The following is a 230686-nucleotide window of genomic DNA, read 5'->3' on the forward strand; positions in this document are numbered from 1 at the left end:
TTTTATCTTCTAGGGTAAACCTTCTTCTAGCCATATTTCTAACCTCCATCGTATATTCTTATATTAACATGCTCGTTAGAAACTGTCGAAGACTGTTATGGGGTCAGAATGGTTTTACCTGAACATGGTGATGACATTTAATTTTTTTTCAGTTTAATATATTAAACTGAAAGATAAAGTCGGGGTAATCGCTTTAACGTCGACACCCCGACCTTACGTCTATCTATCCGTTATCAAAACTAGATTATTTTATACCTTTTCAATAAATCTTCAATAACAGTTCCTGAAACCTTCTTTAATACTTTCTTTTTAACAAAGTTCAGTGGGAATGGCAATTTCGTATCCCCGGGCTTTTTACCATCCATCATCTTTGCTGTAGAATCCAGCAATTGACGAACATCATAGCAGGAATTAAATACTTCTGGAACACCACGATCTATGTCTAGCAATGTGTAAACTGCCTCCATGGCTGTTCTAACTGAATACTCAGTTGTAAACACTGTGTCGCGTGGTGTGTCAGCAAATTGACCAAGGAAAGCAAAATTCTCACTGCCCTCTGGCACAACCTTAGGTCTGTCACCTGCTGTTCTTGGCATAAAGAATGCAGTAATATATGGCATCATGCAAGGGATAGAGCGTGCAGATTTTGTGGCCATATCGTGAATCTCGGATTCAGGCACACCCATATGGTAAAGCCATTCTTCTGTAATTTCCACTCCTGTACATTCTCTCATTGGTTTCTTGATATAATTTCCTGGTATTTCGGAGAATAGACCATATACCCAAACTACTAGCTTATCTTTTGGTTGTTCTTTAAAGTGAGGTTGTCTATTCAAAGTATAGCTCATAAGCCAATTAGAGTCTTTTACAGTAATAATGCCACCGGTAACAACCTTTCCGCTAAATGGATCACGTTTGCAAATTTTCTCAATATATTTAGGGATTCTGTTATCAAGTGTGGTAATTGAAGAAGATTCCCAGAATGTTTCTTCTGTACTTGTACAGAATTTATCAGGACGACCGAAAGCAGGATCTTGCTTCGCAATATTTCTCCAAAGCTGCCAACACCCTCTTATAGAGCCATCAAACTTTGGTGCTTGGTTTTGGTCACCTAGGGTAGAATTTTCTGTGCAGCTTCCATTAGTAACAAACACTAAATCATTTTTAGTAAGCTCTATAGTTTCTTCCTTGCCGCCATGAATGCAAACAATTTCCCTCGCAAGCTTTTTACCATTTTTAATATCAAAAACAACATTTGTTACCTCGGTATCATATTGGAACTTAACGCCATGAGCTTCAAGGTATTTTACCATTGGTAGAATTAATGACTCATACTGATTGTATTTGGTAAACTTCAAAGCAGATAAATCTGGCAAGCCGCCGATGTGATGAATAAATCTTTGAAGGTAAAGCTTCATTTCCAATGCGCTGTGCCAATCTCTGAAAGCAAACATCGTTCTCCAATAGAGCCAGAAGTTAGAATTAATAAGCTCCTCTGAGAACACATCAGAAATCTTCTTATCATACAAATCTTCATTGCGAGTCATAAACAACTTTACAAGTTCCTTAGAAGCTTTGTCACTTAGTCCAAACTTTCCATCGGTATGAGCATCCTCACCTCTATTGATAGTTACTCTCTGCAAAGAAAAGTTTGGGTCTTCTTTATTCAACCAATAAAATTCATCTAAAACAGAAACGCCTTCCGTCTCAATAGAAGGAATAGAACGGAATAAATCCCACAAGCACTCAAAGTGGTTTTCCATTTCACGCCCACCACGGCTAATAAACCCCTTTTGACTATCGTTGATACCATCACAAGCTCCTCCTGGGAGATTAAGTTCTTCAAGAATATGAATGTGTTCACCCTTCATCTGACCGTCACGCACCAAAAAACATGCAGCTGACAATGATGCCAAACCAGCACCAACCAAATATGCGGACTTTTTATCCACATCAGTCGGTTTTAAAGGGCGAGCAAATGCTTCATAATTTCCATTGCTATAATACATAGAGCATACCTCCTAATCTTTAATTTATAACTATATTATAAAAACTTATTCTGAGGATAACAATATACAAAAGAGCCATTGTGTCCAAAAATGCCTCTCAATTTTATTTTTTTTGCTAGGCAATTTATTCTGCAAGCGCTTTGATTTCCTTATATTCCTTCAAATCTGTATAGAGCTCTCCAAGATAAGGATTCCTCTTTCTATTAACTACTTTGTAAATCATGTAAACAAATACTGCTATATTTGCAGCTAGTGCTATGAAACTAAATGCAAATAGTGCTACTTTATTGTAGGATGATGCAACAGCAAATGCACCCTTATCAATAAATGCTGGGAATGTCTGTGCAAACATACACCATATAGCCAGTGTTTGCGCACGATGCTGTAGCCATGCTCCTTTTCCCACTGTAAATGCACAGAGTGTTGGCGCTAGTAGCAAAGCAAAACCGCAATACCAAGCATGACCTGGCAGACAGTTATAGGTATAAGCAAAATTCCATAAATCATATGCTATAATCCAAAACCATAGCATATCAGGCCACAGCATATCTTTGCTGGCATCTTTAGCAGTGTGTTTTTTTATGCAAATTCCAAGCCATCCGGTAATAGCTATGATGTTCAGAATACCCGCTATACCATTCATAAAATTCCAGGAACCACCAATTACATACATTGCTTCATCTGCTAAAGTCCCCCCACCGGCATATTGAATGCCAACTTGGAAATCACGGATTACTGCCTCCATAATGTTAATAGCAAGAATAAGTGCCGGGAAACATAATGCCCATTTCTTATCAGATAATCGAGCTTCTTTACCTGTCAGTTTATTTTTCCATTTAACATGCCTAATGCACCAAAAGCCTATACATCCAGCTGTAGAAGAATACACCTTTGCTAAATGGAACCAGTCCGTATAAGTTGTATCCCTGAGTACTGTAAACCATAGTATTGAAAGTGCTAGTGGTAAAACAACAAAACTGAAAAAGCCAACATATTTAAACCTACGAGCTACTTCATTAAAGCCAAAGAGTGCTATAAAAACAATTATCCAAACACCCCCTACGCTTAATGCTGATGCCCCCCCTGCATAATTGAAAACAAACATATTATTACCCCCTAAATATATACATTGGTATTTTATATATCCATTGTATATATTTGTTATTTAATTTTCAATAGACAAAAAAATGAAAGTGTCTATTTTAGACACTTCCATTTATAAAATTAATTATTCTTTTATTTCTTCTTTTACAAATGCGGTCACTGAACGAGGAATACTTCCTGTTATCATGGTCAAAAGCTTTTTAAGGATAATTTCCGGTTCCTCTTCCATTCCTTCACTTACCCAGTCTATAATCAACCCATTAAACACATGTCTATAAAAATTAACAATGAAATCATAATCTTTATCCTTTAATTTTACTGCCGTTTTTTCAACACACTCATCCACCACATCCTCCAATAATCTTGTAGAGAGATTTGTAAAGTATGTATTAAATTCACACCAATAAGAAGAGTTGTATACATGCAGAATCATTTTCGAATTTTTCTTCAGATAATTCATTGTAGCCAGGAACCCGCTTCCCCAGTTTTCAAAGGTTCTGTTTTGCGCAATTTCTAATGATAATTCCTCAAAAAATATGAATTTAAAAACGTTCATGATATCAGTAAAGTGATTATAAAAAGTCTGCCTGTTTACATCGCAATGTTCACAAATTTCCTTCACTGTAATCTTGTCTATAGATTTCTTGTTTAATAATTGTTTAAATGAGTCAATTATTGCAGCTTTTGCATTCTTTTTCATAAACTTCTCCTCTAATTTTAGCTTTCTATTCTCATAAAAATCAATAAATCTACTGTTACCTTATATTTTAATTATACTATTACCGCCTTAAATTGGATATAAAGAAATCTTGATTTATTTATATCCCTATTGTTTATTTAAAGTCTATAACAACTGAAATTTTTTTATAAGAACTTAAAGTTGGATGCATAGAAACAAATTAGTCAGTATATGTAGCCCTGTAAAATTTAAAATTGTATGTACAAGCATTTTTAATAAAATAAAGCATATTATTTTAAGAAGCTCTATTAGGAGGAACATCTTTGTTTTTCATAAATAATCTATTAGATATAATTGGAAATATTACATTTTTAACAGCTTATATAACTGGCAATAGTTCATTCCCTCAACCATTATGTGAGGAAGAAGAGAAATCCTATTTAATAAAATTTAAGGATGGAGATTTACTAGCTAAAGGAATACTCATTGAACGGAATTTGAGACTAGTTGCACATATAGTAAAAAAATATTCATACCAAGAAAAAGATGTAGATGACCTCATATCTATTGGAACTGTGGGACTTATTAAAGCAATTGAAGCTTTTGATATAAGTAAGGGAGTAAGGCTTGCCACCTTTGCCGCAAGGTGCATAGAAAATGAGATACTCATGCTTATTCGTAATAATAAAAAAACAAAAGGGGATGTGTACCTGCAGGATCCTATTGGCACTGATAAAGATGGAAATGAGATATCCCTTATGGATGTATTCAGTAGTGATGAAGATTCTATCTTTGAGATAGTAGAAAATAAAATACAAACTCAAAAACTTTATGATAACATAAACTTTAATTTGATGGATAGAGAAAAGACAATAATTCAAATGCGTTATGGTTTACTTGATGGTAACCCTAGAACTCAAAGAGAAATTGCATTGATTTTAGGAATTTCTAGGTCCTACATTTCTAGAATTGAAAAGAGAGCATTAAAGAGGCTTAATAAGGAATTAAATAAAATTGAGGTTCCTAAACTATTCTAGGATCATAATACAATGATAAAAAAATAGTGCCTTTTCACAGGCACTTTCATTTTGTTTCCATTGAATATATATGCCCTTTAAAGTTTTGTGCGGAGTTTTAAAAAAATTATAATATTTACATAGACTTAACATAATCATAATATGTTATTAATAAACTAAGTTCAGAATATTAGTTAACATAAATAAGAATTTATTAATTAATTTAAGGAGTGTTATTATGATACTTAATCCTGAAAAAAGTAATATATTTAATAAACTTATGATTGATACTATTAAGGCTAAAGAAGATGAGTTTCAATTTGAGGGAGATCAATATATGGTTTGCTCTGATGGTGTTTGTGTACAAACTTTAATTAATGATAAGATTTTATATCGTATTTTTATTAAAGAAGATAAATCTAATAATCTTATAAATCATTAATTGTTAACTGTTTATATAATTCATACTTATACAATTATAATATGCAAATAAAGTAAGCTCTCATCTTCCTTAGATGAGCGCTTGCTGCAACATTATTCTCTTTGAGCCTTCATATCTGCCATCGGAATATATCCCAGTTTTTTTATTCCTGCTTTCATTTCATCACTTACCATATAATCCAAATATGCTTTTGTTATTCCTGTAGGCTCACCTTTAGTGTACATATGCTCATATGCCCAAATTTTATATTTATCTGTGCTTATATTTTCTGCATTTGCTTCAATACCATCAATTTTCAATACATTTAAACCTTCTTTATTAGCTGCATCAGAGAAGTATGATAATGCTAAGTAGCTTATTGCTCCTTCTGTTTTTGTGACCATTCCTTTAACAGCTCCACTTGAATCTGTAAAATTTTATATATTTAAGCTAGACACTATTGCCCTTTCAAAAATACTAAAAGCTATATCAATTTCATTTTTTGAAACTATTAGAGGTGGATGCCAAGTTACACAATTTCCACCTGATACTTTAAATGATAGCCCGAGCTCAAGAGATTTGTATAAAATTTTTTCTGCAAGTTCTTCATACTTTTCTTTTGAATTTCTATTTTTCACAAATTCAAATGTAATTAATAATCCACATATTCGTGCTTCACCAATACAATCATAAGTATTATATAGCCCATATGCTTTTGCTTTTACATACTCTGATAATTTTTTACAATTATCTAAAAGGTTATTATTATCAATATACTCTATAGTAGCACAAATAGCTGCACATCCTACTGCTGGTTTTTCATGAGTATAATGTCCTAGAGAAATATCTTGTGCACAATCATATTTAGCTTTTATAAGCACAGCTGCTTGAGGTATTATCCCACCTCCAAGTCCCTTTCCAAGTACAAGTATGTCAGGCTCTACTTTAAAATTTTGATGAACGTAAAACTCTCCACTTCTACCAATTGCTGTAGGAATTTCATCAAAAATTAGTAATATACCATTTTTATCGCATAGTGCCCTAAGCTGCTCAAAATAACTTTTGGGAGGTATATGTGTATCTGTAGCTCTAATTGGTTCTAATAATATTGCGCCTATATCTCCTTCGTTGATTATTATGTATTCCATGTAATCCAAACAAAACTTAGCAATATCATCTTTACCTATGTTTTGAATTAGATTTCTATATCCATTATAGGGAATTGCTCTTATGCACCCCGGCATAAGAGGGCCCATATCTTTCCTAAAAGCATATTCTCCTCCTACAGAAATAGAGTCCAACCCTGCTCCATGAAAAGATTCCCACATGGATATTACCTTATGTCTGCCTGTTGCCTTTCGTGCAATTTTAAGTGCAATGCCTACAGCTGTGCTGCCAGAGGGAGTAAATAACACCTTATAATCTTTCGATGTTGTCTTGTTTACTAATGCTGCTGCGGCGCGTGCCGCAATATCAGCCGTATACCTTCTTGGAATAAAGGGCAACTCTTGCATTTGTTTTTTAATAGCTTCAATTACATAGGGATTTTTATAACCTATTTGATGAATACTATTTCCATGAAAATCCAAGTATTTCTTCCCTGACATATCTTCAATAAAGCACCCTTCTGCATCTACAATTACATTCATACAGGGCGTGGACATAGATTGTTTCATAAATACAGATTCATCAGCCTTTAAAATATCTTTACTCTTTTGATTGAGGGCATTAATCCACTTTTCTCTATGCAGGCTTAAATTCACATCGCCTTCACGATTTAATCCTAAATTATTTTGCATTTGGTCGCTTCCCTTCTGATATTAAGCCATTAATTTTTTGGATTAACTGTGGTAGTTCTCTCATAGTACTTATAGTAAAATCTGCACCAACTTTTAAGAAACTTTCCTCAGTGCTTTTAATTATTTCACTTTTTTCCTTCTCCACAAGAATAGTAAATTCCTCATAGCTTAGTCCCATCTGTGAACTTCCTACAGCTACCCCTACAGACCAAACTCCCGCATTTATTCCTTCTTTAATATCTGCTTCCGTATCTCCTACCTTCACCACTTTCCATGCTGCTGAAAGTTTTAGTGTTTCAATATTTTTAAATATCATATATGGATAGGGCCTACCAAAAGAGTTTGTAGAATCTGGGGTTACCCAAAAGTCTGGCTCATATCCTTTTTCCTTAGCACCCTCTGCTACTATTTTCATCATCACATCTGTATATCCTGTAGTTGAACCAATTTTTATTCCCTGATTTCTTAGTAATTTAACCGTATCTATAACTTCTGGAATTGGATTCGTATATCGTTTAAGCGAAGCTATAAGTAGTGGCTCAAATGCACCATAGAAATCATCAATATCCTTTTCATTAAAATCCCTACCATATTTTTCTTGCCACATTTTCCTAATTCTTTGCATTTCTAGGATAGCCTTAATGTGATCTCTTTTAAGTATTCCCATAGGAGCTCTCGCTTCCGCCATAGTTACTTCTATACCAAATGCTTTAAATATCTCTAAAAATATATTTACAGGTGCAAAGCATCCAAAATCAACGATGGTTCCTGCCCAATCAAATATAACTCCTTCTACTTTATTCATGTTTTTCTCCTCTCATATAAGCCTCAATAATATAGCATAATTTTTCTATATCCTCTTCATATATTTCACCAATATTACCTATTCTAAATGAATCAACCTCTGTTAACTTACCAGGGTATAGCACAAATCCTCTCTCTTTTACATAATTATAAAAGCTTCTAAAATTAAAATCTTCACTTGGGAAAAGAAAGGTTGTTATAATAGGGGATTGGAGTTCTTCATTTATATATGAACTTATTCCTATCTCTTTAAGCTTTTTTCTTAAATGGTTATTGTTGTCTGTATATCGTTTATTTCTACCTACAACTCCTCCTTCTTCTAATAGCTCATCTAACGCCTTAGAAAAAGCAGCAACCACATGTGTTGGAGAAGTAAATCTCCACTTTCCATGCTTGTCCATATTTTTCCACTGATCATAAAGATCTAAAGATAAACTACTTGAATTACCTTTGCAATTCAAAAGTTTCTGTATTTTGGCTATGATAAATGAGAAACCTGGAACACCCTGAATACACTTATTAGCACTACTAATCAAATAGTCTATACCGAGCTTTTGAACATTAATCTGAATTCCTCCAAAACTACTCATGGCATCAAGTATGAAGGTTTTATCATACTGCCTGCATAATTTCGCAATTTCTTCAATAGGATTCAATATGCCGGTTGTAGTTTCTAAGTGAACCATAGCTACATGGGTTATAGCACTATCACTATTAAGTATCTCTTCTATTCCCTCTGCTTTAGGAAAAGTATTATATTCCACCTTATAAATAGCATAGTTAATTCCCATGAATTTAGCCATATCTACAATTCTTTCTCCATAAGCACCATTAGTAATTATTAAACATTTGTCTTCTTTGCCAATAGCTGTATGTAGCACAGCTTCAACACCAAAGCTTCCACTTCCTTGCATAAGAACTGTAGTATATACCTCAGGAGATGCTTCTGCTAAGTTAAGGATCTCCCTTCTAATCTTTTGAGTAATTTCATTGTATTCATCATCCCAAGTGCAACGGTCAAAGAGCATTTGTTCTTTAACTGTCTTTGTAGTAGTTAACGGTCCCGGTGTTAAAAGTTTATAATTTTTCATATGAAATCTCCTCTCTACTACTTATTTTGAAGCTTTGAAGAATTCTTGATGTTTTGCAAGAAGTTCTACTGTTAATGGACTCTCAAACTTTTTAGGATTACCTGGTTTATTTAGCTTATCTATAGTTTCGCCCGTGTACAGTGCTACAGGATAACTTTTAATAAGTTCAGGTCTTGATTTAGTTACTATAATCTTTGCCATTTCCATAGCAAGTTTAGTTGTAGCTATATCTTTCTTTTTAACTACTGCAATTGATTCTGTAAGTGAATAATTGCCTTCTATTGGATCTATATAATCAATATCTTTTCCCGAAGTTTTGTCAGCTACCGCTTGGTGACGAAGCCCAAATCCTACCGCCACTTCTCCAACTCTAACCTTTTTTATTGGACCTGATCCCGAAGTTTCAATATGAGGTCCACAATTTATAATAAGTTTATTAAGTACAATACTACCTTCTTTTTCTCCATATTCACTAATAATGGCCTGAATAAGAAGCCATGCAGTTGAGGAATTCATTATGTTAGGAATTGAAACTAAGCCTTTATATTCATCTTTAGTTAAATCTTTTATAGATTTTGGCATAACAAGACCCTTTTCTTTCATAGCCTTTGTATTAACAAATATTGCACCTGTGTTTGCGAGTATAGGTGTATAATAGCTTGGATATTTTTCTAATGACTTAGTATCAAAATTTAGGTTTTCAAACATATTGTTTTTTTTCTGTGCACTGTCAATAAAATAAGAGCTCATTGTTACTAAATTAGCTTCAATTCCATCGCCTTCAGCCATCAATTTTCCACCAAGTTCAGATGTTCCTAGAGTTTGTAATACGTATTTACCTTCATATCCTGATGTATTAAGACTTTTTTCCATTGATGCCACAGCTTCTTCATCTGCATTAGTATATATAACAACCTTTTGTTCACCTTTAGAACTACACCCTATAAGCGTAATTAACAATGAACATATCATTAAAGAAATTGTAATAATTTTAGAAACCTTTTTCATAAGAAACCTCTCCTTTATTCCACATTTATTTGTGAATAGCTATTTTTTTATTAACTAAGCTACAGCCAAATTTAATACATATATTTGTTAAAAAAATAAGTATAGATAATACAAACACCTCATTAAAATTTTGAAAATGCTGAATCTCATTAATTTTACTTGTTAGCAGTGATGTTCTTGCAGTAACAAGAAAAATAATAGCACTAATTGTAACCATAGAATTTATAAAATAATACCCAAACATTTCTACTATAGTGGCTATTGAATTAGGAATAATAACACGAGTTATAGTTTTAATCCAGTTATCACCCATTAATTCTCCTGTTCTTTCCCAGGCAGGATTCATTTTAGATAGGGAGTTTTTAGCCATGAGATAGGGGGTAGTAAAAAAATGTACTGTGTTACAAATTACTATTATTGTGAAAGTTCCTTTTAAATCACTTCTATTAAAAAGCATTAAATAAGCTAATCCTAAAACCATTCCTGGAACTGTATTAGTTATCATTGAGAATATATCTATTACTAATTTAGCTTTCTTATTCATATTAGAACGAGCATTTACAATAGCTGCACTATAACAAATTATAGTGCCAATAATTGCTGAAATAATTGAAACGTAAAATGAATTTCCATATACATCTAAAATGTTTCCTGATAAAAGAGTATCTTTGAAAAGCTTAGGATTAAAGCTCATATCATAAGGATAGTTATTAACAAAAGGTGCTATAAACATCACTAAAAATATTAACATAATCCCTACCACGGCACTAACTGACACTAAAGCAAAAGAAATATCTCTAAATTTATTTTTACACAATTCAATTTTGGTAAATTTATCATAACTAAAATTATATTTTTCAAGATAATTCAAAAAGAGCACCCCGAAAACTGCAGGTATAAGCATGAGTATAGCTATTGCCGCACCACCACTTACATTAGGTATGGACCCGAGCATTACTTCATATAACTGAGTTGATATTACACTATAGGTACCACCTACCGAAGCCGGTATACCAAAATCTGTAAAACTTAAAATGAAACTAAGTACAAAAGCTCCTCCTAAGGTACCAATTAAGGGACGAAAGATTGTATTTATAAAACTTCTTAAGAAATCATCACCCATAAGCTTTGATACAACAATAAATTTTTTATCGATATACTCAAAAGAATTATTTATAAGAAGGAAAGCTGAAGGTAAGGTATATATTACATAACCTGTTAAAAGTCCATTGAACCCATAAATTTGAAATAACTCCCTTCCAAAAAGTTTTGTTAATAGTCCTTGCTTACCAAATGAATATATTATGGCGAATCCATAAGTTATGGTAGGTAAAAGCATTGGTATAGAAACTCCAATTTTTATCATGTTTTTTATAGGACTAAATATTTTTGTACAGTTTACTCCGTAAGCTATAATAAAAGCAGAGATTGTTGTTATTAACGCCGTAATCAAGGAAATTTTTATACTATTTCCTATAGCAATTAAAAACTCCTTATTATGGGTAACTAAATAATAATTGGTAAATCCTATGCCATTTTCACCCTTAAATGAATTCATTGAAAGTATTAGTAGTGGAGTAAAAAGGAATACAATAAAAAACAAGGTTATAACAGTAAAAATAATCTTTGTTTCTAGTTTTCTTTTATACATAACTCTCTCCAAACAAGTTATAAATGTTATCTCTTTTTATTTTTAATTGGCGTAATATGAACTCCTCCACAAATTTATTTTTAGGTTGATGTACCACTTCCCTCGGCGAACCATATTGTGAAATCTTACCTTTATCAATAATGAGCACCTTATCCGCCATAGTTAGTGCTTCCTCTGGATCATGAGTTACTATAATAGTTGTAAGCTTGTATTCCCTAGTAATAGCTTTAATTTTTTCCTTAATTGTCTCCTTTATAACTCCGTCAAGAGCGCTCAAAGGTTCATCTAAAAGAAGTATTTTAGGTTTTGTTGCCAGTGTACGAGCTAATGCTACTCTTTGTTTCTGTCCACCCGATAACTCATGAATTTTTTTGTATAAATGAGGTTTTAATTCTAAAAAATCTATTAGTCCCAAAAGGTCATCAGGCGTTACTAAATTAGGTTTGTTTTTTAGACCATATACGATGTTCTTATAGGCATTAAGATTAGGGAAAAGGGCATAATCTTGAAAAACAATATTAAATCCACGATCTTTCATAGATACTTTACTTATATCTACATCATTAAATATAATGCAGCCACTATCCATTGGAGTTATGCCCAAGATAATATTAAGCAATGTAGTTTTACCGCTTCCACTTGGACCTAGCATAGAAACAATATCTCCATTTTCTATTTTTAAATTGATTTTATCTAATATTAATTTACCATCGAATTGCTTTGTTATATTTCTGAGCTCTAGCATTTGACTCGCCTCCAAAATGTTTTCTTTTTATTTCATCGCACTTTTAGTATACATTGGTAAAGGTTAATACATATTATGAATAGGTTAAGAGTTTGTAAAGTATTACTATATGTTTATTATATTTTTACTATATGATGATATACTTTGTGAACATACATGACAATTTCCTTATTAATTTTCTAATACTTCCTTGTATATTGTCATGATTTATGATAAGTTGTTTATATATTATGAGCACGAAAATAAATAGACTAGTATTTTGCATGTTATTTATTTGAATGTGCCACAATAAAAAAACTATGTTAGGGTGATCTTATGCTACCAAGTGAAAGACAAAATAAATTTTTAGAATTACTCTCAACAAAAGATGTGGTTACAATCTCTGAATTTATGGGTGAGTTTGATATATCTATAGAAACAGTTAGGCGTGACTTATCTATTTTAGAAAAACAAAATAAAATAGATAAGGTATATGGAGGAGCAAAGATTAAAGCTGCAACCTTCGGTGAGTCAACTATGGAGAATAGAATGACTAATAAACTGCTACAAAAGGAATCCATTGGCAAGAAATGCATTGAATTTATAAATGATGGGGACTGTATTTTTATTGACAGTGGTTCAACCACGTATCATATTGCAAAGCACATTATGAATAAAAAAAGGCTAACCATAATAACCAACTCCATTCCAGTTTTAAACCAATTATTAAATAGCGAACATGAAATTATTATAATTGGTGGAAAGGTAAGACATAATGAGAGATCTATAGTATCCTATGACTATATCTTTAACTTTTCACAACTGAACATTCAAAAGAGTTTCATTTGTGCTGGTGGAATTACAATTGAAAATGGAATTTCTGATTTTAACATGCAGGAAGCACTAATAAGAAAGACTATTATAGAGAGATCTAGAGAAATATTTGTATTAGCTGACAGTAGCAAATTTGGTAGAGATGTAACAATCAATATTGCTCCAATTAGCAAAATTAATTATATTATAACCGATTCTAATTTATCCAAAAGTACTATAAATAATTTTAGTAAATTTAAATCAAAAATAATTATAGCTGAAGATTTTTAAAATCTTCAGCTATTTTTGTGATATACAAGATATTCTTCTGAAATATTAATTTCCTTTTGCTGAAAATGCAATTGACTTGAACATACTATTAATGAGCAATGTTTTCTTTTTAGATCTCTCAGCAATCTCTTTTTCATATAACTTTTCTGCTTCATTTAAAACTTCATCATCAATTGTGTACTTACATGTTCTTTCAAGTACCTCAAGTAAAATTTCTTCTGGTAAACAAGTAATCATTCTAATCCGCCCTTTCATAGGTTATATTGCTCTTTTTAAGTTTGGTTGATTTTCGTTGTTAGCTCTCAGAGGATAATGACAATGGGCTGCCTTATACGCTTTTTTTTGATGAATTATCACCTCTTCACCAAAAAGGGACTTTATTTCATTCAGATACCGAGTATCTATCTTCATTTGTTTGAAACTAAACTCATTGATAATTTTCAAAAATCTATCTACTTCGTTTTGAAAAACTTTAGCAAAAAAAGCATTTTCCTTATTACCATCGCAAATTAATATTGGATTTAGTTGACTTTCATTAATAAAAGCTTTCAATTTATATATACTTCTTTTGTTCCTCCCTATAAAATAACCATAATTAATGTAATTAGGATCGTCATCTTCCGGGAAAATCACATTATACAACAATTCTTCTTCTCTCATTTTAATCCTCACCTTTCTAATAAATTATTAGATTAATAAAACTAAAATTTTTAAAATTATTTTATAAAATTGTATCAGTTTCAATTATTTTAACAGTTCATTGTAAAGAACATGTTATAAATTTGTTCTGAATTAGTTAATAATTAATATTTTAATAAATAAACTCCCAGTTTTCACTATGATCTCAGAGATCATAACGAAACTGGGAGTTTTTATTCGTGTCTATATATTTTTTTCTTTACCTCCTCCAAAATCCATTCACTTAGTTCATCTATCCCTTGGTTTTTGGTACAAGAGGTTCGAAAAATTCTCGCCTTATTATTTATTAGTTTAATATCTCTATAAAACTCATCTTCTTTAAAATTCGTAAGTCCAATTAAATCACTTTTATTTAAAATTATCGCTGTGCTTTTTTTAAACATCAGTGGATATTTTAAAGGCTTGTCATTACCTTCTGTCACACTAAGTACGCAAATCTTTATATCCTCACCAACTTCAAAATTTGCCGGGGATACTAAACACCCCACATTCTCTATAATAATGAGATCAATCTCTCTTAAATCAAAGTTCAATGATGCTTGCCTTATCATGCTTCCTTCTAAATAACAGGGTCCTGCAGTATTAACTTGTACTACTGGAACTCCCATGGCTTCAATTCGCTCTGAATCTTTAGTTGTATATAAGTCGCCTTCAATTACCGTCATGTTTAAGTTTTGTTTAAGCTTTGGAATTAACCTCTCTAGTATAGATGTTTTACCAGACCCCGGAGCACTCATCAGATTTATAACAAATATGCCCTCTTCATCGAAAAGATTTTTATTTTCCATATGAATCTCTTCATTAGTATTTAACATATTAACGCAAATTTTCAATTCACCCATTTCATTACTCTCCTTCTATTGTATGAAAGTATAGCGCATATTTTATTAGGTATTTTGAAAAATAACCGGTAATCATTACAATTACTTATTTCAAATATCTTAAGTAATGTTTATATAAAAAGGCTCACCAAATTCTGTATTAACATGGGTAGCACAAGATATACAAGGGTCAAAGGATCGCACTATTCGCCCTATCTCCACAGGATTTTTAAGGTTTTGAATTTCAGTGCCAATTAGAGCGTACTCAAGAGCTCCATGCTGCATTTTTTCGTCTATAGGCGAAAGATTCCAAGCAGTAGGAGTTACTATATCACAATTTTTTATAACCCCTTTTTCTATACTAGTCCAATGTCCGAGTGCCCCCCTAACAGCATCACAAAGTCCTATCCCCTGTGCACTCTCTGGAATAGCATATTTTTCCTGTACTGCAGGTATTGGCTCTATTGCATCAAGTATTATAAACATTTTTTCACAAAGTTTTTTCCCTTCGAGCACTCGAGCCATAAGCCTATCCATGCTGGATATACTATTTTTATAGGAACCTGATAAAATCATGCGAGCAAGTGGTCCAACCTGTACAACTTTACTTTTATACCTAGGTGATTTGATAAAGGTATAGGCTCCCGGCTTTTTAACATCTGTTTCAGATGGAAAATCTGATGGAACCTCACTAGCTTTAGAACCTTTATACCAAGAAAATGCTGAACTCTCTGTTATCGCCTTTGAATCTAAAGAAGCTACCTCACCATCAATATAGCTTGAAGGTTGTACATACTGCATCTCTTTATTTTCTAAATCATGAAATAATCCGTATGTTAAAAGATTTCTTGGCCCACCGCCAATTTTAAAATACTCTGGATAATAATCAGCTATAATATTTATATCTTCAACCATATTTCCGCACATAAATTCACTTATAGAATGTAGTATGGATTTCAGTCTCATTATTTTAGAAGCATCCATGTTTGCTGTGGTGCCACCCACAAATACACCATGGTTATGTGGTACTTTTCCACCTATAAGAGCTATAATTTCATGTGCAAGACGACTACATTCTAACGCCTTCACATAATCATTATTAATTTTTTGTGTGTATTTCTCGGATAGTCTAAAATCATAATCTAAATTTGCTGGAACCACTGCTATATTCACATAATCCGGAAATACAAAAATACAAATTTGCCTAATGATATTTTGAAGATACTCAGCTCCATGTGCAAGATTTCTGATTTTTACTCCATTGGCATTTGGCTTCACCTTTAGAGCATCTTCTAGTGCTAGACTTGCTACTAAGCCATGTGACGTAGAACATATACCACATATCCTTTCAGTAAAATATACTGCATCTAATGGAGAGCGGCCTATTAACATTTTTTCAAAGCCTCTAAACTGAATACCACCGCTTTTGGCATCTACTATTGTATTTTTTTTTATTTCTACTTCTATGCTTAAAGGTCCCATAATTCTAGTTATAGGGTCTATAGTTATTTTGGTAGTCACCTAAATCACCTCACTATGGAATAAATTTGAACTATCAATTGTTGTCTACCTTTAATCCTTAAGCCTCCCTCAATACTTAATAAAAGGTTCAGTACCATCCGGGAAAAATTCGCTTGCACAACCTATACAAGGCGTATTAGCCTCTACTGGCCAGTTAATTCTTGAATTCCATAATCCAAGCGGACAGTAAGCTTTTGTAATAGGTCCTCTACATCCAACCTTCAGCATGCACTCTTTCTCTCCTAACTTACCTGCATATATTTTATTATCAAAATATGAGCGTCTTGGACAATTAGTGTGGTTGCTTTCTTTAAAAAACATTATTGGACGACCTTTCTCATCTATTTCAACCTTTTTATTAAGAATAATGCTAGCTATAGTTCCCATAACCCACAGTGGGTTTGCTGGACAACCAGGAATATTTATTACCTCACGTCCAAGGAACTCGCCTAAACTTGTGCACCCTGTTGGATTAGGTCTAGCAGCAGATATTCCTCCAAAAGAAGCACAAGTTCCAATAGCTATTATAGCTTTTGCTTTCTGCGCTGCTAGATTAATAGCTTCTGCTGTAGGTACCCTCCTCCCCTTATAGGTAGCAAAAATGTTATAGAAACCCTCTTCCATATTAGTTAGGGCCCCTTCTACTCCTAATATAAAATTAGTATTTAAAACTTCTAAGAATTTTTCATATGCGACTTCACCTTCTGCTTTCATAAGGCTAGGGCTAAATTTCAAATCAACCATTTCTTGCATAAAATAAAGAACATCTGGTTGATCTGCATTAAGAAAAGAAATTATATTTCCCGTACAACCATTAGCTTCCATCCATACAAAATTAATCTTTTCTGCCTTTCCTCTATGAATTTCATCTAATGCACTCTTTATAAGCTTTCTTTCATGCAAAATACTCCCCCCTATCTATCCTTCCTTAATGTATATTGAAAAATCCTTTTTATTATGTAACATTTAGCACTAAATATTCATTCTCAAAATAAATAAGGCAAGAGTAACCTACTCCCGCCTCTAATTTAATTATCTTCTTAGGATTACTAACATATTCTTGGAAGCTGAATCCCAGATGGCATATCAACTAGTCTTTTTCCACCTACTACTGTATTTACATAAACTTTTTGTCCCAATTCCCCAGTAACTTTTCCAATAATTACAGCATCGAAACCCAGCGGATGCTTTCTCATTGCATTAAGTACCTTCTCAGCATAAGCTTCTGGTACAAAGGCACAAAGTTTTCCTTCATTAGCAATATATAATGGATCGAGTCCTAGCATCTCTGTGGCACCTTTTACTTCTTCTTTTAAAGGTAAATTATTTTCTTCAAGGGCTATAGTTACGTTGCTAAATTCACTAATTTCATTAAGTACTGCCGCTAGCCCACCTCTTGTAGCATCACGAATAACATGGATCCCCTCATATGCTTCAAGCATTGTGTCTACTAGGGAATTCAAGGAGGCACAATCGCTTTTTAAATTTCCTTCGAATCCAAGTTTATTTCTTTCACATATTATTGTCATTCCATGATCACCTATCGTACCATTTAAAATGACGATATCTCCCACTCTTGCATTGGCACAATTAATATTAACATTATCATAAATCCTACCAATACCAGAAGTATTAATAAAAATTCTGTCCACATTGCCTTTTTCCACAACCTTTGTGTCTCCAGCCACAATTTTCACACCTGCATTGCTAGCTTCTTCTGCCATAGACTTCACAATTTCTTCTAATTTCTTTATAGAGAAACCTTCTTCAATAATAAAAGCGCATGTTAGGTAAAGTGGCCTTGCTCCACTTACGGCTAAATCATTTACAGTACCGCAGACTGCTAATTTACCGATATTACCTCCATTAAAAAATATTGGATTTACTACAAAAGAATCCGTAGTAAAAGCAAGTCTCGCAAAATTTATATCTATTTGAGCTGCATCATTCATTTGATTTAAAATATAATTATTAAAATATTTTAAAAACACCTCATTAATTAATTTATTAGTTTGTACACCGCCACTTCCGTGACTTAGGTTTATAGTGTCACTCATTTAGAAGTCCTCCTGTTCTTTAATGACTTTGTGGTATCTATAATATGCAGCGCAGGTACCTTCTGATGAAACCATACAGGAACCAATTGGATTTTCTGGGCTGCAAAGTTTTTTAAAAAGCGTACAATCTGTTGGTTTAATTTTACCTTTAAGTATTTCTCCACATTTGCAGCCAGGACTACCATCATATTCTTCATAATCTATTTTAAAATGCTTAAGTGCGTCAAACTCTTCATACTCACTATTAAATTCCAGACCACTTTTAGGAATTCTACCAATTCCTCTCCAACTACTATCAACAATATTAAACGCATTATTTAAATATTCTAAAGCAATTTGGTTTCCCTCAGTTTTAACTACTCTTTTATATTCATTCTCAATTCTATATTCCCTTTTGCTTATTAAGCTTACTAATGTATTTAAACCTTGAAGTAAATCTATAGGTTCAAACCCTGTAACTACTCCAGGGATATTATAATCCGCGCTCAAAAATTCATAGGGTTTCGTACCAATGATTGCACAAACATTACCTGGTAATAAGAAACCATCAATTTTTAATTCCTTATCTTGAACTAAAGCTTCCATGACTGGTGGAACTATTTTGTGAGCTGTAAAAAAAAATAGATTACTTATATTATTTTTTTTAGCCTCCATAACGGTAACCGCAGCCATAGGAGCGGTAGTTTCAAAACCTATTGATAAGAATACTACCTTTTTAGAAGGGTTTTGTGAGGCAAGCTTAAGACAATCCATAGGCGAGTAAATTATTCTTACATCTGCACCTTCTGCTTTTCTATTGCTGAGGGAACCTTTTTTCCCAGGAACTTTCATCATATCTCCAAAGGTTGCAATAATTACATCCTTTTCCTTTGAAAGCGATATGGCGGTATCTATATAGCTCTGAGGTGTGACACAAACAGGACAACCTGGACCTGATATCAGATTTACATTTGGAGGAAGTACGTCCCTAATACCATATCTAAATATTGCCATAGTATGGGTACCACAAACCTCCATAATATTTATCTTTTCAATAGAAATATTATTTAATTTATAAGCGAGTTTTTTGGAGTATTCATTGCTTCTAAATTCATCAACAAATTTCATTTTGAATAAACTCCTTAATAATATCCAAGGTTATTTTTGCTTCTTCTTCATCTATCACTTGTATTGCACAGCCTGCATGTACAAGTACATATTCGTTCACTAAAGCCTCTGGCACGATATGCATAAATACTTCAATTTTCATATTCCCAATCTCTACAATACCTTTATTTCCGTCTATTTTTAAAACCTTTCCGGGAACTGCTATGCACATTCAAGTTCCTCCCTTTTTACTTAAAAATATTGAATTTATTTAACCTTTATTTTTTTATTTTCTATTTTACTCATTAACCAGAAGCATATTTCATCTATACCAGAATTTTTAACACATGATGTTTCAAAGATATCCACATTAGCATTTAGTGATTTTATATCTCTGTAGAACTCTTTTTTATTAAAATCGGTGTATTCTATTAAATCTAATTTGTTTAAAATAATTGCACCACTTTTTTCAAACATGAGTGGATATTTCAAAGGTTTGTCATTCCCTTCTGGGGTACTCAAAACACAAATTTTTATATCCTCACCAATTTCAAATTCTGCAGGGCAAACCAGATTACCTACATTTTCTATTACAAGCAAATCTGTCTTATCAAGGGTTAATGCATTTAATGCATTTTTTATCATTTCCCCATCCAGGTGGCACGCTCCTCCAGTATTAATTTGAATTACTGGAACACCGAGGACCTCTATTCGCTCAGCATCCTTAGTAGTAAAAATATCTCCTTCAATTACCGCAATATTTATATCATTTTTAAGCTTTGCTATTATTCTTTCAAGTAAGGAAGTCTTTCCTGAACCAGGTGAACTCATTAGGTTTACTACATAGATGCCTTTTTCATCCAATAATCTTTTATTTTTAGAGGTTATCTCATCATTTTTTTGAAGAATATTCGTAACTATCTTTATTTCACTCATATTTTAATCTCCTTCTATAGTATTTATATATAGTTCATATCCACGAATAATATTTGAACAAAATTTCTTACAGCATGGACAAAGTTTATTAAAATGGTCAATAGGGAATTCTTGCATGCAATCCATGCATTCAGCTACAGCACTTACTTTTTCTATTTCTAAAGTTGAGCCTTCAAGCATAGTATCAATTATGCAGATCTTAAACGCAAAATTTAAGCATTCTGACATAACGCCAGATAACTCCCCTATCTTTAACGATACCTTGGTAACTTTAGTTAATCTATTTTCAATTGCTTTTTCTGAAACTATTTTAATAACATTTTGAATTATAGATACCTCATGCATATTTATCTCCTAATTAATTTACAATTGCTCTTTTATTAGTATATATGTGAAATCTTTATATTAAATGTTTATGCTTGTATTTTTTACTTGTTTTCAATTAAATTATTATCAATTAATGCATTAGCTATAATTATTTGCCCAATTGCTACGCCTCCATCATTACAAGGTAATTTCTTATGAGTATAGACTTTAAAATTATTATGTTTGAGCTTGCAACATATTTTCTTAAGTAAAAAAGAATTTTGAAAAACCCCTCCACTCAACACAACTTCATTTATATCTGAGTCTTGTCTAACTCGCACGCACATACTCACAGTTAAATTCACTATAGTATTTTGAAATTTTGAAGCAATAATCTTGCCTGATAAACCTTTTGTTTTATCATTTATTGCTCCTATAATTATTTCATATGGCTCTATAATATACATATCTTGTTTTATTACATTATAATTATATGAATCTTCAATACTCATTTCTGATATAGCCTCAAGCTCAATAGCCGCCTGTCCTTCATATGTAACTAGATCAGTAATCCCGATTATATTTGCCATGGCATCAAAAAGTCTACCCATACTTGAGGTATCTGTACAATTAATGTTTGAATTTAAAATATTAATTATATTTATACCCTTATTACCATATAATTCAAAAATTCTATCATAAACTTCCTTTTTAATGTTGTTTATACTTAAATACTTATAAAGATAGGAAACTGCCATTCGAAATGGTTCTTTAATGGCTTTTTCTCCTCCAGGCATTTTAATATAATCAAGATGAGCTACTCTTGTAAATTCAAGGTAATCGCAAATTAAAAACTCACCACCCCATATTTTGCCGTCGATGCCATACCCCGTTCCATCAAAACAAACTCCAATAACTTTTTCTTCAAGCTTGTTTTCAAACATGCAACTAACTACATGAGCATGATGATGCTGTACCGCAATCCTAGGCAAATCATATTCCAAAGCGTATTTAGTTGACATATATCCTGGATGCATATCAAAAGCTATAAATTTTGGAGAAAAAGAAAATATATTTTTGAAATGTTCAATATTTTTCTTGTAATGTTCATATGTTTCTAAATTTTCAAGATCACCATTAAATTGGCTTAAGAACAAAAAGCCTTCTTTACTAATACAGAAGGTATTTTTCATATTGGAACCACAGGCTAAGATATTCCTAATATCATTGTATATAAAAGGTTCAGGTACAAAACCCCGAGCTCTCCTTATGATTATTTGTTGTTTATTTATAACCTTTAATACAGAATCATCAACTGGAACATGTATTTCTCGGTTATGCATGAGAAAATAATCCACAATACCTGTAAGGCCAGATCGGGCAGAATCGTCTTTATACTCTATGGGTAGGCCATTAACATTTGCACTAGTCATAATAAGCACCTTAAGTTTTTCTGAAAACAGTAAAACATGAATAGGTGTATATGGAAGCATTACTCCTATTGTTTTCTGATTAGGTGCAATTTCTTCTGATAAATTATAACTTTCCTTTTGATCTAGAATAAGGATTGGTTTTTTAATTCCAGTTAATATCTCCTCTTCTAACTGGTTAACCCTGCAATACTTCTTTACTGTTTCTATGTTCTTCATCATAACTGCAAGAGGTTTAAAGGGTCTTTTTTTTCTCTCCCTTAAATTATTCACGGAGGTCTCATTCATTGCATCACATGCAAGATGAAAACCACCTAACCCTTTTATGGCAAATATTTCCCCTTTCAAAAGCATGTTTTGGGCGAAACTTATAGGCTCTTCTATTTCTAATCTATTACCTTTAAAATCCTCTATCCAAAGTTCTGGGCCACATGACCCACAGGCATTTGGTTGTGCATGAAATCTTCTATTTGTAGGATCTAAATATTCACTATTGCACTGCTTACACATTTTAAAATCTTTCATAGTAGTTTTTCTTCTATCGTAAGGTAATTCTTTTATTATAGAAAACCTGGGCCCACAATTTGTACAATTTGTAAAAACGTATCCCCTTCTCCTATTATATAAATTTAGTACATCTTCTACGCACTCACTACAAGTAGCTATATCTGGCGATATTAAAGTGATTTTATCAAGACTTTGTTCACTTTCTTTGATTGTGAAATTCGAATAATTTAATACTTTATCAGCTTTCATAGTTATCTTTCCTATTCGAGAAAGAGGTGGAGGATTATTTTCAAGAGCTTGCATAAATTTATCTATATCTTCCTCAAATCCCTCAACATCTATATAAACTCCTTCTGAGTTATTATTAACCCAACCCTTTAACCCAAAAGCTTTTGCTAAATTATATACAAATGGACGGAAACCTACTCCTTGAACTATTCCTTCAACTACAATAAAATTCCTCATTTTCTCCATAATACAACGCCTTTCATATATTTCCCAAGTTTTAATATGTACTATATCTTATTTCCTATTATATTCATATTAATTCCTATAATTACCTTATGATTAGTATATATGAACCCCATAGGCACTACGCTCTAAAATTTCACTATCCAAACCCCTTATTAGTGCACAAGACATCAATCTTAGGACAATCATTAAGATACCTTTAGAAATATGTATATAGGAGTCCTATTAGTACACTTATATTTTATTTACGTTTTTACTTGTGATATAATAAAATGGCATGGTAATGGTATCCAAAGGTCTATAATTAGACTTTTAGATAAACAATTATTAGTTTTTTCTTTCGAGAAATAAATGGCAGAGGGGTGTTATTTTGAAATATAACTTAAGAAGGATAAAGTCCTATGACATTGACAGTATTTGGTCACTAATTGAAAATTTAAAAGTAGAGGGCGCTGAAATAACCTTTACAGAACTTATAGCAAAAGAAGAGGTCTTGAATTTTGTAGATAATCCAGCTCAACTTTCCTATGTTGCTGTAACAACAGATGAGCCATCCCGTGTTTTATGCCTTGTTAGAGGTAGACGTGATATGACAGAGGAAAAATCCCATGCTGTATTTTTAACAGCAGCCACCCACCCAGATGCTCGTGGTTCAGGTATTGCTGCAGAACTGACCAATTATGGTTTAGATCAGATGAAGAAGGCCGGAGTTAACATAGCAAGGATTTATGTGTACAGCAACAATCAAGCTTCCTTAAACGCTGTAAAAAAGCTAGGCTTTGTACATGGAGGAACTGTTTTAAGGCATCATAAAGACCCGTGTACTGGTGAATACGTTGACGATTTAATCTTTCACAAATTACTGGATGCTTGAGATATAATTTCTGCTTCCTATTTATTAATTGCCAATCTCTTATTTATTTTAATTTTATGTAAAAATTACTTAAAAATTAAATGTTCACATATAATATTTATAATTTATATAGCACAATAAAGGTGGGATCATTCTTGAAAGATAACATTCACATTATAAGAAAGTTTGGTATATATATTAAAAGGCATTATGTAATCTTGCTCGCATTTTTTCTGCCTGCCTTTATCCTGGAAATCGCCTATATAGCTGTTCGAATTTTCCCCTTTGGTAATTGGAGTTTATTAATATCAGACTTATATCATCAATATGCTCCCTTTATCTCAGATTTGCAGGACAAGCTTAGATCATCTTCAAGCCCGCTGTACTCCTGGTCAGGTGGTCTTGGGGTAAATTTCTTGCCGTTATTTGCCTATTATCTGGCCAGCCCAATAAATCTTATAACTATTTTATTTCCAGCAGACTATTTGAGTGAAGCAGTACTGGTGCTTACACTTATAAAGGTAGGTCTAGCAGGCTCCTGTTTTGCCTTTTACCTTAAGGCTGTGCATGGTGAAAAGACTTTGGTTACTGTAGGTTTCTCCACACTTTATGCACTCTCTGGTTTTGTGCTTGCTTTTTCCTGGAATATTATGTGGATGGATGCGATTTATCTTCTGCCCTTGATTATGATTGGCCTTGTAAACTTGATACGGGAGGGTAAAGGTTTCTTTTACTGCATTACTTTGGCCATTGCTCTTTTGTCGAATTTTTATATGGCTTTTTTTATTTGTTTTTTTACCTTGCTTTATTACCCGGTTTGTCTCTTTAAATATCATGATTTTAAAAAACCATCCTTGCTAATAAAAAGGACAGGTCAATTTGCAGGTTTTTCATTACTGTCCGCCGGGTTATCAGCTATACTTCTGCTGCCAACCTTTTTTCAATTGAAATCCACCTCAGCTGCGGGTGATATTTTCCCAACGACACTGACGAATTATTACGATTTATTTGATTTTATAACCAGACATTTTACAGCTGCATCTCCTACTATCCGGGAAGGTGCACCCAATCTGTATTGTGGAATTGTTGTCTTAATACTCCTTCCACTCTATTTTTTAAGTAAAAGCATTCCACTGAAGGAGAAATTATGGAATATTGCTCTTCTTCTGGTTTTAACCCTAAGCTTCAATATTAATATATTGAATTTTATTTGGCATGGCTTTCATTACCCTAACCAGCTTCCATATCGGTTTTCTTTTGTTTACATCTTTCTCGTATTATCCATGAGCTATGAAGCTTTTAAAAAGCTGAACGAATTTACCGGTAAAGAGATTGGCAATATTTGCTTATCTATCCTGGGTATTATTCTTATCTCACAGAAATTTGATAATTTATCAATTGGATTTCACACGATATATATAAGCGCAGCTTTTATTATTTTATATGCAGTGGCCCTTACCATTGACCGCTCGTGCAATATCCGGCCATCCTGCAAAACTCTAATTGTATTTCTTGTATTAATTGCCGAGATAACCACAAATACCATTGTGACAGTTGTTAAAATTGACTCCACTGAAGGCTACTCAAGTCGAAACAGCTATGCAAGCGGCAAGGAAGTTTCACAAATTCGTAATCAGCTTTCTGATATTTCCGAGAAGGATAAAGGCTTTTATCGTTTGGAAATCCTGCCACCCCAAACCGCCAATGACCCTGCTCTGTATAATTACCGGGGCCTATCGATTTTTTCTTCCACCATCTCCGAGAGGCCTGTAAAAATGCTTGAGAATCTCGGGTACTCGAGCAACGGTATTAACAGTTACACATACGAGGGTTCCACAGCAATACTGGATTCTCTTCTCGGCATCAAATATCTGATTTATCGAAACATAGCTATTGAGGAAAAATTGTACAAACAAACTGCAACCACCGATGAATTAAAGATTTTTACAAACCCTTATGTTTTGCCACTGGGCTTTCAATCCAATAGTGAGTTGAAGAAATTCGACAGCAGCTCCGGGACTAATCCACTTGAAACTCAGAATCTTCTTATAGAAGCTATTAGTGGTATACCGGATATTCTAACCCCTATAGGCCAAAAGCAAGGAACTCTAAGTAACCTTGACTTTAGCGGCAAGGGTTCACAGTCTTACAGCTTTAAGCGTATTAATAAGGATGATGCCTCTAAAGCAAGTATTGATTTTGCAATTGATAAAGCGCAGCAAGTCTACCTATACTATGAGGCGCCCTCTAATATGAAAGGCAGTGGATTTCTTACAGTCAATGGCAAACAATCTGAATTTAATCCAAAGCATTCCTCTATCATTAACCTTGGATTTTGCGAGGCAGGATCTTCTGCTAAGCTGCAAATTAATTTCGATAAGTCAAGTAGCGAAACAGGCAGCTTTAAAGTATATGCCTACAGTTTGAATATACCCGCATTTGAAGAGGCGATATCCCTTATCCGCAAAAAATCAATGACTGTTGAAAACTTTACGGATACCAGCATCCGCTGCTCGGTGAAAGCAGCAAGTGACGGGCTGATGGTAATGTCCATACCTTTTGATAAGGGGTGGCACGTAAAAGTGGATAATCAGGAGGTTGAAATACGCGCTGTGGATGATTCTTTATTGAGCTTTGAACTGTTAAAAGGCTCGCATAAGATTGAACTGTGGTTTTTTCCAGAAAAACTTTTCATGGGTCTTATGATTACCCTGGTATCAGTTCTAATACTAATCTTTCTTTTCATAAAAAAGTCAGGCATCATGGTTTCCACTATTAAGCATCTCAGAAAGGGGGCTAAATAACAATGGAAAGGTCATTTATTACAGTTCTTATTCCTGTGTACAACGAAGAAAGCCAGATTTGTGAAAATGTCAGTGTTATCCGGAAGTGTTTGGCAGAAACAGGTATGGAGTTTATGATTTTGCTAGTTGATGATGGCTCAACTGACGGCACATGGTCCAGACTTAAAATGCTTTCCAAAGAAATTCCATGTATAAAAGCATTGAGGCTTAGCAGGAATTTTGGCAAGGAGGCAGCACTTTGTGCAGGCCTAGAAGCTGCAGAGGGAGATTGCTGTATAATCATGGACGCTGACCTGCAGCACCCACCCACATTAATACCTGAGATGATTCGGCTTTGGAAGGATGAGGGATATGAGGTTGTGGAGGGCGTTAAGGCCTTACGCGGAAATGAGAGCATGATTAAAAAAGTCGGCGCTAATTTATTTTATCGAATACAGAGCAAGCTTTCCGGATTTAATATGCAGCAGGCTTCAGATTTCAAGCTATTGGATAAAAAAGTAGTATTGGCATGGCGCAGCATGAATGAAAGAGGTACATTCTTCAGGGGAATGTCAGCCTGGATTGGGTATAATCGGATAAGTATCCCCTTTAATGTAGGAATCAGGACAAATGGAGTCTCAAAGTGGTCTCTTTTTAATCTGTGCACGCTTGCTGTTAAGGCCATTACTTCCTTTTCATCATTTCCACTTTATATAGTTACTTTTATGGGAGTGTTTTTTCTTGCTGGGGCGCTTGTGCTTGGAATCCAGACTTTGTACATGAAGCTTATGGGTATTGCTTTGAGTGGCTTCACAACAGTTATTCTGCTGCTCCTCATTATTGGAAGCTGCTTAATGATAAGTCTTGGAGTTATAGGAACCTATATTGCCAGAATATACGAAGAAGTTAAATGCAGACCAAGATATATTGTTGCAGACGAAATTAAGAGCAGTGAAAATCGCCTAAGTGAAGCAGAATCTATGGGAATATACCCCAAAGAGATTTCAAGCTTGCATAGAAAATAATCAAAAAAGAAATTTAAATTTTTAAAAAATCACATAAAAAAAGGCTGCCCACTCAGTAGGTAGCCTTAAATTATTTTTCCTTGAATGCAAAAAATCTCTGCCCTACATAGTTCAGCGTAGTAAACAGAACCATCCCCAAAAGCATAGAAACCTGTTCAACTATACTCTTTGATAAAGAAGTATTCGAAAGTATCATTGTTACGATTGGCTTTGAAATACTATATGCCACCAAATAACAAACAGCAATATTCACAGTAAATCTTAATGCTGTTTTTACAGTAGATTCTTTATTTCTAAAAGTGAAATTTTTATTAAGGAAAAAGCTTAGTATACTTCCTAATATATAGGATACGGTAGAAGAACCCCAATAGCCGAAACTAGCTAAGTTATAGAGCAAAAACATTATTCCGGTTCCGAATATAGTATTTATTATTCCTACTAATACGAATTTCAAAAACTTTATATCAAACAGTCCTTTTTCTCCCATAATTAAACTCCATCTCTATAAAATTCGATTTTTTAAACAGCTTAAATTTATCGCGATTTAATATTATTAAACCATTCAATCGTTGCTTTTCCATGCTCTTCGGGAATTTTATTACTAACTTGTTCATGTAACCATCCTAAAGTTTTATTGTTCAAAAACTGTCTCATCTGGTCTTCTGCTTCTAACATTACAACTTTTATTAAGCAAGGACACTTTGTATATGTATCAGGCAAATTATTTTTATCAAGCAATATCTCATTTTGCCTAATCTCCGCACATTGAAATAATGGGGTCGTCCCTTCTACTGCTTCAACTATATTCCAAAAGGTTATGCTTTCTGGAATACGTGCTAACTCATATCCCCCATTAACACCTGGAATTGACTTCACAATCCCTGCTTTCCTTAATTTTGTATATACTTTTGATAAATAAGTTTCTGATACTCCTTGAAATGCCGCTAAATCTTTAATCCCAACAGCTCTTCCTGATGGGATATCTACCATATATAATAAACAATGTAACGCATACTCTACTCCTATTGAAAATTGCAATACAATCAACCTCCTCAATAACAAAATAATCTATCACATAATACTTCATTATTTTTTATTATTTAATATACACTATGTAATTATAGATAATACTTATCCTTAATACACTTATTATATATTGACTTTTTGAAAAAGTCTATATATAATAATTATAGATAGTACTTATCGACGATATATGTTGTCTACAATCATTTGTATTGTTAAATATAATTTTTAGGAGGAATGTACAATGCTTACAGAAAAATTTTTTGATGTATTAAAAAAGGAAGGTGTAGTTTCAATAGTATCATGGGGGATAGATGAACCACATGTGGTTAACACTTGGAACTCATTTTTAGTTGTAACATCTGATGAAAGAATTTTAGTTCCTGCATATGCCATGCGTAAAACTGAAAAAAATGTAAATCAAAATAATAAAATAAAGATTGCTTTAGGTAGTAAGGAAGTTTTGGGCTATAAAGATTACCCAGGAACAGGCTTCATAATTGAAGGTACTGCAAAATACCTTGAGTCAGGTTCAGAATTTGATATGATGAAAGAAAAATTCTCTTTTTTAACTAGAGTGCTCGAAATAACAGTTACATCAGCAAAGCAAATGCTTTAATTTTTGTATTTTCTTAACTAATTTAACCCATTAGAAATTTCAAGTGTTAAGGGTCGAACCTGCGACCCTATTTTCATTAAAATCATCTATCCAATTGCAATCAATTTGTTTTGCTAACGGAGAGAAGTAAATTTAAACTCCTTACTGGATGTCAACCAATTCAAGTGTTTGAGAGTCCCATTATGTACTTTAGGTTTATCTTTTTCTGAAATAGTGTTCTTTAGAAAACTGAAAGCTAGGAAATTTTAAGTTGCAATATTCTTAAAGGATTCATTAATTGTAAAAATGAGATATATGAACAATAGTAAGAAAGTGTGAATTTATATTTTCTTTATACAAAACGGGGTGGAAATGAATGGATAAATATTTTAAAACACAAAACAGCTATTACATATGGATGGCTTTTTATATGGTTATAGTACCTTTTTTTACTATAAGCAGTGTGTTTTTATTAAAAAACATTAGTATTGTTATTTTTGTACTTACATTTTTCCTTACTTTATCGTACAGTTTTTTCTTAGCAAAAAAAGAAATTAATAAAAAATCACTGTATATGCAAAATGTTTTAAGTATTTTAGGGTCAATGGCATTAGGTTTTATTGGTTCTTTTATTATGACGAAAATTCCAATACTATTTTGGATTTGGCTGATATATGTCATAATAATGGATTCTTATAATTTTACTAATATAGGTAAAAAAACAAAAGCTGCTAAACTAATAAAAAATCCTGAAATGGTTTCAAGATTATCAATAAATTTGCCAATACCTTTTTATGAAAATTTAGTGCCAGTAATTGGAGTAGGAGATTTATCGTATTTTATTCTTATTGTAATTACCACAGCAAAACTATGTGAAAATCAATTCTTTTGGTATACAGGTATTGCCATTATTTTAGGTCAAATAGTAAATGCAATTATTTTTCTATCATGTCATAAAAAGAGGTGGTATAAGGGAATACCTGCAACTGTATTTCCAGGTGTTTTTTCCTTATTGATGATATTGTACTTTAACTTGTAGATAATGAACCATCAATAAACTTTTTCTTTATTTAAAAAAATTGTTTTTTAATTCCTATTAATGTTACATGTAATCATTAGTACTTGACAATATGTATCCAAAGTGAAATAATCTAATTACTAAAATTCGAAATACGGGGAGAGTGATAAAATGAACGTAGAAATGTGGATGGATTTTGTATGTCCCTACTGTTATTTAGGAAAAGCTAAGTTTGAAAAAGCACTTGAAGATTTTTCTGATAAAGAAAACGTAGAGATAATATATAAAAGTTTTGAATTAGATCCTAATGCTAGTAAAATGTACCATGGTACTATGAGTGAATTAGTTTCAAAGGAATATGGAATAACTATCGAAGAAGTCCTAGAAAATAATGAAAGATTAACCTCTGAGGCTAAAGGACTTGGACTTGTATATAACCTTGAAAAGGCTATGCCAGTAAATACACTTTATGCACATAGGTTATTGCAGTATGCAAAAGAGATTGGTAAAGATTCTGAACTCGTAAGCGTAATATTTAAAGCATATTTTACTGATAATAAAAACATTTCAGATATAGATACTTTAGTTGAAATTTCTAAAGAAGCTGGACTAGAAGAGGAAGTTGTTCGTGAAATCTTAAATAGTGATAAGTATATTGATATAGTTCGAGAGGATGAAAAAAAATCTCAAGACATTGGAGTAGCTGTAGTTCCTTTTTTCCTGATTAATAAAAAATATACTGTAGCAGGTGATCAATCCACAGAAACTATTAGAAAAGCTTTAGAAGTGGCATTGATAAAGTAATCAAAATTCCCAATGTATAAATAAAAATGCTCTGCTTTTAAAAGTAGAGCATCATTTATATACATATTTTAATTTTAATTTTTCCTATTCTTTCTTCTTTAACTTCTCCTATACGCTCTTTATTAGGCGCAGGTTACTCCCCACCCCCATTATTTTTCAATACATCTATATCAAAATACTTTGGAGATTGCATATGCATATTAAAAAAACAAGGGGTACTACCTTTATTACCGGATAAATCTTCTGTTAGAACATTCAAAGGAAAACTATACGCATTATTTTGCTTTATACGATTTCCATTAAAATTAAACCCATAATTTATATAAAGTATTTCACCTTCTTTTAAATTTAAAGGAAACCTAATGTCAGAAAGCAATTTATTATTAACTTTAATTTCTAGTATATCTTTTATCTCTTCATTAAACCTACCATCTATTCCTGTAATTTTTAAATCTTTATCCGCTATAAGATTAGAACTGCCAGTATTATCACTGGATGATGAGGCACTATAAAATTTAAAAGCTCTGCCCACCAACTCATCGCTAAACAGATATATCTTACCCAAATTTACATTCATGGTTTTCCCATCTGAGAATTCTATAAGTGCTTTTGTAATATCGTTTATCGCTATTAACATCAGTATCGGTAAAATTCATATGTTGCGTTCCTATTTCAGGAAATATAATACTTGTTATTTCGCTTTGTGAACTTAGATTTTGAATATAATATAGATCAAAACAATTCATACCTTGTTGTATCTCATAATAATGATTTATAAACAAAGGCTCTTTAATAACTTTATTTTGGTAATAAGCAATATTTAAAGTCCAACACAATACTAGAATTGCCGACCCAAAAATTATGTGTTTTTTATTTAAATTCATCCTTACGCCCCCTTTTGTAAAACATTCTACTGACACAGTTCAACAAAAATGTACTATTGCCTTTAAAAAGTGCATTAAAAGTAAAAACTTCCAGCTTTTACTTTAGACTTGAGGAAAATAAAGAAATTGGAAGCAATTTGTTTTACTAAGCAAGACTGCATTTTTTTACTTCAATAAAAACATATATAACTATTAGACTATAAATATTATAAGATTTAGTATTATAGCTCCTATTAATGCTATCCCGAATATAAAACACACTAAGACCCCTATACTTTTTAAAAACCTCATAATTTTTATTCCCCCTATTTAATTAATACATTCAAATGTTTGTTTATAGTTTTCATTAATTATTAGTGTATACTCGAAATATTTTTAATATATAGTTGCTAAATTTTTATTTTTATCTCATAATACAATATTACAATTAAAGGTAAAAAATAACAATATAAAAATAATATTTTATGCAGAAAAAAAAGAACTGATTATATTAACCAGTTCTTTTAAGGCGTTATATTAAATTTATATTTAATTAAAGGGGGGCTCTAATTAAAAAAATCAATTACCTTCTATGTACTTATAATAACAATTCTACGTGTCATTATTGTAACAAAATTAAAAATTATTTGTAACAACAAGAAAGCCTACAGCGTCAATACCTAAATTTTTAGCTATCTCTCCTACAGTCTTTCCAACGTATTTCAACCATTTCTTCACTTCCGCCAGCAGTAATCCAAGATGGCAGGTATAGCAACTAAACATTTACTAAAAATATATTGAAATATGTGTAATTATTTACTTAAAACATATTGCAAAATGTGTAAATATTAAGTAAAATATTAATAAGTGGAATATTCTGATAAATAAATAGTATAATATTTCAAATAACATATTGGTGAAGCAACTAAAAATCAAGTAAATTTTGTTGCTATAGCTCATTTTAGAGGTATTGTTAAAAATATTGAACTTGTAATTAACCACGATTAATTACATTTAATAAGTTTTATGCCTAGTAAACATTTAGTTAATATTTCCGCATCGCAGATGATGTTTTAAGCAAATAAAGGGTATGGGGAGGAACAATATGAGAAAGATAAAAGTATGGGAAAATATACATATAGACAATATTAATAGATTAAACAGTCGAGTGTATTTCAATTCTTATGCTGATAGAGATAAGGCAATCTTAAATCAGAAAAAATATGGTCAAGCTTATAAAAACTTAAATGGCGTTTGGAAGTTTATGTATTTAGATGCACCGGAATATTCTCCTAAAGGATTTTATGAAAATAGCTATGATTGCTCAAACTGGGATGATATTGTTGTGCCTTCTAATTGGCAAATGCAAGGCTATGGAAAGATGAACTATTCAGATTTATGGTATAGCTTCCCAATAAAACCGCCTTATGTTCCATCAGAGAATCCTACTGGAATATATAAAAGAAATTTCTTTATAGATGAAAAATGCATGAATGAGAGCGTGGTATTAAGATTTAATGGAGTAGACTCTGCTTTTCACCTTTGGGTCAATGGTAAAGAGGTTGGATACAGTAAGGGAGCGAGGTTATTATCTGAATTTGATATTACAGATTTTATAACGCAAGGTGAAAACGATTGCACGGTTAGGGTTTATCAATGGTCAGATGGAACATATCTAGAAGATCAGGATATGTGGTGGCTTAGTGGAATATTTAGGGATGTAGAACTATATTCACAGCCCAAAAATGGAGTTGAGGATATATATGTAGTTACAGATTTCAATGATGATTATAATAATGGGAAGTTAATGGTTGAAACTGTACTAAGAAATGAAAACAATAGAGTAAATGATGGATGTACGCTTACTTATGAGCTTTTAGACTCTAAAAATCAGAGGGTATTTTTAGAGCAGCAGCCTATTTCGCAACTTCAAAACAGGTTTGAAAGGGTGGTAGAAACTCCTTTAAAATGGTCTGCTGAGGATCCTAACCTATACACTTTACTTATATCGTTAAAAGAAAAGGGAAATGTAAAACAGGTTATTCCACAAAGAATTGGCTTTAGGAAGATAGAGGTAAAGGGAGAGACATTTTTAGTAAATGGAGTTGATATTAAAATAAAAGGAGTTAACAGGCATGATTTTAACCCTGTTAACGGAAGAGTTGTTAGCTTGGAAGAAATTGAAGCCGATATTAAGCTTATGAAGCAGCATAATATAAATGCTATTAGAACATCTCATTATCCTAATTCATCTTATTTATATGATTTATGTGATGAATATGGGATGTATGTTATGGATGAAACAGATTTGGAGTGTCATGGTTTTGAGCTCACTAATGACTATAAATGGATTACAGATGACCCTAACTGGGAGCTATCATATGTAAGTAGGATTGAAAGAATGATACAGAGAGATAAAAATCATCCATGCATTATAGTGTGGTCTTTAGGTAATGAATCATCCTTTGGACATAATTTAAAAGCTATGGCAAAAAGAGCAAAGGAAATTGATTCAACAAGACTAATTCATTATGAAGGAGATCGTGAGACGGACATCGCGGATGTTTATTCCACAATGTATACATGGATAGAACCATCGGATCCAAACAGGCTTTCTATGCAAAAAATTATAAATGAAGCTAAAAAGCCACACATAATATGTGAATACTGTCATGCTATGGGGAACGGACCGGGAAATCTTAAAGAATACCAAGATCTATTCTATGCACATGACAAACTTCAAGGCGGTTTTATATGGGAATGGTTTGATCATGGAATACAATGCACAGATGAAAAGGGAAAGAAGTTTTATAAATATGGTGGAGATTTTAATGATGAGCCTAACAATGGGAACTTCTGCATTGATGGACTAATAATGCCTGACAGAACCCCTTCACCGGGACTTTTAGAGTATAAAAAAGTAATAGAGCCAGTTGAAACAAGTGAAATAGATTTGAAAGAGGGATTAATTAAAATTAGAAATAGATATGATTTTATATCCCTTCATAATATTGATTTAATTTATTCAATAGTTAAAGAAGACAAAGTGATTTATAGCAGCAAATGTGACATAAGGCATATTGCTGCAAGAACTGTGAAAGAGATAAAGCTTGATTACCGCAATATTTTCTCGGAAAAAATGTATGGAGATTATTATTTAAATATTTCTTATGTACTTAATAAAGATGTAAGCTGGGCAGAAAATGGACATAAATTAGCCACAGCTCAATTTAAATTACCTTCAAATGAAGAGTTTATAGATATAAAACCTTCGGGAAGACTTCAGGTAATAGAAGAGGATTTCAGATTAGTTATAAAGGGACAAGATTTTGAAACAGCCTTTGATAAGATTAAGGGGCGAATGCTTTACATTATAAAGGATGGATATGAAATACTTAACAACGGCCCGCAGCTTAATTTTTGGAGGGCTCCAATTGATAACGATATGTATCTTTTAGAGGATTACTATAAAAAGTATTTTATGCACTTAATGCAGGAAATTACAGAGGATTTCTGTTATGAAATTAAAGACAAATATGTACTTGTTAAGATCAGTGCAATGAATGGAACTCCAAATGCTTCCTGGTACTATTCTTCAACTTACGAGTACAGAATTTATCCTAGTGGAGATATATTGATTGATATAAATGGTATTCCCGATGGTAAGCTTGAAAATGCTCCAAGCATGATTCCTAGAATAGGGGTAAAAATGCAAGTGGACAAAGAGTCTTGTAATGCCAAATGGTATGGAAGAGGACCAGGAGAATCCTATTCTGACTCAAAAGAGTGTAATCAATTTGGAGTATATGAAAAAACAGTGGATAATCTATTCACAAACTATGTAAAACCGCAGGAAAATGGCAATAGGACAGATTGTAAATGGGTTAGGTTAATTAACGATAGAGGCATGGGAATTATGGTAGTTGCAAAGGACAAGCTTAATTTTAGTGCAATGTATTATGAAGTTATTGATTTGGAAAAGGCAAAGCATACAGTAGACTTATTAAAAAGAGATTATATAGTTTTAAATATAGACTACAAACAAAATGCTTTAGGTTCTAATTCTTGTGGTCAAAATCAGCTTGACAAATACAGATGCAAATTTGAAGCCTTTAAATTTTCTATGAGATTATCAGTATACAATAACAAAGAAATTTCTGATTTTTCATTAGCAAAAGAACTAATTGAAGAATAACAAAGTCCATATGTTGCTAGAAATGCTATATATGACTTTTCAGCGTGGTGAAGGATGGAATTTATAAAATTTATATAAATTTTATATATCATAGGATTATAAACAAATGAGAAATTTTATAAATTCCTACAAAGTAAAAAAGTAATATTGAGCATCAAGACAAATTTAAAAGGTTTAACTGTACCATGAAAATTAATGGTGCATTAAATATAAAAAATAAAAGGGGGGACATTTATGAAAAGTAAACGAGTGTTATCACTGACTCTTGCAGCTATGATAGCAATGTCAATGCTAGTTGGATGTGGAAACAAGGCAAAACCTACAGCAAACTCAGATTCAAAGCCAAGTTCAAATGAAAAAATAACAATTAAGTACTGGGTTCCATTCGCTTCAAATCAGTATATAAAGAGCCTAACTGAAAGTGAAATGTATAAGGAACTTGAGGCAAGAACCAATGTCCATGTTGAGTTTATACACCCAACTGAAGGTCAGGAACTGGAGCAGTTTAACCTTTTAATGACTCAAAAGGAGCTGCCAGATGTTATACAAACATACTCTATTAACTATAAAGGCGGTATGGACAAAGCAATATCAGATGGTGCATTTATAAGACTTAATGAATTAATTGACAAAAATGCACCTAACTTTAAAAAGTTAAGAGAAGAAGACCCTGAATTAGCAAGACAGACAATCACTGACCAGGGGAATATTACTGCGTTTCCTGTAGTAGGAGTAGATAAGAATGAACCTGCATGGTGGGGTCCAGTTATTCGTCAGGACTGGCTTAAGGAGCTTGGACTAAAAGAACCAACGACTATCGATGAATGGTATAACGTGTTAACACAATTCAAGGTTAAAAAGAAAGCAGAAGCCCCATTAGTATTTAGAAAATCAGGAATAGATCCATATGGTACACTTGTTAGTGCTTTTGATATTGGACCATCATTTTATAAAAAAGATGATGTTGTAAAATACGGTCCAATGGATCCCGAGTTTAAAGAATACCTTACAACTATGAATAAATGGTATAAGGAAGGCTTAATAGATAAGGATTTTGCTACACGTGATAAAAAGAGTAGAGAAGCTTTAATTACCTCTGGAAAAGTAGGAGCCTATATAACAGAATATGCATTGGTTGATCAATATGCAGCTGCAATTAAAACTATAGATCCAAAGGCTGAATTTTCTCCACTTGTGCAGCCATCATTAAAAGCAGGTGAAAATGTTCATTACAGAGTAACTAACTCTAGAAATGGTGGTTATGAGGCTGTTATAACCTCATCATGTAAAAATCCTGAAGCAGTAGTTAAGTGGTTTGACTATGCATATAGCCAGGAAGGGTTTATGCTATTTAACTACGGAACCGAAGGTAAGAGCTACACTATGGTAGATGGAAAGCCAAAGTTCACAGAGCTTCTTACAAAAGATCCTAGTGGACTTGATTTCTGGACAGTATGTAATAAATTCAAGTTGGACATAGGACCTTATCTTAGAGATTACAAAGCAATACCAGCGCTTACAAAAATAGATTCAGATTGTATGGACAAGTGGACAAAAGCAGAAGCTGATTACGTAATCCCTCCAACAAATATGACTCCAGAAGAAAATGATACTTATTCAAGTGTTATGGGCGATATCGACACTTATAGAGATGAGATGGTATTAAAGTTTATAATCGGTAAAGAACCACTAAGTAGCTTTGATAAATACGTAGACCAGCTTAAGAAAATGAGAGTTGAAGAAGTAATTAAGATTCAGCAAAATGCCCTTGATAGATATAATACTAGAAAAATTAAATAATTCATATGAAAACTGAAGATGACTTATGCCATCTTCAGTATTTATAAAAAAGGAGTTGTATTTATGGGTGAATTAAAGATTGGAAGTAAATTAACTCGTAAAAAAAATACTAAATTGTGGAATACTATACGTAAGGACTTTAGGATAAATAAATATATTTATTTAATGGCAATACCAATGGTAGTATATTTTATACTTTTTTATTACATGCCTATGTATGGAGTTGTTATAGCATTTAAAGATTTTAGTCCAAGGCTTGGAATAATGGATAGCCCGTGGGTAGGGTTAAAACATTTCAAAGAATTCTTTAGCGGTATGTATTTTGGTAGAACTTTCAAAAATACAGCAATTATTAGTTTTTACTCATTACTGTGGGGATTCCCATCCGCTATAATTTTATCATTAATGTTAAATGAAATACGAAAAGAAAAGTTTAAACGTTGCGTACAGATAATTACATATCTACCACATTTCATATCACTTGTTGTAATATGTGGTTTGATTGTTGATTTTACCTCCACTGATGGACTGATAAATTCAATATTATCTAGTTTTGGTATTGAAGCTACTAACTGGCTTACAAAACCTGAATGGTTTAGAACTATTTATATAGGTTCAGGAATATGGCAGTGTATAGGTTGGGATACCATAATATATCTTGCTGCACTTTCGGGAATAGACCAATCTTTATATGAAGCGGCCACCATAGACGGAGCGGGAAGATGGAAACAGATGTTGTATGTAACATTACCAAGCATCGCACCTACCATTGTGATTATGCTCATACTAAACATAGGAGGACTTTTAAGTGTAGGTTCTGAGAAAATTATTCTTTTATACAATCCTATGACATATGAAACCTCTGACGTTATAGCAAGTTATGTTTATAGAAAAGGTCTTATAGGGGCAGATTATAGCCTCAGTACAGCTGTTGGTCTTTTTGAATCTGTAATAGGATTTGGATTACTTATAGTTGCTAATAAAATTAGTAAAAAAATATCTGATCAAAGTTTATGGTAGGGGTGATAAAATGGTTGTTAAAAGAAGTATTGGTGAAAAGATATTTGATTCGTTTAATGTAATAATGATGTGTTTACTTATGTTTCTATGTGCCTATCCTCTTTTATATGTTCTGTTTGCTTCCTTAAGTGATCCATATAAATTAATGCAGCATGAAGGGCTTTTATTTAAACCACTGGGATTTACTCTCCAAGGATATGCCCTTGTTTTTAAAAATCAAAGTATTATGACTGGATTTTTAAATACAGTTTTTTATGTTGTAGTTGGAACTGCATTCAGTGTATTAATGACTTGTTTGGCAGCCTATGTGCTTTCAAGAAGAAATTTGTTATTTGGTAAGTCGCTGATGTTGATGGTTACAATAACAATGTTCTTTAGTGGTGGACTAATCCCATTCTTTTTACAGGTTCAAAGACTTGGATTAATGGATTCAAGATGGGCACTCATATTTCCATCAGCTATTTCTGTATGGAACCTTATTGTGCTTAGGACAGCATTCCGAAGTGTACCAGAAAGTCTTATTGAGTCTGCTAGGATTGATGGAGCAAATGATTTTACAATATTATTTAAAATAATTATACCTCTTTCCAAGGCAGCTATTGCAGTTATAGCCTTATTTTATGCTGTTGGATACTGGAATTCATGGTTTAATGCAATGATTTTCTTATCTGATAAATCCAAATACCCACTACAACTAATTTTAAGACAAATTCTTATTTCAAATGATATGAGAGAAATGATGAATTTGCCTAAGTCTTCAGCACAATTTATTCAAGCAGATGCTTATAAATCATTAATTAAGTATAGTACTGTAGTCATTTCAACAATACCAATATTGTGTATTTACCCATTCCTTCAAAAGCACTTTGTAAAGGGTGCTATGATAGGCTCAATAAAAGAGTAAATAAAGTGGGATGATTTAATTGAGTATTATTTGAAAGAATGAATCATTGTTTTATATGGAGGTTTTAATATGAAACTATCAAAAAAAGTAATTACAGCGTTAACTTCATGCTTATTTATAACATCTAATATCACATTCTGTACCAAAACTTCCTCTATAAAGTCAGAAGGTAAAAGATATCAATTTAAGAATCTTATTGATGTAACAGGTCTTCCTAGTAAAGCAAAGCCTAATGATAATTACGAGATAAATCCATTTTCTGATATGGGTGCATGGCACGCCTACCATCTTCCAGGTATAAAGGATAGTGAGTATTATGGGGGGTTTACTGGGCCATTATATATTGCACAGGAGTACGGAATATGGATTAGTAAATGTTTTAATCGTATTAAAATATATAATTCTAAGGATGGGAATGAAATAAAGCTATCAAATTGTAAAATTCCTGATTTATCATATTATCCTGGACTTCTTGTGCAGGAATATGATATGGAGGACTTTAACCTAAGTCTTGAACTGAGATTTGTTACAAATAGAACAGCACTCGTTACTACGAAAATTAAAAATAAAACTGAAAACAAACTTGATTTGAAACTAGTTTGGGATGGAGAGTTATTAAAGCATCAACAGAAAAATAGTAATGAATCAATAGATATGCATATAGAAGCCCTTAATAAGGGTGTAAAGGTTAAATTTCCAGATATAAACTGGACATGGAGTGCCTTTACTTCACAGGAAATGGAATATGAAATTAGGTATCCCTTTGAAGTAAAAACCTGTGTTAAGGGAAGCGGTTATACAATTGAGTTTGCTGAGAAAATATCTATAAAACCCAAAATGGAATATGTTATGAATACTACTAATACATATACTTTTACAAAGGATGAAAAAAATAAAGAAAATAGTAAAATAGAAAAAATCTTAAAGGACCCATCAAGCTATATTAAAGAAAATCAGATTCGATGGGATGGTTACCTTCGCGCTGCTCTTAAGGGAAAGAATCATAAATATGATAAAGTTGCAGTAAAAGTAGTAGAAACCCTGATAACCAATTGGAGAAGTCCAGGCGGAGAAATAAAACGAGATGCTATAACTCCTTCAATGTCCTACAGCTGGTTTAATGGTATATGGGCTTGGGATTCATGGAAGCAAGCCGCAGCAGTAACTTACTTCGCACCTGAACTTGCAAAGGATAATATAAGGGCAATGTTTGATTATCAAAGAGATGATGGAATGATAATTGATGCTATATTCTACAATAAGAATAGCAATAACTACCCAGGAGAAAAGGGTGGAAACTGGAATGAAAGGAACTCAAAACCTCCTCTTGCAGCATGGTCAGTTTGGAAGGTTTATGAGTCAACAAAAGATAAGGAATTCCTGAAGGAAATGTATCCAAAACTTGTTAAATATCATGAGTGGTGGTACATCTCCAGAGATAATGATAAAAATGGTATAGCTGAATATGGAGCTACAGTTGATAATCTAAACAGTGATGAAGATCAAATTATTCAGGCAGCAGCTTGGGAAAGCGGAATGGATAATGCTGTTAGATTTGATACTGATTATGGAGTAAAGGTTCTTCAAAATAAAGATAAGAATGGAAAAGTTATAGGATACTCCATTAATCAGGAGTCAGTTGATTTAAATTCATACCTTTATGCTGAAAAGAACTATCTTACCAGAATGGCAGATGTTCTAAATATAAATGAAGATAAGCAAAAGTATGAAAAAGAATCAACGTATGTTAAAAACTTCATACAAAAAAATATGTTTGATAAGGAAACTGGTTTCTTTTATGATATAGATATTCAAAGCAAAAAGCCTCTTATTGAAAGAGGAAAGGGAGTAGAAGGTCTGATTCCTCTTTGGGCAGGCGCTGCATCAGATGAACAGGCAAAGAAAATTAAAAATATCATAACTGATGAAAAAAAGTTTAACACAAAGGTTCCATTTCCTACAGCTTCAATGGACAATACAAGGTATAATATAGTAAAATACTGGAGAGGACCAGTTTGGCTTGATCAGGCATATTTTGCAATAGAAGGTTTAAACAATTATGGATATAAAGATGATGCTGTAAGGCTCGCTAAGAAATTAGTAAATAATGCTGAAGGAATCATGGAAGATGGCAAGGTCTTCAGAGAAAATTATAATCCAGAAAATGGTGAGGGACTTCACTGCACAAACTTCAGCTGGTCAGCAGGGATGATATATCTACTTTATAGAGATTACTTATAGGGGGTCTGACTTAAAATGACTACAATAAAAGAAATAGCTGAGATGGCCGAGGTATCCATGGCTACGGTATCCAGGGTTTTAAATTATGATGAATCATTGAATGCATCAGAATCTACAAGAAAAAAGATTTTTGCAATTGCTCAGGAACTAGAGTATGTTACTACTAGGGAAAGAAGAATCAAAAAACAAATCTGTCAAGTATGTATTGTAAAAGGATATTCAGAACAAGAAGAATTGGATGATCCATACTATTTTTCTATAAGACTTTCTATTGAAAAAAGCTTAAGAGAAGAGAATATAGAATATATAGTAATTTCGAAGGACAGGCTATTTGATGAGCGATTAAATAAAGTGGATGGAATACTAGCTGTAGGGATTTTTACCACTGAGGAAATTAAGAACTTTAAAAATATGAATGGCAACATAGTTTTTGTGGACAGTAATCCACAGGATGAAGCCTTTGATAGTGTAGTAATAAATATGGGTAGAGTAGTTAAAAAGGTGCTTGATTATTTAATTTCTCTTGGTCATAAAGAGATAGGGTACATTGGCGGAGAAGATTACCTCATTGGAGAAAACATCCATTTGCCTGATTATAGAGAGTCTTGGTATCGTAAGTATATGGGTGAATTTGGCTTTCTTAATGAAGAATTTATAAGGGTAGGGAGATTTACACCAATTAGTGGATATGAGCTCATGAAGGATATTTTGGATACTGGGAAATATCCTAGTGCCTTTTTCATAGCAAATGATTCAATGGCAATAGGTGCATACAAAGCTATAATGGAGAAGGGGCTTAGCATTCCTGAGGATATCAGTATAGTAGGCTGCAATGATATCCCTACTGCTCAATTTATAGTTCCAGCTTTGACAACTATAAAAATCTATATTAATTTTATGGGAGAAACAGCAGTTGATCTTTTGGTTGAAAGAATTAAATACGAAAGAAAAATTAGTAAAATAATTGTAATACCTACAGAATTGATACTTAGAGATAGCTGCAAAAAACTATAATCGAATATTTTGTTGACAGTAAATATAATCACTATAGCAACTTAGATTTTAAGCCGCTATAGTGATTTTGCTATATTATATAAAGCTGTAGTTGTAGGCACAACTTGTAAAATACTTTGATTTTGATGCTTCTCCCCCTCATTTACTAAAATGTAACTATAACTTTAAATAAATCTCCATCCACATTTACTTTTAATTGTCCACCTTGGATTTCTACAAAACTTTTAGCTATAGCTAGCCCAAGTCCTGAGCCCTGTGTATTCCTTGCTTTGTCTCCTCTCACGAATCTTTCCACTATGTCATTCACATTAAAATCTATTTCACTTGCAGTCATATTTTTTAATATTATTTCAACCTTATCCTCTCTAGAATCAATATCAATATAAACTCTGGAACCTTTCATAGCATACTTTGTTATATTAATTATAAGGTTTTCAAACACTCTAAACATACGCTGGCTATCCAAATGTAATATTACCTTTCCCTCTGGATACCTTGTTTTTACTATTAGAGATGATTCTGATATTTTGTCATCTAGCTCTAATAATGTTTGTTTCATTAAGGCCACAACATCCACATCAACCATATTTAAATTTATATTTCCACTTGTAGCCTTGCTTACTTCAAATAAATCCTCAATTAATTCCTGTAATCTTTGTGATTTTCTATCTAAGGTATCTAAATAATCCTTACGTTTCTCCACTGAAAGACTTTCATCCTTTAATAAATCTACATAAGTAATAATAGAGGTTAAAGGAGTTTTTAAATCATGAGATACATTAGAAATAAGCTCGGTCTTCATTCTTTGACTCTTTACTTCTTCATGAACTGCCTTTTTAAAGCCTTTCTGTATACTTTCAATTTCTTTTTTAAAATCATTAAATACTCCTAAATTTTCTTCAATAGTTACATCCAAATTACCCTCTGCTATTTTATTTGTAGCTTCAAAAAGCTTATTATATTTATTGCTAATATCATTATAATTTTTTCTTATTACCTTAAATAATACTAAAGTATATATTATGGCTACTATTATTCCCAAAAACCACATGGAGCTCATTACCGTTAATATTATTAAATTTATTCCTAAAATTACTGTTAGCTTCTTAGTATTTTTTTCTTTTAAATCTATATTTCTTATATAACTATATACCCTTTTATTACCACTCCAAATACTTCTTAAAATTTTATATGTCACCGAGGTTTCTTTTATATATTCTCTAATTCCAGTTTTAAAAATATGTTTTACAATAATAACGCCAATATATATTATACCAAAACCTATTACCCAATATATGATATTTATTATACTCGTTAAAGTAGCTACAACCCACGTGTTTATGTATATTGGTGAAAAATCAATTAGATCTCCTTTTATGGTACTTTTTATTATAAAATACGATGGCTCATTACACATAAACATAAGTGTGATAAAAATTATAAGACTGCTTATCTCTATAGGCATTTTTGCAATCTTTTTAAAACCAATTAGCTCCTTTGATATTTTATATGGAGTTATCAGAGAAAGCATTAATATAAGAAGCAAGGCTATACCTATAAAAAATAGTGCTACCTCTTTGTAGGAATTCATTTCGTTAATATTTTTATAATGAACTATTAAATCAATATGTTTTAATTCTCTTGGAACAGCATAAACGTAACTCATATTTTTAATGGCTTTCATTTCTAAATTAGCGAAACTCTTAGGACTACCATTTCTAAATACTGAAGTTACTACCGTCCTATCAGCTCCATATATTTTTTTAATAGTACTTTCTCCATTAGCATCATAGTCAATAACAATATAAAAACTATATTTTTTATTAAGATCTGCAATAACAGAAGCATCTATTTTCTCATTCAATAAGACACTTATTCCACCCTGATTTCTCTGTTCAATTAATTTATTATCCTTTTTTATAGCATAATATTCTAAGTTCCCATAATATTGATCTAGATTCTCCTTATCGTTAATCATCTTTTGATTAAATTCGCTTTTATTATCTTCCATATTTTCTTGTATATAATCATCATATTTCTTGTCTAGATTTAAAATAATATCCGATGGTTCTACCTTATTATTTTCTTTGTTTTTTAAAACATCAAAATATATGCCATAATTGCTATTGCTTATATCATTTAAAAATTCACTTTTTTCAAAAATATTATATTCATATTTTTTTGCCTCTTCTTGTATTTTAGGATATGACGAATACATACCAAAAGAAACTATTATTAATATTAGTAAAATAATTGCACTTATAATATATTTTGCATTACTGCTTTTCGATTTTATATCCAACTCCCCACACCACCTTTAAATATTTTGGATTTTTCGAATTTATCTCTATTTTTGAACGTATATTTCTTACATGAACCATTATTGTATCTGTACTTATTGCATGTTCATTCCAAACTCTTTCATATATTTCTTCTGCTGAAAAAACCCTTCCTGGGCTTTTCATAAGTAAGTTAAGAATCTTAAACTCACTAGGGGTCGTTTTTATGAAATTTCCATCTACAGTTACTTCCTTTGTCTCTGTATTGAGCTCTAAGCCCCCTATCACAAAAACATGATCCACTACACTATTATTTCTCACCATATTTGAAAACCTGCTATATCTTCTTAACTGCGAATTTACCCTTGCTAAAAGCTCAAGAGGCCTAAAGGGTTTTGTTACATAATCATCCGCCCCAATATTTAAACCCATTATCTTATCAACTTCTTCAGATTTTGCAGATAGCATTATTACTGGAAATTCATGGCTTTCCCTAAGCTTCATTGTAAATGCTATTCCGTCCATCTTAGGCATCATCACATCCACAATCGCTAGATGTATTTTCTCTTTTTCAACTATTTCTAAACCTTCTAGTCCATTTGAGGCAATAAAAACCTTGTACCCTTGGTTTGTTAAGTAATCTTGTATCCCAATTGCTATATCTCTCTCGTCTTCCACAACTAAAATATTATACATATCCATTTCGCATACCTCTTTCTACCATAATATTTTAATTATACAATATCAAATATAGAATGTATTAATTAGATTCTATATTTTTTTTCATTTTCAATCATTTTGTAATCATATTTTCATCATCCCTTTCGATTTCATGTCTTTATAATACTCTTAATCTTTAAAGATAATGTTGTGGTAATTCTAAAGATTTTCTAAACATTCATATCTAAAATTAAAAATTCCATAATAATATGCTTATGATAGGTACTACGCTCCACCCCTTATTTATCAAAGGTTAGAGCTTGTATTATGAGCTTAAGTTAATTACCATTATGTTAAATACCAATTCACCCTTAACGACGAAAGAACTACCAAAATATAATTTCAGCAGTTCTCATCAATGGCTCCAAGTTTTTTTGCTTTCTTCTCTAAATTAGAACTTTTCAACCCTACTTTTCATATACCTAATTCGCATTAAATGTCCCATTTTCGCCTAGCTCAGCGTATTCCTCTTCTGATGACTCATCTTTGCTGAACTACTTAGAAAACCTTACTTTTTATTTATATTGAGGCAGATAATCCTTGTTTTCTTTAATAATATCATCTAAAATCTTCTTAGCCACTGTAGCTGAAGGAATTAAAGGGTGCATAGTTAACGCCTGTAATGCAGTATTGTAGTCTCCTGTTACGCCTGCTTCAACTGTCAATTCTTCATAAGCCTTAACTACTTGCATTAACCCTCTTATTTTTACTGGCATATGCCCTGAATTTACTGGGGATACATTTGATTTACCTATAATACAGTTTGTTTCAATTACTACATCATCTGGTAAGTCAGCAATAGCACCATTATTTTTTATATTTACGACCTGGATATCTCTTCTATCGTTATATATTGAACTAATAATTGAACAAGCTACATCCGAATAATGAGCACCACCCCTTTTAGCAAGCTGCGGTGGCTTAATACTTAGATTGGGATCTTTATAAAGCTCAAACAATCCCTCTTCCAGAACCTTAACTACCTCTCCTCTTGTTCCTTCACTACTAGCTTCTTTTTGTTCTTCTTTAAGCATTTCATCTGTTAGATAGAAATATTTAAGATATGGGCATGGGAACATACCTAAGGATTTAATAAAATCAGGATCCCAAGTAAAATCAGGGATATTCTTCATAGTCATAGATTTTCCATCTGCCAGCTGTTGTATAAATTCCTCTGTAATATCTTCTCCATCAAGGTATATTTTTCTTCCCCAAACTAGATGGTTGAGCCCAACAAAATCTATATATACTCTACTCACATCTACTCCAAGTATTTCAGCAACACCATTTACCATACCAATAGGCACATTACACAGCCCCACAACCTTTACTTTTGTGTGTTTAACTACTGCTTCAGTAATAATACCTGATGGATTTGTAAAGTTAATAAGCCATGCATCAGGTGCCAATTCTTCTATATCCTTACATATATCTAATATAACAGGAATAGTCCTTTGAGCTTTTGCAAAACCGCCAGCCCCTGTAGTTTCCTGACCTATAGTACCATATCTTAATGGTATTTTCTCATCTCTGATTCTTGCAGCCAACTGTCCTACTCTAAATTGTGTTGTAACAAAGTCAGCATCCTTTATTGCTTCTCTTCTATCCAAGGTTAAATGTATATCGATATCTAGTCCCGCCTTTTTAACCATGCGCTTTGCAAGATTCCCTACTATCTCAAGCTTTTCTTTTCCTTCCTCTATGTCAACAAGATAAATTTCCTTTATAGTCAATTCATCACATCTCTTAATAAAACCTTCTATAAGCTCTGGTGTATAGCTAGACCCTCCACCTATAGTTACAATTTTTAAACCCTTTTTAGACATTTGCTATTACCTCCGTGCATCTTCTATTTTCCTTGCACATTTCAATCATTTCTTCAATTAAATCTTTTGCTAGAAGAGCACTCATTAGATGATCTTCTGCATGCATCAGAAGTAATGTAATCTCTTGTTTTTCTCCGCGAGCTTCCTTTTGTATCATACTACTTTGAATACTATGAGTTTCCGTAAGCTCTCCTTTCGCTTTCTTTATAAGTAATTCTGCTTTTTCAAAATCTCCAGTTCTTGCTGAACGTAAAGCTTCAAAACACATTGACTTTGCGTTTCCAGCATGATTAATTATTGTAAAAACTATTTCCTCTAAGTCCATATAACCTGCCTCCAATGCTATTTATTTAAATAATTCTAAAGCTAATTCTAAGGTTTTTTTACCATCTACCAGTCCATAGACTTGAGGTGGAATACATGCGTACTTTTTATGTTTTTCTTCGACTATTTCTTTAACCCATTTTTCTTTATATTTAACCTGAGGTCCTAATAAGAATACATCAAAATCCTCTACATTCTTATCCAAATCATCTACAGGTTCTGCCTTTATTACTATGTCATTAATTCCAGTTTCTTTAGCATATTTCTCCATCCTAACTACCAATAAACTAGTTGACATTCCTGCTGCACACATTAATAATATCTTCATAAACTTACCTTCCTCTCTATAATTTAAAATCATTTTAATTTCCTTAATAGACTTTATACTTCTATTGAAGCGTCAGCTGTTAAAGCCATTTCGCTTTCCTGTGTTTCAGTAATTAATTGTTGTTTTTCAGCAGTTTTGAAAAATGGGAGATAAATTGTTACCGCTATTATTAGTGATAAAGCTGACCAAACAGCGGCTCTCCAATCTCCACCAGTTGCAATGAATGGCCCTAATATTGGAGGCATTGTCCATGGTATCATCGCTATTGGTTTACCAATGATATCGAATTGCATTAGAAGGTAAGTACATGATGTAAGTAATAAAGGTACTACCGTAAATGGAAGTAATATTACTGGATTTAAAACTATTGGAAACCCAAATATAACTGGTTCATTGATTTCAAAACAAGCTGATGGTAATGCAACTTTACCCAAGGATTTATAAACCTTGCTCTTTGATTTAATCATCAATAATACTAAACATAGGGTAGCACCTGTTCCCCCTACATTTACGAACATTGAGTAAAAGCCTGATGCTGTAGCATATGGTATTGGCTTATGAGCAATAAAAGCTGCTGTATTAGCTGCTAAAAACTGAAGAAAAATAGGATCAGCCACACCTTCAAGTGCCATATCTCCATGGATACCCGCCGACCAAAGTAATGTTACAAGTAAACTGTATACTAAAATCCCTGGCAAAGTATTAAGAGCGAATACTAACGGAGCAAATATTGCTGTAATAAACGCTGTTATGTCGAATCCTATGACAACTCTTATTATCCAAATAATAAGAATAACTGCTAGTGCAGGGGTTAAAGCTATAAATGAATTCCCAACTGCTGGTGGGACTCCTTCGGGTAATTTAATAACTATATTCCTTCTTATAAAAAACTTTAGAACTTCTACTGCAAATATGGCAACTATTATAGCTGTGAAAAGACCCTCTGCTCCAAATTTACTTATGTCTAACTGATAATCTTTTGTAACTTGTGTTAAAAGAAAAGCTACAAGAGAAATTATTGATCCAGTAATGGGGTCAAGCTTATAGTCTTTTGCTAGATAATACCCTATTCCTAATGTTGCTATAAGACCTAAAACTCCGAATGAACAGCTTACAACAACGTTCATCTTAGTGCCAAAGGTTCCAATAAAGTCTGGCCACCATGAGAATGGTAGATTACTTAAAATAAGAAATAAACTTCCTACGATTATAAAAGGAATAGTTATAGCTAGTCCATTACGTATTGCAACCAGATGCCTTTGGTTCCCAACTTTAATAAGTATTGGCATCATTCTATTTTGAAAAAATTCCATGAATTTCTTCATTTATAAACCCCCCTTTGAGTGTTAATTAGTTGTCTTATAAATTATATAGAGCAAGTACTATGCCAACATCTAATCGCCTCTATACATCATTGGAAAATCAATGCACTACAAAGGATGTGTTTCATGTGTATCTATATGTATCGTTGTAAACGTTTTACAATACACATTAATACAATACACGTTAATATTATTATAAAAAATACACAATTTTCATCACATTTACATATTCCTCATCTAAGAAAACTATTCCAAAGGCACTCTCTAATGTTTTTAAGGACCTTTTTATCACATTGAACTCATTATGATGTTCTGAAATCCATTCTTTTTTATTCTCTATGTGTATTATTTTTTTGCCATGTAATATATGTTCTACTGCGCAAGCTAAATGTAGAATTAATCCTAATAAGACACTTTCGTTAATACTTGTACCTGAATTTATAATATATATATAAACCTTTTTAAAGTTTTCAATGTACTTATGCGCATCTATATCAACATTTCCTTTTATAACTTCTCTCATATTATCTATTGTTTGTAATATATCAAGTTCACTAGAGAATTTTTCTATTTTTTCTTTTTTAAGGACATCTGAAGTGGATATATAAAATACTTCTTCATCTTTTGGATCAATTGAACTTACCACAGCCAGCACATTATTTTGTTTTTTAATTTTCTCTATATTACTTTTAAACTTTATTTTATCTGATATTTCAATTGGAATAATATCGATATCAAATTTTTCAAAGTCAATTTTCTGTTTTAAAATTGATTTTAACTTCACAGCGGCTCCTTTGCCAGTAACACATGCTGTCAATATAACATCCTTCTTAAACATTTCATTGAACTCGAAATCATTTTTATATATTTTCCCAATATGTAGATTTGATTTAGTACAAGATTCATATACCTCATCTAATGGAAAATTTAACAGCGCTTTTCTTGTTGCTTCTAGTACAGTTGGCGTAGACACCATTTCTATCGTCCTTACAGGTATTTTTGTTTTTTTATAAATCATATCGCCAAAAAATACTAGAGACCCCATGTCTACAAGCAAAATGACACCCTTCCCCCTATTTACCCTTTTTACTATTTCTAGTAAGTTTTCAAACGCTCTTTCAGCTTTTTGATCTAAGGGCATATTATATCCAACCGCATGACTTTCTCCTAAAAGACGATTTGCTACATCCACTATTGAGGTAGCAGCTGATTCTCCATGCATAGCAACAAGTATAGCGACCTTGCCTTCATCTGTTTTGTCTTCTTCATCCATACACAAAAACATAGTTATAAAGCCAACTTCATCCTCGGGTATAACAATATTAAACGTATATTTTATCTTTTCCTTAATCATGTTTGCAATATTAAATTCTATACTATGCTGTAATTTCACATCTTCTAATTGATGATTCTTAATGTTTTTCCCATTGGTAATTCTTTCTATAGTACTTGCTAAATGCATGGAAAGTGCACAGAAAATTTTGGTGCTAAATACTTTATGTAACCTTTCAGACGCATCTCTTAAGAACTCTTCAACTATATTCACTATTTTTTTGTCAACAACCTTATATAACTCCTCTAGATTTTCATTGTCGATATTAAGAATATATTTTTTTAAATAGGTATCAATATCGAGACTCATTATAATCTTAATATCCTTCTGGTCTAAGCCTTTATATTCTAAAAGCATTCGTTTTTCCTCTAAGGCCTCATAAAAATTAAAAACCTTGGTATCCTTTAACTCAGCAGTATTACTTCCATCTATGGTAAAGCATGCAACATTACCGTTTAAAAACTTATCGATTTCTTCTTTATGTTCCTTATATCTAAATGCCCCTCTTAAAACATACTCTGGTAAATCTTCACTGTGTACACACACTTCCTTATCTCTATTTATCATATTTTCAAGAAAGGCCTTAGCACAACAAAGCTTTATATCACTTTTTAGTTGTCCAATATTGTTGGAACAATCATATAGTAAAAACGCTTTAAGACTATTAACTGTTACAGATATATCTGATTTAATACAAGTAGCTTCTACCTCAAAGAATCCTTTTATAATCTGATATCTTTCATCTATAGTTCTATCTTTTAAAGCTGGAAGCTTTATCACCATAGGTACCCTTCTAGTAAAAGTTTTTAATAAATTCGATTCAACATTTTCAGTTGTTGCACATATTATGAGTACTTTTGCATAATACTGAATATTTGGATCACCACATCTTCTATAAATTCCCTTGTCAATAAGATAAAATAACATTTCCTGCCCCTCTGGTGGCAATCTATGTACCTCATCAAGAAACAATATACCTTCATTGGCTTTTTGTACAATACCTACTCTATCCTTTTCTGCCCCTGTATAAGCACCTTTTTTAACTCCAAAAAGCTGGGCCATAAGCAGTTGCGGATTACTAGCATAGTCTGCACAATTAAAGGTAACAAAAGGACTATTACTTTTTATTTTCCCTATTTCTTTAGCATACTTGTGCATTGTTTCTGCAAACATAGATTTCCCTGTACCAGTTTCGCCTAATATTAATGTATGAAGCCCGCTTGGCGGATAAATAATTGCAGCTCTAGCCTGCTGAACTACTGTTTTAAGGCTTAGTTTAGCACCAATTATCTCTTCAAATATATCCTTTACATTATCTGATTTATTCTTTAAATTAATGCCTTGTTTTAAATCAATTTCACCTCTTACATTAAGTGAATTATTATTTTTAATTTTATACAGTACAGGTTTACCTTCAACCTTTTCTATTCTATTTTCCCTATATAATTTATTCAAATCACTTGATGAATTACTACGCTGAAGTTTCAGCAAATCTGCTATTTCATTAGCATTAGCTCCTACAACAATATTATCGTTATTATATTGCTTAACACAAAGTTGTCTTAAGGTTTCATAAACATTCTCAATCCGCTTCATAAGAAATTCTCCCCCTATCCATCCATATAGACTAGTTCCTGTAATTTACCCAATATTACACTTATTTCTATAAAAGAATTCCATTTCCTCCTTAATTTTGTAGAAAAACTCAAGAAAGGAGGTCATCACTAGCAAATAAGCCCCCCTTACATAAAAATACTCCTCCTTACAATATTAGATAATTAGCTTATCTCAACTATTGCCAAGGAAGAGTACTTTTTAATATAATGTTCCTACATAAGTAGGCCTTTTTTCTTTAATAAACAGCATTTCTAATTCAATTTGCTACCTGACTCCCAAATTGACTATTATAGAGTTTTTCATAGAAAGCACCCTTTTTCATTAACTCATTATGAGTTCCCTGTTCTATAATATTTCCTTGATCCATAACTAATATTAAATCCGCATTACGAATAGTTGAAAGTCTATGTGCAATAACAAAGCTGGTTCTTCCTTTCATTATATTCCTCATAGCCTTTTGAAGTAATATTTCTAATCTAGTGTCAACTGAACTAGTTGCTTCATCTAATATTAATATTGCTGGATTTGATATTATAGCTCTTGCTATAGTCAAAAGTTGTTTCTCTCCTTGAGATATGTTAGAAGCCTCTTCATTCAGAAACATGTTGTACCCATCTGGAAGAGTTTTAATAAAGTGATGTACGTTAGCTATTTTAGCTGCTTTTATAATTTCTTCCTTGCTAGCTCCAAATCTACCATACTCAATATTTTCATAAATTGTTCCATTATATAGCCAGGTATCCTGAAGAACCATACCGAATATAGAACGTAAATCTTTACGTTTCATATCTCTAGTATCCACTCCATCTATCTTTATAGCTCCCCCTTGAATATCGTAAAATCTCATTAATAAATTTATTAATGTTGTTTTACCTGCTCCAGTTGGACCTACTATAGCAACCATCTGACCACTTTTTATATCTGCACTTAAGTCCTCAATTAAAATCTCATCATCATTATATCCAAATTTGACATGCTCGAAAGTAACATTTCCAAGCGGATTTTCTAATTTTATAAAATCAACTTTATCTGGAATTTCCTCCTTTTCATCTAATATTTCAAATACACGTTCAATTGCCGCAAAGGCTGATTGTATTGCAGCAGATAATTGTGTTACTTGAGAAATCGGTTGATTTATTTGCCAAATATAACGAATAGACGCTTGAAGATTACCCACTGTCATTATTCCATTTATAGCATATATTGCGCCAAGAATTCCGATAACTGCAACTCCTAAATAGCTCACTAATGAAACTAATGGAGACATTATACTTGATATAAATTGCGCCTTAAATCCGGTATTAAAAAGTTCTTCATTAATATTTTCAAAATCTTTTATGGCATCTTCTTGCTTTCCATATAGTTTTATTTCATTAAAGCCAGTATATATTTCCTGCACTTTACCATTCAATTTCCCCAAAGCGTTTTGCTGCTTATAAAATAGATTTTGTGATTTACTAACTATATATTTTAACACTAAATAGCTTATAGGTATTATAAGTATGGCTAAAAATGCAAGTTTTATATTAATTGTAAACATCATCGCAATAGCTAGCGTTAGTGACAATATTGAATTTATAACTTGGCTAAAACTCTGTTGAAGTGCATTTGAAATAGTATCTATATCATTTGTTATACGGCTCATCACATCCCCATAGCTATTTTTATCAAAATAACTTATAGGTAATTTCCTAATTTTACCTTGAACAGCGTTTCTTAAATCTTTCATAGTATTTTGAATAGCATTAGTTAATAATAAACTTGCTAAATATGTGGATAATGTTCCAAATACATAGATAAAAGCCAATACTCCTAATACTCTTAAAATATAATTAAAGTTAACCGAAGCTCCTTTTACACCTTTTACTATATTCATAACATCTTTGGCAAGGCTAGTTGTAATTAATCCTTCTATTTTTGGAGCAATAGCTGTAAAGATAGCAGCTACAACTATAAATAAAATTGCAGTAATAAATAGGGTTCTATATACTTTTACAAAAGGAGATATTCTTCTTATAGTATCCTTTAACTTTTTCATTGTTCCAGCTCCTCCTTTGTAAGTTGAGATGATGCAATTTCATAGTAGATTTCACAGGTTTTTAGTAATTCTTTATGGGTTCCTATTCCTACTATCTCTCCCTCATTCAATACTATAATTTTATTAGCATCAATTATAGATCCTATCCTCTGTGCAACTATTAAAAATACGGACTCTCTAGTTTCTTCCTTTAACTTTTCTCTGAGAATTGCATCTGTTTTAAAATCTAGAGCGGAAAAGCTATCATCAAAAATATAAATTTCAGGTTTTCTAACTAATGCTCTTGCAATAGATAATCTTTGCTTCTGCCCTCCTGACATATTAGATCCACCTTCACTTATTAGCTCTTTAAATTTTTTAGGTTTACTATTAATAAAGTCATAAGCCTGAGCTACCTTAGCAGAATGTTCAAGCTCCTTTTTATCTGCATCATTTTTACCAAATTTAATATTAGTGCCTATACTACCAGTAAACAACAAAGTCTTCTGAGGTATAAATCCCATTTTTCCACGTAGTGCCTTTAAATCATAATCTCTTACATCTACTCCATCTATCTTTATGCTACCTTCTGTAACATCGTAAAATCTTGGAATTAAATTAATTAATGTACTTTTCCCACAGCCTGTACTTCCTATAAATGCTACTTTTTCTCCTTTTACTGCTGTAAAAGATATATCTCTTAAAACTGGAAGCTCTCCATCTGGATAAGTAAAGGTAACATTATCAAACTCTACAATACCCTTAATAACTGTGTCTTTAACACCATCTTTAGGATTTTTAATAATAGGCTCTTCATTTAATATTTCCTGAATTCTATCTGCTGAAATTTGTGCTTTTGGATACATGATAAACACCATTGAAAAAAGCATAATAGAGAACATTGCATGGAATAAATATTCTATAAATGCTACCAGTTGTCCAACCTGTAGTGTTCCTAAATTTATCATTTTGCTAGAAATCCAAAAGATAGCTAAAATAGCTAAATTCATTAACAAAAAGAAAGTTGGTTGAGAGATTGCCATAAGCTTATATAACTTCTTAGATACATCTGTATAGTCATTGTTAATTTCTTCAAATCTTTGTTTTTCATGATTATCATTACCAAAGGCCCTTATTACTCTAGTTCCTGTTAAATTTTCTCTTGAAATCCTATTTAATTTATCTAATTTTTTCTGTTGTTTTTCTGACATTGGATAAGATATCTTAGCTATAATAATTACCCCAAGCACTATGAATGGTACTGTTATTGCTAATACTGCAGACAGCTGCACGCTGGTTCTTATAATCATCACTAAACTTACAATAAACATAACTGGTGTAAGTAATGCTATTCTTAAGAGCGTTGTTGTAAACTGTCCTAATTGAAAAACATCATTGGTTGTTCTGGTGATCATTGACGATATTCCAAAGTTATTATATTCACTATGTGAAAATTCTTGGGATTTTTTAAAAATATCGTTTCTTATATCTCTAATCATACTAGTAGAGATTTTTGAAGAACAGTATCCTAATAGTATTGTACCCATGACTCCAATTATAGAAATTACTACTATTATGATACCCATATATTTTACATATCCTATATCCTTATTAGCTATTCCCTTGTCAATCACTCTAGACATTATCGTTGGAATGCCGAGCTCCACTAATGCAAATCCGAAAATTGATATTACATTCAGTACTAGAAGCAGTTTATACTTTTTTATATATTTTAATATTAATTTCATTCCTTTTATTTACTCCTTTTTTAAGTGTATTCTTGAAATATTATTACAATAACATTATAATATAAGTATAAAGTATACAGTTACCGTATAGTCAAGAGGAGACATTAGCTATGAATGAAGAATTTAATAAATATTTTAATACTGGAGATTTTGCGAAGTTATGTAATGTAAAGAAACAAACTCTTTTCCATTACGATGATATTGGCATTTTTTCCCCTGAAATAAGAGATGATAACGGATATAGATATTATTCCTATCAACAATTTGATGTTTTTAATGTCATTACTATTTTAAAAGAAACAAATATGTCTTTGAAAGAGATTAAAGCTTATCTTGATAATAGGAGCCCCAGTAGATTCGTTGAGTTATTTAAAAAGAAAGTATTGGATATAGATATTGAAATAGAAAATCTAAAAAGAATACGTAAACTTATGGAAACAAAAATTTCTATAACAGAAAACGCGTGTATAATAGATTATTCTAAGATTAGTTTAGAATATTTTGATGAGGAATATCTAGTTCTTAGTAATTCAATTGAAAATGTAGGCCAAAAAGATTATTTTGAAATTGTGTCCGAGCATATGAATTATTGCACCTTAAATAATCTTAACGCTGGACATTCTATTGGAGCGATGATTAGCAAAGAGAATATATTAAAAGGAGTAGCTGAAAATTATTCCTTTTTATATACAAAGCTAGATTCTAATAATGATCTTCCTTTTACTTTCACTAAACCAAAAGGACTCTATTGCATCGCATATCATGAAGGAGACTATAAGGCTATCGACAAAACCTATAATAAAATACTACAATTTTTAAAAAACTCTAATATAGCTATAGGAAAATATTCTTATGAAGAATTTCTTTTAGATGAAGTAACAGTAAAAGGATACGACAATTATTTAACTCAGATTTTAGTTGAAGTTGAAATTTCTATGTAAGTAAATAGCAATAACTGAATTTAATATTAATGTATTTTTAAGAGTTCCACTAAATTTCAGACCATTAGCATAATAGCTTAATATAGCACTATTTTTTGTCTGAATAGTAGAATTTGAAAGGGAGTATAATAATATATGAAGTTTCAAAAGCTTAATTAGGAGGTTTCGTTATGAAAAATGAAAAAAGGGAGTTATCACCAGAACAACGTGAAGAACTACTTAGATCATTGAAAGCCCGTTTTGAGAAAAACATGACCCGCCATAAAGGCTTTGACTGGGCTAGAGTACAAGCAAAGCTGGAGGCTAATACTGAAAAACTGTGGTCACTCAATGAAATGGAAAGAACTGTCGGTGAACCGGATGTTGTTGGTTATGATAAAGAGACGGGTGAATACATCTTTTATGATTGTTCAGCGGAAAGTCCTAAAGGACGCCGAGGTGTTTGTTACGACCGTGAAGGGCTGGAGTCAAGGAAAGAACATAAACCAGAGAATAACGCTATTGATATGGCAGCTGTCATGTGCATTGAGCTTTTAACAGAAGAACAATATCGGGAGCTGCAGGAACTTGGAAATTTTGATACGAAAACGTCGAGCTGGGTGAAAACACCTTCTGATATTAGAAAACTCGGTGGCGCTCTCTTTGCTGATCGCCGCTACGACACTGTCTTCGTGTATCACAACAGTGCTCCCTCTTACTATGGAGTTAGGGCGTTCCGTGGCTCGCTAAGGGTCTAATTTCTGCATAGTCAGTGAAGTGGAGAGTTCCTTGTTACACGTTCCATACATAAATAACAATTTTGATAAAGAAAACCCTCGGCTAATTAATTTTAGTTGAGGGTTTCCTTATGCCTTGATTTAGTTGGATTAGCGTGAAGTATTAAAGACCTATTAAAAAAGTTGGCTACTCAGAAACTATACGCTAAGGATTTAAAACTAAGCAGCTCATTTCTCTCCTATTTTTACCCCTTTAACACTTATAATATTTTGATAATATGATAATAAAGGTATACTAAAGCCATATGCTTTAATCTCGTACTTACTATTAACTATCAATCCCCAATACAGATCTTCAGAATTAATTTTGAATTCTAATAAACTGTTAGTATTGTTAAATATCTTTATGTTACCATTTTCCGTTTGTGTATAAATTAAATAAGTATCGATATTATTACGTTTTATTACTCGTTTATTTGCAATTGTTACTATATAAGTATTTCTAAAAAAATGCGGAAAGAACATAATTACACTTAGCATCACAATAACTATAATTATTACTTTTCCAATCTTTAATTGAGGAAAATTTATTCTTCTAAATTGATAGTAAATATTTTTAATCATAATATCTCCTTTATTTTAATAACTCCACTTACTTTGATTGCTATTCCTTTTTATACACAAGGCGGATTATGTAATCTTTATCCATCCTCCGTTTATAAAATATATGAGAGATAAATATAGTTATTACTAAAGTAATATGGATATATAGTTTTTTAGACTGTTCTTGCTATTTATCTATTCATTACTAAGCAAATCATTTTATTACTTAATCTGTCTCCCTTATAAGTATCTATTACTAGCTGTATATCCATCTACAGTTTTAGATACATTTCGTGACCTATCCAATTCCACTTGTATTTACTACTTCACGACAAAGAAACTACCGAAATATGTACTTCCATATATTTCAGTAGTTTCCACCCATGGCTAACGCCAAGTTCTTTTTGTTTCCTTTGTTTTACAACGCCCTCAACTTTTCATCCAAAATTCTTCTCTACTAAATCCACATTAGATGTTTATCTTCGTCTAGCTACGTCTTTGATGTTCATATTTTATTGAAAAATTGGGTGTAGCGAAGCGGAGTCCAGTTTTTCATTTAATTATATAATATTAAATTTTAAACACAGATATTTCTTTATTTAACCCCTCTACACTTTCTGTAGTTTTTTCCACTTGATCAATAATTCCATTGGATCTTTCAGTTACATCAGATACCTTTTGGGCGATATTTGTGGTCCCTTCTGCTCCTTCATTTGAAGCCTGAGATACCTGTTCTATGGTCCTTATAACCTCTTGAAGTGAAGCTAAAAGCTCCTCTGAAGTTGAGCTAAACCCCAATACAAGATTGTTTACAAAGTCAGCATCATTGCTATATTCACCTGCCACATTTAACAATGTATTATAATCATTTAGAACATCCTCAGACACGAATTTTAATAATTCATTAGAGCTTGCGGATAAATCCGTTACTGAACCAGTTACCTTTTCTGTTATACTTTGTATTTCAGTCACTGTGCTTCTTGACTCCTCTGCAAGTTTTCTTATTTCATCTGCAACTACTGCAAACCCACGTCCTGCTTCCCCTGCTCTTGCTGCCTCAATGGCTGCATTTAATGCCAAAAGATTGGTCTGGTCTGATATTTGCATTATGGATTCAGATAATACATTAATTTGTTCCACTACTTTGGAATTTTCAATTGCTATTTCTAATTTATCTTTAGTTTTTGAAAATACTTGTAATGCTTTGTCTTTTGATTCTGTAACATTCTTTTTAGTATCCATAGCTCTTTTGTTTATCTCTTGAGCTTCTAGAGCCCCTTCTTGTGCTTTTCTTGCTATAGATTGAACTGCTCTTTCTATTTCATCCGCTGTTGCATTCATCTCTTGACTGGAAGCTGCGGTTTCTTCCATTCCTGCGGACAATTCCTCCGTAGTTGCAGATACTTCCTCTATATTCATATTTAAAATCTTTATATTTTCAGAGACATTATGCACTACGGTTTTAATCCTATTAGATTCTTGACTTACATTTTTAATTAAAAATTTTAATGAACTTTGCATACTATCAATTGCTTTTGCTATATCTCCCATTTCATCCTTTCTTTTTTTAGTCTCTTCTAGAACATCCCTTGTAAAATCACCGGTAGCTATGAGCTTTAAATGATTTACAGCTAAAATTAATGGATTTGAAATTGATTTTCTAAGGATATAGGTTAACGCCCCACCAATGCATAATGAAAGTAAAAATATTGCCAAAGTTACTTTTTTTGAATCCTTAAACTCTTTGTTGTTTTCTATATTTAAATCAGAGGCTAATTTTACGTTATATTCTGCAATTTCTTTTAAACCCTTTTGGAATTCTCCTCCATAATTTTCAGCAGAATTTAATTCTGCCATGGCTTCTTCAAATTTCCCATACATTGCTAGTTTAATTGAGATATCTCTTCCTTTTACGTATTTTTCATAATTGCTTTCAATAATTAAAATACTATCTTTTTCATACTGATCAGTATGGATTTGTTTATAATTTGCCCAGTTTGTTTCAAGTACCTTTTTCCTAACTTCTATATCTATTAATTTTTTATTTTGCTTATCTTTATCCTTTGTATTTAGTAGTATATAATAGGTATCTCCCTCTATTGCCCTAGCTTGGTTTCTGTTATCATTTAAGTATTGAATACTCAATAAGTTTTCCTTGTACATTGTTGTCATGTTTTGGTTTGCCTTTGCAATATAAAAATATCCTACTCCACTCATCATGGTAATAAGTAATAATGCCGCAATTGAAAAAACTATAAGTTTTGATCTTACTTTTAAATTATTCATTTTAAGCTCCCTCTTTTGTGTTTTTGCTATAATTATACAATAAAATATATAATTTAACAATATTTTTGCATGTTTATCAGAGCTGAAGCATGATTTTTTCAAGCACTAATCCTATTTATCTGGATTATCTCGTATAGAATTTAAAATGTTTTTATGTTCATAAGCACATAATAATTAGCCATTGAAATAACATATGTTTTTGCAAAGAAAATAGCGGGAGTTATACTGAAAATCTCATTGCTAAAGCTAATAAAAGCTTAAGCCAGAGTGATTTAGATTATGCTAAAAACTTTGTGAACTCTTTGCCTGATAACCCAGTTAAAACTAAACTTATAAATAAAATTGCTAAAGTTCAAAAGAAAATTTAAAAAAGTATAATAAAAAACAAGAGTAGAAATGTTTTATTTTTCTACTCTTGTTTTTCATTTAAAAATAACAAGGAAATTTATTTATTGTCCTCTGTTATTTTTACCAACCAAACCTCCACCATTACCTGATGATGAGCTTTGTGACCCATGGACAGCTGCTCTCTTATTATTTTTTTGCGCAGAAGATTTTGCTTTTTTTTCTTCAATAACTTTTTTCATTAATTCCATGGTTTTATTTATATCATTTTTCATATTTTTACCCTCTTTTTTTTTATTTGTTATAGCTTTATAAATACTTTATGGCCGCTACCTTCTACATTAATATTTACAATAAATATTTTCAAGGTATGCCTTGTTATTTCACTAGTTTATTATACCCCACAAACGTACCTTTGAGTAGCATACATGTTTAATTTCAAGGAAGAATCTCTCTTCAATGTGGACGCGGAAGAAAAAGCTACACCGCAGATTAAGTTTTAGCAAGGACACAGATAATTATAAAGTATTTATAGTGTTTTGTATAATCGAAAGTAAAAGCTATGCCAATATTAATTGGTCATAGCTTTTCTTATTTTAAGGCTATTTGAGGTTATCTAAACACTACTTTTCTGATATATTAATTGTTATTTGTCTTTTTTTTGAAGTAGTGTCCTTGGAATCATCACCTTCATCTGATTGATTACTTTTTTGTTCTTTTTTTGATGTAGCATCATTATCGCTGCTATTCATATTAGACATACCATTATCTGAAGAGTCTGAACCTTTACTCGCGACTGAAATAACTCCATTAGGGATTGTAATTTCAATAGTATTCATACTTTTTTCTAATTTTTCTGAATCATCTTTACTCATAAGTAATCTCCCTTCGAATATAAAGACTACACTATATACATAGTGTGCACTATATAGTTTACCCACTTCGTTATAAAATATAGTTTATAAAAATTATATTTCTCTGAGGTTTGAAAAATTTTCATAAGTCGATTTTTATAAAAAAACTATATTTATATTGGTCAAAAAAATAAGAAAAGAAGCAAAAATACGTTGATGCTTATAAGTATTATTTTTGTTTATTATCTCTTTCAAATATAACTTTCCCGGCACAAACCTTAGACTGACCAAACCACATACATTTTGCACAATTCAAGCATTTCCCAGTATCTTTACCTTCTTTTGCATCATTTGCCCAATTAGGATTTATGAGAAATCCTTTAGCAATATCCACAATGTCTACATTTGTTTCACTTAATATTTCTTCTGCAATCTCCGCTGAATTAATTCCGTTAACTGCAAATACTGGAATTGAAACTTCTTCTTTAATTTTTTGCGCTGCATAAACAGCATTAGTGTATTTATACTCTTCATTTACATGCATTTCCTGTTCACTCATAAATCCATAAGAAATATCAAGGAAATCTATTCCGTTTTTTTCTAATACTTTAGCATAATGTATACCGTCTTCTATTGTTGGTTCAAATCCTCCCAAACGGATTCCAACAATGAATTCTTTTGGTGTTACTTTTCTAACCCCATCTATTATTTCTACAACAAATTTTTCAGGATTTTTGCCATACTCATCAGTTCTTTTATTTACTTTTTTGTTTAAAAACTGGCTTATTAAATATGCGTGGCATCCATGAAGTTCAACCCCATCATAGCCTGCTTCATAAGCTCTTCTTGTAGCTTCAATATAATCATTTTGTATAGATTTTATATCTTCCCTAGTCATTTCATGTCCAACAACACTTCCAGCATAATTTTTATATTCATAGGGACTTGGACATATTGGGTCTTCTGATATTCCAACAACTCCTGCATGATGAATTTGAATAAATATTGGACAGCTTTCTTCGTGAACTGCATCAACTATACTTTTTAGTCCTTCAATTTGATCATCTTTCCATATTCCAAGCTGCTTTTCTAGTAGTTTCCCACCAGCACTAACACAGGTCGCTTCTTGAATTATGAGTCCTGCTCCCCCTCTAGCCAATTCTTTATAACGTTCTACATTTTCAAATGCTACATATCCATCATCTCTAAATCCAATAACCATCGGAGGAACACAAATACGATTCTTCATTTTTACATTTTTAATACTAAACTCTGTAAATAATTTTTTCAAAATTCCACACTCCTATCTCACTATTTCATTTGTAGTTGGCCAATAGTATTATTTTAAGTGTAATGTGATTTCAATGCAAGTACGCACTTTTTTTATTCATAGTTTCAAAAATGATACTATTAGTAAACTCGCTTCGCTCATAAACACCCTTGAGGTTCATAAATAATTACATTAAAATATCTTATTCTAGATCTTTTTTTCAAAGGCTTCGATAAAATGTCTGGCTGCAGCTGATGGGTAAGCATTTTTCATCCATATTCATATTATTTTCATATAAATGGTATACATTTTACATTCCGTCAATAGTCTAATAGTCTAATAGTTAACTATATAATTACGTGCTTACGAATATTACTAATAAATATCAGAGAATTCCAATTGTATACGTTCATCTTTATTTTTCAAATTGCTATTAAGTAACATGCTTTCCTGCACCACTTTTATGCAAGGAAGAGTAAAGGTGAATTTACTCCCTTTATCAAGTTCACTTTCAACAAATATTACTCCTCCATGCAATTCTACTATCGACTTAACTAAACTTAAACCAATACCTGTACCTTCAGCATTTCTTGATAAGGATTTATTTACCTGCTTAAATCTATCAAAAATCACATCTTTGTGATTACTAGCAATACCTACTCCATTATCTATAACTGATATTTCAACAAATTCATTTTTATTTTGAATATTAACACAAATTTCTGTACCTTTTTCTGAAAATTTAATTGCATTTGATATAAGATTTAATACTATTCTCTCTATCTTTTCTGGATCACAAGCAATTACCTTCTCTTCAATATCAGTATCAAAAATAAGATTTAAACCTTTACTATCACTATAGTCAATAACTGACATTACTATATCCTCAATAATATTAATTATATTATTATTTGACAAGTGCATTTCGAAGAATCCTGCTTTAATTTTTGATGAATCAACTATATTGTTTATAAGTTTTGATAACCTATAAGAATTTAGTTTGATTGAGTCAATGTATTTAATTATTTTTTCCCTTCTATCGTCTAATGAACCATTGTTGCAATACATTTCAAACAACTGTGCAGATGAAAAAATTACATTTAGTGGAGTTTTAAGTTCATGTGAAATATTTGCAATAAACTCATCTTCTGAAATAAGTAATTTTTGCAGCTCCTTATTCGTCTCATTTTTTTTACTAATTTCTTCATTCATATAATATAAAATACACTTAATAAAAATAAAATTAACTAAAATAAGTATTATACCTAGAGAAATCAATAAGTATCGGTGGAATATTTGAGTATTTAAAGCTTTGTTATGCATGTTAGTAGTCTCTAAATCAATTTTAGAGACTACTATATTATTAGCCGTTCTAAATTTATCAATTAAATTTTCACCATCGTTCATGTTCAATTTTGCCTCATAGGATTTTCCATTACTGACTAGTGATATTTGTTGTTGAAAAAAATTTTCAATTTCTATAATTTGTCTGTTTAATTGATTAGTAGTAAATGCACCTAATTCCGTATCATTTAAATTATCCAGGGAATTATTGTAATTTTCTATTTGTTTAGTTCCTAAGTAGTAGGGTTCTAAAGACTTCTTCTTCTCTCTAATAATATAGCCTCTAATACCCGTTTGTTGATTAATTAGTGATGTTAAAATACCGGTTGAAAGTGTTTTTATTGGAAGTAATCTTTCGATAATAAAACTGGACTCTTTCTGTACTTTACTCATACTATAAATACTAAATAGTATTATTAATAACGATAAAAAAGCAATTGAAAGATACCCCCATATTAAAGCTCGTCTACTTTTAATCTTATCCATACTACTTATCCTCTCTTCCAAAAATAATTTCCACTACTATTTAATTTAAAATAAGTTATTGCAGTAAAGACATAAATACATTTGCTTTCCTTAGAAATTACATTTTATATCATAATTTCAAGTTGTCATTTCCAATTATATTTTACCATATTATTCTACATTTTGGTATAACATTACATTATTACTTTATTATTGCTAATAAACCGTAAATTATAACTTCTCATATATTCATGATTTTATTCTAGTGTTTAAGTGGCTCTATACCTCTAGTATTGTAAGCTAAAAAAACAGAGAAATTAATATACTTGTTATAATTATGTAATATTAAGTTATATTGTGATAATATGTATATATTGAACTTGGAGATGATAAGCAATGATTAATGAAGTTAAAAAACTTAAACATGATATTAAAAATAATACAATATCATCATGTGTTAATTTAGAAAAAAGATTATATGAAATTAGCAATACTTTATGGAGAGGTATCTTAAATATCAATGAAGATAATTTAAATAATATAAGTCTTCTCCATAACTTTCTTATAGAAAAAGTTTGCAGTATACATAAGCAAGAAGAGGATTTACATAATGCAGAAATTTATAAAAATAATTTAAGTTTTAGGCATATAAAAAATCAATTAATAGACGGCAAGCGAGCTTTAAACATTTATTCTTTTAATGATGAAACATATGAATACTATTTTATTGGTGATATACATTCGGATGTAACAAGTCTTAGAGCCATACTTAATTCCTGTAATTTTTTTAATACAATGACTAAATCTAAAAATATCCGTTTAATATTTTTAGGCGATTATGTAGATAGAGGTAAATCTCATCTTGAAACCATAGAACTTGTATTGCTCTTGAAATATTTATTTCCGAATAATTGCTACCTTCTAAAAGGGAATCATGATGGTGGTTATATTGATAATAAAGTAGTCTTATGTGTTAAAAAACAGGAGAGTGTTGGGGAAACAGGCTATTTTTTATATTATGTTTTTAATTTAGCAAAACATAATCCAAGCTTTAGTATTGAAACTGTATACAATTACGTAAAATTCTTTAATAGTTTATGCAATATAGGCTTACTGGGGTTTAAAGATATTAATATACTTGCTGTTCACGGAGGAATTCCAAGACCTCAAATCAATAGTAATCAATCCAATTATTTTTCCTATATTAAATCATTTTCTCAGCTTGCAGATGAAACCATCGTTGATGAACTAAATAAAACTATATTTCATAATATGTTATGGAGTGACCCTAAAGATATAATTAATGAAAAATCTTTGCTAAAATCAAGATTCAACTTTAACCAAGAGCATTTTAATGAATTTATAAATATTCTTGGCGTGGATTTATTAGTTCGTGGACACGAAGCTGTAGATAATGGAGTTGCTGAATTTTTTAATGGAAGACTATATACTATTTTTTCTAGTGGCAAAATTTTAAATGAAAACAATGAAAATATTAATATATATACAGCTTATGGCGATGTATCACCTAAAATTTTAAAATTACACAATAAAAAAGATTTACTAAGTCTACCTGTGACTTGGTAATACCTATTATTAATAATAAACATAAATTAATACTAACGCATCACATAGATAAAATATATCTAAAGGGGGATTCTATGTTTATAAAAATAAAAAAAATGAAATTTCTGAAGCTATATGTGAATTGTTATGGAAAAGGAGATCCAACTGTCGTATTTGAATCAGGGCTAGGTTGTACTCATCTTGACTGGAAGGTAGTTCAAAATCAAATTTCAAAAAATGCAAGAACATTTTCTTATGATAGAGCAGGTCTCGGAAATAGTGATACAGGTGATTTGCCAAGAACCAGCTTAGACCAAGTTCACGAGTTACATACTGTTTTAAATAAGGCAAAGGTTAAAGCCCCCTATATTATAGTTGCGCATTCAATTGGAGGCTATAATGCAAGATTATTCGCAGGTACATACCCTAAAGAAGTGTCTGGTATTATATTTGTTGATTGTTCACATGAAAATCAATATGAAGATAGGGTGAACCGTTCTTCTTCAAAAGAAATAGAAATCGCGAAAAGCCAATTGATTGGTGCAGAGCAAACTTTTGATGAATTACTAATTAGTGCTAAACAAGTAAAAGAAATAAGAAAAAAGGATGCATTAAGGAATATTCCAATAATTGTCCTTACCGCTGACCATAAAGGTGAAGAATCTTCTACCATTACAGAAGAAACTTGGTTAAACTATCAGAATGACTTAGTATCATTATCAGATTATAGTAAACACATTATTGTTGAGGATAGCAGTCATTATATACAGAAGGATAAGCCCCAGGTAGTAATTGATGCAATAAAAGGGATAATAAAAAAAATCACGCTAGGATAAGCGTGATTTTTTTATTAAATATATAATTTCCTACATTATTTTTTATCTTTTTTTGACCACATTTTTAAACCTATAAGCAATCCAGCCCCAATTGTAGATGCAATGCCTGTATATATTGCTACTTTACCTGTGTTTGTTTTATTTTTAGGCGTTTTAACTGCCTTGTGATAATCTTCCATCAAATTTTCATACTGTTTCTTGTTGATATTCCCTATACCTATACCCATAACTTTACAATTCATAGCTGCATAATAATTAATTTTTTCTGATATGTAACAGTTAAATGTATGTATTTTCTGAGGTGTTGAACTTCCATCATTCCATAATTCAACTCCAAATAATTCTTCATATATAAACTGATGTTGAAAAACTACTAAAGAGTAATTACCCCGTTTTGAGTGATGTATATTGATATATCCATCTTTTGCAATTTGTTTGTCAATATGCCCTTTGTATAAAACTAAAATATTCTTAGATGAATTTTCATTCTTAATCTTATCAAATAATTCTCTGCCATCAAATGAATAAAATAATTCAACAGTAGTTATATTATTCTTCACTAAGGCTAGTTTGATTATCTCTATATATGAATCAATGTATTGTATATCTTCTGGAAGTTTATTTTTGTAATCATTTATTACCTTTTGAGTTTTTTTATTAAATATACTATTGATAAATTCCATTTTTTTACACCCCTCTTCTTCCTTTTCAGTTTTGTTAGTCTTATTAGTTTATCATATTTTGCCCTCTTTGTTTGGTTAACATAACATATATTATTTAAATTTAATAAAATGTTTACTTATATTCAAAAATAATAGCCATTATCGTTTATAAGTTTAAGAAGATTTTCATCTATTTAGCAACATTATTAGCTTTTAAAAATACAATTGCTTTTTTTATTCTTTTTAACCCTTCATAAAGTTTATATTTTGAACAACCTACATTTATTCTTAAAAAACCTTCCCCTGATTGTCCATAAGTAGAACCAGACATTATTGCTACTTCACCTACATTAACTAACGCATTTTTAATATCCTCTATTGAATAAGGAAGATCTCTAATATCTAACCAAGCTAAATATGTTGCTTCAGGAATAGTAAATTTTATTTCTGGAATCTCTACCTCTAAGTACTCTTGTACGATATGCATATTTCGTGTTATATAATCATTAAATTCATTTACCCAAACTCCACATTTATTATAACCGGACATTGTGCTATATATCCCCATAATACTTCAATAAATAACTTGTAGCAATATTTAATTGAGAAGAATCAATATTCATTAACGTACATTTCATTTCATTATTAAAACGTGAAATATGATCATTAATATCATTATCTTTATGAATTATATGGTTATTTTTCTCATACTCATTTTGTTTATATTGGTTTAATGAATACCTTAACTCTTGAAAACCACTGTAACCAAGTTTTTTACATGTACGGCTAATTGTGGCAGTGGAGACATACATATCATTTGAAAGTGTTTCAATATTAGCAGTTAATATTTTTTCATGATATTTAAGAAAATAATTTAAAACTTGGGTTTCAAGGTTACTTAGACTAGCTCGCTTTAAAAGTAATTTTTTAAAAAAAATTTCCATGATTTTCACTCCTTAGTACTTCTTTGTGATTTATAACACTAACTTAGAATCGCACCAGTATTAACAATACTAAATAATATCACTAAAAATTTTAATGTCACTTAAAAACTTCCTTTATTATTTATTAAAAAACATCAAAAAAGGTTATGATATACCAATTTAATAGCATACATCATAACCATATTTACTTTACTTGTTTTTTAATATATCTAGGTATACCAATGGTCTATTCTATTTCCACTCTCTTAATTATATACAATATTAAATTTTAAACACAGATATTTCTTTATTTAATCCCTCTACACTTTCTGTAGTTTTTTCCACTTGATCAATAATTCCATTGGATCTTTCAGTTATATCTGATACCTTTTGAGCTATATTTGTGGTTCCTTCTGCTCCTTCATTTGAAGCCTGAGATACTTGCTCAATAGTCTTTATCACCTCTTGAAGTGAAGCTAAAAGTTCCTCTGAAGTTGAGCTAAACTCTAACACAAGATTATTTACAAAGTCTGCATCATTGCTATATTCACCTGCCACATTTAAGAATGTATTATAATCATTATGAACATCCTCAGACATGAATTTTAATAATTCATTAGAACTTGCAGATAAATCTGTTACTGAACCCGTTACTTTTTCTGTTATACTTTGTATTTCAGTCACTGTGGTCCTTGACTCTTCTGCAAGTTTTCTTATTTCATCTGCAACTACAGCAAACCCACGTCCTGCTTCTCCTGCTCTCGCTGCCTCAATGGCTGCATTTAATGCCAAAAGATTGGTCTGGTCTGATATTTGCATGATAGATTCAGATAATACATTAATTTGTGCCACTACTTTGGAATTCTCAATTGCTATCTCTAATTTATCTTTAGTTTTTAAAAATACTTGTAATGCTTTGTCTTTTGATTCTGTAACATTATTTTTAGTATCCATAGCTCTTTTGTTTATCTCTTGAGCTTCTATAGCCCCTTCTTGTGCTTTTCTTGCCATAGATTGAACTGCTCTTTCTATTTCATCCGCTGTTGCATTCATCTCTTGAGTGGAGGCTGCTGTTTCTTCCATTCCTGCGGACAATTCCTCCGTAGTTGCAGATACTTCCTCTATATTCATATTTAAAATATTTATATTTTCAGATACATTATGCACCACTGTTTTAATCCTATTAGATTCTTGACTTACATTTCTAATTAAAAGTTTTAATGAACTTTGCATACTATCAATTGCTTTTGCTATATCTCCCATTTCATCCTTTCTTTTTTTAGTCTCTTCTGGAACATCCCTTGTAAAATCACCGGTAGCTATGAGTTTTAAATGATTTACAACTAAAACTAATGGATTTGCAATGGCTTTTCTAAGTGTAATGGTTAACCCCGCGCCAATACATAATGAAAGTAAAAATATTGCCAGAGTTACCTTTTTTGAATTTTTAAATTCTTTATTGTTTTCTAATTCTAAATCAGAGGCTAATTTTACGTTATATTCTGCAATTTCTTTTAAACCCTTTTGGAATTCTCCTCCATAATTTTCAACAGAATTTAATTCTGCCATGGCTTCTTTACCTTTCCCATCCATTGCTAGTTTAATAGCGATATCTCTTCCTTTTATAAATTTTTCCTGATTACTTTCAATAATTAAAATACTATCTTTTTCATACTGATCAGTATGGATTTGTTTATAATTTGTCCAGTTTGTTTGAATTACCTTTTTCCTAACTTCTATATCTGCTAATTTTTTATCTTGCTTATCTTTATCCTTTGTATTTAGTAGTATATAATAGGTATCTGCCTCTATTGCCCTAGATTGGTTTCTGTTATCATTTAAGTATTGAATACTCAATAAGTTTTCCTTGTACATTGTTGCCACGTTCTGGTTTGCCTTTGCAAGATAAAAATATCCTACTCCACTCATCATAGTAATAAGTAATAATGCCGCAATTGAAAAAACTATAAGTTTTAATCTTACTTTTAAATTATTCATTTTAAGCTCCCTCTTTTATGTCTGTTATAATTATACAATAAATTATAAAATATAACAATATTTTTGCATGTTTATCAGAGGAGAAGCATGATTTTTTTTCAAGCACTAATTTAACTTTAAATTATAAATTAATAGCCTTAAACCTAAGAAATTCAATTAATGTGAGGGGGTGCTAAGTCTGAAAAGCACAACATTAGCTTAAAGAAAATATCCAACATTCTATAAAAACTATTGATTTTATAGAATGTTTGTTATATTATGAATTTATAGTATTTATGTGTACCGGTTTCGTATTTTGTTAACTGGTCCCGTTAATTGATTTACAGTAAGGAGATATTATGGAAAAAGAAAGACATTTAACAACAATAATTGATGTGGCAAATGCAGCAGGAGTATCCAAAACCACTATATCAAGATATATAAATGGTAAATACGAATTTATGTCAAAGGATACAAGAAAACGAATACAAAGCGTTATAGAAGAACTTAAGTATAGGCCAAGCAATGTTGCAAAGTCTTTAAAGTCTAAAAAAAGCGGGTTAATTGGAGTAATAATAGCAGATATAGCCAGTCAATTCTCATCAATATTACTTAAGGGAATTGGAGATACTTGCAAAGCTCATGGTTATCAAGTTGTTATATCTAATGTGGATAATGACCCAGATAAAGAAAGAGAGTATATTGAGTCTTTAATGGATAATAAAGTTGAAGGAATTATTGTAAATACTACTGGATATAACGATGAATTTTTAGTTGAGGTTAATGAAACAAGGGTACCATTAGTACTAGCGGACAGAACTATGGAGGACTTAAAAATAGACTCTGTTGCTATAAATAACTATAACATAACCTTTGATACAATAAAGCATTTAGTGGAAAAAGGTTATCGAAACATTGCATTCTTCACTGAGGAGCCATGCGGGAATAGAGCCAGACATCTTAGGAGGAGTGGATACTTGGATGCCATGAAGCAATTACTAGATGTAGATGATAATAGTCTAATATATACTATTGATTCAAAGGATGATAGTACGTCCATTAAAGCAATTGAAGAGTTTAATAATTTGTATAAACACGAACCTAAAGCTATATTTACCATTAATGGAGTTGTTTTATTAAGCTTGCTACAAGGAATAAAAAAGTCCAAATATAAAATACCGGAAGATTTTTATGTATGTGGTTTTGAAGACTGGGGTTGGGCAACCCTTGTATATTCTGAAATGCCAGTTATTTCACACCATTCTTATGAAGTTGGTGTAGAATCCGCTAAGATGCTTATAAAAAGAATCACTGGAAAAAGTAAAGGCAAGCCAAAATACAAAGAGTTAGAGGCTAAGCTTATAATAGGAAATTCAAAATAACGGGGTGATAATTTGCAAAAAAATAATATAGTAATAAATACCTTAGTATTCTTAGAAGATTTAAATAATGGAGTAAAACAATCAAAGTTATTAAAGGATATTCACGATTTAGGAATAAACAAAGTTGAGGTTAGACGTGAGTTTATAAAAGATTTTGAGACAGAACTTCTGGAAATAAGAGATATTTCAGAGGAGCTTCAAATGGAGATTTACTATTCAGTGCCAAGATACTTATATGCGGGCGGTGAGTTAAATATTGATGAAATTGAAGAATCCTTTAAAGAAGCTGATAAGATGAATTGCAGAAATGTTAAATTCAATATTGGCGACTATAATCATTTAAGTTCTGAAAACGTTTATATAATTAACTCACTTTGTGATAAATATTCAATAAAGCTTACTATAGAAAATGACCAGACTAAAGAAAATGGACAAGTTAAAAAGATTCAAGAATTCTTACAGGATGCAGAAACATTTGGAATGAAAGTTAGCTGTACCTTTGATATAGGAAATTGGCTTTGGCAGAAGGAAGAACCAATAGAAAATGCATATAAACTAAAACCATACGTTACATATATACATTTAAAAGATGTTTATATGAAAGATAAGCCACAAGCAACGATATTAAATCAAGGTATAATACCTTGGATAAATATACTTCACATATTCGATAGAAAAATACCTGTAGCAATAGAATATCCCTGCTTCCCAGATACTCTTGCGGGATTGAATAAAGAAATAAATAAGCTACAGGATATGAACTAAACAAAACATCCCTAAATGCATTACGGAGGTGGTACAAAAGGCCCAACATGTGAACCGGTACACAAATATAATGCAAGTGATAGAAGGAGGAATATTAAAATGACTTTGCCAGTAATTATTGGAATTTTATTGTTAATATCTTATTTTGGATTGATTTATTTTGCTGCTAAGGGTGGCAATCTTATGCTAGGATTTTTAATCATGGCTGTCCTATGGGTGGCACTAGGTATGGTAGGGGGAGAGATTACTTGGGAAATAGCACAGACTAAAGTATTCCAAGGCGGCCCTGAAAGTTGGGGTGCAACAGCAGTTATAGTTATTTTTGGTAGTTGGTTCGGTAGGGTTTTAGTTGAAACCGGGATTGCATCTACTATCATAAGAAAAACTGTTGAGCTTGGCGGGGACAACCCTCTTGTTACAACTGTATTACTATCAATTGTAACTGGTCTTATTTTCACTAGTACTTTTGGAGCAGGTGCGGTTGTAGCAATAGGTGTTATAGTACTACCAATCCTTTTATCCTTAGGTGTCCCAAAGCCACTTGCTGTTAGTTCTTATTTAATGTCAGTTGGTTCTGGCATGTATGTAAACTTAGTTTTATTTAAACAAATGCAAGGACTTTTCGAAGGGTTCAAATATGATGTTAATTATTTAAAATTCGGATTTGCTGCAATGGGAGTTCAGTTATTAGTTGTAATAATTATGCTTGCTGTAAGACTTCGTAAAACTTCAGTGAATCATGCTTGGGCAGCTCAAAGCTCAAGTTCAAGTAGTTCACAGCATGTTCCAGCTATAGCATTAATAACTCCACTTATTCCAGTTATTTTAACTATAGTGTTTAAGTGGCAGTCAATACCTGCATTTATAGTTGCGGTATTCTATGCATTATTTGTTTGTGGAAAGCTTAAATCTTTTAAAAACACAGAAAAAATCGTTACAAAGACTTTTTATGATGGCGTTCTAGACGTTGCTTCATTACTTGGATTTTTATTTATACTTCCAATGTTTAACAAGGTTGCTGGCTTAGATGCTGTATTTTTTCAATCAATACTAGGTGGAATAATGCCAACTAGTGTAGTACTCCTTTGTATACTATTTGCCATTGCTGCACCACTGGGATTATTTAGAGGACCATTAACTGTATTTGGAGCGGGTTCTGCAACACTTGGAATATTAAATGCAATTGGAGTATTTACTCCCACATTATTATTCCCATTAATCTATATATCAACAATTACAATGAATATTTCAGCTTGTCCAACACAATCTTGGAATTTATGGGCATTGAATTATTCAAAGGTTAGTGTAAAGGAATTCTTGAAATCAGGGGTTTTATGGGCATGGTTAATCTGTATTATAAACACAATAATTGCATTTGTAATGTTTGGAGCTTAAAAAGTATTTTATAATATTTATATAGTCTGCAGAAGAAATTCTGTAGACCAGTTTTAAAATAAAGGATTTTAGGAGGAAACAACCATGACAAAAAGATTAGTTAGAGTTGGAATCGACGTAGGAGGTACCCATACAAAGGCAGTTGCTATAGACAATGATACTCATGAGATTATAGGGAAAGCATCTGTTATGACATCTCATAATCATGAATTAGGAGTTTCCGCTGGCGTTATAGAATGTTTTGAAAAATGCCTTAATGCCAACAATATTCATCCAGATGAAGTTATTTTTATAGCACATAGCACAACTCAAGCAACTAATGCATTACTAGAGGGAGACGTTGCAGATGTTGGAATTATAGGAATGGGAGCAGGTGGCCTTGAGGGTTACTTATCTAAAAAACAAACAAGAATTGCTGATATTGATTTAGGAACAGGTAAGATTATTAAAGTACACCATACTTATTTAAAAAAGAAGAACATAAATACTGAAACTATAACAAATGCAATTAAAGAGCTAATAGGTCAAGGTTCTAGTGTTATTGTTGCTTCTAAGGCTTTTGGAGTTGATGATATTAGCGAAGAACAACAAGTTCAAGCAGTTGCCGAAAAAATAAATGTTCCCGTAAGCGTTGCCTCAGAAATAAGTAAACTTTATGGATTGACAAGAAGAACAAGAACTGCAGCCATCAACGCAAGTATTCTTCCCAAAATGCTAGAAACTGCTATAAGTACAGAAAGTAGCGTTAGGAAGGCAGGAATAAAAGTTCCCCTTATGATAATGCGTGGAGACGGCGGAGTTATGGATATTTCAGAGATGAAAAAACGTCCAGTGCTTACAATGTTATCTGGACCAGCAGCCAGCGTAGTTGGTGCTCTTATGTATTTAAGAGCTTCAAATGGTGTTTACTTTGAAGTAGGAGGAACAAGCACAAATATTGGTGTTATTAAAAATGGTAGACCTGCCGTTGATTATTCTATAGTAGGAGGACATGCTACTTACATAAGCTCTCTTGACGTACGAGTTCTTGGTATTGCTGGAGGTAGTATGGTAAGAGCTAATACTACTGGAATAGTGGATGTAGGTCCAAGAAGTGCTCATATAGCAGGTATGGAATATTCTGTATATACTCCTGAGGATGAGATTGTAGATCCACAATTAGAATTCTTTTCACCTAAGAAAGGTGACCCAGCGGATTATGTAGCTATAAAATTAAAAAGTGGAAAAAGAATAACAATTACTAATAGCTGTGCAGCAAATGTGTTAGGCATTGTAAAACCAGAGGATTTTTCATATGGAAATGTAAAATCTGCTGTAAAGGCTATGGAGCCTTTAGCAAAGCATCTTGGAATATCAGTTGAAGAAGTTGCAAAACAGATTCTAAAGAAATCCTTTGAAAAGATTAAACCAGTCATTGAAGGTCTTGCTGAAAAATATAAACTTGAAAAAGACCAGATTTCATTAGTTGGTGTGGGTGGCGGTGCCGCAGCATTACTTCCATATACGGCTAAGAATATGGGTTTAGAATATAGTATACCTGAAAATGCAGAAGTAATATCCTCTATAGGAGTTGCGCTTGCTATGATAAGAGATGTTGTTGAGAGAGTTATACCGAGTCCCACAAGTAAAGATATCGCTGATATTAAAAAGGAAGTAGCAAATTTGGCAATTGCTAGTGGTGCTGTTCCAGATACTATAGAGGTTCAAATTGAAATTGATCCTCAAACTTCAAAAATAACAGCCATAGCATTAGGTTCTACAGAAGTTCAAACTACTGACTTACTAAAAAAATGTACGGAGGAGGAAGCTAAAGAGCTTGCTGCTAAATCTATCGGTTTGCCAATTGACAAAGTAAAACTTGAATGCAAAAATAATGTATTCTATGTCTTCTCTGGAGTAAAGGATGTAAAGTCAGAAAAAATACAAATTAGAGTTGTTGATAAGAAGGGCTTTATCAAAATTCAAAGAGGCGATGGCATAGGAATCAAATGCACGGTAAAGGATATTGAGAATGCTATAGATGAAATGTGGGATAACCTTTCAGTTTATAAGAGCGATATGAGGCTTACACCAGATGTTTATCTGTGTATTGGAGGGAAAGTACTGGACTATTCAGGAATGACCAGCACTGAGCAATTATATATGATTATTGAAACGGAGACTACGCTTTTAGACCCAGATGAAAATGTTATAATTGTCGGGGCAAAGAATGACTTATGATAAAGGATTTAATAAGAGAGTTAAAAACTGTAGATAAAAATATATGGGGATTATATACTTTTAAGAGAGATCCTTTGTGTAGTAAAGTAACTGGTAAAGAAAAAGATGATATGATTAAGAAGGCTAATGAGTGTGGTCGCCTGGAAGCTATAGATCTTAAGGAGAAATATGGAACAAAGAATTGTCGCCAGTATGCCCAGCAGCTTGGGTTAATTATTTCTGAAATAGAGGAAACTAATGCCAATGATTATATTCTATTTGCTAAATTTAACTCGCCGAATAAGATATCTATCAATATAAATAATATTAAAAAAGCAGAAGAAATAGTCGAAAAAGAAAATCTTAATCTGCTAATTGATGAAGTGAAAATAGAAGCGATATTAATAGCCCATGAAATGTTTCACTTCATTGAGGGTAAAAACAAAGAAATATATACAAATAGTACAAAAATAAGGTTGTGGAAATTAGGTCCTATAAAATACAATTCAGGCTTAATAGCGCTAGGGGAAATTGCAGCTATGGCTTTTGCTAAAGAATTGCTGCAAATCTCTTACTATCCTAATCTATTTGATATACTGCTCCTATATCCCCATGATGAGAAAAGAGCAAAAATGTTATATGATGAAGTACTCGCAATGAAAGGATCTGATAACAATGTCTGAAATTATATTAATAGGTGAACCTATGGCAATGTTTATAGCTGACACTGTTGGCAACCTGGAAGATGTTGAAAAGTTCACAAAATCTTTAGCAGGAGCTGAAGTTGGTGTGTGCATTGGCTTAAAAAGATTGGGTTATGATGTTAGCTATGTCACAAAGCTTGGACTAGACCCTTTTGGAAAATATATAAAGAATTTTTTAATAAATGAGTCCATTGATATAAGTTTTATAACTTTTGATGCAAAATTTCCCACCGGTTTTCAAATGAAAAGCAAGACTGAGGTTGGAGATCCTGAGGTTGTATACTTTAGAAAAGGCAGTGCAGCATCACATATTACAAAAGAGGATATTAAAAAAATAGATTTAGATGGAGTTAGACATATTCATGTTACTGGAATACCTCCAGCATTATCTGATAGCTGCCGAGAAGCGACCTATGAATTAATAAGTAGAGGAAAAGGAAAGGGAATATTTGTAACTTTTGATCCCAATTTAAGACCTGCTCTTTGGGATAGTAAAGAGGAAATGGTTAGAGTAATTAATGATATTGCATCAAAATGTGATATGGTACTTCCAGGTGTTGCAGAAGGATTAACGCTAACAGGAAGCGACGACCCAAATAAAATTGCAGACTTTTATTTAACCCTTGGAGTTAAGACTGTAATTATAAAAATTGGGGATAAGGGAGCATTTGTAAAAACTCAAAATGAGTCATACACAGTCCCTGGGTATAAGGTTGAGAAAGTAGTAGACACTGTTGGAGCTGGGGATGGATTTGCTGTTGGTATAATAAGTGGGCTTTTAGAAAATTTACCACTTAAAGTAGCAGTAGCAAGGGGTAATGCTATAGGTTCCTTACAGGTAATGGTACCCGGTGATAATGAGGGTATGCCGAGTCGTGAAGAACTTCAGGAATACATGCAACACTAAGAGGTGGAAAAATATGAAAATACAACTTGCAATTGATAGAGTAAGTATTGAAAAAGCTAAGGAAATATCAAGAGAAGCTAGTCCCTACATAGATATAATTGAAGTTGGAACAGCATTAATAAAAGACTTTGGTATTGTATCAATTAAAGAAATTAAGGAAGCTTTTCCAAATAAGATTATCTTGGCTGATATGAAAACAATTGATGAAGGTGCTTATGAATTTAAAGCGGCTTTTAATAGTGGTGCAGACATTGCTACAGTTATGGGAGCAGCTTCCGTTAATACCCTGGAAGCTTGCTATAAAGTTGCCCAGGATTTCGGTAAATTCATGATGATAGATCTTTTAGAGGTAGGTTATGAAAAAATAAATATGTTAACAAGTTTTTCTGATGCGATCTTTTGCATCCACTCCCCCTCTGATGGAGGAGAACAAGATCTAACTGCTCTTCTAAAAGAATTCAAGGAAAAGTTCCCTAAAATCAGCAAAGTTGCTGTAGCTGGTGGTATAAATTATCAGACTATAACTACTATCAAGGAAGCAAATGTGGATATTGTGATAATCGGAGGAGCCATAACAAAGGCTGATAACATAGGGAAGGCAGCTAAAAAGTTTAAGGAGATGATATAAGTGGATACTTTAAATATTATAGTCGATGAAATAAGCTCTGTATTATTAAAGGTAGATAGGAAGCAGCTTGAAGAGGTTGTAAATTCTATAAGTAAGGATACAAGGATATTTGTAGATGGAGAAGGCCGATCAGGACTTATGGGAAAAGGCTTTGCCATGAGACTTATGCATTTAGGCTATAGCGTATATGTAGTGGGTGAAACCATAACTCCAGCAGTAGCCAAAAATGATATATATTTCGCTATTTCTGGATCTGGTGAAAGTGGAAACGTAGTTTTAAATACAAAAAAAGCTAAAGAGAAAGGCTGTACTATAATAGCTGTTACAAGCAAAGTACAATCCAGTATTGCCTCTTTAGCCCATAAGTTAATTGTGGTGCCTGGCACTACAAAAGGCGATAATGGAGAAGGAAGAAAATCTGTTCAGTTGTTAAGCTCTTTATTTGACCAAACTATTCATATAGTTCTAGATGCTTTATGTTTGATGCTAAGCAAAAAAGATAATATTTCAAATAATGAAGCTACAGCTAAGCATTGGTAGGTTAAAGGTCATAAAAATACATCCATGATATTTATAACATCATGGATGTGTTTTATTTATATATATCAGAAAATTCGATCTGTATTTTTTCAATATTTGTTTGATTCATTAAACCTATTTTTGAATTTTGATTATCATTATGGTCAACCATCTTAACAGGCAAGCTTATTGTAAATTCTGTACCTTCTTGATATTTACTTTTTACATTAATTATACCTCCGTGCATTTCAACTAAAGATTTAACTATAGCAAGTCCTATACCACTACCCTCATGTGCTCTACTAAGTATTGGGTCCACCTGCTTAAACCTTTCAAAAATTCGTGATAACTTATTTTCTGGAATCCCTATGCCATTATCCTTTACAGAAAGTATAACGTGATTATCTTTGTCGTACACTCCGACTTCAATTGTATCTCCTGGCCTCGTAAATTTAGTAGCATTAGAAATTAAATTAAGTAAAATCCTCTCCAGTTGTTCTTCATCAAAGGCCATAATTTTTTCTTCAATATCTGTATCAAAAATAATTGTTCTTGACATACCTTGTACATACTGAATAGTCGATAGGGTTATTTCCTCGGCAACTTGTACTATATTTTGATTCTTTAAATTTAACTCCATAAATTTAGAATCAATTTTACTAATATCAATTATATTATTTACGAGTCTTAACAGTCTATAACAATTTTGTTTTATATAATTTGTATATTCATTTAACTTGTCAATGTTATCTGTATTTGAATCTTTGCTTATATATACAGAAAATAACTGTGCTGTAGAAAAAATTATATTTAACGGTGTCTTTAATTCATGCGACATATTGGCAATAAATTCGGTTTTTAATTTATCGTATTGTACTAATTCTTCTATCAACCGCTTATTTTCAGTAATCATATTATTAAAACTATCGGATAATACCCCTATTTCATCTTTATTGTTTATATCTGAATGCACTGTTAGATCACCTTTACCCGCTATCTCCATATATGACTTTAATTTATTAATGGGCTTAACTAAATGGTTGGCCATAAATACAGCTATAATCCCACCTAGTAAAATCATTAATAACCCACTTAATAATGTAGTATAAAAAATTGATTTACTTGATGATGCTAAGTCATCATAGTTAGCTGTGGTGACAATATACCAATCCCAAGGTTTGAAATACATATGATAAGCTAATTTATGTACGCCTTTATATGTGTATTCAATTATCCCATCCTTATTTGAAATTATTTTTTTACTATAGTCATATTCGCTTAGATTTTTCCCCTTATCAGTAGGATGGATAATTGCTTTTCCATTAGAATCCATTATGTATACATAACCTGTTTTTCCTATTTTAACGCTATTTAATGTTTCTTCTAAATAATTATTAAGCAGTGTATTGCCTACACCTATTGCTCCTATAATCTTTTTATCTTTATTAAGTAATGGCTTAATTCTTGATAAATAACTTTCACCTTCATATGAATGTGAACCCAAATACTCTTGATTATTAATTATTTTATTGTAAACATCAGAGCCTGCAGAGTAGTATGTTCCTTCAATTCCTCGGTTGTATTCAATGCGGTTTGTAGATACTCTTATTAACATATTATTATTTAACAAAAATATAGAACCTGTACTTCCTGTAGATTTTTGTATATCATCAACAAGCTTAGTATCTAATGATAGCCTTTGTGTTCCAGCATATAAAACTGGTAAATAATAATCCCCTACTTTTATACTTTGAGAATTATCTACTTTTAGATCACCCAACCTATATAATAACTTCGCGGCAGAATTCAAATCACTATAAGATTTTTCTACAATGGAATCATTTCTTACACTTATTGTAGTATCAATTAATTCAGTTACAGATTTACTTTTTTCTTTAACTTCTTTAAATACTGCATCCTTTGTTATTTTACCAATTAAAATTCCAAGAAAACTTACTGTAAGTAGAATTAATATTAAGTAACTAATAATTATTTTAATTTTAATACTCATGAATTAAATCACTTCTCCTTAGGTGATAAAATAACATTGTTACTGCGCAATTTATAACAATTATAGACTAATTCTAACGGTTAAAGACATATTTGTAAATGAAAAATTTAGATACTAATTTAGAGTACCCTAATCAATTAAAACTTCATATTATTATCTTATCTACTACGCAATTATATTTTGAACAATTAAAAAACTAGAGCATTAATCTCTAGTTCATTAAACTTATTTTATAAAATTATTAATTACTTAATACTTTGAACTTTTCATAGCTTCTTGAATTTTGAGGTTTATTGTATTAGCTTGTTCTTGAGTAATTACTTTGCTTTTTACTAATGAGCTTATAATAATAGGTGTTGTTGTTGTATTAGGTGTCGTTACTGTATTAGGCGTTGTTACTGTATTAGGCGTTGTTACTGTATTAGGTGACATATTGTTTGTTATTGCTGCAAGCACTTTACTTGACTGGGCCTGTGTTATTGTCTTTGCAGTAACTAGGTCTTTAAGAGTAGTAGAATAAAGTTTCATCATGGTTGTTGAGTTAGCTTGGTTAGGTTTTGTAGTATTAACCATTGGTTGTTTCATAGCAATTGGTACCTTTGTACGACTACTACAACCAGAAAATACTATAATAGTCATACTGACACTAATTAATATTGAAGCAATTCTTGTATTTTTCATTTTTTCATTCCCCTCACATGTATTTTTATTTTATTTCTTTACTATTTTATGATTAGGATAAATTGATGAAAATATACTAACAATATTAACTTCCCGGTCGGCGCAAGGTTCTGACTGAAAGTCAGATTCTTGCTAAAGAAAACTTCAGGGGTTCTAATATAAACTAAAAATTATTAGTTCCTTGCTAATCGTTCTCTCGCCAGTTTTTTTGCTTTAAACCACAATCTAATTAATATAAGTATACCGAGAATACCAATGATGCCCTGTCCGATAAAAGCAGCAATTGCGGAAGGTGTAAACATTCCAATTATAGAGGGGATTCCATTCCAAAGTCCATGCAGCACAACCACGGTAACAAACGCTCCAATAACCCTTAAATTTAATGAAAATTTTCTCGGAGCACTTTCTCTTAATAGTACAGCTGCTAAAATAGCTGTCCAAGTACCATGCCCTAGTGGCGATAATATTCCTCTGAGTAGTGTTATATATACAGTAGATGATAAACTTCCACCACTCCTTAAAAATGTAGTAAAGGCATAGCCTGAGCTTTCTAATGCTGCAAAGCCCATTCCCGCGGCTGCTCCAATAATTAACCCATCTAGCTGAAGGTCATGGTTTCTATTTCTGAAAATAACTAATACTCCAACGATTTTTGCAAATTCTTCAATTATACCTACAAACATAGCTGTTGAAAAATTTAGGTTTTGGATAAAAATTGGTTCAAGCATTGCTGCTGCAAAGATTCCTAAAAACCCACCATAAAAGAACCCTGCAAGAGTCATAGGCATACTTACATTGCTTAAAGTTCTCTTTTGATATAAAAAGGCCACGTAGGTAACTGGTATAAGGAAGTTGCCTAGCATAACTATTGCTGGAAATAAATTTGGGTTTTGCGTTAATACCAACACTTTTAAACCTACTATGTATATTATTAACCCTATTATTAATAATTTCCACCATTTATAACGTTTTTTGCTTGTATTTTTTTCCATGTTTTTCATAATCCTTTCTGTGAACCTCCCATCACTGAAGTGAGGTCTTATATTATTACTAATTGAGTTAGGCGCTCTTGAAATAAATTTGGTTTAATATATATTGTTCTCAAATTTCTTAAAATTATAGATATGATTTATATTAAGCATGGTTTTACCATTCTAAGAATTAAATGAGGATTTCTCAATAATTAACTAAATACATTTTAAATTACTAGAGCACTAGGAGATTTGATTTCTTCTTATTCTCACGGAATGAAACAGAAGTTGGCTCTGATTTCCGCTCTAATCCATAAACCAAAACTGCTCTTGTTAGATGAACCGTTTGTGGGATTAGATCCGAAAGCATCTCTCACGTTGAAAAATACTATGCATGAAATTTGCAAGGAGGGAAGTGCTATTTTCTTCTCTACACATGTGCTAGATGTGGCTGAAAAACTATGCAATAAAATTGCCATTATTAAAGAGGGCATACTCATTGAAGCGGGAGATACTGAAGCTTTGATTCGAAATCAATCCTTGGAATCACTCTATATGGAGGTGGTGAAAAATGAAAAATAGCATCTTGATTCTTTTAAAAGCACAGTTTCTAAATCAATCGGGAGTGAACACCTTTCTATATGAGAAGGATAAAAAGAAGAAAACTAGAGTTGTTATGTTTACTATATCAATGACTTTAGTTGTGATTATGTTGGCACTATATTGCTTTGGAATGGGATATGGGCTGGGTAGTATCAGACTTACTGCTATTATTCCATACTATGCATTTACCATTACAAGTTTGCTTATCATGTTTTTTACTCTATTTAAGGCCAGCGGAATATTATTTGCCTTCAAAGATTACGATATGCTTATGGCACTGTATCTCTAATAAGTTCTCTACTGATGAGTCTTTCTTTGAAATCGGATATTATGCTAACCCTATGGATGTTTGTCACACCACTTGCTTATGTGGGATTTACTTCTGTGTGGGGAATCTTCATTAACCTTAAGATGCCAAATTTCACCTGGGAATTGTGGTCTGAATGCTATTCGGTATAATACCTATTGGAATTTTATTTCTTCTACCAGGTATAGATAGAAATATACTTACGGGATTGATTACCCTTGGAGTTGTAGGTATTACATCGTTGCTTTATATAAAAGTGTGTGGAACGAAGTTACCAAGCTAGTCCAATTAAATAGTCAAAAAACAGAAAATTCACTTCACTCATAAACACCCTCGACGGTAGTGAACAAAATGTAAACGCCTGAAATCTTTTCTATCTATAAAAAGGCAAGGGTAATCTTGCCTTTTGTTATTACTTTATCCATACTACTGATTGCTTATTTGTTACCATCAAATTCGAATAAATCCTTTTGAGGGAACAATCCAAATAGCCCACCTGTATGAATAAATAATATGTTTTTGAAGTCATGGAATCTGCCTTTTTTGATTTCCTCTGTAAGTCCATACATTCCTTTACCGGTATATACAGGGTCAAGTATAATCCCCTCGAGTTTTGCAAATTCACTTATAAAATTAAGTTCCACTGGGGTACTTAGTGCATAACCACGGCCAACATATCCATCTATTATATTTATTTCACTCCTGTCAAAATGAATATTCATATCCAAATACTTATTGCTTTCTATAAGTATTTCATGAATAGTATTTTTAAAATGTTCTTCGTCGTCACATACGTTAATTCCATAAATTTGTGACGAACTATTCAAAATTTTACTCCCAAGTAATAATCCTGCATGTGTCCCACCTGATCCTACTGCTATAAAAATTCCATCAAAATGAATACCTAGCTCTTTTTCCTGAGCGATTATCTCTTCCATAGCATTATAATATCCAAAGCTACCTATACCATTTGAAGCTCCCTCAGGTATAATGTATGGTTTAAAGCCCTTAATTTCCAGATCGGATTTTAACTCTTCCATTATTTCCATTCTTCTATTTTTATAATCCTCTGGTGTAATGAATTTTATGTCAGCACCTAAAAGTTTGTTTATAAACAAATTACCATCTATTTGCGTGTCTTCATTACCTCTTAAAACAAGACCTGCTTTCATCCCAATTTTAACTGCAGCCGCTACTGTGGATCTTGCATGATTTGATTGAATCCCTCCGCAAGTTATTAAATAGTCACATCCCATGTCAAGTGCTTCTTTAACTGAAAATTCAAGCTTTCTTATTTTATTTCCTGAAACCTCAATTCCAGTATAATCATCTCTTTTTATATAAATATCAGGTCCGCCCAAAAATTTTGATAACCTATCAAGCTTTTCTATCTTAGTTGGAAGATTTGCTAATTTAATTCTATCTGGTATTTTAATCATAATTTTTTTCCTCACTTTCTTCTCATTTTTTTGACTTTCTCATAAATATTTAAGATATAAAAAATGAACCACTTCTATAAATATACATAGAAATGATTCATAGATGAGTTATAACTCATAAGAATCCTGAGCCTCAGGTTGAAAAAGGACTTTTTTAACTTCAATCTGCACTGTACCGTTTGGTACTTTCCATTCTATAATGCTACCTTCACAATAACCGAGAATAGCTGTCCCAATAGGGGATAACACAGAAATCTTATTTTCTGAAATATCAGCTTCACTTGGGTATACGAGACTAAATTCTTCTTCAGTATCTCCAATTAATAAGCTAACCTTTGTATTCATCGTGATAACATCTCTAGGCAGCTGTTCAGGACTAGTGACATCAGCTCTATTTATTTCTGCTTCAAGATCTTTTAGATTTTGTTTGTTTTTCAAATCTTCGTATTTACTAATTATTCCCAATAATTTATCCTTGTCTGATTTAGTTATAAATATTTTTCGAGACATTTGTAAGTGCTCCTCCCACGTAGAATTATTTAATTATACCGTATTGATTTAATTTTATAGAGACATTCATCTTCGTTAAGTTTAGTTTTGATAATATCTCTAGGTTTGTTAAGCATTAAGGATTTTCCTAACGCAGATAAACAAGATAACATTCTTTCTTTCCTCCATAACAACCAAATGACTTAAAAAGCTCTAAAAGCATATGATGTCAGGTCATTAATTGAATGCTTAATAATTATATCTCCTTTATAACACATTTATGAAATTCCATGAAATAGCACAAAAGACACTTCCCACAAATGCATAAGGGAGATGCCTAAAGTATATGATATTATCATAACTCACTTTACACCCCTTGTCAATAATGTGAGACTATTTCCATTCTAATTTAGGGCCTTTTTAATCATATCATTTTCATTAAAATTTATGATTAGTGCTTTGTTTAATAGAAGGAAATATAAATGCCCTCGTGCAGAGAAGTAGATCAAAGCAGCAAAAGGCAAGGGCTATTTCCTTCGCCCAATGAAATCATTTTGTGTTGCAACTGACAATTTATTTTGCTAAAAGCTACACAAATAAAAGTTAACCTTAACTTTACATTGATTATGCTAATATGAAAATGTACTTAGCAAATAAGTAACAAATTATATTAGGAGGACAAAAAAATGAAAAAATTACAATTAGGAGCATTAGCATTAGCAACAGTATTAACATTAGGTGGAGCTACTACCTTTGCATCACAAAATCAAAATGAAAATAAATTAGGTACAACAAGTATAGGCGCTACAGCATCTACAACAGCAACAAAAGCTACAGCTGAGGAAATAGCTCAATTTGAAAGCGCAACTAAAGCTGGTACTTTAGTTACACCAGCTGCATCCTTAACTGAAGCTACAAAAGCTACAAAACTTACAGCTGAAGAAATAGCTCAATATGAAAAAATGGTTAAAAATGGTACATCAACTACTGCAAGTACTGCCGCTACACCAACTGAAGCTGCAACAACTAAAAAATAATAGCTTAGAATGCTGGTTATACTAATAGTAATTGATTATAATTATTAATATAACCAGCATTTATTATTATAGATAAGGAGATCTTTATGAGATTGTTAATTGTGGAAGATGAAATCAGTATATTAGAAGCGCTTCAAAAAGGTCTAAAAAAGGATGGCTATGCAGTAGATGTGGCACCAGATGGAGATGAAGCTATAGAGCTTTTAAGTTTTAACACCTATGATTTAATTGTACTAGATATTAATTTACCTGGTGTAGATGGTTTCTCTATTCTAAAGGATTTAAGAAAAAATAACCCAGATACTAGAGTAATAATTGTATCTGCTAATAGAGAAATTGAAGATCGCATAAAAGGATTAGATTTAGGTGCTAATGATTATTTAGTTAAACCCTTTGATTTCCAAGAGTTAAAGGCAAGGATACGGAGTTTATTACGAAGAGAATTTGTTAGTAAACCTAATATCCTAAAGGAAGCAGGTCTTGAACTTAACTTGTCTACGCTTAAAATAAGTTTTGACGGAAAAGATATTCCGTTAACACTAAAGGAATATTCTATATTAAAATACTTGCTTCAAAATAAAGGAAGAGCCGTGAGTAGTGAGGAGTTATTTAATCATGTTTGGGATGATCATGCTGACCCTTTCACAAAGGTTATTAGGGTGCATATCTATTCCTTGAGGAAAAAATTGATAAGTGCTACAGGTAAAGAGGATATCATTACTACACTAAAAGGCGTTGGCTACCTATTTAGAGGTGTTCAAGATGAATAAACTAAATATCACACTTAAATGGAGGTTTACCCTATTAACAGTTCTTCTTATAACCCTATCCTGTGTTGCTATTGTAACATCTATGAATATTGATATTAGAAGAACAATTCCAACTAGTATTCTTGCTAGTAGCTCTACTGAAAATCTTAAGGTAAAAGAAAATGGAATCTCACCATCCCTACCAACTGACTCTATAGATAATAGTCAATCACTTACAGCAACCATTGTAACATCTGAAGCCACAATGACAAATGCTGTTTCTAGTATATATACGGGGTCTATCATAACTCTACTCATCATTATTTCTCTAGGAGGCATAAGTGCCTATCTTATCGCAGACAAGGCTTTAAAACCCGTACAGGTGCTAAATGAAAATATTAAAAATATTAGTGGAAATAATTTATTAGCCAACCTAGAGGTTCAAGGCCCACATGATGAAATTAAGGAGCTTAGCATTTCATTTAATCAAATGTTAGCAAAGCTTAATAATGCCTTTACCTCTCAAAAACGATTTAATGCCAGTGTAGCCCATGAACTTAAAACACCCTTAGCCGCCATGAAGATTAATATAGATGTATTAAATGATGGAGAACAAAAAACGGTAGAAGAGTATAAAGAAACGCTAGATATTGTAGAAAAATCAGTAGGTAAGATGAACAGCATGATAGAAACTCTTTTAGACTTAGTTAGAGAGGAAAATACTTCTTTAGATGACCAGGTTTATATGGTTATGATTATAGAGGATGTAGTTGAGGATTTAGCAATCATTGCAGAAACCAATCATATTGCGTTAGATTTTAAAATGCTTACCGCTGTTTCATCTATTAAAGGAAATGAAGTGCTCCTCTACAGAGCGATTTATAATGTAGTAGAAAATAGTATAAAATATAACAAGTTACATGGACAAGTTAGCATTAACTGCTACCAGGAGAAAGATACCATAAGGATTGAAATTAAGGATACAGGTAAAGGTATACCTATAGAGGAAATTAATAATATCTTTGAACCTTTTTATAGAGTGGATAGGTTTAATATAAGCTCAAGTAATGGCATGGGATTTGGCTTATCCTTAGCTAAGTCAACTATCACCATTCATGGCGGTGAGATTAAGGTTTATAGTGAACTGGATAAGGGAACTAGGGTTATAATCAGTTTACCTGTAATCTGACTCCATAGCAATATTATCATAAGTGGAGTCTTTGAAGCAAATGCCACGGGGTCATGAACAAATTGTAAGCACAATTTGTTCATGACCCCGTGGCATCCTTAGATTTTTCTTGCAATATGTGCTTATGTTATTGAAGTTACCTTATACAGTTACATCATTAGTTCCTTTTTCTTCCCATCCCGCAATCTGTTTTAATCTATCTATTATAGGAAGGTGTTGGGTGCATTCTTCTAGGCATTTGCCACACTTAACACATTCATTAGCAAATTTTTTATTACTCATAGAGTAATTCCAATATTCTAAGCCATAAACAGACTGAATCATTTCTTCATCGCTTTTCTTAAACATTTGCTTTTCATTGTAAAACAACATGTATCCTGGTATATTAATTCCTTTTGGACAAACTTTGCAATATCCACAGCCTGTACAAATCTCATTCATATTTTCTCCTAATATATTTCTTAACTTATTAATATCTTCTTTTGTAAAAGGCTTTGATTCATCAGCTATCCTGCAAGCTTCATCAATATCGTTCATGCTTCCAAACCCAACTAAAGTTATAGTAATTTCAGGACTAGATATGTTAAATCTCAAGGCTACTTCTGTGGCTGTTTCTCCGTCTTTTGTTAAAAAAGCCAATTCTTTTTCATGACTCGGAATAGAACCTCCACTTAAGGGATTCATTGCCACAACACCATATCCATTATTATAAGCATGAGTTACTCCCTTCCATCTATACGGGAAGTTCAATAAATTAATTCCCATGGTAACTCCTTCAAACTTATTTTCATCTAGCACCTTTATTACTTGCTCACCTGGTTGATGGGAGGAAAAAACAATATGATCTATCAAACCCTCCTCTTTACATTTAAGCAATCCCTCGTATTGCCCTCCTTTTTTCATGCACAACTCATAGTGCTCCATCTTTCTTATACACCAAACGTGATAAAAATGAATTTTAGGAACTCCTAATCTCTTTAAAGAGGTCTTTACAGCATTAACTGCCTTTTCTGCGGTATCATACACCTTAGGTTTTCCCTTAGTAGAAACAATAAAATCTAATTTTCCTTCTTTTATCATTTCTCTAAAAGCAACACCAAATATATCCTCACTTCTATCATCACAATATCCGGGTGCAGTATCAAAATAGTTTATTCCTTTACTATAGGCATATTTAATTAATTCTGCATTTTCCTCATTACTTTTACTTAAGTCAAATCTTAACCCTCCAAAGCCCACTACAGAAACTATTTTTTGAGTTTTTCCATATTCAGTGTACTTCATATCCATATCCCCCTTTTAAATATAAAACATAATTATATTACAATATTACTCTAAAATATTGCTCTCAATTTGTTTATTTCGATTATATATAGTAAATACATTATTTTTAAGTTATTATTAGCTAAAATAAGCGTAAATGGTTCCACTAATTTCCACGCAAAAAAAAGTTCTTGGAATCTCCTGTTATAATTAAGTTACGACAAAAAAAATAACTAAGGAGAAAACATGAATGTTAAACAACTGAATTATAACAAAATCCTCAACAATATACAAATCTTTAACTTACAACACCTCAATTCTATGAGGGATGGGTGAATACCTCATATTTCTTTATAAGTAATAAAATATAGCATCTAAATATAAATTGTTAAATACGACAATTATTGATAATAAATGATGTATTTCCTTGACAAAATATGACACATTCATATATAATTATAACAACAAAGAGTATAAACTAGACTTTGCAAAAGAAATAAACTATCAATATTTTCAATATATTCGGGGTGAGTTTAAATGAGATATGTACCAATTAAATATGTAAGAGAAGGCATGATTTTAGGTAAAACCTTGTATGGTAATAATGGAGAAGTTCTGTTAAAGAAAGAATCACCTATTCATCTGTCATATGTAAAAAGATTGATTTATTTAGGTTACTGTGGAATCTATATTAATGATGAACTATCTGAAGATATTACTGTAGCGGAGGTTATCAGTGAAGACTTAAAGATGAGAACGATAAAATCAATAAAAAATTTAATGAAGCCAAATAGAACAAAAAAGCAGGTACAATCTTCACTTAAAATTATTGAAATATTAATGGGAAATATTGTTGATGAGATATCAGGTAATGAGGATATCATGGTTAATATGATGGATTTAAGAGTAGCAAGCGAGTACACATTTTATCATTCCGTAAATGTTTGTATATTATCCATGGTATTAGGTGTAGCTCTTAAATTTAAAAAAGAAGATTTGTATTTATTAGGCACTGCCGCCTTATTACATGATATAGGTAAGATATATACCCCTAATGAAATATTAGATAAGCCTGCTAAATTAACTTATGAAGAGTTTGAAATAATAAAACAACATTCCCAAAATGGCTATAGCTATATAAAAGAAAATTTATATATCAATACTAAAGTTTATATGGGAATATATCAGCACCATGAAAATTATAATGGTACAGGATACCCCTTAAGTATAAAAGGGAAAAAGATATCTCTATTCGGACGTATAATAGCAATTGCTGATGTATATGATGCACTTGTATCTGATAGACCTTATAGAAAAGGTGTATTGCCCTCTGAAGCTATCGAGTACATTATGGGTGGTGGTGGTACTATGTTTGATCAGAGTTTAGTGAAGATTTTTTCTGATAAAATAGCACCTTATCCAATAGGTACCTGTGTAAAATTGAGTAATAATTTAATAGGAATAGTTGTTAAAAACTATTCCTGCTATTGTTTGAGACCCTCAGTAAAAATTTTACAGTCTGAGGATAAATTAGTATCACCTTACTTAATAAATCTTAAAGATTCAAACTATAATGTTACTATCGTAGACATGGTGGATTCATTGTTATATCAATGAACTAGAAAAAAGTCTTTGTAAATGGTAAGCAAGTGCAGTAATCCCAATTTAGTTTTCACAAAAGATTAACTTTTTTAAATTAAGTACCGCAAAAGGTTCGATAAGGACGGGTTGATATCGCAGGTAGTTTAGCGTAATCAGCCTGCTCCGGGGAGTGCGCGTAGGGGTCTTTCAGAACATCTAGAAGACGCTCCATCACGCTGTAGTCGCCTTGTTTCACTGTGGCTTCTAGTGCAGCTTCTACCTGGTGGTTACGAGGGATTAGCGCTGGATTTGAACTCCTCATAAGCTGATGCGAGGAGGCTTTCGGTTCTTTCTGTCTGCCTAGTCTCGCCTGCCACAGCTCATTCCAATGAACAAATTCTGTGGTGCAAAATAGGGCCATATCCAACCCTGTATCAAAAGTTAATGAGAGGAAGGTATTGGTATAGTCCGAATGATACTTCTGCATCAAACTGAGGAGACCTTCAATGAGGGCTTCATCCTGCATTTCCTCATTAAATATTCCTAGTTTTGCTCTCATTCCCGAGAGCCAATTAATGTGATACAACTTAGTAAAATCTGCAATTGCTTCCTGAGCTAGTTTAACAGCCTGGTCCTGATTAACATGTAGCAGCGGCAATAGGGTTTCAGCAAATCTCGCGAGATTCCACTCGGCAATATGGGGCTGATTGCCATAGGCATAGCGGCCTTGAATGTCAATGGAACTGAATACCGCCTTTGGGTCATAGGAATCCATGAAGGCACAAGGACCATAATCAATGGTTTCTCCACTAATGGCCATGTTGTCCGTGTTCATAACCCCGTGAATAAAGCCAACCAGTTGCCATTTGGCAATCAGCGTGGCCTGACGCTTAATTACTTCCCGAAGTAGAAAAAGATATTGGTTCCCACCCGCTAAAGCGTCTGGAAAATGTCTTTGCAATGTGTAATCAGCTAGAGTGCGGAGATCCAGAGCTGTTCCCCATTTTGAAGCATATTGAAAGGTTCCGACTCTGAGATGACTGGTAGCCACGCGAGTCATAATTGCACCAAGTTGCTCGGTTTCGCGGATTACTGTCTCACCAGTTATCACCACTGCAAGGCTGCGGGTGGTATCAATACCAAGCGCATGCATTGCTTCGCTAATGATGTATTCGCGTAGCATCGGTCCAAGTGCCGCTCGACCATCGCCTCCTCGGGAGTATGGTGTTTTACCTGAACCTTTCAGTTGAATATCAAACCTTTCGCCTGAAGGCGTGATATGTTCGCCAATAAGCATAGCCCTGCCATCCCCCAGCATAGTAAAGTGCCCGAATTGATGCCCTGCGTAAGCCTGTGCAAGAGGTAAAGTTCCTTTTGGAATCTGATTACCAGCAAGCACTGCTATGCCATCATTGCTTTGCAACTCATTGACGTTAAGCCCAAGGGATGATGACAAGGAATGATTGAAAATAATCAACTTCGGTGAGCATACTGGGTTTGGTTTGATTATGTTGAAAAATGCTTTTGGTAGACGAGCATAGCTGTTGTCTAAGTTCCATCCTATTTCTATTATTTCTTTTCTCTCTGTCATGGTATCTCCTTTTCTTCTTATATTTTTTTATATATTTTTTGTTTTACATAAATTAAATGTCATACCATTCTATGACTTCTTTGATTATCTACTTTCTATACCAACACAAGGTAGCCATTCTTAGTGTCTACTTCTATAAATTTATTATACCCTTTTTACATTGTAGAATGTCAAGAAATATACTTACACCTAAATTTCCGAACAATCTTTAAGCACTTTTACTGCAATTAACTTTAGTAACGGTATCTCTTGCTGTATTACATAGTCACTTTGTTCAGGAATTGCTAAATAATCATCTGTATCTCCCTTAGCATGGGCAATAGCACACCTGTAATAGTATATCCTTTCTGCCAATTTCCCTATAATTTTTTCATCAGATTTAGATAAATCAATATTTAAGCTTGCTACTGAACAACTTGTGTATTGTCCCATTCGTTCTTGATTTTCATTAATCCAACCCTTTATTTCAGTTATATCTAATCCCCTTTTTAAAACTAATTTTAATGATTCTCGTTCACTTAACGTACTTACATATTTTTTTAGAATTTTTTTTAATTCTCTATGATTTATAGTTTCAGTTGTAATATAATCCCCAGATTTTATCTCATCAATTATTTTATAATTTTGTGCACGATTAAAGAAATATTCGAGAACTTGATAATAACTTAAATATTTCATTCTTATATCCTCAGTTCCTATACCATTATTAAAGTACATTAATGGTTCTGATTCATATTCATTTTCATGAACTTGTAACCCATATAGTCCATCATTTCCCTTATCTCTTAATTCTTTATCTAATTTTACTACCTTAAAATTTAATTCTAATTCCATAGAACATTTTAGTAATATCTCATTAACCTTATGTTCTATTTGCTCTATAGACATTTTATCAACATTAATCAATTGTATAGCCATATACTCTTCTTGGCATGGTACTGTATGATTTATTCCTCCAAAATCATCCTCAAATACAAAGTAATCATACAAAACTGACCAGATTAGATCACTTTTTATACCAATACACCCAATTGCTTCTTTACCATCATATAGATTTACTGCACCAATATCTAAATAATCAACAAAACCTTTAATTATTTTCTTTTTGGTACCAAGATCACTAGCTACAACTAAACATTCGTAATAATTTGCAATTTTAATAGCATTATTACCAACTTTAAAAAAGACATTATAAAACATTGGTGAACATATCCCCCGTAATTCTCTCCAATCATCTCCTTCTTTAAGATTATTTACAGCCGCCTTAAAATATCCTAGCTGTGCTTTAAGCATCTCTCTAAATGTATCTCCTAATTCTATGATTTTACCTGCAATATTAACTTCATCTACGCTATCTAATGATAATCCTATTACCCATTCTTTTAATGCCTGTACATTTACTAATCGATCCCCATACATTGACATATTTCAACCTCCTAAAATATTTTATCTTTCATATACCAAACATAAAAAATGATTCTACTCTTATTATTAAATAAAATATCGAATAACACTATTAATAAATTTATTAACGATGTGATCCTTCATGTGATTATCAAGAAAAACTTAATGATAAATTAATTGATAATTAATCACTTAACCTAACTTCAAATCATTTTCATCTAAATCAGTTTCACTCTTGTCATGGATTATTCTCATCACAGTTCTTGCAATAGGCTGTACAATAAGCAGTTCCAAAAATATAACTACACAAAAGTTTCGTGGCCAGTTAATTGGGAACTCTTTAATGACTTCCAGACTGAACCCACTTGCTAAAACTCCTCCCACATTTGTCATAATAATGGACATACCAATAACGGTAAAAAATGTCCTAAACAGAATATGAGAATTCAAACTATCTGTTGGTGAACTAAAAACATTCACTAGTTTATCAGCTACCTTGCCCACAATATACTTTTCAAGTATCATTGCAATTATAAAAACTATTGGAAATGCTTTTAATGCTGTAACTATAGCTTCTCCTGAAACTCCACCCATGTTAATAGAAATATTCATGGTTGCCATGAATATACAAGTCAATGTACATATAACACCCCCATAAATCAATCCTTCTTTTTCATTTCTAGGCATACATTTTTCCATAATTTCCTCCTTAGTTTTATTTAAATCAAAAAAATGCCTTGTACCGACGACAAGTGATCTGACCGTCGGTACAACGCATTGACTTTACTAGTGTAGCATAATATTTTCATTCATGTAATACCCTAATTTTATTTTTTAGATTTTGTTAAGATTACACATTATTTAACTGTTTTTGTTAATGGCAGATTGTATTTTTCTCTGATTAGATTTTCTATTTCAAGAGTAAAAAATAAAAGCCCTGAATTCAAGACTTTTATTTTTCACAACTATTCTATTTTATAAGTGTTAAAGCATTTAAAAGACTTAAAAGTCTAGTTGCTAAAGTAGTTAACTTTGTGTTTTTTTCTGTATACTTTTGAAACACATTATCTAATCTTTCATTCAGTTTATCTAAGTAAGTTTTCTCTACAGGTACTACAGGTACTGTAGGCTCAACTATGGGTACTACAGGTGCTACAACAACACTAACTGGTACAACTGGTGAAACTACTGGTTTTACTAAAGCTTTCTTAGTAGTTGCATCTTTTACAGCTAATAAAACTGAATCAGCTTCAGTTTTTACTAATGGATCTAATACTACCTTGGTATCTTCAATTCTCTTTAATTCTACCTTAACTGCCTCTGCATTTTTAATAATTGTAGTTTTCAAAACTTTATTAGCATCTTTAACTGTTGCTATTTTATCTCTTTTAACTTTTAAAGCTGCTTTATCTTCTACACTAATAACTGGCTTAATTTTGTCGTATTTATGTTCTTTTCCCTTTTTGAAGTCTTTGTGATTCTTATTAAAGTTTTTCTTATCTTCATGATTTTTAAGGAATTTCGCATCCCATTGCTGAGTTTTTGCATCTTTGAAATTTATTTTCTGTGCTACAGAAGTTGGTTTTCCACCGTTCTTAGTTTTATTTTGTTCACAAGCATAAACTCCAGATGATACACCGATTGATAATGTTAAAGCGAGTACAAATAAACTTAATTTTGCATTTTTCATGTTAATTCCTCCTCATATTGTTCTTATGTAGATAACAATTATTGATCATTATCCCATATTTATCTTTTCACTTTTATATACGATACATGATGTAATTTATTAAAGGGTTTTTTGATTTTACTTAAAGTTTATTTTATTTTTGTTAAAGTGCTAATTCAATGATATAGACCATAGGAACAAAATTTATTAATGTTTTGTATAATTAAATAAGGACAAAACAGTATTTAATTACGTATAGCTTATAAATAGATATTTGAAAAGGTGGTAGGTCCCAGGTCTATTCTCTACATTAACATTTACTAAGGCAACATGATATTTATTAAATATGCCACATACCATGTGGGTGGCAATGTTAAGGAGTGAATTTTATGAAAAAAATACTTTCTTTTGCGGTATGCATTGTAGTAATAGCAAATCTTGTAGCTTGCAATAGCGATGCCAAAAGTACTGCTGTAAAAGCCCCTGTTGATTCTAAAAGTATTTCATTTGACGGCTATGATAGTAGCAATGCTACTGTAAAAACCACTATCTATCCTAAAAGTATTTCATTTGATGACTACGATAGTCGCAGTGAAGTTATGGAGGAAAATTCAATAGATGAAAGCTATAAAAAGGCACTAAATAAATTTTCCTTTAGCTCGGCCTCAAAAATTCTAAGTGGCCAGTCTAAAAATATTAGCTACTCACCTACCAGTCTCTATATGACATTATCACTTGCAAGCATAGGGGCAAATGGTGTAACACAAGATGAAATATTTTCTGTTCTTGGTGCAAGTGGAAAAGGAATAAATTATTTATCTGAGCAAAACAGCAAGCTTTTCAGACTTATGTATTCTGATAATAAGATAGGGAAGCTTAAAATTGCAAATTCACTATGGCTTGAAAAAAACATTAGCTTCAAAAATACTTTTATAGACAATGCGGTTCGAAACTTTTATGCATCTATCTACAATGTTGATTTTTCTGATGATAACTCAGCGAAACTTATGAGTAAATGGGTTTCTGAAAATACAAACGGTATACTGTCACCAAAGATGAGTATTGATAAAAATCAAATCATGTCCATTATCAACACCATATATTTCAAGGACGAATGGGTTGACCTCTTCGATGAAAATAATACAAAGCCCGATACCTTTTATTTTTCAGATGGTGGCGAAATAAAAGGTGATTTTATGAACAGAACATATGCAGCTCATAGCTATGTAAAGGGAGATGGTTTCACAAGCGCCTCTCTCGGTCTAAAGAATTCTAGCAGCATGATGTTTATTCTTCCTGATAAAGGTATGAGTGTTGATGATCTGCTTTCTACCCCGGAGAAAACAGCCTTGCTTTTCGATGAGAAGGAGATTAAAAGTGGGAAGGTAATATTTCAAATACCAAAGTTCTCATTTGGTAACAGCCTTGATTTAAATAACACACTTAAGATTATGGGAATAAAATCGGCATTTCAGCCTGAGGCTGATTTTTCGGGTATTAGTCAAGGTGCAGCCTTTATCTCAAATATTAAACAGCAAACACACATCGCTATTGATGAAAAAGGAGTTGAAGCTACTGCATTTACGAAAATTGATTATGATGGGTCAGCAGCACCAAAAGAAAATGTAGCAAAAATGATTTTAGACAGACCCTTTATTTTTGTAATTAAATCTGCTAATGACATGATCCTCTTTATTGGTGTAGTTAATAATCCGTCCATAAATTGAAAGAGCAGACTTGAAATTAAAATTTCAAGTCTGCTCTTTATTATTAAACCAGCTTATATAGTGTAAACATATAAAAACCCATTCATATATTAATCTATAATACTATATTTTATGGAGGAAACAGCTATGTATATAAATAAAAATACGATTAGTGAGGGGTTACCCTATTACACTTATGGTTATCGATGAGGTTGCGGTCCAAAGGTCAGTGAACCTTCAGAAAAAGGACCTTTATATTGGAACCCACCTAGTTATATTCCTAGTATATATAAAGCAAAAGCTCTTGGTTTCACAAAAACACCTGGTACAAATATTCTTAGCCAATCAACAATTAACCCCTGCATGAAAAAATATATGTATATTTGGTTAAATAATGGTACAGAATTTTGGTCCGTACCTATATTAGTAAGAAATAATTATATACATGTATGGATTTGGAACAAAGTTAAATGGACGTATCATAGATTAATTATAGATAATATTGATTGCTTTATATGCTACTGACCTATTTCTCCATTTTACTAAATTCCCAATCATGTAATATATCCCAATATAGATAATATTCATAAAAAGTTCATAAAACTCTGATACATTTACTATATGAGTTATAAATTCTAAACAAATGAAGGAGATGAACTGATGAAGAATTCCCTGAGAAGTATAGCAATTGTAATAACTTTAATTATTACTTTAAATGGAACTGCCTTAGCGGCTCCAACGAATAATAAGCTAAGACAGCAAAAGGATTCACTAACTAGAATTCAAGAACAAAGAGAAGAAATCGAAATGAAAATAGAAGAATTCGATAACGAAATTCAAAAAACCATGGCTAAAACAGAAGAGAATAAAATCAAGATATCTGAAACTGAAAAGGCAATAGAAAAAGCTTCAGCGGAGGTTAAACAGGTTGAAAAAGAAGCTCAAAAGGAACAAGAATTATTTAATAGTAGGATGAGAGTTATGTACATAAACGGATTTGATAGTTATACCAGTATAATACTTGAATCAGAGAGCTTTGGAGACTTTATATCAAGGGTAGAAAACATAAAGACCGTTATAGATTTTGATAAAAAGGTAGCGGATGAATTTGAAGCCACAAAAGAAGAATTAGATAAAAAGCAGCAAAATTTAAGTAAGACAAAAGATGTATTACTGAGTTTACATACAGAAAATAAGCAAAAGTTGGACAAGTTAATTGTCACTAAAAAGTCGCAAGATAAGTTGTTGACTGAGCTAAATAGTAAGGAAAACCTTCTTGTAGGACGTACGTCTCAACTATCAGTAAATAAAAGCATAACAAAAATAAATGGAATAAGAAAATCAGCACCTAAAAATACGCCTTCACGAGGTTCGGCTACTATATCAGAAAATGCTATTATAGCCTACGCTTCTAACTTTCTTGGCACACCATATTTATGGGGTGGTACAACACCTTCTGGCTTTGATTGCTCAGGATTTACGCAATACGTGTACGCTCATTTTGGAATATCAATAGGAAGAGCCACCTTTAATCAGATAAATGATGGTGTACAAGTATCTAAGGACAACCTTCAAACTGGAGATTTGGTGTTCTTTGGAACCTCTGCAAATCCCCATCACGTCGGTATTTACATTGGGGATAATAATTATATACATGCTCCACGTACAGGAGATGTGATTAAAATATCACCTATGTCAAGATCAGGTTTTTTAACAGGTAGAAGGGTAAAGTAAAAAGTACATATTGTTAGAATCATAATTTAAATGTTTGTTTAATTCACTTTAATAACTTCTTAAGGCACATTGAAATAAATCACAAGTCAGTATACTAGCAATTTGACTTGTGATTTATTTCAATGTGCCTAAATAATTATAATATGCTAAGTATCCTTAACCATCTCATCTTTACATAAATATTAAAATATAACTCTTCTCTAAACTTCTTAAGATATTCAGTTTTTATTTACTAAAATTTTTAATTAACATATAAACTCCAATAGCGATAAAGATAATAGGTATCATTAAACTTGTATTTATCCAATAGAAAATATTACCAACTAGCATAATGGTAAATGCTAGTACCGAAATAGTAGTTAAAATAAATACTGGAACAAGTATTCCACGCTTTCTCCCACCAAACAAATATAGCTGATATAATCCTATAGCAACAGCTAATGGGTATACAGGCCAAGTATATTGCGCAAATTTCCAGTTAGTAAAGGTTTCAAAGAAAAATAATATCCCTATTGTTGTAAGAATTCCTCCTGGTACTAGTAACCCTGGTTCTTTTCTTCTTGAAAAATATCTTTCTTCAAAGGTAAGCCCAGGAATAAGAACAAAAGTAGGCCACAACTGACTAATTGTAAACAAACGAATGTTTAAAATATTACTTACAATTGACCCTACTCCTATAAAAATTAGAATTATTCCCAAAAAATAATTTTTACCCCTCATATAATTCCCCCAATATTTTAATTTTTTCAGATAAATGATAATTATTTCACCCTTATTTTACCACAAACACGTTATCAAGATATAGTATATCTGATAAATTAATTATTTAGAAACGGAATATAGTAGTTGTATTTTATTATTACCTTATCGCCTAAATTCAGCACTTCTACCCTTATTAATAGATAAATATTATTAATATATATATAAGTGGAAAATTTGACTTATCTTTGAAATCCAACTACAATTCAAGTAATAGAATAAAAAAAATACCATTTACTCTCACTTACTAGATCTAGTGTTCCAAATAATACCATGGGGAAGTTTGAGCGGCTAAGCAGGTAGGTAATCTTTAAAATGGGGGCTCTGTTATGAAAGTAGAAGTTTTTAATGCACATAACAAATATATGATTTTAAAACATGCTTTGAAAGAAAATAACGTTTCACAGACATGTGAATTGTTTGGAATTTCAAGAACGACATATTACAATTGGAACAGGGCTTATGAAAAGCATGGCATGTTGGGCCTTGAAATCAAGGAGCCTAAAAAGCCTAAAATGCCAAATAAAGCGAATAGAAGCATTGAAGATGAAATTTTATCGCATGTACAGAGATTCCCTACAGATGGACCCAAAAGAATTTACTATGACCTAAGAGTGGAAGGGTTTAATATTGGGGAATCAGGCATTTACAATGTCTTAAAGAGGTACAATCTGTCAACGAAAGTTAAGCGGATTGATTATTCTAAGAACAAAGGGATTTATGTAAGCGAAAAACAAAAGAATAAAAAATTAGCGCTGTGTTTTGAAAATACTAAAGAATCTTATCCAGGATATGTGGTGATTCAACGAATCGATTTTTTAGGTACATATGACGGTATTGGTAAAATATATCAATACAGTCTTTATGACACCTATTCAAAATGGGGTGTTGTGAAACTATATAATAAAAAGCAAGATATTGATATTTGGTACTATTTTGAACTCAAACTGGTCTACTTGATGAAGACCTTTAATATAAACATTGAGAATTTAATTACTGCAAAAACAAAAGAATTTGTACCCTATTTTATTAAAGGAGACAAGTATAAGGAGATTATAGAAAATTCCCACATCAACCATAGGTTCATTGCCCTTGAAAAAAATACTATTCTTGATGTTATGAGTGACTTTAATGAGCTCTTAGTCAAAGATTTTTATAACAAAATTGGAACTGACAAGACCCTTAACTCCTTTATTAAGGTTGAACGTGCACTTCACAAATTTTTAAGGCATTACAATTTCTCAAGAGTAATCTCAAGTGGTTGTAATTCAGGAAAGGTACCGGCTAAAGTTATCCTAGATATAGCTATCCAAAATAATTTAGATTTAGATACGTTGCCACTCTGGATTTTGGCTTTGCTTACCCCGCTTAAAGAAGGTGATCGAGTTGAATAAAATGGACCATAAGATTGCTATTATTGGCGGAGGACTTTCTGGGCTAGCAATAGCCGCGGGTTTACAAAGAAAAGGGTATAAAAATGTTACTGTTTTTGAAAGAGACAATCGACTAGGGGGCAAATTGCATACGATCTGCTATAAAGGTAAGTCATATGAATTCGGTGCTCTTTTTAGTATGCCTTCTCAGAAGCATCTAAAATCACTTATGAAAACCTTTAATATCAAAATTGATGGCCCCAGGATATCGCGTGTTAATTATGATACAAATGGCAATAAAATCATGCAAATACCAAAAGATGCCTTAGGCGATTTTGTTAAAGAACTCGATAGACTTCCTGATGTTTTAGCGGAGTATAAATCCCTAGAAAAAGTTAACATCCATAACATAGAGGCTCCACTTATGCTTCCATTTTCAAAGTGGTGTGATATAAATCAGTTAAAGATTTTAAAAACAGTTTATGCGCATTATTTCACCAGTTACGGATTGGGTGATATTGAGGCTGTGCCAGCACTTTATGTTCTGAGGATATTGAATTATGATAATTTAATGTCTTTTATGGAATTGCCTGAACTTTGTATGTGGAAAGAGGGTGTTTCTGTGCTAACTGAATGCTTAAGGCAGAGAATCAAAGATATTAGGTTGACGCAAAACGTAACAAAGATTTCACTGTCAAATCATGAGAAATTATGTGTTCACACGGATTTTGAGGTACTTGAATTCGATGGCGTAGTAATCACAGCCCCTTTAACCCAATTTTCGGATTTTTATGCTGCGGATTATGAAATGAAACAATTTTTAAGCTCTATAAAATATCAAAATTATAATGTTTACGCTTTTATAGTGGATAAGGTGCCAAAAGGATGCGGTTGCGTGCTCGAAAACTTATCTTTAAAAAAGAGAGGCCATATCATGATCTGGTGCTCACGGTGGGATTCAGTAAGTGGTGAAGAGATGGTTATGGTTTATGCTTATAACAATCCTGAAAATTCTAAAGCTGCCTCTCTAAAAGTTATTGAAAGTGATTTATTGAAATTAGGCATTCAGAATCCAAGGCTCTATCAGTTTAAGCGCTGGCAACAGTGTCCACATGTAGATACCAGTGTTCTGCAAAAGGGATTCTATGAAAAAATAGAAGCGATGCAAGGAAAAAATAACATTTTTTTAGCGGGTGAAATCATGAGTACCGTGTCAATGGAAAACAGTATTCAGTATTCAGAGTATTTAATTAATAAATATTTTTAATAAAATTAAGTGTTGCTTAGATGATTTTGAATCATTTAAGCAAATTTTTTATTTTCAAGTACAGTTTACACTTATATGTATAATAATCTTTCTCATGAGCATTAAACACATCATTTATCCCATTTTCAATATGTAAACTTTACTCGAAATAGAAAGTCGACAAACGTTGAAATTACAAGTGTGTTATTTTTTTGACAATAATATTGTTTTTAAATATACTTAAGATAGCAAAAGTATAACAATATAACGAGGGCGCTAGGTATCACTAAGCTATTGTAAACGTTTTTTTGCTTTACAAAAAATAAAAATAAAATTTAGTACGCAATAAGGGGGCCCACGTATGGTAAAAGAAAGAGTATTAGACCTTGCGAATAAAATTAGTAGGACAAAGCGTGGTTCAAAATCAGAAATTACACCAGAGCATCCGGAATATAAAGTTCTGGAACCTGTTGTTACAGAAGAAATGGCAGCTGTAGCACTTTGTCTTGAATTACGTAAACCGAAGAGTGCAGAGGAAGTTGCTACGCTCTGTGGTAAATCTGTAGAGGAAACCAAAATACTCTTATGGGAATTGGCCGTTGCCGGTGCTTGCCTGGTTGGTGATAAAGACGGCGTTGATAAATACTGGCTTGAGATTTGGGTTCCGGGCCACATGGAATTAATAGTTAACCACCCACATAGGGAAAACGTTAAAAACTTTAAGCAAATTGGCGAAGCTTTTGATACATACGGAAAAAGAAGAGCCCCTATTGCGGCAGGTATTTTCCCTGTAGGAAAAGGACCCATGCGTGTAATCCCTATCGAAAGATCCATTGAAGGGGAAACCAGAAGAGCATCCTATGAGGAAATTTCCAAATATCTCAATGAAAATACTATTTTCTCAGTTTCCAATTGTTCTTGCCGTACTTCAAGAGAAGCTATGGGAGAAGGTTGCGGTCACTTGAAGGAAGATATGTGTATTCAGCTGGGCGATGCTGCGGAATTCTATATCCGTACAAGCAGAGGCCGAAAGATTACTCGCAAGGAAGCTTTTGAGATTATTAGAAAAGCCGAAGAAAATGGTTTGATGCATCAAATACCGAATACAGATGGTCCAGGAAAAACTCACGCCATTTGTAACTGCTGCGGTTGTTCCTGTTTAGCTGTGAGAAATGCCTCAATGTTCTTGAACAACGATTTTGTGCGTTCAAATTATGTTTCACAAGTCGATAAAGACAAATGTGTTGCTTGTGGAGAATGTGTTACGGTTTGCCCTGTTAATTCATTGAAATTAGGTCAAAAATTATGTACTAAAACACCAATAATTGAGGAGAAAAGAGTGGACTTCCCATCTAATACGGAGTGGGGTCCAGACAAATGGAATGTGGATTATCGTACCAATAGAGAAAATGTTGTTGAAACCGGTACAAGTCCTTGTAAAACAGAGTGTCCAGCTCATATTTCTGTTCAAGGTTATATTAAGCTTGCTTCTCAAGGGAAATATAGAGAAGCGCTTGAACTTATCAAGCACGAAAATCCATTTCCAGCAGTATGCGGACGTATATGTCCAAGAAAATGTGAGTCCGCCTGTACAAGAGGTGATATTGATGATGCGGTTGCTGTGGATGAAATCAAAAAATTCATTGCGCAGCAAGAGTTACACATGGAGAATCGCTATATACCAAAATTGAGACATGAATACGGGAAAAAAATTGCCATTATCGGTGCTGGTCCATCAGGTCTGTCTTGTGCTTTCTACTTAGCCATTGACGGTTATAAGGTAACGGTGTTTGAAAAACAAAAGGCACTTGGTGGAATGCTTACACTTGGAATCCCATCTTATAGATTGGAAAAAGAAGTAATTAATGCAGAAATTGATATTTTGAGAGAACTTGACGTTGAGTTTAAGACTGGTGTTGAAGTAGGTAAAGATATCAGCCTTAAAGAACTTAGAAATAAGGGATATGAAGCATTCTATCTTGCAATCGGTGCTCAGGCAGGTAGAAACCTGGGTATACAAGATGAAGATGCAGAAGGCGTTATTACAGGTGTTGAGTTTCTGCGAGATGTAAATTTGGGTAATGATATAAAACTTGAAGGAAACGTAGTTGTAATTGGTGGCGGTAATGTTGCCATTGACGTTGCAAGGACAGCCACAAGAGTTGGCTCCTCAAAAGTTGATATGTTCTGTCTTGAAAGCCGAAAAGAAATGCCAGCGCTTGATGAAGAAATTGAAGATGCATTGTCAGAAGATATTGGTATCAACAATTCTTGGGGTCCAAAACGAATTCTAAAGGAAAATGGACGTGTATGCGGTATAGAATTCAAAAAATGTCTTTCAGTCTTCGATAAAAGTGGAAAGTTTAATCCTATATTTGATGAAAATCAAACTGTGATTGTTAAGGCAAATCATGTTCTGATTTCAGTAGGTCAAGGAATAGACCTGGGCAAACTGCTGGAAAACAGCAAAATAGAATTAAATCCAAACAAGACCATCCAGGCAGATTCCTTTACGCTGCAGACAGGAGAGCCAGATGTATTTGCAGGTGGTGATGCAATGACAGGTCCTAAGTTTGCTATCGATGCTATTGCTATGGGTAAAGAAGCTTCAATTTCAATCCATCGTTATGTTCAACCAGGTCAGAGCTTAATTATCGGTCGTGACAGGAGAGATTATCATTCACTTGATAAAGAAAACTTAACTCTTGAAAGCTATGATCGTATGCCACGTCAAAGAGCACTTCCTGTGGATGGAAAGAAATCAAGAGAAACCTTTAAAGATTTACGAACTACATTTACAGAAGATCAAATAAAGAAGGAAGCAGAACGTTGCCTTGGCTGCGGTGCTACAATTAGAGATGAATACATGTGTATAGGCTGCGGTGCATGTACAACCAGATGTAAGTTCGACGCTATTTCACTTGTCAGAAAATATGACGCGGAAGGCGTACCGCTTGAAAAGCTTAAACCGTTAATTGTTAAAAATATGATTGTGCGTAAAGGTAGAATCTTTGTCCATAAGGTTACAAAGGCTTTACACAAGTAGAAATCATTACTTGTTAAAATGAGACTCAGAAGCTGTATCAGAAAGACCTATTTTGGTTGTTATCCTGACGAAAATAGGTCTTTTAGCTACACCAAAATTTATACGTATTATACAAAGCTATCAGATTATATTATAGAAGTCATAAATTCCATCACTCTTATTTTTGAATCATTTTATAATTTCATCAATCCTTTTCAACAGCTTATCCTCTTGGTTTTTCACAACGCCAATTAGTGGTGCCCCGATTATATTTCCATTGCCGTCGACAATATAGGTGGTTGGGTAACCTGTAATTTCGCTGATAAAATCCTTATAAAAGGGGCTTTTCATATTGGGAATAATATTTGTAAAAGTAACACCTTTTTCCTTTAATATGTTTTTAGAAAGGGCTAGCGCTTCCTTGCTATCACCTGAACTTGGGTTAATTGCTATTAAATTAATTTTTTCTTTTTTGAACTTTTGATAATACTCCTCTAATTCGGGCATTTCTGCGATACAGCTACCACAGCCATTTGTCCAGAAATTTACAATAGTTACATCATAATCCTTAAACATTTTATTTGTGACGGTGTTACCATTAAAATCTGTTGCTTCGAACTCTGGAAATGGATTGATAGTTGGGGTGATTTCATTACTACCGCAAGCGGTGAATGATAATATACATATAGCGGACAATACAATACTAATAAGTTTTTTCAATTTCATTTTTCCTGTTACCTTTCTTTAAAATTATATTTTTACCTATAGCATGATAAGAGCAGGTGCTAATACAATCACCACATCTTATGCACTCACTATGATTGGGGGTTTTGTAAACCTCAACATCCATTTTACATACCTTTGCACAAGCACCACAGCTTGTACATTTGTTTTTGTCTATAGTATATCCATAAAATGATAGTTTGTTAAATAAGGCATAAAACGCACCAAGAGGACAAATCCATTTGCAAAAGGGACGATAGAAAAACACAGATAGTGTAACAATTCCTATGAGTATACAGCTTTTCCATATGAAAAGCCAGCCCAGAGCCGCACGAATTCCACTGTCTGCTATTGCAAGAGGTATTGCTCCCTCTAAAATCCCGGCAGGACATAGCCACTTGCAAAACCATGGGTCGCCCATTCCCACCTCATTTAGTATTGTCATCGGCAATACTATTACAAATAAGGCAAGTACCACATATTTAAGGTATGTAAGTAGCTTTAAATTTTTAGTACTGAATTTTCTTGAAGGTATCTTGTGGAGTAATTCTTGAAACCAACCAAAAGGGCATAGAAAGCCACAAACAAATCTGCCAAGCAATACGCCAAATAAAATCATGGTTCCTATTATGTAATAAGAAAACTTAAACTTTGATGAACCTATCACAGCTTGCAAAGATCCTATGGGACAAGAGCCTACTGCACCGGGACAGGAATAGCAATTAAGTCCGGGTGCGCAGATGCTTTTAAGACTACCTTTGTATATTTTTCCTGTAAAGAATCCTGTTATATGTGCGTTTTGGAGGAAAGTGGCCAGGGCTTGTATTTCCCACCTATTGTTATTATTAGCCAATTCCAACACACTCCAAACATAGGTTAATAGCTTTAGCAAACACCTCTTGTACTTCTCCACGAAAAGTACCTACACCTATAAACCCCAGTGCTATGAACAAAATGATTGTGGAATATCTATTTCTCATTACTTAAACCCTCTGCATATGAGTTTAGACTATCGGTATCGTCTTTATAACTCCATGCAGTGTAAAATCCACCATCTTTTGTCCAAACAGAAGAATAATCTGTTTTTAAAATATCGGCATATCCCTTCAAGGATTTTTTCATTTCCTCATTGTATACAATAACAGGGAATTTTACACCTTTTAATCGTTCCTTAGCCCCATCTAAATCCTCATCCAAGACTACACCTAAAATAGGAATATCATATTTTACAAATTTGTCATAAACAGAGTTAAGGATTTTAATCTGCTCAGTAGCCTTATCGGATTTGGAGTTGAAAAAGGCAACATGCATTTTACCAGCTATAACATTTTTAGGCGCAGGGGTACCATCAAGATAGGTTGTTTGAAATGGCGTAAACAGATGAATTTTGGAGAGTGAAGGTATGGGTTTATAGTTTTTTTCAATCCATTCATCATTAATCCATCCCTTTGATTTGGCGTCTGCTACCGTTATAGTTCCATTTTCTAAAGCTGCCTTGATTTTTTTCTCTGATGGCTTTGGACTACAGCCTACAAGAGTAAATATAAGTACTAAAGATAATATACCTGCTACATTTTTTTTAAATTTCATATTCATAACCTCCTTTTTCCTATTATGTCATTATCAACATAAAATCCGTGTTAAGAAAAAAAGAGTGCAGGACTTTAAGCCTGCACTCCCCAAAATTCATAATATTGTTTTAAAGCAGCTACCTCCATTTTTATTGGACCTAACCGTAATTTCACCATTATGCTTATCAATTATGGTTTTCACCATAGAAAGTCCAAGTCCAGCTCCACCCATTTGACGAGAACGTGATTTATCAACTCGAAAAAAAGGTTCGAATATGGTTTTCTGCATATCCTGTGGTATACCTATACCTGTATCGGAGATTTCTACAATACTTTTTTCGCCCCCAAAAATTATAGATATGTCAATCTGTCCATTAGCATTATTATACTTTATAGCATTTTCAATAAGATTATAAAAGGCACGATATAGCAAATCATAATTACCCAAAACGATTCGGTCATAACTAGGGAGTTTAATTCGGATGCTTTTAGCCTTTGAAAGTAAAGATAAATCACTTGCCACATCATCTAACAAATTTTTTAGTGAAATCTCTTCGTTTAATTCTAAATCTTCCATATTAGTCATATCCAATAGATTTTTAACAAGTGCTATTAAACGATTGGTGTGATTACCAATAACCTCAATAAGAGATTCGTATTCCTCTGATGTATGACTTTTTTTCTTTTTAAATACCTCTACCTTTGTCTGCAATACTGCAAGTGGAGTACGTAGTTCGTGTGCAGCACTCTGGGAAAATCGCTGCTGCATTAAAAAAGATTCATTCAGCTTATGCATCATTCCATTAAAAGACAGTGTTAAATCAGAAATCTCGTCCTTTGCCTTTGGAATTTCAATATCCTCTGATAGATTAAGTACATTTCTTTTTTTTATCTGACAGCTTAATTCATTAACAGGCTTAAGTGCTTTTCCGGAAATATAATAGGTCAATGCACCACCCAGTGAAATAATGAGCATCATATAAAAAGTACTTTCCAAGCGAAACCCTTTTCTTGCACTTTGAGAAATAGTTGATGCTGGTGGTGGAATAGAAAGTGCAGTGTCATTTAATGGGGATGGAATTTTTTCTTCAACCGTGGATTTTGCTGGTGTCATAGACGTCGCTTCTATCATATCAACCATTCTGAATGCCGATAGATTTAGTATTAAAGTAAGCCCCACACAGCAAATGGTTAAAAGTAATATTGTTAAAAAGGTAAGCCTTAATCTAAGTGGCACTTTTTTCATCACTATTTATACCTCCTCTTGACGGATAAAGTAACCCTCGCCTATCTTTGTTTGTATGATATCATAGGTAAGTTCTGCTTTTAGCTTTTTTCTAAGGGAAGCTATGTGAACACGGACAGAGTTACTAAAGCTATCTGCATTTGAGTCCCAGATGTGCTCTATAAGCTCTTCCTGGCTGATTACTCTTTCCTTGTTTAAAAGGAAATACTCAAGTAATGCAAACTCTTTTCGTGTGAGAAGAAGTTCATTTTCCTTAGTATAAGCTATGCGTTTTACAGTATCAAGGGATAGATTGCCCAAGGTTAAAATTGAATCCTCCTGCACAAATTTTCTACGGAGTAGATTCCTTATTCTTGCCTCTAATTCCTCAAAGTGAAATGGTTTTGCAAGATAGTCATTGGCTCCTAAATCAAGTCCTAAAACCTTATCAGCTACACGCCCTCTTGCAGATAAAATCAATACCTTAATATCCTTGCTTTGCTTTCTAACTTCAGTTAATAAATCTAATCCGTCCATTTTGGGCAGATTTAAGTCAAGTATAAGCAAGTCATAGCTTTCTGATGTTACAAGGTCGAAAGCTGCCTCACCATCATGACAGGTATCAACTGCATATCCATCTATTCTAAGCCCCTCTGCAATAGAGTCACATAAATCTATTTCATCTTCTACTATTAAAATTCGCATTAAAATCACCTCAATTAAAATAATAACATAATAACATAATATTTGTGTTAAGAAAATTTTTTTTATCTTAACACGAATTTTATGTCATATAGGATACAATGGGCACATCAAAACAAAAGCGAGGTAAAAATTTATGAAAAAATTTATAATTATTAAAAAAAATCCATTGGTAATTAAGGGGAGATTAGAATGTTTGAAATAAAAAATATATCAAAAAAATATAATGATGACTACGCACTAAACAGTGTAACCCTTGAAATTGGAAAGGGACTAAACTTTATTATCGGCGCATCGGGAAGTGGCAAAACTACTTTGCTTAAAATTATAAGTGGTATGGAGCAGGAGTTTGATGGTCAGGTGTCTTATAACAATAAAGACATCAAGACCCTTACAAACAGCGAGAAAAGTTATTTTTACAACAGTGTCTTTGGTTTTGTTTGGCAGGATTTCAATCTTATTGAGGATTTAACTGTTTTAGAAAATATCAAGCTGCCCCAATATCTTAAAGATACGCAAAATCAAAGGGAAATAATTAAAATTATGAAGGATTTAAAAATCAGCGAGCTTATCAATCAAAAGGTAAAAAATCTTTCGGGAGGGCAAAAACAGCGTGTTGCTATTGCAAGGGAGCTTGTGAAAAATCCTGATGTTATCATTGCAGACGAGCCTACCAGTGCATTAGATGAGAAATCCACAAAAGTCACAATGGACATTCTACGAGAAATTGCAAAAGTAAAAACTGTTATTATTGTAACCCATGACACCTCACTGATAGGGACAAACTCCAATGTTTTTGAGCTTGACAAGGGTGAGTTAATAAAAAAGCCTCAAAGCGAGCTTATTAAGACAACAAAAAATCAAGCTTCCTTAAAGTGCAGGTTGAGCCTTAAAAATGCCTATTCTATAGCAATAACTAACACTAAAAGAAAGATTGGCAAATTTATAATAACAACACTTTCCCTTTTAATTGCTGCAACCCTCTTGCTTGTAAGTATTAGTGGAGCAATTGGAGATAGCAGCACAAAAATGTTTGATACCCTTTTCTCTACTTATGGTGATGGAATTTTAGATATAAATATTGTTGGTAGCTTTACCAGTGCTGGTGGTACCGATGGAAATAAAGATGACCCAAAGGCTGATGTGAAACAAAATATTGGTGGTATGTATAATAAATTTCTAAATGACGATAGGGTATCACATGTTGTATTTTTGGAGGCATTCTCTAATATTAAAATAACAGCAGAGGGTAAAGACTATAATATCCAAACCTCTAATAGTGTACCAGTTGTAAATAAGCTGACAGCAGGCAAAATGCCCATGGGCAGCGGCAATGAGGTTGTTGTACCAAAAAGCTTTATCGAGAAAATGAATATTACAGATAAACAAGCAATTGGCAAAACAATTAGCTTTAAAGGTGAGGTGTATAACTGGGATAGCGGTCAGCCTGTTCTTATGCCAGTTACCACAGATGCAACAATTGTTGGTGTGGTTGATACCACAGTTATTAGTGAGTATGAGGGTAAAAAATCTGAATACTCCGTTGATGACGCTTTCTTCTTTAGCAAATCTGCACTAGATAAAATGAGAGCACAGGGGAATATGTCAGGAGATAAAATAAATTTTTCCATAAGAGCAAAAACACCAGCGGACATGATTGCCATAAAAGACGAATTAAATGCAAAGGGTATAGTTCCCCTTGGAAGATTTGAACTGGTTGAGGATATGGTTAGATTGAACACACAAACCACGGCTCAGTCAGGCTCTGCTACGACTCTGATTTCGGTGCTTTCAGTTATCCTTGCAATTGTAGTAGCATTAATTACTGCCATTATGAGAAAAAGAGAATATGCAATTTATAAGGTTAGTGGGTTTAACAATAAGAATATCAGCTTGTTTTCTTTTGCAGAATTTAATATTGCAGCAATCACTGCAGCAGTGCTATTCCTTGTAGCTTCACCTCTTATCAATAAGGGGACAATGGCATTCTTTCATGCTGATATTTTGAACAGAAAACTACTCATTACAGGGATTTTACTTGTAGTTGCTATGGGGGTAGTGTCATACCTTGCAGAGCTAATAGTGGCAGTAAAAACAAATGCAGTAACCGCCCTAAAGACAGGAGACAGATAAGATGATAAAACTTAAAAACTTAGCTAAAAAATACGGAGACACTGTAATACTTGATGATATAAGTTATAATTTTCCACAAAAGGGTCTTGCTTGCATTTTAGGTGCATCCGGCTGTGGTAAAAGCACGTTGCTGAACTTACTTGCAGGCTTTGATACTGATTACAGTGGTGAAATAAATGTTTGTGGCAGTTCTATTAGCGATATGAACGCCAGTAAATTATGTGATTATCGTAGGGATAATGTAGGATTTGTTTTTCAAAATTATCACTTATTAAGTGGCTATACTGTCCTTGATAATATTCTTTTAGCTTGTGAGCTAAATTCTGACAGGTTAGAAATAAACATAAGTAAAGCAAAGGTGATTTTAGATAAGGTGGGTATTTTAGAAAAAGAAAATGAAAAAATCGAAAACCTATCCGGTGGACAAAAACAGCGTGTTGCAATAGCAAGAGCACTTATTAACAACCCGAAAATTATTTTTGCAGACGAACCCACAGGGGCATTGGATCGAGATACTTCCAGCGAAATTATGAAGCTAATCAATAAAATTGCTGATGAAAGATTGGTTGTCCTCATAACTCACGATAAAAAAATATGCGACTTTGCTGACGAAATAATCACAATAGAAAGTGGGAAAATCAAAGTATTACAAACCTCTTCTAGTGATAAAGTAATGGAAGAAAAAAACGGTCTAAATGCAAAAGCAGCAGTTAAAGTATCTGTTATGAGCAGGGCAATGAAGAATTTTAAGGTGCACCTAAAAAGATATATAGCAGTTTCCCTTGCTATTTCCATTGGTATTTGTGCGTTTATTCTCTCACTTTCCTCTGGTAATATAATGAAAAAGTCTATTTTAGACTTCAAAGAAAAAAATACTGCATTTAATAATGGATACATTAAATGCAGTGATGATACAACTATATTTAATTTTCTGGCTAAGGATGAGCGGATAGAAAATATTTATTATCAATATCCTCTTAAAAATATTACGCTTATCCTTGATGGCAAAAGTGAAGCTGTAACTGAAAAAATTCCTACGCCAAAGGCAAATGAAAGTATGTCTTACGGTACTATGCCACGCAGGGGCCTTACGGAAATTGCTATAACTCCAAGCCTTGCGAAAAAGTTTGCAAGTAATATAAACACCATAATTGGCAAAAAAATCTTATTCAAGTTTAACAATTTCAGTGAAACATTTACCATTAGTGGTATTTATAATGCAGGGTATGACGATTTCTTTATAAGCTCCGACATTGAACAAAAGCTATATAAGAACATCGGTGGCCAAAAGAGTTATTCCATTAGCTATGATGTTAAAGAGTTTGAGCATATAGTTGCGGTTAGCAATATGTTAGAGCTGAAAGGCATTACTTCAAAAAATGCTTCAAAGGACGTTTCAGCACTACAAGATACCTTTAACAGCCTAAATCGTTTATTTTTAGTATTGTCAGTTCTTATCTTTGCTGTAGGGTTGTTTATAAGTACAATCTTACTTGTTAAGCTCCAGAATTCTAGATATAGAGAGGTTGGCCTTTTGTCAGCCTTAGGCTTTAGCAAGGAGGTTATTCAAAAGATTATATTAGGTGAAAATCTACTACTTTCTTGCATGGCAACAGCTACAAATGTAGTATTGATAACTTTAGCTTACTTGGCACGATGGGTTGTAGATTCTTCAGTAGTTATTACTTTTGTACAAGCAATAGGCTCCATGATAGCGACCTTTGCAATCATTCTTTTCGTGAGTATTGTAGTTAGCTACAAGCTAATTAACACTGAACCCGCTACAGCATTGAGGAAATGATAAATTTGCTTTTAAACTCTTATCAGATGCACTAGACACAGGTTGATGAGGCTCACCATAGCAAGTGGGTCACTTCATGCCCCATTAAGGTAACTGTGACTTGGTAAAAACAGTAAACAGGCAATGTTAGTTATCCTTAAAAATCTCCATAAAAAAGAAGGCACTATTTGCCCTCTCTACGATTCTAGTTAAATTTAATATTGCTTGTTTGCTAAAATATTTCCGTTTTTATCTCCTACTATTGCTGCATAAACTGTAAATGTTTTATTATTTGCTGTGAATGTAAAATCTTTTACCATACTATTCATTATCATTAATCCATAGTTATGGTGCTGATCTGTATACCCATCATAATTAGTTGTTATGCTAATAATCATTGAAGTTCCATTTTCAGGTATTTGTATTTCATAATCTGTTATAGCTTTATATATAGGCATTGTGTTTTCTTGATCTCCATCTTTAGAGATAGAAAGTTTAAATGCTTTTTTAGCTTCTGGTATCAGAGATTTATTTGTAACTTCTATTGCTGCTTTTTTTCTATCTGCAAGTGCTTTAGCATCAGCTATCTTCTTATCTTCTTCGGCTTTTTTTTCATTTATTATTTTATCAGCAAGAGTTTTATCTTCGATTTCTTTTGCTTTGGTTTGTTCCGGTGTTAATTCAACAACTTTTTCTGTCCCCGTACTTGCAGTGATGGGTTTTGAAATTGGATCTGGTGTTTTATCATCGTTTGGAGAAAATATTAAAAATAATATAAGTGCTAGTGGAATTATAAACCTTTTTCTTGTATACCATTTTTTATCTTGTTTAGCTTTTTTATAATTTTCCTTAATATCCATAAATACTTTATCGGTTTTTTCCTTTGACTTGACGTTTTTTAATTTTGCATCTACAAATGCTTGTTTCCTTTTGGCTATTTTACCTGCATGTTTTGCGTTATGTTCCGCTTGCTTTTCCATTAATTTTTTAAACATTAACATATGCCACCTTTTACTTTTGTAATAGATGCCGGGATTACCCGCACCTTATTTTTTTTATATTCTTAAATTATTGTGCTATTAAACCTCCTTAAAATATTAGAATATTTTTTTGATTATATTTAGTACATTGTATTGCCACCTTATATTATCATATTCTAGGAATCTCTCCAACAAGAACCGACAAAAACCGAGTTAAGGTTGTTTAAACCAAAACATATAAAGTGTTGCTTGGATGATTTTGAATCATTTAAGCAATTTTTTTATTTTGAAGTACGGTTTACACTTATATGTACAATAATCCTTCTCATAAGCTCTAAACACATCATTTATTCCATTTTCTATGTGTAAACTATACTCGGAATATAAAGTCAACAAACGTTGAAATTGCAAGTGTGTTACTTTTTTGACAATGATATCGTTTTTAAATATACTTAAGATAGCAAAACTATAACAATCTAACAAGGGTGCTAGGTAGCACTAAGTGATTGTAAACGATTTTTTACTTTTCAAATGAAAAAAAGAGTAAAAACAAAATTTAGTATGAAATAGAGGGGGATATGATATGGATACATTTAAAATTCTTGAGATAAAGAAAAGTGTTTTCGAAAATAACGATAGACAAGCGGATTTACTTAGGGAAGAATTGAAAAAAGAAAAGACATTTTTATTAAATTTAATGTCATCACCAGGTTCGGGTAAAACAACAACTGTTTTAAGAACCATTGAAGCACTTAAAGCTGAAATGAGCATTGGTGTTTTAGAAGCTGATATTGACTCAGATGTAGATGCTCAGGCTGTTGCGCAGACAGGTACAAAAGTAATCCAATTGCACACAGGTGGTATGTGTCACCTCGATTCAGATATGACCAAGCAAGGTCTATCGGGACTGGGAACAGAAGGAATTGATTTCGTTATTTTAGAAAATGTAGGCAATTTGGTTTGTCCAGCAGAATTTGACACTGGAGCTTCAAAAAATGCCATGATTTTAAGTATACCAGAGGGAGATGACAAACCTCTAAAATATCCACTAATGTTTTCTATTGTTGATGTTTTATTGATTAACAAAATAGATGCAATGGACTATTTTGATTTTGATTTAGAGGCAGTCAAAGCGCGCGCTAAAAAATTGAACCCAAATGTAAAGATTATCCCAATTTCTGCTAAAACCGGTGAGGGAATCGCTGAGTGGGCCGATTGGATTCGTAGCGAAGTTAAAAATTGGAACATAAAATAGCATTATAGTGAAAATTAATATGGGGGGGGACTACGTATGGTAAAAGAAAGAGTATTGGATCTTGCAAATAAGATTAGTAGGACAAAACGAGGTTCAAAATCAGAAATAAAACCAGAACATCCAGAATATAAAATTTTGGAACCTGTTGTTACAGATGAAATGGCGGAAGCCGCACTTTGCCTTGAATTACGTAAGCCGAAGAGTGCAGAAGAAGTTGCTACGCTCTGTGGTAAATCTGTAGAGCAAACCGCTAAACTCTTATGGGAATTGGCCGTTGCCGGTGTTGTTTTTGTAAACAAAATTGATGGCGTTGACAAATACTGGCATGATATTTGGGTTCCAGGCCACATGGAAATGATGGCTAACAACAGGGAAAACGTAAGAAAGTTTCCGCAAATTGCCAAAGCTTTTGATGATTACGGAAAAAGAAAAGGTCCCATGGCAGCAGGTCTTTTTCCTGTAGGCACAGGACCTATGCGTGTTATCCCTATTGAAACAGCCATTGAAGGGGAAACCAGAAGAGCATCCTATGAGGAAGTTTCCAAATATCTCAATGAAAATACTATTTTCTCAGTTTCGGATTGTTCTTGCCGTACATCAAGAGAAGCTATGGGAGAAGGTTGCGGTCACTTGAAGGAAGATATGTGTATTCAGATGGGTCATGCTGCTGAATTCTATATCCGTACAGGCAGAGGCCGTGAAATTACCCGCGTGGAAGCTTTTGAAATTATTAAAAAAGCCGAAGAAAATGGTTTGATGCATAGTATACCCAATACAGATGGCCCTGGAAAAACTCACGCCATTTGTAATTGCTGCGGTTGTTCCTGTTTCGCTATGAGGATTGCCGGTATGTATCTTAACAATGATATGGTTCGTTCAAATTATGTTTCACAAATCGATAAAGATAAATGTGTTGCTTGCGGAGAATGTGCTACGGTTTGTCCTGTTAATGCATTGAAATTAGGTCAAAAGGTATGTACTAAAACTCCAATTACTCCGGAGACTCGTGAGGATTTCCCATCTAATACAGAGTGGGGTCCCGACAAATATAATGTGGATTATCGTACCAATAGAGAAAATGTTGTTGAAACCGGTACAAGTCCTTGTAAAACTGAGTGTCCAGCTCACATATCTGTTCAAGGATATATTAAACTAGCTTCTCAAGGGAAATATAAAGAAGCACTTGAACTTATCAAGCATGAAAATCCGTTTCCAGCAGTTTGCGGGCGTATCTGTCCAAGAAAATGTGAATCTGCCTGTACAAGGGGCGATATTGATGATGCTGTTGCTGTTGATGAAATCAAAAAATTCATTGCCCAGCAAGAGCTACACATGGAGAATCGCTATATACCAAAATTGAGACATGAATATGGTAAAAAAATTGCCATTATCGGTGCTGGACCCTCAGGTCTGTCTTGTGCTTTCTACTTAGCCATCGACGGTTATAAGGTAACAGTGTTTGAAAAACAAAAGGCACTTGGCGGAATGCTTACACTTGGAATTCCATCTTATAGATTGGAAAAAGAAGTAATAAACGCAGAAATTGATATTTTGAGGGAACTCGGCATCGAGTTCAAGACAGGTATTGAAGTAGGTAAAGATGTCCGCCTTGAAGATTTAAGAAGTCAAGGATATGAAGCATTCTATCTTGCAATCGGTGCTCAGGCAGGTAGAAACCTGGGTATCGAGGGTGAAGATGCAGAAGGTGTTGTTACAGGTGTTGATTTCCTACGAGATGTAAACTTGGGTAATGACATAAAACTTGAAGGAAACGTAGTTGTAATAGGTGGCGGTAACGTTGCAATTGATGTTGCAAGAACAGCTACAAGAGTTGGCTGCTCAAAGGTTGATATGTTCTGTCTTGAAAATCGAAAAGAAATGCCAGCGCTTGCAGAAGAAATTGAAGATGCAATGTCAGAAGATATTGGTATCAACAATTCTTGGGGTCCAAAACGAATTCTAAAGGAAAATGGACGTGTATGCGGTATAGAATTCAAAAAATGTCTTTCAGTTTTCGACAAGGATGGAAAATTCAGTCCTATATTTGATGAAAAGGAAACTGTGATTGTTAAGACAACTCATGTTCTGATTTCAGTAGGTCAGGGAATAGACTGGGGCAAACTACTGGAAAATAGCAAAATAGAATTAAATCCAAACAAGACAATCAAAGCAGATTCCTTTACGCTGCAGACAGGAGAGCCAGATGTATTTGCAGGCGGAGATGTCATGACAGGTCCTAAGTTTGCTATTGATGCCATTGCTTTGGGTAAAGAAGGTGCAATTTCAATCCATCGTTATGTTCAACCAGGACAGAGCTTAGTTAACGGTCGTGACAGGAGAGAGTATCATTCACTTGATAAAGAAAACTTGAATCTTGAAAGCTATGATCGTATGCCTAGGCAAAGATCACTTCCTGTGGATGGAAAGAAATCAAGGGAAACCTTTAAGGATTTACGCATTACCTTTACAGAAGAACAAGTGAAGAAGGAAGCAGAACGTTGCCTTGGCTGCGGTGCTACAACTGTAGATGAGTATATGTGTGTAGGCTGCGGTGCATGTACAACTAGATGTAAATTTGACGCCATTTCACTTGTCAGAAAATATGACGCTACGAGCGTACCTTTTGAAAAGCTAAAACCGGTAATTCTTAAAAATATGATTGTGCGCAAAGGTAGAATTTTTATCCATAAGGTTAAAAAGTCCTTACGCAAATAGAAAAAAGGTGGTGATTTCATTTGCATGAACTGGGCGTAGTGTTTGAAGTCATTAAGACGGTTCAAGACTTTGCAGAAAAAAACGGATTGACAAAATTCGATAAATTGGTTCTCCAAATTGGCGAGCTCTCATCCATGATTCCAAAATATATTGAAGCTTGTTACCCAGCAGCCGTAGATGGTACGCCATTGCAAGAGATGAAATTAGAAATTGAAATATTGCCTGGCAATGGTCTTTGCAAAAAATGCAATAAAGTTTTTAATATCATTGAAAATAGTCAAGCATGTCCAAACTGCAGCAGTAAAGACTGGGATTTATTAAGCGGAAGAGAGTTTATGATTAAAGAAATTGTCGCTTGCTAAATTGAGGCTCAAAAAAAGGTTATAACACACTGCCCTACAAAATTTAATTTTTGCAGGGCAGTGTGTTGTTTTTTAATCTCGTTCACACTCATTCAAGTGGTAGTTATTTAAAGTTAGGTTGTTCTTGCCATTCGTCAAACATGATTCAAAAACATTATGAAGAAAAATTTAAGGTATTCAACAACGTGCTTGTTTCTTTTTCTTAACGCCACGAGATTCCATCTTTTCAATGTAAGTTCTAATCATAGGTACGTTGCAAGCAGTGTTACCCATATCCACAGTCACCTTCCCTATTTTGTCTCCTAGTTCCTTAGCTTTTTTTGATAAATCAGGCACATAACCACCAGCTGCAATGACAAATAAGTTCATTTGATATTTAACTCCTTCCCGTTCATCATGAATAACCACTGCAATGTGATCAAGATACTGATTTATCTCATGCATATCTATGAGATCATTGGGCAATGTGGCTAAAATGCTAGTATAGGTTGACCACCCTGCTGCTGCAATTGTCTCAATATCTGATTGTATCCATTCTCTAGCCAACTGGACACCGAAAGCACTTTCAGAAGTAATCCAAGCAACTGTGGTGCATGCTATACTTTCACAACGACTATTGACTACCCAATGTTTAAGGTCCTTTAGTGTCATCTTTGTTTCATCAGCAATAAGCCCCGCTAAATACATGGCATCATAATTACCCGTATCAAATAGTTGCAATGATAAATTATAATCTTTTTTAATGATCTTTTGAAGTTTTTTAAGATCTGAAACTTTAACGCCATATTTAGGATCTGGTACACCATGGTTCCCATAAATACGACGGTTTTGTTCGCTGCCATGCTCTTCCAAATACAGCATAACCTCTCCAATTTCCATATGATCACCTGGTTTCTTAAATCTAAACATATCTAAACATATCTAAACATTTAAATTTAAAACCAGTATTCACCTCACTTTCTATTTTTAAATTTATATAAATCTTATACTATTCGGTCTTGAAATAAGATTAAGACTTTTTAACCCGTATCTTTTAAGTACGATATTATCTTTGGTTGTCATATTAAACTGCTTTTTTTCTGGATATATTGCTGTTATATATCCAATATAACATAAGCCATTTCGTTTGGTATATTTAACATAATCTCTTAATTTAAATCCATCAACAATTTTATCTATATCACCCTTTGATTTTTTGCGTAAAGGTTTTATATGCCAGTCTTTAATGTTGATATCCTTAGTTTTAATTTCAGTGCCACAAACTACTAAAGCATCATTTGAATGACTTTTTTCTATATTCCAGTCTATTCTATGATTTGCAGTATCGGCGCCTGTATTCAAATGTAGTGGCGCTATTTTCCCAAGTTCCACTTGCAGATATTTTTTACCTTGCATAACATGCATTGGATGCCTAAGATATAAATTCTTACCTTTAATTTTATTTAAATATCTATCCATCATCTGAAGTTCCTTGCCAAAAGTTTTTATATGGCACTTTTCGCATAGAGTTACACCGTTATAAATACTATCAGCTCCACCACTGTTTTTGGGTTTAACATGGTGCATTTGAAGTTTAATTTTAGAACTGCACTCTACACATTCAAAGTTATCTCTCATAAATACAGCTAACCTTATGTTATTATCAAGTCTATTTGACTTCTGATACTGGCATTTATATAGCTTTTTGCCTTCAATCAAAACCCTTATGTCTATAAGAACATCTTCAAGATATATAGCATCTATCTTAGTCCATTTTAATAGTTTACTTACAACCCTTAATATAGACTGTTTCTTTTGCAGTATAGTTGGCGCAAGTCTATTCTTGCGTTTAGATGCGCGTCTGTTATCAAACCTCTTTTCACGATATCTTTTATGGTACCTATGATATGTTCTATGGCCCTTTCTTACAGTCATTTTTGTGGAAACATCTTGCCTTAATTCTATAGTTCCTTTGAAAACTGTTTTAACCTTTGTGTTACATTGTTGAATTATCCCAAGGCCTACATTTTTACTTCCATCATCAATTCCAAGATAATTTTTAACATCATCAATATTATCATCCTCAACTATCTTTTGTAGCTGTATTACCATTGGAAATTTATTAAGCATTTTAGCTTTGTTTTTCCGAATAAGATAATATGCTTTGTTTTTGTTGCATGGACTTAATCTGTTGCCAGATAAGTCCACTACAAAAGAATATTCGACCATCTCTAGTCATCCTCCTAATGGGTATTTTTCTTCTTGCCAATGTCAAATGGTGGTGTATTGAGTTTTGATGTGTCTAACCATAGCAATTGCCTTAGGTTAGTTTCTTTCTAACTATCATAGGGCTTCAGACTGAAGTACATCTAAAGGTACGTCTTTAACCAATCATCTAACGTAGTTCATCGTGCTATTTCTTTTTCAAGAAACTACACTCACTGAGGCTTGAAAGCAACCTTCACTCCTTACAATTTGTATAGTTTTGTTAAATATTGTTTTTTTTGCAAGCAGTTTAGTAGCTCCCTAATTATTGATATATTCATTTATATTCATTATATATCATTTGATAATTATTATCAATTAGTTTTATAAGCTGATTAGCAAATTTCACGCACATAAATACCCTGGATGTAAGGCATAAATTAAAGATAATTTATTTTGCTAAAAAGAGCCGATAAATCAATAATGACTTATCGGCTCTAATATTATTGATATGATTATTAATATGTGTAAACTAACCCTACGGATGCTTTTATTTCCAACTCTCCTGAAGGAATATTTGTCTTAGATGCCTCAGGACTAGATTTTAAACTGTCCATACCAGAATATATTATTGGAGGGTTGTAACCACCACTAGTTTCATTAATCTGTGATGGTAGATCTATCTTAATTCCAAACTGTTTTGCTAATGTATCAGCTTTTGCTTTTGCTTTAACTGTTGCGTTCTGCAGCGCTTGTAAATAATATTTATCCGGATCGGCTACTGTAAATCGGATATTAGAAACTGTGTTTGCGCCATTTGCAGTCACTGCATCAATAACTGCTCCAACTTTTGAAATATCTCTTATTGTTATTTCCAGTGTATTAAGAACTTTATAGCCTGTCACATTGGAACTTTTATCTTTCTCAGAATATGTCTCAATGGGATAAATTGTGTACTGCGAAGTCTTAATATCTAAATCTGCAATTTTAAGTTCTTTTAGAACTTGCATAACCTTATTCATTTTTGTTGTGTTTTCTTGTTGAGCCACTTTTGAGCTTTTATTTTCTGTTTGCACACCCACATTAATATAAACCAGATCTGGTTTCACCTTTACGGTGCCCTCTGAACTAACTGAAATTGTCTTCTGTGGTAATTTCGGTCTATCGGCATTAGCAGTTGCTGAAAACCCACTTGCTATTGCACCAAATAGAAATGTAAATGCTAAAGTACATATTAACATGATCTTTTTACTCATTTTAAACTCCTCCTAAACTATATTTAATTATCTTACTCTTATTACGTAAAATAAATGCAATAAGTTACAATGACAGAGGAGAATTATGAATATTTTAACTCCATATATCTCCTTCTTTACTTTTTGATCGATTAATCCTTGAAAAATCCACCCTTGAGAAGACATAAGTTGATAATAGTAAAAATACGAGTCCGAAAATGATTACAATAACCATGCTGATAGGAGGCGTAATTACAAAACTTCCAATTTTAAAAGCAAGCTGCTCCGCCACCAATTGATCCGTTGTTAAAGACGTCTTTTCCAATATGATGGTTCTAAAAAACGCTGTTGTATATGTCATGGGATTTAGATAAGCAACATATTGCAGTACCTTAGGTAACATTGATAGCGGTATATATGCACCACAAAGAAATGTAAGTGGCATTGTAATGGCCGTTATTACAACTTGGAATGTTTGAGAATTCTTAACCAGAGTCGCTAAAAACAATCCGAGTCCCGAGAATACAAGACCAACTACAATCATCACACCTATTACCGCAAATGGTGTTATCCAGGATGTGAATTTAAGTCCTATAAAATAACCAATGAATAAAATAATAATACCCTGCATAGTTGCTATTGTTGCTGCTGATAATAGCTGACCTGTGGCTATTTGGATTCGTTTAACTGGGCTTACTAGTACTTCCTTCATAAACCCCGAAACAATATCTTCAATTGTACTTGTTGCAACGGTAAGGGAGGTCTGAAAGACGGTGGTTATCACAATACCTGCAAGCATATAGTTTACTGGATTTTCAATATTTTGATTTTTAAATACCGAACTGAACACAAATAAAAAGAAGAATGGCATGATAATCGTGAAGACAAGCTGAACACGATTCCGAACAAAAATTTTAATGTTTCTAAACCATAAAGCTACTATAATATCCATAAATTCCTCACTTTCTTATATCTTTTCCGGTAATTTCTAAGAATACATCATTCAATGTACCTTTATTAATTTCCAAATCTGTTATAGATTCTTTCTGATCACTTATTATGTCCATCAATTTGGGTAAACTATCAACTTCAATTGAATAATAACCGTTTTTTTTCACGTATTTAAACCCTGCCCCGTCTAGCAGTACTTCCAGCCCTTGCTCGTCTAGGGTTGTAATATTTGCTTTATCCTTTGTATATTGCTGTTTCAAATGATAAGGAGTGTCTATAGCAACGATTTTACCCGCATCCATAATAGCAACTTTGCTGCAAATCTCTGCCTCCTCCATATAATGTGTTGTTAGAAAAATGGTAATATTCTTCTCCTTTTGTAGCTTTACAATATAATCCCACATGTGAGCCCTTGTTTGAGGGTCAAGACCTGTGGTTGGTTCATCTAAAAACAATACTTTTGGATAATGTAGCAGAGCCCTGGCTATTTCCACACGTCGTTTCATCCCACCGGACAGACTGCTTACCATTGCTCTTTTCCAGTCCAGCATATCCACTAAATTTAAAACAAATTGGATACGCTCATTTGCTTCACTTTTGGGGATAGCATAAAAATGACAATGCATAATTAAATTTTCTAAAACGGTCATTTTATTATCCAATGTGGGTTCCTGAAAAACAACCCCAATAACACTTCTAACATCATCCTTTTCATGGGAAACGTCTTTTCCGTCAATGATTAGGGTTCCTGAGGTCTTATCGAATATGGTACACAGTGTATTAATGGTTGTGCTTTTACCTGCTCCATTTGGGCCTAAAAATGCAAAAATGCTACCCTCTTCTACCTCAAAGCTCACATTATCGACTGCTGTAAATTTATCATATTTCTTTACAAAATCCCGAACTTCTATTATGTTTCTCATGGTATTCACTCCTATCAACTGTTTTCTAATATTACTCTTCTCTAAATCTGTTAAAATATTCAGCTGCAGATCTATTCATTTCTAATGAGAAATCAGACATATCTTAAATCTTATTAGGTCATAAATTCATAAAATTATAGTTTAATGGCCATGGCCTTATTTTATATTTCTGTTACTCTGTCTAATACATTGTAGCACAGAAATTAATTTCTTTAAATCCCTGTAAAGGAGCAGGTACTTGGATCCATTTTGTTCTAGTTATTTGTTAATTAATTTGTACTATGTAAAAAAAGGTTTTCCCTCTAATTTAAGGGAAAACCTTCCTTTTTCTTATTGCACATTAATTCTTACATCTCTTTTGTTTTAGAAAATAAACTTATTATGCGACATTGACCTTTTTCGCTAGTTATTAATCTTCCAGCAGTTTTATAAGCTTTTTGTCAAAGACAAACAGCAATGCTGCGCATACGAAGAGAATAATTGGAATGATAACATATGACTGTATGATAGGGAATTTTGAAGCAAACTCATACAGGTAGCCATAAGATTTACCAGCTACGAAGGTAGCAAAAATCCAAACCCCCATAAGTATTGAGTAAATCTTGTTTGGTGCATGTTTAGTAACAAAAGAATTTCCCAGTGGTGAGAACAGCATTTCACCCATACTGAGGAGCACACCGAATCCGATGATCCAAAGGATGCTTGCCTTAGATGTAGCACCTGCACCTACTCCTCTTGAAATTTCTGCACCTACAAGCATCAAGAAGGACATTCCAAGAAAACTAAGACCCAGTGCCAATTTTTTAAACAAGCTCAAGTCACCTTTAGGTCTCTTTGACAGCTTGAACCATATTACACCCAACACCGGACCCATGGCAATACATACAAAGGAGTTCAATGAATCGAACCATGAAAGTGGAACTGCGAATCCGCCTACATTCATGTTGACAAACTGACCACCAAAGTCATAAACAGCCAAATAAGTTAGATACCAAAACACCCAGAACACAATTGAGAATATGGATACTAATACAATAGCAAATACCTTTCTTTTTTCCACTTTTGTTAATGGTTTAAGTTCGGTTACAGCTTTCTTTTCTATGTGCTTACCTGCACTGAAAGGTTTTTTGCCTACTTCTCCAAGGAATTTCATACCGAAAAGGAACCACAAAGCATCAATAACACAAATGATACCGCACAGTACGAACGCAGCTCTGAATCCCTGAACGTCGCCCTTTGCAAAAGTAGTTGCTATAAGAATACCTACAGCCGTTGTTCCGATAAACGCTCCGATATTAACGAAGGAGTACTGAACTGAAAATGCTGAATCCAGTTGCCTTTCGTCATCAAACAGTGCGCCGTTGATTGCAGAAACGTTGCCTTTGAAAAGGCCTGTACCGATGGCTACAAGCGCCACCATCACATTCATTGTTACAGCACTGGTTGCAGATCCACCCACTATATAACCCGCAGCCATCAAAATCAAGCCAACCGGAACACAGTACCTGGCGCCAATATGTCTATCGGAAAGGTATCCTCCAATAACAGGTGCAAGATAGGTAAACGCAACAAGATTCGATTGAATAAGTGCAGCTTCAATCTTTGTAAGACCCAATCCTCCTGTTATTATCGTAGCACTAACAAAAACAAATATCAGATACTTAGCAGAATAATACGCCATCCTTTCGAACATGAACGCGATACAACAAACATAAAACCCAAAAGGACGTTTGTTTTTTACTACAATTTCACTCATAATCTTCCCCCTAAACTAATTTTTTTCTCTTGTTTAAACTTCTCTTGTATACGACTTTAGCCACGTTCGCTCTTCATCGCTCAGATACTGAGCTAATTTCTCGTACACAAGTTTATGATAACTGTTTAAATACAGTTTTTCATCACGGTTAAGGTCTTCTATCGCTATGGCATCCAAATCGATTGGAGCATACGTAACAGAATCAAAGTGCATGAACTGACCAAATTCGTTTTCAACGCCTTTTCTGACGATGAGCTCATTCTCTAACCGAATGCCATGGGACCCATCTATATAAATGCCCGGTTCATCGGTTATGACCATTCCTTCTTCCAGGGTGTTAGTTTCATGCTTTGATGGTACGATATACCATCGAAAGCCGCTGGGTCCTTCATGAATATTCAACAGATAACCGACACCATGACCGGTTCCGCATTTATAATCGATGTCAAGACTCCACATGGGTTCTCTAGCCAATATATCTAGGTTGTAACCTTTGCATCCGTAAAGGAATCTGGCACGGGCCAAATTCATCATGCCTCTGGCTACAGCCGTAAAGTGTAGTTTAAGTTCTTTGCTCACTTCGCCAAGGGCGATTGTTCTTGTGATATCCGTTGTACCTTCAAAGTAGTTTCCGCCGGTATCCATTAAGAATAAGTGCCCTTCTGCAAGTTCCACATCCGTTTCAGGTGTAGCCGAGTAGTGCATCATGGCTGCATGTTCCTTGAAAGCGCAAATTGGTGCGAAGCTTTGCCACAAGTAACCCTCCTGCTGCTTTCTAAGCTCTTCCAGTTTCTCTGAAGCACTAATTTCTGTAATTCTTGTTTTTGAGACATTTGTTTTCAACCAATACATGAGTTTCGTAATGGCTACTCCGTCTTTAATGTGGGCTTTTTCAATATTAGCTAGCTCCACAGGGTTTTTTATTGCCTTAAGCAGGATAGTAGGATTATCTGCTTGGATTTTTTGGGTCTGAACTGGAATGTTCTTATACAACGCATAATTAATCCTGTCTGGGTCAATAAGCACAACATCCTCATCCTTAAATCCCTTTACAGATTCATAAATGTCGTTGTAAGGCCTTAACTCCACCCCATCCTTGGCTAAAGCTTCCTTGACGTTTACATCAAGCCTACTTTCTTCAATAAACAAGTCTACCTTTTCCATGTCAACAACCGCATAACAGAGCACCAGCGGTGAATACATTACATCATTTCCTCGGATGTTGAGAAGCCAAGCGATGTCATCCAAGGTTGTGATGACATGGTATTTGGCGCCTACATCTTTCATGGTTGCTCTTATCCTAGACAGCTTGGACAACCTACTTTCGCCAGAATATTTTTCTTCAAGAAGAAAAACAGGCTCCTTTGCTATCTTCGGACGGCCTTCCCATACCTCGCCTACGAGATCATAGTCGCACTCAACCTTAACGTTCTTATGGGCAAGTCCTGAAACAAAATCTTCCCCTTCTTGCATTGCCATAAGACGTCCATCAAATCCGAGTTTTCCATTATTGATCATTTTAGCTTCTATGTATTGAAGTACCGTAGGAACACCTGGATTGCCCATCTTAAAGAGCTTGATTCCACTGCCTTCAAGCTGATGCTCGGCCTGAAGGAAATACCTTCCATCCGTCCAAAGACCCACTTCGTCTTTTGTAATCACCGCTGTTCCGGCAGAACCCGTAAAACCGGTTACAAAAGCCCTTGCCTTAAAGAATTCTCCTACATACTCGCTTTGATGGTTATCTGCGGATGGAACAACATAGGCGTCTATACCCTTTTGTTCCATAAGCGCTCTCAGTTCTGAAATTCTTTCTATTACATTTTTACTCATTTTTCCCACCCCATTTTCATAAAATTGACATTTAAGTTATTGTTTAGAGCTTGACCAGTACCCTCATTTACTAACACAATATTCTTAACTCTCACACCAAATTTTCCGGGAATATACACCAGACTCAATACTAAAAGCCATGGCATTATCAACTAACCTTCTTATTCTACAATAATTAAGTCTTTTGAGTAATGATTTAATACTTCACAGCCATCTTCAGTAACTATAACTAAATCTTCTATACGTACTCCAACATCACCTGGTAGATAAATACCTGGTTCAATTGAGAAAATTTGCCCTACCTGAACTTTATCAGTATTAACAGAAGAAACATCACCGAAATCATGAACCTCGATACCTATTGAATGTCCGAGCCTATGAGTAAAATATTTTCCGTAGCCTTTTTCTGTTATATAGTCTCTTGCCGCAGCATCTATATCGCAAAATCTAACTCCTGCTTTAACTTTCTCAATTCCTCTTCTATTTGCTTCTTTAACAATTTCGTAAACTTCTCTACTATGTTCTGATACACTTTTGTAGAAAACAGTTCTAGTCATATCTGAGCAGTATGAATCCATTTTACAGCCGATATCAATGACTACACTATCTCCTGGTTTAACAGTTGATTTATCCATTACATGATGAGGGTCTGCAGCATTTGCACCATAGCCTATAATTGGATCAAAGGAATGACCTTCAGTCCCCATTTCGTCCCATAATTCACCAAGTAATTTTCCCATTTTTATTTCAGAATGCTCGTTAGGTACAAGTTTTATCATTTCACCCATAGCACTATCATTTAATATTGAAGCTGCTCTCATTAGTTCTTTTTCATTTTCATCCTTACACATTCTTACTTTATCAAGAATTTCAGATCCATTGACAAATGAGCTTCCACCCTTTAATTGCATTAGTTTTATTAAGAAATGTGCCGGCCAGTTTTTATCTATACCCATCGCACTCTCTTTATCAATATTATCTGCAAGAATTTTTATTGGGTTTTGAGTGTCATTAAACCATATCTTTTCTACCCCTAAATCTTCGCTTATAGGGAATAACTCATTAATAAATAATTTGTTATTTCCATTTAAGTTAATGTATAGTGCCAGCATCCTTTCTCCTGGAAAAATCCATCTTCCTGTAAGATAAAATATTGCTGATGGATCTGAAACTATCATTTGAGGTATTTCTTCTTCGCTCATAATCTTTAGAACCTTATCAAGTCTTTGCTTTATCATTAAAAATCCCTCCTAAAATATTTTATTCATATAGTAACTGTCTGAATTTACATAGAATTAATTATACATTTATGAAGCAATTCAGAACATTGTAATATTTCCTTGCTTATTGTAGCATATTAATTTATCCATGTATACGTTTTTTTAAGCAATACTGTAATTAGTTAAATCTAACAGTAATTCTTTTAAATACATCATACTAGCTATCTACTAAAGCAAAAACAATATTTCTTATTTTCGCTATAATTATTGTGTTAAGACACATTATACATGGCTCAACGGTTGTATAGATTATTAGACCCCCTGAACAAATTGAGGGTCTTGAAATATATTCTTACCTCTAGTAATTAAAATTCAACCACAATTCCATGGTTCCATCTAACTCTTTACTTAACTCTTCTTTCCTAGAGTAAAGCTTATTAAGCTCTTCATAATGTAGCCTTGAGTCAGCCATAGCTAAATCAATCTCTTTTATTTCATTTTCAAGACTTATAGCCTTGTTTAAAGCTTTAGCCTTTTCAGCTTCCTTGTTTTTACTTTCATCAACATTTCTTGGTTTCTTAACTTTTTCACACTTCACCACCGGCTCTTTAATAACCTGAAGGCTTAGCTCATCTTTTACATTTTTATAATAATCATAATTCCCAGGATAACTTTTAAAAGCATTGTCTTCAATATCAATGACCCTTTCACCGATTTTATTGATAAAATATCTATCGTGAGATATGAAGAATATAGTTCCTTTAAACTCTTCCAGCGCTTCCTCAAAGGTTTCTATGGAATCAATATCAAGATGATTAGTTGGCTCATCTAGTATCAATAAATTTACATCCTCGTATAACAGTTTGCTTAAGCTAAGCCTTATTTTCTCTCCTCCGGATAAGTGCTTTACTTTCTTAAAGACACTACTACCATAAAACATGAATTTTGACAGGTATTCCCGTGCTTTCCCCTCTGGCAGAAAAACATCTTCCCTGAAATAATCCAGCACTGTGAGATCCTCGTTTTCGAAAGTAATTTTCTGTGGCAAATATGCCGCCATAACATTGGCACCTAATTCCACTATACCATCATCTGGACACTCTTCACCTAATAGCAGTTTTAAGAAGGTGGTTTTCCCGCTACCATTTGGACCGATTAGCACCGCTCTTTCACCGAAATTAATCATTAAATCTGCATGATTAAAAATAACTTTATCTTCAAAAGATTTAGAAAGTCCTTCAGCCTTAATTGTCTCATTACCAGATCTTTCAGTTTCTTTAAAGTTAAGCTTCATATTCTTTCTATCAAACTTCGGTTTTTCAGTTCTTACATATTGGCCTCTGGATCGATAAGACTTATTACTTTCAGTGTCACTATTTTTCATTTTATCAAGTTTTTTTTGCAGGCTGACAGCTCTTTTAAAGAATTTATTATTATCTACCCTAGTTGCCCAATCCCTTAATTCCTTTACATTCTTCTGTATAGTCTTAATCTGCTTTTGCTGTTCCTTATATTGATGAAATTGTTCAATCATATTTTCTTCCTTTTGATTAACATAAGAAGAATAGTTACCCTTATAGGTTATAGATTCCATATCCTCTATTTCTACAATCTTTGTTACTACATTATCAAGAAAATATCTATCATGAGATACTATAATTACAATTCCCTTATAAGCCTTAAGATAGCCTTCAAGCCATTCAATTGAATCCATATCCAAATGGTTTGTAGGTTCGTCCAGTAACAATATATCTGGATTATCAATCAAGAGCTTCCCAAGCACTACCGTAGTTTTTTCACCGCCGCTTAACAAACTAAAGTCTTTGTTTAAAAAGCTGATATCAAATTTCAGGCCCGTGCAAATCTTACTTAATTTTTCTTCTGTATCGTATCCGCCTTTAACTTCATATAATTGAACCAAATCACTGTACTGTTTCAAGGTTTTTTCCAAGACAGCATCTTCTAAAAATTTCATTTCTTCTTCTAATTTACGCATTTTATTCTCTATACTATGAACTCCCTCAAAAGCTAAGTTTAAAACATTAATAACTTTTAAGCTGTCATGATATTCCGGTATCTGCTCAAGGTAAGCACTGGTGGCTTCTTTGGGCATATTAATAAGCCCTTCGTCATATCCATAGCTTGAGGTTTGCGGGTAACCTGGATAGTAATTCATAGGTTCTATTCCCGCTATTAATTTAAGGATAGTGCTCTTTCCACTTCCATTTATACCTACTATACCAACTTTTTCTCCTGAATAAACTTGAAAACTTATATTTTTAACAACAAGTGTGGCATCCATATATTTTTTTACACCATTTAACGATAATTCAAACATAAAAACCCCTTCTTTCATCCATAATTTAAATTATGCATTTTATGGGCAGGCTAAAAATATCTTATCTACTATAATTTTTTAATGTGATCAAAAAATAAAAAGACCATAAGAAGATCGCCTCTTCTTACAGTCTGAAATACTCTATTAATACTATAATTTATTAAAATAAGATATATGCAAAAAATTTATTGGCGTTAATTAAGCCATCTAATTATGCTTATATATCTAGTGCCAAACTTTTTCAAAAAACTCTGGCTAATATTTCAAAAAAATTCTTGAAATATATTATAAATTACAATGTTGAATTCCAGTAAAGTAAGTTACCTTCTAAATGCCTTATTCCATAAAGAGCATAACAATAAAACCTAAATATAATTAGGCAAATTAAAACTCATTATAAAATACATATTAATTTTAAATTAATATTAACAATTAGCTGGCGTCATAATTTACTATCCCCTTTCAACACTTTTTTTTATTATATCACCTTTAGTATATATTGTAAATAAGTTAAATTAATGTATTTTTTATATTAAACTCCTCACAGTATCTAAATTTTTATGCCATGGAATAAAGTATAGAATTACAATTCCTATACAAAGAACTATAGTTGCAGCGATTCCAGCTTCAGGTCCAAATGATCCGCCTGTAAACCATTCTGAACCAGTTGGACTCAAATTTAATAAACTACCTGCTGCTACTTTCTGTCCACTTACCTCAAACCCAAAAACATTTCCTTGAGTCCAGTTCCACGCGGCATGAAGTCCACAAGCCCCCCATAGATCATTAGTTTTTATAACATACATACCAAAAAACAAACCTACTAATACAATGTTTATTATAGCTAAAATGTTTACATTTGGATTTGCAAAGTGCATAAGTCCAAAAAATGAAGACGAAACAATCAAACCTACAGCTACATTATACCTTGCACCTAAAACATTCATAAGCCAGCCTCGTGAAAGAATCTCTTCAGTACCACTTTGTATTATCCAACCTGGTATAACAATTAGGACACCACTTAAAGCCGCTATGCCTGAAAGACCTTCTGGATTGCTATTTACTACAGTATGTCCACTAATACTAAGCAATAAAACCACTATTGAAAACATTATAATCCCTATACCAAAACCTACTAAATACTTTTTTATAAGTCCTTCTTTTTTTAAACCAATACTTGAAATGCTTCTTTTTTCTCTAAACTTTACTCTAGCAAATACAAGTAACGTTATAAATATAAACCCACAAATAAGCTGATTTAGCAATAAAACTGCAGGGTCATTACCAATGATTTTTCTTGTAAAATAAGCCAAGATTCCACCTGTTCCTTGTCCGACCATTAGAAAAAGTAATACCCAAAGTAGACTTGTAATAATATTAGGTAGCACCTTCGCTTGTTTAGCTTCTCCAAATAACCCATTTTCATTTGAAAACATATTCTCACTCCTTCTTAACTTCCTATAATAATTTAAGCTTCTAGAAACTATAATTCTACATTAATTTCCAATTACCTCTATAGGGAGGCAATTCTTTTGGTATGAATGCTAAAAAACAAAAAATACCCCTAGGAATTTACAGGTATATGACCCGTTGTCCTAGGGATTATAATAATTAGCACTTATTTATTTATTTTAGGTAACATGATTTTAAAAATCATTTAAACACCATACATGCAATAGTAGAAATAGCAAGTGAAAAAGAAGTTAAAGATGAATTGAACAATTATATTATGTCATTAAAATATTCAAATAATATTATAGAAGATATTATCTGCTGTGACCGGAAGTTACCTTCTTGCTAATTGTTTAAAGGAAAGCAGCGTATCTTCCAGTCAACCTATTAATACTATTTCTTGCATGTTGCAAATTTAACTGTTTGAAATGGAGCTTTTTTATTTTTTATTCAGTTCTATAAGCGGAATTATTAAATGATCAACAACATGTTCTACATATTCCATTTTAATGGGTTTGCCAGTAATTATGAGCTCATAAAATAATAATGCTGGGCCCACATCTGCGAGAAGTTTCAATTGCTCCTTGTCTAATTTCTTATTTATGCTGCACTCTATGGCATCACTTAATATACCTGCTTGATTGGATATGCAATCTAAGTGAATCGCTTCGGATAATAATTTATCTCTGCTTATCGCTGTTGCGATGGACAGCATTACCTTTTGCCTAACCTTGTCTCTTATCCCGAAATATATACTAAGTACTTCACATAAATAATCTCTCAAATTGTCACCGCAACGCTCAGGATCAACCTTCTGCTCACAAGGCATCATGAATTTTATGGCTTCTGCTATAAGATACGGTTTAGACTTCCATCTGCGGTATAAGGTAGCTTTTCCTGCATGGGCTCTTGATGCAATAGAATCCATGGTGACGCAGTCATACCCGTTTTCCGCTATGAGCTCCAATGCGGCTTTTAGAATAGCCAGATCACGCCGTTTATCTACAGGTCTTCCAATCTTACCTGGGACTTTTCCTTCAACATTTTCAATGAAATCGGATTTATTTATTATATCCATCCCCTAGCCTCCAGTCTCTGTTTTCTATAAATATAACACAATAAAATCACTTTTTCAACTTAACTGAACTAAATAGTTTTGAAACTATTGCGTTTTAATATTGGCTATGATATACTCATTTATAAACTATTAAAGTGGCTACTTTATTACTGGTTAATAATATTTATAAAGACTATTATGAAATCAATAGCATTTTTAGTAGGCTTAAGTATATAATAAGTGAAAGACCAAGAGTAAAAAAATAAGTGTATATCTATAAAGAGAGGTGTTCTATGATGAAAAAGAAACCAAGTATTGTTGTTTGGATTATTATTCTTGTTATTATTGCAGTATTTATGTTTCCTAAAACAGATCGGGCTTCAACAATTATTAATTTTGATCAATTTCAGAATAATTGGACAAATAACACTATAAAAAGCTTCGTGGTGGAAGATGATCAAATGTCAGTTTCTGGAACTTTAAAAGATGGAACTACCTATAAAACCATTGTTCCCTCTGCTAGATTATTTCAGTTTATTAAAGATCATCCAAAGAGTCCAGCTATTGCTGAAACGTATCTAAAGCCATCCAGCACCTTAATATGGTTACAGGTTTTGCCTAATCTACTATTCATATTAATGCTTGTAGGCTTTGGTTTTATGTTCATGAAACAATCCAAGGGTGCCGGCGGTGGAAGCGGTGGTGTAATGAAATTCGGGAAAAGTAAAGCAAAGCTTGCCGATCCTAATAGCAAAAAAGTTAGTTTTGATGACGTTGCAGGAGCAGATGAAGAAAAAGCTGAGCTTGCAGAGATAGTCGATTTCCTAAAGCAACCTAAAAGATATATGGAAATGGGTGCTCGTATACCAAAGGGAGTTTTACTAATAGGACCTCCAGGAACTGGTAAGACACTTCTTGCAAGAGCTATTTCAGGAGAGGCTGGAGTCCCATTTTTCAGCATTTCAGGTTCAGATTTTGTAGAAATGTTTGTCGGTGTGGGAGCCTCCAGAGTGCGAGATTTATTTGAGCAGGCGAAAAAGAACTCACCTTGTATAATTTTTATAGATGAAATTGACGCTGTAGGAAGACAAAGAGGTGCAGGAGTTGGTGGTGGAAATGATGAACGAGAGCAGACATTAAACCAACTGTTAGTAGAGATGGATGGCTTTGGAGAAAATGAAGGAATAATAATGATTGCAGCTACAAATAGGTCAGATGTACTTGATCCAGCACTCCTAAGACCAGGTAGGTTTGACAGACAAATACTTGTTGGAATTCCTGATACTAAGGGTAGAGAAGCAATTTTAGCAGTTCATTCTAAAAATAAGCATCTTGAACCAGAAGTTAAGCTTAGCGTACTTGCAAAAAGAACACCTGGATTTACAGGTGCGGACATCGAGAACCTAATGAATGAATCAGCGCTTTTAGCTGTACGAAAAGATAAAAAGCTTATAGGAATGGCTGAACTTGAAGAAGCAGTTACAAGAATAATTGCTGGACCTGAAAAGAAAAGCCGAGTGGTAATCGAAGCAGATAGAAGACTTACAGCGTATCATGAGGCAGGCCATGCAATTGTAATGAACCTACTTCCAATGTCAGATCCTGTTCACCAGATAAGTATAGTTCCAAGAGGAAGAACTGGCGGATATACTATGCGTCTTCCAGATGAGGACAGATCATATATGTCGAAGTCAAGACTCGAAGAGGAAATTGTGGGACTATTAGGTGGTAGAGTTGCCGAAAAACTAGTTATTGGAGATATAAGTACTGGTGCAAGCAATGATATTGAAAGAGCGACTTCAATCGCAAGAAAAATGGTAATGGATTATGGCATGAGTGATACTCTTGGACCAATCGCTTTTGGCTCAGGTAGTGACGAGGTATTCCTTGGAAGAGACATGGGTAAAAGTAAAAGCTTTAGTGAAGAAACTCTAAACAAAATAGATCTAGAAATAAAGAAACTTATAGATGAAGGATATAAAAAAGCATTAACAATTTTAACTGAGAATAGAAGTAAACTTAATGCTGTTGCAGAAGAGCTTTTAGTACGTGATAAGCTTGAAGCAGTAGATTTCCAAGAAATATTTGCAAGAAGCTAATTATCTTGTTAATTAATTTGTACTTTGTAAAAGAAGGTTTCCCCTCTTATTTAAGGGAGACCTTCTTTTTTCTTATTTTATAGTTACAAAAAAAGCCCCCCATTTTTCAACAGTTGACTTTCTAATCATTAACTATTTTTCAAGTACAGTTAGGTTATTTTAAACCTGGTATTAATTCATACATTTTTATAGCCATTTTGTATTCATTTTCATCGTTACAAATAAAAATCATTTTCTTTTCATTTCCATTTGTTGTTATTGTTATAACATTTTCATTATTTTCTTCTTGCAAATTAAAACAGTCTATATCCTTAATAGAAATTATGTCTTCATTGTTTGTTTCAGGTATTCCACCCCATGTTGAATATCCATTTGCATCTATATAGAGGTTCTTATCAGTAAGTGTTAGAGTGAAATCATTTACTATTCTTCCCCCAACTCCACCGAGTGCACCTACAAGCAAGTTTGCTGCAACATTGGATGTTACTTTACCCTTTTTTATCTCTTTATGAGTCTTTACAACACATAGTATATTTTTAGGTTCTGATTCAAGTATTTTAGTCATTTATATAAATACCTCCTTAAAATTAAATTTAGAATTATTTGTAAAATTTTCCGTCTATATAGTATATTATAACATTAATTTAAAATATTAGAATTTATTATCTATATCTTTATTTTAAATATAACCCTTTATATCTAGCATAGCCTTTCTATTAAAACAAACCCATTATACGAGGACGTTATTCTTTAACTTGATGTTAGTAGTGAATAAATCAACCCCCGTCTCACTAATTTTGGTATAAGATACAAAGAAAAGGAGTAAATTTGGTCACCAGTGGTGACACGAATTTACTCCTTATACATAATGATATTAAACCCCATTGTTTTTTAATTAACCCATATTAATGAACCACTCGGTATTTCTTCATAATACCATTTTGCCATATCTAATGGCATACGAATACATCCATGAGAGAGTCTTATTCCTACAGTTGCATTGAAGATTTCTCCAGAAGCCGTTAGAAGTATTGAGTGTAGCAGGTAATTGCCACTAAATCTTGTCCAATATTTCACTAGCAACTCGTTATCTGTAGTAAAAGAATATCCTTTATCTTGAACTGTGAATAATCCTCTCTTTGAAGGGGTTGCATTGTTACCCGATGCACAGGAATATGTTTTCAGTAAAACCCAGTGTCCCGCGCTACCAGTAAAAACATTAACTCTTTGCCTATTTAAATCCACCCAAGTAAAGAATTTTGTTTCACTGACGAAATTGCTTGTTATATTTACATAAGTTTCCAATTGTTTTTTATCCAAGTATTTCGTATTAGTAGCTGGATTTTTAGATACTGAGACCTTGCTCGACTCTACCCACATTTTAGTGCCATTAGCTTTCATAATTAAAAGTTTAGTTTCGCTTTGATCTAGTATTTCTACTTTTAAACCTGCATATTTTCCGTAGACGCCATTCGACTGTACTAAATTATTAAAAGTAGTATATGTGATTGTTTTGTTAGTTGCTACAGTCCAATTGCTATATACAGTTATTTTTCCAATAGTTCTGTATGACCTTATTTTGTAGTAATAATTTTTCCCAGCTACTAAGTTTAAATTTGTATAATATAAATTTGTGGTTTTTGTTAATAAACTATAGGTTCCTGTACTCCAAATAGCTCTATGTATTTCGTAGCCATTTGCTCCTACTACAGCACTCCAGTTAAGTTTGATACTTTTAGAATTAATACCAGTGGCTATAGCATTTATAGGAAACCCTAGTATTGGTTTTGAGCTTACAGCAGTTGAATAGTCACTATATACTTTAACATTAGAATCCATCTTATATGCTCTAACTTTATAGTAATAATTACTATTAGTTGTAAGTCCAGTATTGTTATAACTTGCATTCGTATTCGTTGATATTAAAGTATAGGTTCCGTTATTAGATGTTGACCTGTAAACTTCATACCCATCTACTCCAGTTACTTCACCCCAACTAACATTAATGCTATTATATGAAGATGATGCCGCTTTTAAACTTGTTGGAATTCCAATAGCAATAATTGTCCATTTTGAATATAGTGTTGTGTTTTCAGTCACTTTATCAGTTATAAAATCCCATGCATTTAAACATTCAGCTTCTTTGTACCACCCAGCAAATGCATAACCTGTCTTTGTTGGAGTAGCGGGAGCTGTTATTGTACTGTTATAATCTACAGTATTACTTATTACTGCGCTTCCCCCTTGGCTATCAAATCTGACTGTGGGGTCTACTGTAAATGTAATATTAGAATAATTATAAGTGCTATTTCCTGCATTATCTTGTAGCACTAGTTTTTCTATATACCATTCTCCTATTAACATATTTGAAGGGATTGTATATTCTAGTTCATATTTCCCTGTGTTTTCATTATAATTAGGATGTAAGGAGATAGTTTGAGCTTCATCCACTCTGCTCCTAATTAATATTAGATTACTATTATCTATATCTGGAAATGCATTCTTTGTCTCTATCTCAAATTTTATTATGTCCCCAGACTTAACTTTTGTTTCTGATAGTGTTATCGTTGGTTCTCCTGTAGTGGGTGCTGCACTTACAATTACAGGAATATTTAAAAATAGCAGCATTAAAGATACCGTAATGATTAAAATTTTTTTCAATTAAATCCCCCTCTCTAAATAATTTCTTATGTGCTAGGTTAGCTTTTTTATACCCAACTTCTACAAATATTTTTTCAACCCTACTTATTTAGTACTGGTTGTCCACCTTTTAAGGTTTCATTGTAAAATTTAACAAATAAACCATAATAATACTTTACTATATTTATACTTTATTAACAATACATATTATAGAACAAATGTGTTGTTTTATTGCTTATTTATGACAAATTAAATTATCAAATTCGCAATTAAGAAGGTTATATTTTATTAAAATCTTCTACCGTATTTTCTTTTTCTCTTATTTAAATTAATTGTTCTTATTATTAGTGCTATTCCTATTAAAAATAAAAAAAATATTCCAGCAGTCACAAGATATATAGGTATATCATTTTTCACTAAATCTTCTTTGGAAACTGTTGAATAAAGCTCATAAGTTTTGACTTTTCCCTTTTGAGTTAATGTCAAGGTTCCAATGCTCTTATTATCTTTAAGACTAGAAAGGTCAATACTTGTTAATTTTATTTTTTCCTGCAAATCTTTTTTGTTTGCTTCGTTGTTGTAATAGCTAATATCCTCTTTAGCCACCAGTGGTATACTAACAGTTTTCTCTGGACCAAAGAAGACAAGAGGTTTATATTTTAATATTTCAGTTTTTATAAGGTCATTTTTTGTATGCAATACCGTTGGCTGTAAATCATAGCTATAGTCAATAATTTTTTTCATGTCATCGAAAACATAAGTGTCGTCTGGATAATAAAGTGAATCCATAACAACCCCCATAACTTCCCTTCCATTTCTTGTATAAATGGCAACAAGACATCTCCCAGCTGGCGACGTATATCCTGTTTTCCCAGCAATACAACCATCGACCCCAAGAAGTTTGTTGGTATTTTCAATTTTAAATGTTGTTCCTTTTGATGTTGATATAGTATTTTGCTTTTTACTCATTGACTCTTTTACCCATGGGTTTAAAAATGCCGCTCTCGAAAGTATACTCATATCATATGGCGTAGTATAATGATCTGGACGATGAAGCCCATTAGGAGTTACAAAATGAGTTCCTGTCATGTTCAATTTGGCTGCCTTATCATTCATCATTTTCATAAAATTTGTGGAATTTCCTGAAACGTCGTCTGCAATCATATAAGCCGCGTCATTTGCTGAATACAGTAACAGGCCATCCATTACGTCAGCACTTGACATGGTTTCATCAAGTCCAATTGGATGAAAATTAGCATTTAATGAACCTGGGGGCTGCTCCTTTGCACTTTCAGTGTATTTTATTTCATCAGTTTTCCCCCTATTCTCAGCAAGCAATAGTGCGGTCATTAGCTTTGTTATACTCGCTGGGTACATTTGCTTGTCTACATTTTTAGCGTAAATTATTTCGCCAGTTGCAACATCTACAGCGATTGCTGCTTTCCCATATATTGTTGGTAAATTAGTAGTGCCATCGCTAGCTTCCGCGAAAACATTTGAACTCATAGAAAATACTAGAAATAAAACAATCAAACTAAAAAAACTTTTATGTTTCAACTTTCATCTCTCCATTACTTTAATTTATTGTGAATATATTATAAAATACAATTTATAGTATATCATAAAAACTGATTCCTGCTTACCTTGGCATGAAGTTTTTATAAAAAAAACCCTGGGGTTCATAAACAAATTGCTAATTAAATATATATAATAGTACACAAGGATAACTGAAAATTTCAGTTATCCTTTATCTTTATATAATTATTAGTTATAATGAATTGTATTTTATAAAATAATCTAAACATTATTTTAAATACATCACACTAAAGGAGGAACTTTCAAATGAGTTTTCAATTACCAAAGTTCGTACCAGCGGACCTCGCACAAGATTTTCTTGCTAACGCACCAGATGTTAGAATAAGCGAAGTTAAAAAGGATGGAGTCGCTCCTAAAGGCTTCTTAATAACTTCTATATCACCTGAATATTTTAAAGTTAATGGTCAGTGGGTGCTTCCAACCCAAACATCTATAGAATGTACTGCTGTCGTTCGCGATAACAACACTGTAGAAATTGTGGAATTTAGAAACCTTAAAGTCGGAGATAAAGTTATTTTAGGAAAATCTGAAGATGGAAGTGAAGGTATATACAAATATACTAGTGGATTTAATAACTTACCAAATGTAGAACTGGGTCGTTCTGTTGAATCTTCATTTTCAAGAGATTATGAAGAATTATATGAATTACTAGAATATGAAAAAGAAAATAACGGGCATATAGTTTGGGTGCTAGGACCAGCCGTGGTTTTTGATTATGACACTCGCGCTGCACTATCCGACCTTGCTGAAAACGGGTATGTAAACGCTCTTATGGCTGGGAATGCTATGGCAACCCACGATCTAGAAGGAGGGCTTCTCGGGACTGCCCTTGGTCAAAATATATATACTCAAGAATCAGTTATAATGGGTCATTATAACCATTTAGATTTAATAAATGAGGCTAGACGCGCAGGTTCTATAGAAGCATTACTCAATGAGGGAAATATTAAAGATGGATTTATGAAAACTTGTGTAGAAAAGAATATACCTATAGTTCTTGTTGGATCTATAAGGGATGATGGTCCACTTCCACCAGTTTATCATAATGTATCATGTGGCCTGGATGCTATGAAGAAGCAAACAGATAAAGCAACAGTAATAATTTGTCTTGCTACGGTTCTTCACTCAGTAGCAACTGCAAACTTAGCTTCTTCTTATAGAGTTGTAGCTGGAAAAGTAAGACCGGTATATTTCTACTCTGTAGATATTGCTGAATATGCAGTTAATCAAGTAGCCGTTGCTAGAGAATATGTAGGCGTTAAAACAATAGTTACTAATGTTCAAGATTTTGTGGTTAATCTTCAAAAAAACTTGATTTAATATAACAGCTTCGAAAAAGATAATTTAACGTATTTACTTCTAAACGCACTAACATACATTATTATATTAGTTGGAGGAGATTTTAAATGAGTTTTGAATTACCAAAGTTTACACCACCGGATTTCTCGCAAGATTTTCTTGCTAATGCCCCAGATTGCAGAATCGAAGAAGTAATTAAAGACGGTGTTACTGATAAATATTATCATGCATTATCAATATATCCTGAATATTTTAAGATTAAAGGTAAGTGGGTAATAGCTAATGAAAGCCGTATGGATAGCGTTGCAGTCGTTACGACGGATGATGACATAGATGTTGTGGAATTTAGAAATTTAAAAGTTGGAGATAAAGTTGTCGTAGGAAGAACTGAAGATGGAAGCGAAGGTATATATATGTATACCAAAGGATTCGTTACTGATGATGGAGATGTTGATACCTTTGCATTCAGAAGTGGGAGATCAAGAGAAACAGCCTTCTCTAAAGATTACGATGAATTATATGAAATTATGCAATATGAAAAGGAACACGCTGGAAAAATAGTTTGGGTTTTAGGACCTGCAATTGCATTAGATGATAAATCAAGAGCTGCCTTTGCCTCCCTTGTAGAAAACGGATATGCTCAAGCTGTTTTATCTGGAAATAACCTTGCTACTTATGATTTAGAAAACGGAATGTTCAAAACAGTTTCCGGTCAGGAAACTTTTGAATCTCGTGAAAATGCTCATTATAACTATATTGCAACTATAAATGAGGCCAGACGCGCAGGTTCAATAGAAGAGCTTATAAATTCCGGAAAAGTTAAAGATGGAATATTAAAAGCATGTGTAGAAAATGATGTTCCTGTAGTACTTGCTGGTAGTATAAGGGATAGATATACATTACCAAATGTTTATGATAATGTGTATGAATCTCAAAATGAAATGAGAAAACATACTAGAAAAGCAACTATGCTTATATGTTTATCAACAGTACTCCATACAATAGCTGCTGGAAATATGACTCCATCGTACACTGTAAAAGATGGAATTGTTAGACCAGTATATATATATTCAATAGATATACAAGAGTTCTCTGTTAATAAATTATCTGATAGAGGAACCTTAGAAGTTAAAACCTTAGTTACAAATGTCCAAGATTTTATAGTTAACGTAGCTGAAGGATTAATTAAATAATTAGAGGAACTATAAGTTATCCATTACATCCACAACTTATGTCAGTTCCACCAAGGTGCTAGGAGGTGACGGGAAGTTACCTCCTAGCACCTTGCCTTTACATCAATTATAGTAGACTTATGATGGTCATCCAGTTTTTTCATTTCTATGAAAATAAATATCCCAGTTACTACTGCTGATAGAATATCAGCTAAGGGTCCTGCAGATATGACACCTTCTAATCCGAAAAATTTTGGTAATATAATTAAGGCAGGGATCAGTACCAACACCTGTCTTGATAGACCAAGTAGTGCAGAATGTTTTGGTTTGCCAACGGCTTGGAAGTAACTTGACGAAACAATTTGAAATCCAATAAAAGGTAAAAACATCATAAACCTTTTAATTGCTATAGTCCCAAAGGCTATAAGCTCTGTATCTTTACTATTAAACATAGATACTAATTGTCCTGGAAATACTCTTGTAACAATCCATCCAAGTATAACAATACTTGTTGCAAATATGGCTGCTAATTTGTATGTTTCTTTCACCCTATCGTATTTCTTTGCACCGTAATTGTATCCAATAATAGGTTGAGCGCCTTGAGTTATACCAAAAACGGGCATAACCATAAGGGTCATAATACTAAATACAACGCCCATGCCCGAGATGGCAATATCGCCTCCATAAGTGGCTAAGCTAGTATTCATGATAAAGTTTTGTATGCTAGCTGCAATTTGCATTGCAAATGGTGCGGCCCCTAAAGCAAGAATTCCACGGATAATAGCAGGTTCTAATTTTAGATTTTTTTTATGAATTTTTAATAAGCTATTCCCTTGCAAGAAATACCTCAATACCCATATTGCTGAAACTGCTTGAGATATAATAGTAGCAAGTGCTGCTCCTCGCATTCCCCAATTGAAACCAAATATAAAAATAGGGTCTAAAATAATATTGATTAAGGCTCCTATTAACATTGTGTACATGGCTATTTTCGGATTGCCTTCAGATCTTATAAAATTATTCATACCCATTCCAATGGATTGGAATACTCCTCCTAAGAGAATAATTTGTAGATACTCCCTTGCATAGGGTAATATTTGTTCACTGGCTCCTAAAAGTTTTAGCAAAGGTTCCAATCCAACTAATCCTATAATGGTTAAGATCAAAGAACTCAATATTAATAAACTGAATGCATTGCCAAAAATACCTTCGGCTTCTTCTTTTCTATTTTGACCTAATCTAATTGACACTAATGAATTTGAACCTATGCCGATAAGCATATTAAAAGCCATCATTACTAGCATGACTGGGAAAGCAATTGCAATACCAGCAATCCCGAGAGATCCCACTCCATTGCCTATATATATTCTATCTACTACATTATATAGTGCATTTACTACCATACCCACTATTGCTGGTATGGAAAACTTCATTAATAATTTTAATACTTTCATTTCACCTAATTGTTTTGATTTGTCCATTTAAATTCATATCTCCTTATTTGATGCTACGAAATCCTTCAAGCTTTGTTAAAGCTATTTTAAATTTTTCTTTAGCATTTATTAAAGAAAGCTCTTTTTCTTCAAGTAGTGTTATTTGCCTTTTAATTTGGTTTATAGATTTTTCTATCATAGAATCATCTTTTAATTCTTCCTCAAAAATCCGTTTAACATCGTTTCCGAGTTCCATAATTACTTTAACATCCTTTAAGCAGAATCCTAAACCATCTGTTAAATCCCTTATTCTATTAATATTTTCAATGTCTTCTTCAGAATATAATCTATAAAAAGCATCAGTTCTTTTAGGATTTATAAGTTTCAAGTCTTCGTAATACCTTAATGCCCTTTTTGTAAGCCCAGTTTTAAGAGCAACTTCTTCTATTTTATAATATGTTGTATCCATAACTCACCTCTATATAATATTATACGCCACTATAACCTTTACGTCAAGGTTACGGTGGCGTATTCAAAAAAGTTGTAGATCGAAATTTTTCACATCACTTGCCTTCTTTATAACATTCATCAGGCACATCATCAAAGTTTGGAGTAAGTAGCTTATTAAAACCGAAAGTTAGAGCCACAGTATTAGCTTTTTTTATCTTAAGTTCAATATCATCAATTCCTCTGGCTCTAATAAATATAATAAGAACATCATCTATATTTGTAGTCCTTACGCTAATAAATGATATGTCATTTAAATAAAAGAGAGCTGCAATTACCTCACACTTGTTTATACCTGTGATTCTGTATTCTTGAGTTGTAATGTCGCCGTAATTGCAAATACAAAACAAATGTTCATATAACTCAAATAATATTTGAAGTCTAATTAATTCATTTTCTATCGGAAGCATAAATTAAACACCTACCTTTGATTAAGCCACTGATTGAATGTTAGTTTCGACCATTCACCTGCAGGCTCGGGGGCAAAACCAGGATTTAATGGAACATCATCAATAATTGGTACAGCTGGCAAAATTGGTGGCCCAATATCAAGTGGCGCCTCTGTAAATCCTAGCCCGCCAACCACAGGTCCGCTAGTACTCCAAGCTACAATCCTCCCATCTCTATCCAAAAGATTAGTACCTTTTAATTCACCAATCCATACTCTAGTTTTTGTTGCCCAAACAAAATTGTTATAACTATATGCTACCCATTTTAAATCTTTATTAAATACATTTCTATCTTCTAATAACCACCCAACGAAGTTAGCATTTTTATCATATAAAGGGTCCATTATAATCAACATTAATTGTACCTCCATTCATTTCTTCTTTATTTATAACAGGTATTAACAGATCTCCAAATATCTTAGAGACTACAAATTTACTAGTTTCAATAAAATAATCTTCTGTTTCATCAATGCCAGCACCTAAAACATAAGCAGAAACTGTTTTGTCCTTTTCTATGTTAAAAAAAATCCACCTTCTAAAGGAGAGGTAATAAAGAGCTGCAATTATTTCAATTCTACAATCATCAGGAACCTCATAATCAATCTTAATACACACTTCATAGCCGTAGGTAAATAAGTCCCTATATAATTGAAATAATAAATTATATCTAAGCAACCTACGTTTTTCAAATATTAATAAATCCATAAAACACCTCATACAATTATGTGTTTAGTCCTCTACAAAGGCACCTTATATATAATATGCATGTTAACGTAACTATGACTTGGGAAAAATAGTAAAAAAAACCAACCTTAACTATTTTACTTATTTCTATAATAAAAAATCGCCAGTTGAGTTCGATCACGTAGACAGAGCTTTTCTAGTATGGCACTAATATAATTTCTTATAGTACCTTCACTTAAATATAGTTTCTCTGATATCTCTTTATTGTTTAAGCCGTCAGCTACCTTAACTATTATTTCAAACTCCTTTTCATTTATATCAAAGTCTGAAAATTTCAATTTATTGTTTTCTGTGATTAGAGATGGAATCTTAGTTATTATTTCATCGCCGAAGACTGTTTGCCCAGCCTGTACTGCTTTTAGGCAAGGAATGATACTTTCAAAGTTTTGTTTTAAAAGATAGCCCTTTGAACCTATATTTAAAGCTTTTATAATGTATTCGTCATCTAAAAAAGTGGTGAGAAATAGTATTTTAGCATCATTATGGCTCTTTAGGATTATTTCTGCTCCATTAAGACCTGTCATTGTGTCCATTCTAATATCTATTAATAATATATCTGGCTTTAGAGTTTCATATAGCTCTATTGCCATTTTTCCGTTATATCCCAAGGCGACCACTTCTATATCTGGATCTGATTCTAATATAACTTTTAGTGATACACAGACTAATTTATCATCATCTACAATTAAAATCTTCATTTTATAATCTCCTTTGGAATAGATATAAATATCTTAAACCCATTATCCGTCTTTATATTAACATTACCATACAGCGCGGCAACCCTATCTAGTATATTTCTAATACCAATACCCTTTTCAATGTTATAGTCCTCTACAACTCCATTGTCTTGAATAATAAGCTGATAAAATCCTGGGTGCTCGTTAAGGGTGATAGACACATCTGTGGCACTGGAGTGCTTAATAATGTTAGATATGGCTTCCTTAACTATGGATATAAACGAATATTTTATCCTTTTATCAGGATTTTCACTAATATCATAGTAAAGCTTTATAGGGCAAAAGGAAAATTCTTTTGTAAGGGCATAAATCTGATCATGCAAATCTATAGAATCATCATGAAGATTATGTACACTTGTCCTGACACTATCCATAGCTTGTGACAGGGTATCCTTAATTGCGTCAAGGCTTTCTTTTACAATAGAATTCTTATTAATAACTATTAGAGCTCCAATTTGCAAAAGGCACCGTGATAAAATATGCCCCACATTATCATGGATTTCTCTTGCTATCCTATTTCTTTCAGTTAATGTGGCAAGATTTATTTCATAATCCTGGTTGGCTATCAAGGTAGCATTTTGATCTTCAAGCAGTATGGAAAGTTCTGAAGTCTTGTCTCTAAAATTTATATAATCCTCTTTAAGCCTGGCCGTAGAAATAGTACGAAGCTTTAAGAGTATAGTTAACGCCATAAATGCAATAGTTATAAATATAATTCTATTAGATAAATATCTTTGATTGCTTATTATCGGTATAATGGCAAAGAGATAAATGAAGCGGTATTTATTTCTTATCACATCATATAAAACCAATGGAAGAAATAATAAGAATTCACTAAAAAAGACGCATAGTATTATATAGATAATAAACAGTAACATATGTAACTCATTGTTTTCAAGATAGCTACTTAGGCTACTTATGGTTAATGCAAAGATTATTGGAAAAATCCATAAGCCATGAGCTGATTCCAATAGATATATACTTATGCAACAAAGAAAAATAACTGATTTATCTACAATTTCAAGCATTTCACTCGCCAATGGAACTAGAATAAATATTTCTAGATTCCCATTGAAACCCCCTTTGAAATTATTTTATATTTGGCCATGTGCCATATCACTATATGACATTTGTCACCATAAATAATGATTATATACACTTACAAATCATACCATAAAATCGTACTATATATCTATAGACAAAATCCATTTGAATTAATATTGAGTGAAAGGTTGGGAGAATTTTATGATAGTAAAAGTTAATAATTTAGTAAAAAGGTACAACGAGCTTTTGGCATTAGATCATTTAAATTTAGAAGTTAAAGAGGGTGAAATTTTTGGACTCCTAGGTCCTAACGGTTCAGGTAAATCTACCGCAATAAATTGTATCCTTTCACTTTTAAAGTATGATAAGGGCGAGATAAGTATTTTTGGCAGACCTATGGGACCTGATGCTTATGATATAAAAAAGGATATTGGGGTTGTTATGCAAGATGTAGCTGTCTTTGAGGAACTGACAGTATACGAAAATATAAATTATTTTTGTGGGCTCTATATAACTGATAAGCTTAAGAGAAAAGCACTAGTAGATGAAGCTATAGATTTCGTTGCACTAAATGACTATAAAAAATTTTATCCAAAGAAATTAAGTGGCGGGCTTTTAAGGCGGCTTAATATAGCTTGTGGTATAGCTCATAAACCTAGGCTTCTAATCCTTGATGAACCAACTGTAGCAGTAGACCCTCAAAGTAGAAATAATATTCTATCTGGGATTAAAAAGCTAAATCAGCAAGGGGCTACAATCATATACACCACTCATTATATGGAGGAAGTGGAGCAGCTTTGTGACAGAATAGCCATACTAGACAAGGGTAAAACCGTGGCTCTTGGAACAAAAGAGGAATTAAAAGCCATGATTAAAATTGGAGAGAAAATCACCGTAGAGATATTTAATTTATCTTCCAGTGTTTTAGACAATATCAGAGAATTATCCACGGTGGATAAAGCGGAATATAGAGAAAACACTTTAGTGATTAGATCTACAAAGGGTAAAAATAATATAGTTAGAATTATAGAGTTCTTAAATGATAATAATATTGAGTTTGGAAAAATATACTCTGAATTACCCACTTTAAATGATGTTTTCTTAGAGATAACTGGCAAAGAGCTTAGGGATTAAGGGGGAATAGGTATGTTTAATCATATATTTACTACTAGGATAAAATGTTTATTAAGAGATAAGCAACTGGTTTTTTGGACTTTAATGTTTCCAATAGTTTTGGCCACCTTATTTAAAATAGCTTTTTCTAATCTTTCTACGGGTGAGCTGTTTAAAACTATCAATATAGCTGTGATAAATAGCCAACACTACCAGAACAATGTGGGTTTTAGAGGAGCTATTGATGGAGTTTCTAAGGATGGCAAGGATAAACTTTTTAATGTGACCTTCACGAATGAAACAAATGCTGAGGACCTTCTTAAAAACAGTAAAATAGAGGGGTATATATATCTAAATCCAGAGGTAAATCTAGTAGTTAAGTCCCAGGGACTCAATCAAACGGTGATTAAGACTTTCTTAGATGATTATAAAGAGAGTGCAAGTACCATAGCCACCATTTTAGCATCAAGTCCAGAGGCAAATCCTGCTGATTTAATAAAGGATGCAACAACTCATAAAGAATACACTAAAGAAATTTCAGCGTCAGTAGGAAAGCCAAACACAACTCTTAATTATTTTTATGCACTTATTGCCATGACATGTTTATATGGCGGCATTTCAGGACTAAAGGAAATCACTGATATACAAGGAGATTTATCAAAAAGAGCAGCTAGAATTAATATGGCTCCAGTTCATAAAATAAAGATGTTTATTTATAGTCTCTGCGCAGCATTTTTGATTCAATTTACTGAAATTATCATTGTGCTTGGATATTTACATTTCGCCTTAAAGATTGATTTTGGAAATCAACTATCTTATATTCTGCTTCTCTGCTTTGTAGGATGTGGCACAGGAATTTCCTTTGGGGCTATGATAAGTGCGCTTATTAAAAAAAGTGAAGGTCTAAAAATTGGAGTATTAATAGGTACAACTATGATAGGATCTTTTTTAGCAGGGATGATGTCTTCAGATATAAAATACCTTGTACAAAAAAGCATGCCAATATTATCATATATTAACCCAACAGCACTTATTACAGATGGATTTTACACCTTATATTACTATAATAACCATGGACGATTTTTTATAAATATTTCTATTCTAACCCTTTTATCCCTAGTATTTTGTTTAACCACCTACTTCATTATAAGGAGGCAAAAATATGCAAGTCTTTAAAGCTTACTTTAAAATTATCAAAGCAAATATGGGACAACTGATTATATATTTAACAATTTTCTTAGCAATATCCGTGCTTTATTCTACGATGACGACCACGAAAAATGAAGAAAGCTTTTCTCAAACTAAGACCAATGTAGCCTTCGTAAATCTGGACGAAAACACTGCACTACTTACAGGCTTTAAGGAGTATCTATCAAAAAATGCAAACTTTATTGATATTGAAAATAAACAGGAAAATTTACAAGATGCACTATTTTTTAGGGATGTGGATTATATAATAACGGTGCCTGTGGATTTTACACAGAATTTTTTACTGGGAAAACCCGTAGAGCTGCAAAAGACTATAGTGCCAAACTCTACAACGCGTATGTATGTTGATATGGCAATAAATAAATACTTTAATATGGCAAGGGTATATGTTAATAATGTCCCAGGAATAACAGAAGAAAATTTGGTAAAAGAAGTTTCTATAGGGGCCTCCACTGAAACAAGGGTGCAGTTAAAATCCTTCGGTGATAAAAAACAAAATAATGCCCTTACTGTGGCCTCCTTTAATTACCTCGCCTATTCATTATTTTCAATACTAATCCTTGGGATAAGTTCTATTTTGATGGTATTTAATGATAAAAACTTAAAGAGAAGAAACTTATGCTCCCCAATGAAAAATAGCTCCTTTAATTTACAACTGATCATGGGAAATCTAGTTTTTGCTCTCGCCACTTATGGAGTTATGGCCGGTTTTGGATTCATCCTAAATAGGAAGCATATGATGTCTTATAATGGCTTATTGTTATGTATTAACGCCCTAGTGTTTACTATCGCAGCCTTAAGTATAAGTTACCTTGTAGGCCTTTTAATAAAAAACAAAGACGCTCAATCTGCCATAGCAAATGTCCTAGCACTAGGATTTTCCTTCATTAGTGGAGTATTTGTTCCACAAGAATTTTTAAGTGAGAAGGCCATGACTATAGCTAGCTTTACTCCTACCTACTGGTATGTAAAAGCCAACAATGTTATAGGCACGCTGTCAAATTTCAGTTTTGATAATCTTTCGGAAGTATTTACTTATATGTTAATAGAACTTGGTTTTGCCATAGCTATTTTTTCAGTAGCTTTAGTTGTAAGTAAACAAAAGAGAATAACTAATAGTTAGCCTCTTACTAACAGACTTCTCTCTAACTCCATTATTAATCTTAAAAGCATTCTTGGTATAAATTGGCTAGAATTTTTAAAATCCTAGCCAATTTTTTTTATATACAAATTTTTCTTGACATTAGGTCAGACCTAAGGTTTATAGTTAACTTATAATTAATCAGATTGGAGTGACTTAAATGAACGAATATATAAGAATTAGTGAACTCTCTAGACTCATGAATTTATCTGTTCATCAAATTCGTTATTTTGAAGAAAAAGGGATACTTTATCCCTCATATGTAGATAAGAACAAATATCGTATGTATGGAATCAAGGAGATTTATCAGCTTTCTCAAATTTTACTTCTTCGCAAGCTTAATATATCTGTGAAAGAAATTAAAGAGTCTCTTATATCTTACTCTGCAGATGATTATAGTCAGCTTTTAAAAAATTCTTTGAAAGGAATTGAATCCGAAATTGATCAATTAATTAATCTTAAGCACTTTATTAAGATAACTCTTGAAGAGCATAATGAATCAGAAAATAATCTAGAAAATGATTATAAAATTAGCTGCTATGACACTCGTTATATGAAACAGTGGATTCAGCTAGAGGAACAAGAAAAATTAAATGCAAGAAATCTTTACGAGAAAAGAATTCAATTACCCAATTTATTTGAATCTGACTTGCATTACTTGTATGATTACAATAAAGTTGCAATATGTTTTGAGTCAAGTCATACATCAGACATAATGTTGGAAAAAGGAAAGTACCTCATTAAAAACTTTTTAGTAACTGTGGACAATGATATTTTAGAAGAAATTGAAAAGTTACAGCGGTATATAATTGAAAATCAGTACTCATCATCAGGTGAAATTATAATTATAGAAAAGTCTTATCTTTCTATGTTTAGTAACAATAAACTATTTTATCAACTACAAGTAAAAATCAATGAATAAAACTATTGGAGGTATTCAAATGATCCAACCAATTATAGTTCCTTATCAAAATGAAGACAACGAAACCATTTGCAGCCTTTTAGTAGAATCATTTCATGGAAAATTTCATTCTCTTGTAAATCTTGATGATAAGAATATTGTCAAATTGTTAAGAGAAACTTGGAGTAACGATTCAAATGATTTAGCAAAAAAGCAAATGGTAATCAAAGAGAACGGAAAAATCATAGGCACCATCCTTTTAAAATGGAAAGAGAATAATCAAGCAAAACCCATACCCATCAACATTAATTTTATGTGTCTCTTAAAGCAATTCGGATTAACTAATATATTCAAATTCATTGTTGGAACGAGCTTTCTTGAGTATCAACCAAAACAGCAGGAATGTTATATTGAGCATATTGCTATTTCTTCCAGTTATCAGAATAAAGGAATTGGTAAACTTCTTCTTGCTTGGTCTAAAAGTTTTGTATGCAATAATCCTCAATTTAAAAGATTAACTTTATATGTGTCTGACAAGAACAAAAATGCCATTCATTTATATGAAAAGATGGGATTTCATATTGAAAAATCAAAGTATAATTTAGTAAGACGGATTTTTTTTCAAGAGCCAAATTGGCATTTTATGACATGGTCCAAATTAGAACATATTAACAAAAATATTAGGGGTGAAAGAGATGAAAAAAAGATTTAAACCTTTATTATTAGTAACCATAGGCATACTTACTGCTAGTGTATTACTTTTCCTATATCAAAATACTTATAGCATAATTGAAAAAAAAATAGAAATAAATACGCCTAATGGAGTTTTGACAGGTATTTTAGCTTTACCAACTAATTATTCTGGGAAGTTAGGTCTTGTGGTATTTGTTCATGGAGATGGCACGCTTAATGCTACTTATGATGATGGATATAAACCTCTGTGGGAAAAATTAACTTCTGTTGGATACGCCTCATTATCTTGGAATAAACCAGGAATTAATGGTTCATCTGGTAATTGGTTGGATCAAAGTATGGAGGATCGTGCACAAGAAGTTATTACTGTAATAGACTGGGCTAAATATTTACCCGAGATTGATAGTAAAAGAATCGGTTTATGGGGTTCAAGTCAAGCTGGCTGGGTTATCCCAAAAGTTGTAAAGGAGAATAAAAGTATAGCCTTTAGTATTCTTGTGGCACCAGCTATAAATTGGATATCTCAAGGACAATACAATACAAAAAAAAGCTTGGAAAAAGGCGGGCATTCTAAAAAAGAAATAAAAGAGGTAGAAAAATATGATAATCAAGTTTTAAACTTATTGGAATCACGCTCCACCTATGTCCAATATCTAAAAATCGCAAATAAAGATAGTTTGATTTCTAAAGATAGATGGAATTTTATTAAAAAGAATTATAACTCTGATGTAACAGAGGATTTGAAACACTTTAATTCCCCTGTTCATTTAGTCTTAGGTGGTCAGGATATAAATGTAGATGTTAATAATACTGAACTTATTTATCGTCAAAATATACAATCTAATCTTTTATCTGTATCCTTTTTACCTAACGCAAATCATTCAATGCTAAAAAAGAATATAGCTACATCTAAACTACTAACCAATCTAACCGCTATTTTCTTTCCCAGGTATCTTTTCGATGACAAATATTTAAATGATTTAACTCAATTTGTTAGTCAAATTGACAAAAGCTTAGCAGGCGTGCCCCTACCATAAAAAATAATCCTAGTAGCACGCCTAATGCCCACATATTGTATACATGATGATACAACTAATTTAATATTATATAATGGAAATATTAGTGATATCATATTGAATTTCACTTTGTGTAGGTGGTAAAATATTTTAAGAATTCAATTTCTCAGCAATCTTTTTCTGAATATCCTCAACTCTGGCTCTATTAAGATTATAGCCTGAGATGCTTAAAAGTGCTGCTATAAAGCTTAGTCCTGAGCCAACACTTAGCAATAAACCAAGAATAATTACTGTGCTTTCGGCTTGAAGGGGCAGGTTGGCATCGAATTTAACTATATCTAATAAAAAACCTATAAGTAGCAAGGTTATAGATTGAGAGAGTTTATAAAACAATGTTAGACAACCGTAATAGCTTCCCTCAGCCCTTTTCCCAGTATTAAGTTCATCTAAATCAATGACATCTGCAATCATTGAAAACGGCAGAGTAAACAATCCTCCTGTACCAAAGCCTGCCAGTATTGCAAAGGGTATGAAGTATAATGCATTACCCATTACATGGTTCTTCATAAGCACTAATATAAGAAAAAATAAGCTACTCATAAAACAAAGTATAATACCTAAAATCATCGAAGGCTTTTTATCTAATCTTTTAGATGCTATGGCCCATATAGGCTGAGATAATATGGAAACAAGAAGTTGTATTCCAACGATAAGGGCAATCTGCTGACTATTTAGGGAAAATGTGTAGGTAAACACATGTAACCCTGTATTTGCAACCAATGCTGAAGCTATGTTTGTAAACATAAATGAAAAAGCCACATATCTAAAGGTTTTGTTAAGAAAAATTTCCTTAAAGGCTGACAGCAGAGTTTTTATAGTTGCATTACTTACTCCCTTCTCAGCATGCTCATTGAGGATAGGAATATATTTCTTTGTAGAGTAAAAACAAATAAGGGAAAAGATAATAATTAGAATTGAGGAAAAAATCCCCATAGAACTATAGGAACCAGGGTTTAGTTGCCCAGAAGGAAACTCTGAAGTAGGACGAAAAAAAACAAACATTCCAAAAACTGATACAAAAGCTAGTCCAAGAAGAAAAAATACAGTTTTAACACCTTGAATGTTAGTTCTTTCATTGTAATCATTAGATAATTCAGCACCAAGGGCGGTATAAGGAGTTACATATATTGTACTGAAGGTTTTGATTACTAAAATCAGAAGGAATATAATAGCGAATTTTAAATAATCTGATAATCCCGAGCTTATATTCCATAAAAGGTAATTAGATATTCCTAGGCCTATACCTCCTATAAGTATATATTGATGTCGTCTGCCGAAAATTTTAGATTTAGTCATGTCTGAAACGTATCCCATTAACGGGTCAGTAATAGCATCCCAAATTATACTTAGGCTTACAGCTAAGCCAACAAGGCTACCAGGGATATTAAGAATAGCTGTACAATAAAAAACTAAATAGGTTCCTATAACTTGACTAGAAATACCTGCGCTGAAGTTTCCGGACCCATAGCCTATTTTATCTAAAAGAGGAATTTTTCTGTGGCTGTTGCTTTGATGCTTACTCAAGATAACACTCCTTGTTTTATATTATTATTTTAGAGATCTGAAATAACCCATTTAGTAAAAATTTCAGTTAAAAAAGGGCACTACTTTACAAAAAGTGTTCTTACTGTAAAATATTTTTTCATTCTATACATATAGATTATTTGCCATATAACCCTTGACCACCTGATGCTGGGCTTTGTGTTCCGTAAATTGTTGCTCTCTTAGTATTTTTTTGAGTCGAAGATTTTGCTTTTTTTTCTTCAATAATTTTTTTCATTAGTTCCATGTTTTTGTTCATATCATTTTTCATGTTTTTACCTTCTTTTTTTTATTTTTTACACCTTTTACATTAAAAAATTAATTGCTACCTTCTAAATTAATAGAGCTATAAATTTTTGCAAGGTATGATTTATTATTTTATTAATCCATTATACACCAAAAACAGTCCTTTTAGTGACACATATTTACTAATATATTATTTACTCAAAATAAAAATATCCCATAGATATTGGTCCTGCTTTTAATTTACAATTAATTATTAATTTTGTCACTATAATGACACATAGAATTGTTAGTATAAGTACATAGAAAGTAATTGATTTTTTTTAATTAAAGCCCCCTTTAATTAAATATAAATTTAGTATAACAGTAAAAAGAACTGATGAATATAATCAGTTCTTTTTACTGTTTAGTGGCATAACTGCTATATAATTTAATCTATTTCATGAGACTTAACTGCATTATTTGTATTCTAGATACTAGTGTTTAACATTCTTCTTTATCAATTCCATAAATGTTTCTGGGGTGACTATTGACACTTTAGGATTTCCATTTAGCTTATTCACAACTTTTTCAATATTACTTAGGTTTTTGCTCCAAGCATGAACATAAACAAAGGTATAACTGTTAGAATTATAAATATCTACTTGCCCAGAGTCAATTCGACTGTTAATATTTTTCACAAGCTCATCTTCACTTTCAAGACTATCCCAAAGTAAATCTCTACAGGACACTATAGGTTTATTATTAGACCAAATAATTTCTCCGTGATAGTTATCGTGCTTATGATAATCAAGATAAAACAGTCCTCGGATACCAGGCATAATAGTAAATTTTTCCCAAAGTTCCTTATTATAAAAGGAGTCATCATCTATAATCGCAACATATTTCTGATCTACTTTTCCCATATAATCATCTAATCTATTAATATATATACCTAGTGCATCCTTATCAAATTTACTTGGGTACATATAACCATTTCCAGATGGTGGCACTATAAAATAGTCATTAGTGGATCCATGAGCTGCACTTTCATAATATAATTTGAATACAGTAGGTGCAAGGTAATATATTGATGGGCTTAACGCCCAACCCAAATTGAATTTGCCTTTATAAGGAGAACTATACCACTTGTGAGAACCAAAATTAGTCCCAAGGTCCCACTGTTGATTATCTCCATCAGACATAATAAATGTTACATTATGAACACTTTCACTACTTGGAATGTTCATTAACGTTTTTTGAGACATAGGTAATGAAGGAAATGAACTTAATACAGTTAAATTATAAGACCAATCTGCAGCAACCACACTAATACCATATTTCGAAGCTGTACTGATATTAATAAATTCATCTGGTCCCCAACCTAAGCAAATGGAGTCGCTTTCCATGGTTGAAAATACTCTATCGCGAAGAGAAGTATCATTTATACTATCCTCATAAAATATTAGGGATTTGGTCATTATGCCATAGTCTCGCAGGGCGGAAGCTTTGCCCGGGGATAGTTGAATTACTATAGAGTGATTGAGTCCAGAATTCCATAAATTATCATAGGCCCATTTTTCATCTGTGTTTCTGCAGTCGCCTTTAATCTTTGTGATTCCATAGGTAAATACTTTATCCTGGATATCTTCATCAACTGCAATGCAATTATTTAACGCAGCAAGTGAACAAGCATTATTTATCGAAGGATCTTTTAGCGATTTATTATTGTAAAGTACGTATCCATCAATATAATCTTTAAATACATCTAATAAGCGCCAAGGGTCTGTGATAGTTTCGTATGAGACTCCATAATTTTTTTTTAAATCCTCTAGCCATATTTGATAATCTGGCTGTGAAGAGTTAAGTGTATATATTTGAGATGACGAATGACTATTAACCAATCCTTGAAGGGTAGCTATCATTGTCCTTTCACTAGAAGTCATTATATTTTGAGAAATAACATATAAATAAGTTGGTATTGTAGGATTCTTTATATACTTATTAGTATTGAGAGCTTTTTTCCAGTCGCTCCATTTAATATTTGTCATCTGTATTATCCTTACAGTATTTATAGAAATTTTGCAAAAAATTAATTCTTTCATTATTAGAAAAAGATTTTATATGACTCTCATCAAAATTAGCTAAAAGTAGTTGTCTATTTATAATATCATCAGCCGAAACTCTTTTGGAATTTTTCATCATATCATACATAATCATAAAGGTAGTAGTCCTTCCTATGCCTTGTTTACAGTGAAAATGAAGCCATGTATTTTTAGGCTGTAGTTTTACTAAACAAACAAAGTAATCCACCATATCATCTGTAGGTATTTTACCATCAGTAACAGGGATGCGTTCATATGATAATGATTTAGAATTAACAAGATAATCTTCGTCTTCAACTTTTGTTGGAACTACAGTTATATTCTTATGATTATAAAAAGTAATAGGCACATTTAATTTAATACTGCTCAGTTTAATATATTCATCTAATAAAACTTGGTCCATTGTTAACCCTATGTTGGCATCATTTCTTGCATTAGCCCAGCTAACAGGAGCTCCATTAATAAAACCGTGTGATTCTTGTCTTAAGTCAATAACTGTTATAGGTAATGTATTTCCTATACTTTCCATTATAAGAGGTAAATTGAACTCGGAAAATTGTTGGCTACCAGAAATGTTTAACGTATTTAGTCCACTAACATTTAAATCACTCTTGCTTTGTGTATTTATTAAATCGGAAGATTTACGAAAATGGTATGGCATGCCATTGTAATTTTGCGTATCTGCAACAAGATTTATATTGTTGTCATCTAAAGCCGAATCAGAGGCTTGTGTATTTTCATTTTTTATTTCTCTTGAAGAAATCCTTTTATCATAAGACTGCATCATATTATAAAAATAAGGGCACCAGTACATATATCTCCTCCATAAAAAAATAGATCTCACCATATATTATGAATGAAAAATTATTTTGATACTGAGTCGGATTGTTATATGCTCTACCCATTGATAAACTATAATTAACCATTAATTAATTATAAACAAATGATAAGTCAACAATGTCATTAATTTGCTTTAAAATTTTATTTTACTATACTTATTCGACATATCTTTTAAAATTCCTTTTTGTTTTTTAGTCTTTTATACAAAAAAATCGCCATCTTTAATTTGATGACGATTTTTTATATCGTTTTTCAGTGGCTTCCTGAAAATGGAGGGCTATTTTTTTTACATCTTACTATTATAATACTTATAAGAAATTAGAAACGCTAAAAATTGAACATATAACGCTCCTATGCAAATAAACGCAGGTATTCTATAATCAAGTGCAACAAATACAAAAGCCATAATTGCAAAAAGAAAATAACCAGTAGTATTCGAAACAGAACAAGCAATCCTTAAAATTTGAATATTTCTTTCATCCTTTAATTCGATTTCTTCTTGCTTTAATTTTGCAACAGAAGTTCTTTTGTAATAAATTAATTTAAATATCCCAATTGCTATAAAAGCACTTCCTACCCCTGTAAACATGCCCATAAGCATACTAATATTGTCCGCCTCATCAGGAACTCCTATATTACCTACTATCCCAAATATAAAACTTATAATACCAACCACAATCAAAGTTGCCCAAATTCTATTGTTTTTCATTGATTTACAAAACATATTATTCCTCCTCATAAATAAAAATTTCTTCAATTGACATATTAAAATATTTAGCAATTTTAAAAGCTAATATAATAGATGGGTTATATCGACCATTTTCCAAGGAACCAATTGTCTGCCTTGAAACCTCCAAGGCTGTTGCCAGTTCTTCCTGCTTAATACCCCTTTGTTTTCGAATTTCTTCTAATCTATTTTTCACAAGTAGATTCACTCCTTTAATTTTATTGTTTTACGGAAAGCTAACTTTACATTAATAATACCACTTATGATATTTCATGTCAAGCACGCTTTCCATATAAATTTGAAAACAGTAAATTTTTTTTAAATTTGCTAAATGTTATATTTATGCGGCATTCCTGTTATGAATTAAAGATACATGTGAGAAAAACCCCTAAGATTAAATTAGGCCACTGAAAAAAGCACTCTTTTTTCAGTAAAGTTTTAAGCTTGAACAGAAAAAGCATGAGATATCCATATTTATGGATATTTCATGCTTTATATTTTTATAATTAAGTTAAAAAAGCCCTATTTCATGCTTTTCCACTTAATTATTCTCTTAATTAATTATTTCTTCATTTATAGTTTTTACTTCTTCATTTAATTCAAATAAATCTTGAAAAATTCCATCAATAGTGTTTTCATCAATAAATGCTCTCAATTTTGGGTTACGATCTTCCGTATTAATATACTGAATAAAATAACCCCCTACTTTTTCAGCAACACTTAATTTAATAGATATATTTTGTCTAAGCCTATCTTTATTAAATAAAGTAAAAGTAACATTTTTATCAGAAGATTTTATTTCGATTTTTTTATAAAGGTTTATATCGATATATTCATTTAAATCTGTTGTTGCTCGAATATTTTTTATTTTATATTTGTCTAGATTACTATTAATTTCATCAACAAAGTTTTGCATTGCTATACTAATAACATTTTTATCAATAGTTAAATTTCTTAATTGTAAGACTAATTCTTCTTTCCAATTCATCTCATTCACCACTCCTATAAAGCATAATTTCTATTTTAAAAAGGCAATTCCTTATTTTTTTAATATTTCTATATCTTTAGCTATACTGATGTATATATTATATATTCTTCTATTAAACTATTCTGAAAACTAAAAAAAATACCGATTTATCTGCATTTTAACTATCGCCTTTTTAAAATTTCTTATAATTATTCCATATATTTATGTTCATTGGAACATGATTAGTGCAACTCTTATAATGGATGCTCTTAATTGATTACTTCTTCATTATTAGATACCATGCATATTTCTAATATTTCTTCACTATCGCGTTCCAATATGCTTTGTTTCAAAGCTGCCGCAATGAAAAAGCTATCACCCTTTTTAAAAACAATACTACAATGATCTGTAGTAATTTTTAAACAGCCTTTGCATACGATTCCGACCTGGGGTTTATTTTCTTTCTTATAAATCATTTTACCAATAACTGTTAATCTAACCACTTCAAAACTGGAAGTAACCGTTGTATCTATCAGTTTTTCTATACAATAATCCTCATTTCTTACCAATACCTTTGGTTCCATAAGGCTTTTCCCTACAATATCCACCACGCTATATTGCTTATAATCAAAAATATCTAAACAAAATTCTAAATCTTTTCCCATAAATCTTGCCTGTGCTGGCACAATTACACCCTCACGGTTAAATTCGCACCTCACAACCAGGTCGGAGGGTTCCATGATTTCAAGCATTGTAATTCCTTTTCCTATTGCATGTGGCATTCCTCCTGGAATGTACCATACCTGCCCTGGTTTTACTGATATTTTTTCAAAACATGCATCCAAAGCTTCTATGTTTTGTTCTTCAATAATCTCTCTCCACCGAGCCTTAGATGGCGCATTCTGGAATCCCAAACGAATATATGGTTCAATTCCACTGCGGACGTTTAAAATATAATAACACTCCTGCTTTCCGTAAGGGTTTCCCAAATACTTCATGGCAAACTCTTTGGTGGGGTGTGCTTGTACATGAAGCCTCATAGAAGAGTCTAGAATTTTAAATAGAAATCCTAGGTCCGGTTCTTTTTCATGTTGAAATAAATCACCCAGATAATATATTGGATCCTGTAAAATTATATTTTTCAGCAAATGCTCTTCGCCATCAATGCTTACACGCGATAACCCTTCCTGTTCTATGGTCTCCATTCCTGGATTATGTGCATTGACCAAAGAACCGATCCATTCTTCTGGACGATCATTATCTATACATTCCGCATACCCGTGGAACTGATCTATTCCCGCCCCTCCAAGATAATTTCTTCTCACCCTGTTTGGCAGTAAAGTCATGATAAGATGATTCACCTTTTCCTCCATTGTCATGTGACCTCCTCCACAAATAATTTTATTCCTTTTGAATAAAGATAAAACATAATGGTGACTAAATTAATATAAAAAGATACCAACTTTCTTTTCATAATAAAAGTCGGTATCTTTTTAGTAACTAATTAAACCGGTAATTTTTATATTAAAATATTAACTTTCAGATTCATAAGCTAATTTTAATATGCTGAGTACATCATCCTTAACGAGCTGTACAAAGTTACCTATAGGCTTAACCTCTGTAGCCTTTTCAGCCATTTCCTCTAGCTTATTTAATGGTATGTTAGCTTCTTTTAGAGAAACTGGAAGCCCCAGAGATCTAAAGAAGTTTTTAGTTATTTCAATAGCTTGAAGAGCGGTTCTTTCAGGATTATAAGTATCAATTTCAATATTCCATACCCTTGATGCAAATTGAACAAATCTTTTTATGTCATGTTTATATACATATGTCATCCAAGCAGGGAGGATAATAGTTAGACCAGCTCCATGAGCTATATCATATAGTGCACTTAGTTCATGTTCTATATTGTGACTGCCCCAATCTCCTGTTCTCCCAGTATTTAACAGTCCATTGTGTGCTATAGAACCAGCCCACATTATTTCTGCTCTTGCAGCATAATTGTCTGGCTGTTTTAATACAATAGGTGCATTTTTAATTATAGTTTTAAGCGTAGCTTCACATAACCTGTCTGTATAGTCCACATCTCTATCATTAGTAAAATATCTTTCCATTACATGAGCCATAATATCTGCTGCTCCACAGGCTGTTTGATATGCAGGTAAGCTATAAGTTAGTTCAGGATTTAGTATAGCAAATTCAGGTCTAGGTACAGCATTGCTAGCTGGCCTTTTATACCTTCCATTCTCGTTAGTAATTACGGAACCTGTGCTGGATTCACTACCTGCTGCTGGAATAGTAAGTACTACACCTACAGGAAGGGATTTTTCTGACTTAGCATTTCCACCATAGAAATCCCATACATCTCCATCATACATTGTTCCTATACCGATGGCCTTCGCAGAATCTATTACACTCCCACCACCAACAGCTAAAATAAAATCTATATTATTCTCTCTGCAAAGTTTAATTCCTTCTCTAACCAAACTTAACCTGGGATTAGGTTGAACTCCTGGAAGTTCAAAAATTTTCAAGTTCTCATCTTTAAAGCACTTAATTATTTTCTCATATAGTCCACTTTTCTTAATACTTCCTTCACCATAATGGATAAGCACTCTATCCCCATAAACCTTAGCTTCTTTAGCTGCTTGTAATTCAGTATCCTTACCAAAAATCATTTTTGTTTTGTTATCGTATGTAAAATTCAACATTATACTTTTCCTCCTGATTTTTTTATATTTTACATGACTATGACGACTATCATAATTCACATTTGTAAACACTATTCGCATTATTATGTATTAAGATTTCAATTTCAGCAGGTCCTTTAGAATATTAGCTAAATTTTCACCCATACGTATATGTCCTGAATCAGATGGGTGTATTAAGTCACATGTTAATCCAGTAAATTCATCCAGTATCTCTTCTCCCGAAATAAAAAACACATTTTTCTTATTTTTGTATTTATTTTCTGATAATTCTTTTAAAATCTTACAATAAGCAGCATCATTCTTTTTGTATATATTATCATTGATGGCGTAGACAGAATGATTTGGGAAAATAGAAATGATAACAACAGGATTATCAGGATGACTTTCAAGTATTTTTTCTATCATATATTCTGCTTTTTGCTGGAATTCCTCTCCTGAAAACACTGAACGCATATTTACACCAATTTCCAGTGTCACGAAATCCCAGTCATTTCTCCCTGCAATATAATCAGCCACTTCCTTTTCACAATAACAACGTCCTGATAATCCAAGATTATACACATCTACATTAAGTCTTAATGCCGCCTGCTGAATGTAGGAATTACAATTATGGATAGCCTTTGATCCCCATGTAATGGATGAACCATATGCCAGCCACCTTTTTGAAGGTAGCTCTTCCGGTTTAGGTGGTCTTAATTCCTTTCCAAATGTATCTATTCCATAAAAGGATGTACAACTTGTATTTAGAAATACTCTCCATACTTCTGGAGAAAATCTTTTTCTCTTAATTGATCCCTTTTTCACACAGGAAAATCTTTCAGGTTCCGATAAAGTGATCATAGTTTTAATGCCTGCTTTAAGATGAAAAATAGAATAAAAATAATCTCCTCTATAAACCAGAATATCCCCGTCAACATCATCAACACTAAGGGAAAGTGTTATAATATCACTTTCTGTAACAAAACGTATTTCACATCCTTGACATCTCTCTGCTCTTTCTTTTGCTTTTATGCTATCACTGAGTTTTTTAGGATACCTATAAAGTCTTACTCCTGAATCCAAAGAGTTTTTTTTAACTTCAACTATATTGAAAAATTCCATACTATCATATATCATTGTATACCTCTTTCCAGTTTGCAAGCCTAATATGCAAATTTAATTTTTAGCCTTTAATACTTTATAGTTCCAATCAACTTTTATATATTTATAAGTTGTATAGATAGTTACTCCAAAGTTACTTATAATCATTGAATACCAAATTATAAGCTCATTTAAGTTTGGTGCATACCTTTGACAAAGATATATAAATGGTACTCTAAAAACCCATACTCTTAGTACACTGCTGTACAAAGGAATTTGAGGCTTTCCGAGTCCTATAAATACACCAAATTGCACTTGGAATATTGCCCATGCCACAATTGAAACAGAATATATTCTCATTGCATTCGTTGCATTATATAATATAAGTGGATTTTTAGTAAATAAACCTGCTATGCTCCTGGAACTTATGAGTAGAATTAACGCAAATATTATAGAAAATATTGTAGACATACCCATAGCTTGTTTAGAGATTTTTTTTGCTCTACTTATATTGTTTGCACCTGCATTCTGACTTACCATAGTAGATACCGCAATACCTATTGCTGTAAGCTGTCCAAAACATAAGCCATTTACAGTATTCGCAATACCATAAGCAGTAAGTACAGCTTCTCCATAACCAATAGCAATACCATTAATCAAAATAAATGACAGACTGTTTGCTCCATTAGATATAGCACTTGGCATTCCCAATTTTACAAATAATACCATTATATTTTTTTCTAATTTTAATCCCTTAATGTACAAATTAATTTCATCTTTTAATAAATATAAATCGCTTATTTCATATGCCGCAATAACTAAATTAGTAATTAAAGTAGCTAATGCTGCTCCAAAAATTGATTTCTGAAGTTTTATAACAAATAAATAAGTGAATGCTATTTTAAGTATTACTAGCAAAAGGCTTATATAAAGTGGTTTAAGGGAATCTCCATAAGCCCTCCTTATTGCTACATATGTGGAATGTATAAAAGATAGTGAAATTCCTATAGAAGTAACTGTTAAATATATTTGGGTATTTTTTAAAAGCTCTCCATGTAAACCCTTTAAAAATATATTCCCGAATAAATTTAATAATATAGAAAAAACTACCCCACCTAATGCTGAAAATATAATCAGTTGGGATGCTATATCTCTTGCACTATCTTTATCATTTTTTCCTATCTTCTGACCTATTAATGTGATACCGGCGTTACCCAACCCATATGCAAACGCAGTGACAAATGCTATTATTGGTGATACAAAATTAATGGAAGCGAGCTGAGTGTCTCCAACTCTACTTACAAATAAGTTGTCTATTAATGGGCTTATAGATTGAATAAGTCCAACTAACATCATAGGCAAACTTATGGATATTAACCCATAAGCTATATTACCATATAATATATTTTGCCTTGATTTTTCTGCATTGAATTTTAGCATTGTGCCTCCCCTTTGAAAAAGTAAAATCTTTATTATGAATTAATCATTACTTTAGGAAGTCATCTCTCTGTGGTGTAAATACGTCTAGCAATCTTCCTTTAGGCGTAATTAATATTGCACCATGATTCATCATTGGGGGAATATAAACTGTATCTCCACGTTTTATTATTTTCTTTTCATCCCCAATAGTAAATTCGAATTCCCCCTCTAAGCAGTACGTTGCCTGTTCATGTTCATGAACATGTTCCGCTCCTATAGCATCATCTTGAAAGTATACATCAACCATCATCATTTTCCCATCATGGGCCATAATCTTTCTTTTAATCTTACCTATTTCAACAACTTCCTCTTCGATTTCATCTTGCAAATAAAAGTTAGATTTCATTTTAACACCTCATATTAAATATTTTTTTCTCAACTGATTTTAAAATTCCACAAAATTTGGAATATATCATTTTTAGTCCTACTTCTCAATATTATCGATTTTCTATACTTAATTACCGGATTATCATATGTATCCGCAATAATCAATTCTTTATTTCTTAGGTTAATTTCACTACTTAAGGTATAGTTATTTAGTTTCCAAGTCAGAATTATTTTTTCATCATCAGTTATTACTTTTTTAGGATTTTTTATGTGCTGGTATCCATTTGACTTAAAGTCAAAAGTATAATTTTCCAACTCTAATTTTGTTAGAAGCTCTGCCTCGCTATGGAAAAAATAATCATATGAATTCTCGTTTTCTGATGTAACTATAAATTTATCTAAAATTGAACCATCATATATATCAACTTGTCTTATAAAATCAACACCTTTATATACATTCTTATCCAATGCTAGCATGAAATTTTCTTTAAATTCTAACATATATCCCTTTTCAAATGAAGTATGGTTTTCACCATTTACAACAACTGTATTATGTGACAACGACATCCTGTGCCATTCATTGCAGATTCTTGATCCATATCCTGAATTAGATAAATCCCTTGTCAAGGTTTCATTTCCAAGCATTATTTCTACATTCATTTTGTCTGGATGTGCATGACTTGGACCTAAATGCCCATACTTCAAAAATACATTAACATCCTTTTGCCTAAGAATACTATAATAAGATGTTTCAAAATCTTTAGACTTTAATTTAACCCTTGTATAATTATTTAAATCTATATTAGGATTAAAAATTAAGTTTTCAAGACAAATATCTCTAAAATAATAGGGTTTAGATAAAGGCAAATAAGTTCTTTTAACTTGTCCGTTATCTATATTTTTCAATAAGTTACCAATATCAGAATATTCCCCATAAATTTTTGTAGCTATATGGTATATATAAGAATATGTTTTCAAGGATAGGTTTGGCCAACCATCATTTGGGTTAGGCAATATAAAGTTATCAAAAGCATACTCATATGCTGCAGTCAACATATGTCTTACTGTTTTTTCACCAACTTCAAAGCCCTGTCTATAAATTTTAGTAAACAACAATAAATTAGTTACTCCTTCCAGTACAAAAAAATTGTAATGTATAGAGCCTTCATACCAGAATCCACTCTCCGTAACACCCTTCTTTAATTGATTATTTATTCCAAACTCACTATTAAATACAAAGTCTACTAATTCTTTATCCTCTGTAAATAACCCTATAAGTCCAAGGGCGCTGTTTATCCAACAAGCAATATTCTGAATTCTGCAAACCTGAGGCTTAAATAAAGCTACCAGTTTTTTAAAGAATTTCTCATTTATATTATCTAAATATTCTTTATCTAAATCTTCCTTTAGCATCTCAAGTGCATTTATTATTCTAACTGTTATTATGGCTTCATTTAGCCCCTGGGGCATTATTTTTGCTGCACCTCCCACATCAACTGTTAGCTCACTTACTACATTTCTTTTTGCATGTAATACAAATTCATCATAATTATTTGCATAGAAGTTTAATATAGATTTAAATATTTTCAAATGTTCTTCATTTCCCCTTACTTTATATAGAACTGCTGCTTTCCAAAGATTTAAGATAGCTTCATTCCTATAAAAATAAGTCCAAATGTTATCGTAGTGTTGCCCCGTATAGTCTTTTCCACAGATAAAACATTTATGTGAATGTGGCTTATTTAAATCAAATTCAAGTTTCGCCCCGTCTTCTTCGCAAAAATATTCATGGCCCCATTCGCTCATTTTTTTATAGTCATCAGAAAAATTCAAAAAAAAGCTTATAACATCTTTATTCATTTCATTCAACATTTCGTTGTATTCTGGATCTTTACTATCCTTTTCTTTAATTACTTCTACTTTGTCTAAATACTTCAACATAAAATACACCTACTTCAATATTTATTTATAAACTTATATCTGTTATTTCATTTCTGTTAATTACATAATCCTTATTTGAATAATTTAGTTTTTCACCATTATATGCAATTAATCTATTTAATTTATCATTGTTAAATCTCATGTATACGAATGTTGCATCAGAGCTCAAAGAATCAGTTGAGATACTATTGCACTTTTTGAATAATAATCTCTCCATTAGCCCTTCTTTGTTTTTAATTACTATATTATAATAACCTCCACTATTACTAATATCAGCGCTTATATCATAATCATTAAAAATCTTTTCTGGTATAAACAGATTTATGAACTTTATATTATTAACTGGAGCAATATTTTCCATACACATGGTTTTCATATTAATTTCACGAAATTTATCTGGCTCTTGGGTAGTCATTATGGCTCTTACATTAGTATTTTTATAATACCTCTTATACTCATTTGAACAAACTGACCAAACTTTCATCTTCGATGAACCATTTTTATATTCTACTAAATCCTTTTGTATTTCAATTGGAAAACAATCTGAGTGAAAATTATAAGTATATTTATGCTTCAATGAACTTTCCAGCTCATCTATCATTATAATAAATCCACTATTAGTATAAATTACATGCCTTACAAATCTATTTAAGCTTAGACTTTTATCATATGTTTTCGCAGTCTCTCCTAAAATATAAGTAAAATTATCCTTATTATAAAAACATTCAATTTTTCCAACATCATCTATTTCTGATTTTTTCCAAACATCATTATTACCTTCATTCTCATATCCCTTGCCATCAATGGTTATAACATTGTGTTCGCAGGCTCTAACTGTTCTGTTGTATCCCTCATCAATAGCTTGATAAGCATAATTATCAAATAGTATGAACGAATTGTTATCCGGGTGTTGATGTGACAGTCCTCTAGTATTCCAGCCCCTTTCTTTAAAAATTTCCCAGGATCTTTTCCATTGTTTTTTACCACCTGGTGTTCCACATTTAAAAGAAAGCATAGTCGCATCTTTATTCCAGCTACTTCTCATTGTAACTAAGCCTAAATCATCAAAATATTTAGTAAGTGGAAGTTCAGAAAATTCCTTTACCTTTACGCTGGGGTTATACCATAAGAATTCTAAAGCAGCTTCCGCAAGTATTCCGGGGCTAATCCCACTTTCATACTGTTCCCTAAACATATGTTTTTTTACTTCATCGGCTAAGTTTTGAGCGTAGCCATCGTTATATTCTGATGCAAATTTATAAAACATTGCACTTGAACTGGCACTTCTTCTATCATGGCAATCTCCAAAATTCATAGTCTCCTCTAAATTTGGAGCGCATTGATACAATCTATAATAGAATGTATTCTTTAAAAAACTACTACTTTTAAAGTAGTCTATACCCTCAGATGTTTTTAAAAGATGTGCATAGTTTAAAAGCCATAAAACACCATATCGCCAATACACAACCCCTTCATAATCACTACCATCGTCTGCAAGAAAATTAAATACCTTTTCAAAATTTTCTTTAGCCTCATTTATCCATTTTACAGAGTCTACATATTCATTTTTTAATGCATAACCTGCAGCAGCTAAGCCTGTTAAATTAATCCAATTATGATTCTGCCAATACTCAGTAGACCAACCATTGCCCTCATTATTAATTTTATAATCATATATTCTTTCTGCTTGAAGAATTAACTTATCCTTAAATCTACTTCTTTCTTCTGTACTAAGTATATCTTTTAACCAATCATAGGATAAACTTAACCCAAATAATAGCCAGGAAGCACTTAAATCTACATCTACCAAATGAGCATTCCCCCAATGGGGGTAGTCTACAGCTGTAAATATCCATCTTTTAGCTTCATCCAGATATTGCTTTTGTTTCGTAAGAATATACAATAAGCTTAGATTAATGGCAGCAATGCCCATATAAGTTGTACTTTTTTTAGGATGTTCTTTACTTAATATTTCATTTTTGTAGCTATTACACTGTTCGCAAAGCCTTAAAAACTGTTCTCTTCTAACATCCTTTACTTCATCTTTATAACTCTTTATATCTCTATCTAAAAAAAGATACTTATCTCGCATTGCTGTCACCCTTTCATTCTTTTATTTATCGTTATTTCATGGTTTTATAACGGTTGTATGCTGATGTATATGCTTTAACTAGATCATCCGCTCCTTGTATCTTAGCTTGTTTTACATAAGAATCCCAGTTCTTATTTATATCTAGCTGTCCGGTTATCATCTTTTGAACCTGTTCATCTAAATAGCCATTTAATGTAGGAACCACTTTATCGTATGTTGCTTTCTCTTCAGTACTAAGCTGCATAACTGGCGTTGTATTTTTTATTATTGCATCATGGTATGACTTAGTAGCTGCCTTACCTATAGAATTTGTCCATTGTGCTTCATAATCATATGTCATTGGATAACCAATTGGATATTGAGCTCCTTGAGTTTCCCATAAATAATTATTAACTCCTGTTTGTTTTAAAACTTCATCTGTAAATGTTGGCTTACCATTCTTCATTGTCCATGTTTGTCCTTCAACTCCAAAATTAGATACATTTTTGCCTTCTGGTGAGAAGAAGTAATCTATAAATTTAAGAGCAGCTTTTGTATTTTTACAATTAGCTGATACAGCCCATCCATCAGGTTTTACTGGCATTCTTTGAGCTTCCTCAAAACTCTTTCCATTATAAGTTGGTGGTAGAATTGCTTCAAACTTGAAATCTGGTACTGCTTTCTTTAATTCAGCATTATCATTATATGATGAGGTTGATGCAATCCATTCATGAGTCATCCCACCTACATTAGATTTTGTTAATAAAGTTGGTCTTGCAGTATTATCTTTTCTTGTAGCAAATTCTGGGTCAATCAATCCTTCTGAATACCATCTGTTCATATTTATTAATGCATTTTTGAAATCATCTGATAACCACGCATGATACATATTATCCTTACTATCTAGTACGACTCTTTCTGTAAAGCTGTCATTTCCATATACGCGAGCACCCCAAAGATTTAAGAGTCTGATAGTTTCATACATTTTATCATTAAAATATGGTATTTCATCTTTCTTACCATTTCCGTTAGGATCTCCGTTCTTGAAAGCAAGTAGGACTTTTTCTAATTCTTCAATTGTTTTTGGAGTTTGCAGGTTTAATTTTGCTAACCAATCTGTCCTTATAAAATACCCCCTAGAAACTAATGATGTCGGATCAGGAACATATGGTATGTAGTATATTTTTCCGTCTGCAGCAGTTATGCTTTTCTTTACTTTCGGATTTGCATCAAGGAATTTCTTTAGATTAGGAGCATCCTTATCAATTAAATCATTTAAAGGAAGAAACGCACCCTGTTGTCCATATTTTATCATTTCAGGTGCAAGACTATTTCCTCCATATATATCAGCTGGGAATTTCTGAGTTGCCTGAAGTTGAAATTCATTTAGTGAATTTGTTCCTACAGGATTAGCTACATCCGTAATTTTAATTCCGGTTTTCTCAGATGCGAATGCAAATACAGGTTTCAACTTACCTTCTTTATCTGATAGGGTATACTTATTATTGGCATGGTAATGCATTTTTAATTCCGCATTAACCATTGAAGCATCATCTGTAACCTTTTTATCAGTTTTTGAGCAACCTGAAAAAATTAATGTTGAAGTGAATAGTACCAGTAATAGACTTAACATTTTTTTATTTTTCATATTTTTCCCCCCGAATATTATTTTTAATAATTTATATTACATTGACTATCCTTCAAATGAATTGCTAGTCAAAATTAAATTATTCATGCTTTTATGTCCTTATTCTTTTACTCCACCAACGAGTATCCCTTTGCTGAAATGCTTCTGTATATATGGGTAAACCAAGACAATTGGAATTATTGAACAAATAACAATAGCGTATGTTAATGTTGTAAATGAGTATGAACCAGATGCAATAGTTCTGGCATTATCGGCCACAAGCACACTATCAATTATCTTTTGTTTTAAATAAACCTGTAGAGGAACTTTGTCTTGTTGTTTTAATAGAACAGAAGCCCAGAACCATCCATTCCATCTATCAATGGCATAATATAACCATACCGTTGTAATGGCAGGTCTTGAAACCGGAATGAATATCCTATAGAGTATCTGAAAATCATTAGCCCCATCAATATTGGCAGCTTCTTCAAGTTCATCCGGTATACTTTCAAAATAATTTCTCAACAATAAAATATTAAATGCATGTACACCAAATTCGAAAATTATCATCCACCTACTGTTATCTGCACCTAGACTCCTATAGTTCAGGTACAAAGGAATGAACCCAACATTAAACCAAATAGTTATTGCCAATAGCAAATTAAACTGTTTCCTGAATTTAAACCTCTTTCTTGACAAAACATATGCAGCACTAATAGACACAAACATACTAAATATAGTTCCTACAATCGTGTAAAAAAAAGTATTGCCATAAGCTGCCCAAAACCACTTATCTGCTAATACTGCTTTATATGCATCTAATGTAAATCCAATTGGTGCGAGCACCACCTTACCTGCATCCACAGCACTTCCACGACTAACAGATGCTGATAATACATATACCAAAGGATAAATAGAGCAAATTGCTATAACAGCAAGCAACATATAATTAATAACCTTAAATGTTTTTTCACCTTTAGATACTATTTCTAATCTCTCCTGCTTTTTCTTAAACATATCATATCTCCTTACCACAATGATGTTTGTGTCAATTTTTTAGATATCTTGTTCGCCGCTATTACCAGGCAAAACCCTATGATAGAATTTATTAGACTTGCTGCAGTTGATAATCCGTAGTTTACATTTTCCATACCTAACCTATATGTATATGTGCTTAAAATATCTGCTGTGCTATAAATCATAGGGTTGTACAATAATAAAACCTTTTCATACCCTATACTCAAAATGTGTCCTATTCTGATAATTAACATTATAACAATTGTAGGAGTTATTCCTGGCAAACTTACATGAATAATTTGTTTTAGTTTATTAGCCCCATCTATCTTTGCAGCTTCATACAGTGTCGGAGATACCCCACAAAGTGCAGCAAAGTAAATTATCGAATCAAACCCACAGCTTTTCCATACCCCAGAGGAGATATATATTAACCTAAAATATTTAGGAATTAACATAAACTGTATTTGACTATATTCAATACCAAAGATGTGAAAAAAATTACCGATTAGTACATTTACTATTCCTGTATTCAGTGCTAAGAAAGATATAACTAAACTTGCTACTACTACTTCTGATATAAAATAAGGCAAATAAGTAACTGTTTGTACAAATTTTCTATAATTTGAATTCTTAACTTCATTAAATAATAAAGCTAATATTATAGGTATAGGGAAAGCGAATACTATACCGTATAAACTAATAATCAAAGTATTTTTAAATGCTCTCCAGAAATATATGGATGACGGACCAGACATTAAATCCTTGAAATTATCAAGTCCAACAAAATCGCTATGTAAGATTCCTTTAAATGGACTATAATTTTCAAATGCAATTGCGATACCCCATAGTGGTTTAATAAAATACAATAGAAGCCATATTGTTAACGGTAAAATCAGCACATACAATTGCCAGTTATTTTTTAGCTCGTTAGAAAAATTATTTTTCTTCATATCACACCTCTTTACTTATTAAGTATATCGTTTACATATGTGAATTCAATTCACAATTTCTAATTTAATTATATGACCATTATATTTCTTTGTCAAGGATGTTAACAGTAATTAGAAACAATATTTTTTATCCATATGTATAGCCAAATTAAAGCATTGACTATTATGCTTTTTATAGGTTTTGCAACTCAAAATCAACCCCATTGGACAAAACATAGTACTTTACAATACTGCCATTAGAATTGGTATTACCATCAGGGTGCTTATAGTCGTAATCGCTATCATTAAGGCAGCAAAATCGTAATCGGAATCATAGGCCTTTGCAATTACTGCAGAATTAGCCATGACAGGCATAGCCGCCTGTATAATAAAAACAGAACCCATAAGATGCGGTATATTAAACATAGGTACCATCAGCATTACTATCACTGGAGAAATTATAAATCTACCTATTAATATCCAAACTATATCTAAGCTGAGCTTTACAGATTTCAAATCTACTAAGTAAATAGATGCGCCAATAAAAAACATGGATAAGGGCGTTGTAAGATTTCCCAAGTATTTACTCGTTTCCATGATAAATGATGGTAATTTAATATTTAATAACAACATCACCATTCCAACAAGAAACCCCATTAAAGGTGGAGACAATAGCTTTTTCATAAAATCAATTGAAAACAGTTTTAAATCTTTTTTATTTCCATCCTTAGCTATTTCATATACACCTAAAGTCCAAAAGAACGCAGAATTAGCTATGTAATAAAGCAGCACATAGGGTACACTCTTTTCTCCAAATAACGCCAAATTAACTGGAAGTCCCATAAATATGGTATTTGAATTAAAAAACATGGATACAAAGAGACCCCTTCTATTAGCCTTAACTTTTGCAATCTTAGCAAATAGTTTGGCAATAATAAAGCAACTACATATGGTTAAAAAAGGAACTAATAAGCCACCTGAATCAGCTATAAGCTTCTGTTTTGTAAAATTGCTCAGAATTGTATTCAACATCATCATTGGAAGTGAGATGTTGATAACAATGGTTGTTATTAACTTAATTGCCTTTTCGTCAAGTAGCTTTTTATATGCTAAAAAATAGCCTATCATAATCATTATGATTATACTTAATACACTTTGAATTGCTGCAAAAAACATATAAAATCTCCTCAAACTTAAATTATTTTAATCTAATTTGTTTAACATTCCTGAAAGAAAACCTGCAGCAAATCCGTCTCCTGCAAGAGATTTATTGAAATTCTGAACGTATCTTAAGGGCCCTGAAGAATTCTGGTCCAAATAAAACCATAGACTCCCCAAAGGTTACTACATCCATAATTATCTTTGCACCCTTCCTGACGCATCCCCATTCATAAGCGTTTCTACTTCGCCTTTAGACACAAGGTTGAAATCTCCCTCTACAGTATGCTTGAGGCATGAAGCAGCCACTGCATATTCAAGTGAATCTTGATGTGAAAGACCAGAGGTTAAACCATATATAAGTCCTGCTCCAAAGGAATCTCCGCCACCAACTCTATCTACTATGTGCATTTTATACTTTTTCGAGCTATAAAACTCTGTTCCATCATAAAGCATTGCGGACCATCCATTGTCGCTTGCTGAAAAGCTTTCTCTAAGTGTAATTGCAACATACTTTAATCCAAACCTCTCTGTAAGCTTTGTTGCAACACTTTTATATCCCTCATCATTTAAGGTTCCACCTGTAATATCTGTGTTCTCTGCACTAATTCCAAAGACCTTTTCAGCGTCTTCTTCATTTGCTATAACTACATCACAATACTTTACGATTTCTCCCATAACCTTGCCTGCTTTTTCGCTACTCCATAGTTTTTTTCTGAAATTTAAGTCTACACTTACTGTTACTCCAGCTTCTTTAGCGGCTTTAACTGCATCTAAAGTAATGGCAGCACATTCATCTGAAAGCGCAGGAGTTATTCCTGTAAAATGGAACCACTCTGCACCCTTAAAAATCTCTTTCCAATTAAAATCTTCTCTTTTCGCCTCTGCAATAGCTGAGTAAGCTCTGTCATAAATCACTTTAGAAGGTCTCTGAGAAGCACCTTTTTCACAGTAATAAATGCCTACGCGATCCCCACCTCTTATTATCATGTTAGTATTTACACCATATTTTCTAAGCTCGTTTACTGCTGCTTGTCCGATTTCGTGCCTCGGAAGTTTTGTTACAAAATAGGCTTCCTTGCCATAGTTTGCAAGTGACACAGCCACATTTGCTTCCCCTCCACCATAAACAACTCCAAACTCTTTTGCTTGTGCAAATCTTTCAAAACCATCTGGTGCAAGTCTAAGCATTATTTCACCAAAAGTTATAATTTTACCCATGTTATTTCTCCTCTCTTGCTTTTCTAACTGCGCAAACAAACTTAGCAGCAGTTTCAGTTACTAATTCATAATTCCCAGTCTTTGCTCCCTTTGTCAAATCCCCACCAGTTCCTACGGCTATCGCACCGGCCTTAATCCAATCCTTAATATTATCTAGGGATACTCCTCCTGTTGGCATAAAGTTAGCTTGTGGAAGAGGACCTTTAAATGAACTGATAATTGATGGTCCAAAAGCATTCCCTGGGAAAACCTTAATAATTTCAACGCCGAGCTCCAAGGCTTCTACGGCTTCTTTCACTGTCATTACACCTGGCATTACTGCTATTCTATATCTATTGCATAACTTTACAGTTTCTGGATTTAAGCTTGGACTTACTATATACTTTGCACCAGCTAAAATACAAGCTCTTGCTGTTTCAGGATCAAGAACAGTTCCTGCTCCAATAAGTACTTCTTCATCACCTTTATATATTTCAGACAATTCTTTGATTATATCTACTGCACCTGGTACTGTCATTGTAATTTCAAGTGCTTTAATTCCACCTTTTTTAACTGCCTCTACAATTTTTACACCTTCTTCTTTTGAAGTTGCTCTAATAACTGCTACTATTCCATATTCACTTATTTTTTGAATTATCTTTAATCTTTTCATAATTTACACCTCTTACGTTAGATTTCTATGTAAAAAACTCTTCATATAAGAATCTACATACTTATATGAAGAGTTTGCTTTAAAGCATCATCTGTCCGCCATTTATTTGAATAACTTCTCCAACTAAGTATGAAGACTGAGGTGAAGCTAAGAAGTAAATAATATCTGCAACTTCCTTCGGCTGACCTAACCTTTGAGCTGGTATACTTTTCCTCCATGATTCTACAATACCTTTTTCTGTTGCATTATGGAATGCCGTATCAATTGTTCCCGGTGATATGGCATTGACTCTTACATCAAAGGGAATTAACTCTTTTGCTAAAGCTCTTGTAAATGATAATACCCCTGCTTTAGACACAGCATATGCAGTAGCTCCAGGACCCCCACCATTATATGCCGCTAAAGATGTTATATTAACAATACTGGAACTAGGTGATTTTTTAAGATATGGAATAGCTTCTCTTGTCCAAAAGAATGTACTCTTTAAATTTAAGTTTAATACCCTATCCCAGAATTCCGTTGTCATTTCTTCAACACTGCTTCTACCACCTAATCCGCCTGCATTATTAACCAAAACATCAATTCTACCAAATTTTTGTATAACTTTCTTTACAATTTCATTTATTACGATTTCATCAGTTGCATCTCCACAGAAAAATGCTGCGTCTGCTCCTAACTCCTTTAACGTATTTAAAGCATTTTCACCATTTTTCTCGTTATGGTCATTAAATGCTATACTGTACCCTTTACTTGCAAATAGTTTTGCTGTTTCAAATCCAATGCCTATTGCGGCACCTGTTATAAGTAATACTTTTTTCTCTGTCATTTTAACCCTCCTAATTTTTTTATATTTTCCATGAGAATGGTCAGAAAATAAAATATTATTTTCCACTTTCATAATTCACATACGTAAATAACATTCACAATAAATCATATAATTATAGATGAAAATTTTAAATAACCTTATAGCAGGAATGCTTTTTTATTCACTAACATAATTTACATATGTGAATTGTATTCACAATCTCATTAACATAATTATAATATCAACACATTGCTTTGTCAAGCATGTTAGCAGTAATTACAAAAATATGTTTTTATTGATATGTAGGGGATGGTTACAAAAAATAAACCTACCTTTTTAGGCAGGTTTACGTTTGCTATAGAAAATATCAAAAATTATAATAAAGTTTATCTTCTTTAAATCCTATTTGTTTAGATATATCTAACGCAGTTGAATATGTATAAGCTGCAAATTCTTCTATTTTAGGTTTTGTCATTTTTGAATATTGACAGGATACACTAATTGCTGCAATAGCTTTATTCAAATGATCATATATTGGAGCTCCAATACATAATCCGTCTATTACATCTTCTCTATCATCAATAGCATAGCCCCTATGTCTAGTAATTTTTATATCTTCAATTAAATCATTAAACTCAGTAATTGTAAATTTGGTTTTCTTTGTTAGTCCATACCTGTCTACTATTTCCTTGACTGTTTCATCTGAATAAGTTGCTAATAAAGCCTTTCCGACACTGGAGCAATGCATATAGTTTCTATGTCCAACGTTACAAGTGCTTCTGAAAGTATTAGTTCCTTCTACTTTATTTATGTGAATTACATGTCCTTTATCTTCTACATCCATAAAAACTGTTTCCCCTGTAGTTGCTGATAATTTTTCCAGATATTTTATTGTTACATTGTTAAAATTAATTCCTTCTAAATATTTTGACCCTATCTCAAAACTTCTTATACCCAATTTAAAAGTTTTCAATTCCTCACTATCTACGATGAGTACACCTGTTTCAACTAATGTATATAAAAGTTCAAAAGCGCTACTTCCTGGGATATCTAACTCCCTACTTACCTGAGCTATAGTCATAGATTTCTTATTATTGGCTATTAGTGATACTATCTCAATAGCTCTATATGCCGATTTATTTCTTCTGAACATAAGTTTCATCCTTCCATACCGTATTATACCTTATTTTAACATATAATTTTAATTTTGCAATATATTTAACTTTTCCTTTGACATTTCAATAAAATTTTCAGTAACTTTCCATCATTTAAATTATAATGCCTCATTTTATCTTATTCAACTTTAGACACATCCTCAGTTGAGTAAGATGATTCATACATTTTTTCTGATAATAGAATTTACTATAAATTCCACCATCATTATTTGGCTATATAAGTAAAATAATGCTAAAAATAATATGAAGGGAATATAAGTAGATTTATTTACACAACTCTACTTATATTCCCTTCAATTGCATTTTAATGGTTAGTTAAAGTATAAATTATTTAAACACCGCAATGCGATCTTCTAATGGTTGAAACTGTTTTTCATCTGGCTGCGCTGTTGGTTTTCCAAATGGCATTTGTGCAATGAGTGTCCAGTTACTTGGCACATTCCATTCTTTTTTTACATCTTCCTCAATAAGTCCGTTATAGTGTTGTAGTGATGCACCATACCCCTCAATTTCTAACCCAGTCCATATAACGTATTGGTGCATTCCACTTGATTGCTGCGACCAAACCGGGAAATTGTCCGAGTAAAGTGGGAATTGACTCTGAAGAGACTGCGTTACAGCAGCATCTTCAAAGAATAAAACTGTGCCATATCCATTACGGAATGAATTTATTTTATCCTCAGTATCGCCGAACTTATCAGCAGGAACTATCTTCCTTAAACTTTCTTTTGTAATATCCCATAATTTATCGTGGTGTTTTTCTAACAATAAAACTACTCTTGCACTTTGAGAATTAAATGGTGATGGTGTATTCTTTACGGCCTGCTGAATAACTTCCTCTATTACCTCGTCTGTTGTTACCTTTTCTTTACTAATTCCATAAAATGAACGTCTGTCTGCTACAGCGGTGTAAAAATCTTTTTTCATATTATTATTCCTCCAATTTTTATTATCTATTTTTTTTATTATTTACAAATATAAATTAATATTCCCTATTTATCTCTATCTAAATCATAAGATAATGCTCTTATGAGTAGTCTAATATTACTCTTCTGACTTTCTCATCTCTACAATAATGAAATGTGAAAGTACCTCTGCCTTTATTTTTATATCTTCTTCAATAATTTCCATGGCATCTCTTTGATTTAGAGTAATTCCATTAATATTTGATCTGCCTTCTATTTGAACTAAATACGCTTGCCTATCTGCTTTAACCCAATAATTCATTTCATTGTTCTCATCTAATTCTAATGCAAATATATTCACATCTTGATTAACTTTTATACTTGCGTCGCCTTGATTACTTGATACCATATTGAGCCATTTATTTTTTCTTTCATTCCATTCAAATTTATATTCACCGTAATTAGGTTTATGTCCACTTTTATCAGGAAGTATCCATATTTGAAAGAATCTTGCTGTCTTTTCTCCTAAATTATGCTCACTGTGATAAACACCTGTACCTGCGCTCATGTATTGAACATCACCACGTTTTAATGTACCAATATTTCCCATATTATCTCCATGGGTTAATTCTCCTTCAATAACATAGGATATAATCTCCATATCTCTATGAGGATGGGTATCAAATCCTGTATGAGGATTAACTAAATCATCATTTATCACCCTTAATACCCCAAATCCCATGTTGTTTGGGTTATAATACTGCGCAAATGAAAAATGAAATTTGCTTTTTAACCATCCAAGATCACTCCCTCCCATTTTTTCACTTTCTAATTTCCTTAACATTTTAAACTCTCCTTTCATTAAATAAATTTTTTAATCATTATACAACTAACTAGTTTATTACTAATTAGTAATAAATGATTAAAATATATGGTGTATATATTTATACACCTGATAATTTTTTAAGTAAACTTATTAAATTTTTCTTTTCTTCTGATGTTAATTTACTAAAGATTTCATTTATATTTTCTAAATGTTTTGGGAATATATTACTCATGAGGCTTTTTCCTTCTTCAGTAATACTTATCAAATTAACTCGCCTATCTTTTGGATCAGTACATCTCTTAACAAGATTTACCTTGACTAAATTATCTATAACAACAGTCATATTTCCACCAGTGGAAAGAATTTTATCTATTATTTCACAGACCCTCAAATCTCCTTTATGATATAAAATCTCAAGTACTGCAAACTGAGAAACTGTTAAACCTCCCGCTTTAATAGTTTTATATTCTGTTTTATGAACATTTTGAGTACATCTACTCAATGCTATTAATGTCTTTAAATTTAAATCTACTAATTCTCCATAAGTGTTTTTTTCTTTATCCATACCTATAATATATTACTAATTAGTAATATCGTCAAGCTTTTTTTTTTAGGTTATGTATATTTTCATTTATAGGAATTATAATATATTTAGTGATATAATGGATTAAGATTATTTTAACCTTGAGGATGTGAGAAAATGAACTTGCAACATCTGCAATCCTTTCATATGACTGCCAAATGTAATAGTATATCAAAAGCTGCTGCACTTCTTCATCTTACTCAACCTGGACTTAGTATGCAACTTAAAAATTTAGAAAATGAACTCGGTGCAAGCCTTTTAATAAGAAGTAACAAAGGTGTTGAGTTAACAGAAGAAGGAAAAGTTGTCTTTAGTTATGCAGATACAATCTTAGCTATTGAAGGTAACATAGAAAGGGATATTAAAAGTGTACAGCAAGATATGCCAAAGTTAATTATTGGTTCTTGCAAAAGTCTCGGCGAGTATGCTCTCCCTTGCAGTATATATATTTTCAAAAAACTTTATAGTGAACTAGATATAAATATGGACGTTGCAAATTCAACTGAGGTTGTAGAAAAGTTATGCAGTCATTCTATTAATATAGGAATTATTCAAGATCTTCCTAAAGAAAATAGCATAGCTACAAAATATATATCTTCAGATGAGTTGATTTTAGTTGGACAAGCTAGTGATAACAAAAGAATAATTACTATGGAAGAATTAAAAAAGCTTCCTCTAATTTTAAGAGAAAAAACTTCAAATGCAAGATATTTAGTAGAGGATGCCCTGCAAGAAAAGGGGGTTTCTATAGAGGAGTTAAATGTTATTTATTCTCTAAACTCACCGGAAGCTATTAAATCTTCAGTTTCTGCTGGAAAAGGTTTTTCATTTTTACCTAAGTTAATAGTTAAAAATGAACTAAAAAAAGGTTCTCTTCACCATATTCAAGTGGATGGGATTAAAATAGAATTTAATTACTACATTAGTTTTAGGAAAAACTATGTGTTTAGCCCTCATGAACAAATGTTTGTGGACTTTCTTCTTTCCAGTAAAAGAGGATTTTGTTAATAATATAGGAGTACATTAATTTCTCCTATATTATATATTTAGCTAAAATTTTAGTTCCAACTATTGCACCCAAAGTAACGAAGATCCAATAAACCCATGCATGTAGAGAGAAGGATGGAATTCCACTAAAAAAGCCTCCAACATTGCATCCGGACGTAAGCCTTGCTCCATAACCCATAATTATCCCCCCTATAAGAGCAAGCACAACCTGTTTCTTATTTTTCAACCTTTTTATCTTGAACTGTGAGGATAATAGGCTTGCAATTAAAGAACCTACAATTACCCCTATATTTAAAATAGCATATTTATTAATGAATATATTATGATTTGAAATTATATCTCCATACTTATAATCAAAAATTCTAAAATATTCCCATTTAAAGGGTTCAAATCCAATCCACTCTAATATTCCAGCACCCCATAGTAGAAAACCAGTAGTTAGATGCCAGGTAGTTCCACTTATAGCTAATAAAATTACGTTAAACACGCCTAGTAAAATACCTCCAACCCAATAAGGCCAAGGCTTTTTTAACCATTTAACCATCGGTTCAACCCTCCCGCATTATATCAGGTTTTTTGAATGTAAATTTCCCATTCTCCATTTTCTGTTTCCAACACTCTTATTGGGTAATTATTCTGATCTCCCCATTCTTCTACCATAACTCCAATACAACTTTGATCGGAATGTAAAACTAAGATATCTCCTGAATTCATTGTTCTTAATTCCTTTATTGCCTTAAGTATCGGAATGGGACACGCTTCATATAAGCAATCAATATCTCTTACTTCCATAAAATCTCCTTCATCACTTATTCTTTAATCCCTTATTTTCATACAAAGTTGATATCTTATATAAAACTATTAAAACAATCATTTGAATTACAATAACGATTTTTATATCAATATATTCTGGAAAATAAACCACCTTTGTATTGCTAATAATTTTTTCATACCAAAAGGGGTAATTCTTAGCCCCTAGAGTACTTCCAATTAAAAATCCTAACAAAACAACCCAATGAAGAGCATGTCCTTCTCCAATTCTCATAAGAACCCCTGATGCACACCCACCAGCAATAACCATTCCAACACCAAACATAAATGCTCCTATTATAATGTGAGGTCCTACTGAAGTTATAGACCCTGGAATTAGGCCGTAGTCTATAGAATTATGTTTAAGATAGGTATATTGAATTACTCCAAAACCTATAGTACTTATCATCAAAGCTAATAGTAACCCCCTAAAAAGCTTTGTATTTCCTAAAAAAAATGGATCTCTCAGTGCTGCTGAAAAACAAAACCTGGAATACCGTAGTGCAATACCAATTCCAATCCCTACAGTCCAATAGACGATATAATTTTGATTATTTTTCCAAAGAAATACACAGACAATTGACGCAACCATAAAAATACCAATTGCATAAGGAATCTGATTTTTTTGCTTTTTTATTGTTTCCTGTCGCTTCTGTATTAATAAATCCATATCATTAGACAACATTCATCATCCTTCTAGTTTTTTTTGTTTTATTTGTTTTATTATATAGTATACTACTTATTAATTCAATACACGCCCCCTACCGTACTGGCCGTTACTTAAACTGACGTAATAAAATGCTGCGGAGTCTAAAGACTTCACAGCATTTTATTCTTTACATATGTCAAATTTAGTCAAATTTACGTCGCAACGTTAAACTTCTTAACTAAATTAACTCCTATTATTCCACCAACAGTTAAAGCTAGCATGAACACCCATCCTGATAATGACATATTAGCTATTGCTGAATATAAGGCTCCTATATTACATCCAGATGCAAGCCTTGCACCATATCCCATTAATAATCCACCAATTGCATAGAAGGCAACATCTTTTAAATTAAATTTTTTCTTAAATGAGAAATGTCCTGCTAATAATAGAGATAACGTTGCCCCTATTATTATTCCTATGTTTCTCATTGAACCTGGGTCATTCATGAATCCTCCGTTAATAGTCTTCATTTTATCAGAAAAATATCCCCAAGTTGAAACATCTACTAAACCTAATGATTGGTATATCCAGGCTCCCCACTCTGCAAAAGTTGAAGTTACTCCCCAGCTCTTACCCGTTGTAAGTAATATTACCTCAAACATAACTGTTAAAAGTACTGCTCCAGTATAAAAAGACCATCTTTTTACAAAAAACTTATGATAGGTTTCTTTACTAAAGAACTTATAATCCTTAGCTTCCGGCAATTCTTTTTCCCATTCTGCGTATTGTGGTTGAATAAGAGTATTTGCTCTTCTTCTCTTATTTTCATACCATTTAGCAAAAACATAAATTGCTAAAAATCCTAATAATGAAATTATGATAGCTCCGATATAACCAAAAGTGTCTGGCAAGTAAACTTTTTTACTCCAAGTGAAAAATACAGTCTTTTTCCACCAACTCATATCATATGCTCCCCATAGGGATCCTGTTATGAAAAAGAACAACACTATTAAAGCTCTTCCTTCACCTTCCCCTGCGTCCGTAAGTGTTCCAGAAGCACACCCTCCACCAAACATCATACCAATACCAAATAGTACTCCACCAAGTACTGTTAAAATGTTAATTCCAAAAACATTTTGAGTTCCCGGAATTATCTTAGCCCCTTCTGCTGCTCTAAATGCTACCTCAGCGCCACCCGTAAATGCACCATAATGTATTCCGGCTGTTATTATTAATGATATAGTAAGCAAAAACAATAGTGCTTTTGTTAAAGATCAATCTCCTGTTATATATAATTTTTTTATACCACCTGCAAATCCGAATCTTGATCGTTGCATTATGTAACCGATAGCAAGTCCAGTGATTAAAAATAGTCCTAACTTAGGGTTCTTTGCGGATAAGTTTATAGCAAAGATAATCATAGCTATTAAAATAGTAACTCCAACAAAAGATTGTGTTTTATTTATAACTGCTTTTCCATTTACTACTTTAACCTTAGTATTTAAACCTGTAGATCCTTCTATATTATTCATATTTTAATTCCTTTCTATAGTTAATTTTAGTTGTTTTCCATGTGAATCTAGCTGTATTAAGATAAACAGCCAAACTCACATAAAATAATATATTATAGGAAATTGTAATCAGTAACTATTTTTTCTCTGGCCGTTGTTTGATCATTGAAGTATTCATAGAAGGATATTCCCATAAATCCACCTGCAATATTATAAATATTTGTAAAGCCTAAATGTTGAAGTGCCATGGTTGCATTGTAGCTCCTCTGTGCGCTTCTACAGTGTAGGTATACTGATTGATCTTTTGGTATTTCATTTACTCTTTGTCTTATTTCACTAAGTGGTATATTCATAGCTCCAATTATGTGACTTAATTCATACTCATGCTTTTCTCTTACATCTATTATGCAAGCTCCACTTTCAACTAAACCTCTTACGTCTTTTTCACTTACTTGCTTAAACTCATCATGTAATAAGTTAGTAGCAACATAACCAGCAAAGTTAACTACATCTTTAGCCGTTCCAAATGGTGGTGCATAGCTTAATTCTAAATCTCTTAAATCATCTACTGTTGCTCCAAATTTAATAGCTGTAGCAACTACATCTATTCTCTTATCCACATTTCCTCTTCCAATTGCTTGAGCTCCTAATACTTTTCCTGTTGGCACTTGGAAAATCAACTTAAAATGTAGTGGCTCACAACCAGGCATTAGGCCGACTTTATCTCCTGGAATTACCTTAGCTACTTCATAATTAATGTCTAATTTAAGAGCTTCTATCATTTCTTCATTTAAGCCTACTGAAGCTGCATTATAATCAAAACATCTTACTACTGATGATCCTATAACTCCTGTGTTTCTTACAACTCTACCATGGATGTGGTCTGCAACTTGTCTTGCTTGTTTTTGAGCAGGACCTGCTAATGATAACTTAGTAACTCTTCCTGCTAAGGCATGATATACCTCAATAGCATCTCCAACTGCATATATATTCTTGTCGCTAGTTCTGTAATTTTGATCTACTTTTATAGCTCTTGTTTCTCCAATTTCAAGTCCAGCCTTAACTGCAAGTGAAGTTTCTGGTAGTACACCAATAGCCATAACTACAGCTTGAGCCTCTATTTTTTTGCCCGATTCTAAAACAACAGTATCCTTTTCAAAGGTAATTACTTTATCTGCTACGATTAGATTTACATCCTTATCACGCATTTCTTTATGAAGAATTTGAGCCATATCATAGTCAAATGGTTTCATGATATGTGGCATAGCTTCAATTAGCGTTACATTCTTTCCTGCTTCCCTTAGATTTTCAGCAACTTCAACTCCTATGAAGCCTCCACCTATTACTGATATGTTCTCTATTCCCATTTTCTTTATATGTGTGCTTAGCTTGTCTATATCAACAACATTTCTTACTGTAAATACCTTTACATCTTCAATCCCTTTGATAGGAGGAACTATAGGATTCGCCCCTGGCGATAAAATCAACTTGTCATATTTTTCAATATACTCTTTTCCAGTTATTGTGTTTTTAACCCTTACTTCTTTTTTATCTCTGTCTATATCTATAACTTCGCTATGTACCCTAGCCTCTATATTGTATTGTGCTAAAAACTGTTTTGGGTGCATAAGCACCAGGCTTTCTGCCTTTTCTACTATCCCACTTAAGTGATATGGCAGACAACAGTTTGAGAAAGATACGTCTGAATCTCTTTCAAACATTATTATTTGATCCTCTTCACTTAATCTTCTGAGTCTTGCTGCAGTAGATGCTCCACCCGCAACTCCACCTACTATTAAATACTTTTTACCCATGTTAAACCTCCATATAATATTCGTATTTTTTGTTAATTTTATATCAAACTATGTGTTAATTATAATACAATGTAATACGTTTACATAATAATCATGTGTTATACACCATAACAGATTGTTATACATAAAATTTATAAGTTTTTTATAAAAAATTCAATTCTTCATTTTGGCTATTGATAAGGTTTAAAATTTCTTCTTTTATCTCCATATATTTAGATGTATATCTTGCATTTTCATGATTTGCACCTGAAATATGATAAGTGAAATCTATATTATATTCCTTAAGGATTGTACCAGGTCCGCTTGACATTACAATAATCCTTGTGGCAAGTGCTAATGCCTCGTCAACATCATGGGTAATAAGGAAAACTGTATTTTCTGCTTTAGTCCAGATTTTTCTTATTAAAGTTTGCATATTTCGTCTTGTTAGTGCATCTAATGAACCAAATGGTTCATCCATTAAAATCATTCTGGGCTTATTTACTAAAACCCTTGCAAGAGAAGCTCTTTGCTTCATACCGCCAGAAAGCTCATAGGGTTTATACTTTTGAGAACCCTTAAGTCCTACAAGCTCTAAATATTTATTCGTTAATTCCACAATCTCATTTTGGGGTAACTTTCTCATTTTCAGACCGAAAGCAACATTATCCTGAACATTTAACCAGGGGTATAATGCAGGACTTTGAAAAACAACACCTCTATGCCAATCAGGTCCACTAATAGGTTCGTTGTCCATTTTAGCTTCCCCCTCTAAAGGTTTAAGAAAGCCAGCAATAATTTTGAGCAAGGTACTTTTACCACAACCTGATGGACCAAGTACACATATGAATTCCCCTTCTTTAATGTCTAAATTTATGTCTTGAAGCGCAATAACTTCACCTTTTTCACCAGAATAACTTAAATTTACATCTTTTAATGTTACAACATAATCTGCTTTATGTTTTAATATTTCTTCCATAAAAATTCCCCATTTCTATTATATCCTTTAACCTTTATTAAACTGATTTAAGGTTTTTATTTCAGTTTAACTCTGAAAATTATTTTAGTGCATTTTCTATATATGATGGGTTTACAGCATCTTTAAAAGTAGATATTTGAGGTTCAGAAATAAGACTTTTTTGTTTATATAAGAAATCAGCTGTATCTTTTAATGAACTTACTAAATTACCTTTCTTATCGCTTGTTCCAAAATAATCAGGCTCTAATTGTTCCTGCGCAGTAAGCCAAATAGAGCCCTTCATCTGCTTTAATGCTTCTTCTTGTGTAATTTCTAAGGCATCTGAAATTGTCTTAACTGCCTCCGTTTGATTTTCATTATAAAGTTTAATAGATTTATTTACAGCTTTAATATACTTTACTACAAGCTCTGGATACTTTTTCGCAAATTCTCGTCTAACAACCTCTACATTAGATGTAACAACATTTTTTTCAGCCATATCCTTGCTTGAAATTAAAGTTTTACCATCCTTTAGAATGTTAGATAGTGTGGGTTCCCACGCATAAGCTGCGTCAATGTCACCTCTTTGCCATGCAGCATATATTTCAGGCATTTGCATATCAAGTAGTGTTAAATCCTTTTCAGAAATACCATTCAACTCTAAAGCCTTTAATAAGCTATAGTGCGCTGTTGTAGAGAATGGAGTAGCGATTTTTTTCCCTACAATATCTTGTATAGAATTAATATTTGAACTGTTTTTAGCTACCAATCTTTCTGAATTACCAAGAACTTCATGTATCCAAATCACTTCTACATCAATACCGCTTGCAACGGCAAGTGTTGCAGATGATGAACCAAGTAAAGCAAAATCAATGTCTTTTGAAACAAGGGCATTTCTTATATCACCTGCGTTAAATTCAATAATATTAACTTTAACTCCAAGCTCTTCTTCAAAAAAACCTCTTGCTATGGCAATTTTCTCATCATTAGGCATTTGTTGAGTCCCTATATTTACCATCTTAGGTACATTCGCATTATTTTTTTTAGTATTTGTAGGTATCTCTTTCGAAGTCCCACATCCTGTAAATAATGTCGCTATTAAAGTTAGCACTATAACATTTGTTATTATGTTTTTTAATCTCATAATTATCGCTCCCCTCTATCTTATATTTTTATTCCTTACCTTTCCAAGGAACAATCTTGCGTTCAACAAATTGTATACTCTTATCTAATAAAACACCTGTTATACCCATTATGATGATTCCTAAAAAAATAATATCACTTCTCAAATAGTGACTTGCATCTAATACCATCCACCCTATACCAGATTTAGCTGCAACCATTTCAGCGGATACTAAAGTAGTATAAGCAACACCTAAGGCCGTTCTAAGTCCTATAAATATATCAGGTAAACATGCTGGGAATATCACATGAATAAATATTTGCTGTTTATTCGCACCTACAGTGTACGCACTATTTATATAGTCTTCCTTTATTTTCATAACCGCTGATACGCAAGAAATATAAATCGGTGCAAAGCAAGCTAAGAATAAAAGTGCGATCTTAGATTCATTTTCAATTCCCAACCATAAAACTAAAAGTGTATAATAAGCAAGTGGCGGAAGTGGACGATAAAATTCAATAATTGGTTCAAAAATTGCCCGAGTCTTTGAATTATAACCACTTGCAAGTCCTAAAGGGACTGCCATGACAGCCGCCGCGAAGAAAGCAATAACAAGCCTTCCCATACTTGTTCCTAAATGTTGTAGCAATGTATAATTTTTGTACCCATTTTGCAAAATATCAACCAAAGCAGTCCATACGGATTGCGGAGAAGGTACTAATTTAGGATCAACCCATCCAAGGACTGTTACTATAAACCATATGGCTAAAATAACATTTACTGTTCCAATAGTTAACATTTTTTCATATGTACTTTTCTTATTCACCATCATACCGCCTTTCTTTTAAGCTCTATCATAAAAAAAGATTAAAGCATTATGGGTCCTCCAAGTTTGTTAATTTTATATCAATTTTATCTTAATTATAATACAATCTGAAAGGTTTTTATAATAGATATTTGTTATGTAGCATAACAGATTGTTATATGTTAACTTATAATTCAAAACATAATAAACCAAGGAGAATCCGCATCATCTGGAAACTCTTCTTCGCTATTACTATTTGTAAAATAGCAAAATTATATTGTCAGAATAATTGTTAAAATGTATTATCACGCTTAAAATATTGCATTTAATAGAAAATCATGTATAATTTAAATGAAAGGTGGAATGGAAATGTTATTATTTAATCCGGTTATAGTATCAGTAGTGTTAATGTCAGTACTGTGTCTACTAAAATTAAATGTAATTTTAGCAATCCTAATAGCTGCAATGATTGCAGGTTTACTTGCTGGAATGCCCATACCTGAAACTATGTCAATTTTAACTTCCGGTATGGGTGGTAACTCTGAAACAGCATTAAGTTATATTCTACTGGGCGCATTAGCCGTAGCAATAGGTAAAACTGGTCTCGCTAATATACTTGCAAAGAAGATTGCAAAAGTAGTTAAGGGAAATGCCATTGTATTTACTTTACTCATAGCTTTTGTAGCATGCTTTTCACAGAACTTAATACCAGTTCATATAGCCTTTATTCCAATTTTAATACCACCACTAATACCATTAATGAATACAATGAAGATAGACAGAAGAGCCGTAGCTTGTGCACTGACCTTTGGTCTAAAGGCACCATACATATCATTACCAGTTGGATTTGGGCTTTTATTCTTTACTATTATTAAAGACCAAATGAGTCAAAATGGAATCCCAGTAAGTATTGGCCAAATTTCAAGTGTAATGTGGATAGGCGGAGTATCAATGATAGTTGGTTTACTTTTAGCCGTACTTATAGTATATAGAAAACCAAGAGAATATAAAGAAATTATGCTAGAGGAGTTTTCAGCAGAGGATGATGAAGAAATTAAGATGACAGGAAAGCATTGGTTAGCACTTTTAGGAGCTTTAGCAGCCTTTGCAGTTCAACTTATAACAAAATCATTACCACTTGGTGCACTAGCTGGACTCGCAGTTATGATTTTAACTAGATCCATAAAATGGAAAGAAATAGATAATCTTATGGATGGCGGAATGAAAATGATGGCTTTTATAGCTTTCGTAATGCTTATTGCAGCAGGATATGGTAACGTTTTAAGAGAGACAGGAGCAATTGAGACCTTAGTTAATACCACAGCTGGAATGGTTGGAGGCAAGTTTGGAGGAGCCTCCTTAATGCTTATAATCGGGCTTCTAGTAACAATAGGCATAGGAACATCTTTTGGTACAATCCCAATTATAGCAGCAATATATTGTCCACTAGGATTAAAGTTAGGATTTAGCCCAGCATCAATAATATTATTACTTGGAATTGCAGCTGCTCTTGGTGATGCAGGTTCACCAGCATCAGATAGTACCTTAGGACCTACATCAGGATTAAATGTAGATGGACAGCATGATCATATTTGGGACTCTTGTGTACCAACATTTATATTTTATGATACCACTTTATTGATAGGTGGATTAATTGGAGCTATGATAATTGGTTAATTAAAAAAACACATACAATTAAAATGTGCTGGAGTCTATATTTATTCTCATACCTTCGATATTACAACTAGTAAAATCTATTCTGCTACCGCTCTTTTGTGAGGTTTTCTAGGGGAAGTCAGTTTTCAGAATAGGTCCAAGAGACGACAAGAAGTCGTCTCTTGCTAATTATAACAAACAACCGGAATACCTGACTCAATATTATCGAATATCGCCTTTGCTAAATAGTATGGTGAATTTATACAGCCATGAGACCCATCTGTCTTATATATCTTTCCTCCAAACTCACTTCGCCAGCTTGCATCGTGAATTCCTATACCTCCATTAAAGGGCATCCAAAAGGTAACAGGAGAAGCATAGCCTGGTCCTCTAAGGACAGCATCTCTTTGTTTGTACTTTAACTTATAAATGCCTCCTGGTGTTATATGATTAGAGCTTACATTGCCTGTAACAATATCTCCTTGTGCTATTAGTGAACCATTTTTATAAAACCATAAATGCTGCTTTGCCAGATCTATTTCTATATAGGTATTCCCAATATCATTGTTACCATGAGACAGGGCAGTTTGAATATATGCAGGTTCTTTTGCTATAGTTTGACCTTCTTTTATGGCAGTAACTAAAGCTTTCGTTTCTTTAGCTCTATTAATAGACCAGCCATAATCACCACCACCGATATTTTTTGTATTTCTTGATGACGTAACAAAATTTCTTTTCTTACCACTTGTATTATAATTATTAGAAAGTACGTCTATATAATTTTTAACTTCTTTCTCATTGAATGTGACTTCAAGACTCTCATCAATTGTAATCCACTTATTTATTGTAGAACCATCTAAAAGTTCTTTATATGTTCCAAAAGTATAGGTAATTTTTGAAAAAACATATTTATTAATCATGTTTTTGGTGTCTATTGTTTTTTGAGAATTTGAAGTATATCTCGGCTTATCATAGCAATTGATTGTCTCCATATCTATTGTAGTTTCGTCCTTAAGTATTGCATCTGATACATGCTCATATAAAACGTCTTTATTGACCTTGTTTCCAGCGATTTCAGCTACAATTACATAACCATTCTCTGTATACTTAAAGCTAGGATTTTTAGGCTCAACTATATTACTACTATCAAAACAAGAGAGCGTGTCTATTCGTTCTTTTAATAGCTGCTTATCATATTTAATTCCTTCTATCATTTTAGAAGCATCCGTATTAAAAAATGCTGAAATCCATTTATAAGGATTCTGTTTATCTTTTAAATCCTTAAATTTCCCATCTGAATTATACTTTAACCCAATCTCATGGGCTCTAATTTGTTCAATTTTACCGCCTCGTTCTTTTAGATTTAGTGCATAATTCTGAAGTTCAGATTCCATTTGCTCATTTACTTCCTCCACATTTTTCCCTGAAACATTAATGCAATTTATTGCAGAACCAAAATAAAAATGATTCATAAAGTATATTGCCATACCAAAATATATAACAAGTAGTGTGCAAAGAGAGATTATAACACCTATAACAATTTTCTTGTGCTTTTTCATTAACCTTATTATTGAATTTTCTACTTCATTTTCCGTAATACTCTCCCCCTCGTTTAATCACACCAAAATTAATAATTAGTACGTTAACTTTTTGAATCTACATTCCATTCTATGCACTAACTTTCCTACTTAAAACAATTATTAATAATTTTCTTTGCAAATATAAAAAAGAGTAAATCCTTTAAAATAATACTTTAACTACAAAAAAAACTACCGGAATTTAATTGTATTCCGGTGGTTTCTCAGTTAGCTTTCACCAATTTTTTTCCTAGTTTTTTAGAATTGCAACCTCATCAAAACTTTGCGATACTTTAGTCTCTTTCAGTGATTTTATTATAATTGCTAGTCCCAATGCAACAACGAGCGATCCTGCTGAAATTATAGGCTAAATTATAGGTAAAACTACATAAGTTAGAGTATAAATCTTAGAGTATGTCTAATGTAAATATGTTACATTGATATATTTTATTGGCTTTATTCTTACTTAACAGTTTATAATAGTAATAGTAATAGTAATAGTAAATAATTTAATATTTAAGAATGGAAGTGGACTAATTATGAAGGGTACTTTTTTAATTGGAGAATTAGCCAGGCTTTTTAATATAAGCACTGATACCTTAAGGTATTATGACAAAATCGATCTATTAAAACCTAATTATGATGCTATAAATAAATACAGATTCTATAGCGTTCGAAACTTTTTCAAACTCAGTAGAATCCTATTTTTTAAAAATCTTGATATCTCACTCCGTGATATTAAAAAATATATGAATAATAAAAATACAAACAACTTGGTGACCTTACTAAAAAATAAGGAAGAGGAAATTGATGTAAAAATAAGTACTCTAATTAACCTAAAAAAGAAAATAAATACAAAACTTGAGCTATTGGGAAATATAAAACAAGAGCTGAATGTTGTAAAGATAAAGCGATTACCTCAACGAATTGGAGTGGTTTTAGACATTAATGATAGTAAAAACGAGTATGAACTTAAAGAGTCCGTTAAAAAAAATGAGAAATATTTAAAGCTCAGTTCCTGGCTTATTGAAGGTCAAGTATACACTTCTCTTTCAAGGGAAAATATGAAAAGTGGAAGTTTTAATAAATTTAAATATTTTATTGAAATTCTGTCAACTGAAAATACAATACACGGTGAATTGATAACCATTCCAGAAAATGAGTTTGCATGTGTTGTTTTTTTAGGTCCCTATAAAGATATCGAAAATCACTATACCCTTCTTATTGCATGGATTGAGGAAAATGGATATGAAATATTGGGAGACTCTATCGAGAAAAATATAGTAGACTATGACTTTTCAGATTCTGAAAATGAATATGTTTCTGAAATACAAATACCTATAAGAAAGGTATTCGCCGTTAAAGCATATAGGGAATGCAAGTAACTTTGTTTCCAAATCTATCTACATTCCCTCATTTCCATTTTTACTTGTTAGTTAAAACTCAAATTATTTAAATACCTTAATACTATCTTCTAATGAAGCTAAATTAGCTGAGCTCTGTTCAATGTTTTAACGTATCTTACTAACTAGTACGTTACTTTAACTTCTAGTTTACGGTATGACCTAATAATTTTTGTCCTTAGAAGAAGCTCCCGAGCTTTGGGTTCCGTAGGTTGCTGCCCTCTTAGTGTTTTTTTGATTTGAAGATTTCGCTTTTTTTTCTTCAATAACTTTTTTCATTATTTCCATGTTTTTGCTCATATCATTTTTCATATATTTTACCTTCCTCTTCTTTGTTTTTTTATCTTCTTTACATTTTAACAACTCTGTAACTGCTTCCTTATAATATTAATGTTCAATGTAGATATTTTCAAGGTTTAATTTGCTATTTTATTATACCCTAAAAAAGACCTTTAAGTGTCCTTATTAACTAAATATTGTGTTAGCCCTTTACTATGTTATGACCTGGGGTGACGAAATAATAACTAAAAGGTATGGCTTACCTAATCCTAAAAAATCTATCTTCTAGCTTTAGCAACCTCAATATTTACTCTTCTTTTATGTAACTTGTGGCCGGAGCTATTTCTTAGGATAGCATCTACTAGATTTCCAGGCACATCTAGAAAAGAGAATTTATCTAAAATATCAATTCGTCCAAGTTCATTTTTATTAACATTAGCAGTCTCACATAGGAAGGATATAATATCTTTTGTCATAACCTCATCTATTTTTCCGATAGAAAGAAATAGTCTAACATTATCCCCTGTAGGTATAGCCTCCTCTGCATAGTTATAGTTAACTGCACTGTCAAAAATAGTTTTTATTAAAGAAGCTGTTACATCAGCAGCACCAAATTCTTTAGTGAGAGTATTCCCTAGTGGAATAAAGTCATCATATAAATTTTCAAATAAAGTTAACTTTATAGATTTTAGAATAGTTTCTGATTTTGCCGCAATAATATCTAGCATAGTAGGTATACTTTTTTTAGTGATTATGCTTTTAGTATCGCATTCAATCTGCCTTTTAGCAGATGATTCTCCTCTTGTAATAAGACTATAAGCTATACCTTCTTTATTCGCTCTACCAGTTCTTCCAATTCTATGGATATATGATTCACTATCTTGTGGTAAGTCATAGTTTATTACATGAGTGACATCTTCAACATCTATACCTCTTGCAGCTACATCCGTTGCAATTAAGTAATTCAAATTACCATCTTTGAATTTTTTTAGAGTGTTCATTCTTTCACTTTGTTTCATGTCCCCGTGCATACCTTTTGCACTATAACCTCTAGGTTGTAATTCACTCACGAGCTTATCTACGCCTTTTTTGGTTTTACAGAATAGTATACAAGTCTTAGGAGCATCAACATCAAGAATTTTACATAGTGATTCAAATTTATTTTTTGAATTTACTTCGTAATAATATTGGTGAGTTTTAGAAACCGTTAATGATTTCTTCTCAATAGTTATAATCTTTGTATCTGTTTTCATATATTTTTTTGACAATGTTTTAATAGCTCTTGGCATAGTAGCTGAGAAGAGCATAGTCTGCCTCTCTTTACTTAAGTTACTTAAAATGCTTTCAATATCTTCAATAAAACCCAGGTTTAACATTTCGTCTGCTTCATCTATAACAAGAAATTTAGTACTGGCGAGTTTCAGAGTGCCTTTTCTAATATGGTCTAGTATTCTTCCAGGAGTTCCAACCACAATATCTACTCCTCTTTTTAAAGCTGAGGTTTGTATATCAATAGATTGTCCTCCATATATGGGTAAAATCTTAATTGTTTCATATTTTGCAATTCGCTTAAGTTCTTCGCCTACTTGGATAGCAAGTTCTCTTGTTGGGGCTAAAACTATTGCTTGCACTTTTCCTGTTGATTTTTCCATTCTGCTTATAATAGGTGCGCCGAAGGCTAATGTCTTACCAGTACCAGTTTGAGCCTGACCTATAATATCAAAGTGCTCCAATGCAACTGGAATACTCTTTTCTTGGATATCAGATGGATATTCAAATTTTAAATCTTGTATAGCGTGGAGTACGAATTCATTTAGTCCTAGTTCAATAAATTTTATTTTGTTCATTAAATTCCTCTTTCTTCTTTTAGATTTTCAAATACATCTCATATTAAGAGAGTATGTACAAAACCACAAATATTAAACAACTCCACAGCTACGTAGCAACTATTTTCCTTATTTCTTCAAGTATCAACCATAAATATCCACCACATTATTTATAAAAAAACCTTCAAGCTCCAGTTTAGAGTTCGAAGGTTTTTGTATTACTAATCTAAAATTTGTAATTAGGGTTAGTTATTCGTTCTATAAATACATCTAAACTAGCTGCTCCACTTATAAATACCCTATCCAGGGTTAAAATTCCATCTGCTTTATCAGACCATCTTCCACCAGTTGTAAAGGCCATTGTATATCCAGCTTTTTTTACAGCAGTTAAGGTTTCTTTTGAATACTCTCCATAAGGATATGCGATATATTGTACTTTTTTACCTAATGATTTTTCTAAAAATGCTTTAGATTCTTTGAGTGTTTTAACTTGTTCTTCGTAAGATAACTTGGCTAAATGCTCATGCTTAGCAGTGTGGCTTTGAATATCCATTTTATTAGCTTGCATAGCCTTTAGCTGCTCTAGACTCATGTAACCTGGGCTTTTATCTACTACATTTGTTATAATGAAATATGTTGCCTTAAACCCAAATTCTTTTAATATAGGTAAAGCTTCTAAAAAGTTATCCACATATCCATCGTCAAAAGTTAGTACTACAGATTTTTGAGGAACTGGCTTATTCGTTTTGAAAAAATCATAGGCTTCATCTAAGGTTAGGGTTGAATAACCATTATCTTTCAAATACTTCATTTGCGCTTTAAACTTTTCTTTAGGAATTCTGGCGGTGTTTCCCTTTTCATATCCAATAGCATGATACATAAGTACTGGTATTCCTTTATTGTTATGCTTAAGAGTTATTTTTTTTGCTACCGTTTTATTTTGGCTGTATTGCTGTTTCAGAGTTTTATTTTCGACAACTTCTACTATTTTTGTATTATTACCTGTTATACTATTATTTTTTTGAGTTAGCTTACTGTTATCATAGTTCTGCCTCCCAATAAAATACCCAAAAACCACTGACATGCAAGCTAAAAAAACAACAACTATTATGATTGTTTTTCTTTTATGTCCCATTACAAATACCTAATTTCTAAAACCATACTAAATCGTACCACAAATTATTATGGTTTTATACTTCCTTTCATAATATTTTCATATTAACAATTTTCAGAAAATTTATATTATCATTACTCTGTCTCTACTATATGATATTTTGTGTATAATTTCAAATATATATCCCACTAATGCATCATCAAAAACCTTTCTCCTTGTGGAATGCGATTTAATCCTAAAACAATAGGATTATTCTGTTTATATAATTCAACGTACATACCTAATTATCCTTTTAAAGCTTAGGCAAATTTTATTATTTATATATCTTCTAATCCACCTTCATCACATTCTCCAAACCAGTTTATTAGCTATGCTTTTGCCATTACTCTTTTATATCTATTATGTAGTAACACTGATATAATTAAGTAAAAAATTTGTCGTAGCTATATGTTTATATTTTAATAATCGGGAGGCGCAAAATGTTAGGTAAGAGTAAAGCATTTGAAACATATAAACAATCAGTAAGTGCGAGTAATAAAAAGATAGTAACTAACCTAGATAATCCTTTTAAATTAGAAGGCATAAGAGAAAGAGACTTATCCCAATTATTTATTAGAGTTGTTGATAGAATTAATAAGAATTATAGAAAAAGTAATGAAACAGTTGTGGAACAAATCAATAAAGTTACTGGATTCAATGTTAATAGATTTAATAAGCTGCTTACTACCAATGTTCAATTTACTCCAAGTAAAGGGGAAATTACAATCCTAGAGTGGTTATTGTCTAATGATATAAATGATTTTACAGAAGATCTAAGAATTAAATATGAGTAATAAATTTTTCACTATTTCTGAAATTGGGAATATAAAAGCCGACTTATCTATTTTAGACAAGTCGATTCCTCCAAAATTTTATCAGAAGGCCCCCTTATCACTTTTTTACACACTGTCATTAAATTATTTACCAACAAAGCGATAACCTATCCCAACTTGGGTAAGAATAAACCTAGGATTTGCCGTATCCCGTTCAATTTTTCGACGCAAACTCGCCATAAACACACGAAGGCTTTTGGGGTCTTTTTTTTCAGCATATCCCCAAATCTGATTGAGAATAAAGTTGTGTGTCAAAACTTTTCCTCTATTTGCAATTAACAGCTTGAGAAGTTTATACTCCATAGGGGTCAAATGGACTTCTTCGCTATCAACAAACACAAGTCCTTTGGTATAATCCACCACCAAATAGTCACTGGTAAAGGTTTCTACATTATCCTGATTAACTAGACTATTGATTTTTCGTAATGAAACCCTTACTCGCGCAAGTAGTTCACCCATGTAAAAAGGTTTTGTCATATAATCATCAGCTCCCATATCAAGAGCTCTAATTTTTTCACTTTCTTCTGCGCGAGCAGAAACAACGATAATAGGAGCATTGCTGTGTTCTCTAATCTGCTCAATTACCTCCATACCGTCCATATCAGGAAGTCCCAGGTCCAAGAGAATGACGTCGGGGTTATTTGCAAAAAATAACGCCAAAGCCTCCTTTCCATTGATTGCTAAAATAGTTTTATATCCTTCATCCCTTAAATATATGGTTGTTAAAGACATAATGTACTTGTCATCTTCCACGATTAATACTGTGATATTTTGTTCCATCATTCAACCTCCGTATATGGTAGTGTAAATGTAAATAGTGCACCTCCAAGATGTGATATACCAGTGGTAATGTTACCTCCGTGAGCTTTGACAACAGCTTTGCAAATTGCAAGTCCCAGGCCTATGCCTTTTTTTCCATCAGCTCCAATTTTGCCACTGGTAACAAAGGAGTCGAACATTTTCTCATTAATTGAAATATCGTTCCCAGTTCCCATTCCCCCATCCGCCACATTAAATTCCACATAACCACCCTTTTCTATTACCACAAGCTCAATAGGACAGTTCTTTGATGTGTGTTTAACTGCATTATCCAGCAGATTCACCAAAACCTGAACAATCATTTTGCCGTCCATAGGTACTGCAATCACTTCTTTTGGTAAAATGATATTAAGAGGTCTTTCGTTTAATCCCACAACATGACTGACTGCCTCACTAACTACATCATCAACCACCTCAACTTGCTTATTAACCTCTAATTTATCATTATCAATTCTCGTCATATTAAGAATATTTTCCACAAGAGTTGTAAGCCAAACCGCTTGCTCGTTTATATCTTTTGCCAAACGCTCAATGCTTTCACGGTCAAGTCTCTCACCCCGCTGCACAATATAACTGCTTGCTCCAGCAATTCCGGCCAGAGGAGTGCGCAAATCATGACCAATGCTTCGCAAAAGGTTACTTTTTAAATGTTCTCGTTCCATTGCGGTACGTGTATTTTCACGCTCATTATAAATAAACTCTCGGTCTAAGGCGATTCCCATCTGCGCCGCCACTGAATTTACAAGCCAGTCTTGCTCCATATTTAGAATTTCATTTTTATCATATATCTTTAGTGTCCCAAGTTTTTTAACAATTCCCATTATTGGAAGCTCAGTACTTCTTTCGCCGCTTCCTGGAGTAAAGTTATCACTTGTATAGACTTCACCACTTTCATCGAGTTCAACTATGCTGTCATAACCTATGTTTTCCTTGATATATTGGATTCCATGATGAATGATATTCACTTCTGAGGTTACATTGACAAAGCTACGAGCTATCTTATAAAGTAGTTTTGCGGTTTGCTCGTTCCTTTGGGAAATAATCAGTTGCCTCTGAAATTTTGCGGTAAGGCTTGACGATATCACCGACGCTATAAGGAAAAATAACATCAGTATCACATCATTGGTGCTGTTAATGAGAAAGGTGTGTATAGGTTCTGTAAAGAAATAGTTGAATATTATCACACTGACACAAGATGCAATAATGCCGAACTCGTATCCTTTTGTAACGGCAGTTATAAGTAAGACTCCAACAATAAAAATCATTAAGAGATTTTCCGTGCCTACGCCTAATTGGTTTAAGGCCACGGAGCCAACGGTGGTAGTTGATAATATTAATATTAGCATCAAATAATATTTTTTCTTCATAAAGTCACCTCACATGAACATTTTACCACAATTTCAGCGGGTTTCCTTTAGATTTTTTTACATCCTTTCCCTATAAGGTAAACAGATAACAAAAGTTCTGTTCCTGTTTATAAGATACTATTTCGTATTAAGACTGTATTAAGATTTACTATATTAATATAAGTAAAATCTAAAGATTAACGTCAATCATATTAAGATTGTATAAAGATTGTATAAAGATTGTATAAATAACTCTTGATAGTATATATAAAACATCTTATAATTACATAATATACGTTTATAAATTAGGGAGGATTCTTATGGGAAGTAACGTACAATTCATTACTGATTTGGAAGATTTATTACAAATAATATTAATTACGCTTAACAATGAAAACGATTATCATATTTTAATTTCTGGAACCTTCGATCATGAATTGTTTAAGAAACTATTAAAAACGTTGGTGGATAAAAATAAGATTAATAAATGTAAAATTTTGATGCCATATGTTAGCAACAGTGGAATTCTCTCAAGAGTTTATATAAATAAAATCAGCAAGGCTGGTGGGGAGATACGAATAACTAGTATGTTTAGAAAAAACTTGATTGTTATAGGAAACCAGGTATTTATTTTATCTCTCTCTTCTAGATATTTAAAAGACTTAGGCATAAAAAGTAATTTTGAGTGTGCGATTCAGACTGATGATAGCAATACTATTAACTATATAAACGAAACATTTGAAAAAATATGGGATAAAAGTCTGCCTATAGTGAGTGATTAGAAGGACTTAGGAGGAAAATATGAAGATAATAATTATTGGAGCAGGTAAGGTTGGATATACTCTTGCTGAAAATTTAGTAGAAGAAAATAATGATGTTACAATTATAGATATAAGTGTTAATGCAATTGAAAAGGTAGAGGATAATCTTGATGTTATGAGCATTAAAGGTAGTGGGGTAAGTACTAATGTACTCCTTGAAGCTGGTATAGAGCATGCAGATTTGCTTATTGCAGTTACAGGTACTGATGTGATTAATATGGTGTGCTGCCTTACTGCTAAAAAGCTAGGCGTTCGTCAGACTGTTGCAAGAGTAAGGGATCCTGAATATGCTGATGAACTCTCATTAATTAAAGAGCAGTTAGGAGTAGATTTTGTAATAAATCCAGAATTTGCAGCAGCGGATGAAATAGCAAGGACTTTGGGATTTTCATCCGCTATTAATGTTGAAAGGTTTGCTAGTGGTAGAGTGATCATGGTTGAACTAAAAATAACCTCTAAAGTTGAGTTTATCGGCAAAAGGGTGAGAGATATATTCAAACATTCATCCTCAATAATCTTAGGGGTACTAGTTAGGGATGAGGAGGTCATAGTTCCTAAAGGTGATGAAATAATTAAAGAAAATGACCTAATATATGTTATAGGAAAGTCATCCCGAGTATATAATTTTTGCAAAATATGTGGTAAATATCCTGAGAAAATTAAAAATGTAATGATAATGGGGGGAGGAAGAATTGCCTATTATCTTTATAAGCTTTTAATAAGTATGAACATGAACATTAAGATTATAGAAATAAAAAGAGAAAGATGTTATGACCTTTCTGATGCACTACCTAATGCTCTTATAATAAACAGTGATGGCACAGAAGAAGAGGTACTTCTTTCTGAAAATATAGAAAATATGGACAGCTTTGTAGCAGTTACTGGTATTGATGAACAAAATTTGATGTCTTCTCTTATTGCAAAAAAAATCGGAGTAAAAAAAGTTATAACAAAAATAAGTCGTACAAACTACATTGATATTGTAAGAGAATTAGGTATAGATTGTATTATAACTCCTAAATTAATAACTACTAATCAAATACTTAAGTATGCCAGAGGAAACGCAGTTGAATCACTGCTTAAAATAGCGGGAGGCGAAGTAGAAATACTTGAGTTTATAGTAGATAAGAATAGTGATCTTGTTAATAAACAAATAAAAAATATTGGATTTATGGAAAATACTTTAATTGCTACCATAGTAAGAAAGCATGAGGTAGTAATGCCTCGTGGGGAGGACATAATAAAGAAGGGCGATAGAATAATCGTGATAACCAAACAAAAAAATATATCCAGATTAAATGGATTACAAGCTGCAATAACTGGAGGCTTATAAATTGAATTTTAGAATGGTTTTAAAAAATCTGGGAATAGTTCTGGTATGTGAAGGCATAGCTATGTTCCCATCGCTAATTGTAGCTCTTATATATGGTGAACATAGTGTATGGTCATTTTTATACACTATGTTATTATTATTCATCATTGGCATACCCGCGGGGTTTATAAAACCTAAACATGCAGGCTTATATGTAAAAGATGGATTTGCTATTGTGGCAATAGGTTGGATCTTAGTATCCTTTTTTGGAGCTTTTCCATTTTATTTTAGTGGAGCAATTCCATCTTTTGTGGATAGTTTTTTTGAAGCAAGTTCAGGTTTTTCAACTACAGGTGCAAGTATATTGCAACAAATAGAAGGTTTATCTAAAGGTGTTTTATTTTGGCGGAGCTTCACTCATTGGGTTGGTGGTATGGGTGTACTTGTTCTGACTATGGCAATTCTCCCCTCCGCTGGCACTGGTGCACTTCAAATTATGAAGGCGGAAAGTCCAGGCCCTAGCCCAGGGAAGTTAGTTCCTAAAGTGAGAGAAACTGCAAAGATACTTTACGGAATTTATTTACTTATAACTATAATTGAAATTGTCCTTTTGAAAATTGCGGGCATGCCCTTGTTTGATTCATTTGTACACACCTTTGGCACAGTAGGTACTGGTGGATTTTCAAATATGAATTTGAGTGTCCAAGCCTATTCTAATGTATATATCGATATGATAATAACTTTTTTTATGTTTGTATGTGGAGCGAATTTTGCTTTGTATTATCAACTGCTTAAAGGGAATATTAAAGGGTTTTTTAAGGATAGTGAGTTTATATTATATAGTTTAGTTGTTATAACTGCAATAATATTAGTAGCATTAAATATAAATGGCACTATGTATAAGGGAGCCTTACAATCTTTTAGATATTCAGCCTTTCAGGTAGTATCTGTAATAACTACAACAGGCTATGCTACAGCTGATTTTAATCTTTGGCCAGTATTTAGTAAGACAATATTATTTTTTCTTATGTTTATTGGCGGCTGTGCTGGTTCAACTGCAGGAGGAATAAAAAACATTAGATTTCTTATACTATTTAAGGCTGCTAAGAGGGACTTATTAAAGATAATACATCCAAGAGCAGTTTACAGCGTAAGAGTAGGTGGAAAAGCCATCAATGAACAGACCTTGTCTGAAGTACTTGGCTTTTTCTTTATGTATATAATGGTTTTCTGTGGAGCTATACTTATTATATCAATTGAGGGTAAGGACCTAGTAACAACTGTTACCTCTGTGGCAACTACTTTAGGAAATGTAGGACCTGGTCTTGGAATGGTTGGCCCAAGGGGAAATTTTTCAGGATTCACGGATTTAAGCAAGATGATTTTTTCCTTTTGTATGATTATAGGAAGACTTGAAATATACCCCATATTACTATTAGTTCTTCCTAGCTTTTGGAAGAAGTAGTGATTTAATTATTTAAATACAAAAATTGAAAGTAGCTAGGTTTGTATTCACAAATCTACCTACTTCTTTACCTCTTTATACTTAATTCAATATATATGGAAATATTAATACTATCACAATAGCAGCTCTAGAGATCTTTATAAATTCATCTTCAGTAATTCCTCTGCAATAGGCCTCTCCAATTATAAAATCCAATTCTTCCTTCAGTTGTTCATAATATTCATCTGTGAGTAGTGTACTTGTACTGCTTACTACAGCACCTTTTCTTCTATCTATTGAGATAAATCCCTCAGCTTTTAGTTCATTATATGTTTTATTTACTGTATGCATGTTAATGCCAATATCCTCTGCCATTTGACATACTGAAGGCAAGCTTTCCCCCTAATTATCTATTCTACAGATATATGTAATTTTTTCCTAGATTTGAATTTATAGTATGAATCAACAAAAGTGACTATAATGTTTTATAGCCACTTTTCATCTCTTTTATTTCTTAACAGGAATCCAAACCTCACATCTGTAATCCGGGGAGTATAAATCCCCTTCAGGATAAACCTCAATCTCTGGTGCGCAATCATGCTGATATCCTGTAGAAGGCATCCATTCTGAAAATATTCTTCGAGTAATATCTTGTATAGCTTCAGGTAGTTTTCCCACCGATTCAAATACAGCCCAAGTTGCTGCAGGTATAGTTGCCGAAATATATCCCTTTGGGAGGGGTTCTTTGATTTTCTCAACTCCGATCATATAGTTAAATCCTTCACTATTATCGAAATCCTTACATACACCCAGGATACCAAGCTTTCCTGCCTTTGAACAAATCCACTCGTAGGAACCATCTCTTTTGCAATCCTCCCAGAACTTAGGTACCTGTATGAAGTTTTCTCCGTCTACCATAGTTATTCTTGTTTGTTTCCCTACTACTGTAAAGCTTCCTTTTTCAACAATCTTATAATTCATATCTTTTTCTCCTTTTATAGAAATATGAAAGGATAGCTTAGGATATGCCTTCAGATTCACCCCCGGCTCTCGCGCTGCGGTAGGGCTTATTCCATGCATTTTTCCAAAAGCCTTTGTGAATGCTTCTGGCGTTTCATAGCCATATCTATAAGCTACATTAATTATCTTTTCACCTGATATAATATCCTGTGCAGCCAGGGTAAGCCTTCTTCTACGTATATATTCAGCTATTGTAACCCCGGTTATCATATGATACATCCGCTGAAAATGAAACGTGGACGATAAGGCAATTTTCGCCACCTTTTCAATATCAAGTTTTTCAGTAATGTTAGCCTCTAGATATTCTAATGCATTGTTCATTGAATCTAGCCAATCCATAAACCATTCCTCCCTCTATTTCTATATTAGACCTTTCCAACTTTTTTGTCCTGTCTTTAAATGCTCCCCATTGACAGGTTTAAATTAGAGAATATGGTCAACTGGAGTATTGCTGTGAATCATAGAAATCTTATAACTTTCCTTTTTACTTTCTTTTTGATTATACATCAATTGATCTACATATTCCAAAACTTGATAAAGGTTTTCATAAGCCTCTGTATAACATGCCATACCATAACTGAATTTAAGTCCATATGATTTTTTCATACTATTATTATACACCTCAACATTTTGAGTTAAATTTTTCATGTAATCTTCAACCTTTTGTAGATGCTCCTCTTCTAATATGATTAGGAATTCATCTCCGCCTAAACGGACTAGCTTTTTTTGCCTTTGTGGAAAACTCTCAACAAGCAAAGTGGCAAATGTCTTAATTGCTTCATCCCCTTCATAATGTCCATATTGGTCATTAATTGTCTTAAAATCATCTATATCTATATAAATTACAAAAATTTTATTAATCTTATTATAATTTAAATTTTGAGCATAATTCTCATAGGCCAAACGATTTTGTAGCCCTGATAAAATATCCCGATATGCCTGGTCATTGAGTATAAAAATATAAGTAAGCACAACAATTATTGCCGTACTATTCCAAATGGTCAAGTAAAAAGAATGCTCTAACTGAATACTAGTAAATATGGCAGGTACAATGTAAAACAAACTAAACATACCAAGTTCAGAATGAGTGAGCTTTTTACGTTGCTTATAAATAAAAAATAAATTATATGCAAAGTATATGTAACTGACACAGGGTAAAATAAAAAATAATGTGCCCCTTTGATAAATATTCTCACTAGTTACATGAAAAACTCCGTTTCCGTAATAACTCATTAATGTTGCTATCCCATTAATAACGAGTGGCAGTAGAAGTAGTTCATTTACTTTTATTTTCTCTTGTTGATACCTATTAACCCATTCTATAGTAAATATATATCCCAAGAATAAAATACCGGGTGCCACTATAAATCCAATTATATTAACAAGCTTATGTAATACCATAAATTGCTTAAAATCCGAATTATTTAAAATGACACTAAATATCTCTAATATCAAAGTAAGCAATGTTAATCCCATAATACAGATAAATAATCTGTTATTTATCTTTTTTCTATTCATATTAAAATAAGCATGTACAAGCAAAACAATTAATAAACTTGATAAAACTATATTTATTTGAATTTGTACTAATATCACCATTCCTATACTCCATTTCCATATGTTATTTTATGTATTATTTTGATTATATCATATTTATAATGAGTTACAAGTGTAGGTTATAGGGACTTTGTGTTGATTAAGCCTTTTAAAAAGCTCAAATTTTATAGTCAAAAATATATAATAATATGTTTAAATTAGGTTTAATCCTAATTTGTTGTTTAAGAAAAGTATGCTATGGTATATAATAAAAATATAAATTTAAATATATATTTTTATTGAAAATAAGAGCATTTAAAATGCTCTTATTTAAATAAATTTGTAAAAAAATTTATAATCAAAAAAACAAATTTTTCAAAACAAAAACATAAAATTTTTTTAGAGGAATCTTTCAAAGCTTCATCAAAACCTTCTTTTACAGGTTGGCCGACTTGTAAAGAACTGTGGTTGTGAGCCTTTGGAAGTTTTTTTTGTTTTTTATTTTTCAATAGATCACCTCCTTTATGGTATATCATATCTCTCAATAAGAGGATCAATTAAAATCTATAACTTTTGACGTACCCCTTTTGATATTAGTTTAATTTTTCAAGGTAAAATACACGAACATATGTTTGCATAAATAGAGTATATCATAAAATAATAGATAAATATACCAGAAAGCTATTTTATTATTAATATACTTTTCTATTTTCATAGATAGCTTTATTAATAATATGAGTAACACAAGATCTTGTGATTGAATAAGCTATATGGATTAGGATTTTAAATAGCAATGAAGGAATGGAGTAATAAAAATGAAAAAATTTCAACCTTTTCGTGGTATGCTAACTATGATTAATGATTTTTGGATTGATGAAACCGGAGATGCAGCTGGATGTTATAAGTTAATGTCTGTAGATGACGGAAATGGCACCTTAGTAAATTTTGTGGTTGCACCAACTACTTACTTTGTAAACCATGTAATGGTGGTGGTTGGAGATATGGTAACTGGATTTTATGATGCAAATGCACCTGTTCCTCTTATTTTCCCACCACAATATAGGGCAATTGTTATGGTAAGAAATACGCCCTATCAAAATGTGAAAGTAGACTATTTTAACAGTCAGCTTACGAGTAGCGATAATCTTTTAAAATTAAACATCGCCCCCTATACTCAGATAGTGCTGGAAAACGGTCAAGCCTTTAACAAAAACCCTGCAAATCGAAATCTAATTGTTATCTATGGCGCTTCTACAAAGAGTATACCAGCACAAACCACTCCTTATGAAATTATTGTTATGTGTGAGAAAACATAATTTTTTAGTAATCCCCTACAATCCTTGCTGGAGTGTTTATAAAAAAACTTAATTATAATCAATAAACTTTAAATTTAAATAACAAAAACTTATACACCAACATATACTGTATCGTAAATACTTTTAGGAGTTAATTTAATGTATATTGATGAAGATACTATTAGATTATATTATTCAAACTATATGTATGAACTAGAACAACAATCCCTTCCCTTAACGCATCCATACAGACAAATGGGGCCTTTTCCACCCTTCCCTAAGGTACCTCAAGGGTCATCAGGTCCTCAAGGAATACCATCCTCTGGGCCTCCAAACTTTACTCCATCGCAGTCTCAATCACAACAATTTGGCGCTACTCCTCTAGCTGTAGACCCAGGTGCAATTAGACCCTGCATCTTTAGGTTCGTATATATATGGCCAAGAAGAGGCAGAGGATTTTGGGCATGGCTTACTTTTGTGGGCCCTAGATCTGTAGCAGGCTTTCGTTGGAATGGTAATACTTGGAGATATTTTGGCATGGATCTGAGAGATATTAATAGTTTCCAATGCTTTTAACCTAGTCTAAACAACATATCCTTTTGCGCGAAATACTCAATTATTTCGCGCATTCGCTTATTATCATACACTTCTATAATTTTAAATTAAAATGCAGGATAATTATAAAATAGTATTGTATACTTATATGTAAAGGATGTGATGACAATGTATACTACAGGACAAACACCTGGAAAAGGTGATTATAAATGTGCTACTTGTGGCGAAATAGTTCATTTAAATCTAGATTCTGATGTTTTACCTATATGCCCTAAATGTCGTAGAGCTACTTATGAAAAACTATAGTTATAAAATATATGGAGGAATCTAAATGGATAAAATTAAACTTGGAAGAACAAATTTAATGGTTACTAGAAGCGGCTTTGGGGCACTCCCTATTCAAAGGGTTTCTTTTGCAGAGGCTAAAACAATTCTTCGAAAGGCTTATGACAATGGAATAAATTTTTTTGATACTGCAAGAGCATATTCTGATAGTGAAGAAAAAATAGGTCATTCTCTTGCAGATGTTAGAAATGAGATCATAATTGCAACTAAAAGCCATGCAGAGGATAGAAAAACTTTACTTGAGCATTTACAAATTAGTCTTCAAAATCTAAAAACAGATTATGTAGATATTCTACAGTTACATAACCCGGGTATTCTTCCTGATCCTGAGGATCCAGATGGGCTCTATGCCGGCCTTCTAGAAGCTAAGAAAAGAGGCCTAGTTCGGTTTATAGGAATTACAAATCATAAAATAAAAAATGCAATGGATGCAGCAGCTTCAGGATTGTATGACACTATACAATTTCCCTTAAGTTCACTATCTGCTGATATTGATTTAAGCTTAATTAGAGAATGTAGTGAAAGAAATGTGGGGCTCATTGCAATGAAGGCCCTTTCCGGAGGTCTAATAAATAATGCAGCCTCGGCATTCTCATTTCTAAGGCAATTTGATAACGTTGTGCCAATATGGGGAATACAAAAGGAAACTGAGTTAGATGAATTTATTTCCCTTGAGAAAAATCCGCCAACCCTCGACGAAACCATGTGGTCCATTATTAACAAGGATCGTGCTGAGCTTTTAGGAGATTTCTGTCGTGCTTGTGGATATTGTCTTCCCTGCCCTGCTGGAATTGAAATTCCTACAGCTGCCCGAATATCACTTCTTCTTAGACGAGCTCCTTTTCAAGGATTCTTAGAAGATACCTTTAAAGAGAAGATTGAACTTATAAATAATTGCATAGAATGTGGGCACTGTAAAAATCACTGTCCTTATAAACTTGATACTCCAAATCTTTTAAAAAGAGAACTTAAAAATTACAATGAATTTTATGCTAAACATAAAAACGCTTAGTTGAGGAGTGATGAAATTGGAATTTAATTTTAATAAAGACTTAAACTTTGCTGTGGAACAGACTGTAAGTAGCAATGATACAGCAAGTTCTTATGGTTCTGGAAATCTAGATGTTTATGCTACTCCAGCTATGTCAGCGCTTATGGAGAATGCAGCAATGAATTGCGTTCAAAAGGATTTGCCTGATGGTTTTACAACAGTTGGTATAGAGATTAACATCAAGCACGTAAAGGCAACATCTGTTGGCATGAAGGTTAGAGCCGAAGCACTACTCGAAAAGTCAGAGGGCAAAAAATTATTCTTTAAAATAGAAGCCTATGATGACATTGGTAAAATAGGTGAAGGAACTCATATAAGGTACATAGTAAATTCCGAAGAATTCATAAAAAAAATAACACCTCCAAAGTAACTGTTACTTGTTAAACCATGATTGTTTAAATAGAAGCTGATTTTGATTATTCACAAGTGGAACATTTTTATAATAAGCGTAATATTATATGCTAACAAAAGAAATATTAATGGTATAAACCAATGAAAAAAATTTTTGATATTTGCCTTCAGAGAGGGGGGAAATATGCATGTGTTGGTGGTTGATACTATTATTACTATTCGATGACAATAATTGTGGTAACAATAATTGTCGTAACAGTAATCGTTGTTGCAATAAGAGACGTCGTTGCTAAAATTATTATAATGAGAGTTTTATAAGTATATAAAATTAATTTACTCTTTAAAATAACGGAGACCTTAGCTCTTTATGCTAAGGTCTCCTATTTATTCTTGTCCAACTTCTATAAGTGATTTCTTAAGATTATCCGCTATTAATTTTTCTTCAATCGAACAACCGTCTTCATGTATAATGCTTTCAATAATTGCTTTATTTTTTAATGCATCTTTTATATTTTCAATCATCAATCCTTCGGCATCTTTAATAGTTAGTTCGCCATCCCCATCTAGTACCTTACAGAATATTGTCTCTTCTCTAATACCATCCTCAGTTAATATCATTGTAAAAATAGGCTTCATAAATACAGCATCATCCTTGTCAAATGAATTTGTTATAAATACCGTATATCCCATTTTTTCCAATATATCATTGTTTCCATTACGTCTTATAGATTTAATTACTGATACGCCCACAGCACTAACTACTACCGCCATTATAAAAATATACCCATAATTCATTATAATCCCACTTTCCATATTATTTATAATCCCTATATACAAGTTAAAATATTCCCTTGCTGCTTTTTTAATGTCTTATGTTAATAATTAATTCTATTTTTCATATTTGATAGTATTAAATTAAAATATCAATTATACATTCATCGGTCTATTTTTTCTAGTAGGTGCAATCCAAACCTCACCTGTTCCCACAAAGGTTTGTAAATATCCTTCGCGCTTTGACTTTTCTATTTTTGTTTCTATTTTGCCTCTTATGACAATTGAAAAATTACCATCGATTTTTAGTGTCTCATTATTTAACTCGTAAATGAGGATTTCATCAAAGGGAACCTCACTTTCTAAAATGGCAATACCACTTCCACTTAGTTTAGGTTGTCTGAAACCATCTCCACTTACTAGGCCTGTAGCAATATCTTTATTTGTGTGAACAGAAAGTTCAATACTATCTTCACAACAATAAAACATTCCATCATCTAAAATAAGCTCTTCATTAGATAACTCTAGAATATAAAAATACTTATATGAAGGGTCTAAATATATCTCGCCGTATTTACCATAATACTTTGAAGTAAAGGAGGCTTCTCCCGTACCCACGTTTTTAAAAAAACCCTTAGAGGCAGAAGGTGCATTTTTCTGAATCTCTATTTGGATTGGTCCCTTCATAAATTGGAGCTCCCCGGGTTGTACTAGTACCCCACCACCATTAATATTAATTCTCACTTGACGAAGCTTTTCCCCACCATATTGTGCATTGGATAGGGTTACATCCGTAGGGTTAAAAACACTGCCATTTCTAGGCTTTTTATATTCAAGTACTTCGAATACGGTATTATTAGTACTTGTTGAGCTGTCTATTACTCTTACTGCATCTGAAAAATCAGGATTAAACATAATTAATTTCCTCCAATTATTTATTTAATTTTTCCAAGGTATCAATTTCTTGACTCCCATTTTTTTTTTTTACTATCTATAGAATCTTTAACTAATGCTTATACATCAGTTATAAATTGATTATATTGACGTCTTTATCATTCTCATAATTATAAGTACAATGTTACCATTAAACACAGGTACATGCAACATAATTTCGACATAATTGTAATAAATAAACATTAAAATGACTTTTTTTATGGAAGACAAAAGAGTAATCCTCACAGGGCAAATGGCATGTGGGGGCAAAAGAAATACCACTGGGATATATTAAGTTAATTATTAAGTATATAGCATTATGTCACATTTTGTAGTAATATGTTATAAGGGATAATTGATTTTGAATTATAGTAATTTTTTTTGAGGAGCGGAGATAATTTTTATGGGCAAAAATAAAAGTAGACGAACTATGGTATTGGGATATATTTCAATCGCTTGTCTATCATTAATAATAATATCATTTAGTATTTATAGTATGAATAAAGTATGTAATGAGTCTGATTTTATTATAAAAAAAATACTTCCTGCAAAAACATTTTCTACGGAAATTTTAACATCACTAATTAATCAAGAAACTGGTATCCGAGCCTATATCATTACAAAGGATAAAAGCTTTTTAGACCCTTATTATTTAGGAATTAACCAAGTACAAGGGTATTATAATTCCCTTGATAATTTGAAAGATACGGCATTAGGAATCGACACTACCAATCAACTCACAGATCAGATGAATTCAATTGAAACATTTTTTAAAGAGCAAATATCATTAGTAGATGATGGCAATTCATATCAGGCAAAATTAAATCTATATAAAGGTAAAAGTTTAGTTGATAAATTTAGGGAAACTGATAATATATTAATAAATAAAATTAATTTAGATGTAAATATTTCACGTAACAAAGTTATAGCTGCTCAAAAATCTCAAAGGTATCTATTGATTTTTTTAGGTATTGTACTTACTTTGGGTAATCTCATGTTTATTAGGTATATATGGAATTATACCTATGAAGAAGTTAAGAAAAAAAATGAACTTAATAAGGAATTACAAAAATTGCTTATTTCACATGAAGAATTTATGGCAAATATTTCTCACGAGCTTAAAACTCCATTAAATGTAATTTTTTCCGCAATACAATTATTTCAAATGTATTGCCAAAATGGGTCATTAGACCAGAGGCGTCAAACAATTATTAAATATCTTGACTCCATGAAACTAAATTCCTATAGATTATCTAAACTTATAAATAATATAGTTGATTCATCAAAAATTCAAGCAGGGTTCTTTAAATTGAACTTATCAAATAACAATATAGTTGAAGTTGTAGAAGAAATAGTGATGTCTGTAACTAATTTTACTGACATAAGAGGCTTACATATTATTTTCGATACAGATGTAGAAGAGAACATTATTGCTTGTGACCCAGAAATGATACAGAGAATAGTATTAAACCTTATATCAAATGCCATAAAATTTTCAAAAATTGGGGATGAAATATTTGTAGATGTTAAGGATAAAACTACATTTGTTGAAATATCAGTTAAAGACAATGGTATTGGTATTGAAAAAAAGAACTTGGATATGATATTTGATAGATTTAAACAGGTAGACAAATCCCTATCGAGAAATGCAGAAGGTACTGGTATTGGACTTAGTTTAGTTAAGTCCATTGTAGGATTACATGGTGGTAGTATATATGCTGAAAGTGAATTTGGGAAGGGAAGTAAGTTTACAGTTATGCTTCCATCAGAGAAGATACTTATGGAAAATCTGATGTATAGTAGCAAAGTACGGAGTGAAGATGAAAGTATACGAGTTGAACTTTCAGATGTTTACTCGTAGTATTCACATAGTTTAATTATTAATGCAAATGGGGGATTATAAACATGAAAAATCTAGCTTACAATAAATTGAAGCATATAAATATTTCTATTGTTTTTTTATTTAGTCTTAGCCTTATTGGCTGTAGTTCTACAAAAATGGCATCATCAAGTAGTACTAATCAGCAAAACTTAGTAAGTGTTCAGATTACAGAGAGTACAGTTATTACATTTTCAGATAAGAATTTAGAGCAAACAATAAGAGAAGAGATACAATGCCCTACTGGAGATATTTTAAAAGATGATGTTGATAAGATAACCAAACTTCAAAGCACTAAGGACAAACATATTACGAACCTTTCAGGAATAGAAAATTTGGCTAATTTGACTTCCTTAAATTTGAGTAATAATCAAATCAGTAACATAGAACCTCTAAAAGGACTGACTAGCTTGATTGATTTGAATTTATCTACTAATCAAATGAATAATATAGAACCTCTAAAAAATTTGATTAACTTAACTAATTTGAATTTGGCTGCTAACAAAATGACTAACATAGAACCTCTAAAAGGCTTGACTAACTTGACTAATTTGAATTTAGCTACTAATCAAATCAGTAATGTAGAACCTCTAAAAGGCTTAACTAATTTAACTGATTTGGATTTAGCTACTAATCAAATGAGTAACGTGGACCCTTTAAAGGACTTAGCTAACTTAACTACTTTAGATTTAGCTACTAATAAAATGCCTAACACGGAACCTCTAAAAGGCTTGTCTAACTTGACTGATTTAAATTTAGCTACTAATAAAATCGAAGATTATTCTCCAGTTAGCGCATATATTAGAAACCCCGGGAAAACAAATATTGTTAATGCAGTTATTGATTCTAAGCAACCATTAATAAGTACCAGTGATCAAATCACAGATATTACAGATATTACAGATATTACAGATATTACAGATATTACAGATGTTATAGATATTACAGATATTCCATTTCTTACATTTACGGATGGAAATTTAGAAAAATTAATAAGAGATACATTACAACCTTCTACTGAAGATAACTTAAAATTCGGTCTCGATAATATAATAAAACTTCAAAACATAGAACCTTAGTGCCACCCACGTGGCAAGTGGCATGTGGGTGACAAAAAAATAAGCTCCAAGGATTAAAATAAATCTTTAGTGCTTACTAATTCTATTATAAATTCTATTTTTTATTTGGTGAATTTTTGTTTTCCCTTTTTTCTTTTTCTTCTTTTTCAATTTGTTTTGGGAAAATGAAACTAAAATAAACAAATCCTAGGATTAATATTCCAACAGTGATAATTATCATTATATCTTGAGCATTCATATCATTACCTCCTCATATTGTTAGATAGTGTAACCACTACTTATTAGCAATTACAAATATTTTTATCAAAAAACAAAAAGGTGGGGAACTCAAATAAGAGTTTCCCACCCTAGAAACAAATTTCTTGGAATCAAACCTAAGTTCGTCCAACCGATAAACAATATTATATTAATATAATACTACAAAACTCATATTAATTCAATTTTCCACCGGAAACGACCTCTTCAATGATTTTAATTTTCTTTTTATCCTCATACATTCTTTTGTCAGCAAGAGCAATTATACTATCAATATTTTCCTTTGAGCATTTTCTTGTAGCATATCCGAATGCAGCAGACACTTTAATAGTTTTATGCTTATCAACTTTTAAGCGTTTTTCTGAAATAATCTTTTTAACCTTTGATATATCCTTTTCCACCTCTTCTTCATTCCTGTTCTCCAATATTAAATGGAATTCATCTCCACCCATTCTTAAAATCAGCTTACAGTCCGGAAAAGCTTGTCTAAGCATATCAGCAAAATCTTTTAATAATTCATCACCAATAAGGTGTCCATAATTATCGTTAACAGTTTTTAAATTGTTTACATCAGAAACAATTATTGTTTGAGGATAATCACAGGCATCCAGTTTGTCCTTTACCTTATCATTATAGTAATTCCTATTATAAACATTTGTTAATGCATCTATATATAATAGATGCTCCTTCTCCCTCAGAATTGATGTTTTAGTCCTTTCATTTAGCAAATCCTTGAATAACTTCATTGCAAATAATATTATAAGAAGTATTAAGGTAGCTAAACCTAGAATTATAAAAATGAGCCTCTTATTGTTCTGATTGATTCTTTCATGAGGTACCTCAGCATACCCAGCATTGAATAATTCGTCTATATCCAACAAAGGTATAACCTTATCAACTATACTTGCAAGTTCAGGGCTATTCTTGGAAATCCCATAATATAGGTATGAATCTGTGCTTGTTGTCCCCTTTTGAACAATATCATATACCTGCATATTTTCAACATAAAAACGAAGTACACTTGGATTTTCTATAAGATATTGGGCTTTGCCATCATTAACTAGCTTTAGCGATTCCTGAATATTGTTAGTTTCTATAATGTTTACACAAGTGAGGTTCTTCTTAAGATATTCATTATGCCAAAAACCTTTTATGACAGCAACATTAGGTGCCACCCACGTGGCAAGTGGCATCTTCGCAAAGGCTTTTAAAACCTCTTGTACCTATAATATAAACTTTTCAATAGCTTTTGCCACTCCATCATTATCATTATCCAAAGTTACATATTCAGCTATATCTTTAAGTTCCTCTATAGCATTTCCCATTGCAATTCCAAGACCTGCATAAGCTATCATTTCAATATCATTTGCCTGATCTCCAATACATATTATCTCTTCTTTTTTAATGCCTAACATATCCCCTAAAACTTTTACACCATAGCCTTTGTTACAATCTTTATCCATAACCTCAAAGACTATTGGCATAGTTTTTACCACATTATATTCACTATAAAATTCCTTTGGTATCTCCAACATTTTTTTTGCAAGAAGTTCCTCGGTCTGAGAAAATAATATCTTTGTGATCTCATCCTCATCATTAACCTGACTTTTAAAATCAAGAATTTTAACAGGGTTTCCAACGTATTCTGTTTCAAACCTTGTAAACTCATTTTCCTCTGAGGCAATAGCCCCTTCATGAGTATATGCAATCATATTAAGTCCAAATTCCACACTTAAAGCATGAGCCTTCATTAAGTCTCTACCCCTTAATCCTTTATAGCTAATACATTCAAAATCACTGATTCTATATATAGTTCCACCATTATTTGCAATAAGGTACTCATTTTCTCCTCTTAAATGGACTTCATCTAAAAATTTATCCAACCCATTAAGCCCTCTTCCAGATGTTATAACAACCTTAACACCTTTTTCTATAGCCTTTTTTATTGCTGCTTTGTTCCCTTTTGAAATAGCTTTATTACTATTTAGTAATGTTCCATCCATATCAATAGCTAATAGCTTGTACATACTTTTCCTCCTAGCATTTTCACTTTAATATTTATTAATTAGGCATCTTCAAAAAATAACTAACCATTATGAATATTTTTTTCAGATGCCTAAATATATAAAATATCACGCTAGGTATTACCCTATGACGCTAAATTATACCATCTTTAAAATACTTTCTCTGATCAACTTCAGTCGTTTGGTGTTATTGTTTATCGTTTGTTATCATTGTATACTATTCTAAGCTTTTTTTCAAGATGTTTTGTAAATTAATATAGTAATGTTATAATATTAATCACTAGCAACACTAAATGATAATGATTGATGAGGTGCTTAAATGTTTACTGAGGAAAGACTAGAACAAATCTTAAGTATACTAAATAAAACTGGTAGAATAAAAGTAAAAGAACTAAGTCAGCGATTTAATGTTTCAGAAGGTATGATAAGAAAGGATCTACAAAAGCTAGAAAAAGCTGACGCTCTTCAAAGGACCTATGGAGGAGCTATCCTAAATAGAAAAATCTCTAAAAATAGTTCTATAGCTACTAGAATGAATGTAAACTTAAATAGCAAAGAGTTAATATCCCAAAAAGCTTTTGCCCTTGTAGATGATGGAGATGTAGTTTTTTTAGATACCTCAAGTATCAATTTTTTGTTAGCTAAATTAATAGCTAACAGTACTAAGAAGATAACTTTGATAACTAATATGTCAATAATACCACCCCTTTTTAATGATAATGAAACTGTTAAACTAATTTGTATAGGTGGAGTATATAATAATAAATCTGGTGGAGTTTTTGGTTCAGAGGTGACTAATAGTATAGCTAAATATACCTTTAATAAAGGTTTTCTAGGAAGTTCAGGAATAAATTTAATAACAAATAGCGTAAGTACTGTTACCTTAGAAGATGGTAATGTTAAAGAAATTATAGTCTCTAATAGCAAAGAGGTATTTTTACTTGTAGAAAAAGAAAAATTTAATGTAGATGGCACCTATAGATTTGCTACTTTAGAGGACATAGATTTTATAATCACGGATTCAGATCTTACTGATGAGATCCGAGAAAATCTAGAAAATTCAACTCTAAAATTAATTTAGCCAGATTTATAAATTCATCCAATAATTTTGCTCACCTAATACATTAAGATAGTATCTTAACAAAAATTAATTCACCATAAAATAAATGCACTAAACTCAATTAAGAGTTTAATGCATTTATATTTTCAATTATGTCTGTATATCTATGAGAGTTAACCTGGAAAATCTCAACAACTTCCAGTAGTTCACTAATTCTAAGTACTAACCTTCCATGAACATCTTTATATCGTCATCTACACTCGTTATTCCAGCAATACCAAAGTTATCAACTAATACCTTTACCACGTTTGGTGATAGAAACGCTGGTAGAGTTGGTCCTAAATGAATTTTTTTAACACCTAAATGTAACAATGCAAGTAATACTATAACTGCCTTTTGCTCGTACCATGCAATATTATAAGAAATAGGAAGTTCATTTATGTCATCTAATTCAAATACTTCTTTTAATTTAAGTGCTATTACTACTAATGAGTAGGAATCATTGCATTGTCCAGCATCCAATACTCTTGGTATTCCGCCAATATCACCTAAATTCAATTTGTTATATTTATATTTTGCACAACCTGCTGTAAGTATAACCGCATCCTTTGGTAATTTTTCAGCAAATTCTGTGTAGTAATCTCTACTCTTCATTCTTCCGTCGCAGCCTGCCATTACAAAGAATCTCTTTATTGCTCCAGTTTTAACAGCGTCTACAATCTTATCCGCAAGAGCTATCACTTGATTATGAGCAAAGCCTCCTACTATTTCACCCTTTTCAATTTCCACAGGTGCGTTACTATTTTTAGCCTGTTTAATTATTTGTGAAAAATCTTTTGCTCCTCCATTTATCCCATCTGCTATGTGCTTAACACCTGCAAAGCCTGTTACTCCTGTAGTATATATTCGATCTTTATAAGATGCTTTTGGAGTTACAATACAGTTTGTAGTCATAAGTATTGGTCCGTTGAAGCTTTCAAATTCCTGATTCTGCTTCCACCATGCATTTCCATAATTACCTACCAAGTGCTTATACTTTTTAAATGCAGGATAATAATTGGCTGGAAGCATTTCGCTGTGAGTATATATATCTATTCCAGTACCTTCAGTCTGCTTTAATAACTCTTCCATATCTTTTAAATCATGTCCACTAATTAATATACCAGGATTATTTTTAACTCCTATATTAACTTTTGTTATTTCTGGATTTCCATAACTAGAAGTATTAGCCTTGTCCAGTAATGCCATGGCATCAACACCGTACTTACCACATTCAAGTACTAAAGCTACAAGTTCATCTACCCCTAAAGTATCGTCCAAAGTAGAAGCTAATCCCTTTTGAGTAAATGCATGAAGTCCATCATCATTGTATCCAAGATTATCTGCGTGCTTAGCATATGCAGCCATGCCCTTAAGTCCATAAATCAATAACTCTCTTAAAGATCTTATATCCTCATTCTCTGTTGAAAGCACACCAACGCTGCCGGCTTTTTCATTAAAGGCTTTTAAGTCGTTAGAAAACCAAACCGCTGCATCTGGTAAGTTTAATTCCTCCTCTTTTCCAAATCCAAAGGTATTTAATATTTTACTAAGCCAACTAGCATTTTCCCCTTTATCACTTAACTTAACACCAGCTTTAATAAGCTGACCTTTTATTTCTTCCCTTAAGCTTAATCCTTTTCGGATTCTTTCAATAAATACATTTTTATCGAAATTTGCATTAGTTATAGTTGCAAATAAGCTTTCCATTATAAAATTATCTACTTCCTTATTAACTATACCATTATCTCTAGCACGAACACTGTATACAGATATTCCTTTAGTTATATAAATTAGCAAGTCCTGAGCCTTTGCTAGATCTTCAGTCTTACCACAAACTCCCTTTACCGTACAACCTTTGCAATTAGCCGCCTCTTGACATTGATAACAAAACATAGACATACAAATCATCCTCCATTTTTTACTACTCTACGCACTATTTGCGCTTGTGTGTTATGAGATTAGTATACAGATTTATAATTATAATGTCGGTAACATACGTTACTAGATTGTTTTATTATTTTAAATATTTCTTAGATCATCAACTACCAGCAATGAATCTTAGGTTTGAGTTTTCAAGTGGTGACTTGTTACCAGTTGATATGTTTCTTAACCTCTGCCTTTTCTCCTAAGGTTACGTCTTTTAATACCCACTGCTTAAAAACTGGATATCCTGTTCTATCAACAATATACCCTATGTGCTCTTTTCCTCCTGGAGCATCTCCATCCATATATTCCTCTATATATGAATAAGTGTTTTTTATTATTTTAATAATACTTTCTTCATCCACCCAAGTTATAAAATCCTGAGCAAGTCTAGGATTTTTCTTACCAGTTCTACCCATTATCACAAGTTTATAATATTTCTCAATGCTTCTACTCCATGCACCCGTTGGGCATTTGCCTATACATTCTCCACATCCAATACATTTGTCCGGGTCTCGTACTACTTTGAAGTTCTCCATTTTAAGCGCACCAGTAACTCTTTTTTTACAGTTATTTACACAGGATTTACAACTGATGCATCTATAAGATTCATATTGAGGCTCTGTCATTCCTATAATCCCAAAATCTTGTATTCTAGCTTTGATACAGTCATTAGGACACCCTGTTAGTGCTACCTTAACATGATAATCATTAGGGAATATTTCCTTTTCAATCTTTTTTGCAAAGTCCGTAGTATTATAATTTGCAAAAGGACAGACATTTGCCCCTATACAAGCTGACACATTTCTAGTACCTGCAGCTGAGTATCCTGTATTTTCTGAAATTTGATTTATTTCAAGGCCTTCTATGACTGATTGAATCATCTTATTAACTTCTGGTATTTTATTTATATCAATATTGGGTATTTCAAACCCCTGCCTTATAGTTATATGAATATTTCCATCTCCGTAAGTTTCTGCTACTCTTTGCAAAACTTCTAAATGTTTTGCCTCTATATGCCCCCCAGGTACCCTTATTCTTATAGCTGTCTTGCCTCTTTTTTTAGTTATTCTGTAAGCATTTTTCTTGAGCAATTTAGTGTTTATATCCATAATTTTCTCCCCCCTAATCTACAAGATGAACTGCATCTAAATAGTTAAAAACAGGTCCCTCTAAACATATATAAGTATCATCAATTTTGCAGTGCCCACATTTTCCAACTCCACAACACATCTTTCGCTCATAAGATACCCATATATTTTTTTCTTTTACCCCTTTTTTTATAAATCCAGCCACTGTAAACTTAAGCATCATTGGAGGACCTACTACAATAACTTGTACCTCGTCCATATTCTCTACTGGAATATCTTCAATGTATTTTGTTATGAGTCCTACAGTTCCAATATAGCCCTCATAGGCACTATCCACAGTTAACGTTACATTAATACTTTTTTCCCAAACTTTGAAATTTTCTTTAAATAAGATATCACTAGGTGATTTAAATCCTGCCATTAGATTAAAGCCCTTACACTGCGTTGGATTTTTCGCAAAATAATCTACTATACCCTTTACTGGTGCCAGTCCAGTTCCACCTGCTGCTACAATAATTTCTTTATTTTTATAGAGGTTTACATCAAATCCATTTCCATAAGGCCCTCTTAAAAACAAGGTACCTCCTACAAAAAAACTATGAATTACATCTGTAACTGTGCCTACACGTCTTATTGTAAAATCTATATAACCCTCACCTATCTCACTAACAGATATAGGTGATTCCCCAAATTTTGGTATGGATACTTCAAAAAATTGACCCGGCTTTACTTCGCCTTCGAACTCCATTCTAAAGGTATAATCCGTTTCTGTATGCTTACTTATTTTAAGTATTTTAGATTTAAAAGGCATGTATATATTTTTCATCTATTCCACCTCATCCATTGCTATATTTAATTTGTTTACACAATTTGAAAAAGATATATATTCAGGGCATATATCATCACATCTACCACAACCTATACACATATGATATCCCGCTCTCTTTTTAAAATCATATACCTTATGCATAACTTTAAATCTCATTCTATCTTTTTTGTCTTTTCTAAAACCATGTCCGCCTGCCATGTCACTGTATCCGTCTACGTGACAGGATGCCCAAACACGTCTTCTTTCCCCTTGGTTCTTATTTTCTTTATAAAAGATGTCCTGCATAGTAAAACAAGAACAGGTACCACATACAAAATTACACCTACCACAAGCAATGCATCTTGAAGAATATTCATCCCACATCTTTGATTTAAAAACTCTTTGATCTAAATTTTCTGGTATAGTGACCACTATTTCATTATTCAAAACAAATTCAGGCTCTACCGCCAGCTCGCTGGTTTTATCTATATTAAAGTAATTCATTAATTCTTCTGATTTACAATTCACAAGAACCTCATGGTCTTGAATTTTAGTATACATATCATAATCCTCTGTCTTATTGGATCCCATACTGGCACAAAAACAGTTTTCAAAACTTTCGCTACAGCCCATAAGCACAAATTTAATTTTATCTCTTAAAGTCTTATAGTAATAATCCTCATTTCCATTTCTCAAATATACTTCATCGAGACGCTTCATTGCATGAATATCACAACTTCTTAAGAATATTAATATTTTCTTCTCATCAGATTTCGGCTCCACGCAATCCTTTTCAGTAAAGTAAAATAATGTTTGAGTAATGGGAAGTATTATTTCTTTAGGAGAAAAACTTGATTTCAGTTTAAACTCTATTTCCCTTATACTCTTTATTTCCTTATATCTAATAGTATCTGTGTCCGCAAAAGTTCCTTTTCCCTTTAGCATTACTGGTGCATATATCACATATTCCTGCCTTAATGCCTCAAGATGCTCATCAAATTTCTCTATTGTAAGTTTAAATCCCATAAATGCACACCCTCCATTATAATAAATATTACTTAATCAATACTATTGTTAATTAATTCACTATAGAAGTTAAATTTATAACTAACTAATCATAGTGTATTTTAAACCATAAAAAAAGTATGTGATTTTCATCACACACCTTTAAAGTACTTGCTTAACTTTTCTCTATTAACTATGAATTTTCTATGTTTTATTTTAACCATATCCATAATTTCAAGTTCCTTTACCGCCCTTGAAATAGTTTCACGAGAGCTCCCTAACATATCTGCCAAATAAGTAATGCTTATCTTAATATCTATTAAAACGCCCTCTTCGGTTTGTACACCATAATCTTTAGACAGCTTCCAAAGCTTTGCGGCTACACGCTTGTCCATTTTAATAGGAACTGTATTCTTAAGCTGTCTGTACAGTCTTCTTATTTTTTTACTCATAGAGCATAATATAACCTCTGTGAGTTTAAAGTCCTGTTTCATTATATTTAATAAATCTACTTTTTGTATTATTATAATTTCGCTGTCCTCAAAACCTTCGCAATTAATTGAGGCTGTTAGATTATCGAAAATTACCTCATTTATAATTTCACCTTTGTTTAAGATATAGATAACCCTCTTTTGACCCTTTTCCGATAATCTGTACATGGTTACCTTTCCCTCTAGCACTATATATATATTATTTGTAATTTCTCTCTCAGCGAACAACATTTGTGATTTTTTCAAAATTTTTATTATAACACTCTCTCTTATTAAATCCAAAGTTTTATCCTCAACACATTCAAATAGTGGAAGGTCTTTTAATTGTCTAAGCGTTATTTGTGCCATCTTAACTTCTCCTTATGAGCTCATTTTAGAATCTCACTATTATAAAAATACTAATATTCTTATTATACTAATAATCTTATAATCCAACAATGAATTTTAAAATTGCGCAAAAAAAAGAAAGTCTGTACATGCCTTAATTAATCCTGGCTTTTATTTTTATTGATTTATTTCTCTTTTGATATGTACCAATATGCTGCTCCAATAAATACAGCCCCACCTACAAAGTTACCTAGGGTAACCCAAATTAAATTGTGGGTTAATCCACCTATGGAAATTGCTGCACTGTGAGGAATAAGTAGTGCCGTTGTAAGTAAAGTCATATTTGCAATACTATGTTCAAAACCTGTAGTTATAAATGCAAATAGGCACCAGAAAATCATTATAAGTTTAGCTGTTTCTTCCTTTAATTTCATAGCACACCATACCGCTAAACAGACTAACATGTTACAAAGGATACCTCTTAAAAATAATTCTATGCTCGGAGTTGCCATTTTCCCTTGTGATGTTTTTAAAATAAAGGCTGCTGTGCTTCCCTTTGCAAGTCCCGCGCCTACAAATATTGCAGATATAACTGCTGCCCCTAAAAAGTTTCCTATAAAACTGTATATCCAAATATTTATTGAATCAAGCCAGGGTACCTTCTTTTCTAGAGATCCTATAGTCATAGTCATGTTATTCCCTGTAAAAAGTTCTGAACCTGCCATTATTACAAGACTTAAGGCAATCCCAAAGGAAGCTCCCATAATAGTCTTTGTTGCCGGGGACTCAGCTGCCGCAAATGATCCCCCAATAGTAAATATTAATAAAATTCCAAATCCCACATAAGCACCAGCTAGTGCCGCTGCTGTGAGGTACCTCATTTTGCTTTTCTTTAAGAGTTCAGATTTTTTTACCGCCGATGCAGCGACTTTGTTAATTTCTTCACTAAACAAGATATACCATCTCCTTATATAAATCATACCCACACTTTATCATTACAGTAAAAGAAAGTATGTGACTAACATCACATATTTTCTAAAACTCTTGATAAAAAAAACAGCAAGGCTTTAGCCAGTGCTGTTAATTATGAGTAATATTTTATTCTTCTACTTTTTCAAAATCTGATTTTGGTACTCCACATAACGGGCAGACCCAATCTTCATCTATATCCTGAAATTTTGTTCCAGGAGCCACTCCACCATCACTATCACCTTCTGCTGGATCATAAATATAACCACATACTGTACAAACATACTTTTCCATAATAAACCTCCTTAAAATATAATTAGATTTTTTCTATAACATTCCTTCCAAACTCTCTGCATCTGTTTAATCCATCTTCATCTGGATTCCACATTTCTCTTATTCCTTCATTTATCACCTCAAACCCAGCTTTATTTAATTCTGCAGTAATTAATTTTGTAGACTCGCCACTCCATCCATAACTGCCAAAGGCTGCTGCACTCTTCCCTTTAAATTCAAGTCCTTTAATCATTTCTAATATACCCGCTGTTGATGATAATATCCCTTTATTTATTGTTGATGAACCAACAAGTACAACCTTCGATTTAAATACTTCTGTAATAATATCATTTTTATCACTTTTAGATGAATTAAAAATCTTTATTGTAATATCACTATTTGAACTTTTTACACCTTCTGCTATGGCTTCAGCCATCCTTCTTGTGTCATTCCACATAGTATCATAAATTATCGTGATTTGATTTTCTTGATAATTTTTTGCCCATTCCATATATTTATTTACTATTTGCAATGGATTATCTCTCCATATTATTCCATGACTAGGACAAATCATATCAACTGGTAAATTAAAACTTAATATCTCTTCTATTTTCCGTGTGACAAATTTGCTAAATGGAGTTAAAATATTGGCATAGTATTTTATTGCCTCTTGAAACAATTCAGCCTGATCAACTTTATCATTATACATGAACTCTGAGGCATAATGCTGACCAAAACCATCATTACTAAATAAAATGTTTTCACCTGACATATATGTAAACATAGTATCTGGCCAATGAAGCATTTTTGCTTCTATAAATGTTAATTTATTCTTACCTAAATCTAAGGTATCTCCAGTTTTCACCTCTACGAAGTTCCAATCCTTATGATAATGTCCCTTTATTATTTTAGCACCACTTTTTGTACAATAAATCGGGGTGTTAGGTATTTCCTTCATTAAATCTGTAAGTGCACCACTATGGTCACTCTCAGAGTGGTTCATGATTATATAATCAATTTTGCTTAAATCAATTTCATTTTTCAGATTAGCTATAAATTCTTTAGAGAATGGGCTCCAAACGGTATCCATTAGTACTGTCTTTTCATCTTTAATTAAATATGAATTATATGATGAACCTTTATGTGTAGAGTATTCCTCTCCATGGAATGATCTTAACTCCCAATCAATTTTTCCAACCCAGGTTACAGTATCACTTATTTTAAAACTCATAAGATCCCCTCCATCTTTCTATTAGATAATAACTATTGTACTTGCTTATAGGTTATTATAGCGTTCTAAATTTATAATTACAATTACATATGTTGCTGATTTTAATTAAGTTATTTTTCAAATTTAACTATTTTTTAATTTCGCTAGTAAATCATTTACTCCTGCATTTAGTAAATCTATATTTGAAAATACATTCTTCTTTTCTATGGCATTTTTTAATAGTGTAGAATGCTTATTATCACCTATTACAATGGCACCTATTATTTTATTATCTCTAATAAATAATCTCTTATACGTCAAACCATCAGAGCTCTCTTCCGTTATTGTATTATCACTTTGCTTCTCATCTACCTCACCCATGGAGAAAAGTGCTATATTAAAGGCATTTAATATGGTAACTGGTACAACCCCAGTGTATACCACCTGTTTACCTGCAATATTATATCCAGCTGTTTTCCCTTGCTCTATAGAAATGTTCCAAAGTCCAACTATCCTTCCATTTAACTCTGCAACATCCCCTGCCGCATATACATTCTCTATATTAGTTTCCATTCTCTCATTAACTACTATTCCAATATTAGTTTTTACCTCTGTATTCTCTAACAATTCCTTATTAGCCCTTATTCCCACAGAAAAAATCACCATATCACTGTCAATAATTTTACCCTCTTTTGTTTCTACACCTTTTACCTTATTTTCTCCAAGAATTTTTACTATCTGCGTATTTAAAAGTACTTTAGTTTTAAAACTTTCAATTGAAGTTTTAAGAATTTCTGATGCCCTTTTATCTAACTGGCGCGGCATTAATCTTTCTTGAACCTCAGCTATTATAGCATTTTTACCATGCTGATTGAGACTCCATGCTGTTTCTATGCCTTGAACTCCGCCTCCTACATTTAGTATATTTTTCTTATCATTAATACTATTTTGTATATCTCGTATATTATCTAATTTCCTTATTGTATAAACATTTTCCTTATCAATACCTTCAATAGGTGGCATAAAGTTTTTCGAACCATTAGCAAATAATAACTTATTATAACCAAACCTGCTTCCATCATACAAAATAATTTCACTCTTAACGGTGTCAATTCCGATAACTTCAATATCAAGATATAATTTCACATTATTTAATTCGTACCAATCTTTTTTATGAAGCATTATTTTTTCCTCTTCAAGGTTATCAAGCAAGCCTTTTGTTAATTTTATCCTATAGTAAGGATAATATTTTTCATTTTGAAATATGAATATATTTATATCTCTATCAATTTCTCTAATTGCTTTTACCGCGTTTACAGCTGCAACACCGCCGCCTATTATAACTATATTATCACTCATTTTAATCTCCTCCATTATAATGGTTGAACATTAGATAAAAATTAATTGAATAAATATCTAACTTTAAAATGTTAATTTCTTATTCTTTAGTTTTAATTATAAAGTAATCATCTAATTGACTCGTTAATTACATTATATCCTTTTTCCCCTGTTTTTAATGTGATGTAAATCAAATAAAAACACTAAATCAATTTCTTACTATAAGAATTTAGTTGTCTTTTAGTTTCTTCCAATTGCCCATCTACAACACTTGCCTTTTCTATGTGGTTTATTATACTTTCAGATGTTATTTTTAATATTTTATCAACATCTACTATTTCTTTACTCATGTTTTCAATTTGGCGCTTTTGGTCAGTTAAAATTATCATTACACCTTTTACTTCCTGTTCCACCTTTGCTACAGAGGATAAACTCCCCTCTATTTTTTCTGCGGCATTACTTGAAGCCCTGACTCCACTGGCAATGACGTCATTAGACCTACTGGAATTGTTTAGGACTACCTTTGTTTCATCTTCTATGCTCCCTATTAAATGTGAGATGTCTTTAGTGCTTTGTTTAGTCATTTCTGCTAGCTTTCTTATTTCACCTGCCACTACTGTAAAACCCTTTCCCTGATCTCCTGCTCTGGCCGCTTCGATTGCTGCGTTTAAAGCCAAGAGATTCGTTTGACTTGCTATGCTGGTTATTAACTGAACGACTTCATGAACCTTACTAAATTTTCTTGCCAATTCATTTATACTCTCAGTATTATTCCTATTCTCATTATCTAAAGACTTTATTATTCCCACCATTTCGTAAATGGCATCCTTACCTTCATAGGATTTTTTAACTGTGTCTTCTGTTATCTCTATTAGCTTATTCCCTTCTAAATATAAACTATCCGTTAAGCCATTAGTATTTTTTGTTAAATGAGAAATTTCATTCATATGTATCTTTACTTTACTCGCAAGGTCGCCTAATACATCATGATCACTATCTACAATATGATGCTGTTTTACAGTCTCACCTAGTAACTTGCTCATATCTTGAATAAAGCCCTTGGTTTGGTTATGGAATTCAACTTCCTTCTTCGCTGTTTCCTCCTCATGCCGATTTTGCTTACTTTCTAGCTCTCTGGACTTTCTATGTTTTAATAAATTCATTTGTTTTCCTCCTGATTTCTCTAGATCTATTAGTATACCTTTAAAACTTTCCAAAGCTTTTAGTTTATATCCCTTTAGCATTTAATTCATGTAGACCTTTTCTTATAAAATGCTAAATATATTCAAATAAAATTTATTTATATTTATATAATAACTATTTTCATGGAAATATACGGTAACTTGTGTTACCTCTTCTATTATTATACAAGATATTAGAGTGCTTTTGTAAACAATCTTACCAAATATCAACCTCATAATTTTTACTAAACCCTAAAACATAAATACAATTTATATTTATATTTATATTTTGATTTGAATCATATTTTTTTAACATAAATAAACATAGAATAGAGTTATAGGAAAGCAAGATGATTGTACGGAATAGCTTTAGACCATAATAATTATTTCAAATAGATTTAAAGAAACGAATATTAAGCTTCAAAAGTTTTAATAATAATGATAATAAATAAAATATTAGGAGGAAGCAATATGAATGGAAAGTTTTTTAAAAATATCGAAGTTGCAAAGGCATTAGGACTAAAAGAAGAGGTATTATATGTAGATAAACAAGTTGTGAGTAAAACACTAGTACAAA

At 32.4% G+C, this 230686-nt stretch carries 209 protein-coding genes, 4 pseudogenes and 1 other annotated feature (1 of these 214 cut by a window edge); of the genes and pseudogenes, 69 read left to right on the plus strand and 144 right to left on the minus strand.

The window, feature by feature from the left end:
• Positions 1 to 239 precede the first annotated feature (239 nt).
• From KPL50_RS04260 to KPL50_RS04270, 3 genes are all read right to left on the minus strand, one after another.
• Positions 240 to 2009, minus strand: coding sequence for an oleate hydratase (locus tag KPL50_RS04260; RefSeq protein ID WP_216297216.1), 1770 nt, complete (start codon positions 2007 to 2009; stop codon positions 240 to 242).
• A gap of 124 nt (positions 2010 to 2133) precedes the next feature.
• A complete protein-coding gene (locus tag KPL50_RS04265; protein WP_216297217.1) occupies positions 2134 to 3114 on the minus strand; it encodes a DUF5692 family protein in 981 nt (326 codons plus the stop codon).
• A 123-nt stretch (positions 3115 to 3237) separates the two neighbouring features.
• Positions 3238 to 3813, minus strand: coding sequence for a TetR/AcrR family transcriptional regulator C-terminal domain-containing protein (locus KPL50_RS04270; RefSeq protein WP_216297218.1), 576 nt, complete (start codon positions 3811 to 3813; stop codon positions 3238 to 3240).
• Positions 3814 to 4115: 302 nt separating this feature from the next.
• Here KPL50_RS04270 and sigK point away from each other — a divergent pair, with 302 nt between their 5' ends.
• Entirely contained in the window at positions 4116 to 4829 is a 714-nt protein-coding gene (gene sigK, locus KPL50_RS04275; RefSeq protein ID WP_216297219.1) for an RNA polymerase sporulation sigma factor SigK, read from the plus strand.
• A 217-nt stretch (positions 4830 to 5046) separates the two neighbouring features.
• A complete protein-coding gene (locus KPL50_RS04280; RefSeq protein WP_216297220.1) occupies positions 5047 to 5250 on the plus strand; it encodes a hypothetical protein in 204 nt (67 codons plus the stop codon).
• 92 nt (positions 5251 to 5342) lie between these two features.
• Here the strand turns inward: KPL50_RS04280 and KPL50_RS04285 are convergent.
• The 7 genes and pseudogenes from KPL50_RS04285 to KPL50_RS04310 all read right to left on the minus strand — a co-directional run.
• Positions 5343 to 5639, minus strand: a pseudogene (locus tag KPL50_RS04285) (PstS family phosphate ABC transporter substrate-binding protein); the annotation flags it as partial.
• Positions 5640 to 5666: 27 nt separating this feature from the next.
• Entirely contained in the window at positions 5667 to 7028 is a 1362-nt protein-coding gene (locus KPL50_RS04290) for an aspartate aminotransferase family protein (RefSeq protein WP_216297222.1), read from the minus strand.
• Positions 7018 to 7833, minus strand: a complete 816-nt coding sequence (phnX, locus tag KPL50_RS04295; RefSeq protein ID WP_216297223.1) for a phosphonoacetaldehyde hydrolase — start codon at positions 7831 to 7833, stop codon at positions 7018 to 7020. Before phnX ends, KPL50_RS04290 begins: the two co-directional genes overlap by 11 nt.
• Positions 7826 to 8923: a 2-aminoethylphosphonate--pyruvate transaminase gene (phnW, locus tag KPL50_RS04300; protein ID WP_216297224.1), complete on the minus strand. Its 1098-nt coding sequence runs from the start codon at positions 8921 to 8923 to the stop codon at positions 7826 to 7828. Before phnW ends, phnX begins: the two co-directional genes overlap by 8 nt.
• A gap of 21 nt (positions 8924 to 8944) precedes the next feature.
• Positions 8945 to 9931, minus strand: a complete 987-nt coding sequence (locus tag KPL50_RS26875) for an extracellular solute-binding protein (protein ID WP_253200449.1) — start codon at positions 9929 to 9931, stop codon at positions 8945 to 8947.
• A gap of 25 nt (positions 9932 to 9956) precedes the next feature.
• Positions 9957 to 11582, minus strand: a complete 1626-nt coding sequence (locus KPL50_RS26880) for an ABC transporter permease subunit (RefSeq protein ID WP_253200450.1) — start codon at positions 11580 to 11582, stop codon at positions 9957 to 9959.
• Positions 11575 to 12327, minus strand: coding sequence for an ABC transporter ATP-binding protein (locus tag KPL50_RS04310; protein WP_216297225.1), 753 nt, complete (start codon positions 12325 to 12327; stop codon positions 11575 to 11577). Before KPL50_RS04310 ends, KPL50_RS26880 begins: the two co-directional genes overlap by 8 nt.
• Positions 12328 to 12642: 315 nt before the next feature.
• Between KPL50_RS04310 and KPL50_RS04315 the strand changes: the two genes are divergently transcribed.
• Positions 12643 to 13410, plus strand: a complete 768-nt coding sequence (locus tag KPL50_RS04315) for a DeoR/GlpR family DNA-binding transcription regulator (protein WP_216297226.1) — start codon at positions 12643 to 12645, stop codon at positions 13408 to 13410.
• A 45-nt stretch (positions 13411 to 13455) separates the two neighbouring features.
• Here the strand turns inward: KPL50_RS04315 and KPL50_RS04320 are convergent, their stop codons facing one another.
• The 11 genes from KPL50_RS04320 to hypF form a co-directional block, all read right to left on the minus strand.
• Positions 13456 to 13647 (minus strand): hypothetical protein, encoded by a 192-nt coding sequence (locus KPL50_RS04320; RefSeq protein ID WP_216297227.1) that lies wholly within the window; start codon positions 13645 to 13647, stop codon positions 13456 to 13458.
• A 21-nt stretch (positions 13648 to 13668) separates the two neighbouring features.
• On the minus strand, positions 13669 to 14070 hold the full coding sequence (locus KPL50_RS04325) for a hypothetical protein (protein WP_216297228.1): 402 nt from the start codon (positions 14068 to 14070) through the stop codon (positions 13669 to 13671).
• Positions 14071 to 14282: 212 nt separating this feature from the next.
• A complete protein-coding gene (hypB, locus tag KPL50_RS04330; RefSeq protein ID WP_216297229.1) occupies positions 14283 to 14951 on the minus strand; it encodes a hydrogenase nickel incorporation protein HypB in 669 nt (222 codons plus the stop codon).
• Positions 14952 to 15050: 99 nt separating this feature from the next.
• Complete coding sequence (locus KPL50_RS04335; RefSeq protein WP_216297230.1) at positions 15051 to 16451, minus strand: nickel-dependent hydrogenase large subunit; 1401 nt, start codon at positions 16449 to 16451, stop codon at positions 15051 to 15053.
• Positions 16452 to 16520: 69 nt separating this feature from the next.
• Complete coding sequence (locus KPL50_RS04340) at positions 16521 to 17354, minus strand: hydrogenase small subunit (RefSeq protein ID WP_216297231.1); 834 nt, start codon at positions 17352 to 17354, stop codon at positions 16521 to 16523.
• 146 nt (positions 17355 to 17500) lie between these two features.
• Complete coding sequence (hypE, locus tag KPL50_RS04345) at positions 17501 to 18508, minus strand: hydrogenase expression/formation protein HypE (protein WP_216297232.1); 1008 nt, start codon at positions 18506 to 18508, stop codon at positions 17501 to 17503.
• The gene (gene hypD, locus KPL50_RS04350; RefSeq protein ID WP_216297233.1) at positions 18509 to 19615 is read right to left on the minus strand and encodes a hydrogenase formation protein HypD; all 1107 of its coding nucleotides are present in this window, start codon (positions 19613 to 19615) and stop codon (positions 18509 to 18511) included.
• Entirely contained in the window at positions 19602 to 19826 is a 225-nt protein-coding gene (locus tag KPL50_RS04355; RefSeq protein WP_216297234.1) for a HypC/HybG/HupF family hydrogenase formation chaperone, read from the minus strand. Before KPL50_RS04355 ends, hypD begins: the two co-directional genes overlap by 14 nt.
• Before the next feature lie 35 nt (positions 19827 to 19861).
• Complete coding sequence (hypB, locus tag KPL50_RS04360) at positions 19862 to 20530, minus strand: hydrogenase nickel incorporation protein HypB (RefSeq protein WP_216297235.1); 669 nt, start codon at positions 20528 to 20530, stop codon at positions 19862 to 19864.
• A gap of 3 nt (positions 20531 to 20533) precedes the next feature.
• Positions 20534 to 20875 carry a hydrogenase maturation nickel metallochaperone HypA gene (hypA, locus tag KPL50_RS04365; protein WP_216297236.1) on the minus strand — a complete coding sequence of 114 codons (342 nt, stop codon included), beginning with the start codon at positions 20873 to 20875 and terminating at the stop codon, positions 20534 to 20536.
• Positions 20876 to 20958: 83 nt separating this feature from the next.
• Positions 20959 to 23247 (minus strand): carbamoyltransferase HypF, encoded by a 2289-nt coding sequence (gene hypF / locus KPL50_RS04370; protein WP_216297237.1) that lies wholly within the window; start codon positions 23245 to 23247, stop codon positions 20959 to 20961.
• Positions 23248 to 23614: 367 nt separating this feature from the next.
• Between hypF and KPL50_RS04375 the strand changes: the two genes are divergently transcribed.
• From KPL50_RS04375 to KPL50_RS04385, 3 genes are all read left to right on the plus strand, one after another.
• Complete coding sequence (locus tag KPL50_RS04375) at positions 23615 to 24118, plus strand: GNAT family N-acetyltransferase (RefSeq protein ID WP_216297238.1); 504 nt, start codon at positions 23615 to 23617, stop codon at positions 24116 to 24118.
• A gap of 134 nt (positions 24119 to 24252) precedes the next feature.
• On the plus strand, positions 24253 to 26901 hold the full coding sequence (locus tag KPL50_RS04380) for a YfhO family protein (protein WP_216297239.1): 2649 nt from the start codon (positions 24253 to 24255) through the stop codon (positions 26899 to 26901).
• 2 nt (positions 26902 to 26903) lie between these two features.
• Positions 26904 to 27905: a glycosyltransferase family 2 protein gene (locus KPL50_RS04385; RefSeq protein WP_216297240.1), complete on the plus strand. Its 1002-nt coding sequence runs from the start codon at positions 26904 to 26906 to the stop codon at positions 27903 to 27905.
• A 70-nt stretch (positions 27906 to 27975) separates the two neighbouring features.
• On the opposite strand, the gene KPL50_RS04390 is transcribed toward KPL50_RS04385, so the two are convergent.
• Together KPL50_RS04390 and KPL50_RS04395 are read right to left on the minus strand one after the other, a co-directional pair.
• Complete coding sequence (locus tag KPL50_RS04390) at positions 27976 to 28392, minus strand: GtrA family protein (RefSeq protein WP_216297241.1); 417 nt, start codon at positions 28390 to 28392, stop codon at positions 27976 to 27978.
• A gap of 47 nt (positions 28393 to 28439) precedes the next feature.
• Positions 28440 to 28943, minus strand: coding sequence for an Rrf2 family transcriptional regulator (locus tag KPL50_RS04395; RefSeq protein ID WP_216297242.1), 504 nt, complete (start codon positions 28941 to 28943; stop codon positions 28440 to 28442).
• A 229-nt stretch (positions 28944 to 29172) separates the two neighbouring features.
• Here KPL50_RS04395 and KPL50_RS04400 point away from each other — a divergent pair, with 229 nt between their 5' ends.
• From KPL50_RS04400 to KPL50_RS04410, 3 genes are all read left to right on the plus strand, one after another.
• On the plus strand, positions 29173 to 29547 hold the full coding sequence (locus KPL50_RS04400; protein WP_216297243.1) for a pyridoxamine 5'-phosphate oxidase family protein: 375 nt from the start codon (positions 29173 to 29175) through the stop codon (positions 29545 to 29547).
• Positions 29548 to 29902: 355 nt separating this feature from the next.
• Positions 29903 to 30565: a hypothetical protein gene (locus tag KPL50_RS04405; protein ID WP_216297244.1), complete on the plus strand. Its 663-nt coding sequence runs from the start codon at positions 29903 to 29905 to the stop codon at positions 30563 to 30565.
• Positions 30566 to 30715: 150 nt separating this feature from the next.
• Positions 30716 to 31348: a DsbA family oxidoreductase gene (locus tag KPL50_RS04410; RefSeq protein ID WP_216297245.1), complete on the plus strand. Its 633-nt coding sequence runs from the start codon at positions 30716 to 30718 to the stop codon at positions 31346 to 31348.
• A gap of 133 nt (positions 31349 to 31481) precedes the next feature.
• Here the strand turns inward: KPL50_RS04410 and KPL50_RS04415 are convergent, their stop codons facing one another.
• The 3 genes from KPL50_RS04415 to KPL50_RS04425 all read right to left on the minus strand — a co-directional run bounded on the left by KPL50_RS04415 (position 31482) and on the right by KPL50_RS04425 (position 32994).
• Positions 31482 to 31925 (minus strand): hypothetical protein, encoded by a 444-nt coding sequence (locus tag KPL50_RS04415; RefSeq protein ID WP_216297246.1) that lies wholly within the window; start codon positions 31923 to 31925, stop codon positions 31482 to 31484.
• Entirely contained in the window at positions 31906 to 32232 is a 327-nt protein-coding gene (locus KPL50_RS04420) for a hypothetical protein (RefSeq protein WP_216297247.1), read from the minus strand. Before KPL50_RS04420 ends, KPL50_RS04415 begins: the two co-directional genes overlap by 20 nt.
• 615 nt (positions 32233 to 32847) lie before the next feature.
• Positions 32848 to 32994 (minus strand): hypothetical protein, encoded by a 147-nt coding sequence (locus KPL50_RS04425; RefSeq protein ID WP_216297248.1) that lies wholly within the window; start codon positions 32992 to 32994, stop codon positions 32848 to 32850.
• A gap of 322 nt (positions 32995 to 33316) precedes the next feature.
• Between KPL50_RS04425 and ebgA the strand changes: the two genes are divergently transcribed.
• The 6 genes from ebgA to KPL50_RS04455 all read left to right on the plus strand — a co-directional run bounded on the left by ebgA (position 33317) and on the right by KPL50_RS04455 (position 43385).
• Positions 33317 to 36406: a beta-galactosidase subunit alpha gene (gene ebgA / locus KPL50_RS04430; RefSeq protein WP_216297249.1), complete on the plus strand. Its 3090-nt coding sequence runs from the start codon at positions 33317 to 33319 to the stop codon at positions 36404 to 36406.
• A gap of 234 nt (positions 36407 to 36640) precedes the next feature.
• Positions 36641 to 38206: an extracellular solute-binding protein gene (locus KPL50_RS04435; RefSeq protein WP_216297250.1), complete on the plus strand. Its 1566-nt coding sequence runs from the start codon at positions 36641 to 36643 to the stop codon at positions 38204 to 38206.
• A gap of 63 nt (positions 38207 to 38269) precedes the next feature.
• On the plus strand, positions 38270 to 39226 hold the full coding sequence (locus tag KPL50_RS04440; protein WP_216297251.1) for a sugar ABC transporter permease: 957 nt from the start codon (positions 38270 to 38272) through the stop codon (positions 39224 to 39226).
• Between the two features lie 10 nt (positions 39227 to 39236).
• Positions 39237 to 40130, plus strand: a complete 894-nt coding sequence (locus KPL50_RS04445) for a carbohydrate ABC transporter permease (protein ID WP_216297252.1) — start codon at positions 39237 to 39239, stop codon at positions 40128 to 40130.
• A gap of 69 nt (positions 40131 to 40199) precedes the next feature.
• Positions 40200 to 42371: a trehalase family glycosidase gene (locus KPL50_RS04450; RefSeq protein ID WP_216297253.1), complete on the plus strand. Its 2172-nt coding sequence runs from the start codon at positions 40200 to 40202 to the stop codon at positions 42369 to 42371.
• 15 nt (positions 42372 to 42386) lie between these two features.
• Complete coding sequence (locus KPL50_RS04455) at positions 42387 to 43385, plus strand: LacI family DNA-binding transcriptional regulator (RefSeq protein WP_216297254.1); 999 nt, start codon at positions 42387 to 42389, stop codon at positions 43383 to 43385.
• Between the two features lie 145 nt (positions 43386 to 43530).
• Here the strand turns inward: KPL50_RS04455 and KPL50_RS04460 are convergent, their stop codons facing one another.
• The 9 genes from KPL50_RS04460 to KPL50_RS04500 form a co-directional block, all read right to left on the minus strand.
• Positions 43531 to 45687 carry a sensor histidine kinase KdpD gene (locus KPL50_RS04460; RefSeq protein ID WP_216297255.1) on the minus strand — a complete coding sequence of 719 codons (2157 nt, stop codon included), beginning with the start codon at positions 45685 to 45687 and terminating at the stop codon, positions 43531 to 43533.
• Positions 45662 to 46366 (minus strand): response regulator transcription factor, encoded by a 705-nt coding sequence (locus KPL50_RS04465; RefSeq protein WP_216297256.1) that lies wholly within the window; start codon positions 46364 to 46366, stop codon positions 45662 to 45664. Before KPL50_RS04465 ends, KPL50_RS04460 begins: the two co-directional genes overlap by 26 nt.
• A 533-nt stretch (positions 46367 to 46899) precedes the next feature.
• Positions 46900 to 48210: a 6-phospho-beta-glucosidase gene (locus tag KPL50_RS04470; RefSeq protein ID WP_216297257.1), complete on the minus strand. Its 1311-nt coding sequence runs from the start codon at positions 48208 to 48210 to the stop codon at positions 46900 to 46902.
• Positions 48203 to 48535, minus strand: a complete 333-nt coding sequence (locus KPL50_RS04475) for a PTS lactose/cellobiose transporter subunit IIA (RefSeq protein ID WP_216297258.1) — start codon at positions 48533 to 48535, stop codon at positions 48203 to 48205. The genes KPL50_RS04470 and KPL50_RS04475 overlap by 8 nt, the downstream gene beginning before the upstream one ends.
• A gap of 21 nt (positions 48536 to 48556) precedes the next feature.
• A complete protein-coding gene (locus KPL50_RS04480; protein WP_216297259.1) occupies positions 48557 to 48862 on the minus strand; it encodes a PTS sugar transporter subunit IIB in 306 nt (101 codons plus the stop codon).
• A 53-nt stretch (positions 48863 to 48915) separates the two neighbouring features.
• Entirely contained in the window at positions 48916 to 50187 is a 1272-nt protein-coding gene (locus KPL50_RS04485) for a PTS sugar transporter subunit IIC (RefSeq protein WP_216297260.1), read from the minus strand.
• Between the two features lie 190 nt (positions 50188 to 50377).
• Positions 50378 to 53113, minus strand: a complete 2736-nt coding sequence (locus tag KPL50_RS04490) for a sigma 54-interacting transcriptional regulator (RefSeq protein WP_216297261.1) — start codon at positions 53111 to 53113, stop codon at positions 50378 to 50380.
• Positions 53114 to 53390: 277 nt separating this feature from the next.
• A complete protein-coding gene (locus KPL50_RS04495; RefSeq protein WP_216297262.1) occupies positions 53391 to 55172 on the minus strand; it encodes an ABC transporter ATP-binding protein in 1782 nt (593 codons plus the stop codon).
• Positions 55169 to 56899: an ABC transporter ATP-binding protein gene (locus KPL50_RS04500; protein WP_216297263.1), complete on the minus strand. Its 1731-nt coding sequence runs from the start codon at positions 56897 to 56899 to the stop codon at positions 55169 to 55171. Before KPL50_RS04500 ends, KPL50_RS04495 begins: the two co-directional genes overlap by 4 nt.
• Before the next feature lie 110 nt (positions 56900 to 57009).
• On the opposite strand from KPL50_RS04500, the gene KPL50_RS04505 reads away from it, so the two are divergent.
• Positions 57010 to 57840 (plus strand): MerR family transcriptional regulator, encoded by an 831-nt coding sequence (locus tag KPL50_RS04505; RefSeq protein ID WP_216297264.1) that lies wholly within the window; start codon positions 57010 to 57012, stop codon positions 57838 to 57840.
• Positions 57841 to 58010: 170 nt separating this feature from the next.
• The gene (locus KPL50_RS04510) at positions 58011 to 58577 is read left to right on the plus strand and encodes a DUF4256 domain-containing protein (RefSeq protein ID WP_216297265.1); all 567 of its coding nucleotides are present in this window, start codon (positions 58011 to 58013) and stop codon (positions 58575 to 58577) included.
• A gap of 207 nt (positions 58578 to 58784) precedes the next feature.
• Here the strand turns inward: KPL50_RS04510 and KPL50_RS04515 are convergent, their stop codons facing one another.
• The 6 genes from KPL50_RS04515 to KPL50_RS04540 form a co-directional block, all read right to left on the minus strand.
• A complete protein-coding gene (locus KPL50_RS04515) occupies positions 58785 to 59180 on the minus strand; it encodes a DUF1523 family protein (RefSeq protein WP_216297266.1) in 396 nt (131 codons plus the stop codon).
• Positions 59181 to 59729: 549 nt separating this feature from the next.
• Entirely contained in the window at positions 59730 to 61445 is a 1716-nt protein-coding gene (locus tag KPL50_RS04520; protein WP_216297268.1) for a methyl-accepting chemotaxis protein, read from the minus strand.
• A gap of 449 nt (positions 61446 to 61894) precedes the next feature.
• On the minus strand, positions 61895 to 62065 hold the full coding sequence (locus KPL50_RS04525; protein ID WP_216297270.1) for a hypothetical protein: 171 nt from the start codon (positions 62063 to 62065) through the stop codon (positions 61895 to 61897).
• A gap of 348 nt (positions 62066 to 62413) precedes the next feature.
• On the minus strand, positions 62414 to 62665 hold the full coding sequence (locus KPL50_RS04530) for a hypothetical protein (protein ID WP_216297271.1): 252 nt from the start codon (positions 62663 to 62665) through the stop codon (positions 62414 to 62416).
• 208 nt (positions 62666 to 62873) lie between these two features.
• Positions 62874 to 63935 carry a tRNA-dihydrouridine synthase gene (locus KPL50_RS04535; protein WP_216297272.1) on the minus strand — a complete coding sequence of 354 codons (1062 nt, stop codon included), beginning with the start codon at positions 63933 to 63935 and terminating at the stop codon, positions 62874 to 62876.
• Positions 63936 to 64289: 354 nt separating this feature from the next.
• Positions 64290 to 65744: an ATP-binding protein gene (locus KPL50_RS04540; protein ID WP_253200451.1), complete on the minus strand. Its 1455-nt coding sequence runs from the start codon at positions 65742 to 65744 to the stop codon at positions 64290 to 64292.
• A gap of 375 nt (positions 65745 to 66119) precedes the next feature.
• On the opposite strand from KPL50_RS04540, the gene KPL50_RS04545 reads away from it, so the two are divergent.
• Positions 66120 to 67310 carry a metallophosphoesterase family protein gene (locus KPL50_RS04545; RefSeq protein ID WP_216297273.1) on the plus strand — a complete coding sequence of 397 codons (1191 nt, stop codon included), beginning with the start codon at positions 66120 to 66122 and terminating at the stop codon, positions 67308 to 67310.
• Between the two features lie 74 nt (positions 67311 to 67384).
• Positions 67385 to 68125 (plus strand): alpha/beta fold hydrolase, encoded by a 741-nt coding sequence (locus tag KPL50_RS04550; protein WP_216297274.1) that lies wholly within the window; start codon positions 67385 to 67387, stop codon positions 68123 to 68125.
• 35 nt (positions 68126 to 68160) lie between these two features.
• Here the strand turns inward: KPL50_RS04550 and KPL50_RS04555 are convergent, their stop codons facing one another.
• The 4 genes from KPL50_RS04555 to KPL50_RS04570 form a co-directional block, all read right to left on the minus strand.
• On the minus strand, positions 68161 to 68808 hold the full coding sequence (locus tag KPL50_RS04555; protein ID WP_216297275.1) for a hypothetical protein: 648 nt from the start codon (positions 68806 to 68808) through the stop codon (positions 68161 to 68163).
• Positions 68809 to 68977: 169 nt separating this feature from the next.
• A complete protein-coding gene (locus tag KPL50_RS04560) occupies positions 68978 to 69337 on the minus strand; it encodes a hypothetical protein (RefSeq protein WP_216297276.1) in 360 nt (119 codons plus the stop codon).
• 4 nt (positions 69338 to 69341) lie between these two features.
• Positions 69342 to 69731 (minus strand): MurR/RpiR family transcriptional regulator, encoded by a 390-nt coding sequence (locus tag KPL50_RS04565; protein WP_216297277.1) that lies wholly within the window; start codon positions 69729 to 69731, stop codon positions 69342 to 69344.
• A gap of 261 nt (positions 69732 to 69992) precedes the next feature.
• A complete protein-coding gene (locus KPL50_RS04570) occupies positions 69993 to 71708 on the minus strand; it encodes a methyl-accepting chemotaxis protein (protein WP_216297278.1) in 1716 nt (571 codons plus the stop codon).
• Positions 71709 to 72046: 338 nt separating this feature from the next.
• Here KPL50_RS04570 and KPL50_RS04575 point away from each other — a divergent pair, with 338 nt between their 5' ends.
• The 8 genes from KPL50_RS04575 (at position 72047) to hxlB (ending at position 80207) form a co-directional block, all read left to right on the plus strand.
• On the plus strand, positions 72047 to 73069 hold the full coding sequence (locus KPL50_RS04575; protein ID WP_216297279.1) for a LacI family DNA-binding transcriptional regulator: 1023 nt from the start codon (positions 72047 to 72049) through the stop codon (positions 73067 to 73069).
• A 12-nt stretch (positions 73070 to 73081) separates the two neighbouring features.
• On the plus strand, positions 73082 to 73834 hold the full coding sequence (locus KPL50_RS04580; protein WP_216297280.1) for a sugar phosphate isomerase/epimerase: 753 nt from the start codon (positions 73082 to 73084) through the stop codon (positions 73832 to 73834).
• A 99-nt stretch (positions 73835 to 73933) separates the two neighbouring features.
• Positions 73934 to 75229 carry a citrate transporter gene (locus tag KPL50_RS04585; protein ID WP_375372902.1) on the plus strand — a complete coding sequence of 432 codons (1296 nt, stop codon included), beginning with the start codon at positions 73934 to 73936 and terminating at the stop codon, positions 75227 to 75229.
• A gap of 84 nt (positions 75230 to 75313) precedes the next feature.
• On the plus strand, positions 75314 to 77449 hold the full coding sequence (locus KPL50_RS04590; protein ID WP_216297281.1) for a hydantoinase/oxoprolinase family protein: 2136 nt from the start codon (positions 75314 to 75316) through the stop codon (positions 77447 to 77449).
• Positions 77446 to 78111 carry a hypothetical protein gene (locus KPL50_RS04595; RefSeq protein WP_216297282.1) on the plus strand — a complete coding sequence of 222 codons (666 nt, stop codon included), beginning with the start codon at positions 77446 to 77448 and terminating at the stop codon, positions 78109 to 78111. Before KPL50_RS04590 ends, KPL50_RS04595 begins: the two co-directional genes overlap by 4 nt.
• Positions 78104 to 79039, plus strand: a complete 936-nt coding sequence (locus KPL50_RS04600; RefSeq protein WP_216297283.1) for a sugar kinase — start codon at positions 78104 to 78106, stop codon at positions 79037 to 79039. The genes KPL50_RS04595 and KPL50_RS04600 overlap by 8 nt, the downstream gene beginning before the upstream one ends.
• 13 nt (positions 79040 to 79052) lie before the next feature.
• Positions 79053 to 79667, plus strand: a complete 615-nt coding sequence (gene hxlA / locus KPL50_RS04605; RefSeq protein WP_216297284.1) for a 3-hexulose-6-phosphate synthase — start codon at positions 79053 to 79055, stop codon at positions 79665 to 79667.
• Positions 79668 to 80207 (plus strand): 6-phospho-3-hexuloisomerase, encoded by a 540-nt coding sequence (hxlB, locus tag KPL50_RS04610; RefSeq protein ID WP_216297285.1) that lies wholly within the window; start codon positions 79668 to 79670, stop codon positions 80205 to 80207.
• 52 nt (positions 80208 to 80259) lie between these two features.
• Here hxlB and KPL50_RS04615 read toward each other — a convergent pair whose 3' ends face one another.
• The 3 genes from KPL50_RS04615 to KPL50_RS04625 all read right to left on the minus strand — a co-directional run bounded on the left by KPL50_RS04615 (position 80260) and on the right by KPL50_RS04625 (position 83870).
• Complete coding sequence (locus KPL50_RS04615; protein WP_216297286.1) at positions 80260 to 82197, minus strand: Cache 3/Cache 2 fusion domain-containing protein; 1938 nt, start codon at positions 82195 to 82197, stop codon at positions 80260 to 80262.
• A 249-nt stretch (positions 82198 to 82446) separates the two neighbouring features.
• Positions 82447 to 82878 (minus strand): hypothetical protein, encoded by a 432-nt coding sequence (locus tag KPL50_RS04620; RefSeq protein ID WP_216297287.1) that lies wholly within the window; start codon positions 82876 to 82878, stop codon positions 82447 to 82449.
• Positions 82879 to 83051: 173 nt separating this feature from the next.
• Positions 83052 to 83870 (minus strand): PrsW family intramembrane metalloprotease, encoded by an 819-nt coding sequence (locus KPL50_RS04625; RefSeq protein WP_253200452.1) that lies wholly within the window; start codon positions 83868 to 83870, stop codon positions 83052 to 83054.
• 210 nt (positions 83871 to 84080) lie between these two features.
• Between KPL50_RS04625 and KPL50_RS04630 the strand changes: the two are divergent.
• The 3 genes and pseudogenes from KPL50_RS04630 to KPL50_RS04640 form a co-directional block, all read left to right on the plus strand.
• A pseudogene (locus KPL50_RS04630) lies at positions 84081 to 84431 on the plus strand (AAA family ATPase); the annotation flags it as partial.
• Positions 84421 to 84741: a hypothetical protein gene (locus tag KPL50_RS04635; RefSeq protein WP_216297290.1), complete on the plus strand. Its 321-nt coding sequence runs from the start codon at positions 84421 to 84423 to the stop codon at positions 84739 to 84741. The pseudogene KPL50_RS04630 and the gene KPL50_RS04635, both read left to right, overlap by 11 nt.
• 154 nt (positions 84742 to 84895) lie before the next feature.
• Entirely contained in the window at positions 84896 to 85042 is a 147-nt protein-coding gene (locus KPL50_RS04640) for a hypothetical protein (protein ID WP_216297291.1), read from the plus strand.
• 154 nt (positions 85043 to 85196) lie between these two features.
• On the opposite strand, the gene KPL50_RS04645 is transcribed toward KPL50_RS04640, so the two are convergent.
• Together KPL50_RS04645 and rnk are read right to left on the minus strand one after the other, a co-directional pair.
• Positions 85197 to 86198, minus strand: coding sequence for a D-cysteine desulfhydrase family protein (locus KPL50_RS04645; RefSeq protein ID WP_216297292.1), 1002 nt, complete (start codon positions 86196 to 86198; stop codon positions 85197 to 85199).
• A 108-nt stretch (positions 86199 to 86306) separates the two neighbouring features.
• Positions 86307 to 86708: a nucleoside diphosphate kinase regulator gene (gene rnk, locus KPL50_RS04650; RefSeq protein ID WP_216297293.1), complete on the minus strand. Its 402-nt coding sequence runs from the start codon at positions 86706 to 86708 to the stop codon at positions 86307 to 86309.
• A 665-nt stretch (positions 86709 to 87373) separates the two neighbouring features.
• On the opposite strand from rnk, the gene KPL50_RS04655 reads away from it, so the two are divergent.
• From KPL50_RS04655 to KPL50_RS04665, 3 genes are all read left to right on the plus strand, one after another.
• Positions 87374 to 87724, plus strand: a complete 351-nt coding sequence (locus tag KPL50_RS04655) for a hypothetical protein (protein ID WP_216297294.1) — start codon at positions 87374 to 87376, stop codon at positions 87722 to 87724.
• Positions 87725 to 87810: 86 nt separating this feature from the next.
• Positions 87811 to 88494, plus strand: a complete 684-nt coding sequence (locus KPL50_RS04660) for a response regulator transcription factor (RefSeq protein WP_216297295.1) — start codon at positions 87811 to 87813, stop codon at positions 88492 to 88494.
• Positions 88487 to 89662, plus strand: a complete 1176-nt coding sequence (locus tag KPL50_RS04665) for a cell wall metabolism sensor histidine kinase WalK (protein ID WP_216297296.1) — start codon at positions 88487 to 88489, stop codon at positions 89660 to 89662. The genes KPL50_RS04660 and KPL50_RS04665 overlap by 8 nt, the downstream gene beginning before the upstream one ends.
• A gap of 141 nt (positions 89663 to 89803) precedes the next feature.
• Here KPL50_RS04665 and KPL50_RS04670 read toward each other — a convergent pair whose 3' ends face one another.
• A complete protein-coding gene (locus KPL50_RS04670) occupies positions 89804 to 90946 on the minus strand; it encodes an aldo/keto reductase (RefSeq protein WP_216297297.1) in 1143 nt (380 codons plus the stop codon).
• A 516-nt stretch (positions 90947 to 91462) separates the two neighbouring features.
• Here KPL50_RS04670 and KPL50_RS04675 point away from each other — a divergent pair.
• Positions 91463 to 92542: an HD-GYP domain-containing protein gene (locus tag KPL50_RS04675; protein ID WP_216297298.1), complete on the plus strand. Its 1080-nt coding sequence runs from the start codon at positions 91463 to 91465 to the stop codon at positions 92540 to 92542.
• A gap of 79 nt (positions 92543 to 92621) precedes the next feature.
• Here KPL50_RS04675 and KPL50_RS04680 read toward each other — a convergent pair whose 3' ends face one another.
• The 4 genes from KPL50_RS04680 to KPL50_RS04695 all read right to left on the minus strand — a co-directional run bounded on the left by KPL50_RS04680 (position 92622) and on the right by KPL50_RS04695 (position 97191).
• Positions 92622 to 94097: a YdiU family protein gene (locus tag KPL50_RS04680; protein ID WP_216297299.1), complete on the minus strand. Its 1476-nt coding sequence runs from the start codon at positions 94095 to 94097 to the stop codon at positions 92622 to 92624.
• A gap of 189 nt (positions 94098 to 94286) precedes the next feature.
• Positions 94287 to 95522: a methylamine utilization protein MauJ gene (gene mauJ / locus KPL50_RS04685; protein ID WP_216297300.1), complete on the minus strand. Its 1236-nt coding sequence runs from the start codon at positions 95520 to 95522 to the stop codon at positions 94287 to 94289.
• A 171-nt stretch (positions 95523 to 95693) separates the two neighbouring features.
• Positions 95694 to 96200: a DUF2798 domain-containing protein gene (locus tag KPL50_RS04690; RefSeq protein ID WP_216297301.1), complete on the minus strand. Its 507-nt coding sequence runs from the start codon at positions 96198 to 96200 to the stop codon at positions 95694 to 95696.
• A gap of 271 nt (positions 96201 to 96471) precedes the next feature.
• On the minus strand, positions 96472 to 97191 hold the full coding sequence (locus KPL50_RS04695) for a hypothetical protein (protein WP_216297302.1): 720 nt from the start codon (positions 97189 to 97191) through the stop codon (positions 96472 to 96474).
• Positions 97192 to 97559: 368 nt separating this feature from the next.
• On the opposite strand from KPL50_RS04695, the gene KPL50_RS04700 reads away from it, so the two are divergent.
• Together KPL50_RS04700 and KPL50_RS04705 are read left to right on the plus strand one after the other, a co-directional pair.
• The gene (locus KPL50_RS04700) at positions 97560 to 98897 is read left to right on the plus strand and encodes a serpin family protein (protein ID WP_216297303.1); all 1338 of its coding nucleotides are present in this window, start codon (positions 97560 to 97562) and stop codon (positions 98895 to 98897) included.
• A gap of 639 nt (positions 98898 to 99536) precedes the next feature.
• Complete coding sequence (locus KPL50_RS04705) at positions 99537 to 100610, plus strand: NlpC/P60 family protein (protein WP_216297304.1); 1074 nt, start codon at positions 99537 to 99539, stop codon at positions 100608 to 100610.
• A gap of 225 nt (positions 100611 to 100835) precedes the next feature.
• Here KPL50_RS04705 and KPL50_RS04710 read toward each other — a convergent pair whose 3' ends face one another.
• Positions 100836 to 101330, minus strand: coding sequence for a hypothetical protein (locus tag KPL50_RS04710; protein ID WP_216297305.1), 495 nt, complete (start codon positions 101328 to 101330; stop codon positions 100836 to 100838).
• A 368-nt stretch (positions 101331 to 101698) separates the two neighbouring features.
• Here KPL50_RS04710 and KPL50_RS04715 point away from each other — a divergent pair, with 368 nt between their 5' ends.
• The 3 genes from KPL50_RS04715 to KPL50_RS04725 all read left to right on the plus strand — a co-directional run bounded on the left by KPL50_RS04715 (position 101699) and on the right by KPL50_RS04725 (position 107034).
• Positions 101699 to 102763: a helix-turn-helix domain-containing protein gene (locus KPL50_RS04715; RefSeq protein ID WP_216297306.1), complete on the plus strand. Its 1065-nt coding sequence runs from the start codon at positions 101699 to 101701 to the stop codon at positions 102761 to 102763.
• Position 102764: 1 nt separating this feature from the next.
• A complete protein-coding gene (locus tag KPL50_RS04720) occupies positions 102765 to 104009 on the plus strand; it encodes an FAD-dependent oxidoreductase (RefSeq protein WP_253200466.1) in 1245 nt (414 codons plus the stop codon).
• A gap of 340 nt (positions 104010 to 104349) precedes the next feature.
• Entirely contained in the window at positions 104350 to 107034 is a 2685-nt protein-coding gene (locus KPL50_RS04725) for an FAD-dependent oxidoreductase (protein ID WP_216297308.1), read from the plus strand.
• A 168-nt stretch (positions 107035 to 107202) separates the two neighbouring features.
• On the opposite strand, the gene KPL50_RS04730 is transcribed toward KPL50_RS04725, so the two are convergent.
• The 6 genes from KPL50_RS04730 to KPL50_RS04750 form a co-directional block, all read right to left on the minus strand.
• On the minus strand, positions 107203 to 107739 hold the full coding sequence (locus KPL50_RS04730; protein ID WP_253200453.1) for a TlpA disulfide reductase family protein: 537 nt from the start codon (positions 107737 to 107739) through the stop codon (positions 107203 to 107205).
• Positions 107717 to 108589: a 4Fe-4S binding protein gene (locus KPL50_RS04735; protein WP_216297310.1), complete on the minus strand. Its 873-nt coding sequence runs from the start codon at positions 108587 to 108589 to the stop codon at positions 107717 to 107719. Before KPL50_RS04735 ends, KPL50_RS04730 begins: the two co-directional genes overlap by 23 nt.
• A complete protein-coding gene (locus tag KPL50_RS26885) occupies positions 108582 to 108716 on the minus strand; it encodes a CD1871A family CXXC motif-containing protein (RefSeq protein ID WP_253200454.1) in 135 nt (44 codons plus the stop codon). Before KPL50_RS26885 ends, KPL50_RS04735 begins: the two co-directional genes overlap by 8 nt.
• Entirely contained in the window at positions 108706 to 109326 is a 621-nt protein-coding gene (locus KPL50_RS04740) for a hypothetical protein (protein ID WP_216297311.1), read from the minus strand. Before KPL50_RS04740 ends, KPL50_RS26885 begins: the two co-directional genes overlap by 11 nt.
• A 96-nt stretch (positions 109327 to 109422) precedes the next feature.
• Positions 109423 to 110553, minus strand: coding sequence for a HAMP domain-containing sensor histidine kinase (locus KPL50_RS04745; RefSeq protein WP_253200467.1), 1131 nt, complete (start codon positions 110551 to 110553; stop codon positions 109423 to 109425).
• 6 nt (positions 110554 to 110559) lie between these two features.
• Entirely contained in the window at positions 110560 to 111237 is a 678-nt protein-coding gene (locus tag KPL50_RS04750) for a response regulator transcription factor (protein WP_216297313.1), read from the minus strand.
• 189 nt (positions 111238 to 111426) lie between these two features.
• Between KPL50_RS04750 and KPL50_RS04755 the strand changes: the two genes are divergently transcribed.
• On the plus strand, positions 111427 to 113367 hold the full coding sequence (locus tag KPL50_RS04755; protein WP_216297314.1) for an ABC transporter ATP-binding protein: 1941 nt from the start codon (positions 111427 to 111429) through the stop codon (positions 113365 to 113367).
• Position 113368: 1 nt separating this feature from the next.
• On the plus strand, positions 113369 to 115168 hold the full coding sequence (locus KPL50_RS04760) for an ATP-binding cassette domain-containing protein (RefSeq protein ID WP_216297315.1): 1800 nt from the start codon (positions 113369 to 113371) through the stop codon (positions 115166 to 115168).
• Positions 115169 to 115362: 194 nt separating this feature from the next.
• Here the strand turns inward: KPL50_RS04760 and KPL50_RS04765 are convergent, their stop codons facing one another.
• On the minus strand, positions 115363 to 116142 hold the full coding sequence (locus KPL50_RS04765) for a hypothetical protein (protein WP_216297316.1): 780 nt from the start codon (positions 116140 to 116142) through the stop codon (positions 115363 to 115365).
• Positions 116143 to 116710: 568 nt separating this feature from the next.
• On the opposite strand from KPL50_RS04765, the gene hypB (KPL50_RS04770) reads away from it, so the two are divergent.
• Genes hypB (KPL50_RS04770) through KPL50_RS04780 form a run of 3 tightly spaced genes read left to right on the plus strand, consistent with a single transcriptional unit; the run spans position 116711 to position 120459 of the window.
• The gene (gene hypB / locus KPL50_RS04770) at positions 116711 to 117382 is read left to right on the plus strand and encodes a hydrogenase nickel incorporation protein HypB (RefSeq protein ID WP_216297317.1); all 672 of its coding nucleotides are present in this window, start codon (positions 116711 to 116713) and stop codon (positions 117380 to 117382) included.
• A 36-nt stretch (positions 117383 to 117418) separates the two neighbouring features.
• Positions 117419 to 120097: an FAD-dependent oxidoreductase gene (locus KPL50_RS04775; protein WP_216297318.1), complete on the plus strand. Its 2679-nt coding sequence runs from the start codon at positions 117419 to 117421 to the stop codon at positions 120095 to 120097.
• 20 nt (positions 120098 to 120117) lie between these two features.
• Positions 120118 to 120459 (plus strand): hydrogenase maturation nickel metallochaperone HypA, encoded by a 342-nt coding sequence (locus tag KPL50_RS04780; RefSeq protein ID WP_216297319.1) that lies wholly within the window; start codon positions 120118 to 120120, stop codon positions 120457 to 120459.
• Between the two features lie 177 nt (positions 120460 to 120636).
• On the opposite strand, the gene KPL50_RS04785 is transcribed toward KPL50_RS04780, so the two are convergent.
• From KPL50_RS04785 to KPL50_RS04840, 12 genes are all read right to left on the minus strand, one after another.
• Positions 120637 to 121368: a DNA alkylation repair protein gene (locus KPL50_RS04785; protein WP_216297320.1), complete on the minus strand. Its 732-nt coding sequence runs from the start codon at positions 121366 to 121368 to the stop codon at positions 120637 to 120639.
• Between the two features lie 63 nt (positions 121369 to 121431).
• Positions 121432 to 122667: an RNA-guided endonuclease IscB gene (iscB, locus tag KPL50_RS04790; protein WP_216297321.1), complete on the minus strand. Its 1236-nt coding sequence runs from the start codon at positions 122665 to 122667 to the stop codon at positions 121432 to 121434.
• Positions 122668 to 123161: 494 nt separating this feature from the next.
• On the minus strand, positions 123162 to 123899 hold the full coding sequence (locus KPL50_RS04795; RefSeq protein ID WP_216297322.1) for an SIMPL domain-containing protein: 738 nt from the start codon (positions 123897 to 123899) through the stop codon (positions 123162 to 123164).
• Between the two features lie 94 nt (positions 123900 to 123993).
• Positions 123994 to 124830 (minus strand): ABC transporter permease, encoded by an 837-nt coding sequence (locus tag KPL50_RS04800; protein ID WP_216297323.1) that lies wholly within the window; start codon positions 124828 to 124830, stop codon positions 123994 to 123996.
• A 7-nt stretch (positions 124831 to 124837) separates the two neighbouring features.
• Complete coding sequence (locus KPL50_RS04805; RefSeq protein WP_216297324.1) at positions 124838 to 125752, minus strand: ATP-binding cassette domain-containing protein; 915 nt, start codon at positions 125750 to 125752, stop codon at positions 124838 to 124840.
• 409 nt (positions 125753 to 126161) lie between these two features.
• Positions 126162 to 127508, minus strand: a complete 1347-nt coding sequence (locus KPL50_RS04810) for a peptide MFS transporter (RefSeq protein ID WP_253200455.1) — start codon at positions 127506 to 127508, stop codon at positions 126162 to 126164.
• A gap of 33 nt (positions 127509 to 127541) precedes the next feature.
• Complete coding sequence (locus KPL50_RS04815; protein WP_216297325.1) at positions 127542 to 129341, minus strand: aminopeptidase P family protein; 1800 nt, start codon at positions 129339 to 129341, stop codon at positions 127542 to 127544.
• 161 nt (positions 129342 to 129502) lie between these two features.
• Positions 129503 to 130579, minus strand: a complete 1077-nt coding sequence (locus KPL50_RS04820) for a Xaa-Pro peptidase family protein (RefSeq protein ID WP_216297326.1) — start codon at positions 130577 to 130579, stop codon at positions 129503 to 129505.
• A gap of 199 nt (positions 130580 to 130778) precedes the next feature.
• On the minus strand, positions 130779 to 130907 hold the full coding sequence (locus KPL50_RS27830; RefSeq protein WP_216297483.1) for a hypothetical protein: 129 nt from the start codon (positions 130905 to 130907) through the stop codon (positions 130779 to 130781).
• Positions 130908 to 130919: 12 nt separating this feature from the next.
• Positions 130920 to 132899, minus strand: a complete 1980-nt coding sequence (gene abc-f / locus KPL50_RS04830; RefSeq protein WP_216297327.1) for a ribosomal protection-like ABC-F family protein — start codon at positions 132897 to 132899, stop codon at positions 130920 to 130922.
• A 527-nt stretch (positions 132900 to 133426) separates the two neighbouring features.
• Positions 133427 to 134335: a CPBP family intramembrane glutamic endopeptidase gene (locus KPL50_RS04835; protein ID WP_216297328.1), complete on the minus strand. Its 909-nt coding sequence runs from the start codon at positions 134333 to 134335 to the stop codon at positions 133427 to 133429.
• 455 nt (positions 134336 to 134790) lie between these two features.
• Complete coding sequence (locus KPL50_RS04840) at positions 134791 to 135429, minus strand: TetR/AcrR family transcriptional regulator (protein ID WP_216297329.1); 639 nt, start codon at positions 135427 to 135429, stop codon at positions 134791 to 134793.
• A 275-nt stretch (positions 135430 to 135704) separates the two neighbouring features.
• On the opposite strand from KPL50_RS04840, the gene ftsH reads away from it, so the two are divergent.
• Complete coding sequence (ftsH, locus tag KPL50_RS04845; RefSeq protein WP_216297484.1) at positions 135705 to 137507, plus strand: ATP-dependent zinc metalloprotease FtsH; 1803 nt, start codon at positions 135705 to 135707, stop codon at positions 137505 to 137507.
• Positions 137508 to 137661: 154 nt separating this feature from the next.
• On the opposite strand, the gene KPL50_RS04850 is transcribed toward ftsH, so the two are convergent.
• The 3 genes from KPL50_RS04850 to KPL50_RS04860 form a co-directional block, all read right to left on the minus strand.
• Entirely contained in the window at positions 137662 to 138072 is a 411-nt protein-coding gene (locus KPL50_RS04850; RefSeq protein ID WP_216297330.1) for a hypothetical protein, read from the minus strand.
• A gap of 326 nt (positions 138073 to 138398) precedes the next feature.
• A complete protein-coding gene (locus tag KPL50_RS04855) occupies positions 138399 to 140168 on the minus strand; it encodes an InlB B-repeat-containing protein (protein ID WP_216297331.1) in 1770 nt (589 codons plus the stop codon).
• Between the two features lie 267 nt (positions 140169 to 140435).
• Complete coding sequence (locus KPL50_RS04860) at positions 140436 to 141704, minus strand: D-alanyl-D-alanine carboxypeptidase family protein (RefSeq protein ID WP_253200456.1); 1269 nt, start codon at positions 141702 to 141704, stop codon at positions 140436 to 140438.
• Positions 141705 to 141989: 285 nt separating this feature from the next.
• Between KPL50_RS04860 and KPL50_RS04865 the strand changes: the two genes are divergently transcribed.
• Both KPL50_RS04865 and KPL50_RS04870 read left to right on the plus strand, forming a co-directional pair.
• Positions 141990 to 143063 (plus strand): hypothetical protein, encoded by a 1074-nt coding sequence (locus KPL50_RS04865; RefSeq protein ID WP_216297332.1) that lies wholly within the window; start codon positions 141990 to 141992, stop codon positions 143061 to 143063.
• Between the two features lie 86 nt (positions 143064 to 143149).
• Positions 143150 to 144235, plus strand: coding sequence for a hypothetical protein (locus tag KPL50_RS04870; protein ID WP_216297333.1), 1086 nt, complete (start codon positions 143150 to 143152; stop codon positions 144233 to 144235).
• A gap of 83 nt (positions 144236 to 144318) precedes the next feature.
• Here KPL50_RS04870 and KPL50_RS04875 read toward each other — a convergent pair whose 3' ends face one another.
• From KPL50_RS04875 to KPL50_RS04905, 7 genes are all read right to left on the minus strand, one after another.
• Positions 144319 to 145695 (minus strand): MATE family efflux transporter, encoded by a 1377-nt coding sequence (locus KPL50_RS04875; protein ID WP_216297334.1) that lies wholly within the window; start codon positions 145693 to 145695, stop codon positions 144319 to 144321.
• Positions 145696 to 145711: 16 nt separating this feature from the next.
• Positions 145712 to 146116: a MerR family transcriptional regulator gene (locus KPL50_RS04880; protein ID WP_216297335.1), complete on the minus strand. Its 405-nt coding sequence runs from the start codon at positions 146114 to 146116 to the stop codon at positions 145712 to 145714.
• 94 nt (positions 146117 to 146210) lie between these two features.
• Positions 146211 to 146564, minus strand: a complete 354-nt coding sequence (locus KPL50_RS04885; RefSeq protein WP_216297336.1) for a hypothetical protein — start codon at positions 146562 to 146564, stop codon at positions 146211 to 146213.
• Between the two features lie 11 nt (positions 146565 to 146575).
• The gene (locus tag KPL50_RS04890) at positions 146576 to 146959 is read right to left on the minus strand and encodes a 4-fold beta flower protein (protein ID WP_216297337.1); all 384 of its coding nucleotides are present in this window, start codon (positions 146957 to 146959) and stop codon (positions 146576 to 146578) included.
• Positions 146931 to 147308 carry a hypothetical protein gene (locus KPL50_RS04895; protein ID WP_216297338.1) on the minus strand — a complete coding sequence of 126 codons (378 nt, stop codon included), beginning with the start codon at positions 147306 to 147308 and terminating at the stop codon, positions 146931 to 146933. The genes KPL50_RS04890 and KPL50_RS04895 overlap by 29 nt, the downstream gene beginning before the upstream one ends.
• 116 nt (positions 147309 to 147424) lie before the next feature.
• Positions 147425 to 148045, minus strand: coding sequence for a response regulator transcription factor (locus KPL50_RS04900; RefSeq protein WP_216297339.1), 621 nt, complete (start codon positions 148043 to 148045; stop codon positions 147425 to 147427).
• Positions 148042 to 149124, minus strand: a complete 1083-nt coding sequence (locus KPL50_RS04905) for a sensor histidine kinase (RefSeq protein ID WP_253200457.1) — start codon at positions 149122 to 149124, stop codon at positions 148042 to 148044. Before KPL50_RS04905 ends, KPL50_RS04900 begins: the two co-directional genes overlap by 4 nt.
• Positions 149125 to 149329: 205 nt before the next feature.
• Between KPL50_RS04905 and KPL50_RS04910 the strand changes: the two genes are divergently transcribed.
• The 6 genes from KPL50_RS04910 (at position 149330) to KPL50_RS04935 (ending at position 155222) form a co-directional block, all read left to right on the plus strand.
• Positions 149330 to 150262 (plus strand): ABC transporter ATP-binding protein, encoded by a 933-nt coding sequence (locus KPL50_RS04910; protein WP_216297340.1) that lies wholly within the window; start codon positions 149330 to 149332, stop codon positions 150260 to 150262.
• A gap of 12 nt (positions 150263 to 150274) precedes the next feature.
• On the plus strand, positions 150275 to 151417 hold the full coding sequence (locus KPL50_RS04915) for an ABC transporter permease (protein ID WP_216297341.1): 1143 nt from the start codon (positions 150275 to 150277) through the stop codon (positions 151415 to 151417).
• Positions 151404 to 152573, plus strand: a complete 1170-nt coding sequence (locus tag KPL50_RS04920) for an ABC transporter permease (protein ID WP_216297342.1) — start codon at positions 151404 to 151406, stop codon at positions 152571 to 152573. Before KPL50_RS04915 ends, KPL50_RS04920 begins: the two co-directional genes overlap by 14 nt.
• Positions 152574 to 152751: 178 nt before the next feature.
• A complete protein-coding gene (locus tag KPL50_RS04925) occupies positions 152752 to 153513 on the plus strand; it encodes a MerR family transcriptional regulator (protein ID WP_216297343.1) in 762 nt (253 codons plus the stop codon).
• 19 nt (positions 153514 to 153532) lie between these two features.
• Positions 153533 to 154204, plus strand: coding sequence for an N-acetyltransferase (locus KPL50_RS04930; RefSeq protein ID WP_216297344.1), 672 nt, complete (start codon positions 153533 to 153535; stop codon positions 154202 to 154204).
• The gene (locus tag KPL50_RS04935) at positions 154188 to 155222 is read left to right on the plus strand and encodes a S9 family peptidase (protein WP_216297345.1); all 1035 of its coding nucleotides are present in this window, start codon (positions 154188 to 154190) and stop codon (positions 155220 to 155222) included. The genes KPL50_RS04930 and KPL50_RS04935 overlap by 17 nt, the downstream gene beginning before the upstream one ends.
• 129 nt (positions 155223 to 155351) lie before the next feature.
• On the opposite strand, the gene KPL50_RS04940 is transcribed toward KPL50_RS04935, so the two are convergent.
• The 25 genes from KPL50_RS04940 to KPL50_RS05055 all read right to left on the minus strand — a co-directional run bounded on the left by KPL50_RS04940 (position 155352) and on the right by KPL50_RS05055 (position 182150).
• Positions 155352 to 156785 (minus strand): MFS transporter, encoded by a 1434-nt coding sequence (locus tag KPL50_RS04940; RefSeq protein ID WP_216297346.1) that lies wholly within the window; start codon positions 156783 to 156785, stop codon positions 155352 to 155354.
• Between the two features lie 136 nt (positions 156786 to 156921).
• Positions 156922 to 157074: a hypothetical protein gene (locus KPL50_RS04945; protein WP_216297347.1), complete on the minus strand. Its 153-nt coding sequence runs from the start codon at positions 157072 to 157074 to the stop codon at positions 156922 to 156924.
• A gap of 448 nt (positions 157075 to 157522) precedes the next feature.
• Positions 157523 to 159076 (minus strand): GxGYxYP domain-containing protein, encoded by a 1554-nt coding sequence (locus KPL50_RS27380; RefSeq protein ID WP_290443198.1) that lies wholly within the window; start codon positions 159074 to 159076, stop codon positions 157523 to 157525.
• Positions 159063 to 159944, minus strand: a complete 882-nt coding sequence (locus KPL50_RS27385) for a phytase (protein ID WP_290443199.1) — start codon at positions 159942 to 159944, stop codon at positions 159063 to 159065. Before KPL50_RS27385 ends, KPL50_RS27380 begins: the two co-directional genes overlap by 14 nt.
• Before the next feature lie 312 nt (positions 159945 to 160256).
• A complete protein-coding gene (locus KPL50_RS04955; protein ID WP_216297348.1) occupies positions 160257 to 160694 on the minus strand; it encodes a hypothetical protein in 438 nt (145 codons plus the stop codon).
• A gap of 1 nt (position 160695) precedes the next feature.
• Positions 160696 to 160893, minus strand: a complete 198-nt coding sequence (locus KPL50_RS04960; protein WP_216297349.1) for a helix-turn-helix transcriptional regulator — start codon at positions 160891 to 160893, stop codon at positions 160696 to 160698.
• Positions 160894 to 161250: 357 nt separating this feature from the next.
• Positions 161251 to 161685, minus strand: a complete 435-nt coding sequence (locus KPL50_RS04965) for a hypothetical protein (protein WP_216297350.1) — start codon at positions 161683 to 161685, stop codon at positions 161251 to 161253.
• Between the two features lie 248 nt (positions 161686 to 161933).
• A complete protein-coding gene (locus KPL50_RS04970; protein WP_216297351.1) occupies positions 161934 to 163043 on the minus strand; it encodes a type I phosphomannose isomerase catalytic subunit in 1110 nt (369 codons plus the stop codon).
• Between the two features lie 153 nt (positions 163044 to 163196).
• Positions 163197 to 164372: an iron-containing alcohol dehydrogenase gene (locus KPL50_RS04975; RefSeq protein WP_216297352.1), complete on the minus strand. Its 1176-nt coding sequence runs from the start codon at positions 164370 to 164372 to the stop codon at positions 163197 to 163199.
• A gap of 90 nt (positions 164373 to 164462) precedes the next feature.
• The gene (locus tag KPL50_RS04980) at positions 164463 to 165488 is read right to left on the minus strand and encodes an SGNH/GDSL hydrolase family protein (protein WP_216297353.1); all 1026 of its coding nucleotides are present in this window, start codon (positions 165486 to 165488) and stop codon (positions 164463 to 164465) included.
• Positions 165489 to 165527: 39 nt separating this feature from the next.
• A complete protein-coding gene (locus tag KPL50_RS04985; RefSeq protein WP_216297354.1) occupies positions 165528 to 166892 on the minus strand; it encodes an MATE family efflux transporter in 1365 nt (454 codons plus the stop codon).
• Positions 166893 to 166938: 46 nt separating this feature from the next.
• Entirely contained in the window at positions 166939 to 167277 is a 339-nt protein-coding gene (locus KPL50_RS04990) for a cupin domain-containing protein (RefSeq protein ID WP_216297355.1), read from the minus strand.
• A gap of 29 nt (positions 167278 to 167306) precedes the next feature.
• On the minus strand, positions 167307 to 169199 hold the full coding sequence (locus KPL50_RS04995; protein WP_216297356.1) for a heparinase II/III family protein: 1893 nt from the start codon (positions 169197 to 169199) through the stop codon (positions 167307 to 167309).
• Positions 169200 to 169224: 25 nt separating this feature from the next.
• A complete protein-coding gene (locus KPL50_RS05000; protein ID WP_216297357.1) occupies positions 169225 to 171291 on the minus strand; it encodes a DUF4962 domain-containing protein in 2067 nt (688 codons plus the stop codon).
• 31 nt (positions 171292 to 171322) lie between these two features.
• Complete coding sequence (locus tag KPL50_RS05005) at positions 171323 to 172918, minus strand: extracellular solute-binding protein (protein ID WP_216297358.1); 1596 nt, start codon at positions 172916 to 172918, stop codon at positions 171323 to 171325.
• 99 nt (positions 172919 to 173017) lie between these two features.
• Positions 173018 to 173914: a carbohydrate ABC transporter permease gene (locus KPL50_RS05010; protein ID WP_216297359.1), complete on the minus strand. Its 897-nt coding sequence runs from the start codon at positions 173912 to 173914 to the stop codon at positions 173018 to 173020.
• Between the two features lie 11 nt (positions 173915 to 173925).
• Positions 173926 to 174864 carry a sugar ABC transporter permease gene (locus KPL50_RS05015; RefSeq protein WP_216297360.1) on the minus strand — a complete coding sequence of 313 codons (939 nt, stop codon included), beginning with the start codon at positions 174862 to 174864 and terminating at the stop codon, positions 173926 to 173928.
• Between the two features lie 222 nt (positions 174865 to 175086).
• A complete protein-coding gene (locus KPL50_RS05020) occupies positions 175087 to 176019 on the minus strand; it encodes an AEC family transporter (protein WP_216297361.1) in 933 nt (310 codons plus the stop codon).
• Positions 176020 to 176199: 180 nt separating this feature from the next.
• Positions 176200 to 177222: a sugar kinase gene (locus KPL50_RS05025; RefSeq protein WP_216297362.1), complete on the minus strand. Its 1023-nt coding sequence runs from the start codon at positions 177220 to 177222 to the stop codon at positions 176200 to 176202.
• 1 nt (position 177223) lies between these two features.
• Positions 177224 to 177874 carry a bifunctional 4-hydroxy-2-oxoglutarate aldolase/2-dehydro-3-deoxy-phosphogluconate aldolase gene (locus KPL50_RS05030; protein WP_216297363.1) on the minus strand — a complete coding sequence of 217 codons (651 nt, stop codon included), beginning with the start codon at positions 177872 to 177874 and terminating at the stop codon, positions 177224 to 177226.
• Positions 177875 to 177953: 79 nt separating this feature from the next.
• Positions 177954 to 178700, minus strand: a complete 747-nt coding sequence (locus KPL50_RS05035; RefSeq protein WP_216297364.1) for an SDR family NAD(P)-dependent oxidoreductase — start codon at positions 178698 to 178700, stop codon at positions 177954 to 177956.
• Positions 178701 to 179046: 346 nt separating this feature from the next.
• Positions 179047 to 179832, minus strand: a complete 786-nt coding sequence (locus KPL50_RS05040; RefSeq protein WP_216297365.1) for an IclR family transcriptional regulator — start codon at positions 179830 to 179832, stop codon at positions 179047 to 179049.
• A gap of 349 nt (positions 179833 to 180181) precedes the next feature.
• Positions 180182 to 180781 carry a nitroreductase family protein gene (locus tag KPL50_RS05045; RefSeq protein ID WP_216297366.1) on the minus strand — a complete coding sequence of 200 codons (600 nt, stop codon included), beginning with the start codon at positions 180779 to 180781 and terminating at the stop codon, positions 180182 to 180184.
• A gap of 117 nt (positions 180782 to 180898) precedes the next feature.
• Positions 180899 to 181603, minus strand: coding sequence for a pirin family protein (locus KPL50_RS05050; protein ID WP_216297367.1), 705 nt, complete (start codon positions 181601 to 181603; stop codon positions 180899 to 180901).
• Positions 181604 to 181703: 100 nt separating this feature from the next.
• On the minus strand, positions 181704 to 182150 hold the full coding sequence (locus tag KPL50_RS05055) for a MarR family winged helix-turn-helix transcriptional regulator (protein ID WP_216297368.1): 447 nt from the start codon (positions 182148 to 182150) through the stop codon (positions 181704 to 181706).
• A 135-nt stretch (positions 182151 to 182285) separates the two neighbouring features.
• On the opposite strand from KPL50_RS05055, the gene KPL50_RS05060 reads away from it, so the two are divergent.
• Positions 182286 to 183176, plus strand: a complete 891-nt coding sequence (locus KPL50_RS05060; protein ID WP_216297369.1) for a LysR family transcriptional regulator — start codon at positions 182286 to 182288, stop codon at positions 183174 to 183176.
• A gap of 25 nt (positions 183177 to 183201) precedes the next feature.
• Here the strand turns inward: KPL50_RS05060 and KPL50_RS05065 are convergent, their stop codons facing one another.
• The 8 genes and pseudogenes from KPL50_RS05065 to KPL50_RS05100 form a co-directional block, all read right to left on the minus strand.
• On the minus strand, positions 183202 to 183720 hold the full coding sequence (locus KPL50_RS05065) for a YeeE/YedE thiosulfate transporter family protein (RefSeq protein ID WP_216297370.1): 519 nt from the start codon (positions 183718 to 183720) through the stop codon (positions 183202 to 183204).
• A 23-nt stretch (positions 183721 to 183743) separates the two neighbouring features.
• Entirely contained in the window at positions 183744 to 183968 is a 225-nt protein-coding gene (locus KPL50_RS05070) for a sulfurtransferase TusA family protein (protein ID WP_216297371.1), read from the minus strand.
• 13 nt (positions 183969 to 183981) lie between these two features.
• Entirely contained in the window at positions 183982 to 184668 is a 687-nt protein-coding gene (locus tag KPL50_RS05075; RefSeq protein ID WP_216297487.1) for a YeeE/YedE thiosulfate transporter family protein, read from the minus strand.
• A gap of 179 nt (positions 184669 to 184847) precedes the next feature.
• Positions 184848 to 186104, minus strand: a pseudogene (locus KPL50_RS05080) (YeeE/YedE family protein).
• A 158-nt stretch (positions 186105 to 186262) separates the two neighbouring features.
• On the minus strand, positions 186263 to 187963 hold the full coding sequence (locus KPL50_RS05085) for an FAD-dependent oxidoreductase (RefSeq protein ID WP_216297372.1): 1701 nt from the start codon (positions 187961 to 187963) through the stop codon (positions 186263 to 186265).
• A 142-nt stretch (positions 187964 to 188105) separates the two neighbouring features.
• Positions 188106 to 188921 (minus strand): ABC transporter ATP-binding protein, encoded by an 816-nt coding sequence (locus tag KPL50_RS05090; RefSeq protein ID WP_216297373.1) that lies wholly within the window; start codon positions 188919 to 188921, stop codon positions 188106 to 188108.
• 79 nt (positions 188922 to 189000) lie between these two features.
• Positions 189001 to 190044: a glycine betaine ABC transporter substrate-binding protein gene (locus KPL50_RS05095; RefSeq protein WP_216297374.1), complete on the minus strand. Its 1044-nt coding sequence runs from the start codon at positions 190042 to 190044 to the stop codon at positions 189001 to 189003.
• A 28-nt stretch (positions 190045 to 190072) separates the two neighbouring features.
• Positions 190073 to 190855 (minus strand): ABC transporter permease, encoded by a 783-nt coding sequence (locus KPL50_RS05100; RefSeq protein ID WP_216297375.1) that lies wholly within the window; start codon positions 190853 to 190855, stop codon positions 190073 to 190075.
• A 342-nt stretch (positions 190856 to 191197) separates the two neighbouring features.
• Between KPL50_RS05100 and KPL50_RS05105 the strand changes: the two genes are divergently transcribed.
• Entirely contained in the window at positions 191198 to 192505 is a 1308-nt protein-coding gene (locus KPL50_RS05105; protein WP_216297376.1) for a Na+/H+ antiporter family protein, read from the plus strand.
• Between the two features lie 164 nt (positions 192506 to 192669).
• Here the strand turns inward: KPL50_RS05105 and KPL50_RS05110 are convergent, their stop codons facing one another.
• A complete protein-coding gene (locus KPL50_RS05110) occupies positions 192670 to 194043 on the minus strand; it encodes a L,D-transpeptidase family protein (protein WP_216297377.1) in 1374 nt (457 codons plus the stop codon).
• A 557-nt stretch (positions 194044 to 194600) separates the two neighbouring features.
• Here KPL50_RS05110 and KPL50_RS05115 point away from each other — a divergent pair.
• Positions 194601 to 195446 carry a GyrI-like domain-containing protein gene (locus tag KPL50_RS05115; protein ID WP_216297378.1) on the plus strand — a complete coding sequence of 282 codons (846 nt, stop codon included), beginning with the start codon at positions 194601 to 194603 and terminating at the stop codon, positions 195444 to 195446.
• Between the two features lie 180 nt (positions 195447 to 195626).
• Here KPL50_RS05115 and KPL50_RS05120 read toward each other — a convergent pair whose 3' ends face one another.
• The 3 genes from KPL50_RS05120 to KPL50_RS05130 all read right to left on the minus strand — a co-directional run bounded on the left by KPL50_RS05120 (position 195627) and on the right by KPL50_RS05130 (position 198704).
• Complete coding sequence (locus KPL50_RS05120; protein WP_216297379.1) at positions 195627 to 195776, minus strand: hypothetical protein; 150 nt, start codon at positions 195774 to 195776, stop codon at positions 195627 to 195629.
• A gap of 245 nt (positions 195777 to 196021) precedes the next feature.
• Positions 196022 to 197590: a DEAD/DEAH box helicase gene (locus tag KPL50_RS05125; protein WP_216297380.1), complete on the minus strand. Its 1569-nt coding sequence runs from the start codon at positions 197588 to 197590 to the stop codon at positions 196022 to 196024.
• A gap of 205 nt (positions 197591 to 197795) precedes the next feature.
• Positions 197796 to 198704 (minus strand): polysaccharide deacetylase family protein, encoded by a 909-nt coding sequence (locus tag KPL50_RS05130; RefSeq protein ID WP_253200460.1) that lies wholly within the window; start codon positions 198702 to 198704, stop codon positions 197796 to 197798.
• A gap of 458 nt (positions 198705 to 199162) precedes the next feature.
• Between KPL50_RS05130 and KPL50_RS05135 the strand changes: the two genes are divergently transcribed.
• Complete coding sequence (locus KPL50_RS05135) at positions 199163 to 199516, plus strand: hypothetical protein (protein WP_216297381.1); 354 nt, start codon at positions 199163 to 199165, stop codon at positions 199514 to 199516.
• A 123-nt stretch (positions 199517 to 199639) separates the two neighbouring features.
• Here the strand turns inward: KPL50_RS05135 and KPL50_RS05140 are convergent, their stop codons facing one another.
• From KPL50_RS05140 to KPL50_RS27835, 3 genes and pseudogenes are all read right to left on the minus strand, one after another.
• Entirely contained in the window at positions 199640 to 200335 is a 696-nt protein-coding gene (locus tag KPL50_RS05140) for a response regulator (RefSeq protein ID WP_216297489.1), read from the minus strand.
• On the minus strand, positions 200335 to 201459 hold the full coding sequence (locus KPL50_RS05145; RefSeq protein WP_375372904.1) for a sensor histidine kinase: 1125 nt from the start codon (positions 201457 to 201459) through the stop codon (positions 200335 to 200337). The genes KPL50_RS05140 and KPL50_RS05145 overlap by 1 nt, the downstream gene beginning before the upstream one ends.
• A 3-nt stretch (positions 201460 to 201462) precedes the next feature.
• Positions 201463 to 201741, minus strand: a pseudogene (locus KPL50_RS27835) (DUF4118 domain-containing protein); the annotation flags it as partial.
• Positions 201742 to 202040: 299 nt separating this feature from the next.
• Between KPL50_RS27835 and KPL50_RS05150 the strand changes: the two are divergent.
• Genes KPL50_RS05150 through KPL50_RS05160 form a run of 3 tightly spaced genes read left to right on the plus strand, consistent with a single transcriptional unit; the run spans position 202041 to position 205318 of the window.
• Positions 202041 to 202502: a hypothetical protein gene (locus KPL50_RS05150; protein WP_216297383.1), complete on the plus strand. Its 462-nt coding sequence runs from the start codon at positions 202041 to 202043 to the stop codon at positions 202500 to 202502.
• 19 nt (positions 202503 to 202521) lie between these two features.
• Positions 202522 to 203874 carry a Trk system potassium transporter TrkA gene (gene trkA / locus KPL50_RS05155; protein ID WP_216297384.1) on the plus strand — a complete coding sequence of 451 codons (1353 nt, stop codon included), beginning with the start codon at positions 202522 to 202524 and terminating at the stop codon, positions 203872 to 203874.
• A gap of 1 nt (position 203875) precedes the next feature.
• Positions 203876 to 205318: a TrkH family potassium uptake protein gene (locus tag KPL50_RS05160; RefSeq protein WP_216297385.1), complete on the plus strand. Its 1443-nt coding sequence runs from the start codon at positions 203876 to 203878 to the stop codon at positions 205316 to 205318.
• Positions 205319 to 205399: 81 nt separating this feature from the next.
• Here the strand turns inward: KPL50_RS05160 and KPL50_RS05165 are convergent, their stop codons facing one another.
• The 4 genes from KPL50_RS05165 to KPL50_RS05180 all read right to left on the minus strand — a co-directional run bounded on the left by KPL50_RS05165 (position 205400) and on the right by KPL50_RS05180 (position 208362).
• Positions 205400 to 205690, minus strand: a complete 291-nt coding sequence (locus KPL50_RS05165; RefSeq protein ID WP_253200461.1) for a GntR family transcriptional regulator — start codon at positions 205688 to 205690, stop codon at positions 205400 to 205402.
• Between the two features lie 114 nt (positions 205691 to 205804).
• Positions 205805 to 206656 (minus strand): AraC family transcriptional regulator, encoded by an 852-nt coding sequence (locus KPL50_RS05170; RefSeq protein ID WP_216297386.1) that lies wholly within the window; start codon positions 206654 to 206656, stop codon positions 205805 to 205807.
• An 84-nt stretch (positions 206657 to 206740) separates the two neighbouring features.
• Entirely contained in the window at positions 206741 to 207916 is a 1176-nt protein-coding gene (locus tag KPL50_RS05175) for a GGDEF domain-containing protein (protein ID WP_216297387.1), read from the minus strand.
• A gap of 263 nt (positions 207917 to 208179) precedes the next feature.
• Positions 208180 to 208362, minus strand: a complete 183-nt coding sequence (locus KPL50_RS05180) for a hypothetical protein (protein WP_216297388.1) — start codon at positions 208360 to 208362, stop codon at positions 208180 to 208182.
• Positions 208363 to 208668: 306 nt separating this feature from the next.
• On the opposite strand from KPL50_RS05180, the gene KPL50_RS05185 reads away from it, so the two are divergent.
• The 5 genes from KPL50_RS05185 to KPL50_RS05205 all read left to right on the plus strand — a co-directional run bounded on the left by KPL50_RS05185 (position 208669) and on the right by KPL50_RS05205 (position 211469).
• The gene (locus tag KPL50_RS05185; RefSeq protein ID WP_216297389.1) at positions 208669 to 209169 is read left to right on the plus strand and encodes a hypothetical protein; all 501 of its coding nucleotides are present in this window, start codon (positions 208669 to 208671) and stop codon (positions 209167 to 209169) included.
• Positions 209170 to 209307: 138 nt separating this feature from the next.
• Positions 209308 to 209724, plus strand: a complete 417-nt coding sequence (locus tag KPL50_RS26895; RefSeq protein WP_253200462.1) for a hypothetical protein — start codon at positions 209308 to 209310, stop codon at positions 209722 to 209724.
• Between the two features lie 147 nt (positions 209725 to 209871).
• Positions 209872 to 210009, plus strand: coding sequence for a hypothetical protein (locus tag KPL50_RS05195; protein WP_216297390.1), 138 nt, complete (start codon positions 209872 to 209874; stop codon positions 210007 to 210009).
• A gap of 25 nt (positions 210010 to 210034) precedes the next feature.
• On the plus strand, positions 210035 to 211060 hold the full coding sequence (locus tag KPL50_RS05200; RefSeq protein WP_216297391.1) for an aldo/keto reductase: 1026 nt from the start codon (positions 210035 to 210037) through the stop codon (positions 211058 to 211060).
• A 16-nt stretch (positions 211061 to 211076) separates the two neighbouring features.
• On the plus strand, positions 211077 to 211469 hold the full coding sequence (locus tag KPL50_RS05205; protein ID WP_290443200.1) for a thioesterase family protein: 393 nt from the start codon (positions 211077 to 211079) through the stop codon (positions 211467 to 211469).
• Between the two features lie 365 nt (positions 211470 to 211834).
• Here KPL50_RS05205 and KPL50_RS05210 read toward each other — a convergent pair whose 3' ends face one another.
• Together KPL50_RS05210 and KPL50_RS05215 are read right to left on the minus strand one after the other, a co-directional pair.
• The gene (locus KPL50_RS05210) at positions 211835 to 212245 is read right to left on the minus strand and encodes a hypothetical protein (RefSeq protein WP_216297393.1); all 411 of its coding nucleotides are present in this window, start codon (positions 212243 to 212245) and stop codon (positions 211835 to 211837) included.
• 132 nt (positions 212246 to 212377) lie between these two features.
• Positions 212378 to 213136: an AIM24 family protein gene (locus tag KPL50_RS05215; protein WP_216297394.1), complete on the minus strand. Its 759-nt coding sequence runs from the start codon at positions 213134 to 213136 to the stop codon at positions 212378 to 212380.
• Positions 213137 to 213557: 421 nt separating this feature from the next.
• Here KPL50_RS05215 and KPL50_RS05220 point away from each other — a divergent pair, with 421 nt between their 5' ends.
• Together KPL50_RS05220 and KPL50_RS05225 are read left to right on the plus strand one after the other, a co-directional pair.
• Positions 213558 to 215015 carry an ATP-binding protein gene (locus KPL50_RS05220; protein WP_253200463.1) on the plus strand — a complete coding sequence of 486 codons (1458 nt, stop codon included), beginning with the start codon at positions 213558 to 213560 and terminating at the stop codon, positions 215013 to 215015.
• Between the two features lie 44 nt (positions 215016 to 215059).
• Complete coding sequence (locus tag KPL50_RS05225; RefSeq protein ID WP_216297395.1) at positions 215060 to 216112, plus strand: leucine-rich repeat domain-containing protein; 1053 nt, start codon at positions 215060 to 215062, stop codon at positions 216110 to 216112.
• 94 nt (positions 216113 to 216206) lie between these two features.
• Here KPL50_RS05225 and KPL50_RS05230 read toward each other — a convergent pair whose 3' ends face one another.
• The 3 genes from KPL50_RS05230 to KPL50_RS05240 all read right to left on the minus strand — a co-directional run bounded on the left by KPL50_RS05230 (position 216207) and on the right by KPL50_RS05240 (position 218394).
• Complete coding sequence (locus tag KPL50_RS05230) at positions 216207 to 216350, minus strand: hypothetical protein (RefSeq protein ID WP_216297396.1); 144 nt, start codon at positions 216348 to 216350, stop codon at positions 216207 to 216209.
• A gap of 98 nt (positions 216351 to 216448) precedes the next feature.
• Positions 216449 to 216502 (minus strand) — a sequence feature (sodium ion sensor (DUF1646 type); this cis-regulatory element may regulate processes involved in with the transportation of sodium ions).
• Positions 216503 to 216543: 41 nt separating this feature from the next.
• Entirely contained in the window at positions 216544 to 217560 is a 1017-nt protein-coding gene (locus KPL50_RS05235; RefSeq protein ID WP_216297397.1) for a GGDEF domain-containing protein, read from the minus strand.
• Positions 217561 to 217590: 30 nt separating this feature from the next.
• Entirely contained in the window at positions 217591 to 218394 is an 804-nt protein-coding gene (locus KPL50_RS05240; RefSeq protein WP_216297398.1) for a Cof-type HAD-IIB family hydrolase, read from the minus strand.
• A 316-nt stretch (positions 218395 to 218710) separates the two neighbouring features.
• Here KPL50_RS05240 and KPL50_RS05245 point away from each other — a divergent pair, with 316 nt between their 5' ends.
• Entirely contained in the window at positions 218711 to 219472 is a 762-nt protein-coding gene (locus KPL50_RS05245; protein WP_216297399.1) for a DeoR/GlpR family DNA-binding transcription regulator, read from the plus strand.
• Between the two features lie 201 nt (positions 219473 to 219673).
• Here KPL50_RS05245 and hcp read toward each other — a convergent pair whose 3' ends face one another.
• From hcp to KPL50_RS05295, 10 genes are all read right to left on the minus strand, one after another.
• A complete protein-coding gene (hcp, locus tag KPL50_RS05250; RefSeq protein WP_216297400.1) occupies positions 219674 to 221392 on the minus strand; it encodes a hydroxylamine reductase in 1719 nt (572 codons plus the stop codon).
• 188 nt (positions 221393 to 221580) lie between these two features.
• Positions 221581 to 222528, minus strand: coding sequence for a sulfite reductase subunit C (gene asrC / locus KPL50_RS05255; RefSeq protein WP_216297401.1), 948 nt, complete (start codon positions 222526 to 222528; stop codon positions 221581 to 221583).
• A gap of 13 nt (positions 222529 to 222541) precedes the next feature.
• Positions 222542 to 223333: an anaerobic sulfite reductase subunit AsrB gene (gene asrB / locus KPL50_RS05260; RefSeq protein ID WP_216297402.1), complete on the minus strand. Its 792-nt coding sequence runs from the start codon at positions 223331 to 223333 to the stop codon at positions 222542 to 222544.
• The gene (gene asrA, locus KPL50_RS05265; protein WP_216297403.1) at positions 223334 to 224341 is read right to left on the minus strand and encodes an anaerobic sulfite reductase subunit AsrA; all 1008 of its coding nucleotides are present in this window, start codon (positions 224339 to 224341) and stop codon (positions 223334 to 223336) included. It abuts the gene before it with no gap.
• 131 nt (positions 224342 to 224472) lie between these two features.
• Positions 224473 to 225159, minus strand: coding sequence for a Crp/Fnr family transcriptional regulator (locus KPL50_RS05270; RefSeq protein ID WP_216297404.1), 687 nt, complete (start codon positions 225157 to 225159; stop codon positions 224473 to 224475).
• Positions 225160 to 225323: 164 nt separating this feature from the next.
• On the minus strand, positions 225324 to 226091 hold the full coding sequence (locus KPL50_RS05275) for a formate/nitrite transporter family protein (protein WP_216297405.1): 768 nt from the start codon (positions 226089 to 226091) through the stop codon (positions 225324 to 225326).
• Between the two features lie 145 nt (positions 226092 to 226236).
• Positions 226237 to 226401 (minus strand): rubredoxin, encoded by a 165-nt coding sequence (gene rd / locus KPL50_RS05280; protein WP_216297406.1) that lies wholly within the window; start codon positions 226399 to 226401, stop codon positions 226237 to 226239.
• A 22-nt stretch (positions 226402 to 226423) separates the two neighbouring features.
• A complete protein-coding gene (locus KPL50_RS05285; RefSeq protein ID WP_216297407.1) occupies positions 226424 to 227611 on the minus strand; it encodes an anaerobic nitric oxide reductase flavorubredoxin in 1188 nt (395 codons plus the stop codon).
• A 123-nt stretch (positions 227612 to 227734) separates the two neighbouring features.
• Positions 227735 to 228949: an NAD(P)/FAD-dependent oxidoreductase gene (locus tag KPL50_RS05290; RefSeq protein ID WP_216297408.1), complete on the minus strand. Its 1215-nt coding sequence runs from the start codon at positions 228947 to 228949 to the stop codon at positions 227735 to 227737.
• A 182-nt stretch (positions 228950 to 229131) separates the two neighbouring features.
• On the minus strand, positions 229132 to 230091 hold the full coding sequence (locus tag KPL50_RS05295) for a methyl-accepting chemotaxis protein (protein ID WP_216297409.1): 960 nt from the start codon (positions 230089 to 230091) through the stop codon (positions 229132 to 229134).
• A gap of 489 nt (positions 230092 to 230580) precedes the next feature.
• Here KPL50_RS05295 and KPL50_RS05300 point away from each other — a divergent pair, with 489 nt between their 5' ends.
• On the plus strand, positions 230581 to 230686 hold the start of the coding sequence (locus KPL50_RS05300) for a cupin domain-containing protein (protein ID WP_216297410.1). Its footprint extends 236 nt past the window's final position; 106 of the gene's 342 nt are visible here — the first part of the coding sequence; it begins with the start codon at positions 230581 to 230583; the stop codon falls past the right edge of the window.

This window comes from Clostridium sp. CF012, assembly GCF_018861755.1.
Classification (GTDB): Bacteria; Bacillota; Clostridia; order Clostridiales; family Clostridiaceae; genus Clostridium_AD.

Excerpts from the sequence above, each read along its gene's own strand:
- KPL50_RS04260 (WP_216297216.1), bottom strand. The coding sequence starts at position 2,009 with ATGTATTATAGCAATGGAAATTATGAAGCATTTGCTCGCCCTTTAAAA.
- KPL50_RS04265 (WP_216297217.1), bottom strand. The coding sequence starts at position 3,114 with ATGTTTGTTTTCAATTATGCAGGGGGGGCATCAGCATTAAGCGTAGGG.
- KPL50_RS04270 (WP_216297218.1), bottom strand. The coding sequence starts at position 3,813 with ATGAAAAAGAATGCAAAAGCTGCAATAATTGACTCATTTAAACAATTA.
- KPL50_RS04280 (WP_216297220.1), top strand. The coding sequence starts at position 5,047 with ATGATACTTAATCCTGAAAAAAGTAATATATTTAATAAACTTATGATT.
- KPL50_RS04290 (WP_216297222.1), bottom strand. The coding sequence starts at position 7,028 with ATGCAAAATAATTTAGGATTAAATCGTGAAGGCGATGTGAATTTAAGC.
- phnX (WP_216297223.1), bottom strand. The coding sequence starts at position 7,833 with ATGAATAAAGTAGAAGGAGTTATATTTGATTGGGCAGGAACCATCGTT.
- phnW (WP_216297224.1), bottom strand. The coding sequence starts at position 8,923 with ATGAAAAATTATAAACTTTTAACACCGGGACCGTTAACTACTACAAAG.
- KPL50_RS26875 (WP_253200449.1), bottom strand. The coding sequence starts at position 9,931 with ATGAAAAAGGTTTCTAAAATTATTACAATTTCTTTAATGATATGTTCA.
- KPL50_RS26880 (WP_253200450.1), bottom strand. The coding sequence starts at position 11,582 with ATGTATAAAAGAAAACTAGAAACAAAGATTATTTTTACTGTTATAACC.
- KPL50_RS04310 (WP_216297225.1), bottom strand. The coding sequence starts at position 12,327 with ATGCTAGAGCTCAGAAATATAACAAAGCAATTCGATGGTAAATTAATA.
- KPL50_RS04315 (WP_216297226.1), top strand. The coding sequence starts at position 12,643 with ATGCTACCAAGTGAAAGACAAAATAAATTTTTAGAATTACTCTCAACA.
- KPL50_RS04320 (WP_216297227.1), bottom strand. The coding sequence starts at position 13,647 with ATGATTACTTGTTTACCAGAAGAAATTTTACTTGAGGTACTTGAAAGA.
- KPL50_RS04325 (WP_216297228.1), bottom strand. The coding sequence starts at position 14,070 with ATGAGAGAAGAAGAATTGTTGTATAATGTGATTTTCCCGGAAGATGAC.
- hypB (WP_216297229.1), bottom strand. The coding sequence starts at position 14,951 with ATGGGTGAATTGAAAATTTGCGTTAATATGTTAAATACTAATGAAGAG.
- hypE (WP_216297232.1), bottom strand. The coding sequence starts at position 18,508 with ATGAGTGACACTATAAACCTAAGTCACGGAAGTGGCGGTGTACAAACT.
- hypD (WP_216297233.1), bottom strand. The coding sequence starts at position 19,615 with ATGAAATTTGTTGATGAATTTAGAAGCAATGAATACTCCAAAAAACTC.
- KPL50_RS04355 (WP_216297234.1), bottom strand. The coding sequence starts at position 19,826 with ATGTGCATAGCAGTTCCCGGAAAGGTTTTAAAAATAGACGGAAATAAA.
- hypB (WP_216297235.1), bottom strand. The coding sequence starts at position 20,530 with ATGAGTGAAATAAAGATAGTTACGAATATTCTTCAAAAAAATGATGAG.
- hypA (WP_216297236.1), bottom strand. The coding sequence starts at position 20,875 with ATGCATGAGGTATCTATAATTCAAAATGTTATTAAAATAGTTTCAGAA.
- hypF (WP_216297237.1), bottom strand. The coding sequence starts at position 23,247 with ATGGAGAAAATGAGGAATTTTATTGTAGTTGAAGGAATAGTTCAAGGA.
- KPL50_RS04385 (WP_216297240.1), top strand. The coding sequence starts at position 26,904 with ATGGAAAGGTCATTTATTACAGTTCTTATTCCTGTGTACAACGAAGAA.
- KPL50_RS04390 (WP_216297241.1), bottom strand. The coding sequence starts at position 28,392 with ATGGGAGAAAAAGGACTGTTTGATATAAAGTTTTTGAAATTCGTATTA.
- KPL50_RS04400 (WP_216297243.1), top strand. The coding sequence starts at position 29,173 with ATGCTTACAGAAAAATTTTTTGATGTATTAAAAAAGGAAGGTGTAGTT.
- KPL50_RS04405 (WP_216297244.1), top strand. The coding sequence starts at position 29,903 with ATGGATAAATATTTTAAAACACAAAACAGCTATTACATATGGATGGCT.
- KPL50_RS04410 (WP_216297245.1), top strand. The coding sequence starts at position 30,716 with ATGAACGTAGAAATGTGGATGGATTTTGTATGTCCCTACTGTTATTTA.
- KPL50_RS04415 (WP_216297246.1), bottom strand. The coding sequence starts at position 31,925 with ATGAATGTAAATTTGGGTAAGATATATCTGTTTAGCGATGAGTTGGTG.
- KPL50_RS04420 (WP_216297247.1), bottom strand. The coding sequence starts at position 32,232 with ATGAATTTAAATAAAAAACACATAATTTTTGGGTCGGCAATTCTAGTA.
- KPL50_RS04425 (WP_216297248.1), bottom strand. The coding sequence starts at position 32,994 with ATGTTTAGTTGCTATACCTGCCATCTTGGATTACTGCTGGCGGAAGTG.
- ebgA (WP_216297249.1), top strand. The coding sequence starts at position 33,317 with ATGAGAAAGATAAAAGTATGGGAAAATATACATATAGACAATATTAAT.
- KPL50_RS04435 (WP_216297250.1), top strand. The coding sequence starts at position 36,641 with ATGAAAAGTAAACGAGTGTTATCACTGACTCTTGCAGCTATGATAGCA.
- KPL50_RS04440 (WP_216297251.1), top strand. The coding sequence starts at position 38,270 with ATGGGTGAATTAAAGATTGGAAGTAAATTAACTCGTAAAAAAAATACT.
- KPL50_RS04445 (WP_216297252.1), top strand. The coding sequence starts at position 39,237 with ATGGTTGTTAAAAGAAGTATTGGTGAAAAGATATTTGATTCGTTTAAT.
- KPL50_RS04450 (WP_216297253.1), top strand. The coding sequence starts at position 40,200 with ATGAAACTATCAAAAAAAGTAATTACAGCGTTAACTTCATGCTTATTT.
- KPL50_RS04455 (WP_216297254.1), top strand. The coding sequence starts at position 42,387 with ATGACTACAATAAAAGAAATAGCTGAGATGGCCGAGGTATCCATGGCT.
- KPL50_RS04465 (WP_216297256.1), bottom strand. The coding sequence starts at position 46,366 with ATGGATATGTATAATATTTTAGTTGTGGAAGACGAGAGAGATATAGCA.
- KPL50_RS04470 (WP_216297257.1), bottom strand. The coding sequence starts at position 48,210 with ATGTCTAAAAAGGGTTTAAAAATTGTAACTATAGGTGGAGGGTCTAGC.
- KPL50_RS04475 (WP_216297258.1), bottom strand. The coding sequence starts at position 48,535 with ATGGACTTAGAGGAAATAGTTTTTACAATAATTAATCATGCTGGAAAC.
- KPL50_RS04480 (WP_216297259.1), bottom strand. The coding sequence starts at position 48,862 with ATGAAGATATTATTAATGTGTGCAGCAGGAATGTCAACTAGTTTATTG.
- KPL50_RS04485 (WP_216297260.1), bottom strand. The coding sequence starts at position 50,187 with ATGAAGAAATTCATGGAATTTTTTCAAAATAGAATGATGCCAATACTT.
- KPL50_RS04490 (WP_216297261.1), bottom strand. The coding sequence starts at position 53,113 with ATGAAGCGGATTGAGAATGTTTATGAAACCTTAAGACAACTTTGTGTT.
- KPL50_RS04495 (WP_216297262.1), bottom strand. The coding sequence starts at position 55,172 with ATGAAAAAGTTAAAGGATACTATAAGAAGAATATCTCCTTTTGTAAAA.
- KPL50_RS04500 (WP_216297263.1), bottom strand. The coding sequence starts at position 56,899 with ATGAAATTAATATTAAAATATATAAAAAAGTATAAACTGCTTCTAGTA.
- KPL50_RS04505 (WP_216297264.1), top strand. The coding sequence starts at position 57,010 with ATGAATGAAGAATTTAATAAATATTTTAATACTGGAGATTTTGCGAAG.
- KPL50_RS04510 (WP_216297265.1), top strand. The coding sequence starts at position 58,011 with ATGAAAAATGAAAAAAGGGAGTTATCACCAGAACAACGTGAAGAACTA.
- KPL50_RS04515 (WP_216297266.1), bottom strand. The coding sequence starts at position 59,180 with ATGATTAAAAATATTTACTATCAATTTAGAAGAATAAATTTTCCTCAA.
- KPL50_RS04520 (WP_216297268.1), bottom strand. The coding sequence starts at position 61,445 with ATGAATAATTTAAAAGTAAGATCAAAACTTATAGTTTTTTCAATTGCG.
- KPL50_RS04525 (WP_216297270.1), bottom strand. The coding sequence starts at position 62,065 with ATGAAAAATGATATAAATAAAACCATGGAATTAATGAAAAAAGTTATT.
- KPL50_RS04530 (WP_216297271.1), bottom strand. The coding sequence starts at position 62,665 with ATGAGTAAAGATGATTCAGAAAAATTAGAAAAAAGTATGAATACTATT.
- KPL50_RS04540 (WP_253200451.1), bottom strand. The coding sequence starts at position 65,744 with ATGGATAAGATTAAAAGTAGACGAGCTTTAATATGGGGGTATCTTTCA.
- KPL50_RS04545 (WP_216297273.1), top strand. The coding sequence starts at position 66,120 with ATGATTAATGAAGTTAAAAAACTTAAACATGATATTAAAAATAATACA.
- KPL50_RS04550 (WP_216297274.1), top strand. The coding sequence starts at position 67,385 with ATGTTTATAAAAATAAAAAAAATGAAATTTCTGAAGCTATATGTGAAT.
- KPL50_RS04555 (WP_216297275.1), bottom strand. The coding sequence starts at position 68,808 with ATGGAATTTATCAATAGTATATTTAATAAAAAAACTCAAAAGGTAATA.
- KPL50_RS04560 (WP_216297276.1), bottom strand. The coding sequence starts at position 69,337 with ATGTCCGGTTATAATAAATGTGGAGTTTGGGTAAATGAATTTAATGAT.
- KPL50_RS04565 (WP_216297277.1), bottom strand. The coding sequence starts at position 69,731 with ATGGAAATTTTTTTTAAAAAATTACTTTTAAAGCGAGCTAGTCTAAGT.
- KPL50_RS04570 (WP_216297278.1), bottom strand. The coding sequence starts at position 71,708 with ATGAATAATTTAAAAGTAAGATTAAAACTTATAGTTTTTTCAATTGCG.
- KPL50_RS04575 (WP_216297279.1), top strand. The coding sequence starts at position 72,047 with ATGGAAAAAGAAAGACATTTAACAACAATAATTGATGTGGCAAATGCA.
- KPL50_RS04585 (WP_375372902.1), top strand. The coding sequence starts at position 73,934 with ATGACTTTGCCAGTAATTATTGGAATTTTATTGTTAATATCTTATTTT.
- KPL50_RS04590 (WP_216297281.1), top strand. The coding sequence starts at position 75,314 with ATGACAAAAAGATTAGTTAGAGTTGGAATCGACGTAGGAGGTACCCAT.
- KPL50_RS04595 (WP_216297282.1), top strand. The coding sequence starts at position 77,446 with ATGATAAAGGATTTAATAAGAGAGTTAAAAACTGTAGATAAAAATATA.
- KPL50_RS04600 (WP_216297283.1), top strand. The coding sequence starts at position 78,104 with ATGTCTGAAATTATATTAATAGGTGAACCTATGGCAATGTTTATAGCT.
- hxlA (WP_216297284.1), top strand. The coding sequence starts at position 79,053 with ATGAAAATACAACTTGCAATTGATAGAGTAAGTATTGAAAAAGCTAAG.
- KPL50_RS04615 (WP_216297286.1), bottom strand. The coding sequence starts at position 82,197 with ATGAGTATTAAAATTAAAATAATTATTAGTTACTTAATATTAATTCTA.
- KPL50_RS04620 (WP_216297287.1), bottom strand. The coding sequence starts at position 82,878 with ATGAAAAATACAAGAATTGCTTCAATATTAATTAGTGTCAGTATGACT.
- KPL50_RS04625 (WP_253200452.1), bottom strand. The coding sequence starts at position 83,870 with ATGGAAAAAAATACAAGCAAAAAACGTTATAAATGGTGGAAATTATTA.
- KPL50_RS04635 (WP_216297290.1), top strand. The coding sequence starts at position 84,421 with ATGAAAAATAGCATCTTGATTCTTTTAAAAGCACAGTTTCTAAATCAA.
- KPL50_RS04640 (WP_216297291.1), top strand. The coding sequence starts at position 84,896 with ATGCTATTCGGTATAATACCTATTGGAATTTTATTTCTTCTACCAGGT.
- KPL50_RS04645 (WP_216297292.1), bottom strand. The coding sequence starts at position 86,198 with ATGATTAAAATACCAGATAGAATTAAATTAGCAAATCTTCCAACTAAG.
- rnk (WP_216297293.1), bottom strand. The coding sequence starts at position 86,708 with ATGTCTCGAAAAATATTTATAACTAAATCAGACAAGGATAAATTATTG.
- KPL50_RS04655 (WP_216297294.1), top strand. The coding sequence starts at position 87,374 with ATGAAAAAATTACAATTAGGAGCATTAGCATTAGCAACAGTATTAACA.
- KPL50_RS04660 (WP_216297295.1), top strand. The coding sequence starts at position 87,811 with ATGAGATTGTTAATTGTGGAAGATGAAATCAGTATATTAGAAGCGCTT.
- KPL50_RS04665 (WP_216297296.1), top strand. The coding sequence starts at position 88,487 with ATGAATAAACTAAATATCACACTTAAATGGAGGTTTACCCTATTAACA.
- KPL50_RS04670 (WP_216297297.1), bottom strand. The coding sequence starts at position 90,946 with ATGAAGTACACTGAATATGGAAAAACTCAAAAAATAGTTTCTGTAGTG.
- KPL50_RS04675 (WP_216297298.1), top strand. The coding sequence starts at position 91,463 with ATGAGATATGTACCAATTAAATATGTAAGAGAAGGCATGATTTTAGGT.
- KPL50_RS04680 (WP_216297299.1), bottom strand. The coding sequence starts at position 94,097 with ATGACAGAGAGAAAAGAAATAATAGAAATAGGATGGAACTTAGACAAC.
- mauJ (WP_216297300.1), bottom strand. The coding sequence starts at position 95,522 with ATGTCAATGTATGGGGATCGATTAGTAAATGTACAGGCATTAAAAGAA.
- KPL50_RS04690 (WP_216297301.1), bottom strand. The coding sequence starts at position 96,200 with ATGGAAAAATGTATGCCTAGAAATGAAAAAGAAGGATTGATTTATGGG.
- KPL50_RS04695 (WP_216297302.1), bottom strand. The coding sequence starts at position 97,191 with ATGAAAAATGCAAAATTAAGTTTATTTGTACTCGCTTTAACATTATCA.
- KPL50_RS04700 (WP_216297303.1), top strand. The coding sequence starts at position 97,560 with ATGAAAAAAATACTTTCTTTTGCGGTATGCATTGTAGTAATAGCAAAT.
- KPL50_RS04705 (WP_216297304.1), top strand. The coding sequence starts at position 99,537 with ATGAAGAATTCCCTGAGAAGTATAGCAATTGTAATAACTTTAATTATT.
- KPL50_RS04710 (WP_216297305.1), bottom strand. The coding sequence starts at position 101,330 with ATGAGGGGTAAAAATTATTTTTTGGGAATAATTCTAATTTTTATAGGA.
- KPL50_RS04715 (WP_216297306.1), top strand. The coding sequence starts at position 101,699 with ATGAAAGTAGAAGTTTTTAATGCACATAACAAATATATGATTTTAAAA.
- KPL50_RS04720 (WP_253200466.1), top strand. The coding sequence starts at position 102,765 with ATGGACCATAAGATTGCTATTATTGGCGGAGGACTTTCTGGGCTAGCA.
- KPL50_RS04725 (WP_216297308.1), top strand. The coding sequence starts at position 104,350 with ATGGTAAAAGAAAGAGTATTAGACCTTGCGAATAAAATTAGTAGGACA.
- KPL50_RS04730 (WP_253200453.1), bottom strand. The coding sequence starts at position 107,739 with ATGAAATTGAAAAAACTTATTAGTATTGTATTGTCCGCTATATGTATA.
- KPL50_RS26885 (WP_253200454.1), bottom strand. The coding sequence starts at position 108,716 with ATGAGAAATAGATATTCCACAATCATTTTGTTCATAGCACTGGGGTTT.
- KPL50_RS04740 (WP_216297311.1), bottom strand. The coding sequence starts at position 109,326 with ATGAAATTTAAAAAAAATGTAGCAGGTATATTATCTTTAGTACTTATA.
- KPL50_RS04745 (WP_253200467.1), bottom strand. The coding sequence starts at position 110,553 with ATGAAAAAAGTGCCACTTAGATTAAGGCTTACCTTTTTAACAATATTA.
- KPL50_RS04750 (WP_216297313.1), bottom strand. The coding sequence starts at position 111,237 with ATGCGAATTTTAATAGTAGAAGATGAAATAGATTTATGTGACTCTATT.
- KPL50_RS04755 (WP_216297314.1), top strand. The coding sequence starts at position 111,427 with ATGTTTGAAATAAAAAATATATCAAAAAAATATAATGATGACTACGCA.
- KPL50_RS04760 (WP_216297315.1), top strand. The coding sequence starts at position 113,369 with ATGATAAAACTTAAAAACTTAGCTAAAAAATACGGAGACACTGTAATA.
- KPL50_RS04765 (WP_216297316.1), bottom strand. The coding sequence starts at position 116,142 with ATGTTTAAAAAATTAATGGAAAAGCAAGCGGAACATAACGCAAAACAT.
- hypB (WP_216297317.1), top strand. The coding sequence starts at position 116,711 with ATGGATACATTTAAAATTCTTGAGATAAAGAAAAGTGTTTTCGAAAAT.
- KPL50_RS04775 (WP_216297318.1), top strand. The coding sequence starts at position 117,419 with ATGGTAAAAGAAAGAGTATTGGATCTTGCAAATAAGATTAGTAGGACA.
- KPL50_RS04785 (WP_216297320.1), bottom strand. The coding sequence starts at position 121,368 with ATGTTTAGATTTAAGAAACCAGGTGATCATATGGAAATTGGAGAGGTT.
- iscB (WP_216297321.1), bottom strand. The coding sequence starts at position 122,667 with ATGGTCGAATATTCTTTTGTAGTGGACTTATCTGGCAACAGATTAAGT.
- KPL50_RS04795 (WP_216297322.1), bottom strand. The coding sequence starts at position 123,899 with ATGAGTAAAAAGATCATGTTAATATGTACTTTAGCATTTACATTTCTA.
- KPL50_RS04800 (WP_216297323.1), bottom strand. The coding sequence starts at position 124,830 with ATGGATATTATAGTAGCTTTATGGTTTAGAAACATTAAAATTTTTGTT.
- KPL50_RS04805 (WP_216297324.1), bottom strand. The coding sequence starts at position 125,752 with ATGAGAAACATAATAGAAGTTCGGGATTTTGTAAAGAAATATGATAAA.
- KPL50_RS04810 (WP_253200455.1), bottom strand. The coding sequence starts at position 127,508 with ATGAGTGAAATTGTAGTAAAAAACAAACGTCCTTTTGGGTTTTATGTT.
- KPL50_RS04815 (WP_216297325.1), bottom strand. The coding sequence starts at position 129,341 with ATGAGTAAAAATGTAATAGAAAGAATTTCAGAACTGAGAGCGCTTATG.
- KPL50_RS04820 (WP_216297326.1), bottom strand. The coding sequence starts at position 130,579 with ATGATAAAGCAAAGACTTGATAAGGTTCTAAAGATTATGAGCGAAGAA.
- abc-f (WP_216297327.1), bottom strand. The coding sequence starts at position 132,899 with ATGTTTGAATTATCGTTAAATGGTGTAAAAAAATATATGGATGCCACA.
- KPL50_RS04835 (WP_216297328.1), bottom strand. The coding sequence starts at position 134,335 with ATGTTTTCAAATGAAAATGGGTTATTTGGAGAAGCTAAACAAGCGAAG.
- KPL50_RS04840 (WP_216297329.1), bottom strand. The coding sequence starts at position 135,429 with ATGGATATAATAAATAAATCCGATTTCATTGAAAATGTTGAAGGAAAA.
- ftsH (WP_216297484.1), top strand. The coding sequence starts at position 135,705 with ATGAAAAAGAAACCAAGTATTGTTGTTTGGATTATTATTCTTGTTATT.
- KPL50_RS04850 (WP_216297330.1), bottom strand. The coding sequence starts at position 138,072 with ATGACTAAAATACTTGAATCAGAACCTAAAAATATACTATGTGTTGTA.
- KPL50_RS04865 (WP_216297332.1), top strand. The coding sequence starts at position 141,990 with ATGAGTTTTCAATTACCAAAGTTCGTACCAGCGGACCTCGCACAAGAT.
- KPL50_RS04870 (WP_216297333.1), top strand. The coding sequence starts at position 143,150 with ATGAGTTTTGAATTACCAAAGTTTACACCACCGGATTTCTCGCAAGAT.
- KPL50_RS04875 (WP_216297334.1), bottom strand. The coding sequence starts at position 145,695 with ATGGACAAATCAAAACAATTAGGTGAAATGAAAGTATTAAAATTATTA.
- KPL50_RS04880 (WP_216297335.1), bottom strand. The coding sequence starts at position 146,116 with ATGGATACAACATATTATAAAATAGAAGAAGTTGCTCTTAAAACTGGG.
- KPL50_RS04885 (WP_216297336.1), bottom strand. The coding sequence starts at position 146,564 with ATGCTTCCGATAGAAAATGAATTAATTAGACTTCAAATATTATTTGAG.
- KPL50_RS04890 (WP_216297337.1), bottom strand. The coding sequence starts at position 146,959 with ATGTTGATTATAATGGACCCTTTATATGATAAAAATGCTAACTTCGTT.
- KPL50_RS04895 (WP_216297338.1), bottom strand. The coding sequence starts at position 147,308 with ATGGATTTATTAATATTTGAAAAACGTAGGTTGCTTAGATATAATTTA.
- KPL50_RS04900 (WP_216297339.1), bottom strand. The coding sequence starts at position 148,045 with ATGAAGATTTTAATTGTAGATGATGATAAATTAGTCTGTGTATCACTA.
- KPL50_RS04910 (WP_216297340.1), top strand. The coding sequence starts at position 149,330 with ATGATAGTAAAAGTTAATAATTTAGTAAAAAGGTACAACGAGCTTTTG.
- KPL50_RS04915 (WP_216297341.1), top strand. The coding sequence starts at position 150,275 with ATGTTTAATCATATATTTACTACTAGGATAAAATGTTTATTAAGAGAT.
- KPL50_RS04920 (WP_216297342.1), top strand. The coding sequence starts at position 151,404 with ATGCAAGTCTTTAAAGCTTACTTTAAAATTATCAAAGCAAATATGGGA.
- KPL50_RS04925 (WP_216297343.1), top strand. The coding sequence starts at position 152,752 with ATGAACGAATATATAAGAATTAGTGAACTCTCTAGACTCATGAATTTA.
- KPL50_RS04930 (WP_216297344.1), top strand. The coding sequence starts at position 153,533 with ATGATCCAACCAATTATAGTTCCTTATCAAAATGAAGACAACGAAACC.
- KPL50_RS04935 (WP_216297345.1), top strand. The coding sequence starts at position 154,188 with ATGAAAAAAAGATTTAAACCTTTATTATTAGTAACCATAGGCATACTT.
- KPL50_RS04945 (WP_216297347.1), bottom strand. The coding sequence starts at position 157,074 with ATGAAAAATGATATGAACAAAAACATGGAACTAATGAAAAAAATTATT.
- KPL50_RS27380 (WP_290443198.1), bottom strand. The coding sequence starts at position 159,076 with ATGACAAATATTAAATGGAGCGACTGGAAAAAAGCTCTCAATACTAAT.
- KPL50_RS27385 (WP_290443199.1), bottom strand. The coding sequence starts at position 159,944 with ATGTACTGGTGCCCTTATTTTTATAATATGATGCAGTCTTATGATAAA.
- KPL50_RS04955 (WP_216297348.1), bottom strand. The coding sequence starts at position 160,694 with ATGTTTTGTAAATCAATGAAAAACAATAGAATTTGGGCAACTTTGATT.
- KPL50_RS04965 (WP_216297350.1), bottom strand. The coding sequence starts at position 161,685 with ATGAATTGGAAAGAAGAATTAGTCTTACAATTAAGAAATTTAACTATT.
- KPL50_RS04970 (WP_216297351.1), bottom strand. The coding sequence starts at position 163,043 with ATGACAATGGAGGAAAAGGTGAATCATCTTATCATGACTTTACTGCCA.
- KPL50_RS04975 (WP_216297352.1), bottom strand. The coding sequence starts at position 164,372 with ATGTTGAATTTTACATACGATAACAAAACAAAAATGATTTTTGGTAAG.
- KPL50_RS04980 (WP_216297353.1), bottom strand. The coding sequence starts at position 165,488 with ATGATATATGATAGTATGGAATTTTTCAATATAGTTGAAGTTAAAAAA.
- KPL50_RS04985 (WP_216297354.1), bottom strand. The coding sequence starts at position 166,892 with ATGCTAAAATTCAATGCAGAAAAATCAAGGCAAAATATATTATATGGT.
- KPL50_RS04990 (WP_216297355.1), bottom strand. The coding sequence starts at position 167,277 with ATGAAATCTAACTTTTATTTGCAAGATGAAATCGAAGAGGAAGTTGTT.
- KPL50_RS04995 (WP_216297356.1), bottom strand. The coding sequence starts at position 169,199 with ATGTTGAAGTATTTAGACAAAGTAGAAGTAATTAAAGAAAAGGATAGT.
- KPL50_RS05000 (WP_216297357.1), bottom strand. The coding sequence starts at position 171,291 with ATGCGAGATAAGTATCTTTTTTTAGATAGAGATATAAAGAGTTATAAA.
- KPL50_RS05005 (WP_216297358.1), bottom strand. The coding sequence starts at position 172,918 with ATGAAAAATAAAAAAATGTTAAGTCTATTACTGGTACTATTCACTTCA.
- KPL50_RS05010 (WP_216297359.1), bottom strand. The coding sequence starts at position 173,914 with ATGTTTAAGAAAAAGCAGGAGAGATTAGAAATAGTATCTAAAGGTGAA.
- KPL50_RS05015 (WP_216297360.1), bottom strand. The coding sequence starts at position 174,864 with ATGAAGAAAAATAATTTTTCTAACGAGCTAAAAAATAACTGGCAATTG.
- KPL50_RS05020 (WP_216297361.1), bottom strand. The coding sequence starts at position 176,019 with ATGTTTTTTGCAGCAATTCAAAGTGTATTAAGTATAATCATAATGATT.
- KPL50_RS05025 (WP_216297362.1), bottom strand. The coding sequence starts at position 177,222 with ATGGGTAAAATTATAACTTTTGGTGAAATAATGCTTAGACTTGCACCA.
- KPL50_RS05030 (WP_216297363.1), bottom strand. The coding sequence starts at position 177,874 with ATGAAAAGATTAAAGATAATTCAAAAAATAAGTGAATATGGAATAGTA.
- KPL50_RS05035 (WP_216297364.1), bottom strand. The coding sequence starts at position 178,700 with ATGACAGAGAAAAAAGTATTACTTATAACAGGTGCCGCAATAGGCATT.
- KPL50_RS05040 (WP_216297365.1), bottom strand. The coding sequence starts at position 179,832 with ATGTTCAGAAGAAATAAATCGGCATATAGAGCTATTGAGATAGTATCA.
- KPL50_RS05045 (WP_216297366.1), bottom strand. The coding sequence starts at position 180,781 with ATGAAAAAAGATTTTTACACCGCTGTAGCAGACAGACGTTCATTTTAT.
- KPL50_RS05050 (WP_216297367.1), bottom strand. The coding sequence starts at position 181,603 with ATGTTAAGGAAATTAGAAAGTGAAAAAATGGGAGGGAGTGATCTTGGA.
- KPL50_RS05055 (WP_216297368.1), bottom strand. The coding sequence starts at position 182,150 with ATGGATAAAGAAAAAAACACTTATGGAGAATTAGTAGATTTAAATTTA.
- KPL50_RS05060 (WP_216297369.1), top strand. The coding sequence starts at position 182,286 with ATGAACTTGCAACATCTGCAATCCTTTCATATGACTGCCAAATGTAAT.
- KPL50_RS05065 (WP_216297370.1), bottom strand. The coding sequence starts at position 183,720 with ATGGTTAAATGGTTAAAAAAGCCTTGGCCTTATTGGGTTGGAGGTATT.
- KPL50_RS05070 (WP_216297371.1), bottom strand. The coding sequence starts at position 183,968 with ATGGAAGTAAGAGATATTGATTGCTTATATGAAGCGTGTCCCATTCCG.
- KPL50_RS05085 (WP_216297372.1), bottom strand. The coding sequence starts at position 187,963 with ATGGGTAAAAAGTATTTAATAGTAGGTGGAGTTGCGGGTGGAGCATCT.
- KPL50_RS05090 (WP_216297373.1), bottom strand. The coding sequence starts at position 188,921 with ATGGAAGAAATATTAAAACATAAAGCAGATTATGTTGTAACATTAAAA.
- KPL50_RS05095 (WP_216297374.1), bottom strand. The coding sequence starts at position 190,044 with ATGAGATTAAAAAACATAATAACAAATGTTATAGTGCTAACTTTAATA.
- KPL50_RS05100 (WP_216297375.1), bottom strand. The coding sequence starts at position 190,855 with ATGATGGTGAATAAGAAAAGTACATATGAAAAAATGTTAACTATTGGA.
- KPL50_RS05105 (WP_216297376.1), top strand. The coding sequence starts at position 191,198 with ATGTTATTATTTAATCCGGTTATAGTATCAGTAGTGTTAATGTCAGTA.
- KPL50_RS05110 (WP_216297377.1), bottom strand. The coding sequence starts at position 194,043 with ATGAAAAAGCACAAGAAAATTGTTATAGGTGTTATAATCTCTCTTTGC.
- KPL50_RS05115 (WP_216297378.1), top strand. The coding sequence starts at position 194,601 with ATGAAGGGTACTTTTTTAATTGGAGAATTAGCCAGGCTTTTTAATATA.
- KPL50_RS05120 (WP_216297379.1), bottom strand. The coding sequence starts at position 195,776 with ATGAAAAATGATATGAGCAAAAACATGGAAATAATGAAAAAAGTTATT.
- KPL50_RS05125 (WP_216297380.1), bottom strand. The coding sequence starts at position 197,590 with ATGAACAAAATAAAATTTATTGAACTAGGACTAAATGAATTCGTACTC.
- KPL50_RS05130 (WP_253200460.1), bottom strand. The coding sequence starts at position 198,704 with ATGGGACATAAAAGAAAAACAATCATAATAGTTGTTGTTTTTTTAGCT.
- KPL50_RS05135 (WP_216297381.1), top strand. The coding sequence starts at position 199,163 with ATGTTAGGTAAGAGTAAAGCATTTGAAACATATAAACAATCAGTAAGT.
- KPL50_RS05140 (WP_216297489.1), bottom strand. The coding sequence starts at position 200,335 with ATGGAACAAAATATCACAGTATTAATCGTGGAAGATGACAAGTACATT.
- KPL50_RS05150 (WP_216297383.1), top strand. The coding sequence starts at position 202,041 with ATGGGAAGTAACGTACAATTCATTACTGATTTGGAAGATTTATTACAA.
- trkA (WP_216297384.1), top strand. The coding sequence starts at position 202,522 with ATGAAGATAATAATTATTGGAGCAGGTAAGGTTGGATATACTCTTGCT.
- KPL50_RS05170 (WP_216297386.1), bottom strand. The coding sequence starts at position 206,656 with ATGGATTGGCTAGATTCAATGAACAATGCATTAGAATATCTAGAGGCT.
- KPL50_RS05175 (WP_216297387.1), bottom strand. The coding sequence starts at position 207,916 with ATGGTGATATTAGTACAAATTCAAATAAATATAGTTTTATCAAGTTTA.
- KPL50_RS05185 (WP_216297389.1), top strand. The coding sequence starts at position 208,669 with ATGAAAAAATTTCAACCTTTTCGTGGTATGCTAACTATGATTAATGAT.
- KPL50_RS26895 (WP_253200462.1), top strand. The coding sequence starts at position 209,308 with ATGTATATTGATGAAGATACTATTAGATTATATTATTCAAACTATATG.
- KPL50_RS05195 (WP_216297390.1), top strand. The coding sequence starts at position 209,872 with ATGTATACTACAGGACAAACACCTGGAAAAGGTGATTATAAATGTGCT.
- KPL50_RS05200 (WP_216297391.1), top strand. The coding sequence starts at position 210,035 with ATGGATAAAATTAAACTTGGAAGAACAAATTTAATGGTTACTAGAAGC.
- KPL50_RS05210 (WP_216297393.1), bottom strand. The coding sequence starts at position 212,245 with ATGAATTATGGGTATATTTTTATAATGGCGGTAGTAGTTAGTGCTGTG.
- KPL50_RS05215 (WP_216297394.1), bottom strand. The coding sequence starts at position 213,136 with ATGTTTAATCCTGATTTTTCAGATGCAGTAAGAGTAATAGACAGCTCA.
- KPL50_RS05220 (WP_253200463.1), top strand. The coding sequence starts at position 213,558 with ATGGGCAAAAATAAAAGTAGACGAACTATGGTATTGGGATATATTTCA.
- KPL50_RS05225 (WP_216297395.1), top strand. The coding sequence starts at position 215,060 with ATGAAAAATCTAGCTTACAATAAATTGAAGCATATAAATATTTCTATT.
- KPL50_RS05230 (WP_216297396.1), bottom strand. The coding sequence starts at position 216,350 with ATGAATGCTCAAGATATAATGATAATTATCACTGTTGGAATATTAATC.
- KPL50_RS05235 (WP_216297397.1), bottom strand. The coding sequence starts at position 217,560 with ATGCCACTTGCCACGTGGGTGGCACCTAATGTTGCTGTCATAAAAGGT.
- KPL50_RS05240 (WP_216297398.1), bottom strand. The coding sequence starts at position 218,394 with ATGTACAAGCTATTAGCTATTGATATGGATGGAACATTACTAAATAGT.
- KPL50_RS05245 (WP_216297399.1), top strand. The coding sequence starts at position 218,711 with ATGTTTACTGAGGAAAGACTAGAACAAATCTTAAGTATACTAAATAAA.
- hcp (WP_216297400.1), bottom strand. The coding sequence starts at position 221,392 with ATGTCTATGTTTTGTTATCAATGTCAAGAGGCGGCTAATTGCAAAGGT.
- asrC (WP_216297401.1), bottom strand. The coding sequence starts at position 222,528 with ATGGATATAAACACTAAATTGCTCAAGAAAAATGCTTACAGAATAACT.
- asrB (WP_216297402.1), bottom strand. The coding sequence starts at position 223,333 with ATGAAAAATATATACATGCCTTTTAAATCTAAAATACTTAAAATAAGT.
- asrA (WP_216297403.1), bottom strand. The coding sequence starts at position 224,341 with ATGGGATTTAAACTTACAATAGAGAAATTTGATGAGCATCTTGAGGCA.
- KPL50_RS05270 (WP_216297404.1), bottom strand. The coding sequence starts at position 225,159 with ATGGCACAAATAACGCTTAGACAATTAAAAGACCTTCCACTATTTGAA.
- rd (WP_216297406.1), bottom strand. The coding sequence starts at position 226,401 with ATGGAAAAGTATGTTTGTACAGTATGTGGTTATATTTATGATCCAGCA.
- KPL50_RS05285 (WP_216297407.1), bottom strand. The coding sequence starts at position 227,611 with ATGAGTTTTAAAATAAGTGATACTGTAACCTGGGTTGGAAAAATTGAT.
- KPL50_RS05290 (WP_216297408.1), bottom strand. The coding sequence starts at position 228,949 with ATGAGTGATAATATAGTTATAATAGGCGGCGGTGTTGCAGCTGTAAAC.
- KPL50_RS05295 (WP_216297409.1), bottom strand. The coding sequence starts at position 230,091 with ATGAATTTATTAAAACATAGAAAGTCCAGAGAGCTAGAAAGTAAGCAA.